The following is a 180295-nucleotide window of genomic DNA, read 5'->3' on the forward strand; positions in this document are numbered from 1 at the left end:
CGGCTGAAGTTCGTATCCGGTATTAGACACCGTTTCCAGTGCTTATCCCAGAGTCAAGGGCAGGTTACTCACGTGTTACTCACCCGTTCGCCACTGATCAGAAGGAGCAAGCTCCCTCGTCACCGTTCGACTTGCATGTGTTAAGCACGCCGCCAGCGTTCGTCCTGAGCCAGGATCAAACTCTCCGTAAATGTTTAATAGCCTCACCACCGAAGTGATGGGCACATCTAGTGCCGAAAGCCACCGGAATAGGCGAACAATCAGCAAGTTTGAAACTGACAGAACAAATCATTACTGACTTGCTTTGTTGTTTAAATGTTTTCCAAAGGAATCTCTTTCGCGGTATCCCCTAGAAAGGGACCCTACGACCGAGGTTTTTGGCATTTGACATTGTGCACGCTGTTGAGTTCTCAAGGATCGGACGCACCCGACTTCAGGCCATGTGATTGGCTGTCGCTCCGGGGCAACTTGACTACCTTAGCCTCCGTTCGAATCCGTGTCAAATCGACTGAGCGGCGTGTTTCCGGCAAACTAGTGCCTGAAAACGCTCCGTTCGTTCGATCCGAGGGATCTTGCGAAGAGCTGATTCCTGGCCAAAACGAAGAGCCACACCGAAACGATGTGGGTTGTTTTGACTGGGAGTTGGTCCCGCTTGAGGCCGGAAGCTCTGCGGCTTTTCCGAACCTGTGGGGTGACGAGAGATGACATTACGGGGATTCCGGAGGGGCCGCAAATTGGATCTGACACCCGGGCGTGTCGGGGTGGTTTGCCCCATATGGCGCGCCGACAGCGGGTGTCCGAGAGACGACTAGGGCGAGGGCTGAACGCCGCGTTGGGCATCCGCGATCGACACGATTCGATGCCTGATCAGCTGCCAACCCTGAGGCGGGGTGGTCACACGCGCGTGCCGTTCACAGAGGTCATAGGTGTGTGGCTCGTGGGTGCCGGCGAGCGGTCCCAGGACAGCCATCGAGTCGGCATAGGAGAACGTGAGAGTCGCCACGGCCTCATCGTTGCAGGAGATTCTTGAACACGCTCTGACTGACATGGTGATTCAGGGTACCGCCGATGCCCCGGAAGTAGACTGGGGGTATGCCTCGTTCACGCCGCACAACCGTGCAAGCACCGACCTCGCGCGGTCGGGGCCGGGACCGACACGGCCGTGGCATCCGCAGTTCTGCCACCGGACCTTTCCTTCCTCCCCTGCGTACGCGGGTGGACACTTTCGACATGACCATCGCGTCGACGGTCGACTACTTGCGCATGGTGTGGCCGGCCGAACTCGCCGATGTGTCCTTCGAGGTGGCCGCAGGGCCGCTCAACGTGATTCCCGGCGTCGGGGTGGCGCGGTACGCGGTGGATGCCCGTGAGCGTCGCATCACCTTCTTCCGGCTGCCGATCCAGCGGCTGAGCGGACTGCACCGCAATGACGAGTTCCATCAGCGCATGGTGATCGAGAGCTGCGTCTTCCGCGGGGTCGCCGAACTCCTCGGCAAGGACCCCTGGGATCTCGCGCCGGATCGATTCCGCCACTTCTAGGGGCGCATCCCGCACGCGAACGCCACGAGGACCAAACCTTTTCTGACGTGGGGACGAACCACCTGCATACCAAGCAGCACTCCCCCACAGCAAAGGACTTCATCATGCGCAGCTTCACCAAGACCGCACTCGGCCTCACCACCGCAGGCCTGCTCGTCGCCGGCCTCGCCGCCTGCTCCACCGANTAATGGCTGTCGCTCCGGGGCACTTCGATGTTTGTTCTTGTTGTCTGCTTGGATTTCGGTTAGGAAATTCGAAGCAAACTTCATCAAGCTGTACAAAGCGAAGAATCGCTTTCTTTTCTGCTTGGATTTGGTCCCGCTTGAGGCCGGTAGCTCTTCGGCTTTCCGAACCTGTGGGGTGACGAGAGATGACATTACGGGGATTCTGGGGGGGTCGCAAATCCCATCCGCATCCCGGGCGTGTCGCCCCGGCGAGGATAGGGTCGACAGACCAGCATCGGCGCTTGAGAAGGGCTCTTACATGGACTCCACACACGACATCGTGATCGTCGGAGGCGGCCATAACGGCCTCACCGCCGCGGCCTATCTGGCCAAAGCCGGGCGGAGTGTGCTGGTGCTCGAACGGGACGACCACGTGGGCGGAGCAGCGGTATCGGCCGCCGCCTTCGCGGGGGTGGATGCCCGTCTGTCCCGGTACTCGTACCTGGTGAGCCTGCTGCCTGCCCGCATCATCGACGAGCTCGGCCTGTCGATCGAGCTGGCACGGCGGCGGTACTCGTCGTACACCCCGGATCCGGCCAACCCGGCGACCGGCCTGCTGGTGGATGCGGGCGATGCCGAGGCGACGCGGGCCTCCTTCGAGAGGATTGGAGCCGGGGCGGACATCGCGGGGTGGCAGCAACTCGGTGGCGACCTGGGGCATCTGGCCCGTGCGCTGTTCCCCACGGTATGCGAGCCGTTGCCCACGCGGTCAGAGGCCCGCCGGCTGGTCGGTGACGACGCCCTGTGGGACGAGTTCATCGAGCATCCGCTCGGCGACCTGCTCAACCGGCGATTCGGCTCCGACCTCGTGCGCGGGGTGGTGGCCACCGACGGCCTGATCGGCACGTTCACCTCGGTGCATGACGCGTCACTGGATGCGAACCGCTGCTTTCTCTACCACTCGATCGGAAACGGCACCGGGGACTGGGACGTACCCGTCGGCGGCATGGGTGCGGTGACCGGGGAGCTGGAGCGGGTGGCCCGCCAGGCCGGTGTGCGCATCCTGACGAGCGCAAAGGTCACCGGCATCGATCCGGACGGCACCGTGCGCTACCGGCATGAACACCGGGACGAGAGCACCGTGGGAAGCCACGTGCTGGCGAGCGTGGCGCCGTGGGTGCTGGACGGCCTGCTGGGTGAACGCACACCGGACACCGTGAAGCCCGAGGGCGCCCAGGTGAAGGTGAACCTGCTGCTGAGTCGCCTCCCCCGCCTGCTGGATGCGTCGGTGTCGGCCGAGGCCGCGTTCGGCGGAACCTTTCACATCAATGAGACGCTCAGCCAGCTCGAGGACGCGTATCGGCAGGCCGGTGCGGGCCGGGTCCCCGATCTGGTCTCCTGTGAGATCTATTGCCACTCCCTCACCGATCCGAGCATCCTCTCGCCGGAACTGGTGGCGGCCGGCGCGCAGACCCTCACGGTGTTCGGCCTGCACACCCCCGACCGGCTCACCCGCCTGGACAACACCGCCGTCAGGGCCCAGTTGCAGGCCGCCGTCCTGGCCTCGCTCAACTCGGTGCTGGCCGAACCCGTCGAGGACCTGCTGCTCCGGGATGCCGACGGCAGGCCGTGCATCGAGACCAAGACCACCGCGGACCTCGAGTCGGCGCTCAACCTGCCCGGCGGGGACATTTTCCACGGGCTCCTGTCCTGGCCGTTCCTGGAAGACGACGCACCCAGGGACACCGCCGCCCAGCGCTGGGGCGTGGCTACCCGGCATCCGCGGATTCTGCTCTGCGGAGCCGGCGCTCGACGCGGCGGCGGGGTCAGCGGACTCGGCGGGCACAACGCTGCCATGGCCGTGCTCGAGAGCGACTGAGGACTCTGGCGGCGGCCTCGAACTAGGCATAGCCTCAGAGGGAAGGCTCGTGTTTCACTCAACGTGGAGGTCACCATGCCCACCCAGCCCCTGCCCGGTCCGCCGGACGTCGCCCACGCCACAGGGCGGTTCGCCCACCGGGAGGACGGGCTCTACCTGCTCTTCGACCGCATCTTCCCTGCGGCCCCGGAGTCGGTGTGGGAGGCCGTGACCAAACCCGAGGGCCTGCACGGCTGGATCGGCACCTACACAGGGTCCCCTCGCACCGGGGCCGTGCGGTTCCGGATGGAATCGAAGAACGACTCGCAGTGGGAGTACGTGAGCATTCTGGAATGTGTCGAGTTCAAGAAGCTGGCGCTGGACATCGGCGAGGGCGAGGATGCCTGGCGGGTGATGGCGCATCTGTCGGGCGGATCCGGCAAGACCGTGCTGACCTTCGGGCTGCGGCTGCACTCCCCCGCCGAGGCCGCCACGTTCGGGCCGGTCTGGGACTATTACCTCGATAGGCTCGTCGCCTCCCGCACCCACCACCCGCTGCCGTCGTTCAGCAAGTACTACCCCGCGCTGCAGAGTCACTATCAAGAGCTCCTGGTGCCCAAGCCCACCCCTGCGCCAGCGAGCGAGGACCGCGCCTAGCCACTACTCCCAGATGCTGGGGGCCGGCGCCCGGGTAGCCGGCATGGCCACGTCGGCGCTCCACTCGAGCAGCCAGTCGGGCACGCTCACGTCGGCGGGCACGGCACCGACGGCGTCGGTGAGTTCGTCGATGGTGACCACGCCTCCCGTGCGTTTGAGGAACCGGCCGCGGATGAAGCCGCGGGCGTAGACCTCGACGTCGCCCGGTCTCGCATCCGGGCCCTCAACGGGCCGCACGAAGCGTTGCTCGACGTAAACGGCCTTGTCGTCGAAGCCCAGGATGCGCGACTCGACGGTGAACCGCTGGCCGAGCGTCAGTGACTTGCGAAAACTGATGGTCTCGGCCACCACCACCGGATACCAGCCCTTGGCCTGGAAGATCGCCCAGATTCCGGTGCGGTGCAGCATGTCGAACCTGGCGATGTCCATGATCGACAGGTACACGCCGTTGTTCATGTGCCGCAGGATGTCCTGGTCGGTGGGCAGGGTGATGAACCGCGTGCGGGCGACGTCGTAGTGCCCGAGGCGTGGGCCGAAGCGCGACAGCAGGCTGTGGAGCAGGGTTCGAAAGAACATGTGCACCCGATGATGCTAGCGGGCGGCGGCCTCCGACAGCTCGCGCAGGGCCGACGTCTCGTCGATGGTCTGCAGCACCCTGTCGCGCAGCACAATCCGGCCGCGGGCCACGGCGTGTCGCACGTCGGTGGCGGTGGCCGTGTAGGCCAGCGCAGACCATGGGTCACGGCCGGGCCTGCTGTTCAGTGTGTCGATGCGCACGACCTGGAGGTCGGCCTGCATGCCGGGCTCGATCGTGCCCACGTCGGCCAGACCGAGGGCGCGGGCGCCGTCGACGGTGCCGAGCCGCACGGCGCGTTCGGCGCTGATCATGGTGGGGTCGTTGCTGGTGCCCTTGTGCAGCAGCGCGGCCATCCGCACGGCGGCGTACATGTCGAGGGAACCGGTGGAGGCGGCCCCATCGGTGCCCAAGCCCACGGCGGCGCCGTGCTGCAACAGCTCGGGCAGCCGGGCGATGCCGCAGCCGAGCTTGAGGTTCGACATCGGGCAGTGCGCCACGGCGGCGCCGCTGGCGGCGATGCGGGTGACCTCGTCGTCGGTGAGGTGCACGGCATGGGCCAGGACGGTGTGGTTGGTCAGCAGCCCGGCCGCATCGAGCACGGCGACCGGCCGGTCACCGTTGACCTGAACCGTCAGCGCCAGTTCGCCGAGGCTCTCAGAGGCGTGCGTGTGGATGCGGGCGCCGCGCGAGGCGGCCAGCTCCCGAATGCTCTCCAGCTGGTCGCTACTGAGGGTGTAGGCCGAGTGGGGCATCACCCAGAGGTCGTCGTCGGGCGACTCGGTGCGGTTGTCGGTGAGGATCGATCTGGCTTCCTCGAGCATGCCCGCGAAGTCGCGGCCCTCGGGGTCCGCGTTGCCGAGGAAGGTGGGGCCGTTCAGCAGCCGGAATCCGGCCTCCGCCGCGACAGCGCGGCTGGCCCGCGGGAACCAGTACATGTCCAGCGCCGTGGTGGTGCCGCCCAAGAGGCACTCGGCGATCCCGGCCCTGGTGCCGATGGCGACAGTCTCGGCGCTGAGGGTGGCCAGTTCGGCGCCGACCATCCGCTCGAGGAACACCTCGAGGGTGACGTCGTCGGCCGCGCCCCTGAACAGGTTCATGGCCAAGTGGCTGTGGGTGTTCACCCAGCCGGGGGCGATCACACAGCCCGGGCTCTCGAGCACCTCCGCCGCGTCGTACCGGGCGAGCAGGTCGGCAGCCGGCCCGACGCCGACGATGATCCCGGCACGGATGGCGACGGCGCCGGCCTCGATGATCGTGCCAGCGGCGTCGACGGTGAGCACGGCATCCGCGGTGAGGATCAGGTCGACGTGGTCGGTGGCCATCAGACGAGCTCCGGCAGGGCGACGAGGGCGTCGAGGGTGACGGAGATGCCGCGACTGACGCCATCCGCCACGACGGTGCGATGCGGGTCGTATCCGGTGGTGTCGACGAGGTCGTCGGCGGTGGCGCCGTCGATCACGAGGCCGCCGCCCGCGCGCACGCCGCGGGTGGAGGCGAGCACGAGCAGGGCCGAGAGTTCCATTTCGATGGCGAGCACGCCGAGCTTGACGTAACCGGCCTGGTTGAGATCGATGATTCCCGGGTAGAAGGCCGCCCGGGTCCAGACGATTCCGCGGTGGTGGGGGGCGTCGTGCCGCCGGGCTGCCTCGGCCAGTGCGATCACGACCTCGGGATTCGCGGCCGCCGGGTAGCTCTCCGGCACCAGCTGGTGGGTGACGCCGTCGTCGCGCACGCAGGACTCGGCGATGATCAGGTCGCCGTCGCCGATGCCACGCAGCAGGGCTCCGGCGGTGCCAAGCCTGATGATGGTGTCCACGCCGGCATCCATCAGCTCCTGGAACAGACAGATGGCGCCGGGGGCGCCCACACCGTGCGAGGAGACGACGACGGTGCTGCCGTTCCAGTCACCGACGAACGAGCGATACTCACGCTGGTGGGCGACCTCGCGCACGTTGTCGAGCAGGTGGGAGATCTGCTCGGCCCGGAACGGGTCACCGACGACGAGGGCGCGGGTGGGTAGCCCGGTCTTGGGGAGCCCGGTCACCGGGAACGTGTCGGCCTGGCTCATGTGTGCTCCTCGTGGCTGGCGCGGCCCGAATGGCCTGGCAAGTGTCGAACTTGTCTACCATGCCCGGGCAGACCCGCGCAGGCCGGGGAGCTAGGCCAGGGCGGGCTCGGCTTGAGCAGGCGTGGACCGAGCCTGGGCGGGCAGCGCCGCCACCTTGCGCACGAATGAACCCAGACGGCGGTAGACCTCCTGCGATTCGGGGTGCCGGGCGTCCTGCTGCCAGGTGTGCCGGGTGTTGGTGCGGTGCCGGCCGTAGATCACCGTGTCGGCCAGAATGGACCGTCGGCGCAGGGCCTCGATGAAGTTGAGGTTGGCCCGGTAGAAGTAGTCGCGCTCGGAGGTCGTGATGAAGACCGGCGGGAAGCCCTTGTCGAGCCACTCGATGGGCGAGAGGAATCGGGCGGCGTCGCGCAGCGACATTCCGGGGCTGCGTTCGGGGAGCAGCATCCGCAGGAAGTTGAGGCTGAGCACGAAGCCGCGCTCGAACATGACCGAGAAGTCGGCGATACTGCAGTGCTGCACGAGTCCGCGCAGGTGGCCGGCCTCGATCGGCAGGTCGAGGTTGTAGTGCGCGGCGAGGGTGTCGTCGTTGGCCGCGGCGGTGAGCAGGGCCGCGATGTGCCCGCCCGCCGAGTCGCCGCCGAGAACGATGCGGGTGGGGTCTCCGCCGTATTCGACGATGTTGCGCTGGACCCAGGTGAGCACAGCGTTGGCGTCGTCGAGCATGTGGCCGATCTTGAATCGAGTGGCCATGCGGTAGTTGGCGTTGACGACCACCATGCCCTCGACCGCCTGGCTGGCGGCGTACTTGGTGAGCGGCGCCTTGTCGCCGGAGGTCCAGCCGCCGCCGTGGAAGTAGATGTAGACGGGCAGCGGGCTCGGTGGCGTGGTCACGTCGTGGCTGTCGGGGTGACCGTCGTGGTGCTCGTGCGGCACGAGAACGTCGAGGCGGTGATCACGGATGCCGTCGCCCACGTAGTCAAGGTCGAAGTGGTAGTCGACGTCGTCGATCGGGTCGGCGTTGAACTTGTGCAGTTCGCCCGGCGCGATGCGCGTCATGATCGCTTTCCAGAGCCACACCGGCACCCTGGACAGGCCGGTTTCCCGGTGCGTGAGGTGCGAGTCCGCGGAGGGGCCGGCAGCGGGGTCGAAGCTGGTGCTGGAGTGGGGGGACGAGTGAAACATGGTGCCTTACTGCCGACGTGGCGCTACCGGAAGCGGCTTCGAAGTGCCGACTGGCGTTGGTAGCGCTTGCATCGTTTTTTGCCGCGTGTAGAAGATAGGCGCGCAACCATGAGATGACCTGAGAATCTCTCACGTGGCTCGAATCGACCGTCCCCTTGCATCAGCCGCGGCTACTCGTCTTGCCGGCGGTATTTGGGGTCGTGGGCGCGGTGTTGGGGTGGTTTTCGCCAGGTTCCGGTGGGTCGATCCAGTGTGGGGCTTTGACTTCGGGCATGCCCAGGACCATGCGGATGTGCCACCCCGAGGTGTCGATGTTGTGGTGGTGGCGCCAGCACAGCAAAACCCCGTTGCTCACGTTGGTGGGGCCGCCGTTTTGCCACGGCTGCACGTGGTGGACTTCGGTCCATTGCGGTGGGCAGGTGCAGCCGGGGATGATGCAGCCGCCGTCTCGGGCGGTGATCGCCCTGCGTTGCAGCGGGGTGAAACACCGGACCTTATCGCCCAGGGCGAGGACGGCGCCGGTGCCGCCGAAGAAGATCGGCCGGAAGCCGCCGTTGTCGACCACCTGATTGATCGTCTTCATCGAGACGGGGCCCTCGACGCCGTCGATCCAACCGACCCCGACCCCGTTGACGAGGTCGGTTGCGTTCACGTGCACCATCACCGTCGGCGGCATCCCGCCCATGGTCGGGGTGCGGGGGTCTTGGGCGACCTGGACCAGGATGCCACGGAGGATGTCGGCACGTTTCTGGCCACCGTCGCGTTCGTCGAGGATCTCGCCGGGCACGAGTTCGCCGGCCTCGATACGCTGCTGCTCCTCCGCGGACGGGAACGCGGGAGCGCTGCGGGCGGACTGAAAGGTGTTGAACAGGGTCTGCATGATGCCCTTGAGCTCCGGCGTCACCCCACCGCGCAGCGGGTGCAGGCCTTGGCTGAGTTTGCCGAACGAGAACGTGGATTTGGCCTCGAGGATCTCCGCGGTGGGCGCGGCCCCGTCCGGGTTCAACACCGCCTGCCACGTCGCCGCCATCTCCCGGATCCGGTCCGCCGGGAACGTGAACCCCGCCGACGCACCCAGACGCCGGACCGGGCCGGTGCAGACTTGTCCGGCGCCGGCGCCGGCGCCGGTGTCGGTGTCGGCGTCATCGGCATCGGTGGCGGTGGCGCTGTCGCCGGGTCCGGGGGTGCGGCCGAATACCGACCCGGTCGCGGACTCCACCAGCTCGGCTTCACCGCCGTCCACCAGCGACTGGTCGGCATCGAAGCGGCCGTGCACCTTGTAGTCAGCCAGGCCCTTCACGATGTTCTCGGCCGCATCAATACCGATCTCCCCGGCCGCCAAGGCTGCGGCAACGAACGGGAACTCGGGCTCGAGGACCGTGCCGCCCAGCATCCGCGGGGCGACCTTCTCACCCAGGGATACGCGTCGTTTCATCTCCGGCACCGACGTGCCGGTCAGCCCGATCAGCAGATCATTCTGGTGCGACGCCCCCAACCGCCAGGCCAACGACTCCGTGCCCAGCCCAGTGCTGTACCGGTAACCCACCACGGTCGCCGTGCTAACCCGGGCCGCGTCCACCGGCCGACCGGTGCGCTCGACCATCTGCGTCAACGCGACCACCTCAGGGTCACTCAACGCGTTCACGTCAATGGAGTCCATCACCGCCATCACCGTCCGCGCCGCATCATCCAGGGCCTGGAGCTTCTGACCGAACGCACCGGTGTGCGCGCGCTGCACCCCCAGCAACTCGGCCGGATCCCGCCACTCAGGCCGCGGCTTAGACGGACCCCGACCGGCCCGACCGGCCCGGCTCGAGCCCGTCGCGGGGCCGGCCGCAGGGCCGGCCGCGGCGGCGGTCTTCGTGTCGGAGGTGCCGCTCAGACTGGCGGCATCCACGGCCGAGAGGGGATCCGGACCGGCCAGACCGGTGTTCCAGTCGTGCGGGTTCGGACCGGTGGGAGTCATTCCCGTCGGTGCGGTGGAGCCACTATCCAGCTCGTCGTCCATACCCCCATTCTCTCACGAATCGCACTTATATGCGAGGAAATGTCAACAAGAACTTGAGCAAACATCGAACATAATTCTGAGCCAAAGCGGACAGGCAGCGAGGGTCCCGACAGGCTCGACCGACGGAATGGGCACGTTGTCGAGGATGGCAAACGGACGAGCGACCTGCCGCCCGAGGAGATAGAGGGTTGTCGGGATCGGCTAGGCGGCGCCTCCGGCGACTCCGGTGGCCTCGAGCACGGCGCGGGCCAGGGTGTGGAAGTGCACGTTGAAGCCGAGCACGGCCGGGGTGGCCTGCGGGTCGACGCCGAGGTCTGCGACGTCGAGGGCGTGCAGCACGAACTGGTAGCGGTGCGTGCCCGTTCCGCGCGGCGGCGCGGCGCCGATGAAGGTGGGCTGGCGGATCTCGTTGGGCATGACGACGGCACCGGCGGGCAGCAGCACCGAGTTCGCGACTCCGGCACCGGTGGGCAGGCTGTCGACGTCGGCGGGGATGTTGAAAACCGCCCAGTGCCAATACCCGGAACCGGTCGGGGCATCCGGGTCGAACACAGTGAGTGCGAAGCTCTGGGTCTCAGCCGGGAAGCCGCTCCAGTGCAGGTCGGGCGAGACATCCTGACCGCCGGCGCCGACGCCGTACTGGGCGGCGGCCAGCGGGCCACCGTCGGTCATCACCGAGCTGGTCAGGTTGAACTCGGGCACCTCGCCGAAACGGGCGAAGGGATCGATCGTGGTCATGCACACTCCAAGGATCTGGTGGCGGTCTGGTTGGCTCAGCCTACGTGGGCCGCCTCGCGCCCCTCGCCGCCGCCTAAAATGTGGGGGTGGCCATTCCGAAGATCCTGCTCTACTACGTCTTCACTCCGCTCAGCGACCCCGAAGCCATCCGCCTGTGGCAGCGCGACCTCTGCGAGTCGTTGGGCCTGCGCGGCCGCATCCTGATCTCGAAGGACGGCCTGAACGGCACCGTGGGCGGCGACCTGCCCGCCCTCAAGCGCTACGTACGCAAGACCCGTCAGTACGCACCGTTCGCGGAGATCGACTTCAAGTGGAGTGAGGGAACCGGCCTCGACGAGTCCGGGGCGAGCCTCGACTTCCCTCGGCTGGTGGTGAAGGTGCGCGACGAGATCGTGAGCTTCGGCTCGCCAGAGGCCCTCACCGTGGATGCCGGCGGCGTCGTGGGCGGCGGCACCCGCCTGGCCCCGGCCGAACTGCACGCCCTCGTGGCCGAACGCGGCGACGACGTGGTGTTCTTCGACGGCCGCAACGCCTTCGAGGCCGAGATCGGCAGGTTCCGGGGTGCCGTGGTGCCGGATGTGGCGAACACCCGCGAGTTCGCGGCCGAGCTCGACAGCGGCAAGTACGACCACCTCAAGGGCCAGCCTGTGGTGACGTATTGCACCGGCGGCATCCGCTGCGAGGTGCTGTCGTCACTGATGAAGGACCGTGGCTTCGGCGAGGTCTACCAACTCGAGGGCGGCATCGTGCGCTACGGCGAGGCCTACGGCGACGACGGGCTCTGGGACGGCTCGCTCTACGTGTTCGACCAGCGGATGTCGGTGGATTTCAGCGGCCACGCCACCGTTCTCGGCCACTGCCAGGTCTGCGGCGCGGGCACCAAGAACATGCTCAACTGCCGGGACCTGTCCTGCCGGGAGCAGCTGGTGGCCTGCCCGGACTGCGTGGCCGTGGCCGCCCCGGCCTGCGCGGCGCACGCGGCCTGAGCAGATCAGCCCGGCCACGCATCCGCTTGCTCGCAAAAAGTAGTTGCTTGCGCACTTACCTAGCGTGTGCAATTATTTATGACGCGCCTGCAACTACCAGCGCGTGGCCTCGACAGGCTCGACCAACGGCCCGCGCACCTCCGCACCCTTGAAGGAATTTCCGCATGCCCATTGGATTGATCGCACTCGCCCTCGGCGGCTTCGGGATCGGCCTGACCGAGTTCGTCATCGCCGGCCTGCTGCCCGAGGTTGCCGCCGACTTCGCCGTGACCGAGGCCGCCGCCGGCTGGCTCATCTCCGGCTACGCCCTCAGCGTCGCCGTCGGCGCCATCCTGCTCACCGCCGCGGTGACCCGGCTGCCCCGCAAACACGTTCTGGTGGGACTGATGGTGCTCTTCATCATCGGCAACCTGATCTCGGCACTCGCCCCGAGCTACTCGATCATGCTGCTCGGCCGCATCATCGCCGCTCTCTGCCACGGCGCCTTCTTCGGCATCGGCGCCGTCGTCGCCGCCAGCCTGGTGCCGCCGAGCAAGAAGTCCGGCGCCATCGCCATCATGTTCACCGGCCTCACCCTCGCCACCGTTCTCGGCGTGCCGTTCGGCACCTTCATCGGCCAGAGCTTCGGCTGGCGGGCCACCTTCTGGGCGATCACCGTGATCGGCGTGCTCGCCCTGGCTGGCATCGTGGCCCTCGTGCCCCGCGCCACCGACGACACCGCGCACGTCAGCAACCTGCGCGGCGAACTCCGCGCCTTTCGGTCTAGCCAGGTTTGGCTCTCCCTGGTGGTGACGGTGCTCGGCTTCGGCGGCATGTTCGGCGCCTTCACCTACATCGCCTACACGCTCACCGAGGTGAGCGGCTTCTCCAGCGCGGCCGTTCCGTGGCTGCTCGTGGTCTTCGGCGCCGGCCTGTTCGTGGGCAACATCCTCGGCGGCAAGGCCGCCGACCGGCGGCTCGATCCCACCCTGGTGGTGCTGTTGATCGGACTCACGGTGGTGATGGCGCTCTTCGCCCTCACCGCAGCGAACCCCGTCGCCACCGTGATTGCCCTCGTGCTGATGGGCGGCTTCGGCTTCGGAACGGTTCCCGGGCTGCAGACCCGCATCATGCTCTACGCCGACACCGCTCCGACCCTGGCCTCCAGCGCCAACATCGCCGCGTTCAACGTGGGCAACGCCATCGGCGCCTGGATCGGCGGCATCACCATCAGCGTGGGCCTGGGCTACACCTCACCGCTCTGGGCCGGCGCCGCGATCACCGCGGCCGCCGCGATCGTGATGATTGTCGCCGCCACCCGCCGCAACGTCCTGGTGCCGGCGGATGCCCCGGCGAGCGCACGTCCGCTCGTCACGGCCGACGTTCCCGTCGCCTGATCCGGCTCGCACCCCGGGCACTGGCATAGTGACGCGCTTGGGTGCTGGAGAGCGCCAGCAGAATCAGGATGTCGATGGTAACGCTAACCAGCGAGGTGCGCAGGGTGATCTGGGCACCGTTGAGCGCGTAGTCGGCGAAGGAGAGCAGGATGCTCACCGAGGCGAATGACATCGCCACCACCCGGGCCCGGTTGTGACCGGTGAACACCAGCACGGCCAGGCCCAGGTAGAGCAGGAGGTGGAGCCCGTAGGCCGCGAGCAGCCAGCCCAGCACAGCCCACCCGGTGCCCGCCGGGCAGCGTCCAGCCGTCCGGGCAGCGCCAGAAGCGCACCCCGGGCGAGACGCGCCGGCGTCCGGAGGGCACCGCCGGGGTCTCTGGCATGGCGCCATGGTAGTTCGGTGTCGGCGTCGGCGTCAGCGGCGGCGGCGGCGGTCACCGGATCAATGCTTGGATGGCAGGGTGACCTACGACGTCGAATCGATCCGCGCCCATTTCCCCGCCCTCTCGGCCGGAACCGTGCACTTCGACAGCCCTGGCGGCACGCAGACCCCGCTCGGCGTCGGACAGGCCATCCTCGACACCCTCACCGGCCCGCTGTCGATCCGCGGCCGCCGCAGCCTCTCGGAGCGGAACGCCGACGACGCCGTCACGGGATTCCGTTCGGCAATGGCCGACCTGCTCGGCGCCGACCCGCACGGCATCGTCTACGGACGCAGCGCCACCCAGCTCACCTACGACTTCTCCCGCCACCTCTCGCGCGACTGGGCGCCCGGCGACGAGATCGTGGTGTCCAGGCTCGACCACGACGCCAACATCCGCCCCTGGCTGCAGGCCGCCGACCGCGCCGGCGCCACCGTGGTCTGGGTGGACTTCGACCCGGAGACCGGTGAACTGCCCGCGTCCGCGGTGGCCGCGGTGCTCACCGCCCGCACCCGCCTCGTGGCGGTGACCGCCGCCTCCAACCTGATCGGCACGCGGCCGCCGATCGCCGAGATCGCCGCGGTGGTGCACGAGGCCGGGGCGCTGCTCTTCGTCGACGGCGTGCACTACGTGCCGCACACTTTCGTGGACCTCGCCGTGCTCGGCGCGGACTTCTTCGTCTGCTCGCCATACAAGTTCTTCGGCCCGCACTGCGGAGTGCTCGCGGCGGACCCGGCGCTGCTGGCCGGTATCCACCCCGACAAGCTGCTGCCATCGACGGATGTGGTGCCGGAGCGTTTCGAACTCGGCACCCTGCCGTACGAGACCCTGGCCGGGGTGAGCGCCGCCGTCGACTTCCTCGCGGGGCTCGGCGAGCTGGCCACCGGGGTGGCGGCGCGGCCGAGCATCAGCCGCCGGGCGCTGCTGCGCTCCTCGCTGAAACTGGCCGAGGCCCACGAGGATTCCCTCCGCGACCGGCTGGAGTCCGGGCTGGCCGCCCTGCCCGGCGTGACGGTGTATTCCCGGGCCGTCGAGCGCACCCCCACGGTGTTGGTGGGCTTCGCGGGCCGGAGTGCCGCCGACGCCACCGAGTTCCTGTTCGAGCGTGGGATCCTCGCGCCCTCCGGCTCGTTCTACGCGTTGGAGGCCTCCAGGCACTTGGGCCTGGGCGAGGCCGGCGCGCTGCGCATCGGCCTGGCCCCGTACAGCACCCCCGGCGAGATCGATGTGCTGCTGGCGGCGATCACGGATTTTGTGCTCCGCTGACCGCATTCGGCCAAAGTTGACTCACCCGCGCCCGGAAAACCCAGGCGGACCGGCTCGTTTTCCCCATAGGCTGGGCATCGAGCGATAGAGGGGACTCGGATGCCAATCGGCGCTGTCATCGAATTCACCAGCATCACCAAGAAGTTCGGCCAGGTCACGGCGGTCAATGACCTGTCCTTCACCGTCGAGCCCGGCCGGGTCACCGGTTTCCTCGGCCCGAATGGCGCCGGTAAGACCACCACGCTGCGGATGCTGCTGGGCCTCGTCGCCCCCACATCGGGCACCGCCACCTTCGGGGGCCTGCGCTACCGTGACCTGCCCCGACCGCTGCACACCGTCGGGGCGGCGCTGGAAGCCGCCAGCTTCCACCCGGGTCGTACCGCAGCCCATCACCTGGGCGTGTACACCATCGCCGCCGGGATCCCCCGCACCAGGGTCGCCGAGGTGCTGCACACGGTGGGCCTGGCCGAACACGCCGGTCAGCGGGTCGGCGGGTACTCGCTGGGTATGCGCCAGCGACTGGGCCTGGCTTACTCGCTGCTGGGAGACCCCGGCGTGCTGGTGCTCGACGAACCGATCAACGGCCTTGATCCAGAAGGCATCAAATGGATCCGCGGCTTCCTCAGCAGCATGGCCGCAGAGGGACGCACCGTGCTGGTCAGCTCCCACCTGCTCAGCGAGGTGCAGCAGAGTGTCGACGACGTGATCATCATCGCCAAGGGTGAACTGGTGCACTCGGGCCCGCTGTCCAGCCTCGACACCAACATCGCGCCGCAGGTCATCGTGGACTCCCCGGACCGGGACGCCCTCATCGCGGCCCTCACCGAGGCCGGCCTGCCCTTTACCTCCGGCCGCACCGGCCTGATCGTCGCGGTGCCGGACCCCGGCCGGGTGGGGCACATAGCTTTCGCCGCGGGCGTGGAACTGAACGCACTGCACCGGCAGAAGGCGGGCCTGGAAGAATCCTTCCTCGCCCTCGTCGAAGGAGGCGACTCACTGTGAACCTGATCCTGCGCCCCGTGGCCGCCGAATTCAGCAAGATCCTGACCACCCGGATGTGGTGGATCCTTGCGCTGGTGCTCTTCGGCTATATCACCCTGCTGGCCGGCGGCCTCGCCGCCCTGTTCGGCGGCCTGGACAGCGGCGCCATCACCCCCGACGCCATGAACGCCGGCGGCGGCGGTGCCGACCTGACCAGCCTGGGCAGCGTGCCCCTGTTGATTTACAGCTTCGCCTCCTCGGTGGGGTACGTCTTCCCGGTGCTGCTGGGCGCCCTGGCCACCACGGGCGAGTTCCGGCACCAGACCCTCACCCCCACCTTCCTCGCCACCCCGAAGCGCGGCCGGGTGCTTGGCGCCAAGACCATCGCCCTGTTCGTGGTGGGTGCGGCGCTGGGCGTGGTCGGCCTGGCCGCATCCGTCGGTGTCGGCGCGCTGGTTCTCGGTGGCTTCGGCGTGGACCCGCTGCTCGCCGACGGCGAAACCTGGGCCCTGATCGGCCGTACAGTGCTCGCCATGGCGCTCTGGGCCGTGATCGGTGTTGGCCTGGGCGTGCTCGTGCCGAGCCAGGTCGCGTCGATAGTGATCGTGCTCGCGTTCACCCAGTTCGTCGAGCCACTGCTGCGCTTCGCCGCGACGTTCACTGAGGTGACCGCCGACATCGGCAAGTTCCTGCCGGGCGCCGCCTCTGACGCCCTGGTGGGGGAGAGCTTCTACGCCCTGACCAGCCCGGGCATGGCCGTGCTCACCAGCTGGCAGGGCGGCCTGGTGCTGTTGGCCTACGGGCTGGCCGCCACCGTAGGCGGCTACTTCATCAGCTGGAAGCGCGACGTCACCTGAGGGCGCTCCGGGCAGAAAGGCCCGGTGCCGGACCGGATCCGGACCGGATCCGGCACATCCGGCGGGTCTAGGGTGAAGGCATGCCTGCTACCGAATTCCGCGCGATCGTCGTCACCCGCACCGAGGATGAGTCGGGCACCCGCACCCAGTCCTCGGCCCTGACCACGCTCGGTGACGCTGCGCTGATGGACGGCGATGTCACCGTGGCGGTGGAATTCTCCAGCATCAACTACAAGGACGGCCTGGCCCTGATGGGCAAGCCCGGCGTGGCCAGGGTCTGGCCGCTGATCGCGGGCATCGACCTGGTCGGCACCGTCGAGTCCAGTAACGACCCACGCTGGGCGGCCGGCGACCACGTCATCCTCAACGGCGCCGGGATCGGCGAAAGCCACCACGGCGGCCTCGCCGAACGCGCCCGCGTCTCCGGCGGCTCCCTGGTGCGCCTGCCGAAGGCCGTGAGTGCCCAGCGCGCCGCAGCCATCGGCACGGCCGGCTTCACGGCCATGCTCGCGGTGCTCGCCCTCGAACGCGGTGGCGTGACCCCCGACTCCGGAGATGTCCTCGTGACCGGCGCCGCCGGCGGCGTCGGGTCGATCGCCATCGCGCTGCTCGCGGCGCGCGGCTACCACGTGGTCGCCTCCACCGGCCGCGGGGACGAGCTCGGGGACCACCTGCGCGGTCTCGGCGCCGCCGAGATCCTCGACCGGCACACCCTCGACGAGGCCGGCAAGCCCCTGCAGACCCAGCGCTGGGCCGGCGCGATCGACTCCGTCGGCAGCTTCACCCTCGCCAACATCCTCGCCCAGACCAACCAGGGCGGGGTGGTGGCCGCCTGCGGGCTGGCCCAGGGTGCCGACCTGCCGACCACCGTGATGCCGTTCATCCTGCGCGCCGTCACCCTGGCCGGCATCAATTCGGTCGAGGCTCCCCTGCCCCTTCGCGAGGAGGCCTGGGCGCACCTCTCGACCGACCTCGACCTCGAGCTGCTTGACAGCCTGACCTCGGTCATCACCCTCGAGCAGTCGTTCGCGGCCGCCGAAGACATCCTGGCCGGCCGGGTGCACGGCCGCACCGTCGTCGACGTGTTGCGCTGACGCCTGCTGACACCTGCCGCGACGGTAAACGCCCGGCTAGGCTGACGGAATGGCCATCATCGCATCCGTTTTCATCGCTCTCGCAGCGGTGCTGCACGTCTACATCTTTCTGATGGAGAGTGCCTGGTGGACCCGGCCGAAGATCTGGCGGCGCTTCGGCCTGGCCAGCCAGACCGAGGCGGAGACCACCCGAGTCCTGGCCTACAACCAGGGTTTCTACAATCTCTTTCTGGCGGTGGGCGCCGTCCTCGGGCTGTTCCTGTACTTCGGCGGCCCCGAGCAGGCCGGCGCGGCCCTGATCCTGTTCAGCTCGGCGTCGATGTTCGTCGCCGCCATCGTTCTCACCACCTCGGGGCCGGGCAGGGTCAGGTCTGCCCTCACGCAGGGTACGCTGCCGCTGATCGGATTCATCCTCTTCCTGTCCGCCTAGGTTCCCGACCGGGCCGGACCGTGCCGAAAGGACCGTTGTGACCCACGTCATCCTCTTTCACCACGCGCAGGGCCTCACCGACGGGGTGGCAGATTTCGCCCAGCGCCTGCGGGACGCCGGCCACGACGTGGTCGTGCCCGACCTCTACGACGGGCTCACCTTCGACACCCTCGACGCCGGTGTCGCGCACGCCGAGAAGACCGGCGTGTACACCATCATCGCGCGTGGCGAACGGGCAGCGGATGCGATGCCCGCGGACACTGTCTACGCCGGCTTCTCGCTCGGCTCTCTGCCGGCCCAGAAGCTCGCCCAGACCCGCCCAGGTGCTCTCGGCGCGATCCTGTACCACGGCGGGGTTCCGGCCGCCATGTTCGGTTCGGACTGGCCCGCCACGGCAGCGCTGCAACTGCACGTGACCGCGGAGGACGACTGGGTCGAGTTGCTCGAAGTCGAGGAACTCGCCGAGGATGCCGGTGCGGCCGAGTTGTACATCTACCCAGGCTCCGCCCACCTGGTCGCCGACCCCAGCCTGAACGAATATGACGAGGAAATCGCCGAGCTCATCCTGGCGCGAACTATCGAGTTCCTCGACCGCCTCGCCTGAGTATGGCCGCGAGAGCGGGCACCCGGTTGCTTCCGCCGGCTGTGGCAGCCACAAGACCGCTTTCGCGAGTAGTGGCACGATGGGGCGATGACCTCTGACCCGCCATCCGTGGCCCAAACCGTGGGTGCCCGGCTGCGTGAGCTGCGCCTGCAGAGCGGCCGCACCCAGGCCCAGCTCTCCGCGACCACCGGAATCTCCGAGAGCACCCTCTCCCGCCTGGAGTCAGGGCAGCGCAAGCCCACCCTGGAACTGCTGCTCGCTCTCTCGAGCGCCCATGATGTGACCATCGACGACCTGGTGCACACTCCCGCCACCGACGACCCGCGGCTGGATCAACGCCCGTTCACCCGCCACGGCCGCACCTTCGTGCCGCTGAGCCGCACCGCCGGCGGCCTGCAGGCGTTCAAGGTGACCATCCCCGGGCGCACCGGCGACGAGCAACTCGAGCAGCGCCGCCACGAGGGATTCGACTGGTTCTACGTGCTGAGCGGTCGCCTGCGCCTGATGCTGGGCGACCACGACATGATCCTCGGCGTGGGCGAGGTCGCGGAGTTCGACACTCGGGTGCCGCACGCCTTCGGCAGCGCGGGGCCGGAGCCTACGGAGATCCTGAGCCTGTTCGGCCAGACGGGCGAACGGATCCACGTGCGGGCCAGCACCATTCGCTGACCCCTCTCGACCCGGGCGACCTAGGCGGTGGCCTCCGGCGACTCGACCGGCTCATCTACCGGCTCGGCGGCCGGCTCAGCGGTCACCTCAACGTCGCTCTCGGCGACAGGGGCCACCTTGGCGCGAGACGTGCGCTTGGGCTTGACCGCAACGGCGGGTTCGGCGGCCTCGACCACTTCGGCCGGTTCGACGACCGTGACGGGCTTGGCTGTCCCGACCCGTCGGGCGGGCTTGACCGGAGCGGCCGGCTCAATCGTCTCGGCGGTCTCGGCCGGTTCGACGGTTCCGACGGCCTTGCCGGGCCTGGCCCGCCGGGCCGGCTTCACCGGCGCAGCAGCGTCCACGGGATGACTCGTCTCGACGGGCTTGACGGCCTTGGGGGTTCGCACCCGTTTGACCGGCTTGACCGGCTTGGCCGGCTCGTCGAGCTCCGGCACGTCCCGCGCGTCGGTGGCCTCGAGCTTGAGCGAGGCGATGAGGTCGGGTGCGTGGTTGGTCGACAGGATCACCCGGGCGAAGTCGTCGCCGATCAGGTCGATCACGACGGCCTGGCGCCGGCGCTTGATGGCCAGGAAGTCCTTGCCGCCGTGGAACTTCCACACACCGACGGCCAGGACCAGCGGCACGAGGGCGCCAGGGGCGCGGATGCCGCGCACCCAAATCCACGGATCATCCGTGATCGTCACCGATCGGATGTTCTCACGCTGGATCACCACGTCTTCTCGGCGGAACGCCAGCGTCTTTTCCGCGGCCGTCAGGTGAATCTCCAGCCGATCGGGATGTACGCGCAAGGAAGCCATTCCCCCAGTCTGCCGGGTCCGGTTGGAAAACCTCCTGTCGCTACCTCACAAAGACGTAACGCCGCCGCGCTGGAGTGCCCCTAGACGAGCCGCATCTGTTGCCCGTGCGGACAATTGCGCCCGGTGCGCCGGGCGCAATTGTCCGATTCGGCAACAGTCAGCGGGTGGCTCCCGATTCAGGCTGCCGGACGCGCCTCGGCGGCCGCCTTGGCCGCGGCCGGCAGTGCCTCGAGAATCTTGCCGATCGAGTCGCCGTCGTGCGCGGCGGAGACGAACCAGGCCTCGAACACCGACGGCGGCAGGGAGATGCCGCTTTCGAGCATGGAGTGGAAGAACGGCCCGTACCGGTAGGTTTCCTGGCGCTGCACCTCGGCGTAGCTGCGCGGCGGCGTGATCGCGGCTTCCTGACCGAAGACGAAGCTGAACAGGTTACCCGCGTGCTGAACGCTGTGCGCGACTCCCTCGGCGAAGAGCGCACCGGAGACGGCCTCGGAGAGCAGCTGGGCGGTCTCGTTCAGTCGCTCGTACACGTGGCCGTCGGCCGCGGTGAGGGTGGCGATGCCGGCGGCCACGGCCACCGGGTTGCCCGAGAGCGTTCCGGCCTGGTAAACCGGCCCGGCCGGGGCGAGGAAGTCCATCACGTCGGCCCGGCCACCGAGCGCGGCGACCGGCAGGCCGCCGCCGATGACCTTGCCGTAGGTGAACAGGTCCGGCGTGTAGCTCTCGCCGTCCTCGGCCTGCAACGCCCAGTAGCCGCCCGGGTGCACCCTGAAGCCGGTGAGGACCTCGTCGACGATGAGCAGCGCGCCGTATTCGTGGGCGAGGTCGCAGAGGGCCGCGTTGAAGCCGGCATCCGGGGCGACGACGCCCATGTTCGCGGCGGCGGCCTCGGTGATCACCGCGGCGATCTGACCGGGGTACGCCTCGAACGCGGCGCGCACGGCGCCCAGGTCGTTGTACGGCAGCACCAGGGTCTGCGCCGCGGTGGCCGCGGTAACGCCGGCCGAGCCGGGCAGCGCGAGGGTGGCCAGGCCGGAGCCGGCCTCGGCCAGCAGACCGTCGGAGTGGCCGTGGTAGTGGCCGGCGAACTTGATCAGCAGGTCACGCTGGGTGAAGCCGCGGGCCAGGCGGATGGCCGTCATGGTGGCCTCGGTTCCGGTGGAGACCAGGCGCAGCTTCTCGATCGCGCCGACCCGGCTCTTGATCAGCTCGGCCAGCACGGTCTCGCCAGGGGTGGAGGCCCCGAAGGAGAGCCCGAGTGCGGCGGCCTCCTGCACGGCGCCGACGACGGCGGGATGCGCGTGGCCGAGGATCGCCGGACCCCAGGAGCTGACCAGGTCGACATACTCCCGGCCGTCGGAGTCGGTGACGTAGGCGCCGGCCGCCTTCACCAGGAACAGCGGGGTGCCGCCGACCGAGCGGAAGGCGCGCACCGGCGAGTTGACACCGCCCGGGATGGAGAGCTGGGCGCGGGCGAAGAGTTCGTCGTTGTGGGTGGTGTGCGTCATCGGGCATCCGTTTCGGTGAGCCAGGCGGCGAGTTCGACTGCCCAGTAGGTGAGAATGGCGTCGGCGCCGGCCCGGCGGATGCTGAGCACCGACTCCTCGATGGCACGGCGGCGGTCGATCCAACCCTGCGCGGCGGCGGCCTCGATCATGGCGTATTCGCCGGAGACCTGGTACGCCCAGACCGGGACCTCGCTCATCGCGGCGACCTCGGCGAGCACGTCGAGGTAGCTGCCTGCTGGCTTGACCATGACGACGTCGGCACCCTCATCGATGTCGATGCGGGCCTCGCGCACGCCCTCGCGGCGGTTGGCGGGGTCGAGCTGATAGGTCCGGCGGTCGCCGACGAGGGTGGACTGCACGGCCTCGCGGAACGGGCCGTAGTAGGCGGAGGCGTACTTGGCCGAGTAGGCCAGCACGGCGGTGTCGGCGTAGCCGGCGGCGTCGAGGGTGGCGCGCACGGAGGCAACCTGGCCGTCCATCATGCCGGACAGGCCCAGCAGCGCCGAGCCGGCCTCGGCCTGCGCCAGCGCCATGTCGTTGTAGCGCAGCAGCGTGGCGTCGTTGTCGACGGAACCGTCGGCGGCGAGCACACCGCAGTGGCCGTGGTCGGTGAATTCGTCCAGGCACAGGTCGGTCTGCACCACCAGGGCATCGCCCACCTCGGCGACCACGGCGCGGGTGGCGACGTTGAGGATGCCGTCTGGATCGGTGGCGCCGGTGCCGGTGGCATCGCGCACGGCGGGGACTCCGAAGAGCATCACTCCCCCGATGCCGGCCGCGGCGGCCTCGGCCACGGCGCGGCGGGCGCCGTCGACGCTGTGCTGCACGATGCCCGGCATCGACGAGATCGGGGTGGACTCGTTGCCCTCACGCACGAAGAGCGGCAGAACGAGCTCGGCGGGGTGGACACGGGTTTCGCTGGCCAGGCGGCGGAGTGCGGGGGTGCTGCGCAGTCGTCGCGGGCGGATGACGGGGTTTATCACCCGACCAGCCTAGGCCTCCAGCCTGAGTGCGCGGGCCTGGGGAGGGCGGGCCGGGGAGTGTGGCCAAGGGGCGTGGCCAGCAGGGTGCGGAAACGGCGCGGCCCGATCCGTGAGGGATCGAGCCGCGCCGTGGGCCGAGCGGGGTGCGTGCTTAGTCGCGCGGGGTGGTGACGAGCTCGGGCTCATCCGCCGGGTGCACCGGGTGCGTGCGCTCGAGCGATGCGCCTTCCACGTCGACGTTGGGCAGGATGCGGTCCAGCCACTTCGGCAGCCACCAGGCCGCGTCACCCAGCAGGTGCATCACGGCCGGGATGATGAGCAACCGCACCACGAAGGCGTCCAGGAGCACGCCGATGGCGAGCCCGAAGCCGATCGACTGGATCATCACCGAGTTCGAGAACACGAAACCGGAGAAGACCGAGGCCATGATCAGCGCCGCGGCGATGACCACCGTGCGGCCGGCGTGAAAACCGCGCTGCACGGCCATCCGGGCCGGTGCGCCGTGGGCGTACGCTTCGCGCATGCCGCTGACCAGGAACAGCTGGTAGTCCATCGCCAGGCCGAACAGCACGCCGACAACCAGGATGGGCAGGAAGCTCAGGATGGGCCCCGGGTCATGGATGCCGAACAGCGCACCGAGCCAGCCCCACTGGAAGACCGCCGTGATCGCGCCGAACGAGGCGAACAACGACAATACGAAGCCGAGGGTCGCGGTGATCGGCACCAGGATCGAGCGGAACACGAAGATCAGGATGATCAACGAGAGTCCGACGACCACGAGCAGGTACAGCGGCAGAGCGTCGGCGAGTTTCTCGCTGACGTCGATGTTGCCGGATGCGTTGCCGGCCACGCCGAGGGAACTGACCCCGTCGATGTCGAGGCCTCGCAGGTCGCGCACCAGCTGCTCGGTGGACTCGCTGTTCGGCCCATCCGCGGGGATGACCTGGAAGGCGAGCAGCAGGTCGTCGTCCGACGCACCGATCGGTGCGACCGCGACGACGTCGTTCTCCACCTTCAGCGCGGTTCCGATGCGCACCTGTTCGGCGATGAGCTCGTCGTCGGTGATGGCCGTCTCGAGGTCGGCGACCACGAGCAGCGGGCCGTTGACGCCGGCGCCGAACTTGTCGTCGACGAGCTTGTAGGCCCGGTACGCACTCGAGTCCAGCGGCTCGGACGAGCCGGCGGGGAGCCCCAGGCGCATGGACAGCGCGGGGATTGCCACGATCAGCAGCACGGCGATGCCCGCGATCACGGTCACGACGGCGCGCAGGGTGTTCATCGGCTTGATCGGCGCAGAGACCTTGGCGGAGGGGGTGCCGATGTGCGCGCGTGCCTTCTTGGTGAGGATCTTCTCGCCGACCAGGCCCAGCAGCGCCGGCGTCAGGGTGATCGCGACGAGGATCGCCACGAAGACACAGACGGCGCCGACGGTGCCCATCAGGCCCAGGAACGGGATGCCGGTGAGGTTGAGGGCGAGCAGGGCGATGAGCACGGTGGCGCCGGCGAACACCACGGCGTTGCCGGAGGTGCCGTTCGCCAGTCCGATCGACTCCTGCAGCTCTACCCCTCTGCGCAGCTGGGTGCGATGCCGGTTGAGGATGAAGAGCGAGTAGTCGATGCCGACCGCGAGCCCGAGCATGACGCCCAGGACCGGGGTGACGGAGAGCATCTCGACGCTGCCGGACAGGGCGAGCGACGCGAGCACGCCGACACCGACGCCGATGAGCGCGTTCACCAGCGGAAGACCCGCACCGATCAGTGTGCCGAGCATGACGAACAGCACGACGGCCGCGATGATCACGCCGCCGATCTCGCCCGGGCCGAGGATCTCGGGAATGCTGGCGGCGATCTCGTTGGACACCTCGGCGACGACGCCGTCGATCTGGGCGTTCTCCATCTCCTCGACAACCGCCTCCTTCGACTCGGCCGGAACCTGGTTGAGCGACGTGTCGAACTGCAGGCTCGCGACCGCGGTCGTCTCATCGTCCGATACCTGGCGGATGCCCGCGGCCAGGTCGAGCAGGTCGGAGCCCTGTTCCAGGGTGGTGCTCTGCGTCTCCAGGGCGGTGCGGCCCGCATCGAGAGTGGCCTGCTGCTCGGCGATGGCTGCAGCGCCCGCGTCAAGCTGGGCCTGCTGCTCATCCAGCGCCGGCTGGGCGGCGGCGAGTTGTCCGGCCGCCTCCGCCTGGCTGCGGGCAGCGTCGAGCTGTGCCTGACCGGCAGCGAGCTGGGCGGTGGCCGCGTCGATCTGCGCCTGCCCGGCATCTATCTGGGTCGTGCCGTCGACGATCTGCTGGCGGCCGTCGATGATCTGCTGGGCCTGGCCGTCGATCTGCGCTTGCGTGTCGAAGGGGTTGGTACTCGACGTCACGTTGTCGAGCTCGACGGTGTCGGCGAGCAGCTCACCGATCGCCGTTTTCTGCTCGGCCGTGAACGCCGTGTCGTCGGTGGTGGTGAAAACGACGGAGCCCCGACCACCGCTGGCGGCGGGGAACTTCTCGGCGAGCTCGTCGCTCACCTTCTGGGTGGCGGTGCCGGGGATGCTCACCGCCGAGGTGAGAGTGCCGCCGAAGAGGGCGAAGGCGCCGCCGGCGAGGCCGAGAATGACCACCCACGCGACGATGACCAGCCAGGCCCGATGGGCGGAGAACCGACCGAGTCGGTAGAGAAGGGATGCCATAATCCTCAGGTTCTTTCGTGTTTGCCTAGTGACGGGAGGGGAACTCGCATCGCGTCATCGGGAAGAGAGTGGGTACAGAAGCTCGAGGAGGGTGTGGGTCAGCTGGACGCCGAGTAGCCCATTCGGATGGTGGCGATGAGGCGGTTGAGCAGGTCGTCCCACACCGTCCGGGAGGACTCGTCGAGCGTGGCGCCCGTCGTGGCGATCCAGTGCACCGACACGACCGCGACGCCGTTCATCACCGTGCTGACCAGGATCGCCACCTCGAACGCGTCGATGGCGGTGCTGCGATCGGCGATCTCGGCGGAGAGCTGCTCGGTGGCGCGGGTGAAGACGTCGGTGAGAGCGTGCTGGGAGCGGCCGTTCTCGCCATCCGCGGCGAGGACGCCCCAGAGGTAGGCGACCACGGTGGGCAGGTCGACGGCACGAAGGGCCGTGGTGATCTCGTCGAAGAGAGCCACCCGACTGCCATCGCCCGCGGGCGTCGCCCGCGTTGCCGCCCGGAAGTCGTCGACGGTGACGCCGAGCAACCGGGTGCAGGTCGTCATGATCACGTCGTCGAGCGAGGTGAAGTGATTGAATACCGTGCGCCGGGAGACGTCGGCACGGTCGGCGAGTTCGTTGACACTGAATTGAGGCTTGCCCCGTTCGCGGATCAGCGCGTCGGCGGCATCCAGGATCGCCCGACGATGCCGTGCCTTGATGTCGGCACGCCGATCGGGGGCGATGAGGGGCGGAATCACATACTTACACTAAGTGCAACGACGCACAAAGTGCAATGCACTCCCAGCTGTTCTACAGGTCCCGGGGAGCGAGACCCACGAGAGCCTCGATGAGGGACTCGGCGCTGCGCTCGTCGGCGATCACGTCCACGCGCAGACCGATGGCCGCCGCATCCTTCGCCGTGCGCGGGCCGATACAAGCGACCAGGGTGGTCCGGGGAATCGGGCCGAGCTGATCCTGCACCTGCTGCGCGACGCTCCCGCTGGTGACCAGGACCGCGTGCACCCGTCCTGCCTTGATGTCGGCGACGACCCGGTCGGAGACCGGCACCCCGACGGTGCGGTAGGCCACGACGGACTCGACGTCGTGACCGATGCGGCGCAGGCCCTCGGTGAGCAGCGGTTTGGCGATCTCGGACCGCAGGGTGAGGATGCGAAGCGGGATGACGCCGTGGGTGGCGGCTTCCCAGTCGGCGAGCAGGCCCTTGGCCGAGTTGTCCTCGGACGGGACGATGTCGACGTGATAGCCCGCGGCCACGAGCGCGGCGGCGGTGGTCTCGCCGACCGCGGCGATGCGGGTGCCCGGCGCCACGACGGCCCGGTGGGAGGAGAGCACATCGACGGTGGTGGCGCTGGTGACGGTCATCCAGTCGAAGTCGCCGGCGGCGAGTTTGGCCAGGGCCGTGTCGAGGGACGCGGCGTCGTCGGTGGGCGCGAAGTTGATCATCGGAGCGACGATCGGCATGGCGCCGCGCGAGCGCAGGTTCGCGGCCACCTGGTCACCCCAGGGCCCGCCGCGGGGCACGAGGACCCGCCAGCCGGCCAACGGCTTGTCCGGATTGTGCCGCACGGCGCTCACAGGGTCACCGACAGCGGGGCGATCTCGGCGGCCCCGCCGGCCAGAAGCTCTCGGGCGGCGCGCTCGGCGACGTCGAGGGCGGCATCCTGCAGGTCGACAGCGGAGTGCGACTCGGGGGTCGCCGCGTGCGATGCGGTGATCCGGCGGGTGCCATCCGGGCTGTACACGGTGGCGGTGAGGAACAGCAGGCCGTCGTCGAGCACAGCGGTGGCCCCGATCGGGGCCGCGCAGCCGGCCTCGAGCCGGGCGAGCACGTGGCGCTCGGCCGTCACTGTGGCGTGGGTGGTGGCGTGGTTGAGCACGGCGAGGGCCTTGGTGAGCAGGCGGTCCGGCTTACCCTGGCGCACCTCGATGGCCAGGGCGCCCTGCCCCGGCGCGGTGGGCCAGTCGGAGAGTTCCAGGTAGTCGGTGGCCATGTTCTCCAGCAGGCCCAGGCGGCCCAAGCCCGCCGCGGCGAGCACTACGGCGTGCAGCTTCTCGTCGGCGACGAGCGCGAGCCGGGTGCCGACGTTGCCGCGGATGTCGACGACCTCCAGGTCGGGACGCTGGGCGCGCAGCTGCGCCGCGCGGCGGGGAGACCCGGTACCGACCGTGGCGCCCTCGGGCAGGGTGGCCAGGGTGTAGCCCTCCCTGGCGCAGAGTACATCCCTGGCATCGGCGCGCTTGGGCGTGGCGCCGATGACGAGGCCCGGGTACTCCTCGGTGGGCAGGTCCTTGAACGAATGCACAACAACGTCGCACTCGTCGTTCAGCAGGGCCTCGCGCAGGGCACTGGCGAAGACGCCGGTGCCGCCCAGGCTGGAGAGGGATTCACGGGACACGTCGCCGTGCGTGGTGATCGGGATGATCTCCACCTCGCCACCGGTCGCGGCCTGGATGCGGTTGGCGACGGCCGTGGTCTGGGCCATGGCCAGGGCGCTGCCCCGGGTGCCGACGCGGATGGTGCTCACGGCGCTACACCGGCGACGGCCGGCTTGAAACCGAGGCGCACGTTCTCGCAGCAGCCCGGCCGGCAGATGTCGTACCAGGGGCCGAGGTCGGTCAGGGCTGGACGGCCCTCAACGGGCACGTCGTTGAGACGTTCCTCGACGAGGTCGATCAAGCCGCTCACGTAGACCGGGTCAGCGCCGGGGGTGGGCACCCGCACCGAGAACAGACCGTGTTCCTTCGCCGTTTCGGTGGCCTCGTTGTCGAGGTCCCACATGACCTCCATGTGGTCGCTGACGAAGCCGAGTGGCACGATGACGACGGCGCGGATGCCGCGCGCCGGCAGCAGCGCGATGGCGTCGTTGATGTCGGGCTCGAGCCACGGCATGCTGGGGGGGCCGCTGCGGGACTGGTAGACCAGCTGCCACGGGGACTCGAGGCCCTGCATGACCACGTCGGCGACGGCCAGGTGCTGGGCGGCGTATGCACCACCCTCCCCGAAGCCGCGCTCGGCGGGCCCGCTCTTGGCGGCGTCCGTGGACGGGATCGAGTGGGTGCTGAACAGCACCTCGACCTCGGTGCTGAGGTTGATGCCGGGGTTCGCGGCTTCGACGTCAGCCAGGCCCTGGCGCACACCGGTGATGAACGGGGTGACGAAGCCGGGGTGGTCGAAGAACTGGCGGATCTTGTCGATCTGCACGGTGCCGGTCAGTCCGGTGGTGTCCAGCGCCTGGGCGAAGTCCTCCCGGTACTGGCGGCAGCCGGAGTAGGAGCTGTACGCGCTGGTGGCGATGGCGAGCAGGCGGTCCTGGCCGTTGGCGTGCGCCTCGGCGATGGTGTCCGGCAGGTAGGGCGCCCAGTTGCGGTTGCCCCAGATCACCGGCAGGTTGATGCCGCGACGGTCCAGTTCGGCCTGCAGGGCGGCGCGCAGCACGCGGTTCTGCTGGTTGATCGGGCTGATGCCGCCGAAGTGGCGGTAGTGCACCGCGACCTCTTCGAGGCGTTCCTCCGGAATGCCGCGGCCACGGGTGACGTTGCGCAGGAACGGGATCACGTCGTCCTGGCCCTCTGGTCCGCCGAAGCCGGCGAGCAGGATGGCGTCGTAGTTCGTCATTACTGCAGGACCTCCACAAGCTCGGCGGTCGAGATGCGCCGTCCGGTGTAGAACGGCACCTCCTCGCGCACATGACGACGGGCCTCCGTGGCGCGGAGCTCCCGCATCAGGTCGACAAGCTCGGTGAGCTCGTCGGACTCGATCGGCAGCAGCCACTCGTAGTCGCCCAGCGCGAACGACGACACTGTGTTGGCGATGGCGCCGCGGAACGCGGCACCCTTGCGGCCGTGGTCAGCGAGCATCTTGCTGCGCTCGGCCTCGGGCAGCAGATACCACTCGAAGCTGCGCACGAAGGGGTAGACGGTGAGCCAGGCCTTGGGCTCGACGCCGCGCAGGAAGCCGGGCACGTGGCTCTTGTTGAACTCGGCGTCGCGGTGCACACCCATGGCGTTCCAGGTGGGCAGCAGGCTCTTGAGCAGGCGGCTGCGGCGCAGCTCCCGGTTGGCCCACTGCAAGGTCTGAGCCTCATCAGCATGGGTCCAGAGCATCGCGTCGGCATCGGCGCGGAGGCCGGAGACGTCGTAGATCCCGCGCAGGGTCACGCCCTCGGCCTCGACCAGGGCGATGATGTCGTCGAGTTCGTCGACGAACCGCGGCACGTCGCGACCGTCGAGGTCGTCGGGGTTGGCCGGGTCCTTGCGCAGCACCGTGAAGAGGGTGAATCCGGAGGGCGAGGCCTCGGTGGGTTCAGCCTCTGATGAGGTGTGTGTAGCGGGGGTGGGCGTGGTCATGTCTACTGCCTCTCCGGCAGCCGGGTGAGTCATGTGTACTAGTCTCCACCGCTTTGCCCGGAGAGCCAAAAGTAGACCCGCCCACCCGCGCGCTCAGCGGCGGTCGAGGACCGTTTTCACGCCCCACCACACGATTGTTCCCGCTGCCGCGGCAGCACCCAGGGCGACGCCGGCCAGGGCGAGAGGGTTGTCATCGCCGAGCCTGTGCAACCCGAGGGTGAAGCGCCGGGTATTGATCTTGATCTGCTTGGGCACATTGAGCTTGTACTCGATGGCGTCCAGCGTGCCGGCGAGCGCGGAACGCGCCCGGTCGGCTTCGGAGCGCAACTCGGCGGTGCTTCGGTGTTCCGGCGTGGTCTCCGGGCTCTTGTCAGTGCTCATACTCGCCAACTCCCTTGAATGCGTCGACGTCCTTCTGGATGCTCGCGGTCACGCCATCCGGGTCGTGGCGGGTGCCCTTTTTGACCCGGTTGAGCCCGATCAGGGCCAGGATCACCGCGATCAGGAGCAGCGCGACGGCCACGATGAGGGCGGCCAGCCAAAGCGGCAGCACGAGGTCGAGAGCGATCACGGCCAGGGCGATGAACACGATGATCGCGAAGAAGCCGAACACCGCGGCACCGATGAACAGACCCAGGCCGATGCCGACGTTCTTGGCCTTGCCGGAGATGTCGGCCTTGAAGGCGTCGATCTCGGCCTTGACCAGATCCACGATCTGACCGGGAAGCTCGCTGAGGAGCGTGAACAGTGACTGCTTGCTCTTGGGGTTGTACCCGCTGTTGCTCACTGGCATCCTTCCTTGGACTGTCGTCTGTGAGATTACTGCGCGGCCGAGGTGTCGTCGGCGGCCTTCGCGGAATCAGCCGCGGAGGTGGCAGAATCCGCCGCCGCCTTGGCCGATTTCGTGGCGGATGCGGCGGCCTTCGTGGCCGCGGTGGCGGCGCCGGACGTGCCGGTGGCCGGGGCGCCCTTGGTCTTGTCGGTCTTGTTCGACACTGCAGAAGCGACCTTCTTGCCCGCTTCGTAGAGTGCGCCGGGAACGTCGCCGACACGCTCGAGGGCGAAGTCCTTGACCTCGTTCACGCGCCTCTGCACGGGCGGCCGGTTCCACAGGTCCGAGGCGGCCGACGCGATCTGGTCGTAGCGCTGACGTCCGGCGCGTGCACCCAGCACATAGCCCACGAGGCCACCCGTGATGAAAAGAAGCTTTCCCCGCATTGTGACTCCATTCCTATACGTTCATGAGTTGCCAGCGTAGCCCCCCAGCCCGGGGAGGCACATGTGTACGGCACCTAAAAGACTCCTGATCAGAGGTCTAGCACTGCCCGCCTGACCCGGATACCCGCCGCGAGGGCGTCGGGTATCACCGAGGCCAGGCCGGTGCCGGAGAGCCAGCCACCGGTCACGTCGAGGCCGGGCGTGGTCTCGACGACCTCCCGCACCCGGCGGATGCGTTCGGGCGCGCCGATCGTGGCCGGCGAGAGGCCGTCGGCCCACAGCGTGCGGGCGAAACCGGCCACCTGACTGTTGGCGAGGTCCACCCCGAGGATCGCGGCGGCGTCCTGCACGGCGAGCTGCTGCAGCTGGTCGTCGCTGAGGCCGAGGGTCGGCACCGGGGCGCCGGCGCGTCCGTAGGAGAGCCGCACGATGTGCCGGCCGGGCGGCGTGAGGGCATCCACCCAGGCCCACTTGGCGGTGACGTGGGTGATCGCCTTGGCGGTGACGCCAGGGGTCCCCTCCGCCACGAGCGCGCCGGTGCCGCGCGGATGCGCGTCCAGCACCGGGGCGTCGAGCACCAGTGTGGCGAGCTCCACGGCGGCCGGTTCCGGCCAGTCCAGGGCGGCGAGAGCAGCGAATTCGGCGCCAAGCGGGGCCAGCAGGGCCAGGGCGGCTGCCGCCGGCACGGCGAGGATGACCTGCCGGGCTTCGAGGGTGCCCGGCTCGGCGTCGGCCGCGGCCTCGGCATCCGCCGTCGGGGCAAGCCGGACGGCCCACGTGCGGGTGGTCGTCACGGTGCCGTCGGCGCCGGTTTCTTCGGTGTCAACGGGCGTGAGGCCGGTCGCGGCGGTGCTCGTGCGGATCTCGACGTCGTAGGTGTCGAGATCGGTGACGAGGGCGGCGACGAGGCGGTGCATGCCGCCGTTCAGCCCGCGGACGGCGGAACCGGCCGGTGCGGCGGTGCGGAGAGCCGTGACGGCGCCGGAGAGCGACCCGGCCGTGGTGAGGGCGCGGTTGAGGCCAGGGGCCACGACGTCGACCTCGAGGTCGGCGGCCGCGGTGGCGTAGACGCCGCCGGCGACCGGGTTGACCAGGCGTTCGAGCACCTTGGTGCCCATCCGTTTGCCGACGAGCTCACCGAGGCTCTGCTCACGGCCGATCTTGAGCACCGGCATCAGCCTGTCGGCGTAGGCGCGCAGGGCGCCGGACCAGCCGATCGCGCGGCGCACGTCCTCGGCCAGCGGTGAGCCCGGAATGCCGAGCACGCCGGCCTTGGGCAGCGGCACCGACATCGGGGCTCCGCCGGGCCGGTGCGGCGGCAGGTGCAGCCAGGCCCCGGCCGGGTTCGGTTCGATGATCTCGGCGGTGAGGCCGAGGTCGGCGATGAAGGCCGCCACGGTGTTGCCGCGCACGGCGAAGCTCTCCGCACCGGCATCGAGCCGGAGGCCGGCGACCTCGTGGCCGGCCACGGCTCCGCCCGGCGCGTCTGCGGTCTCCAGCACGACAACGCTGAGCCCGAGGTGGGCGCACTCGCGGGCGGCCACCAGACCGGCGACACCTCCGCCGATGACCAGAACGTCCTTCATGACCTTGCTTTCCGCCGGCGGCTACCGCCGGCACGTGCTCGAGTGAGCGGTGTTCTAGGACGCGCTGGAGGTACTCGACGTCGTGCTGTGCACGAACTCCACGAGCCGGGTGAGCACGTCGGGGTTCGTCTCCGGCGGCACACCGTGGCCCAGGTTGAGCACGTGGGACGGCGCCGTGCGGCCGCGCTCGAGCACGTCGAGAACGTGTGCTTCCAGCACCGGCCAGGGCGCGTTCAGCAGGGCGGGGTCGATGTTGCCCTGCACCGGCACGACACCGCCGAGGCGCCGGCTGGCCTCATCCAGCGGCACCCTGTAGTCCACCCCGACGACGTCGGCGCCGATGCCGTGCATGGCCTTGAGCAATTCGCCGGTGCCGACGCCGAAGTGCACGACGGGTACGTTGCGCCGGATCGACTCCGGATCGGCGGCCGCGTCGGCGGCGGGTTCCGTGTAGGTGAGGTCGCGCACGTGCGCGATCGCGGCGGTGGACGCCGGGGCGACGAAGCGGGTGTAGTCGTTGAGCGAGAGGGCGCCGGCCCAGGAGTCGAACAGCTGCGCAGCGCTGGCGCCGGCGAGCACCTGGGCGCGGAGGAACCGGCCGGTGACCTCGGCGGTCCAGGCCATCAGCCGGGCCCACGCGTCCGGATCCGAGTGCATGAGCGTGCGGGCGTGGATGTGGTCCTTGGACGGTCCACCCTCGACGATGTACGCGGCGAGGGTGAACGGCGCCCCGGCGAAACCGATCAGCGGGGTCGAGCCCAGCGCAGCGACGGTGAGCGCGACGGCCTCCCTGATCGGGGCCAATGCCGTGTCGAGCACGGCGGGGTCGAGCGCGGTGAGACTGTCGACATCCGCCGCGGTGCGCACGGCCTTGGCGAGCACCGGGCCCTTGCCGGCCACGATCTCCACGTCCACGCCCACGAGCTTGAGGGGCACCACGATGTCGCTGAACAGGATGCCCGCGTCGACACCGTGCCGGCGTATCGGCTGCAGGGTGATCTCGCTGGCCATGGCGGGGTCCAGGCAGGCGTCGAGCATCCGGGTGCCCACCCGCAGCTCGCGGTACTCGGGCAGCGAGCGGCCGGCCTGGCGCATGAACCAGACCGGAGTCACGTCCGGACGGGTGCCCTGGTATGCCCGCACGAGCCGGGAGTCTGCGGTGAGGCCGGAAGAAAGTGGGTGTGTCGTCGCGAGGTTCATCACTCTCGATTGTCCTCTACATCGGCCGGGGGAACGATTCGAGGTGTTGTTGCACACACCGTAGAATCAAGCGGTGTTGATTTGTTTGTCCGCGAACCACAAGAACTCCAGCTTTGACGTGCTCGAAAAGCTGTCTGTGGGCGCCGACTCGGCAGCGGGCGGGATGCTCACGGGGCACGATGCCCTCAGCGGGGCCGTGGTCGTGGCCACCTGCAACCGCTTCGAGGCCTACCTCGACCTCGACGAACCGTTCGGGGTCTCCCCGCTTCCCGCGGTCTACGCCGCGATCGACGCCGTGAGCGAGAGCACCGGCGTGAGCGCCGCGCTGCTGCGCGACACCCTTGACCTTGTGCACGGCAACGGCGTGGCCGAGCATCTCTTCGCCGTGACCAGCGGACTCGAGTCCGTGGTCGTCGGCGAGGGCGAGATCGCCGGCCAGGTGCGGCGCTCCCTCGAGGAGGCCCGCGCCGCCGGCACCACCAGCCCCGAGCTGGAGCGCCTGTTCCAGCGCGCCTCGCAGACCTCCCGCGGCGTGAAGAACCACACCGGCATCGGCGCCGCCGGCCGCTCCCTGGTGCGTCTGGCGCTTGAACTGGCCGAGAGCCGGGTCACCGACTGGGCACACACCCGGGTGCTGCTCGTGGGCACCGGCCGGTACGCCGGCGCCTCGCTGGCGGCCCTCCGTGAACTCGGCGTCACCGACGTGCGGGTCTACTCGTCGTCGGGCCGGGCCGAGAAGTTCGCCGTGGCCCACGACATCTCGGCCGTGTCGACGGATGCCGATTCCCTGGCCGCCGAGACCGCCCTGGCCGACCTGATCCTCACCTGCACCACCGTCGATCACCACGTCATCGATGCGGGCATCCTCACCGCCGGCCGGGCGCTCCTCGCCGCGACGCACGCCGGTGTCGGTGCGCCGGTTGCCGAGGCCGGTCCCGTGCGCTCCTGTCCCGTCGGTTCCGAGGCCGAGGCGGCCCGCCAGCTGGTCATCGACCTCGGCCTGCCGCGAAACGTCGACCCCGACGTCAGCGACGTGCCCGGGGTGGAGCTGCTCGACCTCGAGACCATCCGCATCCACGCCCCGCTCGAACAGCTCAACGCCACCAGCGAGGCGCGAGAGCTGGTGGGCCGCGCCGCCAGGAAGTTCTCGGCCGTGGCCGAGGAGCAGAGCCTGGCGCCCGCCGTCGTGGCACTGCGTTCGCACGTCTTCGACATCCTCGACGGGGAGATCGAGCGGGCCAGGCGGCGCGGTGACACCAGCGAGCAGACCGAATCCGCCCTGCGGCACCTCGCCGGGGTGCTGTTGCACACGCCCATGGTGCGTTCCCGCGAGCTGGCCCGCGCCGGCGATCAGGAAGCGTTCCTCGGCGGGCTCGACGCCCTGTTCGGCATCGAGGTGACCCTGCCGGAGACCGCGGCGGCGCCCGTCGGGCTGCCCGGCGCGGCCGGCGTCTCCGACGCCGCGTCCTGACCCGGCCGTCACGGTAGCCCGGAGGCGCAGCATCCGGAGTTATGCGGGTGCGGCGCCGCTCTGCGGGTGGCGTGCCACGCGCACAGCGGCGCCCGACCCGCGAAACGCTCAAGCGGGTCAGGCGCCGGATGGGGCGGGTTACGCTCCGCGCAGGCGCACGGCCAGGTAGGCGTCGAGCTCGGCCAGGGGCACCCGCTCCTGCGCCATGGTGTCGCGGTCACGCACGGTGACGGCCTGGTCCTCGAGCGAGTCGAAGTCCACCGTGATGCAGTACGGCGTGCCGATCTCGTCCTGGCGGCGGTAACGACGGCCGATGGCGCCGGCGTCGTCGAAGTCCACGTTCCACGATTCGCGCAGGCGCGCGGCCAGCGAGCGGGCCATCGGTGAGAGGGCCTCGTTGCGACTCAACGGCAGCACGGCGGCCTTGATCGGGGCCAGGCGCGGGTCGAGCTTGAGCACGGTGCGCTTGTCGACGCCGCCCTTCGCGTTGGGCACTTCTTCCTCGTGGTACGCATCCACCAGGAACGCCATCAGCGAGCGGGTCAGGCCGGCAGCGGGCTCGATCACATAGGGGACCCAGCGTTCGTTCTTGGTCTGGTCGAAGTAGGAGAGGTCCTTGCCCGACGCCTCCGAGTGCGTCTTGAGGTCGAAGTCGGTGCGGTTGGCGACACCCTCGAGTTCACCGAACTCGCTGCCGGAGAAGCCGAAGCGGTACTCGATGTCGACGGTGCGCTTGGAGTAGTGCGAGAGCTTCTCCGCGGGGTGCTCGAACAGGCGGAGGTTCTCGATGTTGATGCCCAGACCCGTGTACCAGCTCATCCGCTGGTCGATCCAGTACTGGTGCCATTCCTCGTCACTGCCGGGCTCGACGAAGAACTCCATCTCCATCTGCTCGAACTCGCGGGTGCGGAAGATGAAGTTTCCGGGGGTGATCTCGTTGCGGAAGCTCTTGCCGATCTGGCCGATGCCGAACGGGGGCTTCATGCGCGCCGCCTGGAGCACGTTGGCGAAGTTCACGAAGATGCCCTGCGCGGTCTCCGGGCGCAGATAGTGCATGCCGGCCTCGTCGTCGACCGGGCCGAGGAAGGTCTTGAGCAGGCCCGAGAATGCGCGCGGCTCGGTCCAGGTGTGCCGGTTGCCGCAGTTGGGGCAGGCGATGCCGTCGATGCCGCCCTCGGGGGCGCGGCCCTTCTTCTCCTCGAACTCCTCCACCAGGTGGTCCTCGCGGAAGCGCTTGTGGCAGCTGGTGCACTCCACCAGCGGGTCGGAGAAGACCTCGACGTGGCCGGAGGCCTCCCAGACCTTGCGCGGCAGGATGACCGAGGAGTCCAGGCCCACGACGTCGTCGCGGCTGGTGACCATGAACCGCCACCACTGCTTCTTGATGTTCTCCTTCAGCTCCACACCGAGGGGCCCGTAGTCCCAGGCCGACCGGCTGCCGCCGTAGATCTCACCGGCCTGGAAGACGAAGCCGCGGTGGCGGGCGAGGGCGATGACGGAATCAAGACGGGAAAGTGCGGCCACGGTGGCTCCAATGGTCCAAAAGGATGGTCAAAATACCGGGCAGAGGCTCGGGTACGGATTCGTCCATTTTAGCGATGCGGGCACGGCCCCCGATTACGGGCGTTGTCAGCGGCCGGCAGCGGCGATATCTTCGACTCGTTCGACTCACGCCCGGCTTGTTCTGGCTTTCCATCGGCTCCAACGACCGGCTCCGGGGGGAGGACCGCCGTGCGGCAGGACCCCGCCCTCACCCGGCGCACCGTGCTGGCCTCGCTTGGCCTTTCCCTCACCCTTGCCGGCTGCGCGACCCTCGCAGCCGCCCCGCGCCCGAGCGTCCCGGCAACGACGACGCCACCGACTCCCAGCCCGCTCCCCCGGCCGTTGCCCGGCGCGGTACCGCCGCCCGTGCCCGTCGCCCAGCCCGCGCCCGGTCTGGTGCGGGTTCCGGTGCCGCCCGGCACCCTGTCCGACCTGCCCGGCGAGGGCACCCTGCTGGCCTGGACCGTCGACGACGGCTCCAGCAGCGAGGTGCTGGCCCGGTACATCCGCTTCGCCGCCGAGACGGGCACCAGGCTCACCTTCTTCGTCACCGGCTGTTACGACGCCTGGACCGACAACGCCGACCGGCTCCGGCCGCTCGTGCAGACCGGCCAGATCCAGCTGGGCAACCACACCTGGTCACACCCCGACCTCAGCACCCTCAGTGACGCCGACGTCACCACCGAACTCCAGCGCAACCACGACTTCCTCAGCGACACCTACGGCGTCGACGCCCGGCCCTACTTCCGGCCGCCGTACGGCGTGCACGACGATCGGGTGGATGCCCTGGCCGCCGCGCTGGGTTACACGGTCCCGACCACCTGGTACGGGTCGCTGGCGGACTCGGGGCTCCTCACCGAACAACAGGTGGTGGATTTCGCGACCACCTGGTTCCTGCCTCAACACATCGTGATCGGGCACCTCAACTTCGAACCGGTCACCAACGTTTTCCCGCAGTTACGCGCGCTGCTGCACGACCGCGGGCTGACCACCGTCACCCTCAACGATGTGTTCACCAGCGCGGCTCATCCGTGACATTCGCACCTCACGACACGTCACCAGGGGGACCAATGGCACCGTTGCCGAGCGCGACGAGTGTTACCGTTACCGAGTTACCCGGCAAAATGCTGTGAGTTTCTCTGTGTTTTCATAGACCGTGTACCTCAAAGAGGAGTACCGATGGGCGCGACGTCCAGCATTCCGCAAGGCGCAACCGACGATCCAGACCTGACCCAGGACCCGGCCCTTCCGCCGGTGGCCCTGGATCCCAGAATCCACGAGGCCGAGGAGGCCCACTGGACCCCGGTGAAGATCGCGATCTGGCTGGCCATCGCGCTGCTCGGCGGGCTGAGCTGGGTGATGCTGGCCGTCGTCCGCGGCGAGACCGTGAACGCCATCTGGTTCGTCTTCGCCGCCATCTGCACGTACCTGATCGGGTACCGGTTCTACTCCAACTACATCCAGAAGCACCTGCTTCACCCGGATGACCGGCGGGCGACCCCCGCCGAGTACAAGGCCGACGGCAAGGACTACGCCGCCACCGACCGCCGGGTGCTCTTCGGCCACCACTTCGCCGCCATCGCAGGCGCCGGCCCCCTGGTGGGCCCGGTTCTCGCCGCGCAGATGGGTTACCTGCCCGGCACGATCTGGATCATCGTCGGGGTGGTGTTCGCCGGTGCGGTGCAGGACTACCTGGTGCTGTTCTTCTCGATGCGCCGTGGCGGCCGGTCGCTGGGCCAGATGGCCCGCGACGAGCTCGGCCGGGTCGGTGGCACCGCCGCCCTGCTCGCCACGCTCACGATCATGGTCATCATCGTGGCCATCCTCGCCCTCGTCGTGGTCAACGCCCTCGCCGAGAGCGCCTGGGGCGTCTTCTCGGTTGGCATGACCATCCCGATCGCCCTGTTCATGGGCTGCTACCTGCGCTTCCTGCGCCCGGGCAAGGTCACCGAGATCTCGATCATCGGCTTCGTGCTGCTCATCGCCGCGATCGTCGGCGGTGGCGCGATCAGCGAAACCACGTGGGGCGCGGCCCTCTTCACCATCGACAAGGTGCCGCTGGCGATCGGCATCATCGTCTACGGTTTCATCGCCGCCATCCTGCCGGTCTGGCTGCTGCTGGCCCCGCGCGACTACCTCTCCACCTTCATGAAGATCGGCACCATCGGCATGCTCGCCATCGCGATCATCATCGTGCGGCCCGAGATCCTGGTTCCCGCGGTCACCGAGTTCGCCTCCAGCGGCGCCGGCCCTGTCGTCAGCGGCACCCTCTTCCCGTTCCTCTTCGTCACCATCGCCTGCGGTGCGTTGAGCGGATTCCACGCGCTGATCGCCTCCGGCACCACGCCCAAGCTGATCGAGAAGGAACGCCAGAGCCGGTTCATCGGGTACGGCGGCATGCTGATGGAGTCCTTCGTGGCGATCATGGCCCTCGTGGCCGCGCTGTCGATCGACCAGGGCATCTACTACGCCATGAACGCGTCACCCGCCCTCACCGGCGGCACCGTGCAGGGCGCGGCCGCGTTCGTGAACGGCCTGGGCCTGACCGGCGTGAGCGTCACCCCTGAGCTCCTCACCCAGACCGCGATCAACGTCGGCGAGGAATCGATCGTGTCCCGCACCGGTGGCGCCCCGACCCTGTCGGTGGGGCTGGCCAACATCATGCAGCAGGTCGCCGGCGGCAGCGGCATGATGGCGTTCTGGTATCACTTCGCGATCATGTTCGAGGCGCTGTTCATCCTCACGGCAGTGGATGCCGGCACCCGCGTCGCGCGGTTCATGCTGCAGGACAGCCTGGGCAACATCTTCCCGAAGTTCAAGGACACCAGCTGGCGCACCGGCGCCTGGATCTGCACCGGCATCATGGTCGCAGCCTGGGGCGCGGTGCTCGTGATGGGCGTCACCGACCCGCTCGGCGGCATCAACACGCTGTTCCCGCTGTTCGGTATCGCCAACCAGCTGCTGGCTGCGATCGCCCTCGCCGTGTGTATGGCCATCGTGGCCAAGCGCGGACTGTTCAAGTACATCTGGATCGTGGCGCTGCCACTCGGCTTCGCGGCCGTCGTGACCATCACTGCCTCGATCCTGAAGATCTTCTCGACCGTGCCGTCGGTGGGCTACTTCGCCCAGAACGCCGCGTTCTCCAATGCCCTGGCCGCCGGGGAGACGAGCTTCGGCACGGCCACCTCGGTTGAGGCGATGGAGGCCGTGGTGCGCAACACCATGGTGCAGGGCATCCTCTCGATAGTCTTCGTCACCCTCGCCGTGGTCGTGATCTTCACCGCGCTGCAGGCCACCTGGAACGCGTGGAAGACCCACTCCAGTTCGACCAGCGAGGACCCGGCCGTGCCGTCGCGGATCTTCGCGCCGGCGGGCATCATGGCCACGCCGGCCGAGAAGGCCAACCAGGCCCTCTGGGACGCCCTCCCGAAGACCGGCAAGCGCAAGGCGCGCGAGCACTGATGTCAGGCCAGCACTGATGCGCGTCGCCACCGCGGTGCGCTCGGCCGCGGCCGGGCTCGCCTGGTACGTCAGAGGGGTCATGGGTGAGGATGCCTACGACAATTACCGCGCGCACCACGAGTCGGTGCACGGCACGGATGCCTCGGCACCGGTGCTGACCGAACGGGAGTTCTGGCGCGACCAGACCGACCGTCAGGACACCAACCCCCAGGGCCGGTGCTGCTGAGCAGCGTCCCTTCCTCGTCAGTACTGCGGCCCGCCCGGGTGAAAATCCGGGCGGGCCGTAGCATTGGAGGCGATGACTGACACAACGAAGCCCCCACTGACGACTCCGACCAAGCCCCCGCTCAACAAGGACACCCGGCTCTGCATCTCGCTGGCCGCGCGGCCGAGCAACTTCGGCACCCGGTTCCACAACTACCTCTACGAGCAGTTCGGGCTGGACTTCGTCTACAAGGCGTTCACCTCGACCGACCTGGCCGGCGCCATCACCGGGGTACGGGCGCTCGGCATCCGCGGCTGCTCGGTGTCGATGCCGTTCAAGGAGGATGTCATCGCTCTCGTGGACGAACTCGACGCCTCGGCCACGGCCATCCAGTCGGTGAACACCATCGTCAACGACGACGGCTACCTGCGGGCGTACAACACCGACTACATCGCTGCGGCCGACCTGCTCAGAGCCAACAACCTCGACCCGGCCACCCCGTTCCTGCTGCGCGGCTCCGGCGGCATGGCCAAGGCCGTCGGTGCGGCCCTCCGCGACACCGGCTTCGCCGCGGGCACCATCGTGGCCCGCAACGAGAGCCGCGGCCGGGCCCTGGCCGACGAGCTCGGCTACAGCTGGCTGGCCGAGCCCGGCACCGCGACAGCGCCGCTGCTGGTGAACGTCACCCCGATCGGCATGGCCGGCGGCGCGCAGGCCACCGAGTCCGCCTTCACTGCCGCGGCCGTCGCCGCAGCCGACACCGTCTTCGACGTCGTGGCGCTGCCCGCTGAGACGCCGCTGATCCTCGCGGCGCGGGCGGCCGGCAAGTCCGTCATCACCGGCGCGGAGGTCATCGCCCTGCAGGCCGCCGAACAGTTCGAGCGCTACACCGGCGTGCGGCCGACCCCCGAGCAGGTGCGGGACGCCTCGGCCTTCGCCCGCGCGTGAGCGACGCTCCGGCCGCGCCCGCCGGCGCGCACCCCGACATCCTGGTCGCCGCCGTCGCACTCATCCGTGACCGCCGGGTGCTCATGGTCACCGCCCGCGGGCGGGACGTCTGGTTCATGCCCGGCGGCAAGATCGACCCCGGCGAGGGCGAGGCGGATGCGGCCGCCAGGGAAGCCTGGGAAGAGGTCACCGTGCGCCTGGACCCCGCCGAACTCGACCTCCTGTTCACCGTGCTGATCCAGGCACACGGCGAACCCGACGGCCGGCTGGTGCGGATGAGCGTCTTCGGGGCTCAGACCACCGATGAACCCGCGGCCAGCGCCGAGGTCAGCGCCGTGCACTGGGCCACCTCGGCCGACCAACAGCGGTGCCCGCCGGCCGGTGTCGAGGTGCTGCGCCGCTTGCACGCCGCCGACCTGATCGACTGAGCGTCGCGCTGCGCGGGCAACGGGCACCCCGAATGCCCCTGCCGGGTGGAGCCGGTACGGTGGAAAGGCCGAACCCATCACGCAGCCGCCGAGCTGCCTTCGGCTCCCCCATGCACTAAGGAGATCTATGTCGGTGCTCGACAGGCAGTTGGTTCCAATTTTCGAGGAGGTCCTCGACCGGAACCCGGGCGAAGCCGAATTCCACCAGGCGGTGCGGGAGGTTCTGGAGAGTCTCGGACCGGTGGTGACCAAGCATCCGCAATACGCCGACTCGGCCGTGATCCGACGCCTGTGCGAACCCGAACGCCAGATCATCTTCCGGGTGCCGTGGGTGACGGATTCGGGCAAGATCGAGGTGAATCGCGGGTTCCGGGTGGAGTTCAACTCCGCCCTCGGGCCGTACAAGGGCGGCCTGCGCTTCCACCCGAGCGTCAACCTCGGCATCGTGAAATTCCTGGGCTTCGAGCAGATCTTCAAGAACTCCCTCACCGGGCTGCCCATCGGCGGCGGAAAAGGCGGGTCAGACTTTGATCCGAAGGGCCGCTCAGACGCCGAAGTGATGCGTTTCTGCCAGTCGTTCATGACCGAGCTGTATCGGCACCTGGGCGAGTACACGGATGTCCCGGCCGGTGACATCGGCGTCGGCGGGCGTGAGATCGGCTACATGTTCGGCCAGTACAAGCGCATCACCAACCGCTACGAGTCAGGCACGATGACCGGCAAGGGACTGAGCTGGGGCGGCTCCCAGGTGCGCACCGAAGCGACCGGCTACGGCACCGTGTTCTTCGTCGACGAGATGCTCACAGCCGCCGGCCAGGGCTTCGACGGCAAGCGCGTCGTCGTGTCCGGCTCGGGCAACGTCGCGATCTACGCGATCGAGAAGGTGCACCAGCTCGGCGGCACCGTGATCGCCTGCTCGGACTCCGGCGGTTACGTCGTCGACCCGTCCGGGATCGACCTCGCCCTGCTCAAGGAGGTCAAGGGTGAGCGCCGGGGACGGATCGCCGAGTACGCGACCCTGCGCCCGGGAAGCGTCACGCACGTCGCCGGCGGGTCGATTTGGGATGTTCCGTGCGACATCGCGCTGCCGTGCGCGACCCAGAACGAACTCGACGCCGACGGTGCCGCGGCGCTGATCCGCAACGGCTGCCAGATCGTCGCCGAGGGCGCGAACATGCCGACCACCCCGAACGCCGCCCGGTTGTTGGCGGAGGCCAACGTGTTGTTCGCTCCCGCGAAGGCCGTCAACGCGGGCGGGGTGGCCACCAGCGCGCTGGAGATGCAGCAGAACGCGTCGCGCGACTCGTGGACCTTCGAGCACACCGAGGACCGTCTCGCCGAGATCATGCGCGGCATCCACGATCGGTGCCTGGAAACCGCTGACGAGTACGGGACACCGGGAAGTTACGTGGCCGGGGCGAACATCGCCGGCTTCACCAGGGTCGCCGACGCGATGCTCGCGCTGGGCGTCATCTAGGCGACGAGCCGAAACCCACGGCGCTGCCGGCGCAGAATCGGTGCGCGGGCGGCGCCGCGGGCGTACCCTGCCTGCATGACCGACGAGCAGCCACTGCCCTGGGCCGCGATCCGGCTCTGGGAGATCGGCATGTTGCAGCAGTCCACCGGCAGCGGCCTCGAGCACTGGCTGGCCCGCATCCAGGAGTTGGACCCACCCGACGAACACGCCCTGCGCGAGTGGTTGGGGACCGAGGGGCTCAGCGGCTACCCGCGCGCGCTTCTCGTGCACGAGACGTTCGGCTACCCGGACTCCACGGTGCGGGCCGCCGACGAGTTGATCGACGCCCAGTATGCCGACCGCCCGTTGCTGCGGCCGATTCTGGACGCCGTGCTGCTGTACGCCGGCGACCTCGACGAGGTGGGCATCCAGACGCGCACCACGCACGTCGCGTTGTCCGGACCGCAGCGCACCTTCGCCGTGGTGCAGCCGACCACCCGGCACCGTGTGGACCTGGGTCTGCGCATACCGATGCCTGACGTGGCACCGAGCACCCGGCTGCGGCCGGCCACCGAGCTCGGCGCCGACTTCCCCGCCCGGATCCCGCTCACCTCGGCCAGCCAGGTCGACTCCGAGGTGGCCGCCTGGCTGAAGCACGCCTACGATGCGACGCTCTAGCCGCGTGCGCCCGGCTCGCGGGGTTCAGCGCACCGTTCGCGGGCTATGGTGGGGCCGTGAGTGACGACGCCGAACGGGTGCACCCGGACGACCGGGCCGCGTGGCGGGCCTGGCTGGCGAAGAACCACACGACGAAGACCGGCGTGTGGCTGGTCACCTGGCGGCAAGGCTCCGGGATGCCGGTGCTCGGCTACGAGGAGGCCGTGCTCGAGGCCCTCGCGGTGGGCTGGGTCGACAGCAAGGGCGGCAAGGTCGACGAGCGGCGCACCATGCTCTACTTCGCGCCGCGCCGCCGCGGCAGCGCGTGGTCCAGGCCCAATAAGCAGCGCATCGAACGGCTCCGCGCCGAGGGACTGATGCGGGACGCCGGGGAGGCTGCGGTGCGCTCCGCCGAAGCCGACGGCTCCTGGACCCGGCTCGACGAGGTCGAGGACCTGATCGTGCCGCCCGACCTGGCCGTGGCCCTCGCCGCTCTCGACGGTGCCCGGGCGAACTGGGATGCCTTTCCCCGCTCGCCCCGCCGCGGCATCCTGGAGTGGATCGTCCAGGCCAAGCGGCCGGCCACCCGCGCCGCCCGCATCCGGGAGACGGCCGAGGCGGCCGCGCGCAACGAGCGCGCCCACCAGTGGGTCCCCCCGGCCCAGCGCCGCGAACTGTGAAAAAGGCCCCACACCCGATGATTCCGGGGCTTAACTCACAGTTCGGTGGGGGGGGTCAGTGCACGTATTCGAGCAGGTCCAGGCCGACCGAGCGCATGCCGTCCAGCACCGAGAGGCGGGAGGACAGGTTGTGGTCATCGAAGAAAATCGACACGGCGTAGGCGACGCCGGCGCGCGGTCCGCGCAACACGCCCACCTCGCTGCGCACCCCGTTGTCGGAGCCTGTGGAGTTGACCAGCAGCACGCCGTGCGACGCCGACCGGTGAGCGTGCGGCTCGAAGCCGAACGCGCTGGCCACCATGGACAGGTCGGAGTTCAGCGACAGCCAGCCGAGAACCCGTTCGCTGCCCTCGTCGTCGAGGATCTCCCCGCGCGCCAGGGCCGTGAACAGCCAGGTGAGTTCGCGGGCGCTGCCCACCGACAGGTTGGGGGCGTCGTCGGGGCCACGGGCGTCGCGGACGAGGTCGAGCAGGCCGGTGCCGCTCAGGCCGAGTTCCTCGGTGCGACGGCGCACGGCCTCCAGGCCCACCGCGCGCAGCAGCACGTTGGTGGCCAGGTTGTCGTTGGTGGCTCCCACCAGTGCGGCGAGGTCGGCGACGGGCAGCGACGGCGCCTGCAGGTGCTGCCAGAGTCCGGAGCCGTCGACCGAGTCGCGCACCGTGCGGTCGAGGATCGTGTACGCGCCGAAATTGGCGTCGCGCAGCCGCGAGGCCACCTCGATGAGCAGCAACACCGTGCCGACGCCGGCGGTGGGCATGACGACGTGGTCATCGACGGAGAACAGCACCCGGCCGGTGGCCAGGTCGGTCGCCCGAGCCGACACCTGCGCACCGCCCATGGCGAGCTCGCCGAGCGAGTGGAAGCCACGCTCGAAGCTGGCCGGCACCGAGGATTCCCGGTGTCTGCCGCCGCGTTCGATCGCGTGCCTGGACCGGCGTTCGGATTCCTGTGCTGGCGCGACCACTACTGCGTTGTCCTCTGACTATCGGTACTGCGACATCCCCGCGAACACCCTAACCCACGGGTCGCGGGGCCGGAGGAGACCGCTACCAGATCGTGACGCGCTTCTCGGGAGCGAGCCACGCGGCATCCGTCTCGGTCACGCCGAACGCCGTGTAGTACTCGTCGATGTTGCGCACAATCTGGTTGCACCGGAACTCGTTCGGCGAGTGCGGGTCGATCGCGAGCAGCCGGATGGCCTCCTCGTCGCGCATCTTCATCTGCCACGCCTGCGCCCAGGAGAGGAAGAACCGCTGGGCCCCGGTGAGCCCGTCGATGACGGGCGGCTCGGCGCCCTCGAGCGACAGCAGGTACGCCTCCCAGGCGATGGAAAGGCCGCCGAGGTCGCCGATGTTCTCGCCGATGGTGAGGGCACCGTTCACGTGGTGATCGGGCACCTGGGCCGGGTGGAGCGCGTCGTACTGCTCGATCAGCGACGCCGTGCGCTGCTCGAACGCGGCCTTGTCGGCCTCGGTCCACCAGTCGGTGAGCCGGCCGTCGCCGTCGTACTTGGAGCCCTGGTCGTCGAAGCCGTGGCCGATCTCGTGGCCGATGACCGCGCCGATCGCACCGTAGTTCGCTGCGGCATCCCGGTTCACGTCGAAGAACGGCACCTGCAGGATGGCCGCGGGGAAGACGATCTCGTTGAAGCCCGGGTTGTAATAGGCGTTGATGGTCTGCGGGGTCATGAACCACTCGTCGCGGTCCAGCGGGTTGCCGATCTTGCCCAGCTCACGGTGGAACTCGAACTCGCCGGTGGCGCGCACGTTCTTGATCAGGTCGCCGGGCTCGATGGCCAGGCTGGAGTAGTCACGCCATTTCACCGGGTAACCGATCTTGGGGGTGAACTTGTCCAGCTTCTCCAGGGCGCGAACCCGGGTCTCCTCGGTCATCCAGTCCAGACCCGAGATGCTGGCCCGGTAGGCCTCGACGAGGTAGCCGACGAGCACGTCCATGCTCGTCTTGGCGTCGGGCGAGAAGTGCCGGTCAACGTAGATGCGGCCGACGGCCTCGCCGAGGGCGCCCTCCACGAGAGAGACGCCGCGCTTCCAGCGGGCACGGATCTGCGGGGTGCCGGTGAGGGTGCGGCCGTAGAAGTCGAAGTTCGCCTCGACGAAGTCGTTCGACAGGTACGACGCGCTCGAGCGGATGACCTGCCAGCGCAGCCAGTCCCGCCAGGCATCGAGCCGGTCTTCGGTGAGCATCTCGGCCAGGCCGACCACGAAGCTCGGCTGGCGCACGACGACCTCGGCGAAGGACACGGCCGGGGCGTCCAGACCCTCCAGCCACAGGTCGAGGTCGGCGCCCGCGGCGAGCGCGGACAGCTGGTCCCAGGTCTTGAGGTTGTAGGTCTTCTCGCTGTCGCGGGTGCGCACGTTGTCCCAGTGGTGGCTGGCGAGCTCGGTTTCCAGGGCGAAGATGCGACCGGCGCGCTCCGCGGCGGCGTCGACGCCGGCGAGGGTGAGCATCCGTTCGACGAAGGCAAGGTAGGCCTCGCGCACGCCGGCGAACTTCTCGTCACGGTAGTAGGACTCGTCGGGCAGGCCCAGGCCGGCCTGCTCGACGAAGACCAGGTAGCGCTCGGGGTTGCCCGGGTCGTTGTCGACGAAGAGCTGGAAGGTGCCCGCGACGCCGGACCGCTCGAGGCGGCCGAGGGTGGCGAGGAACACCGGCACGCTGCTGATGCCGTCCACGGTGGCCAGGTCGGCCGCGAGCGGGGTGGCGCCGAGCTGCTCGATGCGTTCCTCGTCCATGAAGCTGGCGTAGAGGTCACCGAACTTGCGCTCCTCGGTGCCCTCGGCGGCGGTCTGCGCCTCGAGGATGATGGCCCGCACGGCCTTCTCGGCCTCCTCGGCGAGCAGGTAGAACGAACCCCAGCGGGCCTTGTCGTTCGGGATCTCGGTGCGGGCGATCCACTTGCCGTTCACGTGGCGGAAGAGGTCGTCCTGCGGGCGCACGCCCGGGTCGAGTTCGTCGGTGTCGATTCCGGATGCCGTCGCCTGATCAGTCATCGCACCAGCCTAAACCTCACCGTGAAATGGTGGGGGATGTAGCGGGCGTGGGACCATGGGCCGTGGTGGGCGATGCGGCGGCATGGGAGCATAAGGACAACGGCGCTCCACACGGGTCGCCCTCGACCCAGGAGATCCCCATGCGCGTCATCACCCTGCCCGAGTTCGGCTCCGCCCTCGAACTGACCGAGATCGACACCCCTCAGCCGTCTGCGGGAGAGGTCCGCGTGCGCGTGCACGCGGCATCCGTCAACGGGTTCGACCTGGCCGTGGCCGCCGGCTACCTCAATGGCCTGATGGAGCACCGGTTCCCGGTGGTGCTGGGCAAGGACTTCGCGGGGATCGTGGATGCCGTCGGCGACGACGTCACCGCATACGCCGTGGGCGACCGGGTCTTCGGCGTCGTCACCAAGGCCCACCTGGGCGACGGTTCGTTCGGCGAGTTCGTGGTTGTCCCCGTCGCGACGGGCCTGGCGAAGCTGCCCGAGCAGGTCGACTTCGCCCGCGGCGCCGCCCTCGGGCTGGCCGGTACGGCGGCGCAGGCCGCCGTGGATGCCGCCGAGCTCAGCGCCGGCAGCACCGTGCTGGTCGTCGGCGCCACCGGCGGTGTCGGCAACCAGGCGCTGCAGCTCGCCGCCGCGGCCGGCGCCACCGTGATCGCCACCGCCCGCACCGCCCTCGGCATCGCCCAGGTGCGCCTGCTCGGCGCCAGCGAGGTTGTTGACCACACCCAGAACCTCAGCGAGGCCGTGCTCGCCGCCCACCCCGACGGTGTCGACGTAGTACTGCACTTCGCCGGTGACGCGGCCACCGTGCTGCCGGCGCTGCGAGCCGGCGGTCGCCTGGTCTCCACCCTGATCGGCTCGCCCGACCAGCTCGGCACCGACACCGTCACCGTGGTCCCGATCCTCGCCGACCCCACCCCCGAGGTGCTGACCCGCCTGGCCGAGAGCCTCGCCGCCGGCCGCACCTCCGTGACCGTTCAGGGCAGCTACGCCCTCGCCGATGTTGCCGAGGCATTCGACGACTTCGAGGCCGGCGCGCGCGGCAAGCTCGTCATCCTGCCGTAAGTCGTCTCGCCGGCGCCCGGACGACCGGGCCGCCGACGGGCCGACCCGATACGATCTGGTATATGCGGGCACGGACACGGACACTGGGACGATCGGTCGGCCTCGTCATCGCGGGTCTGGCCATGAGTGCGGCGGCGCTGCTGTGGCTCGCCGTCGCAGCGGGGAGTCCGACGCCCGATGCAGCCCCCTTCCGGTACCTGATCTTCGGCGTGCTCCCGGTCTTGTACGATCCGAGCCGGCCGGCGCTCTGGGCGATCCTGGGGGCCATCGCCCTCGCTGTGCTCTTCGCCGCCGGCATCGCCCTGCTCGAACGCCGGGCGACGAACAGATCCCGCCGGTCCTCGAATTCGAGCCGTAACCCGCTGGCGCCGAAAATCGTGATGGCCAAAAGTGGCGGCGTTTTCGCGAAACCCGTGACGGTGACCGTGCTGATCCCCGCGCACAACGAGGAGCTCTCGCTGCCGGTGACCCTGGCCTCGCTCTTCGCCCAGTCGCACAGGCCGGAGCGGGTGATCGTCGTCGCCGACAACTGCACGGACGACACCGTCGCCATCGCCCGCGCGCACGGCGTAGAGGTCTTCGAATCCGTGGACAACAGGAAGAAGAAGGCCGGCGCCCTGAACCAGGCCCTCAGCCGGGTGCTCCCCGGACTACTCGACAACGACGTGGTCATGGTCATGGACGCGGACACCGCGCTCGACGACGGGTTCCTCGCCGAGGCCGTCGCCCGTTTCACGAGCGATCGCGCCCTGATGGCGGTCGGGGGCCTCTTCTACGGTGAGCCCGGGTTCGGCCTGATCGGACTGCTCCAGCGAAATGAGTACGTGCGTTACTCCCGGGAACTCGCCCGACGGCGCGGCCGTGTCTTCGTGCTCACCGGCACGGCTTCGATGTTTCGACCCCTCGCGTTGCGTTCCGTCGCCCAGAACCGCGGCGTCACCCTGCCGGGCGTGCACGGCGATGTCTACGACACCCACGCGCTCACCGAGGACAACGAACTCACCATCGCACTGAAATCGCTCGGCGCACTGATCACCTCCCCGGCACAATGCACAGTGGTCACAGAGCTGATGCCGACCCTGCCCGCCCTCTGGCAGCAGCGCCTGCGCTGGCAACGCGGCGCCCTGGAGAACATCGGCGCGTACGGGCTAACCCCGGCCACGCTTCGCTACTGGGCGCAACAGCTCGGCATCGGCTACAGCGTCATCGCCCTGACCTCGTTCCTGACCCTGATTCTGGTCACCCTGCTCGCCGTCAGCACCTGGGTGTGGTTCCCGTTCTGGCTCGGCCTCGGCACGATTTTCGTTGCCGAACGCGTGGTCACCGTGTGGGAGGGCGGCTGGCGGGCCCGGTTGCTCGCGCTCACGGTGCTCCCCGAACTCTGCTTCGACTTGTTCCTGAACGTAGTCTACGTCAAGGGCATCATCGACATCACCCTCGGCCGGCAGGCCAACTGGGAACACGCGAACACCCCGACCCTCACGGTGAGGGCCGTCTGATGCCGGTGCCAGCGCTGCTCCCGTTGCTCTCGCCCACCGGCATCCTATTGCCCGATTCGGCCGTGACCACGCACTTCTTCGCGATCTTTTCAGCATTCGTCGGAATCAACACAGTCATCTATGTTGTGCTCGCTGTGGCGAAGATCCTGCCGAAGATCTACCTCACGGATTGGCTCGGGGGCCGGAACCGTCGGTCTGCGGACCGCAGCATCTACGGCGCGGATCCGGCGCCCGGGCAGTCGGCAGAGCGCGTGCGCGACACCGCTCCTCCGCACCCCCAGTAGCGCGCTGGCCAGCACCGCCTCACAGCGCGAGGTCGCGGCGACGGATGCCCACGGCCGCCACGGCCGCCAGCGGCACGGCCAGCGCCGGCATCCACCAGGCCCCGCTCCAGTCCACCTCCGCGGCCGCCACGATAGGCGTGTGGCTGAACGGTGAGAGGTCGCGCAGCCACTGGGGCAGGTCGAGCAGGTCGCCGAACTGACCCACGACCACCGCGGCGAGCAACAGGCCCCAGCTCAGGCCGATACTCAGGCGCGGCAGCAGCGCCACGAGCACCGCGGCGACGCTGAGCAGCAGCAGCGCCGCCGGTAGCTGGGCGGCACCGGCCGCCAGCACGCTGTCGATGCGGTCGCCGGCGTTCGCGGAGCGGAGGAGCCCGGCCGCCGCACCGGCCACGGCGGCCGCGAGCACCAGCACGATCCCGGCCAGGCCGACGATGAGGTAGTCGAACAGCCAGCGGATGCGGCCGAGGCTCGTGCTGAGCATGGCCTCGGCCACCCCGGCGGCCTCCTCCTGACGCGCCCGGAGCATCGCCTGGATCGCGGCGGCCGTGGCCAGCACCCCGACCAGGCTGAACAGGGTCGCGGTGAACAGGTCGATGATCGCGCCCCGGCCACCGGCCAGGCCCACCAGCACATTCTGGAAGACCGGGTTCCCCTCCATCAGCTCGACCACGGTCTCGCCGAGGCTGCCCGCCAGCAGCCCGAACAGCAGCCCGGTGATGGCCCAGCCGAGAATAGCCGGCCAGTGCAGCCGCCAGGCCAGTCCCAGCGAGCCGTGCAGCAGCCAGCCGGCCGCCGGTCGGCCGGCCCGCTCGGCGAAGACGCTCGAGCCGGTGTCGCGGCGGGACTGCAGCAGTACGGCAACGGCCACGAGCAGGCCGGCGAGGGCGACCGACAGCAGCAGCGGTGCCGGGTTGTTCTCGGTGAACGCACGGGTGCGCTGGCCCCAGCCGATCGGGGACAGCCAGCTCGGCCAGGCGCTCGTCAGGCTCAGGCCGTCGGCGGACGGGGTGCCGCCCGCGTCGCCGGCGGCGCGCAGCACATAGGCCAGACCGACCACCGCGGCCGCCAGTCCGTTCGCACCCCGGGAGGTGCGCATCAGCTGCGCGGCCACCACCCCCACACCGAGAAACGCGACGCCGGTACCGGCCAGAGCGGCGCCCGTGACGAGCGAGCCGAGCGGGTCGAGCCCGGCGATGACCAGGGCCAGCGCCACCGCGGCGCCCGCGGCCAGACTCGCGACGACGCCGAACAGGACCGTGGCCAACAGCGGCACCACCCGGCCGGCCACGGTGGCGCCGATCAGCTCGCTGCGGCCGGCCTCCTCCTCTGCGCGGCTGTGCCGCACCGCGAGGAACGTGCTCATGAACGCCACGGCGGCGGCGAGGTTGGCGAACATGCTGAAGAACAGCAACGCGTCGGTGGTGGGGCCCCTCGGTTCGCCGCGGAGCATCAGGATGCTCGGCGTGCCCACGGCGATCTGCACGAGAGCTTCCCGGTCGGCGAGGGTGCCGAAACTGGCGGGCACGGCGATACCGGCGAGCAACGCGATAGCCGCGAGCGAGAGAAGCCAGATCGGCAGTTGCACGCGGTCCCGTCGCAGCCGCAGCCGCAGCATCGGCCACAGGGTGGGCACCGCTGCTCGCACGTACGTCGGGGCGGCCTGGCGTGCCGGGGCTGCCGAGGCCGTCATCGCCGGTGCCGGTGCTGCGGAGAGTGGGCGCCGGCCGGGTCTGAATCGACGTTCTCCGGCCCGTTCGGGGCCGCCGACGCGTCATCGTAGTGGCGCAGGAACAGGCTCTCCAGGGTGGGCGGCGCCACGGTGAGCGCCTGCACCCGCAGCTCGGCGAGTACCGGTAACATCCCGGGCAGCGCCTGGGCGTCCACTGTGAAGCTCACCCTGTCGTCACCGACCGAGAGGTCACGCGCGCCCGGCAGCCGTGCGGCGAGGCCGGCAAGTTGGGCATCCGTGAGCGCGGCGGCGGCGAAGGCCACCTCGGTGCGGGTGAGGTGGCGCAGCTCGGCCAGGGTGCCGGTCTCGATGATCCGGCCGGAGCGGATGATGCTCACCCGGTCGCAGAGGCGCTCGACCTCGCTGAGGATGTGGCTGGAGAGCAACACCGTGGCGCCGTCGGCGGCCGCGGCGACGATCTCGGCCCTGAAAACGGCATCCATCAGCGGGTCAAGGCCCGAGGTGGGTTCGTCGAGGATGAGCAGGTCGGCGGGCACGGCGAGCGCCGCGACGAGGGCCACCTTCTGCCGGTTGCCCGTCGAGTAGGTGCGGCCCTTCTTGGTCGGGTCGAGCTGGAAGCGCTCCAGTAACTGCCGGCGCCGCGCCTGGTAAGTCGGATCGGCGGTGCGGGCCCCGCGCAGCCGGGCGAGCAGGTCGATGGCCTCGCCGCCGGAGAGGTTGGGCCACAGGCTCACGTCACCGGGGACGTAGGCGATGCGGCGATGCAGCGCGGAGGCATCCACCCAGGGATCACCGCCGAGCACGCTGGCCGAGCCGCCGCCGGCGCGCATCAGGCCGAGCAGGATGCGGATGGTGGTGGATTTGCCCGCGCCGTTCGGGCCGACGAAACCGTGCACCTCCCCCTCGGCCACCGACAGGTCGAGGCCGGCGAGGGCCTGCACCCGGCCGAACCGCTTGGTGAGGTCACGCGTCAGAACAACGGGGCTCATAGCCGTGAGACTACGCCCGAACCTTGGTCGGCGTCCTCCCCCGTCGGTGCGGATAACTAGAGTCGAAGCATCGAACTTCTACGCCCGCAACCCATCGACCGTGAGATCCGCCGGCTGGCCCTGCCTGCCCTCGGCGCCCTCATCGCCGAGCCCCTGTTCCTGCTGTCCGACTCGGCCATGGTCGGCCACCTCGGCGCGGTGCCACTGGCCGGTCTCGGCCTGGCCAGCGCGGTGCTGCAGACCATCATCGGGCTGATGGTGTTCCTCGCGTACAGCACCACCCCCGCCGTGGCCCGCTGGCTCGGTGTCGGCGACCGGCGCCGTGCGGTCTCGGTAGGGGTGGATGGCCTGTGGCTTGCGCTCGGCCTCGGCGCCGTGCTCGCCGTGGCCGGCTGGTTCGCGGCCCCCGCGCTGGTGGCCGCGTTCGGTGCCGACCCCGAGGTGACCCGCGCCGCCGCCGACTATCTGGCCCTGTCGATGCTGGGTGTGCCCGCGATGCTGCTGGTCTTCGCCGCGACCGGACTGCTGCGCGGCCTGCAGGACACCCGCACCCCGCTCTGGGTCGCCGGGCTCGGCTTCCTGACCAACATCCTGCTCAATCTGTGGTTCATCTACGGCCTGGGCCTGGGCCTGATCGGGTCGGCGCTGGGCACGGTGCTCGCCCAGTGGGGCATGGTGGCCGTGTATCTGGTCATCGTCGTGCGGCACGCCCGCCGCGAGCGTGCGCCGCTCCGACCGCACCGTGCGGGGCTGCTCCGCGGGGCCACCAGCGGCGGCTGGTTGTTCCTGCGCACCGCGAGCCTCCGCGCCGCCATGCTGTTGGCGGTGTTTGTGGCCACCAGCCTCGGCTCCCCCGAGCTCGCGGCGTTCCAGATCGCGATGACCGTGTTCGCCACGCTGGCCTTCGCCCTCGACGCCCTCGCCATCGCCGCGCAGGCCCTGGTGGGCCGGGGTCTCGGCGCCGGCGACCTGCAGCAGGTGCGCCAGGTGCTGCGGCGCTGCCTGGAGTGGGGCATCGGCGGCGGCGTGCTGCTCGGTCTGGTCGTGGTGGCCACCAGCGGGGTGCTCGGCGGGGTATTCACCAACGCCGCTGAGGTCACCGCGCTGCTGCCGCCGACCCTCGTGGTGCTCGGCCTGTCCGTGCCGCTGGGCGGCCTGGTCTTTGTACTCGACGGGGTGCTGATCGGTGCCGGCGACGCCCGCTATCTCGCGATCACGGGCCTGGTCAACCTGGCCGCCTTCGTCCCGCTGGCCGGCCTGGTGCTGCTCTTCGCTCCCGCCGGTGCCGCGGGGCTGGCTTGGCTGATGGCCGCGTTCGTCTTCGGTTTCCTCGGCGCCAGAGCGGTGACCCTGTCCGTTCGCGCCCGAGGCACCCGCTGGGTGCGCCTGGGCGCCTGACCGGTCCGCGAACTGTTGAGAAAAGCCCCGGGATCTCTCGATTTCCGGGGCTCAGCTCACAGTTCGCGGGGGCGGTAGCGTGGGTGGAATGACGAAGACTCGCGGACGGCGCGAACTCACCCGCTGGCGGAACGCCATCTTCATGCTGTTTTTTGTGAGCGGGCTCGGGCTGGCGTCGTGGGTGTCCCGGATCCCCACCGTGCGCGACGACCTGGCGCTCCGCACCGACCAGGTGGGCCTGCTGATCTTCGGGCTCTCCGCCGGATCCATTCTCGGACTCGTCGCGGCCGTCTGGCTGCTGTCGGCGTTCGGCGCCCGCCGGGCCCTGGTGATCAGCATCGCCACCTCCTCGGCAGGTCTGGTCCTGGTGGGTGCCGCGGCCACGGTGTGGGGGTCGTCGCCGATCGCGTTCACCGCCCTCGCCCTGGTGGGCTTCGGCATGGGTTCCACCGACGTCATGATGAACGTCGAGGGGGCAGCGGTCGAACGCGAACTCGGCATCACCCTGATGCCGTTGCTGCACGCCTGCTTCAGCCTGGGCACCGTGGCCGGGGCGCTGCTCGGCGCCGGGGCCGCCGCCCTCGCCGTGTCGGTGGTCTGGCACCTCAGCCTCGTCGCCGCCCTCGCGCTGGCCGCCGCCGCGATCGCGGTCCGGTTCGTGCCGCTCCGCCCGGCCCTCGGCGACCCCGCAGACCAGTCCGCCGCGCACACCGTCGTGCGGCCGAACTGGGTCGAACGGATGCGCACCAGCCTCGCGGTGTGGCGCGACCCGAGCATCCTGCTGATCGGGGTGATCGTGCTGGGCATGACCTTCGCCGAGGGATCGGCCAGCGACTGGCTGGCCCTGGCCGTGGTCGACGGGCACGGCCAGAGCGACGCCATCGGGGCGCTGGTCTTCGGGGTGTTCGTCTCGGCGATGACGGTGGGCCGGGTGCTCGGCGGCCCGGTGCTGGACAGGTTCGGCCGGGTTCCGGTGCTGCGGGCCTGCTCGGTTCTCGGCGTGGCCGGCCTGCTGCTGGTGATCCTGGCGCCGGCCATCTGGCTGCTCATCGTCGGCACCGTGCTGTGGGGCCTCGGCGCCTCGCTCGGCTTCCCGGTGGGCATGTCGGCCGCCGCGGATGACACCGCCAACGCGGCCGCCCGGGTGAGCGCCGTAGCCATGATCGGCTATTTCGCCTTTCTGGTCGGGCCACCGGTGTTGGGCCTGATCGGCGAGCAGTGGGGCATCCTGAACGCCCTGTTCGTGATCGTCGTGCTCATGGCCCTCGCCGGGCTGGCCGCCCCGGCGGCCCGCGAGCGCGCGCAGACCGCCGCCGCCGGTTAAGCTCGTTCAGTGCGCCTCGTAATAGCAAGATGTTCAGTTGACTACGCCGGACGGCTCAGCGCGCATTTGCCGCTGGCCACCCGCCTGCTCATGCTCAAGTCCGACGGCAGCCTGCTCGTGCACTCGGACGGCGGCTCGTACAAGCCGCTCAACTGGATGAGCCCGCCGTGCAGCCTGGCCGTCTCGGCGCCCGACGAGCTGCAGGCCGAGGCCGGGATCACCGAGCTGTGGACCGTGACGCACGCCAAGACCGCCGACCAGCTCATCGTGAGCCTCTACGAAGTGGAGCACGACTCCGCCCACGAGCTCGGCATCGACCCGGGCCTGATCAAGGACGGCGTCGAGGCGCACCTGCAGAAGCTCCTCGCCGAGCACATCCACCTGCTCGGCGACGGCCACACCCTCGTGCGCCGCGAGTACATGACGGCGATCGGCCCCGTCGACATCCTGGCCAGGGATGCCCAGGGCGCCTCGGTGGCCGTGGAACTCAAGCGCCGCGGCGACATCGACGGCGTCGAGCAGCTCACCCGCTACCTCGAGCTGATGAACCGCGACCCGCACCTGGCGCCCGTGGTGGGCGTGTTCGCCGCGCAGCAGATCAAGCCGCAGGCGCGCACGCTGGCCGAGGACCGCGGCATCCGCTGCCTGGTGCTCGACTACGACGCCATGCGCGGGCTCGACGACACCGCGTCCAAGCTCTTCTAGGCTCCCGTGCCTGACCGGTCCGCTGCCTTGTCCTCCGAGGCGGCCGGCGACACCGCCCCGCTCGACCTGCTCGCCCGGCGGGTGCTCGGCCTGCTGCCCATCGATGGCCGCATCGTTGTGGGCATCGCCGGCAGCCCCGGCGCGGGCAAGACCACCCTGGCCGAGCGGCTGGCGCGGCGCCTCACCGAGCTTGCCGGGGTGGATGCGGCTGCGGCGGCCGGCCCGGCGACCGGGGCGACTGCCGCCGTTCCCTTTGCCGTGCACCTGCCGATGGACGGCTTCCACCTGGCCAATGCCACCCTCGACAGGCTCGGCCGGCACGACCGCAAGGGCGCCATCGACACCTTCGACGGCTGGGGCTTCGTGGCGCTGCTGCGACGGCTCAGGGCCGAGACCGACCACCCGGTCTACGCCCCGAGCTTCGACCGTGCGGTCGACGAGGGGGTGGCGGGCGCCCTGGTTGTGGAACCGGGCACCCGCATCGTGATCGTCGAGGGCAACTACCTGCTCGTGGACCGGGAACCCTGGAACCTGGTGCCCGGTCTGGCCGCTGAGGTGTGGTTCTGCGAGACCCCGGGCGCCGAGCGTCTGCAGCGCCTGGTGGCGCGGCACCAGCGGCACGGACGCAGCCCCGGGGCCGCCCGGGACTGGGCCGAGAACGTCGACGGAGCCAACGCCGTGCTCATCGAGCGGTCAGCGCCGCGCGCCACGTTGCGGGTCTCCGGCCTCGACGCTTCGGTCATCCCCTCGGCCTGACCGGCCCCGCCGCCGCAACTGTTCCCCGCGCGGGCAGAGTTGGCCGGGTTCTCGGAGAGAGGCACGACCCGGCGGCATCCGTTCGCCGGCAGCAGCGATGCGGCCGACCGCGGGGTCGCGCGCCTACCTTGTATCCACCTCGCATGCAAGGGTTTGCCCCCTCCGGCCCTAGGATATTGCGAGTGAACCCCACTCTGACGCGCACCTGGAGCGCCATCCTCTTCGACCTCGACGGAACCATCACGGATTCCGCCCCGGCAATCACGAACTCGTTGGCGCGCACCTTCGCTCTGCTCGGCCGCCCGGTTCCCTCCGACACCGAGCTGATGAAGTACGTCGGCCCGCCGCTGCTGGCCGCGTTCGGCGAGTACGCCGGCATGACGCCCGACGAGGCCCAGGAAGCCCTGGCCGTGTACCGCGCCGACTACCAGGGCCCCGCGTCGCTGGACACCGCCGTGTACCCGGGCGTCGCCGGCCTGCTCGAGCGCATCCACGAGTCCGGCATCCCGCTCGGCTTGGCCACCAGCAAGCCCGAGCACACCGCGATCGCGATCCTTACGCACTTCGAGCTGGCCCAGTACTTCACCGTCATGGTGGGCGCCACCGAGAACGAGACCCGCAGCAACAAGGCCGACATCGTCGAAGAGGCCCTAGTGCGCTTCGCCGCCGTCGGTGTCGACACCTCCGCCGTCGTCATGGTCGGCGACCGCATCTATGACGCCGAGGGCGCCAACGCGAACGGCGTTCCCACCATCCTCGTCGAGTGGGGCTACGGCTCCCCCGCGGAGGCCGCCCTGGCCACCGCCGTGGTGCACTCCACCGACCAGCTCGGCAAGCTCCTCCTCGGCTGACCCGTCGCCGCCTTCCCGCGGCTCCGAGTTGCCGAATAGTGCCCCTTCACGCGTCGTGATGGGGCACTTTTCGGCAAGTCGTGACAGTGCGGGTTGCTGACTTGCCGCAAATGGTCCCTCTGCGGGCGGCGGAGCGGCGATTCGGTGCAAGTCGCGGCGGGGCCATCCGTGGCCGGGCGGAGATGACGAGCCCACCCGGATGGGTAGGGGCAGTCAGGCCGGACGGCCAGATCCGGGTAGGCTGACGCGGTGAAGTCGCTCGCCAACCCCCGCTCAATGGAACTGCTCGACGCCCTGCACGGCGTCGTGAAGAGCTCCCCGCCCGACGTCGCCGGCGGCTTCTCGGCCCTTCTCGAGCCGTTCATCGGGCACAGCGCGCTGCTGATTCTCACCGACGACTGCACAGACGACTGCACCGGCCGACCGCGGAAGACGGCCGGCGAGGCGTCGATCATCGACGAAGTCACCCTCGTCGAGCTCGACGCCGTGCGCCGCTCGCTCACCAGCGAACCGTCCGACCCGTGGGGCCGCCGTGCCGTGCTCGGTGGCACCGATCGCCCGATCACGGCCTGGACTGCTTCCACCGGCGCCCTGCTGGTGCTCGCCGACCCCGAACTCACGCCGGCCGGCGCGGCCGACCCCGAGGCGACCCTCGCGCTCGTCGGCCGGTTGTGGCAGCTCGTGGCCACGAGCATCCGCCAACAGGTGGCCGCGGCCAGTCCCGCCCACCTGCTCGACTCGCGGCCCGCGTCGGCCGAGCGTGCCAAGCTCATCGCCGATCTCACGGATGCCCATTCGACCACTCTCGAATCCCTGCTCGGGGTGCTGCGCTCGCCCACGGTCAGCGCCGAGGCCGCCCGTCAGACCGCCACCGATCTCGCCGCGAGCGCCATGGTGAACCTGCGCGCGGTGTCGGACCGGGACCGCTCACTCGCCCAGGAACCGGTGGCGGCGGCCTTTGCCAGGCTGCGGGACGATCTGAGGCCCTTGGTGCGGTTCGGTGACCTCGACGTGCAGTTCGTCGAGCCGCCGGCGAACGGCCCAGCCCTGCCCGGTGAGGTCGCGCACGCGGGCCGCGCCATCGTGCGCGGCGCCGTGCTGGCCCTGGTGGAGCAGGCGGGGGTAAGCCGGGTACGCGTGCAGTGGGACTGCGACGGCAGCAACCTGCTGATCCAGATCCGCGACGACGGCGCGGGCGTTCTCAGCACGGACTCCCCCGGCGTCGTCCCTCTCACGGCCAGGGTCGCCGCGCTCGGCGGCACCTTCGGCGTGCAGGCCACCGCCGGCTGGGGCTCCGAGCTCACGGTGTCGCTGCCGTTGGACCCACCGTCGGCCCCGCTGGCCCCCGCCACCGAGTGGGGGTTGAGCCCGCGGGAGCAGGGGGTGCTGGCGCTGGTCGCCTCCGGCGCGCGCAATAAGGCCATCGCCGGCGAGCTGCTGATCAGCGAGAACACCGTGAAGTTCCACGTGGCCAACCTGCTGCGCAAGGTGGGCGCCTCCACCCGCGCCGAGCTGGCTTCGCTGGCCCGCTAGTCCCTGGGCAACCGGATCGCGCTGGTCCAGCCGTAGTCGCCGGCATCCGCGCCGCCGGCCGTGGCGGCCCGGGTGACGTGGCTGCGGGCGTGTTCGATCGCGGCGTCAAGGTCGATGAAGAGGTGGTTGCGGTGCCGCAGCGACGTGATCACGCCCACCCGGGTGACGAGTTTGAGGTGCCGCGGCTGGATGCCCTTGACGAGCACCGTGATGCCGCGCCGCTCGAGCGCCTGGATCATCTCGGTGATCACCCGGGCGCCGGTGGCGTCGAGGATCTGCAGTTGCGACATCCGGATGATCACCACGGTGATGTGGCTGGTCTGGTTGACCCGTTCGAGCATCCGCTCGGCCGCACCGAAGAACAGGGCGCCATCGAGCCTGAACAGCGCGATGCGCTCGTCGCCGGGAACAGGGGTGCCGGGCAGTTCCTCCCGGTGCACGCCGCTGGAGGCCGACACCGCCCGCAGCGCGAAGAACGCGGCGACGGCGATGCCGATGCCCACGGCCACGATGAGGTCGACCGATACCGTCACCAGGGCGGTGATGACGAACACCGTGGCATCCGACCCCGTGGAGCCGATGATGCTTCGCACGGTGGCGATCGAGATCATCCGGGCCGCGGTCACCATGAGCACCCCGGAGAGCGCGGCGAGCGGGATCTGCGAGACCACCCCGGTGGCGAGGTAGACCACGCCGACGAGCACGATCGAGTGCACGATCGCCGCCAGCCGGGTGCGGCCGCCCGAGCGGATGTTGACCGCCGTGCGGGCGATCGCGCCGGTGGCCGGCATGCCGCCGAAGAAGCCGGAGGCGATCGAGGCCAGGCCCTGGCCCACGAGCTCGCGGTCGGCGTCGTACGGGCCGGTGTCGGACAGCGTGACGGCCACCCGCGCAGAGAGCAGGGACTCGATCGCGGCGAGCGCCGCGATGGTGAGGGCGGGGCCGACCAGGGAGCTCAGCAGGCCGGCATCAAGCTGCGGCAGCGCGGGCGCCGGCAGCGAGCTGGGCAGCTCGCCGATGCGGGCCAGCGGCAGGTTGGCGAGGTTGGCGACAACGGTCACCACGATGATGGCCACGATCGACCCCGGCAGCTTCTTGTGCACCAGGGGAGCCAGCAGCATGATCGCGGCCACCATGAGCACCATGGCCACAGGGACGATCACGGTGGACCAGTCGACGGTCTGGAAGGACTGTACGGCGGCCACGAAGGCATTGCTGCTCGGCCCGGCCTTGGAACCGATCGCGGCGGGCACCTGTTGCAGGAAGATGATGACGGCGATGCCCAGGGTGAACCCCTCGATCACCGGCCACGGGATGAAGGTCACCGCTCGGCCGAGCTTGAGGGCGCCGGCAATGATCACGATGAGGCCCGCCATGAGGCTGAGCACCGCGACAACGCCGACGCCGTGGGCGGCCACGACCGGACCGAGCACCACGACCATGGCGCCGGTGGGGCCGGAGACCTGGATGTTGGAGCCGCCGAACACCGCGGCGATGACACCGGCCACGATGGCGGTGATCAGGCCGCTCTCGGCGCCGGCGCCGGAGCTGACCCCGAAGGCCAGGGCCAGCGGCAGCGCAATGATGCCCACGGTGAGGCCGGCCACGATGTCGCCGCGCCAGGTGCGCTTCACATCGCGGTAATCCTGCCAGCTGGGCAACAGCGCGCGCAGGTAACGGCCGGTCCTGCCGGCGGCGACGGTGATCACACTCACCGGGACACCGCGTCACTGGACACGGCGGCGTTGGACGCCGCATCCGTCGACCCGAGCCGGGGCCGGCCGACCGTGCTGATCAGGCGCTGCTGGGTGGTCTCGAGAATCTCGACGAGCAGCTGCCGGGCCACCGCGAGCAGATCGGCGACCTGCGGGTAGGCCAGGCCGTAGAAGACCAGGCTGCCGCGGCGCTCAGCCACCACCAGGTTGTGCCGGCGCAGCACCGACAGGTGCTGGGAGAGGTGCGAGGCCTCCAGGCCGGTGTCGGCGAGCAGGTCGGAGACCGACAGGTCGGTGTCGGCGTGGGCGAGCACCTCGAGCACCCGCACCCGAACCGGATGCGCCAACCCCTTGAACAGGTTGGCCTTCACCTCATACAGCGGACGGTTCGCATCCGTGAAGGTGCCGGTCGGGTCGTCATTCAGCGGTTCCATGAATTCATCATATCGCGCTACCAGCGGATAACCCCGGACCAAGGTCCCGTCGCCGGTGCCGGCAAACGGCCGGGCTTCGGGCTACTCCGCGTTGGGGTCGGCTACCGTGGCGGCCGGGGCGGCGGCGGGCACGTTGCGGTGGGTGCGCCAGAAGTACTCGCGCTTGAGGCTCTCCCAGCGGTCCATGCTGACGGCGTTTACTGAGGTCGACTTTTGGTCGGACACGAATTGCTCTTTCTCTTGACGTGCTGTCACCACATCGAGCGGCGTTCGATGGGTGGGGCAGGGCGTCAATCAGGAGGTTGCCGTGATGAGCGTGGCGCCACTGTCGGTGGGTTTCGGTCACCATCGACCTGCTCGGCCTGACGAATTCCCGGGGCCGAATAATCAGTTTAGATCTCCGCACTTCCCCCCGTCAGGGGACGAAGGTCCCGAATCGGCGGGTCTGTGAGCCGGCTGGGAGCACACCGATTCAGCACATACATAGGTGCGGGGACCAGACTGGTCGAGGCCCGAATCTGACTGGAGACACCTGCGTGCGTACACTTCCCACTTTCCTCACCCTGACGGCGGTCGCCGCCGTCGCCCTGACCGGCTGCGCGGCGTCACCCGCGTCGTCGCCGACACCGTCGGCCACGACGGCCCCGGTCGCATGCACCGATCCGGGTGCGACGTCGGATGCCGTCACCGTCGCCGGTGATGCCGCAGCCGAACCGACCGTGACCTTCGAGGCCCCTCTGGCCACGAAAGCGACCGAACGCACCGTCATCACGGAGGGCACCGGAGACGCCATCGAGGAGGGTGATTCCGTGGCGATCTCCTACGCCGCGTACAACGCCACCACCGGCGCCAAGCTCACCGCCGGCGGCTTCGGCGACGCCGCCGGCCTCACCGTGAACGTCGTCAACGGCCAGGGCGTCATCCCGGGCATCCTCAAGGGTGTGGCCTGCTCCAACGTGGGCGACAGGGTGGCCGTGGTCTTCCCGCCGGCCGACGGCTTCGGCGAGACCGGCAACACCGACCTGGGTGTGGCCGCCACCGACCAGCTGCTCTTCGTGATCGACATCAAGGAAAAGCTGCCCACCCGCGCCACCGGGGAAGACCAGGAGCCCACGGACGGCTTCCCCACCGTGAAGCTCGCCGATGACGGCGCGCCCGCCGTGACCATGCCCAAGAGCGACCCGCCCACCGACCTCGCGGTCGAGGTGCTCAAGAAGGGTGACGGCGCGGCCGTCACGGAGACCTCCACGGTGACCGTGCAGTACACCGGCGCCATCTGGGACACCGGCAAGGTGTTCGACCAGAGCTGGGGTGTCGGCCCCACGTCGTTCCCGGTCTCCGGGTTGATCACCGGCTTCACCCAGGGCCTGGTCGGACAGACCGTCGGCTCCCAGGTGGTCATTGTCATCCCGCCGGGCGAGCTGGGTTATGAGGGCGGTAACGAGACGGCCGGCATCAGCGAAACAGACACTCTCGTCTTCGTCGTGGACATCATCGCCGCAGCCTAAGTGTCCCCGGCGGCCTGCCCAGTGTCTGCACAGGCCGCCGGGCTAGTCTTCTGGGAGACCGCTCACCGCGGTTCCGGACGACGGATCAGTACCCGGCACGCGACAAGACTGGCCATAGGAGTTCTCATGTCGTGGACCATTTTGATCGTGTCCGGTGTTCTCGAAGCCGTCTGGGCGACGGCCCTCGGCAAGTCCGTCGGCTTCACCAAGCTCTGGCCCACCGTGATCTTCGGTGCCGGCCTGGTTTTGAGCATGGCCGGCCTCGCGTTCGCGATGCGCACCATCCCGATCGGCACCGCTTACGCCGTCTGGGTGGGGATCGGCGCGGCGCTGACCGTGCTCTACGCGATGATCTTCGGCGGCGAACCGGCGTCGCTCATCAAAATCCTGCTCATCCTGGGCCTCGTCGGCTGCGTCATCGGCCTGAAGCTCGTCGACGGCGGCCACTAGCCCTCCCGCCTCCGGCTCGCGACGTCTCTCACGATCGGCGGATGCTGCCGTCACCGTGATCGTCGCTGCCATATCAGTGCCTGTCGGCCCGGTCCGGGTGTAGGCCTTCCGGAGCGATGGGGCTCTTACGGTTCAGCCTGATGAGCGACTGCCCGGGATCAACAATGGCCGGGGGCCGCAGCCAATAGACGCCCCGGTTCTCGAAGATTTGCCAGCCCTGGGCGTGGAGCAGCCGGTGGTGTGGGGGGCAGAGCAGGATGCCGACGCGGATGTCTGTGGCGCCGTGATCGCGGACCCATTCCTCGAGATGATGCGCCTCGGTTCGCGAGGGTGGCCTGTCGCAGTCGCCCCATCGGCAGCCGCCATCGCGGGCAGCCAGGGCGATGCGTTGCGCTGCGGTGAAGATGCGTTCTTCGCGGCCGAGGTTGAGGGGTTGGCCGTCGTCGTCGAAGGTGATCTCGACGGTGCCACTGGTGCAGATGATCCTGTCGACGCTCTGCTGGCACACGGGTGCGGGATTACCCTCGATGAAGCCGTGGCCGCTGCCGTCGGGAATCGCAACGAGAACCTCGGCGGGGTCGACTGCCGGCGCGAGTTCGCCTGCTGGTGCGGGTGAGGGAGTCGCTGCTTCGGCCTCCCCGTCCCCGGCTGGCACCGGGGTGGGCGCCGGGGTGGGCGCGGGAGTGAGGATCCGAACCGCCGGGCTGCGACCGCCGAGCATTCGGTGCGGGTTGACGGTGCTACCGGCCCTGAGGAGCTCGACGAAGGTGTCGGCGGTTAACTGGTCGGTGCTGCGCGGGTCATCCTGTATCGCCTTGGCCCAGGCGGCCCGGTCCGGGTCGACGAATCTCACGCCGCCGCGGCGGGGACCGGCGGCACTGTCGCAGACGGAGAGAATGAACGCGCCCTGCTCAGGCGGGAATTGGCCGTTGAGGTGGACCTGGCCGGAGTCACCGGTCCAGATCCGCAGGTACCGGTCGTCCCATGCCTTCTGTTCGCGTTTCGCGATGCCGGCCTCATCGAGGGTGTCCCGCATCCTGCGGGAGCGTTTGAGGAGGTCGTCTACGGTGGTTGTCTTCGCTTCTGTGAGGAGCTTCTGCACCGCATCACCGAGGACTTCGGCGGTGATGACGACGTCGATCGTGCCCAGGCCCGCGCGGATCGCGTGCGCCGCGGCGACCGAGAGGGTTCCGGCAGCCACGGCATCGGAAATGGCGCTGTACCAGGGCAGCGGGACAGGCTCAGCGCCGGGAACGGCGGCCACATCACCGCCGTCGACGTCGTCGCGGCCGTCCTGTTGCCCCCGGTCGTTGGCCTCGGCGTCCCGCACCGCCTGGGCCGTCTCTGTCTCGCTGAGCATCGTGCCCACGTCAACGAGTTTGCGGGCGTCGGCCCGGGTAGAGCCGGTGAGGGTCTGGATCAGGTCCGCCGGCGACAGAAACCCCTGCCGTGCTGCCAGGCCCTGCTGGCCCAGCTCCCGGCGGGAACGGTGCGCGAGGGTCTTCGCCAGCCATACCGATCGGGTCTCCACCAAGCCACGCAACTTGGCCAGGTCTCTCTGGCCGGCGATCAGCTCCGCGTCGGAGAGCGCGTCGTAGTCGGCGCTGCACGCCCCGAGGTGCTCCACCGCTTCTAGCGCGGCGATCAACGACCCCGGCAGCGGAGCCGTCGGCGCCGTGCCATCCGGCGCGGAACCGGGTTCGGAGACAGCTACGATGGTGACCATGCGATGAGAATAGCTCAATATCGAACGTTTGTGTGGTGGAACCCACGGCTGTGGAGAACTTTTTCACACGTTCTCAGCCATCCGATCCGGGTGCCATGATTCTCCTCGGCGCCCGACAGGCAGCGAAGCTCAGAGAGCGTGGGGCGGGCGCTCCAGGTCGTCATCGCCGTCGGCAGCGGCCGGGTCGGTGCCGACCGAGATGATCGCGTTCTGCGCATCCACGTGCACGACGGTGGGCTGGTAGACCCTGGCCTTCTTCGTGCCCATCTGGGCGTAGGAGATGATGATGACCAGGTCGCCCTCGTGCGCCATCCGTGCTGCCGCGCCATTGACGCCGATCACACCGCTGCCGCGCTCCCCGGCGATCAGGTAGGTCTCGAAGCGGGCGCCGTTGTTGACGTTCACGATGCTCACCAGCTCGCCGGGCAGCAGGTCGGCCGCGTCGAGCAGGTCGAGGTCGACGGTCAGCGACCCCACGTAGTGCAGGGCGGAGTGCGTCACGGTGGCACGGTGGATCTTGGACTTGAACATGGTGCGGCGCATCGGAAAGAGCCTTTCGGGGATCAACTTCTCCACGATACGCGTGCCGAGCAGGGTCGAGTGTCAGGGGGCCGAACTAGAGTCGATCGAATGCCTCACTCTCCCTTGACTTCTTCGGCACCCATTTCTCCGCCCCTTCCGGCGGACCTCGCCGCCCACCCAGGCGCTGACGGCTTCGTGCGTGTGCGTGGTGCCAGAGAGAACAACCTGCAAGACGTCAACGTCGACATCCCCCGCGACGCCATCGTCGCCTTCACCGGAGTCTCCGGCTCGGGCAAGTCGTCCCTGGTGTTCGGCACCATCTTTGCCGAGGCCCAGCGCCGGTTCTTCGAGTCCGTCGCGCCGTACGCACGCCGCCTGATCCAGCAGGGTCACACCCCGCACGTTGACCTCATCACCGGGCTGCCGCCGGCCGTGGCCCTCCAGCAGCGCCGCGGCTCGCCCAGCTCCCGCTCCAGCGTGGGCACCGTCACCACCCTGTCCAACTCGATGCGGATGCTCTACTCCCGCGCCGGCACCTACCCTGCCGGGTCGGACCTGCGCTTGGACTCCGACGCCTTCTCGCCCAACACGGCCACCGGCGCCTGCCCGGAGTGCCACGGCCTGGGCATCTCGCACACCGTCACCGAACCCCTCCTGGTGCCCGACGCGAGCCTGAGCATCCGCGACGGTGCCATCGCAGCCTGGCCCGGCGCGTGGCAGGGCAAGAACCTGCGCGACATCACCGGGGTGCTGGGCCACGACATCGACGTGCCGTGGTCACAGCTCAGCCGCGAGTCGCGCGATTGGCTCCTCTATACCGAGGAGCAGCCCGTCGTGGAGGTCACCCCGCAGCGAGACAGGGTGGCCAAGCCGTACAAGGGCCGGTTCTGGAGCGCGAAGAGCTACGTGATGCACACGCTGGCCGATTCGAAGAGCGCCCAGATGCGCCAGCGGGTGCTCGCGTTCGTGGAGACCGGCCCGTGCCGACTCTGCGGCGGCAGCGGCCTGCGCGCCGAGGCCCTCGAGGTTCATTTTGCCGGCCGGCCGATCAACGAACTCAACGCCCTCACCCTCAGCGACCTCGCCGAGGTGCTGCGGCCCACCGCCGAGCTCACCGGGGCCACCGGGTCGCACCGCTCCGCGCAGTCCGGCGAGGTCACCGAGGTGGCCGTCACCGTGGCCGGCGACCTGGTGCGCCGCCTCGAGGTGCTCATCGACCTGGGCCTGGGCTACCTCAGCCTGAACCGGGCCACCCCCACCCTCTCCCCCGGCGAGATGCAGCGGCTGCGCATCGCCACCCAGCTCCGCAGCGGCCTGTTCGGTGTGATCTACGTGCTCGACGAACCCTCCGCGGGGCTGCACCCGGCCGACGCGGAACCGCTGCTGGTGGTGCTCGAACAGCTCAAGGCATCCGGCAACTCGGTCTTCGTGGTCGAACACAATATGGACGTCGTGCGCCGCGCCGACTGGCTCGTCGACGTGGGCCCGCGCGCGGGCGACGGTGGCGGCGAGGTGCTCTACAGCGGCCCGGTGCCGGGGCTGGCCGAGGTCGAGACCTCCGTCACCCGCCGCTACCTGTTCCCCTCCATGGGCGACTCGGCGGCGCCGGCGCACCGTGAGCCGGCCGCCTGGCTGGGCCTGACCGGCGTCACCCGGCACAACCTCGTCGACCTCGACGTGAAGGTGCCGCTCGGCGTGCTGACCGCCGTCACCGGTGTCTCGGGGTCGGGCAAGTCCACCCTGGTCAGCCGGGTGCTGGCGGATGCCGTAGGCCGGGAACTGCGCCAAGGCCCGGTCGACGCCGGGCCCGCCGCCAGCGTTGCCGGAGACGGCGCGGCCGACCAGCAGGCCGCCCAGGACGCCGATGACGACGAGACCGGTGCGGACCGTGCCAGCACCGTCGTCGACACGGTGACCGGTGCCGGGGCCATCGACCGTCTGGTGCGCGTGGACCAGAAGCCCATCGGCCGCACCCCGCGCTCCAACCTGGCCACCTACACGGGCCTGTTCGACGCCGTGCGATCCACCTTCGCGGCGACGGATGCGGCGAAGGCCGCCGGCTTCGGCGCCGGTCGGTTCTCCTTCAACGTGGCCGGCGGCCGCTGCGACACCTGCCAGGGCGAGGGCTTCGTGGCCGTGGAGCTGCTCTTCCTGCCCGGCAGCTACGCACCCTGCCCGACCTGCGGCGGCTCCCGCTACAACGCCGAGACCCTTGCGGTGCTCTACAACGGCAAGTCCGTCGCCGACGTGCTGGGACTCACCGTCGACGCGGCCGCCGACTTCCTGGCCGAGGTGCCCAGCGCCGCCCGCAGCCTGGCGACCCTCCGCGAGGTGGGCCTGGGCTACCTGCGGCTCGGCCAGCCGGCCACCGAGCTCTCCGGCGGTGAGGCGCAGCGCATCAAGCTGGCCACCGAGCTGCAGCGCGCCCGTCGCGGCCACACCCTGTATCTGCTCGACGAGCCCACCACCGGGTTGCACCCGGCCGATGTGGAGCTGCTGATGACGCAGCTGGGCCGGCTCGTCGACGCGGGCAACACCGTTGTCGTGGTGGAGCACGACATGGGCGTCGTGGCCGCGGCCGACTGGGTCATCGACCTGGGCCCGGCCGGCGGCAGCGCGGGCGGCCGCATCGTGGCGGAGGGCACTCCGGCGACTGTCGCGGCGCATCCGCACAGCCGCACGGCGCCCTACCTCGCCCAACGCTTGGAGCTGGCTGTGTAAACGGTGCTACACCCGGTCAAACGGGACTTTGGTCCCCATTCCCGGAACAGCCGCGAATCTAAGCTGAGCCTGGAGTTGAGACCTTATGAAGCGCAGCACGCTGTTCCGCAGGCCCGCCGCCGAGCGACTCGACACGGGTCAATCGGGCGATTTCGGCTACCTGCAAGCCGGTGAGGTCTACCTCGACGCCGCCTGCCAGAGCCTCCGCCCGCAGCCCGTGATCGACGCCCTCACCGACTACTACACGACCTATAACGCCTGCGGCGGACGGGTGAAATACGCCTGGGGCCTGAAGGTCGATGCCGCGGTGGCCGACACCCGCAAGGCCGTGCTCGGCCTGCTCGGGCTCTCGAATAAGAGCCACGCCGTGTCGTTCACCCTCAACACCACCTACGGCCTCAACCTGCTCCTGCAGCAGCTGCCGCTGGGCCGCTTCACCAGGGTCGTGACCAGCCACGTCGAACACAACTCGGTGTTCCTGCCCACCATCACCGCCGCCCGCCGGCTGGGCGTCGACCGCCTGGTGCTGGGTCGCGCCGCCGACGGCGCCCTGCTCTACGAGCCCGCGCAGCTGGAGAAGGCCGTCGTCGTCGTCAACACCACGTCCAACATCGACGGCCGCCAGCTCAGCAACCTCGCCGACCTCGTGCGGGACACCCACGCCCGCGGCGGCATCGTCATCGTCGACGCCGCCCAGGCCATGGGCCACAGCCGGGCGCTGCTGCAGAAGACCGAGGCGGATGCGGTCTGCTTCTCCGGCCACAAGATGTACGCCGCAAGTCTCGGCGTCGTCGTGGCGCGGCACGAGCTGCTCACCTCCCTCGAGCTCGGCTTCGTGGGCGGCGGCATGGTCTCCGACGTGCGCGAGAACGACTTCGACCTCGTTCAGGGTGACCCGGCGGCGCTGCTCGAACCGGGCCTGCAGGCCTGGGGCGAGATCATCGCGCTCGGCCGGGCGATCGAGTGGCTCGGCGACGTCCGCCCCGGCGGGCTCACCCCCGCCGAGCACATCACCGGCCTGTCCAGGCGGCTCCACGACGGCCTCGCCGAGATCCCCGGACTCACACTGCTGAACACCGAGCCCAGCCCGGTGATCAGCCTCTACGCGCCCGCGCAGGACTCGCACCGGCTCGCGGTGTTCCTCTCGCACTCGCGGATTTCCGTGCGCAGCGGCTACTTCTGCGCCCACCACTACCTGAAGGAACAGCTCGGGCTACCCCCGCTGCTGCGCCTCTCCCTCGGCCTGCACTCGACCGAGTCGGACATCGACTCGGCCACGCAGGCCCTCACCCGGCTGATGAAAGGCCTCTCCTAAGTGTTCTGCATCGCCGCATTCATCGTCCTGGTCGTCATGGCCGCCTTCTCGGCCAAGTACCGCCGCTACGTCGGCAAGGCCTGGAACTGCACCTGGCGCCGGGTCACCTTCCGGCCCTGCGACACCACCTTCAAGCAGGACATCAAGGACCACCTGCTCGCGCCAATCGCCGTGCGCCGGCCGGGGCTCGTGCGTCCAGCCAGCATCGGCCTCGAGATCCTTGCCGTGCTCGTTCTGGTCACCACCCTCTGGTCGGGTTACACCGTGGTCAAAAGCGCCGTCAACCTCTACGTCTACGGCACCTGCAACAAGCAGGATTCGGCATCCTGCACCCTGGGCGCCGAGGCCTGCTCGATCCCGGATGAGACGCCGGGCTTCATGGAGTCGCTGGGTGAGTTCGACGTGCTCGGCGCATTCGGCAACGAATTCGGCAGCCTCGGCGAGACCTTCGCGGCCATCCCGGCCCGCCTGCAGACCTGGACCGCCGAGGACTACCTGCCCGCCAACGCCAGTTACCTCACCGAGGACACCGCCAACCCCGTCGCCGTCGAGGTCATCGACCCCGGCTGCACCTTCTGCAAGGCACTGTTCCAGAACATCGAGGAGGCAGGCTTCGAATCGGCCTACAACCTCACCTACATCGCCTACCCGATCGCGGGCACCGAGGGCTACAAGTTCCCCAATTCGCTGCTGGTGACCCAGTACCTCGAGGCCCTGCGGCTGCACCCGCTGGACGGCGCCGAGACCCCCGTCGACTGGCAGGTGCTCGAGCGCATCTTCACCGAAAAGGCCGAAACCGGCCTGCCGTGGCAGGAAACCATCAACTCGATGGATTCCGACGAGGCCACCGCGACCCTGGTCGACTGGCTCGGCGAGTTCGGCCTCTCCGCCGACCAGATCGACGCGGTCGTGACCGAGGCCGCTTCGGACACGGTTACCGACATCATCGCCGCCAACAAGACCCTCGTGGAGGAGAAGATCGCCACCGTGAAGATCCCCACGATCATCTTCGACGGCCGCCGCCACGACGGCCTGGTCTCGGTCGACGGCCTGCAGTAGCCGGGCCCGCCCATCCGCGAACCGTGAGGAAAGCCCCAAGAATCGCAAACTTGTGGGGATTGAGTCACGGGTCGCGGTAGGGAGGGTGGCATAGTGACCTCACACACCGAGGGAGCCCGATGACCGAGTGGCGTATCCGCGACTTTCATACCGACGATCTCGACGGCATCCTGCGCCTGTGGGAGGAGATCACCGCCTCCAGCACCGACCCTGTCTACGCCCTGTCTGAGGTGCTCGCCTCCTGCCAGAAGGACGATGCCGTCGTGGCCGTGCACGGCGACGAGGTGGTCGGCGCCGCGGTCGGCCGGGCCGCCCACGCGCAGGGCTGGATCGTGTTCCTCGCCACCACCAAACCGTGGCAGAGCCACGGCATCGGTTCGGCCCTGCTCGCCGCCCTCGAACGACGGATGGCGCCGCACGGCCTGACCAAGCTCTCCGCGCTGATGCCGGAGACCGCCACCAGGGTCGACGCGTTCCTCAACCGCGGGTTCGAAATCAAGAACCACCTCAGCTACTTCGAGCGCCGCATCCCGGTGCAGGGCCAGTCGATCAGGGCCCTGGCCGACCTCGGCGGGCGCATCCTGCCGAGGGACCTGTGGGCGAGCGTGGGTGGCATGGTGCGCGAGAAGGAACTGCTCGAGCGGCGCCTGGTGATGCCCCTGGCCCGGCCGGAGATGGCCGAACAATACGGCGTTGTGCCGCCCAAGGCCGTGGTGCTCTTCGGCCCGCCCGGCACCGGCAAGACCACCTTCGCCAAGGCCATCGCGTCCAGGCTGGACTGGCCGTTCGTGGAGGTGTTCCCCTCCCGGCTGGCCAGCGACCCGCACGGACTGGCCGGGGCACTGCGGGAGACGTTCCACAAGATCGACGACCTCGACCACGTTGTGGTCTTCATCGACGAGGTCGAGGAGATCGCCGCCCAGCGTGGTGGCGAACCGCCCTCGCCGCTGCAGGGCGTGACCAACGAGCTGCTCAAGCTCATCCCGGCGTTTCGCGAGCGGCCCGGGCGGCTGCTCGTCTGCGCCACCAACTTCATCCGCACCCTCGACTCGGCGTTCCTACGGCACGGCCGATTCGACTACGTGGTGCCGATCGGGTTGCCGGATGCCGCCGCCCGGCAGGCCATCTGGGAGCGCTACATTCCCCCGGCGGTGGCCGGCACCGTCGACCTCGCGGCCCTCGTCGCGGCCAGCGACGGCTTCTCCCCAGCCGACATCGAATACGCCGCCCGGCGGGCTTCCCAGCAGGCCCTGGAGGATGCCCTCTCCGCGGGCGCCGACGAGTCCGTGCCCGGCGGGCCGGGCACCCAGGACTATCTGGCCGGCATCCGCGGCACCCGCACCACGGTCTCGGCGCAGGTCGCCGCCGAGTTTCTCGAGGACATCGACCGGCTCGCCCGGCTCTGAGCCGGCCGGCTTCTAACCGGCGGTGCTGTTGACGTCGGCCGACTCCTGCACGAACTCGGTGAGGGTGGCCTCGAGGGTGGCATAGGCGGAGGCGTATGCGGCATCCTCGTCGCCCGCCGCAATGGCCGCGGCCAGGTCGTTGTGCCGATGGGCGGATGCCGGGGTGTACTCGGTGATCGTGAAGCGCTTCTCCTGCTCCCGGGTGCGCAAGAGGGCCGCCACGGTGCTCGCGAAGTGACCCATCACCGCGTTACCCGAGCCCTGCAGGATCAGGGTGTGGAACTCGACGTCGGCCTCGAGGAAACGCCGGCCGTCTTGCGCCTGGTCGGCCTGCACCATGACGGCCGCGGCCCGGGCGACGGCCTCCCGTTCCTCGGGCGCCATCAGTCGGGCGCTCAGCCGTGCGGCCACGGGTTCGATGCCCAGGCGTACCTCGAGCATCTCGCGCATCTGGGCGAAGTAGTCGCCCTGGCCGCGCCACTGGATGATCTGCGGGCTGAACAGGTCCCACGACCGACGGGCGAGCACCTGGGTGCCCACCCGCTGGCGGGGCTCCACCATGCCCACCGACTGCAAGACCCGCAGGGCCTCCCGCAGCACGGAGCGCGACACGGCGAAGCGTTCGCTCAGCGTGTCAAGATTGAGGATGTCGCCCGTCTGGTAGGTGCCGTCGACGATCTCCTGACCGAGCGCGTTCACCACCCGGGCGTGCAATCCCCGGTCCCGCCACGTTTCTTCGGCTATTGCAGTCACTGTCACACCCTCACTCCCCCGACGCGACCTCGTCGCACCGATCTGTTCCAGCCTGCGTCATCGAACTCTGCCCGTACGGTGTTGTTGACCAGATCACCGTCGTTGTGTAACACTTCATAAATCCGATTAATCAGATTAATCAGATTACGTACTTCCTCCTTCACTATGCCGCATCCGGCGACATGAGGGAGACGTGCGTGTTCACCACATGACGAAGGGGTCGCAGGGACGCGGCCTCGGAACGGATTCTCGAGATGAATGTGACCCGCGCGATTCAGGCGGTGGAACCAGTGGTTCCCGCCGGCAGCACCCTTCAACTCATTCTCGCGGCGATCATCGGCGTCGCCGTGATCATCGTCTTGATCACCTGGCTCAAGGTGCACCCGTTCCTGGCCCTCTCCATCGGCGCCGTCGGCGTGGGCGTAGGCGCCGGCATGGCCCCCAACGCCGCGGTCACCAGCTTCGGTGCGGGCTTCGGCTCCACCATGGCCGGCGTGGGCGTGCTCGTGGGCTTCGGCGCCATGTTCGGCAAGCTGCTGGCCGACTCCGGCGGAGCGGACCGCATCGTCGACGCGCTGGTCAGCCGCTCGAGCGTGCGCACCCTGCCGTGGACCATGGCCCTGATCGGTGGCCTCATCGGCCTGCCGATGTTCTTCGAGGTCGGCCTCGTGCTGCTGATCCCCGTGATCATCCTGGTCGCCCGGCGCAGTGGCCAGTCGCTCATCCGCATCGCCATCCCGGCGCTGGCCGGCCTGTCGGTCATGCACGGCCTGGTGCCGCCGCACCCCGGACCGCTCGTGGCCGTCACCACCCTGAACGCCAATCTCGGCCTCACCCTGGCCATCGGCGTGCTCATCGCCATTCCCACGGTGATCATCTCCGGCCCGCTATTCAGCAAGTTCGCTGCCCGCTGGGTCAAGGTACCCGTTCCCGAGATGTTCATCACCGCCGCCGACCAGGGCCTCGAGGAGAACGTCAAGCGCCCGAGCTTCATCGCCACCGTCTCGGGCATCCTGCTGCCGGTAGTGCTGATGCTCGCCCGCTCGATCGCCGACGCCATCAACCCCAACTCCACTGACCCGCTCAACGCCGCCCTGGACTTCCTCGGCACCCCGATGATCGCGCTCGGCATCGCCGTGATCTACGCCATGATCGTGTTCGGTCGCGGCGGCGGCATGGACCGCGCTGCGGTCTCGAAGTCGCTCGCTGACTCGCTTCCCCCGATCGCCGGCATCCTGCTCATCGTCGGCGCCGGCGGTGGGTTCAAGCAGGTACTCATCGACACCGGCATCGGAACCGTCATCGCCGACGCGGTGAACGGGTCGAGCGTTTCGGTGCTGCTGCTGGCCTGGGTCGTCGCCGCGCTGGTGCGCGTTGCCACCGGCTCGGCCACCGTCGCCACGGTCACGGCCGCCGGCATCCTCGCCCCGGTCGCCGCGAGCCTGAGTTCCACCGATGTGTCGCTCATGGTGCTCGCCATCGGCGCCGGTTCGCTGTTCCTCTCGCACGTCAACGACGCGGGCTTCTGGCTGGTCAAGGAGTACCTCGGCACCAGCGTTCCGCAGACCCTGAAGACCTGGACGGTCATGGAGTGCCTTATCTCCGTCACCGGCCTGGCCGGCGTCCTCCTCCTGAACGTCGTGATCTAGCCATGTTCGAGAATCAGCAACCCGTGCTCGTGATCATGGGAATCTCCGGATCCGGCAAGTCCACCGTGGCGGGAATCCTCGCCGGCCAGCTCGGCTGGGACCTCGAAGAGGGCGACGACCTGCACCCGCAGGAGAACATCGACAAGATGTCCTCTGGCGAGCCTCTCAACGATGAAGACCGCGCGCCGTGGCTCGACACGATCTCCTCGTGGATCATCGAGCACTCCATGGCGGGCGTGCCCGGCATCATCACCTGTTCGGCGCTCAAGCGCCGCTACCGCGACGTGCTGCGCGAGCACAACGTGATCTTTGTGCACCTGAGCGGGTCGAAAGACCTGATCGGGCGCCGCCTGGCCACCCGGCACGACCACTACATGCCCACCTCGCTGCTCGACTCGCAGGTGGACGCGCTCGAGCCGCCGGAGCCCGACGAGAACGCGATCACCATCGATGCCGGCCGGAAGCCCGCCGAGGAGGCCGCCGAGATCGTGCGCCGCCTGGGCCTCACGCCGAGCCCCGGTTCGTCGGCCCTGGGCGCCCCCGACCCCGGCCAGTCCTCGGTCGCCCGCTAGTCCAGCGCCACATCAGTGCCCGATTCGGACATCTGCGCCCGGCACACCGGCCGCAAATGTCCGCACCGGGAACAGTTGTCTGCTGGTGCTGGTGCGGTCAGGGTGGATGCGCAGCGCGTCAGGTCAGGTCGGGATGCCTCGCGGGCAGCGCGTGCCGCTGGCCGGCGGCGTGCAGCTTGCGGTTCTTGCTCTCCCAGTCGCCCAGCGCCTGGCGAATCGATCCCAGCGCCCGGGTCTCGGGGCAGGCGGCGGCCGACCTGCCGCATCCGCAGTGCCGTGGGTCGGCGGGCGTCACCCGATGCAGGCTGTCGATCTCCCAGAGCACGGCCATGGCCGCATCCGTTCGGCGCTGGCCGAGCTCGGCCTTGCGCTCGGCGCGCTTGAGCACCTCGGTCTCGAGCAGGCCGCGCAGGCCCGCGTCGGGCCCGCGGTCGAAGCGGCCGGCCACGATGCCGGTGAGGTCGGCGACCTGGGCGGCCAACGCCGCAATCTCGGCGTCCCGCTCGGCGATCGTCGCGGTGGTCGTCGCGTCAAGCTCCTGAAGGGTCTCTTGCTGCGCGGCGAACTGCCCCAGCCACAGTTTGATGTGGTCGGCGTCGCGCTGCTCGGCCTTTTCGGGCCCGAGGTGGCGCAGGCAATGGCCGCACACGACCTGGTCGGTCGCCGAGGTGAAGTGGAACGGCTGCAGCGACTGGCAGCAGAAGCACTGCGCCAGCACGTTCACATACAGCGGATACGAGTGGGCCACGGGCTCTCCAGTGTCGAGGTGCTGACACCGAGCCTAGCCGGGCGATCCCTCTCGCGAGAGCGGTCGAACGGTCACCTCCGCGGCCACACGCAGCCACGCGGCCGCTCTCGCGGCAGGCAAGGCAGGCAGGCACGGCAGGCCCGGCTCAGAGCAGGCCCGCCCGCTGCGCCAACCCGCGCACGTACGCGGCCTGGCCGGCGTGCTGCAGATCGTCGGCGATCACGCTGACCAGCCGCACCGCCAGGGTCACCGGCGGGGTCCAGCGGGTGTCGACGATACGACTGAAATCGTCCTCGTGCAGGGTGGCCAGGTAGCCGAGGGTGCGTTCGTGCACCGCGTCGAAGTAACCCTGCAGCAGGTCAGCACCGGCCCGCACCGCGGCCACCTCGGTCGAACCCTGGCCGTAGCCGGTCGCCGTCGGCGCGAAGGGGAGGTCGAACCGTTTCTGCCAGCCCGCCGACGTCCACAGTTGGGGCTCGCCCATGAGATCGGCCACGTGGTTGTCTTGCACCCGGGTGAGGTGCCAGACCAGCCACGCGATGGTGTTCGCCTCGTGGTCGGCCCGGTACCCCAGCAGCTCGGGGCCGGCTCCGACGAGGGCGGCGTGCACAGCCCCCTGCACACGGCCGAACGCATCCGTGATCAGGTCGGTCGACAGCATCCGGTACCTCCTGTGGGTCGACGACCGGCCCACCCGAGGACCCGTTCACGCGCCACCCTAGCCCGCTGTGGTGATCCGGCAAGTGTCTCGTATCCGAGACACCAAGTCGGCTGAACCCCGTGCGCCGAGGACCGGGCAGGAGTCAGATGGACAACATGCACACCGTCGACACCGTCCTGCCCGCCACCAACATCACCCCGGCCCCCGTCACAGTGGGCACCGGCCCGGTCTCCGTGGCGGATGTCGTGGCCGTCGCCCGCCACGACGCCCCGGTGCTGCTCGGCGATGACGCCCGCGCCGCCGTGGCCGCCAGCCGGGCCACTATCGAGGTGCTCGCCACCGACACGGCGCCGCACTACGGCATCTCCACGGGCTTCGGCGCCCTGGCCACCACCTTCATCGACGCCGCCGATCGCACCCGGCTGCAGCAGAGCCTGGTGCGCTCACACGCGGCCGGCTCCGGCCCCGAGGTGGAACGGGAGACCGTGCGCGCCCTGATGTTGTTGCGCCTGTCCACCCTGCTCACCGGGCGCACCGGCATCCGTCTGTCGACCGCGGAGGCGTATGCCGGCCTGCTCAACGCCGGCATCACCCCGATCGTGCGCGAATACGGCTCGCTCGGCTGCTCGGGCGACCTGGCCCCGCTGGCGCACTGCGCCCTGACGCTGATGGGCGAGGGCACCGTGCGCGACCGCGCCGGTACTGAGCTGCCCGCCGCCGACGCCCTGGCCGCCGCCGGCCTCGAGCCGGTGCTCCTGGCCGAGAAGGAGGGCCTGGCCCTGATCAACGGCACGGATGGCATGCTCGGCCAGCTCAGCCTGGCCCTGCACGACCTGCAGACCCTGTTCTCCACCGCCGACGTGGCCGCCGCGATGAGCATCGAGGCCCTGCTCGGCTCCGACGCCGTCTTCGCCGCCGACCTCGCCGGCCTCCGCCCACAGCTGGGCCAGCAGGCCTCCGCCGAGAACCTCCGCCACCTGCTCGCCGGCTCGCCGATCGTGGCCAGCCACCAGACTCCGGAGTGCACCCGGGTGCAGGACGCGTACTCGCTGCGCTGCGCCCCGCAGGTGCACGGCGCCGCCCGGGACACCGTTGAGCACGCGGGCCGCATCGCCGACCGCGAACTGGCCTCAGCGATCGACAACCCCGTCGTCACTCTCGACGGCCGTGTCGAGTCCAACGGCAACTTCCACGGCGCCCCGGTCGCCTACGTGCTCGACTTCCTCGCCATCGCCGTCGCGGACGTGGCGAGCATGTCCGAGCGCCGCACCGACCGGATGCTCGATCCGGCCCGCAACAACGGTCTCCCGGCCTTCCTCGCCCACGACGTGGGGGTCGACTCCGGCCTGATGATCGCCCAGTACACCGCCGCCGGCATCGTCTCCGAGCTCAAGCGCCTCGCCGTGCCGGCCTCGGTCGACTCGATCCCCTCCTCGGCCATGCAGGAGGACCACGTATCCATGGGCTGGCACGCCGCCCGCAAGCTCCGCACCGGCATCGACGGCCTCGCCCGGGTGCTCGGCATCGAGATCATGACCGCGAGCCGCGCCCTCGACCTGCGCGCGCCGCTGAAGCCCGGGCCCGCGACCGGTGCCGTGCTGGCCGAGGTGCGCCGGGGCGTTGCCGGCCCCGGCCCCGACCGGTTCCTCTCCCCCGAAATCGAGTCGGTCGCCGCATCCGCACGCAGCGGCGCCCTACTCGACGCCGCCCAGACCATGACCGGCTCGCTGTACTAACCGCATCCGCACGCTCAGCTCTCGAGAAAGCAGACCCGCTCATGACCGACCTGACCGACAGCACGGCGCCAGCAGCCGCGGATGCGCCGCCCACCGACCCGCACGCCCCGCGCGTCGTGCGCGCCGCCCCCGGCAACACCCTCACCGCCAAGAGCTGGCAGACCGAGGGCCCGCTGCGGATGCTGATGAACAACCTCGACCCCGAGGTCGCCGAGCACCCGGAGAAGCTGGTGGTCTACGGCGGCACCGGCAAGGCTGCCCGCAACTGGGCGGCGTATGACGCCATCGTGCGCACCCTCACCACGCTGGAGAAGGATGAGACCCTGCTCGTGCAGTCGGGCAAGCCGGTGGGCGTGTTCCGTACCCACGAGTGGGCGCCCCGGGTGCTGATCGCCAACTCCAACCTCGTCGGCGATTGGGCCACCTGGCCGGAGTTCCGCAGGCTCGAGGCCCTGGGCCTCACCATGTACGGCCAGATGACCGCCGGATCCTGGATCTACATCGGCACCCAGGGCATCCTGCAGGGCACTTACGAGACCTTCGCCGCCGTGGCCGCCAAGAGGTTCAACGGCACCCTGGCCGGCACCCTCACCCTCACCGGCGGCGCCGGCGGCATGGGCGGCGCCCAGCCGATGGCGGTCACCCTCAACGAGGGCGTCGTGCTCATCGTCGACGTCGACCCGTCCCGGCTCGAGCGCCGGGTCGAGCGCGGCTACCTCGACGAGATGACCGACGACATCGACGACGCCATCGCCCGGGTGCTGGCGGCGAAGGCCGATCGCCGGCCACTGTCGGTGGGCCTGGTCGGCAACGCCGCCACGGTGTTCGCCGAGCTCCGCGCCCGCGAGGTAGCCATCGATATCGTCACCGACCAGACCAGCGCACACGACCCGCTCGCGTACCTGCCCGAAGGCGTCAGCGTCGCCGACTGGCACGCCTACGCCGCCGACAAACCCGAAGAGTTCACCGACCGGGCCCGCGCCGCGATGGCCAAGCAGGTGCAGGCGATGGTCGATTTTCAGGATGCCGGAGCCGAGGTCTTCGACTATGGCAACTCCATCCGCGCCGAGGCGCTGCTCGGTGGCTGCGAGCGGGCGTTCGAGTTCCCCGGCTTCGTGCCCGCCTACATCCGGCCGCTCTTCGCCGAGGGCAAGGGCCCGTTCCGCTGGGCGGCGCTCTCCGGCGACCCGGCCGACATCGCGGCCACCGACAAGGCGATCGTGGACCTGTTTCCGCACGACGAGCACCTGCGTCGCTGGATCACCGCCGCCGGCGAGAAGGTGCGCTTCGAGGGCCTGCCCGCCCGCATCTGTTGGCTCGGCTACCAGGAACGCCACCTGGCCGGCCTCAAGTTCAATCAGATGGTCGCCTCCGGCGAACTCTCCGCCCCGATCGTGATCGGCCGTGATCACCTCGATTCCGGCTCGGTCGCCTCGCCCTACCGGGAGACCGAGGCCATGAAAGACGGCTCAGACGCCATCGCCGACTGGCCGCTGCTGAACGCCCTGCTGAACACCGCGTCCGGCGCCACCTGGGTCTCGATCCACCACGGCGGCGGGGTCGGCATCGGCCGCAGCATCCACGCCGGCCAGGTGATCGTGGCCGACGGCACCCCGCTGGCCGCCGAGAAGATCGAACGGGTACTCACCAACGACCCGGGCACCGGCGTCATGCGCCACGTCGACGCCGGCTACGAACGCGCCGAAGAGGTGGCCCGCGAACGCGGCCTGCGGGTGCCGATGTGGGAGACGGATGCACCCGCCGGCTCGGTCGCGGATGCGCCGCATGCCTGACCTCATCGCGCACGGCCTGCTGGCCGGCCTCGACGAGATCGCCGACACCGGCAGGGACCGGCGTGCCGCCGGCTACTCCCGGCACCTCTGGGAGCCGGCCGAACACGAGCTGCGGGCCTGGTTCACCGAACGTGCCGAGCGGCTCGGGCTGGCTGTGGAGACAGACCGCAACGGCAACACCTGGGCGTGGTGGGGCGAACCTGGCGCGGATGCCGTGGTGGTCGGCAGCCACCTCGACTCGGTGCCCGGCGGCGGCGGCTACGACGGCCCGCTCGGCGTGGTCTCCGCCCTCGACGCCGTCGCCCGACTGCAGGCCGCCGGTTTCGTGCCGAGCCGGCCCTGCGCCGTGCTGGTGTTCGCCGAGGAGGAGGGCTCGAGATTCGGGGTGGCCTGCCTCGGTTCCCGGCTGCTCTCCGGCGCGATCGACGCCGATACGGCCCGTGCCCTGACCGATCGGGCGGGAATCACCCTCGCCGAGGCGGCGAAAACGGCCGGGCTCAATCCTGCACACCTGGGCCGAGACCAGGCCGCCCTCGACCGCATCGGTATATTCCTGGAACTGCATGTGGAGCAGGGCCGGCGCCTGATCGACCTCGGTGAACCCGTCGCGGTGGCCTCCTCCATCCTCGCCCACGGGCGCTGGCGGCTGAGTTTCACCGGCCAGGGCAACCATGCCGGCGCCACCCCGATGACCGGCCGCCGCGACCCCATGGTGGCCGCGGCACACGCCATCGTCGCGGTGCAGCAGGCCGCCCTGGCCAACCCGGGGGCCCGAGCCACCGTCGGCCGCATCGAGGCGATACCCGGCGGCACCAACGTGATCCCCTCCGTCGTCACCGCCTGGCTGGACGCCCGCGCGGACACCGACGACCAGGCCCGCGCCGTGGTCGCCGACATCACCGCCCGGCTGCAGGCCCCGCACTCCGGCTGCGCCGCGACCGTGGTCGAGGAGTCCTGGACCGGCACCGTCACCTTCGACCCGGAGCTGGCCGCCCGCCTGGCCCTCGCGCTCGGCGGCGTGCCCGCGCTGGCCACGGGAGCCGGCCACGACGCCGGAGTGCTCGCCGCCCGGCTGCCCACCGCGATGCTGTTCGTGCGCAACCCCACCGGCATCTCGCACTCCCCCGAGGAATTCGCCACCCTGGCGGATTGCCTCGCCGGCGTCGAAGCCCTAGACACCCTGCTGCGGGAGCTGCTGTGACCCCGCCCCCGGCGAGCAGCCCGCTGCCGAGAGTCGCCACCTACTGGTGCGAGGCGCTGCTGGTCGACGGCGTCGCGGTCGCCGGCGTGCGCCTGTCCGCCGGCATCGACGGGCGCCTGACCGACCGCGCCGATGGTGTTCCGGTCGAGCCCGGCGACATCCGCCTCGGCACTGTTCTGCCCGGCCTGGCCAACGCGCACTCGCACGCCTTCCACCGGGCACTCCGCGGCCGCACCCACGACCAGGGCGGCGATTTCTGGCACTGGCGTGAGTCCATGTACGCCATGGCGCAGGCACTCACCCCCGAGCGCTATCTGCGACTGGCGCGGGCCGTTTTCGCCGAGATGCTGGTCAGCGGCTACACCGCCGTCGGCGAATTCCACTACCTGCACCACCAGTCGGGCGGCGCGCCGTACCCGCAGGCCCACGCCATGGAGCTCGCGCTGGCGACCGCGGCCCGCGAGGTGGGCATCCGCTTGGTGCTGCTGGACACCAGCTACCTGGCCGGCGGTATCCATACCCCGTTGCGGCCCGAGCAACGCGCCTTCGGCGACGGTTCGGCCGCCGGCTGGCTGGCCCGCTGGGCGCGTCTGCGCGAGACTCTCGACGCGGATGCCGCCGCCCGGCTGGCCGAACCGGCCCTGGTCAGCCTCGGTGCCGCGCTGCACTCCGTGCGGGCGGTCCCGACGGAGGCCATGCGCGAGATCCTCGCCGGGTTGCCGGCCGACGTTCCGCTGCACATCCACCTCTCCGAGCAGGTGCAAGAGAACGCTGACTGCCTGGCCGCCTACGGGGTCACGCCGACCGGACTGCTCGACGGCCTCGGCGCGCTCACACCACGGTTGAGCGTGGTGCACGCCACCCACCTCAGCGACGACGACGTGCGCCTACTCGGCACCAACGGTGTCACCGTATCGATGTGCCCGAGCACCGAGGCCGACCTCGGCGACGGCATCGGTCCGGCCCGGGCCCTGGCCGACGCGGGCTCACCGGTCGCCCTGGGCTCCGATCAGAACGCCGTAATCGACCCGTTCCTGGAGCTGCGCGGCCTGGAGATGGGCGAACGCCTGGCCTCCGGCTGTCGCGGCCGGTTCACCCCGGCGGAGCTGCTGCAGGCCGCCGGCACCGCCGGTTACGCCGCCCTCGGCCTCGGTCGCGCGCGCCTGGTCCCGGGTGACCCGGCCGACCTGGTCGAGGTCGATGCGCGCAGCATCCGCACCGTCGGTGCCCGGCTCGACCAGCTCGTGCTCGCCGCCACGGCGAGTGACGTGCGGCGGGTGATCGTGGCCGGCCGCATCGTCGCCGACAGTGGCCGCTTGGTGGGCACCGCCGCGGCCGCCCTCGCCCTCGACGGGTCGCCCGCGGCGCTCCTCGGCGAGGTGCTCGATGCCCTCGATCCCTTCGACGCCCTCAGCTCCCCCGACACAGGCAGCTTCCCCGCCGCCCCGAGCCCCGCATGACCACCCGCGCCCGGCTCTGTGCCCCATGCGGACAATTGTTACCGGCGCACCGGCCACAATTGTCCGGAACAGGAACAGTTGCATCGGGCCGGATGCCCGGGCCGCGGTCCGCCGAGAAACCCCGCCTCGCTCAGCCCGACCCGACTCCCACCGTTCTACACCCGACCGGAAGGCCCGACGATGACCGCCGAACTGATCACCGGGATCGCAGAGCTCACCACCCAAGCCGCCGAGTCCAGCCAAGACAGTCATGACGACAACAGGCTGGCGGATGCCGCGCTCGTGATCGAGAACGGCCGCATCGCCTGGATCGGGCCGGCCGCCGACGCGCCCGCCGCCGACAGCGAGGTGAATGTGCACGGCCGGGCGGTGCTCCCCGGTTGGGTCGACACCCACACCCACCTGGTTTTCGCCGGTGACCGGGCTGCCGAGTTCGAGGCCCGCATGGCCGGGCAGAGATATGCAGCCGGCGGCATTGCCACCACGGTGGCCGCCACCCGGGCGGCGAGCGAGGCCGATCTGGTCGCCAATGCCCGCCGCCTCCGCCGGGAGGCCGCTGCCTCGGGCACCACCTTCCTGGAGACCAAGACCGGCTACGGCCTCGACCTGGCCAGCGAACTCCGCGGGGCCAGGGCGGCGGCCGAGGTCGCCGACGTCGTCACCTTCCTCGGCGCCCACCTGGTGCCGCCGGGCATCGACCGGCGCGACTACCTCGACCTGGTGACCGGTCCGATGCTTCAGGCGGTGGCCCCGCACGTCGACTTCATCGACGCGTTCTGCGAGACCGGGGCGTTCGACGTCGACGAGTGCCGCGAGGTGCTGCTCGCCGGCCGGGCCGCCGGGTTGGGCCTCCGCCTGCACGGCAACCAGCTCGGCGCCGGCGGTGGCGTGCGGCTCGCCGTGGAGCTCGGCTGCGCCAGCGTGGACCACTGCAACCACCTCGACGACGCCGACATCGACGCCCTGGCCGGCTCCGACACCGTGGCCACCCTGCTTCCGGCCTGCGACCTGTCCACCCGGCAGCCGTTCCCGCCCGCCCGACGGCTGCTCGATGCGGGCGCGCACATCGCACTGGCCAGCAACTGCAACCCGGGCACCTCGTACACCACGTCGATGCCGTTCTGCGTGGCCACGGCGGTGCTGCAGATGGGCCTGACCGTGCGCGAGGCGGTGTGGGCGGCCACCCGCGGCGCGGCGCGGGCGGTCGGCCGTGAGCACGGGCCGGATGCCGTGGGCTCGCTCCGCATCGGCGGCCGCGCCGATCTGCAGGTGCTGGATGCCCCGTCGGTGGCACATCTGGCCTACCGGCCGGGGGTACCGCTCTGCGTCGCCACCTGGATCGAGGGTGTGCGCGCCCACCCCCGCGTAAGCCGCGACTTGAGCACCTGAAACCGGGAGTCTTGGTGATTAAGTCACAGTTCGCGAGTTAGGAGACCGGCCAGCCGTGCCGGGCGAGGGCCTCCCGGGCCAACGCGCGCGCCGAGTACGGTGTGCGCACTCCTCGAATATCGCGGTAGTCCTGGTGGCCGGGTCCGGCCCAGAGGATGGCATCGCCGTCCCTGGCCAGGTCGACCGCGTAGTCGATCGCGGCCTCCGGCGGTGAGACCTCCACGATCTGCTTGGTGGGGAAGGCTTCCCTGGCGGCGTCCACGAGCATCCGTCGGATGCTGGCAGGGTCTTCGAAGCGGGGGTGATGGTCGGTGATGACCACGATGTCGGAGCCGGCCGCCGCGACGCGCGCCATTTCGGGGCGCTTGACCGGGTCCCGGTCGCCGTCGGCGCCGAAGAGCATGATGACCCGGCCCGTGGTGACGGCCTTGACCGCACGCAGGGTCTTCTCGAACGCGTCGGAGCTGTGGCCGAAGTCCACGTAGACGCGCGGGCCGGTCGGACCGGACACGCTCTCGGTGCGGCCGGGGATGTACACCTCGATGCCGTCCTGCAGCGCCGCCTGTACCCGGGCGGCGTCGTAGCCGGCCTCGACGATCATCGCCACGGCCAGCCCGGCGTCCGCGACGAGGTGGTCGCCCAGCAGCGCGACCGTCGTTTCGACGAACTCGCCGGCCCGGTTCTGCACCCGGAACCGGGTGGCCTCCGGCAGGGCCTCGAGGATCTCCAGGCGCCAATCCGGGTCGGTCTTGGCATCCGCCGAGATCGAGGTCACCGGGATCTTCGGCTCGGACAGCAGCTTGAGGCCCCAGGGGGTCTCCATGCTCACGACGCCTCTGCGGGCGCGGTCCGGCCGGAACAGAAGCTCCTTGGCGTCGAAGTAGTTCTCCATGGTGCCGTAGTCGTCGAGGTGGTCGATCGAGAGGTTGGTGAAGCCGGCGACGTCGAAGACGATGCCGTCGACCCTGCCGTGGGTCAGGCCCTGGGCGCTGACTTCGAGCACCACGGCCTCCACCTGCTTTTCCTTCATGCGGGCGAGGAGAGCGTGCACGTCGGTGGCCTCTGGGGTGGTGAGCCTGGAGACGAAGACCTCGCCCGCGATGTGGCGTTCGGCCGTGGTGGACAGGCCGGTGACCAGGCCCATCTGGCGCAGCACGGCCTCGAGCACGTAGGCGGTGGTGGTCTTGCCGTTGGTTCCGGTGATGCCGAAGATCGTGGGGGCGCTGTCGGCGGTGCCGTAGATGAAGGCGCTGAGGTCGCCCAGGCGGCCGCGCAGGTTGTCGCTCACGAGAACGGGCACGCCGGCGGCACGCGCCTCGGCCTCGCCGTCTGCATCGGTGAGCACGGCGACCGCGCCGGCCTGCACCGCGCCGTCGGTGTACGCGGCGCCGTGGCCGTTCTTGCCGGGCAGGGCCACAAAAAGGTCGCCCGGCTGCACCGACTGGGTGGAGAGGGCGATGCCCGTCACGATTGTGCCCGCGTCGGCCGGGGCGCACGAGGTGTCGGCCCGAACGGCAACATCCGCCAAGCGAACCCGCGGCGGGCTGCTCGGTCTAACGACGGGTGGGGTACTTTCGATTGCCAAAACAGGTGCCTCCGGATTCACCCCCCGAATGAGGGCAGAATATTACCGTAGGCTCCCGTTCTGCAAGGGACCTGCGATAGCGGCCCGTTCTGGCACACTCATGTCAATTGCATAGAAAGCGGCGCAGCGCGGGCCCGTCTCGGGTTGCCCCGCGACCTCAGCTCAGGATGTCCTTGGTGGCGAATCGGCCGTAGGCGAGCGCCCCGAAGACCAGCAGATAGCCGCCCTGCAGCAACGCGTTGGCGCCGAACGAGGTGAAATCGATCGGTTGCCGCAGCAGGTCGGCGAAGTCGAGCCAGTAGTGGCTGAACAGCCACGGATGCAGCCAGTCCAGTTGCGGCAGAGAGTCGAGCACTTGCGCCACGACCGAGAGCACGATGGTGGCGGCCATCGCCCCGACGGGCACCACGGTGAGGGTGGAGAGGAACAGCCCGATGGCCGAGAGGCCGAGCAGTGAGACCGTGACGTAGCCGGCGATGAGCAGGGCCCGCAGGAATGACTCGGCCAGGCTGATGGTATCTCCGGAGAGCAGGGTCAGCGGGCCGACCGGGAACAGTGCCAGCCCGGCGAGCACCCCGGCGGTGACGACGGTGAGCGTTGCCGCGAGGCAGAACACCGCGGCGCCGATGTACTTCACCACGAGCAACCAGACCCGTCCGGCCGGGGCCGCGAGCAGGTAGCGCAGGGTGCCCAGGCCGGCCTCGCCCGCGATGGTGTCGCCCGCGACGACGCCCACGGTGAGCGGCAGGAACAGCGGGATCGACACGATGAGTCCGGTCACGGCGACGAACAGGCCGTTCTGGGTGACCTGGTCGAGGAACGGCGGACCGCGGCCGGGGGTCGGCTCCTGCGAGGAGAGCCGCACGGCGACGGCGATGAGCACCGGCACCGCGGCCAACGCGAGCAGCAGCGCCCAGGTGCGGCGGCGGCGGAAGAGCACCGTCAGTTCGGAGACCAGCAGCGCCCAGGCGCCGCCGGGTCGAGCCGTCGCCGAGGATGCCGCTGGCCCACTCTCTGGCGACGTTCTGTCGGACACCGACCTATCGGACACCGTCTTATGGGACACCGTCTTATCGGACAACGTCGAACCCCTCTCCGGTGAGAGCCACGAAGCGGTCCTCGAGGCTGGTGTCCTGCAGGTGGAAGCCACGCACCCGCACCCCGCCGGCGACGAGCGCCGCGACGAGGTCTTCCTCTGCGAGGTGTCCGCCTGCGGGCACCTCGAGGGGGGCGCTCACCCAGTGGTCGGCGGGCCGGTTCGAGGAACCGCCGACGGAGGAGAAACTCTCGGCGCCGCGCTCGTCCGGCGGGGACTCCAGCTCGGCCACCAGTCCGGCGGCGGCCAGCACCCGGATCGCCGCCGCGGCATCCGGGGTTCGCACCCGCACCCTGGCTGCACCGGCGCGCAGCTCGTCGAGGGTGCCCTGGGACACCAGGCGTCCGGCGCTCATGATGGCCGCGTGCGTGCACATATGCTCCACCTCGGCGAGCAGATGGCTGGACACGAAGACCGTGGTCCCCTCGCCGGCCAGGGATCGCACCAGGGCGCGCACCTCGCGGGTGCCCTGCGGGTCGAGTCCGTTGGTCGGTTCGTCCAGCACGAGCAGTCGGCGCGGCATCAGCAGGGCGTTCGCGATGCCCAGGCGCTGCTTCATACCCAGCGAGTACGCCGTCACCTTCTTGCCCGCCGCGTTCGACAAGCCCACCCGGTCCAGCGCGCGGTCCACCCGGGCCCGGCGGCTGCGGCCGGGCGCGGCGCGGTCGGCGGAGTCGAGCCGGCGCAGGTTGGCGGCGCCGGAGAGGAACGGGTAGAACGCGGGGCCCTCCACCAGGGCGCCCACCTGCGGCAGCACCCTGGCCAGGCGGCCTGGCATCGACTCACCGAGCAGGCTGACCTCGCCGCTGGTGGCCCCGGCGAGGCCGAGCATCACCCGGATACTGGTGGTCTTGCCCGACCCGTTCGGGCCGAGGAAGCCGAACACCGAGCCCATCGGCACAGCAAGGTCGATGGCGTCCACGGCGATCTGGCGGCCGAACCGCTTGGTAAGAGCCCGGGTCTCGATGGCCAGGTCGCCGGCCCGGGCGGCGATGGTCACTCCTGGGCTGCGGCGGCCTGCAGCCGCTCCACAGGGACGGAACCGGCGAAGACCCGGCCGTCGTCCGTGATCAGCACGCTCATGAGGGTGGTGCTCAGGGCCCGGCCGCCGTCAACGGCGTCGGTGAGCTGGCTGTACAGGGGTGAGGCGGCGAGTTCGGCCATGGCCGCGGCATCCGCGCCGGCCGGCACAGACACGACGGCGTCCCAGCCGGAGCCCGTGACGGTCACGCCGCTGGTCTCACCCTCGGGGTGGCCGGCCGCGTCCTTGGCGGGCAGGGTCTCCTCGGTGACCGTGGCTCCGGCCGGCGCGGTGAAGACGAACAGGTCGGCGGGCGGGGCGTCGAAGCTGAGCGAGGTGAAGGCCACGCTGATCACGGGCTCCGCTGCCTCCTGCGCCTCGACCTGCACGCGCAGCGGCAGCCCGGTCTCGGAGTCGACAGCGATCGAGACGGATCCCACCAGGGTGTCGTCGGTGTTCGGGGTGAGCACCAGCTCGTACGCGGTGCGACCGGCCACCTCGGTGTTCTCACCCAGGGTCACCTCGGTGCTTGGCGCCACCTCGGCGAGGAACGTGTCGGCCATCTCGCTCGGCGTGTAACCCGGCGCCGACCGGTCACCCGTGTCGGCCGGCAGGGTCGTGTGCGCGGCGGTGTTGTCGGCGGAGTCGTAGAGCCAGAGGTCGGCGCCGTTCTGAATCAGGTTGCGCTCGGACATGGTGTCCTGCACCTGTACCCGGCTCTGGTCGGGGCCGTTCTGGTAGACCCGCACGGTGTGACTGCCGGTGAGCAGGTCGAGGGCGTCGGCGAACTCGGCGGTGGCGGCGTCCCCGGTGCTGGGGATCTCGGGCAGTCCGAGATCCGAGGTCTGCTCGATGGTGCCGGAGAAGGTGTCGACGGTGCTGCCGGCCGCCAGTTCGAGCACGTCCTGCGGGGTCTTGTCCGGCAGGTCAACGGCCGCGCCGGCCTGCAACGGAACCGCGAGGACCCCCGCGACGATCACGGTGGGAACCGCGACGGCGGGCATCCACTTCAACCAGGTTCGGGACATGACAGAAGACCTCCAGTGTCACCACATAGAACTGCGCAATGCGTATCCCCGACACTACGCTCCGATGCTGAAAGTTCCACTCGACTTATACCCGTCGTTCAGGCTTTCCAACAGGAGTTCCGCCACGGCGCGGGCGCTTCGGGCATGCCAGGTGGGAATGGCGTCGCCCCGCGCCCAGGCCAGGGACAGACCGCACCAGGCGATGGTCCACTCCGCTAGCGTCACCGGGTCGATGCTCGCCTGGCGGCTGATGGTGGTCAGCCGCGCCGCGAGATTGTCGAGCGCGGCCGTCTCTGTCGGGTTGCAGAGGATGTTGGCGAAGTCGAAGGCGCGATGCCCGATCAGGCCCTTCGGATCGATCACCGCCCAGCGGTCGCCGAAGTCGAGCACGTTGCCGTGGTGGATGTCGCCGTGCAGCACCGCAACATCCGCCGGCGAGGTCGTGGCCAGCAGCCGTTCGGCCCGTTCGGCCGCCCGCTGCAGCACCGGGTCGTCGGACCGGGTGGTGAGCAGGACCTGGAACCAGTCGCGGAGGGCGACGAGAGGCACCTCGCTGAAGGAGGGCGGTGTGTGCTCGTGCAAGGTCAGCGCGGTCTGCACGAGGACGGCTGTCGCTGCCGCATCCTGACCCGCCGCCGCCATGACCGTCAGATCGCGAGAACCGGTCGCTCGCACCATCAGCGTCGCCCGGTCGGTCCGCGCCAACACCCGCGCGGCTCCATGCCCGCCCCACCACTCGAGGAGGGTGGCACCCCGAGCTTCCTCCTCCACCAGCGCGATCTTGAGCATCACGGCTTCACCCCCGCGGGTACCGGGCATGAGCTCGCTCGACGGTGTCGAGAACCCCGTCCCCACGGGCGTCACACCCCACGCGGTCAGCCGCGCGCGCATCTCGGCCGAGGGCTCGTTCATCCGCTCAGGCTACCCGCGCAACCCGGGGCGAGCAGCACTCAGATCAGGCCGTGGCGGCGGAACGCGTTCCAGACGCCGTCGTCGAGGACCGAGGTGGTGACCTCGTCGGCGTGCGCCTTGACCGTGTCGGTGGCGTTGCCCATGGCGATGCCGACGCCGCAGACCTGCAGCATCTCGATGTCGTTGGTGCTGTCGCCGATGCCGATGGCGGATGCCGCGTCGATGCCGAGCCTGTCGAGCAGCTGCAGGAGGGTGGTGCCCTTGTTCACCCCGTCAAGGGTGACCTCGCCGCTGCCCCTACCCATGTGCGGGATGGTGCCGGTGATCACGTGGAAGTCGCCGCTGAGCGCTTCCGACACCCTGTCGAAGGCCGTGAGGTCGGCGGCGAGGAACACGGACTTCGCGATGCCGGTGTAACGAAGCGGTCGTACGTCGGCGAATGCCTTCAGCGCGGGGTGCTCGTCGGCGTCGGTCACGGAGGCCAGGTCAGTACGGGTTTCACCCTTCCGCTCGCTGTCGTCGTCGAGGTACGCCGCGAACCGCCCCCGGACCCCGGGGCTCGGGAAGAGCTCGTCGTAGGACTGCAGGTAGAAGTCGTACCCCGACTCCTCATAGAAGCCGACCATCCGGGCGACCGCATCCTCGGGCATCGTGCGGGAGATCACGAGTTCGTCGCCGATCTCGGCGAAACCGCCACCGGCGGTGATGGCACCGTCGAAGCCGATGTCGCGGATCGCCGCGTAGATCTCCACCGACGCCCGCCCGGTGCTCAGGTAGACCAGGTGCCCGTTGGCCCTGGCGGTCCGCACCGCCTCGATGGTGGACGGGGCGATCACTTCGCCCGAGTCGATGAGGGTGCCGTCCACGTCGAGAAAGGCGATGCGCGGGGAAATCATGTGGAGCTCCAAACGAGGCGGTCTCCCGGGCCGAACCGGGTCCGGAAGACCACCCAAGGGTTAATACCTATACATCGACGCTAGCGGGTGAGGCTGGCACCGTTCGACTCGATGACCTCGGCGTACCAGTCGAACGACTTCTTCTTGTACCTATCGAGGGTGCCGCTGCCGTCGTCGTAGCGGTCGACGTAGATGAACCCGTAGCGCTTGCTCATCTGTGCCGTGCTGGCGCTGACGAGGTCGATGCAGCCCCAGGGTGTGAAGCCCATCACCTCCACGCCATCGGTGAGCGCCTCGCCGACCTGCACGAGGTGGTCGTTCAGGTAGGCGATGCGGTAGTCGTCGATGACGGTCTTGCGGCCGTCGATCTCCACAAGCTCGTCCTTCGCGCCGAGGCCGTTCTCCACGATGAAGAGCGGCTTCTGCCAGCGATCCCAGAACTGGTTCAGCACGATGCGCAGGCCCACCGGGTCGATCTGCCAGCCCCACTCTGATTCCTTCAGCGTCGGGTTGCGCACACCGCCCATGATGTTGCCCTTGCCGACGACCCGCTGCGACTCGTCAGCCGTCTCGGCCACGCTCACGTAGTAGCTGAGCGAGACGAAGTCGACGGTGTTCTCTTTGAGGACCGCGCGGTCGTCGTCGGTGATGACAAGGTCGACGCCCTGGTCCCGCAGGCTCCGCAGGTAGTAGCCCGGGTATTCACCGCGCACGTGGATGTCTCCGAAGGCGAGGTTGGTGCGCTCGGTGGTGAGCGACGCCATCATGTCATCGGGGGACGGCGACAGCGGGTACACGGGCATTGCGAGGATCATGCAGCCGACCTGGGCGTTTGGGGCGAGCTCGCGGGCGGCCCTGGTGGCCAGCGCGCTGGCAACCAGCTCATTGTGAACGGCCTGGTACAGGTCGGTTTTGGTGAGCTGGTCCTTGGGAGTGTTGATACCGCCAGAGAGAAGCGGGGCGTGCAGCACGGAATTGATCTCGTTGAACGTGAGCCAGTACTTCACCCGGGCGCCGTAGCGGGCGAAGAGCACGCGGGCGTAGTGCTCGTAAAAGCCGATCAGCTCGCGGTTGACCCAGCCGTCGTAGGTGTCGGTGAGGTGGAGCGGCGTCTCGTAGTGCGAGATGGTCACCAGCGGCTCGATGCCGTGCTTCTCGCACTCGTCGAGAACCCGCTCGTAGAACGCGAGGCCCTCTTCGTTGGGCTCGGCCTCGTCGCCGAGCGGGAAGATCCGGCTCCAGGCGATGGAGAAGCGGAAGGTCTTGAAGCCCATCTCGGCGAACAGGGCGATGTCTTCGGCATAGCGGTGGTAGAAGTCGATGGCCACCTGCTTGAGGTTGTCGTCGGTGGGGCCGTCAGTACGCGGCGTAGTGATGCCCTGGGGCATGACGTCCTGGATCGACAGGCCCTTGCCGCCCTCGTTGTATGCGCCTTCGATCTGGTTCGCGGCAGTGGCGCCGCCCCAGAGGAAATCAGCGGGAAACGTTGTTGAATCAGTCATTCGTGTGCTCCTTCTATTACGCAGTGCAGATGTGGTGCAGTGCACGGGGCGGAGGAGCGGTCGGGCCGCTCCTCTGCCGAGACGTGCTGGGTGTGCTTGTTAGGCGATGGCTAGTTCTGCTTCGGCGATGGCGAGGAAGAGGGCGTCGCCGTGGGCCACCGGTCCCGATGCGGGCGAGCCGATGGTCGGGTACTTCCTGGGGTTGGTGATGATGACCGGGGTGGTGATGTCGTAGCCGGCCGCGGTGATCGCCGCGATGTCGAACTCCACCAGGAGGTCGCCGGCCGAGACCCGCTGGCCCTTCTCCACCTTGAGGGTGAAGTGCCGGCCGCCGAGCTTGACGGTGTCGATACCGATGTGGATCAGCAGCTCCGCACCATCGGCGTGCTGCAAGCCGATGGCGTGGCCGGTCGGGAACGCCGCAGCCACGACGGCGTCGAACGGTGCGTACAGGGCGCCGACACGGGGGATGATCGCGACACCCGAGCCCAGCGCGCCACCGGCGAAGACCGCGTCCGGCACCTCGGTGAGGGCGACGGCGGTGCCGTCCAGCGGGCTGAGCACCTGCAGGTCGGTGCTCTCCGCCGGGGCCGCGGCCTCTTCGACCGGATCCTTGAACCCTACGATGACGGTGAGGAGAAACGGCACGATGACGGCGACGGCCAGGCCGAGGAACAACATCACGATGCTGCCCTCACTGAATAGCGCGGGAAGGCCCAGTGCCGAGGGGAGCACGAAGGCGTTTGACGCGACGCCACCGGCGGAGATCAGGGCACCGCCGAGCACACCACCGATGATGCCGTAGACGAACGGCTTCTTCAGGGGCAGGTTCACTCCGTAGATCGCAGGCTCGGTGACACCGGCCAGGAAGCCCGAAAGGGTGGCTGGAGCCGCCAGCGACTTCAGGTCCTTGTTCTTCGTTCGCACCCAGACGCCCGCCACGGCCGCTGCTTGTGCGAGCACGGCGGCGAACAGTGGGGCGAGGATGAAGATCAGTCCGGTGCTCTGGAGTTCGGCCGTCATCAGCGGCACGATGCCCCAGTGCAGTCCGAAGATGACGAAGACTTGCCAGAGCCCACCCATAATCGCGCCGCCGAGCCAGGGCACCACGTTGAAGACCCAGCCGATACCGCCGGCAAGTCCGGTGCTGATCAGGTTGGAGAGCGGACCGATGATCAGGAAGACCATCGGAACGAGGACGAGGACCATGATCATCGGGGTCACGAAGCGACGGATCGCAGACGGCAGTTTGGCATAAAGGAATGCTTCACCGTGACTCTGCAGCCAAACCACCACGATGATCGGGATGACGCTGGACACGTAACTGACCATCGTGACCGGGATGCCGAAGAAGGTGATGTCCGGAACGCCGTTGAGCGCGACGATGGATGGGTACACCAGGGCGCCGGCGATAGCGAGGGAGGTGAACTGGCTCGCGTTGAAGTACTTGGCTGCGGTGATCGCGATGGCGAGCGGCAGGAAGTTGATGAAGGAGTCCGACAGGGCATTGAGGATCGTGTACGTCGTCGTGGCCGTGTCGATCCAGCCGAAGGTCGCCGCCGCCGCCAGGAATGCCTTCAGCAGGCCGGTTCCCGCCAACGCCCACAACAGCGGCGTGAAGATCGCCGAGATCATCGCGATGAAGCGGTTGAGCAGGTTGCCCTTCGAGGCATCCGTCGTGGCACCGGTCGTGTTCGTCGACCCGCCCGTCAGGTTGGAGATCTTGCCGATCTCGGCGAAGACCTCTGGGACCTCGTTGCCGATGACGACCTGGTACTGGCCGCCGGCCTCGGCCGTGGCGATGACGCCCGGGGCCGACTTCACGCCGGCCTTGTCGATCTTCGAGTCGTCCTTGATCACGAACCGCAGCCGGGTGGCGCAATGCACCAGCGACGAGACATTGTCTTCGCCGCCCACGCCCTTGAGAACCGCAGCAGCGGTTTTGGAGTAATCCATCGTTCTGGTTCACCTTCCGCCGCGGCATCGCGGCTTCTTCGTGCCAAGGAAGCGGGACTTCGGATTTTGGGCAAAAAAAAGACCTGAACTCAGACATCGCGATATGCGATGAGAGTCCAGGTTTTGCCTGCTTGCGCAGTAACAATCCGAAGAGCTTCCACAGGTCGTCTTCGCCCTGCGACGCTTACGCTAGCACACCGTCAGGGCGCTGCGCCATCCACAACCTGGTTGGCCAGGCGCTCCACGTGCACGATCACGTAGAGGAGTTCTTCATCGGTGAGCTCGGAGCCGGTGGCTTCACTGACGTACAGCTTGACGTCGGCGGCGATCGCGTACGAGCGCGGATAACTGTGTTTGGCGAACTCGAAGAACGACGTGTCGGAGCCTCGCAGCATCGTCTTGGCCACGAGTCGCTGCAGGAGAAATTGGATGTGCAGGATGAACCGCGCGTAGTCCGGGCTCGCCACGTCCAGCTGCACGCCGAGGCCGCCCTCGACCGTGGTGACCACGTGCTGTACGCGACGGAAGAGCAGCGCCGCGGTGCCGTTGGGCTCGTCTCGGGTCGCGTTGAGAATATGCATCGTGAGGAATACGGCCTCCTCCGCCGGGAGGTCGGTCTGGAGACTGGCACTGACGGATCGTGCCATCGCCAGCGCCGCGTCGAACTCCTGCGGGTGCAGCACGCGCAGTTCGGGCATCGCCGTGCTCGGGATCCGAATGCCTTTCTGCATACGCTCGAGCACGTATTGCACGTGGTCGATGATGGCCATCGGCAGCCGCCGACCAAGGCTGCGCCCCAGGATCCGCTCGGCCTCATCGACGGCGGCCGTGACGGCCTCGATGACCGGGTACGGTACCGAGGCGAGCAGCTGCCGGGCGTGATCGGCTCCGCTGCCCTGCTCGAGGATGAAGGTCTTCTCGACCTTCGCCGGGTCGATGGTGTCGGTGGGCTGCAGCTGGAATCCCAGCCCCCGCCCCATCAGTACCCGTTCCTGGCCGGCGCTGTCGACCGAGATGACGACGTTGTTGTTGAGCACCTTGTGCGCCACAACGGCCGGGCTGCGCGCCACGCTGCGGTCCGTCGTCATGGCCGAAGTTTACAGCGTCGGCCGTTCAAGTGACTGGATCGCTGACGTCCGGTCAGCGGGACACGTCGTGCAGGTGGTGCGTCGGGTCGTGGAGGAAGTACTGGGCCAGCGTGGTCACGGTGAAGCGGGCGCCGTCGCTGCGGCGGCCGGTGCGCTGCCGGTCGGCGGGCGGCACGGCAGCAAAGGCGTCGGCAACGGATGCCGCGGCCGCGGCCAGTTCCGCCGCCACGACCCGCGGATCCTGCTCGTTGTAGCGTTCGGCCACCGCGGTGGCGTCCTGGTCCCAGTTCGCGAAGAGCGGGTCGTCCTCGGCGCGGATCAGGCCCAGCCGAAGGTCGAAGATGCGGAACACGTCACGCACGTGGGCCGCGTATTCCAGCTCCGACCAGGTGGTGTCGTCGGGCCGCGCCGTAACATCCGGTCGGTCGAGCACGGGTGCCCAGGCGGCCGCGTTCTGGCGCACAAGATCGGGTACGTCGTCGTAGCGGAGCTCGGCGGCGGAGAATCCGCACTCGGGGCAAGGGCGCTCGAGCACCCAGGTCCAGTCTTTGGTGTCGGGGGTGATCGGCATCTTCACAGCCTAGGGAAACCGGCCGGCCGGCTGCGGGAACTGACTGCCACAAATGGTGCAGACACTGCCAATCGCATCCGTGTCGCAACGGTGAGCTAGGTGCCCGGCGCCTCCGACTCGTAGCGGCGCGGTTTGCCCTCGCCGAGGTCGAGCAGGGTCGGCACCGCGGTCACGGTCACCGGCTGTGCCAGCAGCCGTCGGAGCGCCGTACCGATCTGCCCGGTAGCACCGCCCACCACGGTGGCGGTCACGCTGCCGTCGACGCCCTGCCGCACAGCCCAGCCGCGCGCCCCGCCGGCCTGCAACTGCTGGGTGAGGTCGACGCAGGGCACCAGGGAACCGTCCAGCGCCAGAAACCGGGTGGCCTCCCGGCCCTCCAGGTCGGCCAGTGCGGGCCGGCCGGCCACGTCGACCAGCCGGCCGAAGTCCCCGGTACGGTACCGCACCAGCGGCAACAGCGGGTTCTCCCCCGCGGTCACCACGATCTCGCCGCGCTCCCCGGGTGCCACCGGATGGCCGGAACCGTCGAGCACCTCCACGTGCACCCGCCGATCGAGGATCACGAAGGGTCCCCCATCAGTGCTGGCGGCGATCGGCCGGGTCTCGTGCAACCCGTAGACGTCGATCACCGGGCAGCCGAATGCCGCCTCCAGGTCGCGGCGGAGGGCGAGACTGAGCGCCATCGCGCCGCTGAACAGCGCGAGCGGCCGCAGGTCCGCCACGAGGTCGGGGTGCAGCAGCTCCGCCAGGCTGGTGGGGTTGCCGGTGATCACCTGCGGCTGCTGGTCCAGCAGGAACCCGGCGCGCTGCCCGGGCGCCGGCCACTGCGAAGGGTGCAGGTTGAGCCTGGCCATGGTGGACTGACCGAAACTGCTGATCGAGGACGTGTACGTGAACGCCTGGCGCTGGTGCACCAGGTATGCCAGGGCCATCCGTGCCGGGTCGGGCCGCCAGTCGATGCCCTGCTCGGCCACCAGGGTCACCAGCAGGTGGAAGCTGCGAGCGACCTCCTCGATGTCGTCGGGGATCTGCAGCGCCCGCCCGGTGGTGCCGGAACTGGAGCCCTCGATCATCCGATCGAGGTCGGCATCCAGCGGCACGAACGCCGACACGTTCTCGAGCAGGTCGTCGCGGGTCACGGTGGGCCAGGTGCCCAGCTCGCCGAGGGTATCGGCGACCCTGCGGTAGGCCGGCAGCCGGCGGGCGATGGCAAGGTGCTCGGCCAGCCAACCGGTGACGGGCAGCGCCCTCTGGGCCCTGGCGACTCCGTCGGCGGTGAGCCTGTCACCGGTCCGGTGTACCCAGGCCGGGGCGAGCGGATGCCGCTGCACGGCATCCAGCCGCGCCGCGCCGGCCACATCGAGGGTGGGCCACCGTTCGGCGTCGGTGAGCGCGACGGTGCCGCCCGGGGCGTATTCGGCCAGCGCCAGCGGGTCGTCCGGGTCGGGCACTGCCATGGCCGGCCCCGGCGGGTTACTCATTCGAGTACCGGGCGGCGGCCTCGCGGGCCCTGGCCTCCTGCAGCCGTTTGGTCACCTGGAGCCGGTGTTCGTGTTCGGCCATGGTCTGGGCCAGCGCCGCGTTCTGCTGCAGGGAGTCGCGCATGGCGAGGATCGACCTGGCAGTGGCCTCGTCCTCGCCGGCCGGCAGGTGGCCGGACCAGAGCAGGAAGGTGCGGGCTGCTTCGTCGCGACGGTCGGCCGTGCGCACCCACTCGGCCGGGTCGACCACCGCCGCCAACCGAAACGAGAGCGCGGCCATGGCGCGGCCGTACCAAACCGGGCTCAAGGGCACCGACAACGGACCGTTCAGGTCCTCGCTGGCCCAGAGCCACAGCACCAGGGCCGCGCCCCGGCGGGCGGCGGCCGACCCGGTGGCACGCACCTGGTCCACAATCCGGAGGACCTCCTGCCCCCTCCGGTCCGGCGGCGTTGATCCGACGCCGCCGTATTCCATTTCAAGAATATTCTCGGCGAGCGGGAGGATATCCACGTCGTCGGCGAGGAAGGACGCCGGAACCAGTGACAGGCGGGTGGCGATCTCGGCGGTATTCGCCCCGGGCAGGCAGGTGCGCCAGACGAGCATGTCGTCCTGCTCACGCGCGAACCACACCGCGAGAAGCGCCTCCGAGTCAACTGCATCCGGCGTGGCGCCGGCTGGCTCCGCGTCGGCCGCCGGGCGCGGCACCCGCGCGGTTGGAGGAGAGAACGGCGTGGCGTTCGTCGCCAGCTCCCCCCGGTCGGGCTCCCTGAGCCCGGCGGAGTTGGTCAGCCGTCGCCAGAACGGCGCGGGTCTCTCAGCCACGGAATCCTCCTGGTGTTCGGGTGGCACGGCGCGGATCGCTCTCCGTCAGTCGCCGGGCGAGCCGGGCGCAGGCGGCCGGGGCATCGTCCATCCGCTGGATGTACTCGACGTCATAGCCGGCCAGAGCGGCAGGCTCGGCGACGGAGCGGCGGGGATCCTGCAGGATCAGGGTGGCCGTGTCGAGCCCGCGGCGCACCCGGGCGGCGACGTCGGCGTGCTCTGGCTGCCCCGCGCCGAACATCGAGAGCAGTCCCTCGTCGGAAAGCACCACCACGTGCCGGCGCACACTCGCGCTGGTGCGGCCCAGGCCGCGATACCGGCTCCCGTACAGGTCGAGCGGGAAGACCGTGCCCCAGCCGAAGTAGGTGGTGAGGTCACGCAGCGCCTCGAGGCGGTCACGGGTGAATCTCTCGCCACCGGCGACCTGTCCGGCCGCCGAGAATGAGGTCACCCGCACCCGGCCGCCGCCGCGCAGCACCGAGAGGATGAGGATGCTGCCGGCCAGGACGGCCGGCGACTCGTTGGCGGGACTCACCATCGACCCCGAGGAGTCGATGTACAGGTCCAGATCGAGGCTCGCGGTGGCCACGGGCGGCGCGTCGGGCAGGTATTCCCGCTGCCGGGTGGTCACCCCGGGCACGACCGTGGGGCTTCTCGCCATGGACGCGGCCCAGTCGATGTCGGCGAGGTCGTCGCCGAGCTCCCACGCTGCCAGGGGACCCGGGATCTCGGCGTCCGCCGGGGGCGCATCCGGAGTGCGCTGCAGCAGCGGCTTCACGTAGCTGCGCGCCCGGGTCTGATACCAGGCGGCGATGACAGCGTTGGCGCCGCTGTCGCGGTAGAGCTCCAGCGTCCGGGCCAGGCCGTAGCCCTGGCCGGTGGGCGCGGTGGGCGGGCCGTCACCCGGGGAGTCCGGGGCGCCCGGCACCGTGCCGGCGCCGGGGCCGGCCGTCGTGAGGCCGCGGGCCTTGGCCACCGCCGGATGCTCCGGGTCTTCCCGTAGGCGCGCATCCCCCAGCACCGCGACCAGCTCACCCGCGGTCGCCGGGGTTGCTCCGGACTCGCCGTCGCAGCCTCCCCCGTGCACCACCAACCCGGGGCGGTGCCTGGTGGGCCCCTGGGCCACCAGGTACGGTGCCAGCAGCATCCCGAAGCGCAGCGCCCCGCTCACCGGATCGTCACCGAAGGTGCGCACGGTCTCGGCCAGCAGCACCGCGTCGAGCCGCGGGTCGGTGAGCGCCAGGGCGTCGAACTCGCGCTGCACTTCGGCGGCCAGCTCCTGGGTCCGCTCCGACAGCTGCAACTCGGCGAGCTTTTTCGGGTCTTTGGTGGCCAAGACCTCATTGAGCCGGTTCTTCTTCTGCCACGCGTCGGTGATCTTCGATATCCGCTGCCGCACCACCTCGTCAGGGTCTATCGGGACGGCCGGTGGCTCGGCCGGGCAGAGTGCCCCGGCCGCGAGCACCCACAGAATCTCGTAGGCCCGCAGGAGCACCCACCAGAGCCGATCGGCGCTGTCGTTCCCGCCCAGCACCGCCCACATCCGCACCATCTCCGGCGGCGTCGCCTCGCCGTCCCGCCGCCGTTGCAGCTCGGCCACCCGCACGTTGATGAGCATGTCCGACCACAGGTTCGAGAGTTTGTGAACCTGGTCGGCGACATCCGGGATGCGCGCGGCATCGGTGGCCGCGAGCGCCCGCGCGATCTGGTGCCGGATTTTCAGGCTCGTCAGCCGGGTCGAGGGAGAAAGGGCGTGGTGGCCGATCTCGTGCGCGAAGATGCTCTCCAGAAACGCCCCGACGCCCAGCCGCTCGGCCTGCGGAAGGTCGAAGTTCACCTGGGGCGGGAAGCTGAACCAGGCGAAGGACGCCTCCTTCGCGTCCGGCGCGAGCTCTGGGTCGTGGAGTTCGACGCCCCAGAGCGCCTGGGCGCTCTGCCAGGCGCTGCGCTGCTCGGGGGTGAGCGGCGCAGCCGTCACGGGCTCTCCTCCGGGGTCCACAGCTGTGCGGTGTAGGCGCGCACGGTCAGCACGGCGCCGGCCGCTCCAGTCTCGGCGAGCCCCTGCGCGGTATCGCCCGCTGCAGACCACCGTGCGTCGGCCGCAGCGTCGACATTCCCCTGCTCGTCGGTCGCGAGCCGCACGAGGGTGTGCCCGAAGACATCCACGGTGAGCAGCCAGTCCTCGGCCGTGGCAGCACCGCCCGTGCGGATCAGGAAGCTGCCCGGCCGGTCGCCGGGCAGCGCCGCCACCGGGGGCGCCAGCCACGGTCCGTAGAGGCCGCGGAAACCGCCGATCACGGCGAGGAGTTCTCCGGGAGCGTGCAGGCCGGGCCAACCGAACCGGGAATTCAGTTGCAACGCCGCGAACGGGGCCACCCCGCCCTCACCCAGGCCCAGCGCCGCGGCGAGGGCGGGCAGGCCGGTGCGGCCGGCGGCCAGGGCCAGGTCGAGGCGACGCAGCGCATCCGTTCGGAACGCCGGCGCACCCGAGCGCCAGGCGGCGAGGGCGGCGAGGGTGAGCAGGTCGTCCCGGTCGGCGTCGGGCGCTGCCGCCACGGCCCGGCCGATGAAGTGGCGGTAGCGGGCGCCGGCCGCCTCGCCGTGCCGCTCCTGAATGCGGGTCGCCGAGAGCTCGAGGTCGACCGTGGTCTCCGGCAGGGCCTCGTCGGTGAGCTCCAGCGAATCGTTCACGAGGTGCCGGGGGCGCTGGGTCACCCGCTGAACCCCAACCAGCTGACGTAGTTCGTGTAGCGCTGGTGCAGGTATTTGAGGGCGAGCAGGTCGTCGAAGTGCCGACCGTAGAGCTTGCCCTGCTTGGCGATGCCGCTGATCAGGGATTCAATGCCGGTGAGGCGCTGCGCGGCCTCGGCGGAGCTGACTGCATCCAGGCCCTGGTTGAACAGGTCGAGGGCGTCGCTGATCGGGTCGTTGCCGCCGAGGCCGAGGGCGGTGAACTGCCGGCGGGACTCGGTGAAGAGGTCGGCGAGCCAGCTGATCGAGTCGGTGGCCAGCTCCCGGTCGGCACCCACGTCGAAGCGGGGGTGCAGTTCGTTGGGCAGTAGTTTGCCGCGCAGGGCGAAGGGCAGCACGGCGGCCAGGTCGTCCAGGCCCACCACGGGCCGGCCGCGAAAGTAAGCCATCGCCTTGGCGTAGCGGATGAGGGTCTGCAGCGACCGCACCGAGAGGCTGTTGCTGGTCTGCGAGCCGAGGTCGACCTGCAGGTCGGCACCGGAGTTGGCCTCGATCACCTCGGCCACCTCGCCGCCGCCGGTGCGCACGGTGTCCTTGGTGCGGTATTCGAAGCGGCGCCCGCCCTGCTGCACGAATTCGAAGTGGCTGGCGAAGAACTCTAGCTGGCGACGCACCGCACCGGGCAGTGGCACGGCCCGGATGGCCGCCTCGAGCAGGCGCTGTTCGTCGGCGTCGAAGATGAGCTCGGGCGGCAGGTGGTCCTCCGGCCGTTCGCCGGCCTCGACGCGGGCGACGAGTTCGTCGAAGAACCGGTTGTTGAAACCCTGCGCGGCGACGGTCACGTCCATCCGGTCGCGGAGCGCCTGGATCACCGGGAAGGTGCCGCCGCCGGCGTCGTCGTTGGCGGTGAAGAACCAGCTCTCCACCCCGGATTCCGGCGCGGTGGAGTGCATCTGGTCGTGGCTTTCCACGTAGCCCTCGGCCACCATCGTGAGCAGCGCCGACTGGGTCTTGGTGGGGATGCGGTTGTACTCGTCGATGATCTTCACCGGCTGGCTGAGCCAGCCGCGCCAGGCGATCTCGATCTCGGCCAGGCTCCCGGCGGTGACGAGGTCGCGCGGCAGCGGCATCCCGACCAGGTCGCTCACCGTGACCTGAGGCTGGCCCTGTTGCACGTTGCGGCGCACCTCGCGGGCGCTCGACCCGGCGAGCACACCCATCAGGATGGCCAGGGTGGTCTTGCCACGCCCGGGACCGCCCACGAGCAGGCACTTGCCGCCCACCGCGAAGGTGAGCAGCGGCAGCAGGACGTTCGAGGAGTAGGACTGGTCGGTGGGCAGGTGCAGTTCGGCGCCGGCGTCGCCGAGTTCGAAGGTGACCGGGGAGCCGGTGGAGAATTCGACGTCGTAGAACGGCGAGATCACGGCCCGGTTCACCAACCAGAAGTAGGCCTGGCGCAGCTTCTCGTCCAGCGCCGTGTCCACCACCGCCGGCGCCTCGGTGAAGAGGTCCTCCGCGGTCAGCTCCTCGGCCAGTGTGGCGGCGTTAGCGCGCGTCGGTGATTCGGATACCTTGTTCCAACGATTCCCCAGCGCCATGGTTTTCAGCCTATCGGGCGGGCCCGGCGGCGACGGCGGCCTCGAGCGCGGCCTGCTGTTCCAGGGGCAGCGCGAAGTCGAAGACTCCGGCGAGCATCCGGTCGATGGCCACGGCCGCCTGCGCCAGGCGCTCCGGCACCGACCCGGTCACCTCCAGCCACGGCACGTCCTGCCCGGCCAGCGTCTGGCGAAACCGGTGCTGCATGGCGTGCCGGATGTGCTCGCCGTCGCGCAGGCCGTCCTGCACGAACGGGATCTCGTCCCCGGTGAGCAGGTACAGCGCGGGCGGATGCGCGGCGGCGCGCGCCACGAGCCCCGCCGGGGTCGGTCCCACGTAGCGCTCGTGCCAGAGGGTGGTGGCCAGCACGTCGGTGTCGCAGATGAGCAGCGGCCGCGGCACCCGGCGCAGGGCCTGGTTCTCCCAGCCGATCTGACGGTCCACGATGACGTCGAACTCGTCACTACGCCACGGGGTGTCCAGGCCGCCCACCCGGGTTTCGCTGTGCTCGCGGCCGTACTCCGGCACCCACGCGGTGTCGTAGTGGTCGGCGAGGGCTTCGGCGAGGGTGGTGGAGCCGGTGGATTCGGCACCGAGCACCACCACGCGCGGGGTCAGCCAGGCGCGCACGGCGGGGGCCAGCGCCCACCAGTGACCCGGCACATCCGCTCGGATCGCGGTGCCGGAGACCGGGGTGTGCCGCCGGCCGGGGTCGACCTGCACCCACGCGGCGCCCAGGCGGGCGGCGAGTTCGGCGCCGTAGGGGTCACTGGAGAACACGGCGTCGACCGGGGAGTCCAGCAGCGCCCGGATCAACACCATGTGCTCGTCCCAGGCGTCGGCGGAGTCGAAGTCCACCGGAGCGTCGTCGATGGCGCTCACGACGTGCGCGGTGGGGTGCTCTTCGCGCAGCCATTCCTCGCGCACGCTCAGCGGGATGGATTCCACGCTGGCCCCGAACAGTTGCACGGTGACCCTGTCACAGCGGCTGAGGGCCGCGCGGATCAGGGCCGAGTGCCCGGCGTGCAGAGGATAGAACTTGCCGAGCACCAGGCCGTGCCCGAATCGGGTCGCCGCCACCGGCACCGGGTCAGCCGCCGGCAGCGGGTCAGACACCGGCTCAGGCACCCGTCGTGCCGGCTGGCACCGGTTGGTGGGGCGAGGCGCCGGCCGCCCCGGAGTCGCTCGCCGTCTGATCTGTGCGGGCCCGCATCCAGCCGCGAAGGCCCCAGACGCACAGGCCGATGAAGAGCAGGTAGAGCGCGGCGGTGATGTTCAGCCCCTTATAGAGGAACAGGCCCACATAGGCCACGTCGACGGCGATCCAGACGAACCAGTTCTCCAGCCAGCGCCGGTTGAGCATGTACTGCGCGACCAGGCTCACCGAGGTGGTGGCGGCATCCGCGATCTCGGTGGTGGAGTCGGTGTAGGAGTGCAGGGCGTAGGCGATGATCGCGGTGCCGGCCAGCGCGGCGGCGACCAGCGGCAGGATGGCTTGCCTGGGCATCCGGCCGATCAGCGCGCGGTCGTCGGCGGCCCGGTGCCGGGACCAGCCGAGCCAGCCCATCACCCCGAGCACCAGGTAGACGATCTGCAGGCCGAGGTCGGCGTAGAGCGCGGCGCCGAAGAACAGCACGATGAAGACCAGGTTGTTCGCGATGCCGAGCGGGAAGGTCCAGATGTTGCGGCGCGCGGCCAACCACACGCACGCGGCCCCCGTTCCGAATCCCAAAACTTCGGTCCAGTTGTCGATCAGCCATTCCCCCATGCTCCCCAGTCTAAAAGACCGGCAACTGTTGCCCGTGCGGACAAATGGTGCCGGTGCGCCGGACGCAATTGTCCGATTCGGGAACATAACCGGCGCATTCTGGTTGAACCATGGGTACCTCATACCGGGGTCGCACCTGAGCCCGTTCCGTTAGGACCCCGATGACCGACTCCGCCGTCACCACTGCCCCCGCGCCCGCCGCGCCGACCGGCAATGCCCCGGATGCCGCCGGCACCAAGCTCGTCATCTCGCTGCTGCTGGTGTCCGCGTTCGTCGTCATCCTCAACGAGACCATCATGGGTGTGGCGCTGCCGCACCTGATGAAGGACCTGAACATCACGGCCGGCGCCGCCCAGTGGCTGACGACCGCGTTCATGCTCACCATGGCCGTGGTGATCCCGATCACCGGTTTCCTGCTGCAGCGGTTCAACACTCGCCCGGTCTTCCTCGCCGCGATGACCCTGTTCAGCACGGGCACCCTCATCGCTGCCATCGCACCGGGCTTCGAGGTGCTCATCGTAGGCCGGGTGGTGCAGGCCATGGGCACCGCCATCATGATGCCGCTGCTGATGACCACCGTGATGACCCTGGTGGCACCGGCCGCCCGCGGCAAGACCATGGGCAACATCTCCATCGTGATCTCGGTCGCCCCGGCGATCGGCCCCACCATCTCCGGCCTCATCCTGAGCGTGCTCGACTGGCGCTGGATGTTCATCCTCGTGCTGCCGATCGCCCTCGGCTCCCTGGCCCTCGGCGCCGCACGCATCAAGAACGTGACCACTCCCACCGCGGTGCCTCTCGACGTCGTCTCGGTGATCCTCTCGGCTTTCGGCTTCGGCGGCCTGGTTTACGGGCTGAGCAACCTCGGCGAATCTGCCACAGGCAACGCCGCCGCCGGCCTGGTGCCGCTGGCCATCGGCGTGCTGGCGATCGCCCTGTTCGTCTGGCGCCAGCTCACGCTGCAGCGCACCGACCGGGCCCTGCTCGACCTGCGCACCTTCGTCTCGCGCACGTTCAGCTTCGCCATCGTGATGCTCGCCGTGAGCATGATGGCCCTGTTCGGCACCCTGATCCTGCTGCCGATCTACATGCAGACCGTGCTGGGCCTGGATGCGCTGACCACCGGCCTGCTACTGCTGCCCGGCGGTCTCACGATGGGCCTGCTCGCCCCGTTCGTCGGCCGGTTCTACGACAGGTTCGGCCCCACCGTGCTGCTCGTGCCCGGGTCGATCATCGTCAGCGGCGCGTTCTGGTTCCTGACCATGCTCACCGCGACGACACCGTTCTGGTACGTGCTGGTGGCCCACGTGGCGCTGAGCTTCGGCCTGGCGTTCCTGTTCACCCCGCTGTTCACGTCGGCGCTCGCCTCCCTCAAGCCGTCGCTGTACTCGCACGGCAGCGCCGTCGTCGGCACCGCCCAGCAGCTGGCCGGCGCCGCGGGCACCGCCCTGTTCGTCACGGTGATGTCCTCCACCGCGGCAACCCAGCTCGCCAACGGCGCCGGCGAGGTCGCCGCAACCGCGGCGGGCATTCAGAGCGCCTTCCTCTACGGGGCGATCATCTCGCTCTTCGCAATCCCGCTGGCGTTCTTCATCCGCAGGCCGGCCCCGTCGGTCACCGACACGCTCGACGCGCCGATGACGGCGCACTGACCGAAAGCGCGCCGAGCCCGGGTCACCGGTTGGCAGCCCGGGGCGCTCCGATCCCCCGCTCGATCTGGAACGGCCCGGCCGCCGACGGCCGCACGTCGAATTCGAAGATGGCCGTGGGGATATACACCGTCGAACACGAGTTGGGGATGTCCACCACACCCGACAGGCGGCCTTCGATGGGTGCGGCCCCGAGCAGCAGGTAGGCCTGCTCCGGGCTGTAGCCGAACTTCGTCAGGTAGTCGATGGCGTGCAGGCAGGCCCGCTGGTACGACAGGTGCGAGTCCAGGTACTTCTGCTCCCCGTCCAGGGTCACCGAGGTGCCGGAGAAGGCCAGCCACTGGCTGAACCGCGGGTCGACGGTGCCCGGCAGGAAGATCGCGTTCTCCCCCACGCCGTAGGTCTCCATGCCGCCGCGGATGATATCGACGCGCAGGTCGATGAAGCCGCCCATCTCGATCGCACCGCAGAAGGTGATCTCGCCGTCCCCCTGGGAGAAGTGCAGGTCGCCCAGGGACAGGTTCGCGCCGTCGACGAACACCGGGTAGAAGATCCGGCTCCCCTTCGACAGGTTCTTGATGTCCTGGTTCCCGCCGTTCTCCCTCGGCGGCGCCGTGCGGGCCGCTTCACCGGCCACCCGCGCGAACTCGGCCGCGGGCAGGCTGCCCAGCACCGCATGTTCCGCCTCCGGCGGCAACGCCAGCGGCGGCACCCGGTGCGGGTCCGTGGCGATGAGGGCACCCTCGCGCTTGTTCCAGGTGGCGAGCAGCTTCGCTGAGGGGGCCGTGCCCATCAGACCGGGATGGATCAGTCCGCTGAACGAGACTCCCGGGATGTGCCGCGACGAGGCCACCTGCCCGGTGAAGTCCCAGATGGCCTTGTAGGCATCCGGGAACTGCTCGGTGAGGAAGCCACCGCCGTTGTTCCGGGAAAAGATGCCGGTGTATCCCCAGCCCTGACCGGCGAGGGGGCCGGAGTCCTCCTGCGGGATGGGGCCAACGTCCAGGATGTCCACGATCAGGAGGTCGCCCGGCTTCGCCCCCTCCACCGCGAACGGTCCGCTGAGCTTGTGCACGGTGAGCAGCGGAGCGTTGAGGATGTCTTCGGCCGAGTCGTCATTGACGATCGCGCCGTCAAACCACTCCCGGCAGTCGACCCTGAAGGAGCTGCCGGGCTTGACGGTTGCGACCGGCGGGACCTCCGGATGCCACCGGTTGTGCCCCACCTTCTCCTGGTCTTCGAATTTCCTGCTCGAATCCAACGGGAACAGTTGCTCTGGCATGTGGAACCCCTCTTTTTCGGTGCCGCGCGTAGGCGAACTACGGGCGCGGCAATTTCCTGTGGAGCGGATTGGCGGTGAATTGCGCACCGGCGCCCGACCGTCGTCCCGGGAGCGCGGACTCGACCACCTCCGGTTCGAAGGCACTGCGCGCAGACGAAACGATCAGGCCGAACGCGGCGGACCCCGCCGCAGACAGGTGGGGGGCACTCATCAGCCGGCGCGCGGGCGCGCGGCAGGTGGGACAGTCGACGGTCTCCGGGGCCGAACCCATCGGGTGCATCTGCTCGAAACGGGCGCAGACGTCGCACCTGAACTCATATATCGGCACGGGTTGTCCCCTGCATCGTCGTCTTCTCCCGGTGTCGCAGCATCGCTGGTGCGCTTCCCTGACCTGGTTCTGGACCGTCGTGTGAACATATTCGGGGTGACACCCGAAGTCAACAACGGCACGGGACCGGCTGATTCGGTCGGCGAGGGGAGATTTGCAACAGAACGTTAACACATCGGCACCACGTTGGACAGGTCCGAGACCTAGGATCGACATGCACGCGCTCCGTCTCCCTGACCCGCGACGACACCCCCCAAGAATTTCGTGATCCACAGTGCAAGTGACAAGCTCGACTACCCGGTTTAGCCATTTCTTCACGCATCTACCAAGCAGGGCTCCATATTGACTTCCCCCCACTCCCCCCTTACGCCAGCTGAGACCCGAGACCGGGTACTTGGCGCGCGCGGCGTGCTCTTCGACCTTGACGGTGTGCTCACCCCCACCGCCGAGGTGCACATGAGCGCTTGGTCGCGACTGTTCACCCCGTTCCTCGAGTCGAAGGGCGTCAAGCCGTACACCGACGCCGACTATTTCGGCTTCATCGACGGCAAGCCCCGGTACGACGGCGTGCGGTCGCTGCTGGCCTCCCGCGGCCTGTCCCTGCCCGACGGCGAGCCCACGGATGCGCCGGAGCTCGAGACCGTCTGCGGTCTCGGCAACCGCAAGAACAAGGCATTCAACGAGACCCTCGCCGAGGACGGCGTGAGCCCGTACCCCGGTTCGCTCCGGTTCCTCGACGCGGTCGTCGCGGCCGGCATCCAGGTCGCCGTGGTCACCAGCTCCCTCAACGGTGAGATGGTGCTCACCGCCGCGGGCCTGCGTAACAGGTTCGAGATCGTCGTCGACGGTGTGCGCGCCCGCGCCGAGAAGCTCGCCGGCAAGCCCGCCCCCGATACCTATGCGTTCGCCGCCGAGCTGCTCGGCCTCACCGCCGCCCAGTGTGTCGTCGTCGAAGACGCCGAGTCCGGCATCCAGTCCGGCCGCGCCGGCGACTTCGGCCTGGTGCTCGGTGTCGACCGCGGCGTCGGCGCCCACGTGCTCTTCGAGGCAGGGGCCGACACCGTCGTCACCGACCTCGACGAACTCCTGCCGCTGATCGGCAGCACCGTCCTGACCCCGAGTGGAGTGCGCGCATGACTCTTGACGCGACCATCCAGAACCTCTCCGACCCACTGGACCGCAGCCGGTTCCCGCTCGATGAGTGGGCGCTGGTGGAGACCGACTTCTCCGGCGAGGACATGGGCCGCACCGAGACCCTGTTCGCCGTCGGCAACGGTTACCTGGGGCTCCGCGGCAACGTCGACGAGGGCCGCGACGGCCACGTGCACGGCACCTTCATCAACGGGTTCCACGAGACCTGGCCCATCCGGCACGCCGAAGAGGCCTTCGGTTTCGCCAGGGTCGGCCAGACCATCGTCAACGCACCGGATGCGAAGATCATCCGCATCTACGTCGATGACGAGCCCCTGGTTCTCACCCTCGCCGAGCTGCTCAGCTACGAGCGCCGGCTCGACTTTGCCGACGGCATCCTGTCGCGGTCGCTGGTCTGGCGCACCCCGTCGGGCAAGCAGGTGCTGATCCGCTCGCGCCGCCTGGTGTCGTTCACCGAACGCCACCTCGCTGTGATCGAGTACGAGGTCACCATGCTCGATGCCGACGCGTCGGTCGTCATCTCCAGCCAGACCCTCAACCGGCAGGACGGCATCGGCGAGTACGACCGGCCCAAGTCCGGTTCGGCGAACGACTGGGATCCCCGCCGCGCCGAGACGTTCACCGACCGGGTGCTGCAGCCGCGGTTGAAGCGGGCCAACAACGGCCGCTACATCCTGGGCTTCCGGTGCACCAACTCCGGCATGACCATCGCCACGGCGTCCGACCACTCGATCGACACGATCAACGACTTCGACGAGTCGTCGCAGCTGGGCGACGACCTGGCCAAGCACGTGTACAAGGTGAAGGCCAAGATGGGCAACCCCATCCGCATCACCAAGCTGCTCAGCTACCACACCTCGGCCGGGGTGCCCACGCACGAGCTCGCCGACCGGTGCGACCGCACCCTCGACCGTGCCAAGGAAGCCGGCGTCGCCGCGATCATCCAGGAGCAGCGCGACTGGCTCGACGCATTCTGGGCCCGCACGGATGTCGAGCTGCCCGGCCAGCCGGCCCTGCAGCAGGCCACCCGGTGGAACTTTTTCCAGCTCGCCCAGGCGTCCATGCGCGCCGACGGCCAGGGCGTCTCGGCCAAGGGGGTGTCCGGGTCCGGTTACGGCGGGCACTACTTCTGGGACACCGAGGTCTACGTGCTGCCGTTCCTCACCTACACGTCGCCGAACGCGGCCAGGAACGCCCTGCGCTTCAGGCACGGCATGCTCGACCACGCCCGCGCCCGCGCCACCGAGCTGAACCAGCTCGGCGCCCTGTTCCCGTGGCGCACCATCAACGGGCTCGAATCCAGCGCGTATTACGCGGCCGGCACGGCGCAGTACCACATCGACGCCGACATCTCCTATGCGCTCAGCCAGTACGTCGCGGCCACCGGCGACGAGGACTTCCTCGCCCGCGAAGCCATCGACATCCTGGTGGAGACCGCCAGGATGTGGGCCGATCTGGGCTTCTGGCGCGGCAACGGCAACGACGTCTTCCACATCCACGGCGTCACCGGCCCGGACGAGTACACCACCGTCGTCAACGACAACCTGTACACGAACATCATGGCCCGCTCCAACCTGCGTGCCGCGGTGAAGAGCGTGCGCCGGCTGTACTCGGTCGACCGGGCCTCGTTCGACTCCATGTCCGCACGGTTGAAGCTCGATGAGGCCGAGGTGATGGAGTGGTCCTTCGCCGCCGAGGCGATGCACATCCCCTTCGACCGCAACCTCGGCATCCACCCGCAGGATGCCCAGTTCCTCGAGAAGGAACGCTGGGACCTCACCGCGACGCCGCCGGAGAACCGGCCGCTGCTGCTGCATTACCACCCGTTGGTGATCTACCGTTTCCAGGTGCTCAAGCAGGCCGACGTGGTGCTGGCGCTCTTGTTGCAGGGCGACCAGTTCACGCCGGAAGAGAAACGGGCCGACTTCGACTACTACGACCCGCTGACCACGGGCGACTCTACGCTGTCGGATGTCGTGCAGTCGATCATCGCCGCCGAGGTGGGCTACCACGAGCTCGCGCTGAACTACTTCACCTCCGGGCTGTTCGTGGACCTCGCCGACCTGCACCACAACGCGCAGGACGGCGTGCACGTCGCCTCCGCCGGTGGCGTGTGGAGCGCGCTGGTCTACGGGTTCGGTGGCCTGCGCGACCACAGCGGGCGCATCACGCTCGACCCGCGCCTGCCGGAGGACTGGGATGAGCTGATCTTCAGGGTCACGCTGAAGGGCTCTCGCCTGCGCGTGGCCGTCACGCAGACCAGCGTGCACCTCAGCATCGAGGAGGGCACCGAGGCGCGGCTCACCGTGCGCGGCCTGCAGGTCATCGTGACTGCCGGCCAGCCGGAGACCGTTCCGTTGTCGCACCAGGGCGCCCGCGACCCCGGCGCTCCCACGGCGGCGCTCATCGAGGACACCCGTCGCGCCGACGGCACCGTGATCACCTCGTCGATCCCCACGATCGCGCACATCACCGAGCAGATGCCCACGCTCGACTAGCGTTCGCACCATTGCAGGGCCGCGCATCCACCCGGATGCGCGGCCCTGCTACGTTAACGTCACTGATCCGGCTCGCAGCGAGGACCTCCATGACGATCCAGGCGTATTTCGACACCATCAAGGCCAAAACCGGCCTCGACCCGGACGACTTCCGTGCCGCCGCGGCCGCCAAGGGCCTGCTCGGGCCCGACGTGAAGACCGCCCGCATCGTGGCCTGGCTGAAGGACGACTATGGCCTCGGCACCGGCCATGCGATGGCCCTCGTCTCGGCCCTGGGGCAGGTTTCCGGGCAGCGCCTGCCGGTCGACGAGAAGATCAACGCCCAGTTCGGCGGCGGCAAGGCGCACTGGCGGGGTACCTACGACGACCTGGTCAGCCACGCCCGTGAGAGCGGCGAGGTGAACCTCGCTCCCACGAACAGCTACATCAGTCTGCTCAAGGGGACGAAGAAGTTCGCCATCGTGCAGGTCACCGCCGGCCGGCTCGACCTGGGCCTCAAGCTGCCCGGCGTCGATGGCGCCGACGCGTTGGAGGCATCCGGCAGCTGGAACAGCATGGTCACCCACCGGCTGCGCCTGGCCGAGCCCGACGATCTCACCGCCGAGGTGCTCGATTCGCTGCGGCGCGCCTACGAGGCTGCCTGACCCGCCCCGGTTACGGCTTCCAGACCATCAGCACGGTCACGCCGACCAGCAACAGGGTGACGATGCCGGATCCGGCGGCGATACGCGGGTAACCGGCCACCCTGGCGGTACCGGCGGGGTTGGCCATCACCTCCTCGGCGGATGCGCGCAACGCCGGCACGACCAGCAGCACCGTGATCGGTCCGGTCTCCCCCGCCCGCGATGGACGAGCTCTAGAGCCGGCGGAGGGTTTCCAGCACCACCACGGCCGAACGTTCGGCCGCATCGTCAACGTGGGTGAGGTGATCGCCCACGGGTCCGCACAGATCCGAGATGCCGCGGATGGCCACAAAGGGCACTCCGTAGGCGAAGCAGGTCTGCGCGATTCCCACGGTTTCCATGTCGGTGCAGAGCACCCCCGGGAACAGCTCGCGCAGTGTCTCGGCGAGCTCGGCGCCCACGAACTTGTCGTTGGAGACCATCAGCCCGCGCTGCACGACCAGGGCCGACCCGTCGGGCATCCGGGTGGGCGTTTCGGCGGCGTCGAGGGCAGCGGCCGCGCCGGCATACCGGGCGGGCATGCCGGGCACCTGGCCGAGGGCGTAGCCGAAGGGGCGCGCATCCGCGTCGCTGTTCAGGCAGTCGCTGCCGATCACGACCTCACCGACCCGCACCTCTACGCCCACGCCGCCGGCCGAGCCGGCGCTGATCACCAGCGGCGCGGCCACAGGGTCACCCGCCCGGGCGGCGAGAATCGCGGATGTCGTTGCACCGGCCGCATTGACCAGCCCGATACCGCCCTGCACGAGCAGCACATCGCGCCCGGCCAGCGTCAGCCGGTACTGCAGGGCCTTGCCCACGGTGACCGGTTCGGCGGCGACGGTGGCCGCCGCCAGGAACGGCGCGGCCTCCTCCGCCATGGCGACCAGGACGATCGCGTCGGGGCTGTCAGGGATGAGGGTGCTCGCGCCGAGGGTGTCTACGCTGCTCATGCGGTGACGTTGGCCCAGCCGTCGCGGCCGGCCAAGAACTCCGTCACGGCCTCCTGGGCGGCGCTCAGCGAGTGGTTCGCGCCCCAGCCGCACTGCACCTCGTTGGCCGCCGGCACCTCGGAGGCGCCGAGGATGTCGGTCATGGTGGCCTCGATCAGCTCGAGCACCTCGGTGAACTCCGGTCGTCCCTGCAGGATCAGGTAAAAACCGGTCTGGCAGCCCATCGGCGAGAAGTCGATGACCCGGTCCGAGTGGTTGCGGGAGTGCTCGGCGAAGAGGTGCTCGATCGAGTGCACCGCCGGCATCTCCAGGTGGGCGACGTTGGGCTGAGTGAAGCGCACGTCATATTTCACGATGACATCGCCCAGCGGCAGCACCTTGGTGTCGGCCAGGCGCACGTACGGCGCGACGACGGTGCGGTGGTCGAGGTTGAACGACTCGACGTTCATGCGCGGCTGATTCACGGGATCTCCCTGACGACTGTGGTGTCAGCTCGGTTCGAGGTGACCAACCGACAGTAACAGGCAGGCCTTGAGTCGGCCGTGAGTGTTCAGCCGGGCGCCTGGCTCCGCGTGGCACACCGTCCAGGTCGGTGCGGGATACTGGCTCGATGACAGCACGGGGGTTCTTACGGATGACGGCCGGCGCGGGGGTCGGGGCGCTGGCGCTGGCGCTTACGCTGACGGGGTGCGCGGCCTGGGCAGGGCCCGCCGACGGGCCACCGACAGAGGTCACTACGGTGGTCGACGAGGCCCTGACCGAGATCCGGACCACCCCCGGGGTGGCCAGTGTGACCGCGGACATCCGGGTCAGCGACGGCTTCGCCCAGTCCGACAAGTCGCCCACCGCACCGGACCTGTGGGACGCCCACTTCACGGTGCAGGCCGACGACTCGAACGTGGACGTGCCGGCTCTGGCGGTGTCGGTCGACTCGGCTGCCCAGAACGGCACGGTCTCGATGAGTTCCGTCGTGCGGATCCCTGGCGAGAAGGGCGGCGCCGACGTGTCGCTGAGCTTCTCGCCGCCCGGCATCGGCGTCATCACCAGCCTCGATCCTGAGCAGATGGCCGACGCGGCCGTCGCCCTGCGCGACCTGCCTGGAACCCTGTCGGTGTCGGTGTTCCAGCACGGTGAGCCTGTCGGCATCGAGGTCGAGTCCGCCTCGGTCTGGGCCGACCTGACAACAACAGTCCGGGCACTGCCCGGTTTCGGCAGCGGAGCCCTGCCGGCGATCACTCTCACCTCGCCGGCGGACGGCTCGAGCGAGGGCTCCTCCCTGACAATCGACCCCACTTCGCCCGGAACCGGCCTGGTACGGTTTCTCGCCGAGCTCAGCACCGACTTGGCGGTCACTTCCGTGTACTTCGACGGTGTCGACAACCGCAAGGACTCCGCAGCGTGGCGTCCGAACCTGAGGGTGCGGGTCGCGGCTCTCGGAGACGTCGAGGACGTGGCCGGCCTGCTGACCGAGCTCGACGACTCCCAGACCCAGGTCGACGGCCTGCCTCTGGCATCTTTCGACGTATCCCTGGCACCAGCCACCGCCACCGACTCACCAGAGACCTTGACGGGCTACCTGGGGCTCCCGCTCGGCTCGGCCGAGCCCGACGACAGGTTGGCCGGGCTGCCCGGCGCCACTCCCCCGGCCGTCGTCGATCCGGCGGATGCCACCACCCGGATTGCCGGCGACCTCGCCCTGGTGACGGCGCTGCTGGCTGCCGCCGGCGACGAAGCGGGCATCCGCGGGCCGGCCTCTGTCACCACCACGACGTGCACCGGCGGCTCCGACGAGCAGGTGACGGGCTCTGTCGTGATCCCGATCTTCGAGATCGCCGACAGCGCCGACGAGGCCTTCGACGCGATCACAACGGCCTGGGAGATCAGCGGCTTCAGCCGATCCGACCGTGCCATGGGAACAGACTTCTACTCCGTGCCGGACGGCAGCCTGGAGACCCTGTCGATCCGCGGCACCGCCGCGGGCATCTCGATCAACGCCACCGCGCCCTGCGTTCGTTCTCGATAGTCACCCGAGCGGGGCGGATGCGCCATACTTGCAGTCTTGGCGAGCGCGCCAGGGGGGATTCGGGGGAAACCATGTTCAGAGCCACGTCCACGCTGCCGATCGCGGCTCTGGTGCTGCTGGTGGCTCTCACCGGCTGCACACCGGGGACCAGCTTGATCCCGGAAAGCGCCGCCGATATCGCGGCTCGGGAGCTCGACGAGGTGGCCACGCCGGACTGGTCCGTCGACGCGTCCCTGGTCGGCGATCCCGCCGCGGCAGACGGCGTGGTTCTCGCCTACGCGAAGGCGTCCTCAGGTTCCCTGCAGGTCGTGGCCTGGGACGCCACGACCGGTGAACAGCTCTGGGCCGACAGCGCAGTGACCGGGGCGGCAACGGTCGGCGTGCAGGCGTCGGCCACCATCATCAGCGACGGCGACCAGCACTACGCCGCCTACCTTCGCCCGGGCGACGACAAAGACTGGCAGGACCTGGTGCTGGCGGACCTCGGCACGGGAACGCCTGTCCCGCTGACCGACAACCGGGTCTGGGCGACCAGCCGACCGTCATCCTGCGCCGACGGCACCGATATCTGTTTCACGGGCTGGAAGCAGACCGACTACGACGCCGGCAGCCTGAGTTACCGCTTCACCACCGCCGGAGGCGAGATCACCCCGGATACCGACGTCGTGCTGCCGGACTCGGCCCGCCTGATCGGCAACCGCGTCTATTCCACCAATAGCCGACCCCCGGAAGGCACCGAGATGCTCGGCAGCAGCGCCGACGGCGAGTTTCTCTGGGAGCGCCCCTATCAGGATGTCTTCGGTGAGGGCACCTCGTCCGACGGCGGTTGGTTCTGGACCAAAGAGAAAACCACCGGCCTGTTGATCGGCGCCGGGGGCCTGTTCGACGCGTCCCGTGCGGACGCCACCGAATACACCGACGACGCAACGCAGCAGCGCGTCGTGGCGCTGGATCCAGAGTCCGGTGAGAGCGTCTGGAGCCTCGACGGAGCCGAGTTCTGTGACTATTACGTGCGTGAAGAGGCGCGGGCCGACGGCAAGCGCACCTTCTGCGTCATCAACTCCGGTACAACATCGGTCGTCAAGAAAGCAGACGGGTCGGGCTTCGACGTCACCCGCACCGACTTCGACGTCGATCTCGTCGGGGTCGACGTGGCAACAGGGGAGATCGACTGGACCCTCCCGCTGGGCGGCGACGACTACAACGGCACCGGCGACGAGAAGGAATCGACCTTCGCCTCATTCTCTGCCGATAGCGTCAGGCTCATCGACGGCGAATCGACGATCGTGAACCTCATCACCGGGGAGCACTCCGACGCCTCGGAGGAGGCCGTCTACGCCTGCTCCATCCAGCGCGAGCCGCTGATCGCGATGTACCCCGGAACCGGCGAGAGCACGTCGTTCGGTGGCGGCGACGACCACCAAGCCTGCGAAGCGACCGGAGAGCTCAGTGACACGTTCTCGATCGGGTCGGTGCGGATGGTCGGGGTCGACGCCGGAGCCGGGCGACTGATCGTCGCCTCCCCCGGCGCCCTCCTCGGCTTCACCGTCGAGGACTAGCCAGGGTTACGGCACCCGGTAGCCCGCGGCGCGGAACAGCTCGTACCACTCTGAGCGGGTGAGCGGGATCTCCGAGCCGAGCGCGGCCGCGGCCACCCGCTCAGGGCTGGTGGTGCCGAGCACCACCTGCATCTGTGCGGGGTGGCGGGTGATCCAGGCCGTGGCGATGGCGATCGCGGGAACGTCGTAGGCAGCGGCGAGACGGTCGATGACCGCGTTCAGCTCGGGGTACTCCGCTGAGCCGAGGAAGACCCCGGTGAAGAAGCCGGCCTGGAACGGCGACCAGGCCTGAACCGTGATGTCGTTCAGCCGGCAGTAGTCCAGGATTCCGCCGCCGTCGAGGGTGAGCGACTGCTGCTCTCCGGCCATGTTCGCCGCCACGCCCTGCGCGACGATCGGAGCGTGGGTGATCGAGAGCTGCAGCTGATTGGCAACGAGCGGCTGTCGTACGTACTTCTTGAGCAGGTCGATCTGGCGCGGGGTGTGGTTGGAGACACCGAAGGCGCGCACCTTGCCGGCGGCGTCCAGCTCGTCGAAGGCCCTGGCGACCTCTTCGGGTTCGACAAGCGCGTCGGGGCGGTGCAGCAGCAGGATGTCGATGTGGTCCGTTTTGAGCGCGGCCAGGGAACCGTCCACCGAATCCATGATGTGTTCATAAGAGAAGTCGAAGTACGGCCCATCCCCCACGATCCCGGTCTTGGTCTGGATGGTCAGCTCGTCACGCTGCGACGGGGTGAGCTGCATCGCCTCGGCGAACCGGCGCTCGCACCCGTGCAGGTCGGTGCCGTACACATCGGCGTGGTCGAGGAAGTCGATGCCGGCGTCACGGGCGGTGCGCACCAGTTCGCGCACCTCGTCGTCGGTCTTCTCCGCGATCCGCATCAGGCCCAGCACAACGTTCGGGGCGACGATCTCGGTTCCGGGCATGGTGAAACGCTTCACGGTGGTCCTCTCGGTGATGCACCGGCGGCGGGTGCTGCACGTTCGAGCCTCTCGCGCCGCTGCGGTGTAATTCCACCGTAGGGACGCGCGGTGCAGAAGTACAACAACACTCACCGATGCCATTGAGAACCAGAACTGGTGAATCCGGTGAGAGCGTGACAGCGAGTGCAGTTCCGTATGCACCACCGAGAATGACGAAAGGCCCCCGGTTTCCCGGGGGCCTTTCCTGTTCGCGCAGATTATTCATCCATCGTGCACTTTTTCACTGTGCGCGAGGGGGGACTTGAACCCCCACGTCCTTTCGAACACTGGCACCTGAAGCCAGCGCGTCTGCCAATTCCGCCACTCGCGCGAACTTTGAAATCCTAGCATTCCGCAGGGCCTGAACGCCATTCGAGGGCTTCCGCCCCCATTCAGCCTGCCCCAGACCCGCGGAATGCCCCCCGTTAGTGGTCTGACCGCACTACCCCCGTAGGATGACTTCCCGTGCCCTGACCCGCCCATTGGGCGAGTTAACACGTGAGGCAAGTAACATGCTCATAGCCAAACGGACCGGATCGGGAGACCTGTGGGCATACTGGATAACTTTGAGAAAGGTCTTGAGCGCGCCGTAAACGGCGCTTTCGCCAAGACCTTCAAGTCGGGCGTGCAGCCGGTGGAGATCACCTCAGCGCTGCGTCGTGAGCTCGACACCAAAGCCGCGGTCGTGTCGCGGGATCGTATCCTGGCGCCCAATCGCTTCACCGTGCGCCTGGCCCAGGCCGACTTCGGCCGCATGAGAGATCTGGGCCCCGCCCTCATCGACGAACTCGTCCAGCTCGTGCAGCAGCACGCGTCCTCGCAGGGTTATCAGTTCACCGGCGTCGTCTCGATCACGTTCGCCAACGACCCCGGCCTCAGCGAGGGCATGGTGCAGATCGATTCCACCTCCGTCAACGGCAGCGTGGCCTGGACCCCGGTCGTTGACATCAACGGGCACCGTCATCAGCTCGTCAAGTCCCGCACGGTGATCGGCCGCGGCTCGGACGCCGACATCACCATCGACGACACCGGCACCTCCCGCCGCCACGTCGAGATCATCTGGGACGGCGCCCGCGCCCAGGTACGCGACCTCGGCTCCACCAACGGCTCCCAGCTGAACGGCTCCCCCGTCAAACAGGCCATCCTCGAGCCCGACTCGGTCATCACCATCGGGCGCACCAGCATCGTCTTCAGGGTCGTCGCCCAGGCCGGCACCGACAGAACCGAGGCCCGCCGGGTCGACGAGTCCACCCAACGGCACGATATGGGCGGTTTCTGGGGGCCGAACGCATGAATCCCAGTGAACTGACCCTTCTTGTTCTGCGCCTGGCGTTCCTGCTGGTGCTCTGGCTGTTCATCTTCGGCATCGTCTACGCCCTCCGCAGTGACCTGTTCGGCCAGCGAGTGCGCAAGATGTCCACGGATGCGCCCGCAGCGGCACCCGTACCCTTCGCCACCCCGCCACCCGCGCCGGTACCCGCCGGAGCGTTCGCGCAGCCCCCGGCGGCCTCGGCCTCCGCTCCCACCGAGCAGTTCTCCCGCCAGCAGGCCGCTCCGCTTCCGCAAGCCGGGCCAGAGAAGGCCACCGCGCAGACCGCCACCCGCCTGGTCATCACCTCCGGACCCAAGGCCGGCACCGAGTTCCCGCTCGGCACCGAGCCGGTCACCATCGGCCGGTCCAGCGATTCGAGTCTGGTCATCCGGGACGACTACACCTCCACCCACCACGCACGGCTGATGCTGTGGCATGACGACTGGATGGTGCAGGACCTGGATTCCACCAACGGCACCTTCCTCGACGGCAAACGTGTTGCCGTGCCAACGTCGGTGCCGCTGAACGCCACCGTGAAAATCGGCGCGACGAGCTTCGAGCTTCGGCGGTAGTGCATGGCATCGGTTAGTCACAGCGCAGCCGCGTCCAACGTTGGCAAGATTCGGTCCAACAACCAGGACTCCGGGTACGCGGGACACACCCTGTTCGTCGTGGCCGACGGCATGGGCGGACACGCCGGTGGTGACGTGGCGTCGGCCATCGCCACCAAGCGCATCATGGAGGCCGACACGGCCTACCTGTCGGCTCAGGACGCCGAGTTCGCGCTCCAGGCTGCGCTGATCGCCGCGAACTCGCAGTTGGCCGAGACTGTTTTCGAGCACGCCGAACTCACCGGCATGGGCACCACCGTCAGCGCCCTCGTGGTGCTCGATGACCAGGTCGCCATCGCGCACATCGGTGATTCCCGGATCTATCTGTTCCGGGACGGTGAGCTGTCGCAGATCACCACCGACCACACCTTCGTGCAGCGCCTCGTCGACAGCGGTCGCATCACCGAGGCCGAAGCCATGGTGCATCCGCGCCGGTCGGTGCTGATGCGGGTACTCGGCGACGTCGAGTCCTCTCCGGAGATCGACACCTCGATCCTGGCCACCCGGGCGGGCGACCGCTGGCTGATCTGTTCCGACGGGCTGAGCGGCGTGGTGTCGAACACGGGCATCGGCAACGCCCTCCGATCCTCGCTCGATGCGCAGGCCGTTGCCGACCGCCTGGTCAAGGAGAGCCTGGACGGCGGCGCGCCAGACAACGTCACCATCGTCGTCGTCGACATCGGTTCCGGCGGAGAACGACTGGGTGAGCCGATCGTGGTCGGCTCCGCCGCGGCGCCGCTGGCGTTCGGTGAGGAGCCGGTGCGCACCCGCGCACCCCGCATCCCTTCGCTGCGACTGCACCCCGTGCGGGAAACCCACTTCGAACCCGACTCCCAGGACTACCTGTCCGAACTCATCGAGGAAGACGCGCGACGCGCCACACGCCGCAAGGTCACCTGGCTGGCCGCCATCGTGCTGCTGATCGTGACCATCGTCGGTGCCGCGTTGCTGGGTTACCAGTGGACGCAGAGCCGGTACTTCGTCGGCGTCGAAGGCAGCACCGTCGCGATCTACCAGGGCATCCAGCAGGATCTGGGCCCGCTTAAACTCTCCAGCGTCTACGAAGACACCAACCTGGAGCTGAACCAGCTGCGCGTCTACGACCGCCAGCTGGTGGAGCGCACCATCAACGCGTCATCCCTGGAAGACGCCAAACTCATCGTGGAACGGTTGAGCAATGCCCCGGCAGAGTAAAACGACCTCGGATGCCCGCGAGGCGGCCCCGCAGACCGGCAAAATCCGCCGGTTGCACCTGCCTCAGAAGCTGCGCAATCTCGAGCTGTTTCTGCTGATCCTCGCCTGCGGCATCAACCTGGGCGCCGTCGTGCTCGTGCAGCTGGGCGCACTCGGCCAGATCGACACCACCCTGGTGCTCCTGGGCGCGAGCTTGTCCGGCCTGGTGTTCGCGATGCACATCGTGCTGCGTTTTGTCGCACGGGAAGCCGACCCGTTCATCCTGCCCATCGCCACCCTGCTCAACGGCATCGGCATCGCGATGATCTACCGCATCGATATCGCCAACGAGGAGGCCGGCTGGGCCAGCGCCGCCGTGCGGCAGACCGTGTGGAGCGGGTTGGCCATCGCCCTCGCCATCGCCGTGCTCCTCATCATCCGCAACCACCGCGTGCTGTTCAGGTACACCTACGTCGCCGGCTTTGTCGGCGTTCTGTTGTTGCTGCTGCCGCTGGTTCCCGGTCTCGGCCGCGAGGTCAGCGGTGCCAGGGTCTGGATCGGCTTCGGCTCGTTCGCCACCTTCCAGCCCGGCGAGATCGCCAAGATCGCCCTGGCCGTGTTCTTCGCCGGCTACCTCGTGCGCAACCGCGACAGCCTCTCCATGGTCGGCAAAAAGTTCCTGGGAATGCGTTTCCCGCGTCTGCGCGACCTCGGCCCGATCCTGGTCGTCTGGGCCCTGTCCATGTCGGTCATCATCTTCCAGCGCGACCTGGGCACAGCCCTGTTGTACTTCGGACTGTTCCTGGTGATGCTTTACCTCGCCACCGGCCGGCTCAGCTGGGTGCTGCTGGGCATGGGCCTGTTCCTCGGTGGGGCCCTCATCGCCAGCCAGACCCTCGAGTACGTCAACGGCCGGTTCACCAACTGGCTGGATGCGCTCAACCCGGCCGTCTACGACGCAGCCGGCGGCAGTTACCAGCTCGTTCAGGGTCTCTTCGGCCTCGCCAAGGGCGGGTTGATCGGCACCGGCCTCGGCCAGGGCCGTCCGGAACTCACCCCGGTCCCCCAGAGCGACTACATCATCGCCAGCCTCGGCGAAGAACTCGGCCTGGCCGGCGTCTTCGCGATCCTGGCCCTGTACCTGCTCCTGGTCGCCCGCGGCTTCCGTATCGGCTTCGCCGGTCAAGACGACTTCGGCAAGCTTCTTGGCGTCGGACTCTCCTTCGTCATCGCCCTGCAGTGCTTCATCGTCATCGGCGGTGTCACCCGTGTCATCCCGCTCACCGGCCTCACCACCCCGTTCCTGGCCGCCGGTGGCTCCTCCCTCGTCGCCAACTGGATCATCGTGGCCCTGCTGCTGCGATTGTCCGACACTGTGCGCAACCAACCTCGGCTGGTGGTCTAGATGAATCGTGAACTCAAGCGCGTGAGCATCGTCGTGATGCTCATGTTCGCCGCCCTGCTCGGATCAACCTCCGTCGTGCAGGTCTTCCAGGCCGATAACCTCGCGGCGGATGACCGGAACACCCGCACCCTTCTCGACAGCTACTCCGTCGAGCGCGGCGCGATCCTCGCCGGCGGCGAGCCGATCGCCCAGTCGATGCCGGTCGATGACAACTACAAGTTCCAGCGCACCTACAGCAACGGCTTGCTCTACGCCCCGATCACCGGCTTCATCCCGGTCAACGGTGCGCCCACCGGGCTGGAGCAGGCCCTCAACGGCGAGCTCAGCGGCACCTCGAATGCGCAGTTCTTCGACCAGGTCTCCAGCCTGGTCACCGGCCAGGACCCCACGGGCGCCTCGGTCGAGACCAGCATCGACCCGGTCGCGCAGCAGGCCGCCTGGGATGCGCTGGGCGACAACACCGGCTCCGTCGTCGTCACCGAGCCCAAAACCGGCCGGGTGCTCGCGATGGTGTCCAAGCCGAGCTACGACCCCAACACCCTCGCCGTGCACGACAGTGCCGCGGTCAACGACACCTACGACGCCCTCGTCAACGCTCCGGGCAACCCGCTGATCAACCGGGCCATCAATTCGCTCAACCCGCCCGGTTCGGTGTTCAAGCTCGTGGTGGTGGCCGCGGCCCTGGAATCGGGTCAGTACACCCCGGAGAGCACGTTCCCGAACCCGGCGACCTGGACGCTGCCCAATTCCAGCTCCGTCGTGATCAACTCCGGCGGCGGCACCTGCGGTTCGGGCGACACCGTCACCATCGCCACGGCGCTCAAACTGTCCTGCAACATCCCCATGGCCGAGCTCGGCCTGGCGCTCGGCGATGACGCCATCCGCGCCATGGCAGAGAAGTTCGGTTTCAACTCCGAATTCACCATCCCCCTGTCGGTCACCGCCAGTGAGTATCCCGAAGACCCCGACGACGCGCAGACTGCCCTGTCGGCTTTCGGCCAGACCAGCGTGCGCGCCACACCACTGCAGATGGCGCTGGTCTCAGCGACGATCGCCAATGGAGGTATCGAAATGCAGCCCAACCTGGTCGATGAAATCCTGGCACCGGACCTCAGCCCGTTGCAGACCTTCGAACCCGTCGCCGCCGACCGGGTGCTCAGCGCCGAAACCGCGGCGACCATGACCCAGATGATGGTCAACGGGGTCCAGGACGGGGCCGCGAGCAATGCAAGAATAGACGGAGTCGACGTGGCGGGAAAAACGGGGACTGCGGAGAACGGCGCCGATGACCCATACACACTGTGGTTCACCGGATTCGCCCCCGCGGCAGACCCGCAATACGCGATCACCGTTCTCATCGAAGATGGCGGGGGACTCGGTCAGACGGGGTACGGCAACTTGCTTGCCGCACCGATAGCGAAACAGGTACTAGAGGCGGTGCTGAATAAATGAGACCCACAGCAGGGCTCACCTTCGGGGGACGATACGAGCTGCAATCCCGCATCGCCATCGGCGGTATGGGCGAGGTTTGGCAGTCCGTCGACCTGGTGATCGGGCGCACAGTCGCCATCAAGATCCTCAAGGACGAGTACCTTGGCGACCCTGGATTCCTCGAGCGCTTCCGCGCTGAGGCCCGGCACGCCGCCCTGGTGAACCACGAGGGCATCGCCAACGTCTTCGACTACGGCGAAGAAGACGGCAGCGCCTTCCTCGTCATGGAGCTGGTGCCCGGTGAGGCGCTCTCCACGATCCTCGAACGCGAGCACACGCTGCCCGCCGACAAGGTCCTCGACATCGTCGCGCAGACCGCCGCCGCCCTGCATGCCGCGCACGCGGCCGGGCTCGTGCACCGCGATATCAAGCCGGGCAACCTGCTGATCACCCCAGAGGGCCGCGTCAAGATCACCGACTTCGGCATCGCACGTATCGCCGACCAGGTTCCCCTCACCGCGACCGGCCAGGTCATGGGCACGGTGCAGTACCTCTCGCCCGAACAGGCGAGCGGACGCTCGGCCTCGCCGACCACCGATATCTACTCCCTGGGCATCGTCGCCTACGAAAGCCTCGCCGGCCGGCGCCCGTTCACGGGCGAGTCCCAGGTGGCGATCGCGATGGCTCAGATCAACGAGCAACCACCGCCCCTGCCCGAAACGGTCTCGGAGCCGGTCCGTAACCTGGTGATCTCCTGCCTGGCCAAGAACCCAGCCGAGCGCCCCGCCTCGGCGGCGCACCTGGCTCGTGCCGCCATCGCGCTCCGCCGCGGTGACGTCGCGGCCGCTGCCGCATCCGTACCGGCCGTCATGACGGGCCTCACGCCCACAGCGGCCACCATGCTGATGCCCGGTGCCGGCAACGACCAGACCACCCAGTTGATGCCGTCAGCGTCCGGTGTGACACAGCCGGGCACCCGCGCTGAGGCGGCCGCCGCGGCAGCCGCAGCGGATCCCAAGAAAAAGAAGAAGCGCAGTCCCTGGACCTGGCCGCTGGTGGCGCTCATCTCCATCCTCGGTCTGGTTCTCGTCGGTACCCTGGTCACGCTGTTCATGCAGCCCGCCGCCACGCCGGAACCGGAACCCACGGTAACCTCCCAGACGCCGACTCCGCCGAAGACCACGCCCACGCCGACACCAACGCCGTCCACCAACATGGTGGAACTCGACCAGAACGAGTTCCTCGGTATGACCAGCTCTGAGGCACGGGACCGGCTCAGCGAGCTCGGTCTCAGCGCCAACGTGGTGGCGGACAAGGCTGCCCCCGACGCCGACCAGGTCGACAGGGTCTACGGGATCAACCCCACGGGTCGGGTCGCCGAGGGCACGCCGATCGAGGTGCGGGTCTATTCCGATTTCATTCCCGCGCTCCCCGACGCGCCCTCAGGCACGCCGTCGGCCACGCCGTCCACCGTCGCTCCCGCCGGTACCGTCACGGTCACTTGGCCGGGGCAGTCCTGCCCGGCCGGCCAGGAGCTCTCCGGTTACGAGCTGCTCGCCGAGGGCAACGGGGTCTCCTCCCCCGCTCGCACCGGGCCGGACACGACCACGACCACCGTCACGGCGGGCACCGGAAACTTCACCGTGAAGTTCCGGTACTTCTGCGGCGAGACGGCCTCCGACTACTCGGGCGCCAGCACGGTCACCGTGACGGCGCCGGTTGTGCCCGTCCCGACCCCCACCACGCCTGCAGGGTAGGTGCACCCGGTGGGCGCCCGCCGGTGCCCACCGGATCTTGACTAAAATGATCAACATTGTCCGCGAGCAGGGAGTTTTGCATTGAGTGATGAGGGCCGTCTGCTTGCTGGTCGATACCGCGTGGGGGCGTCGATCGGCCGCGGAGGCATGTCCGACGTGCACATCGGCACCGACTCCAGGCTCGGCCGCACGGTGGCCATCAAGCTCCTCAAGTCCTCCCTCGCCGCGGACCCCGCCTTCCGCACCCGGTTCCGCCAAGAAGCCCAGGCCGCCGCGCGAATGGCGCACCCGACGATCGTTCGGGTCTTCGACGCCGGCGAAGAAACCATCACCGAGGACAACGGCAACGAATCGCAGATCCCGTTCATCATCATGGAGTTCGTCGACGGGCGTCTGCTCAAGGACATCATCCGTGAGGGTCCGATCGACTCCGTCGAGGCCGTGCGCATCATCGACGGGGTCCTGACCGCCCTGGAGTACTCGCACCGTGCCGGTGTGGTGCACCGGGACATCAAGCCCGGCAACATCATGATAACCAAGGCCGGCCAGGTCAAGGTGATGGACTTCGGTATCGCCCGGGCCATCTCCGACTCCGCCACGACGGTCGCCCAGACCACCGCCATCCTCGGCACCGCCTCGTACTTCTCCCCCGAGCAGGCCAAGGGCGAGTCGGTGGATGCCCGCACCGACCTGTACTCCAGCGGTGTGGTGCTCTTCGAAATGCTTACGGGCCGCCCACCGTTCCGGGGCGACACCCCCGTCGCCGTGGCGTACCAGCATGTCAGCGAAGCCCCGGTCAAGCCCAGCTCCATCAACCCCAAGGTTTCCCCCGCGCTGGATACCGTAGTGGTACACGCCCTGGCCAAGGACCGCTTCGGCCGTTACCAGAGCGCCGTCGAGTTCCGCAACGACGTCGAAACGGCCGGCGCCGGCCACATTCCCGTGAAACGCCCGGCGGACGATGTCGCCGGCGGCCTGTTCGGCGCGCCTCCAGAGGTGGAATCGAGTTCGGAGCTCGCCCTCAAACAGCTTGCCGAAGACCAGACCATGGACCGTACCCAGCGTCGCCCCCCGGTGATCTGGATCTGGGCCGGCATCGTCAGTGTCATCGTCATCGTCATCGCCGTGATGTTCTGGGCGCTGAGTCTCACCCCCAGCAACAACCTGCCCGACACGTCACGCCGGGTTCCGGTCCTCACCGGCTTCAGCTACGACGACGCTCAGGATGCGTTGCTGGAATTGGATCTCGCCGCCACGAAGGCCGAAGAGAGCAGTCCCACCGTGGCCAAGGACGAGGTCATCCGCACCGATCCGCCGTCCGGCACCATCGCACCGCCGGCCACCGTCGTCAAGGTCTACGTGTCGTCTGGCGCTGAGCTTGTCGATATGCCGGATACCACCACGCAGCCGTTCGCTGCGGCCGAACCGTTCCTCACCGAACGCGGCTTCGTGTCTGGCTCGGTGACCACCGAGAACTCTCCGGACGTTCCGGAGGGCATCGTGCTGAAGACCATCCCGGCTCCGGAAGAGAAGACGCCGGTCGGCTCCACGGTGGACTTCACGGTGTCCAGCGGCCTGGTGACCATGCCCAACGTCGTCGGCCAGGCCCTCACCGCGGCCACCGCGCTCCTGCAATCCGACAACACACAACTGGAGTTGGAGCTCGAGCCCGACTACACCTGTGACAGCGCCGACGGCTCACCGGTCACCAAGCAGTCGCTGCCACCCGGCGATGTGCCGCAGAAGTCTGAGGTCGTCCTGATCTACTGCGCCGGCTAACCAGCCGCCAATGCCGCGCAGGCCGTCTCACCGGGTCTCGACAGGCTCGACCTGCACTGGGCACGCCCTCGATCCTGTCCGGACCACCTGAGGCCGCGGAGCCGTCAGTTGAGCTTGAGCATCGGGGTGAGGTGCTTGGCCGTCTCGCGCGCATCGGGCAGGCCGGCCAGCGCCAGCCAGTTGGCCACCATCAGGTAGCCCCCCTCCGTCAGCACCGACTCCGGATGGAACTGCACCCCGAGGATCGGCGCCGAGACGTGCCTCAGTCCCATGATCACTCCGCCCTGGGTGCGCGAGGTCACTACCAGATCGCTGGGGACGGTTCCGTCCACCACGGCCAGGGAGTGGTACCGGGTGGCCGTGAAGGGCTGGGGCACCCCGTCGTAGAACTCGCTGCCGTCGTGAGTGATCTGCGAGGTCTTGCCGTGCATGAGCTCTTCGGCGTTGGTGACTGTCGCACCGAAGGCCTCGGCGATGGCCTGGTGGCCCAGGCACACCCCGAACAACGGCTGATTGGTCGCGAGGGCCGCTTCCACCGCCGCGATCGATACCCCGGCGTCGGACGGCTTGCCGGGGCCGGGGGAGACGAGCACCCCGTCGAACTCGGCGAGGCGGGCGGCCACATCCGCTGCCGGGAAGGCGTCGTTACGCACGACCTCGGTCTCGGCGCCCAGCTCCCGCAGGTATCCGTTGAGGGTGTAGACGAAGCTGTCGTAGTTGTCGATTACAAGGATGCGGGTCATGGGACGCCCACCGTCACTTCCTGGTTGTTGACCATCGTGTCGACCCAGGGAAATACCCAGGTGGCGAGGGAATAGAGCACCGCGGCCAGGAGCACCAGAACGAGCAGGATGCGCACCCAGACCGGTCCGGGCATCAGGCGCCAGATTGCTGCGTACATCGGATGTTCCTTCGGTCTTCTGTGTCGCGGGTGGAGGGAGGGGCCGCTAATCGGCCGGGAGCAGAGTCGCCAGCTCGGCCGGCGGCCCTGCCGAGGTTGGCTGCCAGGACTCGAACACACCGTAGGCGATGATCCGTTCAGCGGTGGACAACAGCGGGTTGCAGGTGGTGAGGGCGATCAGCCGATCCACCGGTGTGCCGTCAGGGTTGTGCGGGACCGGTGCGATGGCCTCGACGGCGCTCGGCGGCACGTACTCCATGTCGCGGAACCTGTAGGTGTAGTAGCCGTCGGCGGTCTGCACGTAGATCGCATCGCCCAGCTGCAGCTCGTTGATCAGGTGCATCCCGCCGCCATTGGCGCTGCGGTGGGAGGCGATCGCGAAGTTACCCACCTCCCCGGGCATTTGGGTGCCCGGGTAGTGGCCGATGCCGAGGTCGGGGCTGTTCAGTACATTGGTGCCGATGCCCTCGGCGATGGTGCGCTTGTAGGTGTCGCCGAAGCGCGGCACGTACAGCACGGCGAAGGCCGTCTGATCACCGGGGGCCGTCGCAACCACGGGATTGCCGAATCCCGTCTCGGCAGCCGGAGCCGGTGCCGGGTCTGGCTTGACGTCTTCGACCCAGCCCTGGCTGATCGACTCCGCCGCACGCGACTGGGAGGCAGCCATCACGGCGTCGTTCCACCAGAGCTGCCAACCCAGGAAGAGCAGCACGAGCACGCCGCCCGTGATCAGCAGTTCACCGAGGACGCCGAACACGCTCACCCGGGGGCGCACCCGCGCCTTCGGCCCGCGAAGGGCTCTCCGCCCGCGCAGGGCCGCAACTTCGGTCTTGGCCGACTCGGTCATGCAGTCGATTCTAATCGGGGCGCACATGGTGATCTGCCGACAGTTCCGGCAGGCCCGCGCAGGCAGTGACGCTAGAATCGCAGGCATGGCACGCACAAATCCCCGAACCAAGCCCGCCCGCCCCGAGGCCCGCGCGGGCGAGGAAGCCCCGAACGCCGTCTGGTTCAAGCCCGTGATGTTCGGTTTCATGCTCATCGGGCTGGCCTGGATCATCGTCTTCTACGTGAGCCAGGGCGCCCTACCCGTCGCAGCGTTCGGATCGTGGAACATCCTCGTCGGTTTCGGGATCGCCTTCATCGGCTTCCTGATGACCACCCGCTGGCGCTGAGCCCGGTTGTTCACCACCCGTTCCGCGTGAATTAACCACCCGTTCGGGTAGTCAATTACAGCAGTGTAATTATCCCCAATGTGGAAACTCCTGTGGATAACTTTCTCCCGGGGTGTGGATAACCCTGGGGAAACTCAGTCGCCGGGCCGCCTAGACGAACAGCTTGGTCAGGCTCAAGGCGACCAACAGGGCAGCGAAACCGCCGATCAGGGCCAACTGCAGGGTCCGCCTACTGCGCTGGCGGGTCTGCACGTAGATCAGGCCGATGACGGCACCGCCGATGAGACCACCCACGTGGGCCTGCCAGGCGACGTTGAGCCCGGGCAGGAAGCCGATCACCAGGTTGATCCCCACCAGGATCAACAGTTGGGTGGCGTTGCCGCCGAGCTTTCGCTGGATGACCAGGAACGCGCCCATCAGGCCGAAGATCGCCCCGGAGGCGCCCACCACGGCCACGCGCGGGTCGGCCAGGAACAGCACGCCCAGTGAACCGGCCAGGCCGCTGAGCAGGTAGAGCGTGAGGAATCGGCCGCGTCCGAGCATCCGCTCGAGGATCTGGCCGAAGATCCACAGGGTGTACATGTTCAGGAGCACGTGGAAGAAGAACCCCGTGGAGTGCACAACAATGCTGGTCAGCATTCGCCACGGTTCGAAGGCGACCGGGTAGGAGTACAGGCCGGCGTAGAGCAGCCGGTTGGTGACATCGAGCCCGGGAACGAGCTGCAGCAGGAAAACCACGACAGTCAGGGCGATGATCGAATAGGTGACCACCGGCTCGCCGGCAGCGGTCATGCGGCCGAGCCGGGTGCGGGCGGCCGACTTGGTGCGGGGCGCGCTCTGGCGTTGCTCGCGCATGCACTCGGGGCAGATGACACCGACGGCGGCCTGGGTCTGGCACTCGGGGCAGATGGTGCGTCCACAGCGCTGACAGAGGATAAAACTCTGCCTGCCCGGATGCCGGTAACAGAAGTTGGCGGCGGTTCCGGGCAGGCTCATGAGCGGGGGTGGTCCTAGACCTGCTCGACGGTGATGCTCTCGATGACGACGTCGGTGAGCGGACGGTCGCGGCCATCGGTCGGCACGGCAGCAAGCTGCTCGACGATCGCACGGGACGCCTCGTCCTCGACGGCGCCGAAGATGCTGTGCTTGCCCTGCAACCAGGTGGTGGGCACGACGGTGATGAAGAACTGCGAACCGTTGGTGCCGCGGCCGCCCTGGATGCCGGCGTTGGCCATGGCGAGGACGTACGGCTGGGTGAAGTCGAGTTCGGGGTTGATCTCGTCGTCGAACTGGAAGCCGGGTCCGCCGGTGCCCTGGCCCAGCGGGTCGCCGGCCTGGATCATGAAGTCCTTGATGATGCGGTGGAAGACGGTGCCGTTGTACAGCGGGTCGTTGGAGGTCTTTCCCGTGGCCGGGTGCTTCCACTCGATTTCGCCGGTGGCGAGGCCGACGAAGTTCTTGACGGTCTTCGGAGCGTGGTTCCCGAAGAGGTTGACCTTGATGGGTCCGAGGGTGGTATTGAGCGTGGCGACGGCAGTGTGCTTAGACATAGGGACAATTCTTGCACAGCAGCTTTATCCGAATCCGTATGCCGGTCAGGCATTCAGAGCGCTCACAGGGTATTCAGTGGCAAGATGGGCAGTGTTCACCACAAGAAACGATGGAGGGTCCAGATGAGCCTGTCACGCAAGCGCCGAAAGGAACTCACTCGTCTGCGCAAGAGCGCGGACGAACTGTGGAGTAATCAGCAGGAAGTTCTCGACCGCGCCAACGAGATTGCACGTGAAGCCGGCCGTCAGGCTGGTGTGCTCACTCGTGAAGAAGTTGTACCCCGCGTTCGCCAGGGATACGAGCACTACCTGCTCCCCGGCGTGCACGCTACCCAAGATTTTGCCGGTGGAGTTCGCCACCAGGTCACTGACAAGGTTCTGCCGGGGATCGGAACCGCACTGGGCACTGTCATGTCGGTGGGGGATATCGCCAAGGACGCGCGCATCGCCGCTCTCAACCGGGTTCGCTTCCAGAAGCCCGTCGTGATTGAGAAGCAGGGTCTGGGCGCGGGCACGTACATCGCCATCGGAGTCGGCATCGCTGCCGCCGCCGGGGTCGCCTACGCCATTTGGCAGACCTTCCGTGCCGACGATGAGTTGTGGGTCTCCGAAGACGAGTCGCTGCTTGACTCGCCGATCGAGAAGTCCTCGGACATCTAGCTCCGGCACTTTACCGAAGAGGGCCCCCGTCATACGACGGGGGCCCTCTTTTGTGCTCCTTCGCCCGACCATACCTTCAACGGCGCTGGGTGCTGGTGTGAGTGGACGCGCATGCCGGCATGGATGCGGGTGGCCCGAGCGCATCCTGCGGTGCACAGAGGCCCACTGAAGCCCACTGGCGGGGCTCGAAGAGGGGACAATCAAAAAACCCCCGGCCGGCAGTGCCGACTGGGGGTTTTCTTCTGTGGAGCCACGGGGAATCGAACCCCGGACCTCCTGCTTGCAAAGCAGGCGCTCTACCAATTGAGCTATGGCCCCGAACCGGATCTTCACGGGTGAGAATCTGGTGGAGATGTAAGGCTATGAAGTACACGGTGTTTACGGACACGGTGTTGAGGTACTGCGTGGGGATACCGGGATTTGAACCTGGGACCTCTTCGTTATCAGCGAAGCGCTCTAACCAACTGAGCTATATCCCCCCATTGGGCAGGTTTCAGACTAACGGAAACTGGCGAAAAGTCCCAATCGAGGCCGCAAGCGACCATCGATTGGGCACACATCCGTCAGTTGTTGGTGAATCCGACGAGCAGGCCTCCGGTGACCTTGACGCTCAGGTTGTATAGTACGGCGAAGATTGCGCCCAGCGCGGTGACGACGACGGTGTTGATGACGGCGACGACCACGGCGAAGCCCATCACGTTGCCGATCGACAGGATCGTCGTGAGCTCGGACGCGCTCCCGGCGATATCCGTGTACAGGGCGTCGATCTGGGTGAAGATGCCGGTTCCATTGAGGACCGTGAAGGTGAGGAACGTGGCGACGATGGTCACCACGGCCAGGCACACGGCGATCAGGAAGGACAGCTTGACGGCCGACCAGAAGTCGATGTACACGAGCTTCAGACGTACCTGCTTGGACGACATTGCACCCCGACTCGACTTTTTGGCCAGTTTCTCGGCAACACTACTCATCTGCTGATTCTACTTTCCCCGAATCAATCTCGGTGGCCGCCTCGATTTCGAGGGCGACCAGATTGCGTTCGGTGTTCTTCGCGATGGCGATGATTCGATCTTCGGTCGCGAACTTTGCAAAAACGACGCCCATGGTATCCCGGCCTTTGGCCGGCACTTCGGCGACGTCAGAGCGTACCACCTTGCCACTGGCAAGGACCACAAGAACCTCGTCCTCCTCGTCGACGATGAGAGAACCGACCAGATCGCCGCGGTCATCGTTCAACTTGGCCACCTTGATGCCCAGTCCGCCGCGGTTTTGCAGGCGGTACTGGTCGGCGGCGGTGCGCTTGGCGTAGCCGCCCTCCGTGACGACGAACACAAACCCGTCGTCGGAGACCACGGACGCGTCCAACAGGGTGTCCTGGCCACGGAAGTGCATACCGATCACGCCGGAGGTGCTGCGGCCCATCGGGCGCAGCGCCTCGTCGGAGGCGGTGAACCGGATGGACATGCCCTTTTTAGACACCAGCAGCAGATCGGAATCCTCGTCGACGAGCAGCGCGGAGACGAGTTCGTCGCCCTCGCGCAGCTTGATCGCGATGATGCCGCCGGTGCGGTTGGTGTCGTACTCGCTGAGCGCGGTCTTCTTGATCAGGCCGTCACGGGTGGCCAGGGTGAGGTACTGGGCCACGCCGTAGTCCCGGATGTCCAGGATCTGGGCGATCTCCTCGCCCGGCTGCAGCGCGAGCAGGTTGGCCACGTGCTGGCCCTTGGCGTCCCGACCGGATTCCTGAGCTTCATAGGCCTTGGCCCGGTAGACCCGGCCGGTGTTCGTGAAGAACAACAGCCAGTGGTGGGTCGTGGTGACGAAGAAGTGCTCGACCACGTCGTCGGCGCGCAGCTGGGCGCCCTTGACGCCCTTGCCGCCGCGGTGCTGGTTGCGGTAGTTGTCGCTGCGGGTGCGCTTGATGTAGCCGCCGCGGGTGACGGTGACCACCATCTCCTCTTCGGGGATGAGGTCCTCGACCGACATGTCGCCGTCGAAGCCGAACATGATCTCGGTGCGGCGGTCGTCACCGAACTTATCGGTGATCTCACCGAGCTCGGTGCTCACGATGGTGCGCTGACGCTCGGGGCTGGCCAGGATCGACTTGAATTCGACGATCTGCAATTCGAGTTCGGCGGCCTGGTCGATGATCTTCTGTCGCTCGAGAGCGGCAAGGCGGCGCAGCTGCATCGTCAGGATGGCGTCGGCCTGGAGCCTGTCGACCGTCAACAGGTCCATCAGACCCTCACGGGCGTCGTCCACGGTGGGGGAGCGGCGGATCAGGGCGATGACCTCGTCGAGCGCGTCGAGCGCCTTGAGGTAGCCGCGCAGGATGTGGGCATCCGCCTCAGCCTTGTTCAACCGGAACTGGGTACGGCGCACGATGACGTCGATCTGGTGCGACACCCAGGCGGTGATGAAGCCGTCCAGGGCCAGGGTGCGCGGGATGCCGTCGACGATCGCGAGCATGTTCGCGCCGAAGTTCTCCTGCAGCGGGGTGTGCTTGTAGAGGTTGTTCAGCACGACCTTGGCCACAGCGTCGCGCTTGAGCACGATAACGAGGCGCTGACCGGTACGGCCGCTGGTCTCGTCGCGGATGTCGGCGATGCCGGTGATCTTGGCGTCCTTGACCAGGTCGGCAATCTTGATCGCCAGGTTGTCCGGGTTCACCTGGTACGGCAGTTCGGTGATCACCAGGCAGGTGCGACCCTGCAGTTCCTCGATGCTCACCACGGCGCGCATCGTGATCGAGCCACGTCCGGTGCGGTAGGCGTCCTGGATGCCCTTGATGCCCAGGATCTGCGCGCCGGTGGGGAAGTCAGGGCCCTTGATGCGCTGGATCAGCGCTTCGAGCAGCTCTTCGCGGCTGGCGTCGGGATTCTCGAGATACCACAGGGCGCCGGCGGCGACCTCGCGCAGGTTGTGCGGCGGGATGTTGGTGGCCATACCGACGGCGATGCCGACGGAGCCGTTCACCAGCAGGTTGGGGAAGCGGGCGGGCAGCACCGTGGGCTCGAGGGTCCGGCCGTCGTAGTTGTCCTGGAAGTCGACGGTGTCTTCGTCGATGTCGCGGACCATTTCGAGGGCCAGCGGAGCCATCTTGGTTTCGGTGTATCGCGGGGCGGCGGCGCCGTCGTTGCCGGGGGAGCCGAAGTTGCCCTGGCCGAGGGCCAGCGGGTACCGCAGGCTCCACGGCTGCACCAGGCGCACGAGTGCGTCGTAGATCGAGGAGTCACCGTGCGGGTGGAACTGGCCCATCACGTCGCCGACCACGCGGGCGCACTTGGAGAACGCCTTGTCGGGGCGGTAGCCGCCGTCGTACATGGCGTAGATCACGCGGCGGTGCACGGGCTTCATGCCGTCACGCACGTCCGGCAACGCGCGCCCGACGATGACGCTCATGGCGTAGTCGAGGTAGGAACGCTGCATTTCCAGCTGCAGGTCGACCTGGTCGATCTTGCCGTGCTGGGTGAGGTGCGCGGCAGCTGCCGCGACGCTGGCCGCGTCGGGGGCTTCCGGCGTGGTGCCTGTGGTGTCGTCAGATGTCAAGGAAACGCACGTCCTTCGCGTTCTTCTGGATGAAGTTGCGTCGGGATTCGACGTCTTCGCCCATCAGGGTGGAGAAAATCTCGTCGGCGGCTGCCGCGTCGTCCAGGGTCACCTGGAGCAGGGTGCGGGACTCGGGAGCCATCGTGGTTTCCCACAGCTCCTTGTAGTCCATCTCACCCAGGCCCTTGTAGCGCTGGATGCCGTTGTCCTTGGGGATCCGCTTGCCGGCGGCCGCGCCGTCGGCGAGCAGGGCGTCCCGCTCCGCATCCGAGTACACGTACTCGTGGGCGGAGTTGGACCACTTGAGTCGGTACAGCGGCGGCTGCGCGAGGTACACGTAGCCGAGGTCGATCAGCGGACGCATGTACCTGAAGAGCAGGGTGAGCAGCAGGGTGGTGATGTGCTGGCCGTCGACATCGGCATCGGCCATCAGCACGATCTTGTGGTAGCGCACCTTGTCCTGGTTGAAGTCTTCACCGATGCCGGCGCCGAACGCCGTGATCATCGCCTGCACTTCGGCGTTGCCGAGGGCACGGTCCAGGCGCGCCTTCTCCACGTTGAGGATCTTGCCGCGCAGGGGCAGGATCGCCTGGGTCTCCGGGTTGCGGCCCTGCACGGCGGAGCCGCCGGCCGAGTCGCCCTCCACGATGAAGATCTCTGAGGCGGCGGGGTCCTTGCTCTGGCAGTCCTTGAGCTTGCCCGGCATGCCGCCACCCTCGAGCAGGCCCTTGCGTCGGGCGGTCTCGCGGGCCTTGCGAGCGGCCATCCGGGCGGTCGCGGCCTGCAGCGACTTGCGGATGATCTCGCGGGCCTGAACCGGGTTGCGGTTGAACCAGTCGGAAAGCTGGTCGCCGACGACCCGCTGCACGAATGCCTTGGCCTCGGTGTTGCCCAGCTTGGTCTTGGTCTGGCCCTCGAACTGCGGTTCGGCGAGCTTGATCGAGACGACGGCGGTGAGGCCTTCGCGCACGTCGTCGCCGGAGAGGTTGTCGTCCTTTTCCTTCAGGATGCCTTTTTCCCGCGCGTACTTGTTCACCAGGGTGGTCAGCGCCGCACGGAAGCCCTCTTCGTGGGTACCGCCCTCGTGGGTGTTGATGGTGTTCGCGTAGGTGTGCACGCTCTCGGTGTACGCGGTGGTCCACTGCATAGCCACTTCGAGGGCGATCTTCTTCTCGGTGTCCTCGAACTCGAAGGAGATGATCTCCTCGTTGACCAGTTCGGCCTTCTTGGCCCGGTTGAGGTAGGCCACGTAGTCCATCAGGCCCTGCTCGTACATGAAGCTGTTGCTGAGCGGCTTGTCCTCGGCGTCCAGGCTGTCCGCACGCTCGTCGGTGAGCGTGAGGCGTAGACCCTTGTTGAGGAACGCCATCTGCTGGAAGCGCGCGCGCAGGGTTTCGTAGTCGAAGACCGTCGTCTCGAAGGTCTCCGAGCTCGGCCAGAAGGTGATCGTGGTCCCGGTCTCGTCGGAGACCTCGTCCTGGTGCAGTGACTCGTTGGGCACACCGTTGTGGAAGCTCTGGCGCCACACATGGCCCTGCCGGCGCACCTCGACCTCGAGGCGGCTGGAGAGCGCGTTGACCACCGAGCTGCCGACGCCGTGGAGTCCTCCGGAGACCGCGTAGCCGCCGCCCCCGAACTTTCCACCGGCGTGCAGCACGGTCAGGACGACCTCGACGGTGGACTTGCCTTCCGCCTTGTGGATATCGACAGGGATACCTCGACCGTTGTCCTGCACGCGCACGGCGCCATCGGGAAGAATACGGATGTCGATGGTGTCGCAATAGCCGGCCAGGGCCTCGTCGACGGAGTTGTCGACGATCTCGTAGACCAGGTGGTGCAGACCGCGTGGACCGGTTGAACCGATGTACATTCCGGGTCGTTTGCGAACAGCTTCGAGGCCTTCGAGAACCTGGATGTCTTCTGCGCCGTAAGCGTGCTGCTCCGGCTCAGTTTTCGGTTCAATTGTCATGTGAAATTGGGCTCCTGACCGTCGCACAGGCGACCCCTCAGCCTACCAAACACCCCAAGCCCCAACGGCCAAAACCGCCGTTTGACGCGTTTTATTCGTAAGGGTGACCTGTTTTGGCTACCTAGCCATAGGTATCGCGTGGACCACGCCCTGGGATTGATCTGGGACCCTTTTTCCAGGAGGGGGCGTTGGGTCCTTGAAAACGAATTGCGGCGATGCCGGCATCCGGGAACTTCTGCATGATCTGAGTCATGATTTCCACCCGCATCATGCGCAGCTGGGTTGCCCACGCCGTCGACTCGCAGTGCACGGTCAGGATGCCCTCGTCGATACCGGCCGGGGTGGAGTGTTTCGCGGTTTCCTCACCGGCGAGTTCGATCCAGGACCCGAGCAGGTCCGACTGGGCCATCGGTGAATTCCAGCCCAGCTGCGCGGTGAGCGAATTGATGGTTTCGCCCAGTCCCCGCGGGTCCCGGCCGGCGCCGAACGGCACGCTGGACCCGATTTGAGGGCTGGCCTTGCGCCTGGCGCGGGTTCGCTTGGCGTTCGGGTCGCCGAAGACATCCTTGAACCGGAGGTAGACCTTGGCGGCTTCACTGTGTTCAGCCACGGACCGTCCCGCTCTCGGCCTCGGGCGCAGCGACCACGGCGCCGGCGTGGATGTGGATGGCGTGGGCAGCGAGCACCGCAGGGACGTCTTCGAAGACGGCGGCCGTGATCAGAACCTGTTCGTAGCCGGTGACGGCTTCGGCGAGGCGCCGGCGGCGAGATTGGTCGAGCTCGGCGAACACATCGTCGAGGATCAGCACCGGGTCACCACTGGACGAATCTCGCCGGAGCAGCTCCGCCGACGCGAGTTTGAGCGCAAGCGCGAAGGACCAGGATTCGCCGTGGCTGGCATAGCCCTTGGCCGGCAGATTGTTGAGTTCGAAGACCAGATCGTCACGGTGCGGTCCGGCCAGGGTCATTCCGCGGTCCAGTTCCTTGCGCCGCAGACCGGCCAGCGCGGTGCGGAAGGTGTCGGCCGTCGCGGAACCTGAGCTCGCACTCGGCGAAGCTGCGGCCGGGGAGGCGGTCTCGTCGGCTTCCTCATCGGCACCGAGAATACTCAGCGACGCGACCAGGTTCGGCCCGTGATCCGCGCCGGCAACCGATTTGTAGGCCTTTTGCAGCGGCGGCATCAGCTCAGCCACCAGATCCGCGCGGGCATCGATGATCTCGGAGCCCAGTGCCACCAGCCGTTCGTCCCAGATATCGAGGGTGCCCAGCTGGGTGGTCTTCAAACCGGAGGCCCTGGCGGACTTGAGCAGGGTATTGCGTTGTTTCAGCACCCGGTCATAGTCGGCAAGCACCCCGGAGAGTCTGGGGCTCCGCAACACCAGCAACTGGTCGAGGAATCGTCGACGACCGGACGGGTCGCCGCGCACCAGGGCAAGGTCTTCCGGTGCGAACAGCACGCTGGAGAAATAGCGGGGAAGTTCCCGGGTCTTGATGACCGACCGGTTGATCTGGGCCCGGTTGAGTCCGGACCGGTTGATCTGCACCTCAGCGAGGATGTCCCGGCCGTTGTACTCAAGGCGTGCGCGGATGATCGCGGACTCTGCGCCGGAGCGCACCATCGCCCCGGTCTGGGACACCCGGTGCGAGCTCAGGGTGCTGAGGAATCCGAGCGCCTCGACCAGATTTGTCTTGCCCTGGCCGTTTCGGCCGACGATCAGGTTGGGTCCGGGGCCGAACGGGACTTCGGCTTGCGCATAGTTGCGGAAGTCAGTGAGGGAGAGGTGTGTGACCCGCACTCGGGATCAGTCTGCCTTCTTTATGGCATGCCCACCGAACTGGTTGCGCAGCGCGGCCACCGCCTTCATGGCCGGGGAATCATCCTGGCGGGAGGCGAACCGGGCGAAGATCGACGCGCTGATCGCGGGCACCGGAACGGCATTGTTGATGGCTTCTTCGATGGTCCAGCGTCCCTCGCCGGAGTCTTCGACGTAGCCTTCGATGTCGCCCAGCTGCGGGTCGTCCTTGAGGGCACGCACCAGGAGTTCGAGCAGCCAGGACCGCACGACGGTGCCGCGCTGCCAGGCCGTGAAAATGCCGGGCACATCCTGGATGAGGTCGTCGCGCTTCTCCAGCAGTTCGTAGCCCTCGGCATAGGCCTGCATCAGCGCGTATTCGATGCCGTTGTGCACCATTTTGGCGTAGTGACCGGCGCCGACCTTGCCGGCGTGCACGAAGCCTTCCTCGCGCGGGCCCTCCGGACGCAGCGCGTCGAAGACCGGCATGGCCGTTTCCACATCGGCGGCGGAACCGCCGACCATGAGGCCGAATCCGTTGGTGAGACCCCAGACCCCACCGGAAACACCGGCGTCGACGTAGTGGATCCCGTTTTCGGCGAGCAGCGCTTCATGGGTGAAGTCGTCGGTGAACCTGGAGTTGCCGCCGTCGATGACCAGGTCGCCGGGGGAGAGCTTCGTGGCCAGGTCCGCGATCACCGCGGTGGTGATGGCTCCGGCCGGAACCATGACCCAGACCAGCCGGGGAGACGGGATCGCCTCGACCAGCTCGGCGGTGCCGGCGACGTCGGAAACCTCGGGATTGCGGTCGTAGCCGGTGACGGTCAGACCGGCGGCGCGCAGGCGGTCGCGCATGTTGGCGCCCATTTTGCCCAGGCCGACGATTCCGATGTGCATGGCAGTCCTTCGTGGTTCGTGTCGTGCTGGTGAGGCCGGCGGGTTAGCGCAGGAGCAGGTTCGGCTGCAGCAGGTACCGGTAGCTGTCGGCGCCCGGCTGCTCGCGCGACGTCTGGCTCGTGATGAGCACGGGTCCCGGCTTGTTGGGGTTCTCGGTCTTGGTGAAAGAGATGCGCACGAACTCGGAGTGCACGGCGCCGAGGCCGTCCAGCAGGAACTGCGGTTTGAGAGAGACGACGGTGTCGCCGCCGGCGAGGATCGCGTCGATGGTCTCAGAGGCCTGGGCCTGCTCCGAGCCGATGGCCTCGAGGGTGAGACCGTCGGACGTGAAGCTGAACCGCAGGGCCGCCTCCCGCTCCAGCACCAGCTGCACGCGGCGGGTGGCCTCGATCAGTTCGGCGGTGTTCATCACGGCGTAGTTGTCGACGTTGTCCGGGAACAGGCGACGCACCGGCGGGTAGTTGCCCTTGATCAGCAGCGACGTGACGGTTTTCTTGTCCGCGGTGAAGGCGATCAGTTCGCGGTCGTCGGTGTTGGTGATGGCCACCGAGATCGTGCCGCTGTGGCCGAAGGTCTTACCGACCTCCTGCAGGGTCCGTGCCGGCACCAGGGCCGTGATCGGTTCCTGGGCCTGGTTGGCTCCCGGGTCCCAGTCGATCTCGCGAACGGCGACACGGTACCGGTCGGTGGCGACGAGGCTGATGCTGTTCTCGGTGATCTGCAGCTGTACGCCGGTGATCACCGGGGTGACGTCATCGCGGGATGCGGCGACAGCGACCTGCGAGACTGCCGCGGCGAATTCCTCGGCGGGTACCAGGCCGGATTGGGCGCTGACCTGGGGAATACTTGGATATTCCTCTACCGGCATAGACAGGAGGGTGAAGTTCGCGGTACCGCAGCTCACGGTGATCCGGGACTCGTTGGTGGAAAACCGCACCGGAGCGTTCGGCATCCGGCTGGCGATCTCGGCCAGAAGGCGTCCGGAGACGAGCACCTTGCCGGTCTCTTCGACATCGGCGGCGATCTCGGTCTGGGCCGACACTTCGTAGTCGAACGAGGACAGGATCAGGCCGGTCTCTGTCGCTTCGATTAAGACGCCGCTCAAAATGGGCAGGGTGGTGCGTTGGGGAAGGAGCTTGACAGCGAAAGATACGGCTTCGCTGAAGACATCCCGATTGGCCTGAAATCTCACGAAGTCACTCCTGTCGGTGGAGACCTGGATACGGCCTCAATGCTAGTCGGGTTTATCCGCTGCCCATTTCTTGTGAGCCTCGGCGAGTAAAGGTTGTTGGACCTGGAGCTAATGAAGTTAATCGTTAATCTTCTTAACCGCTGTGGAAACTGTGGATAACTCGGTGGATAGCGCTCAGCGACTGGGAACTACAAACTTGTAACTTGTGGACGCCCTGTGAGCGGTAAGCCCAATGAATGACACGAACTTGTTTCTGTAATTCCGAGTTTTCACAAGCGAGCCGTGCGTTTCTACAGATTGTGCCAAGTTGTCCGGGCAGTTTCCACAGGGTTATCCACAGGTACGAAACACAAAAAAATTTTCTCTTACTTGTAGCGGTGATCCTGCTTGATGCGGTTTGTCAGTTCCGTCACCTGGTTGTAGATGGATCGGCGTTCCTTCATGAGCTCGCTGATCTTCTTGTTCGCGTACATCACCGTCGTGTGGTCGCGGTTGCCGAACAGCTGGCCGATCTTGGGGAGCGAGAGATTCGTCAGTTCCCGGCACAGGTACATTGCGATCTGTCGTGCGGTGGCCACAGCCTGCGAACGTGACGAACCGTACAGGTCGTCGACGGTGAGCTTGAAGTAGTCCGCGGTGTTCGTGATGATGTCCACCGGAGCGATCACGTTGTCCTCGTCGAGGGTGATCACGTCCTTCAACACCGTCTGCACGAGGTTCATGTCCACCGGGGTGCGGTTCAGGCTCGCGAACGCGGTGACCCGGATCAGGGTGCCCTCGAGTTCACGGATGTTCGACGACACCTTCGACGCCATGAACTCGAGAATGTCGTGCGGAACCTGCAGCTTCTCGCTCTGCGCCTTCTTGCGGAGGATCGCGATGCGGGTCTCCAGGTCAGGAGCCTGGACATCCGTGATCAGGCCCCACTCGAAGCGCGACCGCATGCGGTCTTCAAACCCGGTGAGGGCCTTCGGCGGCAGGTCGCTGGTGATGACGACCTGTTTGTTGTGATCGTGCAGGGTGTTGAAGGTGTGGAAGAACGCTTCCTGGGTCTCCGCCTTGCCCTGCAGGAACTGGATGTCGTCGATCATCAGGATGTCGATGTTGCGGTACCGGTTCTGGAAGGCGGAGCCGCGGTTGTTGGCAATCGAGTTGATGAAGTCGTTGGTGAATTCCTCGCTACTGACGTAGCGCACACGGATGCCCGGATACAGACTCATCGCGTAGTGGCCGATGGCGTGCAGCAGGTGGGTCTTGCCCAGGCCGGAGGAACCGTAGATGAAGAGCGGGTTGTACGCCTTGGCCGGAGCCTCGGCCACGGCGACGGCCGCGGCATGTGCGAACCGGTTGGACTGTCCGATGACGAAGTTGTCGAAACTGTACTTGGAGTTCAGCCGGGTGTCGTGGGGGCGCTCAGGGGGAGTGCTTTCGAAAACCGACTGCGGCGTGGCCGGCGTCTCGATGTCAGGCTGGCGTTCGATGGGTTCCTGAACCGGACGCAGGGACTCCTGCTCGAGCTCGGGATTGACCACGACGTAGAACGTGGTGACAGCGACCGATTCGCTGAGCTGGCCCATGGCCGTGAGAAGGGGAACCCGCATGCGCACGTTGAGCATGCTCGCGGTGAACTCGTTCGGGACTTCCAGGTAGAAGGTGCCGGCCGCGATGCCTTTGGGCTCGACCAGGTTCAGGAAGCCGTACAGCATCGGAGTGACCGTGTCGTCCGACTCCAGAATGGTCAGAACTGACCGCCATGTCTCGCTGATGGGCTGTTCCCCGTCTGGCATGGTTTCCCACAATCTTCATCTGTACGTTTGCCGCCCTGAGAGAGCCTTCGCGGGTGGACACAGAATGCCCATCGGACGATTCATCCACAACGTTATCCACCGCCTGTGGGCAAATAACAACTGGATTCTCAGGGTTTACCCACAACCTGTGGATAACTTGTCCTCACGGTAGTCAATGACCGGCGGTCAGGCCAAATTAGCTTGAAGATTGCCAGCGTGTCTGTACCGGAAATGGGAATTCAATGGGCAGAATCGAACGTTTGGGCGTCGTCAGTTTGACCACGGGCGAGCGAAGCCGTAGTTTTAATCAGTTGACCCCAGCCCGTGGGCTACCTCACTCTTTCCCGGCCGCTCGTTTTGGCCTGCGGAGATCCAATACGTGGAGATTGAACAATGAGCAAGAGAACGTTCCAGCCGAACAACCGTCGTCGCGCGAAGGTGCACGGTTTCCGTCTTCGTATGCGCACCCGCGCCGGACGCGCCATCCTCGGTGCTCGTCGTCGCAAGGGTCGCACCGAACTCTCCGCGTAAGACCTCCCGTGCTCGCTCACGCCAATCGCATCACGAGCGGGAGCGACTATAAGGCTGTCGTTCGACGAGGTGTGCGGGTCGTCGGCCCGCACACTGTGGCGTACCTCCGCCGCAACCCAGAACCCACCCCGGTGCGGTTCGGGTTCATCGTCGCCAAGAACGTGGGCGGCGCGGTGGTTCGAAACCGCGTGCGTCGTCGTTTGAAAGCGGCAAGCTTCGATCTCCTTCCTGGCGTTCCCGCCGGGACGGAGATCGTTTTTCGCGCACTGCCGACATCTGTGCACGCCAGCTGGCCCGATCTTGTGGCCGAGCTGTCGACTGCACTGGTCAAGGGGCAGCGCGCGAGATGAACAGGGTGATCCTCACGTTGGTATTGCTGCCCCGAAATCTCGGGGTAGCGCTCCTGCGGGTCTATCGCGCAGTAATCTCACCGTTGTACGGCGATGTTTGCCGGTACTACCCCTCGTGTTCGGCGTACGCCCTCGGCGCCGTCCAAGAATATGGCCTGATCGTCGGCTCTTTTTTCGCCGCACGTCGGGTCTTGCGTTGTCATCCTTGGGCTGAGGGCGGAATCGATGATGTTCCCCTGAAACGACACCGTCGCTACACCGTGACGTCGTTTGGATTTGTAGTTCCTTTAGCCACGGAAAGGGCTGACCCGCACGTATGGACCTCATAGGTACTATCCTCTGGCCGCTGAAGTGGGCCGTTGAGCTTCTGCTCGTCGCCTTCCACTGGTTGTTCTCCAACCTCGGCATGGGCTACAACGACGGCATCACCTGGGTGCTGTCCATCGTTGGCCTGGTCCTCGTGGTGCGAGCTGCGCTGATCCCCATCTTCGTGAAGCAGATCAAGAGCCAGCGCAAGATGCTCGAGGTCGCGCCGCAGCTGAAAAAGATCCAGGACAAGTACAAGGGCAAGAAGGACCAGTTCTCCCGAGAGGCCATGTCCCGCGAGACCATGGAGCTGTACAAGCGCACCGGGACCAACCCGCTCGCCTCGTGCCTGCCCCTGCTCCTGCAGATGCCGATCTTCTTTGCCCTGTTCTCGGTGCTCAACGACGCTCAGCGCTCCAACGCCGGCGTCGGCCCCCTCAACCAGGCCCTGGCGACCAGCTTCGGCAATGCCAACCTGTTCGGCGTTGCCCCGCTGCACGACACGTTCGCCCAGCAGTGGACGCTGTGGACCTCCGGAGCGGACTTCAACCTCTCCGTCATGATCATCGCGGCCACCATGGTCGTCCTGATGACCGCGTCGCAGTTCATCACCCAGCTGCAGATCGTCTCCAAGAACATGTCGCCGGAGACCAAGGCCAGCCCGATGTTCAAGCAGCAGAAGATCATGCTGTACCTGCTGCCCCTGGTCTTCGCCTTCTCCGGTGTGGCCTTCCCGCTCGGCGTGATGTTCTACTGGCTCACCTCGAACATCTGGACCATGGCCCAGCAGTTCCTCGTCATTCGCAACATGCCCACACCGGGCAGTGAGGCCGCCAAGGCCCGCGAAGAGCGGCTCGCCCGCAAGGGCAAACTCATCGCAACCGACGGAGACGTCATCATTGTCGACGAGCCCAAGAAGCCGGCCCAGCGCCAGCAGCCCGTTGGCAAGAACCGTGCCAAGAAGCAGACCGGCCCCAAGAAGTAAGAGGGATGGACATCGTGACTGAGAACACCGACGTGATCAACGCGGATGCCGCGTCCGACGCCGCGCCCACCATCGGCCAGCTGGAGCAGGAAGGCGACATCGCAGCGGACTACATTGAAGAGTTCCTGGATATCTGCGACCTCGACGGTGACATCGACATCGATGCCCGGAACGGACGGGCCTACCTGTCGGTGAATTCGGTTGACCCGCAGAACCTGCGCCTGCTGTCCAAGCCCGACACCGTGAACGCCCTGCAGGAGCTCACCCGACTGGCCGTGCAGAACAAGACCGGGTCGTTCTCCAGGCTGATCCTCGACATCGGCGGATCCCGCGAGGCCCGCGAGGCCGAGCTGACCGACCTCGTCGGCCACGCCATCGAGCGCATCGAAGGCGGCGCAACGGAGGCTTCCCTCCCCCCGATGTCGTCCTACGAGCGCAAGCTCGTGCACGACATCGTTTCGGAGCGCGGATACGTCTCCGAGTCCCTGGGCGAAGGTCGCGACCGTCACACCGTCATCACGGCAGCGTAGCCACACCGAGTATGACTGAGACCCTCGAGGCCGAGCCCGCCGTTGCAGCTGGACTCTTCGGTGACCGCATCGAGGTCGCCCGAGAGTTCACCAGGCACCTCGCCGAGCAGGGGGAGGAGCTCGGCCTGATCGGTCCGCTCGAACTTCCCCGGTTGTGGAGCCGGCACATCCTGAATTGCGTCGTGGTAGCACCACTCCTGAAGCCCGGCCTGGTCGGCGACGTGGGATCGGGCGCCGGGCTGCCGGGTCTGGTGCTGGCGATCGCGCGGCCCGATGTCTCGTTCGTGCTCATCGAGCCGATGGAACGCCGAGTGGCGTGGTTGACCGGCCAGATCGCCGCACTCGGCCTCACCAACGCACGGGTGCAGCGGGCCCGCGCCGAAGACATCCGTCTGGATACGCCCCTGGATCAGGTCACCGCCCGCGCTGTGAGCGCGTTCAAGACCCTGATTCCCCTCACGGCCCCACTGTTGCGTTCCGGCGGTGAACTCGTGCTGATGAAGGGCGCGGGTGCCGCGGGGGAGATCGCCAACGCCGCCAAGCCGATCAAGAAGTTCCGCCTGCGCGATGTGGAGGTCCTCACCCTCGGCGAGGGTGTGCTGGAGGACGTCACGCGGGTCATTAAGGCTACAGTGGACTAGTCCCCGGCAACATCCGCGCAACATGGGCGGAGAACTCCGGGGCACCCTTTCGGGTGGCTCATCAACCGTCGAACGCAAAGGTTTCACGTGAAACATCCCGGCGAAGACCAGCAGACCGGCACTCCCGGTTCCGGCGTCGACAACAGCACCCCCCTGGCGCGGGAGATCTCGGATCTGACCCGCCGCCGTCAGGTGATCGCCGCCGAGAGGCTACCCAAGCCCGAGAGCACCCGGGTGATCACCATCTCCAATCAGAAGGGTGGGGTGGGCAAGACCACCACCGCCGTCAACCTGGCCGCCGCGTTGGCCCGCCAGGGTGCGCGTGTTCTCGTGATCGACCTGGACCCGCAGGGCAACGCCTCCACCGCGCTCGGTGTGGAGCACCGCGCCGAGACCTCGAGTGTTTACGACGTCATCATCAATGACTTGCCGATGGTGGACGTTGTGCAGAAGAGCCCGGAGTTCGGGGCGCTGTACTGTGTACCGGCGACCATCCACCTGGCCGGCGCAGAGATCGAACTCGTTTCGCTCGTTGCCCGGGAACAGCGACTGCGTCGCGCCCTGGACCTGCACATCAAGGAGATGGCGGACCCCTACGACTACGTCTTCATCGACTGCCCGCCGTCCCTCGGGCTCCTCACGATCAATGCGTTCGTCGCCGCTCGGGAGGTTCTCATCCCGATTCAGTGCGAGTACTACGCGCTGGAGGGACTGAGTCAGCTGTTGAAGAACATCGAGCTGATCGAGAAGCACCTGAACCCGCAACTCATCGTCTCGACGATCCTGCTCACCATGTACGACAGCCGCACGAACCTCGCGAACCAGGTGGCGCAAGATGTGCGCGATCACTTCCCGAAACAGGTGCTGGACACACTGATTCCGCGCTCGGTGCGGGTTTCTGAGGCGCCCAGCTACGGTCAGAGCGTCATCAGCTACGACCTCAACTCGGCAGGATCGCTCTCCTACCTCGAAGCAGCCGCAGAAATCGCCCGTCGGGGCGTTCCACGAACAGGAGATGCGCAGTAATGGCGAAACGTACAGGGCTCGGCCGCGGTATCGGTTCGCTCATTCCCGTGCAGGACAACCCGTCACAGGCCCGGCCCGTCGACGTCTTCTTCCCGTACAACGAGGTCCCGCACGCCGAGGGCACCGCCGGCGCCTCCCCGGTGCCCGGCTCTGCGTCGACGTCTTCCGCAGGTTCGGCTTCGACGGCGACGATCGAGGCGGCCGACGAGACCACTGTTGAGCTTCTTCCGGTTCCCGGGGCGCGCCTTGCGCATTTGAATCCGGCCGACATCGTGCCCAATGCCGTGCAGCCGCGCAGCGTTTTCGACGAGGACGACCTGGCCGAACTCGTGCACAGCATTCGCGAAGTCGGAGTGCTGCAGCCCATCGTCGTGCGTCCGCTCCTGGAACAGCCGGGCAAGTACGAACTCGTCATGGGGGAGCGGCGCCTGCGCGCCACCAAGGAAGTCGGCCTCGACAGCATCCCGGCGATCGTGCGGGATACCGCTGACATCGACATGCTCCGCGACGCGCTGCTGGAGAACCTGCACCGCGCGCAGCTGAACCCGCTCGAAGAAGCGTCCGCGTACCAGCAGCTGCTGTCGGACTTCGACATCACCCAGGAAGAGCTGGCCAGCCGCATCGGTAGGTCGCGCCCGCAGATCACCAACACCCTGCGCCTGTTGAAGCTGCCGGAGGCCGTGCAGCTTCGTGTGGCGGCCGGCGTACTGTCGGCTGGTCATGCGCGAGCAGTGCTGTCAGTGGGGGACACCGAGGGCATGTTGCGCCTCGCAGACAAGATCGTCAACGAGGACCTGTCGGTGCGGGCGGCTGAGGCCGCAGCCGCTGCCGGACCCAAACCCGTTGTCGTGAAACCCGCACCCGGAAAGCGACAGGGACATCTCAACGAGATCGCCGAACACCTCGGAGACCGCCTCGATACCCGCGTGAAAATCAATCTGGGCGCACGAAAAGGCCAGATCACAGTTGATTTCGCTACGATCGGCGACCTGAACCGCATCCTCGGCGTACTCGGGGAACCCGGCTTCGGAGCCAACTAGCCGGGCACTGTTTCACGTGAAACATTCGGTGTGGGACGAGGTAGGCCTGCCAAACGGCGGGTCTCGCTGATCGAGGTGAGCGAGGTTCCCTACTGATTCCGGGCGCACTCGCCCGCGGTGGTCCTCGCTGATTGAGCATGTGGACATCAGATTTCCGGGTCCTGACAGCTTGGCTCCTGGCCCCCCCTTCCAGGCCTCGATGACTGACTTGGTTGATGTTCGAATCCGAGGGTCTCGCACGCTCACCCACAGCCGGGCCTCGCTGATTGCGCTTGTCGAAATCAGGCCTGGGCCTGTCGACGAGTCCGATCCAACGGGGGTCCCCGGGATTGAGCCTGTCGAAGTCGGATCCTCGATGCTCCTGAGCCCGAACCGCGCGGCCGGCAGTCATCGGTTTACGCGATTTTGAGCTCATCTGGGGCGTTGAGAGGGCGACTGTGGCGCGACGAGCCGGCATTTGCGCAGCTGACAAGCGGAGTAGCGGCCTTACGATGGCTCTCAGGGCCGTCAATTCGCGCCAATCTGGCGGGAAAATCGCCTACTGGAGCCCCTTCGTGGCGAGATACCGGGTGGCCGGTGGTTGACGAACCCTGGCTCACGACGGGAATGCCGTCGAGTTTCTTGTTTCACGTGAAACATCTGCAGCGCGTGGTGTCGACGGGCTTGACCAACGACGAGGGTGCGACGCGCATGCCATGGCTGCTCCTTCGAGTCGGGTTGACTGGGCGTCCCGAATTCACGGTGCCCCGTGCGAGGAAGCGACTCTTCAGGTCTCACCCACCCGCTTGAGAGTTCTGACATCAGTTTCACTGGGCCGACTAGCATGACGCGCACTGCTCAGCGCTCACCGTGACCGACTCCTGGCCCAATTCCGGACGCTCGTAAGACGATCGTGGCGTCGCCGGGCTGTCTTTGGCCGTCCGAAAGCGGGGGAGTGGCCGTTCGATGGCTCACGTGTCGGGTTTACGTCAAACGGCCCGGAATTGCGCCAGCAGGACCTGCTCCGAGCGTTGTTTCACGTGAAACACTGGCCGTGTCGGGACTCGATAGGCACGACCCCCGAATTGGCATGCAACATGTGTGTTCTGGCCGGAGCACGTCGGGTGGATCTGGCGGTGCCCGCGGCTCGGGACTTCTGGCTGTCTCCTGTCTCGTCAAGCCCGGCCCACGTGCGTCCGGAGTGCATCCCCTGGCGTTGGGATCGTCCCCACCGCTCAGTGAGGGTGTCGGGGATTGACGCGGGAGACGTAACGGGCCCTGACTCGCTTGCTTCAGCCCGTCGGGGTTCGACTCCCGCGTCTGGATAGGCCCAGCCGGCTCCATGCTTGGTTGATTGAACATGTCGACGTCAAGTTTCTGGCACTAATGAGTACGAACGATCCCGCCAGGGGAGCGGCCGCAAGAGGAGACTTCAGAGAGCTGTTTCAGCGAAAATAGAGGCGAATTCGGTGGCCAGGGCGGATGCGCCGTCGGAAGCTACCGCCTCTCCGGCCCGGTGTTTCACGTGAAACATGTCTCGCCTAGGGTCTCAGTAGGCTCGACCGGCGAGGTGGTTGCGGCCTGCGCGTCAGGGTCTGGAATGCGCACCCACGGTTGATTCTGGTTGTCGAAAGCGGGATTCCGGTGTCAATGGGCTGCACGCGAGCGCATACAACGGCCTCTACAGCGCAATTTGGGCCGGTTTTGGGCCAGTCGAGGGCGATTTGTGGCGCTCTCAACCTACTTCGCCGGCATTGACGCGTGGGGGAGTGGACGCGCGGTGGCGCTCGGAGCCGCCAAATCAAATGACCTGGGGACGAAGTTCAGATCTGTCGCCAGGAGCGGGTGGCAGCCACGGTGCCTCCAGCAGGGTCTCGACCAGCTCGACCACCGAAGGGCGCGTCTCGCTTTCTGGCCGGACCGGCGAAATGGTGACGAGCGGCCACTGGGAGTCGTCGATGACAATGTTTTACGTGAAACACCCAGCCTCGGAGGGGGGGTGTTTCACGTGAAACATGACGGCAACGCGTGGCTACTGCAGGCTGGTGGAGGCCGCTCGAGCGAGGGCCGCATAGACAGTTCCGAGTGACTCTCCGGAGGCTTCAATGGACTGCGGGGCGAGTGAGGTTTCGGTGAGTCCGGGCAGGACGTTCGCCTCGAGGAACCATGCGACCCCCTCGGCGTCGACCATCAGGTCGATGCGGGAAAGCTGGGCCAACCCGAGCAGGCTATGAATCGCCACGGCGGTCTCGGCCACCCGCTGGGCCACATCCGGCGCGATGCGGGCCGGCGTGAAGAAGAGCGTTTCGCCGGCGTTGTACCGAGCTTCGAAGCTGAAGACGCCACTCACGGGCACGATTTCAACGGCGGGGAGTGCGACGGGCCCGGCACCGGTGTTGATGACCGTGACGGCAAGCTCGGTGCCTTCGATCTTCGTCTCAACGAGGGCGGTCTCGTCGTAGGTGTAGGCATCGACCATGGCGCGGGGGAGACCCGCTGCTGTGTCGACAATGGTCACACCCTGGGCAGAGCCACCCTGGGCGGGTTTGACGACCAGGGGTGTGCCTAGGGCGGTCACGAGGTGCTCAAGCACACTGGCTGCACCGAGGTCGCGGAAGGTCTCACGTGAGAGGGCGATCCAGGTCGGGGTGGCGTATCCGGCGCGACGTACAAGTTCCTTGGCGGTGGGCTTGGACCAGGCCAGTCCCGCCGCGGTGCCACGCGGGCCGACGTGCGGGATCCCGGTGGTCTCGAGCAGTGAGAGCAGGGCACCGTCTTCTCCGGTCGCGCCGTGCAGAACGGGCCAGATCACGTCAGGCTTGCGGGTGGCTAGCTCGGTGAGGAGTCCCGCCTGCGGGTCGAGCACGGCCACGGTGTGACCGAGCCCGGTCAGCTCGTCTGCCACCCGGCGGCCACTGCGCATGGAGACGTCGCGCTCGTGCGAGATTCCACCCGCGAGCACCACAATGTCAAGAAACTCTGATTCGCTCATGATCTGGGGTTTTCCTTAGCTCGAGCCGGAGAAACGCGGGGTTAGTTGATGTCGGGCGGCGGGGCGCCGAAGCGGCGACCGTCGTGGGCGGGAAACAGCGAGCCTGTTCCGGCGAAGGTGTCGAGCAGCTCTAGTTCGTCACGGATGACGGTGGCGAGGCGACGGATACCCAGGCGGATGTGGTCCGGCGTGGGATAGCAGAAGGAAAGCCGGATGTTCTGGCGACCCTGACCATCCGCGAAGAACGCCGTGCCGGGGGTGTACGCCACGAGCTCCTTGACCGCGCGAGGCAGCATTGCCTTGGAGTCCAGGGTATCCGGCAGGTTGAGCCACACGTAGAACCCGCCGTTGGGGTTGGTCCAGGTGAGCTCGGGAAGGTATTCCGTCAACGCGGAAAGCATGGCGTTCTTGCGTTCGCGGTAGACGCCGCGGAAGGTGTTGATCTGACCCTTCCAATCCGCGGTGGACAGGTACTCGGAGATCACCAGTTGGCTGAACGAGCTGGGGGAGAGTACCGCCGCCTCGTTGGCCAGCACGAGCTTCTCGCGGATGGCGTGCGGGGCCAGGGCCCAACCCACCCGGAAGCCGGGGGCGAGGGTCTTGGAGAAGGTCCCCAGGTACACCACACCGTCCCGTTCGATGGAACGCATGGCATCCGGTGCCTTCTGGTCGAAATACAACAGCCCATACGGGTTGTCCTCGAGGACCAGAATCTGGTTGGCCTTCGCGATCTCCAGGATCTCCAGACGGCGGGCCCAGCTGAGGGTCACCCCGGCCGGGTTGTGGAAACTGGGAATCGTGTAAAGGAACTTGATCTTGCGACCGGCGGCCTTCAGGCGTGCGATGTGTTCGCGGAGGGCCTCGGGGATCATGCCGTGCTCGTCCATGGGTACGTGGTCGACATCGGCCTGGTACGACTTGAAGATGACCATGGCCGTGACATAGCTCGGCCCCTCGGCGATGACAACGTCGCCGGGGTCCAGGAAGAGCTTGCTGACCAGTTCGAGAGCGTGTTGCGACCCCGTGGTGACGACGACGTCATCGGCGTGGGCGCGGATGCCTTCCAGCGCCATGACCTCGAGGATCTGCTCACGGAACAAGGGAACTCCCTGGCCAGAGCCATATTGCAGCGCAACGGGGCCCTGTTTGCGCATGACACTGTCCATCGCGTTGATCACGAGGTCCTGGGGCAGGGCGGCGACGTAGGGCATGCCACCGGCAAGGGAGACGACCTCGGGGCGTGAGGCGACGGCGAACAGGGCGCGAACCTCGGAGGCGCGCAGGGCGGCGGCTCGCTCGGCGTAGTGGTGGTACCACGGGTCGAGGTTGTTGCCGGCCTGGGAGGTGCCTATCGCTGTCACGTCATATCCGTTCTGGTGTGGCCTTAATCGTATGGGGTGCGTCGCTCAGCGGCCGCATCCGCCTGAATTTACAAAAACACCCGCCCGGCGGCTGCCGGGCGGGTGTCGGGTTCGCGGAAGAACCTGCCGGCGGCTACTTGAGGTAGGCGGCCAGGTCGGCTTCGAGGGCGGGCTTCGGCTTGGCGCCGATGACGGTCTTGACGACCTCACCCTTCTGGAAGACCTTCATCGCGGGGATGGAGGTGATCATGTACTTTGCGGCGAGGGCCGGGTGGTCGTCCACGTTCAGCTTGACGATGTCGATCTTGTCGGAGTGCTCCGCGGCGATCTGGTCGAGGATCGGGCTGACGGCGCGACACGGGCCACACCACTCGGCCCAGAAGTCCACCAGGACGGTCTTCTCGTTGTTGATGACTTCCTGGTCGAAGGTGGCGTCGGTGACGGCGCGTGCTGACATGTAGTGCTCCTTAGTTGGTGACGCTTGCAAATTCGGGGTCGCCGGCCGCAGCCAGCAAGTCCTCGGGGAGGGTGGCCAGGTAGTGTTCGGCGTCCAGGGCCGCCACAGTGCCGCTGGCGGCCGCGGTGACGGCCTGGCGGTAGGTGGGGTCAATGACGTCTCCGGCGGCGAAGACGCCCGCCTGGCTGGTCTTGGAGGAGCGTCCGGCGACGGCGATGGTGCCCTCACTGGTGAGGTCGAGCAGATCGTGCACGAGGTGGGTGCGCGGGTCGTTGCCGATGGCGACGAACAAACCGCCCACCTCGAGGGTGCTCTCGGTGCCTGTGACGGTGTCACGAAGACGCAGACCCTCAACGGCCTCTTCACCATCGATGCCGACGACCTCGGAGTTCCAGACGAACTCGATCTTCGGGTGCGACAGAGCGCGCTCCTGCATGATCTTGGACGCCCGGAGGGTGTCCTTGCGGTGAATGATGTAGACCTTTTTCGCGAAGCGGGTGAGGAAGGTGGCCTCCTCCATGGCGGAGTCGCCGCCGCCGACAACGGCGATGACCTTCTCCTTGAAGAAGAAACCATCGCAGGTGGCACACCAGGACACGCCCCGGCCGCTCAGACGCTCTTCGTCGTGGATGCCGAGCTTGCGGTAGGCGGACCCGGTGGCGAAAATCACCGACAGGGCCTCGTGCTTCTCGCCGTTGCCGAGGGTGACCGACTTGACGGTGTCGCCGAATTCGAGCTTGGTCACGTCGTCGTAGACGACCTCGGTGCCGAACTTCTCGGCCTGCTCCTGCATCTTCGCCATCAGCTCCGGGCCCTGGATGCCGTCGGCGAAGCCCGGGAAGTTCTCAACGTCGGTGGTGTTCATCAGTTCACCGCCGGCCTCGACCGAACTGGCGATCAGCAGCGGCTTCATGTTCGCACGCGCAGCGTAGATGGCGGCGGTGAATCCGGCAGGACCCGAACCGATGATGATGATCTGACGCACGCGTAGACTCCTTGAAATCAGTGGAAGAGACGCCTTTCGGCGCCTCACATTCGGGTACAACACATCCTAATCGGAAGCTATTCCGCTCCGTCCGGCTCGAGCCCCCGCTGCACAGCTGCTGTTCAGCAACCGGTCACCTGGCCATTACCCGCAGCACGGGCGGACTAACGCCCGAGGCGGGCCTTCAACGGGGCCAGGAAGCCGTGTAGTTCGGGGCTGCGCATGAGAAGCAACAGGCCGAAGTACAGCACGGCCATGACCGAACCGATCAGGATCATGGAGAGAATCGCCGGTCCGATTCCCGACACGGCGAAACCGCCCGCCGTGGTGCCGCCCAGCACGACCAGGATGCCGATTCCCGCGGCGACCGGGACGATGACGGCGGCGACGTACTTCACCAGGCTGCGCAGGATCCGCCGCCCGTCGATACCGCCGAGACGCTTGCGCAGCAGCCACGCGGCCAGGATCGCCTGGAGGATCCCGGATACCGTCACCACGAGGGCGATGCCGAACGCGATCCATTGCGGCGGAAGCAGGGCGCAGCCGAGCACACCCGTGATGACCAGGACCACCTGGAACAGGGTGAAGAAGAACGGGGTCCGCGTGTCGCCGAGGGCGTAGAAGGTGCGCTGCACGACGAAGAGCACGCAGAAGGCCACCAGGCCCAGGAGGAAGGCGATGATGACGTTGCCGATGGCTTGCACCTGTTCGAACCCGGCTTCGCCGAAGACCGTGGCGAACGGGTAGGCGCAGACCATGATGACCGCACTGGCGAGCACGATCAGCAGGGTGGTCCCGCGGATGGCCGAGGAGGCATCCGTGCGCAGCTTCTCGGTGTCATGGCGGGCGGCGTGCTCGCTCATCCGGGTGAAATACGCGGTGGCCACGGAAACCGTGATGATCGAGTGCGGCAGCATGAAGATCAGCCACGCCGTGCTCATGACGGTGGAGGAAGCGCCTTCTCCCGATGCTAGGGTCACGACCTGCGTTTCGACGATGCCGGCGATCGTGGTCAGCAGCAGCATGCCGAAGGTCCAGCTGGCCATCTTGCCGGCCGCGCCGAGGCCGACACCCCTGAAGGCGAAGTCGGGGCGGTAGCGCAAGCCGATGCGGCGCCAGAAGTAGTAGAGCACCACGGCCTGCAACACGACACCGAGCGTCGCGCTGCCGGCCAGCAGGGCGGTCATCCCCGGGGTGAAGTCGGCCGGCGGCCGTTGGCTATCCGTGTCGATACCGAACAGGAGACCGAACAGCAGCAGACCGCCGATGGAGATCACGTTGTTGATCACGGGCACCCAGGTGAACGGGCCGAAGGACTTGCGGGCGTTGAGGACCTCGCCCAGGACCGTGTACAAGCCGTAGAAGAAGATCTGCGGCAGGCACCAGTACGCGAATCCGATCGCCAACGACAGTTGCTCGGGGGAGAAGCCCAGGCCGATGAACCGGGTGATCAGGGGTGCGAGCAGCGTGGCGGCCAGGGTCGTGATGGCCAGGATGCTCAAGGCCAGGGTGACGAGCTTGTTGATGTATGCGGTCCCGCCATCGTCGTGCAGGCTCGCGCGCACGATTTGGGGAACCAGCACCGCGGTGAGGACGCCGCCGGCCACGATCGTGTACACGGTGTTCGGCAGCTGGTTGGCGACCGTGAAGGCGTCGGGGACGTTGCCGATCTGCCCGATGATGTGGGCGAAGACGATGACCTTGAGAAAACCGAGCAGACGCGAGACGAGAGTTCCCGAGGCCAAGATCGCACTGGCGCGGCCGACGCCGCCCTGGCTAACCACGGGGAGCCGGGGGGACATCGTCGGCAACAGCTGGGGGAGTGACGGCGGGGTCGCTGTCGAGCGGGTCGGCGTCAGCTTCGGCGCCCTGTGAACGGTCGCGTCGCCGGTGCACGATGTTGCGCCACACGCCGAAGCCGAAGAACAGCACGACCAGAGCGGCAAAGATGCGGGATCCGATGCCTTCCCAGTCCGCGCGCACATTGACCGAGATCAACGAGGGCTGACCCAGTTGCGCCCCGGACGGGGTGAAGAGCGTCACTCGCAGGCTGACCGCGCCGTTTCCGACCGCTGCGGTCACGGGGATAGACACTGTCTTGGCCGAACTCGCGTCGATCACGGCCTCGACATCGTTGCCCACCACCAGGCGGCCGTTGGAGGGGACGACCTGTACCCGCACCGTGACGGCCTGGCCGAGGGCGTTGTTCAGCGTGACGGGGATGTCGACCTTGCTTCCGACGACATTGATCGGTCCCTTGGTGCTCACCGTGACCGACCGCAACACCTCGCTGGACGTCGCCAGATTGTCGTCAACGGCGGTGCGCCAGTCGTCCGGGTCGGCCCGCCAGGACGTCGCCAGCAGGGCCAGCACGGCGAGCCGGTTCGGTGCCGTGACGGCGGCCGGATCGGCGAGGGCTGTGGAGAAGGAGACGATCTCGGCTTCCCGGGCGATCAGTCGGCTCGCGAGGTCGACGCTGCTGCTGGGCTCGGCCTGCGGCCGGAAGGTGACGTCGGTGGAGACCGGAGCTGCTGCTGCCGCCGTCAGCGTTGTTGCGGAGTACCAGGGCAGGGCCGACAGTGCGTCGATGGTCTGCGCCAGCCGCGCCGCGGTCGGCGGCCAGCCGCGATCGAGGGTAGCGAGGAGCGTGTGCGCCTGGTCGGGATTCGCGGCGGCCACGACGGCGATTTGGGAGGACAACTCGGCCATGTACCCGCGCCAGTCGTCATCGGTCGTGGCCATGACGGCCGAGCGCATCGCCTCCGAGATCCCGGCGTCGGCAACCAGGCCGAGTTCGTTGGAGCCCAGGTCGACAGTTGTGCTGGTGGTGACTTCAGGGTCGTCCAGGGTCACGTTGCCCGATGAGAGGAGCGTCGTGGTGAGTTCCGCGGTCGCGAAGGCGGACAGGTCTGCCTGAGCGACGGCGTCGTCGGCGGGCCAGGCGATGGACGTGGAGGTGTAGTCCCAGGCGAGCAGCTGGTCGAGGGTCGGCACAGGGTTTTCGCCGGTGGGCTGGTCCGGGACCGCGGGCGCGTCGGACGAGGTCGGTGCGCCGGGATCGACGGCGCTGCCCTCGGGCTCTGGCGCGGCGGTGGGTTCGGTGGGAACGAACAGGGCCGGGTCGGTGGCGAAGGTCAGCGAGGTCGGTGAGAGCGGGCTGCTTGACCCGGCCTGAACGGCCAGGGAAGGATCCGAGTCTGCATACCCGAGCGGGAATATATCGTTTTCCGCCAGATCGAGGCGGTTCAGCCAGGTGATCGCGGACTCAGGCGCGCTCGTTCCGAGCACCCGGATCGAGGCGATGATCATCGGGTCGACGGCGATCGCGACGGGGCGGTTGAGAAGCCCGTCGAGCTGGCGGGTGAGGATACCGGAGCTGGAGGTGTACGCGGCGAGATCCTCGGCACTGATGAGGCCGGAGCTGTTCGCGGGGGTGGTGATCGGCATCGCTACGGCGAGGCTGACCGGGGTGACGACGGGGGGCTGCTGCACGGAGGCATCCGGGTACCAGACGAAGGTGGACCGACCGGACGCCCGCACCGATTCATCAGTGTTGAGGGAGGCCGCGATGCCCCGCGGTCCCCAGGGACTCCACTCGAACAGGCCGAGCGCGGCGTTGGGCACCGAGACCGCGACCGTGACCGTGCTGTTGGGCTGCACGGGGACGGTGAGCGGGACGCTGGTCATCAGGTCGCTGCCGGTGTCGTCGTCCTCGTCCGAGGCGAGCCAGTCGTCCAGGTCCGTTGAACTGGTCAGCGCCCGCTCCGCCAGGAAGACATCGATGTTTCCGGTGGGGATGGCGGTGGCGGAATCGTTGGTGATGGTGACGGAGAGCTTGAGGTCCTCGTTGAGGCGCAGGATCGAGGAGGTGGCCGGTGTGACGTGCAGGGCGACGGTGTCGTCGTTGGTCGCCGTGTCCACCGACCCCACGAACGTGCCCGTCGCGGCGGTTGCCGGAGTCGCGGTGGCCAGCGCCGGGCAGAGCAGCAGGGGGGCGCACAGCAGCGCGGCCACGATGCGACGCCGGATTCCGGGGAGCGCAGGCCGACGCGCGTGATTCGGATCGGCCAGCATGTACGGGATTCTACGGCGTAGCCGGGTGAGAACCCTCCGCGCTGGCTGGATGGCGCGCGGGTGGGACGGGCGAGCAACTACCATTGGGGCATGCAGAGCGTCACGGCAGCCCTCGCAAGACTGGGCGACCTGGCTGCGTCCCCCACGGTGTCCCGTTTGGCGAACGCATTCGCCGCGGCCGGTTTTGAACTGGCCCTGGTCGGCGGTCCCGTCCGCGACGCGTTCCTGAACCGAGTCACCAATGACCTCGACTTCACCACCAACGCCACTCCCGACCAGATTTTGACGATCGTCAAGCCGATCGCCGAGGCGCACTGGGACATCGGTCGTGCGTTCGGCACCATCGGCGCCCAGATCGCGGGCGAGAAGGTCGAGATCACCACCTATCGGGCCGACAGCTACGACGGTCAGACCCGCCGCCCCGACGTGGTCTTCGGCAGCAGCCTCGATGATGACCTGCTGCGGCGGGACTTCACCGTGAACGCGCTCGCTCTGCGGCTGCCGCAGCTCACTCTCGTCGACCCGTCTAATGGGATCGACGACCTGCTCAACGGGGTACTGCGGACGCCCACCGCACCCGAGATCTCGTTTGGCGACGACCCGCTGCGGATGATGCGGGCCGCCCGCTTCACCGCTCAGCTGGGCTTCACCCTCGAGATCGACACCGCGATCGCCATGTCCGCCATGGCCGGGAGCATCAACATCATCTCCGCCGAACGGGTCGGCGATGAGCTCGGCAAGCTGCTGCGCTCGGCGAACCCGCGTGCCGGCATCGAGCTGCTCGTGGAATCCGGCCTGGCCGCGATCGTGCTGCCGGAGATCCCGGACCTGCGCCTGGAGGTCGACGAGCACCACCATCACAAAGACGTCTACCAGCACACTCTGACGGTGCTCGACCAGGCCATCGGCTACGAGCGAACCCGTAAGAACCTTCCCGAACCCGACCTCGTGGTGCGGTTGGCGGCGCTCATGCACGACATCGGCAAGCCGGCCACCCGACGGCTCGAGTCCGGCGGTGTGGTGAGTTTTTACCACCACGACGTGGTCGGTGCGAAGCTGGCCAAGAAGCGGTTGCGTGCGCTGCGCTTCGACAACGACACCATCGCTGCGGTGGGCAAACTCGTGGAACTGCACCTGCGGTTCTTCGGTTACACCGAAGGGGCCTGGACCGACTCCGCCGTGCGCCGGTACGTGCGCGACGCCGGCGACCAGCTCGAGCGGCTGCACATCCTCACCCGAGCCGACGTCACCACCCGCAACCGGCGCAAGGCCGACCGGCTGGGCTTCGCCTACGACGACCTCGAACAGCGAATCCGTGAGCTCGCGGCCCAGGAGGAGATGGACTCGGTTCGGCCCGACCTCGACGGTGAAGAGATCATGGCGATCCTGGGCCTGACGCCGGGCCGTGAGGTGGGCGAGGCCTACCGCTATCTCTTGGAGCAGCGCCTGGACGACGGGCCTCTCGGCACCGAGGAAGCCACCCGCCGTCTGCAGTCCTGGTGGGCGGCCCGCAGCGCCTGACCCGCCCGCCCCCCTCGGCGAGTTGCCCACGTGCGGACGAGTTGCCCCGGCACACCGGGGCAACTCGTCCGCAGTAGGGCAACTCGCGCGGGAGCGCCCGTCCTCCACAGGCCGAGCTCGGCCGAGTTCTGCACCGCTCGCGTACCGGTCACCGCCCGGCGAGGCCACCGGGAGACGCTTCTCGGCATGGACCCCAACGCTTCCGCGCTGTCTCAGCTGCGGCTCACCCGCGATCAGCCCGGCCACGACGCGCGCGCCCATCGCCGCGAGCACGAATACGGCGGCACCGAGCGCTTGCGGCGTGGCATCTACGTGTCGCGGACCATCTGGACCAGCGCCGACGCGGATGCCCGCTATCTGATGCGCATCCAGGCCGCGGTGCTGTCCAGGCAGTCGCGCCCGGTGGTGAGTCACCTGTCGGCGGCCCGGGTCTGGGGGTTGCCGGTGCTCGGGCAATGGCCTACCGAGGTTCACCTGCAGGGCGGAAGCGGACAGACGCGGACGTCGAAGAACTGGATCGCCTGGCATCACGACCCGCTGCCGGACGAGGACGTCACCGAGATCGACGGTCTACTGGTGACGACGAGACTCCGAACCCTGGTCGACCTGGCCCGGAGCCAACCCTTCCGCTCCGCGGTGATCAGCCTGGATGCCGGACTGCAGGAACAGTTCCTCCTCCCCGGCGGTGCGGTGATCCCGGCCATCACGCGCGACGAGGTGATGGCCCGGGTGCTGCGGCTCGGAAGTGCGCGGGGCACCCGACGTGCCCGCCGGTCCGTCGGCTTCGCAGACGCGAAGTCGGGCTCGCCAGGGGAGTCCCTGAGCCGCACGGGCATCTTCCTCGCCGGCATGCCGATGCCGGAGCTGCAGGTGGTCTACCCGCACCCCTTCGGTGAAGACCGGGTCGACTTCCGCTGGAAGCGCCGGTTTCAACTGAAACGGATGCCTCTGCTCGGCGAATTCGACGGGGAGGTCAAGTACACCAGGGGAGAGTTCATGGGCGGGCGCACAATCGAGGATGTCGTCTGGGCCGAAAAGCGCCGGGAGGACCGGTTGCGTGCTCCTGGCCGGGCGATGGTCCGCTGGCTCTGGGCGGATGCCCTCCGACCTGAGCGCCTCCGCGCACTGCTCCTCAACGCCGGTCTGCGCCCCACCCAATGAGCGCCACCGCAGGTGTGCGCGCCGCGAGTTGCTCTGCCGCGGACCAGTTGCCCCGGAGCGCGGGGGCAGCTCGTCCGCAGGTGGGCAACTCGCGGAAGATTTCCGATGCGGAGGGCATCGGAGGAGATGGTGGCGCAATCGCCGCGGTTCCAGTAGTCTTGGCAGGTTGTCTGTGTGCCGGATTCCCGGCCTCCACGTTCAACACATGCACAACCCTCCTGTTGCAGAAATACTGCAGCCGTTTAGTCCGAAGGAGGTGGGTTAGTCATGCATCAGTACGAATTGATGGTAATCCTCGATCCCGAGATCGATGAGCGCACCGTAGCTCCCAGCCTTGACAAGTTCCTCAACGTTGTTCGCAACGATGGTGGAACCATTGACAAGGTTGACGTTTGGGGTCGCCGCCGTCTCGCATACGAGATCAACAAGAAGGCCGAGGGCATCTATGCCGTCGTCGACTTCACCGCAAACGCCTCAGCAACTGCCGAGCTCGACCGTCAGCTGAAGCTGTCGGAAGCCGTCATGCGCACCAAGGTGCTTCGCGCAGAAGAGGGCATCGCCCAGGTTGCCGTCGCAAGCAAGCTTGCCGCCGAGAAGGCCGCCCGCAAGGCAGCTAACCCGAAGGCTGCTGCTGCTCCGGTCAAGGCCGACGCTCCTGCCGCAGCTCCCGCTGCCAAGGTCGCCGCATCCGCAAAGCCTGCAGCTGCCCCGGCAGCTCCGGTCGCCGTGGACGCTCCTGCCGAGGCAGACGCCGACAAGGCAAGCGACAAGTAGCCCATGGCCGGCGAGACCGTAATCACCGTGGTGGGCAACCTCACCAGCGATCCGGAACTGCGTTACACGCAGAACGGGCTGGCGGTAGCCAACTTCACCATCGCTTCCACTCCGCGCAATTTCGATCGCGCAACGAGTGAGTGGAAAGATGGCGAGGCACTGTTCCTGCGCGCGAGCGTTTGGCGTGAATTCGCCGAGCACGTGGCCGGTTCATTGACCAAGGGTTCCCGTGTCATCGCTTCCGGGCGTCTCAAGCAGCGTTCGTATGAGACCAAGGAAGGTGAAAAGCGCACGAGCATGGAGCTCGAGATCGACGAAATTGGTCCTTCGCTGCGCTACGCCACCGCCTCCCTCACGCGCGCGCAGTCATCCTCTGCTCCCCGCGGCGGCGCGCCCGTCGCGCAGCAGCAGGGTAACGACGAGCCCTGGGCACCCAGCGCCCCCGCAGCCAACACTGGCGGCGGCGACGTCTGGAACACCCCGGGCAACTTCAGCGACGAGACCCCCTTCTAAGCCGAACCTCACGGTTGACGGCTGCACTCACACGTTTTAGAAAGTTAGGAAATCATGGCTGGAAAGTCGAGCGGCGACCGCCGCAAGCCGCTCCGCGGTGCTAAGGGTGGCAAGAACGCCGCTCCCGCGAAGTCGATCCGGGTTGGTGTCATCGATTACAAAGATGTCCCCACTCTTCGGAAGTTCATCTCAGAGCGTGGAAAGATCCGCGCCCGCCGCATCACCGGCGTCTCCGTCCAGGAGCAGCGCCTGATCGCGCGTGCCGTCAAGAACGCCCGCGAAATGGCCTTGCTGCCCTACGCCGGCTCAGGCCGGTAAGGAGCCCTCACATGTCGAAATTGATTCTGACGCACGAGGTCTCCGGCCTCGGTACCCCCGGTGACATCGTTGATGTCAAGAACGGGTTCGCTCGCAACTACCTTCTCCCCCAGGGCTTCGCTGTTGCGTGGACACGCGGTGGCGAAAAGCAGATCGAGCAGATCAAGGCCGCCCGCGTAGCCCGCGAGCACGCCACCCTCGAAGAGGCCCAGGCTCTCAAGGCAACCCTTGAGAACACCAAGGTCAAGCTGGTCGTCAAGGCCGGCGCCGGCGGACGCCTGTTCGGCTCCGTCAAGACCACCGACGTAGCCGACGCGGTTGCCGCGGCCGGCCTCGGTGCCATCGACAAGCGCAAGATCGAGCTCAGCCCGATCAAGCTGACCGGTGAGCACACCGCGACAGTTCGTCTGCGCGACGAGGTCAGCGCGACCATCACCCTTCAGGTGGTAGCCGCAAAGTAGTCTCGTTTCATCAGGAGTAGCGGCGGTTTCGAAAGAAGTCGCCGCTACTCCTATTTAACGCCCAAGCGCGTAGCCCCCGTTCTTGGCACATTTGTCCCGTGTTTTACACCGCTTTGTGCACAGGTGTCCACCTATTTCATCAACATTCAATCGAGCATTGAAACTAGTTTTTCCACACACATGTGAATAGTTTTAATACCTGATCAAACGCAACTTCTAGTTAAATATCCGTGAGTTGTCCACAGCCGAGTGCACAGGTTGTGCACAAGTCGTGCGGCGTTTCGCGCAGATTACTCACAGAGTTATCCACAGGGTGGTTTGGCTGGGCAGACGAGTCTCTCTATGGTGGGCAAGCAGGTATTCGCTCTTGTGCGCCTGCCTACCGGATGATCGCTGTCAGCGGCTCCTGATACACCAGAACCACACCAACACGAGGAGGCTCGGCGTGTCGATAGCTCACCTGGGTTACGCCGATCAACGCGGCTCAGATCAACGCGGCTCCGAGTACCGTGGCAGCTCCGAACCGCGCCACGCCGAACGCACGCCGCCACACGACCTGCTGGCCGAGCAGAGCGCCCTGGGCGGCATGATGTTGAGCAAGGATGCCGTCGCCGATGTCGTCGAGACCGTCCGCGCGGCCGATTTCTACGTTCCCAAGCACGAGATCATCTTCGACGCGATCCTCTCGCTCTACGCGCAGGGTGAACCCACCGACGTCATCACCGTCACCGACGAGCTGACCAAGCTCGGCGAGATCTCCCGCGCCGGCGGCGCCGACTACCTGCACACCCTCACCAGCCTGGTGCCCACAGCCGCCAACGCCGGCTTCTATGCCACCATCGTGGCCGAACGGTCCATGCTCCGTAAGCTCGTCGACGCCGGAACCCGGATCGCGCAGATGGGTTACGCGGGGGAGGGCGAGGTCCTCGACCTGGTGAACACCGCGCAGGCCGAGATCTACTCGATCACCGGCAGCACCGAGGTCGAAGACTACGTCCCCCTCACCGACGCCGTCACGGCCGCCATCGAGGACATCGAGGCCGCCAAGCTCAAGGACGGCCAGTTCACCGGTGTCCCCACCGGCTTCGCCGACCTCGACGAGCTCACCAACGGCTTCCACGGCGGCCAGCTCATCATCGTCGCCGCCCGACCGGCCCTGGGTAAGTCCACCCTCGCGCTGGACTTCGCGCGGGCCGCCTCGATCCACCACGACATGCCGAGCATCTTCTTCTCGCTCGAAATGGGCCGCAGTGAGATCGCCATGCGTCTGCTCGCCGCCGAGGCCTCCGTGCCCCTGCAGAGCATGCGTAAGGGCAACGTCGAAGCGCGCGACTGGACCACCATCGCCGCCACCCGCGGCCGCATCAATGATGCGCCGCTCTACATCGACGACAGCCCCAACATGACCCTGGTCGAGATCCGGGCCAAGTGCCGACGACTGAAGCAGCGTGTGGGCCTCAAGCTCGTCGTGATCGACTACCTGCAGCTGATGACGTCGGGCAAGAAGGTCGAATCCCGCCAGCAAGAGGTCAGCGAGTTCTCCCGGGCGCTCAAGCTTCTGGCTAAGGAGTTGCAGGTCCCGGTCATCGCCCTGTCCCAGCTGAACCGTGGCCCGGAGCAGCGAGCCGACAAGATGCCCGCGATCTCCGACCTCCGTGAGTCCGGTTCGCTCGAGCAGGATGCCGACATGGTGATCCTGCTGCACCGCGAGAGCGCGTACGAGAAGGACAACCCGCGCGCGGGCGAGGCCGACCTGATCGTGGCCAAGCACCGTAACGGCCCCACCCGCACCGTCACCGTGGCCTTCCACGGCCACTACTCCCGCTTCGCAGACATGGTGCCCGGCGCATAGCGCTCAGCCGACCGCAGGGTGTGTCGCGGCCCTAGCCCAAGGCAGCGCGGCGCGTGGTGTGCCGGGTGGGTACGGCGGACCAGGGGTCCTCCGGCCAAGGGTGCTTCGGGTAGCGTCCGCGCATCTCCGCTCGCACCTGCGAGTACGGGCCTGCCCAGAAGGATGCGAGGTCGTCGGTCACGGCAAGGGGATGCCCGGCGGGGGAAAGCAAGTGGAACAACACCGGCACTCGTCCTCCGACGATTCGTGGGGTCTCTGCCCATCCGAAGCACTCCTGGAGTTTCACAGCCACAACGGGACGAGCCGACGAATCATCGGCGGGTGGGTAGCTGAGACGGACATGCGAACCGCTGGGAACCCGGAAGCGCTCCGGAACCAGAGCGTCAAGGTCGACCGCCGCGGGCCAGGGCAGGGTACGGCGGAGTGCAGGGGCAAGGTCGATGCGCGCGGCCGGAGTGCCGGCGGCCAGGTCTGACAGCTCGGGGCCGAGCCAGGCATCGAGCGTAGCGAGCAGAACGGTGTCTGAGACATCCGGCCAGGGCGATCCGAGCTCGCGATACAGCAGCGCGAGGCGCCGCCGCAGAGCGTCCGCGGCGTCTGACCAGATGAACACTCCGAGGCCGTGCGCTGTGACGGCACGGCGGACGGCATCCCGTCCGCCATCGTCCGCCGGTACGCGCACCGGCACGGACGAGCGAATGATCGCACCGATCCGACGTTCGCGGCGGGCCACGACGCGCCCGTCCACGAACCGTGCTTCGACCCGGTCTGTGCAGAGATGGGGCGCCACCTGCTCCGCCTGGTTCTCGGAGATGACGGCGGCAGAGCGGATGAGTGCTCCGGTTCCTGCGGCCGCTCGTCCCTCTGCCCGAGTGACGTCCGCCACCGCCAACCAGTCGGCACTCGCGAGCTGACCGGTGATCCCGGCACGGGTGCCGGAGGCGAGAAGAAAGGTTGCACCGTTGGGCGATTGATCGACGCGGCGGGCGATCCACTCGGGAAAGGCGAGCGCGATGATCAGTCCGGTCTGATCAGCGCCTCCTCGCGCCGTGTCAATCGCCCCGGCGAAGCGCTCGAGACGGCGGACATCCTGCTCCCATCGGCGGGCATCCGGGCTTCGTCCAGTGCGCAGCGCGTTGAGAGTGGCCTGGGCGTCTCCGTCGTGAACGCGGAGGTCACCTGTGAGCAGCGCGATGACCTCGGCCGCTGTGCGCCCGCCGACCAGGTCACTCCCGGCGCGCAGTGCGCGGGCGAGGCGCGGAGCTGTCGGGACGCGGGCGAGCGCTCGGCCCTCGTCGGTGGCGCGGCCATCGGCATCGATCGCGCCGAGCCCACGCAGCGCGGCGAGGGCCTCGTCCAGGCTGCCAGACGGGAGCGGATCGACCAGCCGCAGGCCCACGCCACTTGGGGCGCCCCAGCAGGCGAGGAGCAGGGCTGCATCGGTGAGATCTGCCGCCTGGATCTCAGGGGCGGCGTGCGACGGCGCCGTGGCGAAGGTGCGCTCGTCGACGCAGCGGACCACGACGCCAGGCCCCTGCCGGGTGGCGCGCCCCGAGCGCTGGATGGCGGAGGCCTTGGGCGTCGGGCCGGTGACGAGACCGCTCATGCCGCGTGCAGCATCCCGCTGCGGAGCACGAGACAGGCAGGTGTCGACGACCAGGCGTACGCCGGGCACGGTCAGAGAGGATTCGGCCAGTGACGTCGTGACGATGATCCGTGCCGCAGCATCGGGGCTCCGCCCACTGACCACCGTATCCTGCTCTGCGGCGGGGATCTGGCCGTGCAGTTCGCGCACGTCGAACTCCGCGGCGAGACCACGGATGCGTCCGGCGATCTCGGAGACCTCACGCGCACCCGGCGCGAAGACGAGAGCATCGGCGGCCGGATCGGTGCGCACGAGGGTGCGGTGTGCGGCAACCGCGGTGCTCGCGACGTGGTCGAGGAAAGCCCAGGTGACCCCCCGCTCATCCAGTCGAGGTGTGGGAGAGGGCGCCCAGCGCACCTCGAGTGGATGGGCCGGTGCGCTCTGGGTCACGATCGGGGCCGGGCCCGCATCCGTACCGAGAATTGACGCGAACCTCTCGGCGTCGAGGGTCGCGGACATCGCGATGAGGACGAGGTCGTCGCGCAGCTCGCGGACCTCGCCGAGTAGCCCGATCAGCAGGTCCGTCTCCAAAGCCCGTTCGTGCACTTCGTCGATGATGACCGCATCGATCCCGTCGAGACCAGGGTCATCGAGCAGTCGGCGCAGGAGCACGCCGGCGGTAACGAACTCGATCAGGGTGGATGGACTCACCTGGCGTTCGCCACGGACGGTGTATCCGACGCGAGAGCCGAGAGAGGATCCGTCCAACTGCGCGAGTCGTCGGGCGGCAGCGCGGGCAGCGACCCGGCGTGGCTGAGTGACGATCACACGACCCGGAACCCGATCGGCGAGGATGGGCGGCACGAGTGTGGTCTTTCCCGTGCCCGGCGGCGCGCTGACGACCACGGTGCGGCTCCGATCAAGCGCAGCACTCAGATCATCGATCGCCGAGGCGAATGCGAGCCCGCGACCGAGCCTGGACGGATCGAACGAAAGACGGGTCACGTCCTCAGTCTGTCGCGTTTGGGGGGTGTGTGCTCACGTGTCGTAGGTACCGAGCCTCGGCTCTGGGCCCACGTGACTTGCCTCAGCGAGCCACTGGCCCGCTTCGGCAAGCGCCGATAAAGGCCTGACAGCGGGGATGGCCTCGCCTGTCAGGCCCTTTCGGTGTGCGGCGCGTCAGGCCCGGCCGGCCCGGTTCGCCAGACCGCTCACGACGTGCGTGGGTCCTCCGGGTCGGCGTCCGGCGCGAGAGCGGTATCCGGCGTCATGGCGTCGGGTTCGGCGTGGTCTGCCGCCGACGGGTGCGCCGACGACGTGTCCGCAGTGGGCTGCGGGTCCTGAGGCATCAGATCGCCCAGGTCCTGCATCTCTCCGATCTCCTCCGGGGTGAGTTCGCCCAGGTCGGGGCGGTCGACCAGGGGGGTCTGGCCGCGCGGTCGGCGTGGCCAGAAGGCACGTCGTTCTCGCGTCTGGATGGAGACGTTGCCGGCGGCATCCGTGATCGCGGCACTGATGCGGCCGTCCATCTGGTCGCCGAAGTGGTCGTCGAAGTTGTTCTCCAGATGGTTGGTGACGCTCTGGCTGATCCGGCGCGCCATCTCCTCCCGGCGGACCCGGCGTTCGACCTGCACGAGCACCTGGTGTTCGGCCCTGAAGGCCCGATAGGTGGCGATACACATGCCGATCATCACCACACTCACCGGGATGGCGGTGAGGATGGCGCCGGTCTGCAGCGCGGACAGGCCACCGGCGAGCAGGAGAGCGATCGCGACGACGCCGACCAGGCTGGCCCACAGGATACGGCTCCACTTGGGCGGATCGGTCTCGCCACCGGAGGCGAGCATATCGATCACGAGGGAGCCGGAATCGGCCGAGGTGATGAAGAAGATCGCGACGATCGCGACAGCCAACACCGCCAGCACGGGCCCGAACGGAAGCGCGGCGAGGAAGTCGAAGAGCACGTTCTCCGGCACGATCCCCACCTCGGGGTCGACCAGGGCCGCGGGGTCCTCCCACACCTGCTTGATAACGCTGCCACCCATCACGGCGAACCAGAGGAACGTGACAAGGGTCGGCACCAGGAGAACGCCGGCGACGAACTCGCGCACGGTGCGGCCACGGGAGATCCGGGCGATGAAGACACCGACGAACGGCGCCCAGGAAATCCACCAGCCCCAGTAGAAGACCGTCCAGCTGCCCTGCCAGTCCAGACCCGCCTGGCCGGTGAAGGCGCTGGCGTCGAAGGTGAGTCCGACGATGTTCTGCAAGTAGCCGCCGAGGGACTCCACGAAGACCCGCAGCAGGTACATCGTGGGGCCGAGCAGCAGGACGGCGACCAGGAAGAGCGCGGCCGCGCCGAGGTTGATGTTCGACAGCCACTTGATGCCCTTGCCGACGCCGCTGACGACGCTGGCGATGGCGATGAGGGTGATGATCACGATCAGGACCACCAGCAGGGTGTTGCTCACGGAATCGACGACGCCCAGGTGGCGCAGCCCCGCGGCGATCTGTTTGACACCGAGCCCGAGCGACGTGGCCACACCGAACAGGGTGCCCACGATCGCGGTGACGTCGATGGCATCGCCGAGGCGACCCTTCACCTTGTCGCCGAGCAGCGGTTCCAGGGCCCAACGGATCGAGACCGGCCGCCCCTTGCGGTGAATGGCATAGGCGAGGGACAGGCCGACCACGGCGTAGACCGCCCAGGCGTGGAAGCCCCAGTGCAGGAAAGTCTGGGACATGGCTGCGGCCGCAAGTTCCGGGCGGCTGCCGTGCACGCCCGGCTTGGGCTCCAGGAAGTAGGTGAGCGGCTCGGCGGCGCCCCAGAACACCAGGCCGATGCCCATGCCCGCGGCGAAGAGCATCGAGAACCAGGACATCAGCCCGAATTCCGGCTTGTCGTCGTCCTGGCCGAGCTTGATGTCACCGAACCGGCTCAGCCCCATCCACAGTGCGAAGATCACGAAGAAGGCCACCAGCACGAGGTAGTACGGCCCGAGGCCGGCCACCACCAGGGTCTGCAATTGCGCGAGGACGGCGCCGGTGCGCACCGGGAAGAAGATGCTGACCAGGACGACGGCCACGATGATGCCCAACGCCGGATAGAAGATCCGCGGGGCCGGCACGTGCACCCCGAAACGTCGGGGCCGGCTGGTCGAGGCGGCTGCTGTTTGCGGGGCTGACGGGGACGGGGCGGTGCTGGGAGCGCCCGCCACGTCGGCGGGTTCAGTGGAGCTGATAACGGACAACCAATCGGGTTGGGGCATCCGTTTAGCCGGGCGCTGCTCGGGTGTGGATGCCGGCGGCAGTGCGGGAAGATCAGGCAATTCGTACGGGGTGGGCGCCACTACGGCGGCCCGGGCAATCCTTCAGCCTACGAGGTCGAGGGTGCTCTTGGCCACCCGGGCAGGGTCTTTCGGCCCTGAAAAACGCCCCGGGCCGGCAAAACCCGACGGTACGCTACGGAGTGAGATCGCCCTGGGACGCGCGAACGACCCCGTTTCGCTCGTCAGGTGGCAGATGCGTCAAAGGAGTGGTTACTCGTGAAGGTTGGCATAGGGCGTGAACGCCGAGAGGGCGAAAAACGCGTCGCAGCAACACCGGAAACGGTGACCCAACTCACCGCGCTGGGTGTCGACGTCACCGTCGAAGCCGGCGCCGGACTGGCATCGGGCTACTCCGACGCCGCCTATGAGAAGGCCGGCGCGCAGCTGGTCGCGGACTTCGACGCCACCGCGTTCGATGTGCTCTGCCACGTGCGTCCGCTGAGTCCCCAGCTGGCCGCCACGCTACCGGCCGGAATCATCACGGTGGGTCTGGCGTCGCCGGCGTCCGAACTGCCCACGGTGGCAGCCCTGGCCGCCGCACAGGTCACATCGTTCGCGCTCGAACTGGTGCCACGTATCTCCCGGGCCCAGTCGATGGACGCGCTCACCTCGCAGGCCCTGGTCGCCGGCTACCGGGCCGTGCTCGAAGCCACCATCCGGTTCCCCCGGTTCTTCCCGCTCTACATGACCGCGGCCGGCACCATTCCGCCGGCCCGGGCGCTCGTGCTCGGCGCCGGCGTCGCCGGACTGCAGGCCATCGGCACCGCCAAGCGCCTCGGCGCCAGGGTCTCCGCCTATGACGTGCGGCCGGCGTCGGCCGACGAGGTCACCTCGATGGGCGGCACCTTCATCACCCTCGACCTGGCCGCCGTCGAAGGCACCGGCGGTTACGCCAGCGAACTGGCCGAGGACCGCGCCGTGCGCCAGCGCGAACTGCTGGCCCCACACGTGGCCAAGGCGGATGTGCTCATCACCACCGCCGCGATCCCCGGCCGGCCGGCCCCGCTGTTGGTGACCCGGGAGATGGTCGCGGCCATGCCCGCCGGTTCCGTGGTCATCGACCTCGCCGCCGAAACCGGCGGCAACGTCGAGGGCGCACTCCCCGGCGTCGACCAGCTGGTGCCCACCGCGGCCGGTGACGGCTTCGTCACCCTCGTCGGCATGCAGGACGCCGCCTCCGCGATGGCCTCCGACGCATCGCGGCTGTACGCCAAGAACGTCGCCAACCTGCTCGCGCTGATGATTCATGACGGCCAGGTCGTACCCGACTTCACCGACGAGGTCATCGCCGGAGCCTGTCTCACCACCGGCGGCGAGGTGCGGCACGCACCGACCGCTGCCGCGCTGGAAGGAAAGAACTGATGGATCCGATCACTCTGCTCACGGTCATCGTGTTGACCGTCTTCGTCGGCTTCGAGGTGGTCTCCAAGGTGTCCAGCACCCTGCACACCCCCCTGATGAGCGGCGCCAACGCCATCCACGGCATCATCCTGATCGGCGCGATCATCGTCGCCGGCCAGCTGGACGACCCGTGGCTGATATTCGTGGCCCTACTCGCCGTCGCCCTCGCCACCGCCAACCTCGTCGGCGGTTTCGTCGTCACCGACCGGATGCTGGGCATGTTCCGCGGCCGGAAGCCCGCCGTCACCCCGAAGGACACCACCAAATGAGCCTCCTGTCCGCCGAGTGGACCGCACTGCTCTACCTGGCCGCGGCCGTCTGCTTCATCCTCGCCCTCAAGGGCCTGAGCTCGCCCCGCACCGCCCGCCGCGGCAATCTGATCGGCGCCGCCGGCGCCACCCTCGCCGTGATCACGGTGTTCCTGTCGGCCAAGCTCGACAACATCCCGCTGATCCTGCTGGCGATCGCGGTGGGATCCGCGATCGCGGCGCCCATCTCCCGTCGGGTGCAGATGACTCAGATGCCCCAACTGGTGGCACTGTTCAACGGCGTCGGCGGCGGCGCCGCTGCGCTGGTCGCGATGCTCGAACTCGGTCACAGTGAAGGCCCCTGGGTGCTCGTGGCGGTGGTCTTCACCATGCTCGTCGGCGCGGTCTCGTTCGCCGGTTCCGCGATCACCGTGGCCAAGCTGCAGGAACTGATCACCACCCGCCCGGTGGTGTTCCCCGGCATGAAGTGGGTCATGACCCTCGCGGTCGTGGCAGCCCTCGTCATCGGCGGGCTCGTCGTGGCAACGGGGTCCACCGGCTGGGCGCTGCTGCTCCTGGTACTCGGCCTGGTCGTCGGCCTGCTGCTCGTGTTGCCCGTCGGCGGCGCCGATGTGCCCATCGTCATCTCGCTGCTCAACGCCTTCACCGGACTCGCGGTCGCGGCATCCGGTGTGGTGTTGGACAACGTGCTGCTCGTGGTCGCCGGCACCCTGGTCGGTGCCAGCGGTACCATCCTCACCCGAGCCATGGCCTCCGCCATGGGGCGTGGCGTCAGCGGCATCATGTTCGGCGCTTTCCGCGGCGGCTCGACCGCCGGCTCCACAACGCAGAGCGACCGCCCGGTGCGCTCCTCGAACCCCGAGGACGTCGCCGTGATGCTCGCTTACGCGCAGCGTGTGGTGATCGTGCCCGGCTACGGCCTGGCCGTGGCCCAGGGTCAGCACACCATCGCCGAGCTCGCCACGACCCTCGAGGCGCGCGGCGTCGACGTGGCCTTCGCGATCCATCCCGTCGCCGGGCGGATGCCCGGACACATGAACGTGCTGCTCGCCGAGGCCAACGTGCCCTACGAGTCGCTCAAGGAGATGGCCGAGGTCAACCCCGAGTTCAAGAACACCGATGTGGTGCTCGTGGTCGGCGCGAACGACGTCGTCAACCCGGCCGCGAAGACCTCGCCGGGCGCGCCGATCTACGGGATGCCGATCCTCGAGGTCGAAGAGGGCCGCCAGATCGTCTTCCTCAAGCGGTCGATGCGCCCGGGCTTCGCCGGCATCGAGAACGAGCTGCTCTTCGACCCGAAGACCACGCTGCTGTTCGGTGACGCCAAGGACTCGCTCACCAAGGTGCTCGGCGCCGTCAACGCCCTCTGACCCGGGCTGCGCCCCTTCGACACTGCAAGGCGGGGCGACTCAGCGCCTCGGAGGACAGAGCGCGGCTCAGCCGACGGTTCCCCAAAGGTTGCGATCGGCGAGCACCGACCGCAGCCGCGCCTTGGCGTGGTTCGACCGCACGATCCAGCGGGCATCCGGGTCGTCGCTGGCGGTCAGCGCGCGGAAAACGGTGAGGCCCGCCGCCGGGCTCGCGGCGATCGCCACGCTCCAGCCGTAGCCCAGGGCCTGGCGCAGCACCCGGTGCGCCTCGCGGGCGCGCACAGGGTCGTTCGGGTTCGGTTCGCCGCGAAGCAGCAGGGCCGTGGCCCGGTCGCAGACCCGCACTGCCAGCGCCTGGGCGTCGTCATCGGCCAACAGCCGTGGCTCACAGATCGCGGCCACGGCGGCGCGCGCCAGCCAGGCGTCCATGGACTCCGACCAGTCCTCCACGACGGCGTGAATCAGGGCCGGGTCGGCGTCCCCGATCAGCTGCAGCGCCCGCGCGGCGCCCTCCCGTACCCGCCAACGCTCGTCGGCGGCGGCGCGACGAAGTGCCGTGAGGGCAGCGGGCCGCTCGTCGGGGGAGAGCGCGAGCCGTCCGAGCCCCTCGGTGCCGCAGAATGCCAGATACTCGTCGGCCGAATCGACCAGGCTCCAGATCAGTTCGGCCGGCGCCGTACCGGCGAACGCATCGGCGAGCGGAAGGTTGGCCCGCGGGCCCGGCAGGCCGGAGCGACCGGTGAGGAAACCGGGCACCTCGGCCGGCGCCCGGGCCAGCAGGCCCGCCAACGCGGCCGCGTCTTCCCCGGGGCTGACCCGCACGCTGCCGGCCGGTACGTTCGAAGTGACCACCGTTGGACCCCCTGTCCCGCCCGACGGTAGTCGCGGATGCCGGCGCCCGCTACGCCCGGGCACCGAACCCGGCCGAATGCGCCGCGTAGACTGGCAGGACTCCCTGCGACGAAAGAGGTGCCCGCGTGGCGCATGCCCCGGCAGCAGCCGTCATCGGTACCCGGTACTGGACCGTGCCCATAACGCGCGCCATCGTGGCCTTCGTGCCGGCGGCCGTGATCACGTTCAACGCCGACCACTCCGCCGGTTTCGGGCTCGTCGTGTTCGGCGCCTTCGCGCTGGTCAGCGGCCTGATCACCGGGCTGCTCAGCTGGAAGACCGTCACCGACCCCCGCGACCGCAGCATTTTCGCTGTTCAGGGCGCGGTCGGTGCGCTCGCCGGCGTGCTCGCGCTGGCGATGTCCGCCGGCGGGCTGGGCTTCTTCCTCTACATCGTCTCGGTGTGGGCTGCGGTCACCGGCGCTCTCGAGCTGTACACGGGCATCCGCGTCCGCGGACGTGGCCAGGTCCCCCGCGACTGGCTGGTCGTCGGTTCTCTCACCGCGGTGCTCGCGCTGGTGTTCCTGTTGCTGCCGCCGCACGCCGTCGTCGCGGTCGGGCTGCTCGGCGCCTACCTGGTGATCATCGGCGTCTACCTGGTCATCGCCGGCGTCTCCCTTTCTTCTGCGCACGCGGATGCGCCGCGCGACCTGGCCTCCTCCTCCACAGATTCGGACACCCCGTGACCCAGAACAGCCCACACAAGCCCAGCCGGTCCGAGATCCTCAAGCCCGTCGAGCTGGTCGCCATCTCCGCCGGAATGGGGCTCTTCGTCGGGCTCACCATCCTGCTGGCCACCCGCAACTGGGCGCTGTCGTCGATCGCTTTGGGCATCACCTTCATCGTGGCCCTGGTCGTCATCGCGATGCTCGCGCTGGGCATGAAGCCCGACGCGGCCGAGAAAAGCGACCTCGACGAGCAGAACAAGACCGGCGAGACCCCGGGTCACTAGCCTCCTCCGCCGCCCGCAGGGTGCTTTAATAGGCCCATTGTGGTCCGCTTCCCGGCGTTTCCTCCCCTGACGGGGCAGCCATGACCACAGACGGCTTGGCCGGCCCCGCCCCGGCGAGTCCAGACCGGCCCTATGCCCGCACCGTCGAGGCCGTGTGCGCCGACCTGCACACCAGCCGGCACGGTCTCGACGAGGCCGAGGCCGCCGCACGGCTGGTCCGGTTCGGCCCCAACGCCCTGCCCGTCGTCGCGAAGAAGAACCCGGTGCTTCGCTTCCTCGGCCACTTCAACGACGTGCTCATCTACGTGCTGCTCGGCTCCGCAGTGCTCACGATGGTGTTCGGCGACTGGGTGGACGCGTCGGTGATCCTGGCGGTGGCCGTGATCAACGCGGTGATCGGGTTCCTGCAGGAGGGCCGGGCGGAGAAGGCGCTCGACGGGATCCGCCGGATGCTGTCGCTGAACGCGAAGGCCCGCCGCGGCGGACACTGGGTGAACACCGACGCCGCGACCCTCGTGCCCGGCGACATCGTGCGGGTGAAGTCCGGCGACAAGGTGCCCGCCGACCTGCGTCTGATCGAGGGCACCAATCTCAGGGTCGAGGAGTCCGCGCTGACCGGCGAATCCGTGCCGGCCGGCAAGGACGTCGCCGCCGTCGCGGCGGATGCCGGTGTCGGGGACCGGCACTGCATGCTCTTCTCCGGCACCATCGTGGCGGCGGGCAGCGGCCGGGGCGTGGTGACCGGCACCGGATCGGACACCGAGATCGGCCGCATCCAGACCCTGGTCACCGACACCGAGGCCCTGGCCACCCCGTTGACCCGGCAACTGGATGTCTTCAGCACCCGTATCTCGCTGGGCATCCTCGCCGTGTCCGGGCTGATGCTCGTGATCGGCCGGCTGGTGCACGACCGTGGTTTTGCCGACCTCTTCGCCGCCACCATCGGCTTCGCGGTGGCGGCGGTGCCGGAGGGGCTGCCGGCACTCGTCACCATCACGCTGGCCCTCGGCGTGCGGCAGATGGCCACCCACAACGCCATCGTGCGGAAGCTCACCGCCGTCGAGACCCTCGGGTCGGTGACCACGGTGTGCACCGACAAGACCGGCACCCTCACCCGTAACGAGATGACGGTACGCACCGTGATCACCGGTGCGGCCCGGTACGAGGTGCTGGGGATCGGCTACGAGCCCGACGGCGCGGTCCTCAGGGACGGCCGGCCCGTGACCGTGGCCGACCAGGACGACCTGGCCCGGCTGGTGGAGGTCATGGCCGTCTGCAACGACGCCAGGGTCAGCGCCGACGACGGCGTCTGGCGGGTGGTCGGCGAACCGACCGAGGGGGCGCTCTGCACCCTCGGGCACAAGGCCGGTTTCGACCCGGCGGGCTTCGATCGGCTGGCCGTGATCCCGTTCGAGTCGGCCAACAAGTTCATGGCCACCCTCAACCGGTGGGACGACGAGCCCGCACGCATCCTGGTCAAGGGCGCACCGGCCCGGCTGCTCGAGCGGTGCAGCAGGCAGCTGGATGCCGCGGGGCTGCCGGAACCCCTCGACGAGGCCTTCTGGGAGCAGCAGGTCGACGAGCTCAGCTCCACCGGGCTGCGAGTCCTCGGCGCGGCCGTCGGCGACGCCCCGGCCGACCTGAGCGCCCTGCACCTGGGCGATGTCGCGGACGGCCTGCTGTTCCTCGGCGTGGTCGGCATCGTGGATCCGCCCCGGCCGGAGGCCATCGCGGCGATCGGGATCATGCACGCCGCCGGCATCCGGGTGAAGATGATCACCGGCGACCACCACGGCACGGCCGTCGCGATCGCCAGGGAAATGGGCATCGTGACCGGTGAACCCCGGGTGCTCACCGGTGGCGAGCTGCAGAGACTCTCCCAGGACCGGCTGGCACGGGTGGTGCGCGACGTCGACGTGTTCGCCCGCACCAGCCCTGAGCACAAGTTGCGCATCGTGAAGGCGCTGCAATCCCACGGTGAGGTCGTCGCGATGACCGGTGACGGCGTCAACGACGCCCCGGCACTGCGCCGGGCGGATGTGGGCGTGGCGATGGGCATCAAGGGCACGGAAGCCACCAAGGAGGCCGCCGACATCGTGCTGGCCGACGACAACTTCGCCACCATCCAGAAGGCCGTCGAAGAGGGCCGGCGGATCAGGGACAACCTGCAGAAATCGATCATCTTCATCCTGCCCACCACCGCGGCCCAGTCGCTGGTGGTGCTGCTGGCGGTGCTGTTCGGTTTTGCGCTGCCACTGCAGCCCACCCAGATCCTCTGGGTGAACCTGATCACCGCCGTCACCCTGTCGCTCGCCCTGGCCACCGAACCCGCCGAACCCGGCATCATGCTGCGCCGGCCCCGGCCGGCCGGCGGCGCGGTGCTCGACTCCGAATACCTGGGCAGGCTGCTCTGGGTCTCGGTGCTGATCACGGCCGCGACCATCGGGGTGTTCTTCTACGAGCTGTCGATCGGGTCGCCGCGCGCGGTAGCGCAGACCACCGCCGTGACGATGCTGGTGCTCAGCCAGCTCGTGTTCCTGTTCAACTGCCGGTTCCTGCGCGCGTCGAGCCTCACCCCGGCCGTGCTGCGCGGGAATCGGTCGGTGTGGATCTCGGTAGGCACGATGCTCGTGCTGCAGCTGGTCTTCATCTACACGCCGGTGATGAACGTATGGTTCAGCTCCACACCGATCGGCCTACGCGAGTGGGTGTACACGCTGGGCCTTGCCCTGGTGATCTTCCTGCTCGTCGAAGTCAACAAGCTGATCGGCCGGCGCGGGGCGCGCCGCCGCGCGGACAGTGCGGCGGGATCCCGGGGCGCAGCACCCCGGGATGCCCGGCCGTCGGACGGTCAGCCCAGGTAATCCACCAGCGGGTCGGCCAGGCCCACGTAGCCGGCCGGCGTCAGCTCGAGCAGGCGGGCCTTGGCGGCGTCGCCGATCTCGAGTTCCTGCACGAACGCGACCAGGTCGGCGCGGTTGATCCGCTTGCCGCGGGTGAGTTCCTTGAGCAGCGCATACGGGTCGGCGATGGTGGAGCGCCCGGAGCTGACCTCGGCGCGGATGACCGTCTGGATGGCCTCGCCGAGGATCTCCCAGTTGGTGTCCAGGTCGTGGGCGAGCAGCTCGCGGTCCAGGTCGATCTCGCCCAAGCCCCGCACCAGGTTGTCCAGTGCGAGCAACGAGTGCCCGAAACCGACGCCGATGTTGCGCTGGGTGGTGGAATCGGTCAGGTCGCGCTGCAGCCTGGAGGTGACCAGGGTGGCGGCCAGCGAATCCAGCAGGGCGCTGGAGAGTTCGAGGTTGGCCTCGGCGTTCTCGAACCGGATCGGGTTGATCTTGTGCGGCATGGTCGACGATCCGGTGGCGCCGGCCTGCGGCACCTGACGGAAGTAGCCGATCGAGATGTAGGTCCAGACATCCGTGGCGAGGTTGTGCAGCACCCGGTTGGCGTGCGACACCTTGCCGTACAGCTCGGCCTGCCAGTCGTGCGACTCGATCTGGGTGGTCAGCGGGTTCCAGCCCAGGCCCAGGCCCTCGACGAACTCGCGGGACACCGACGGCCAGTCCACGGCGGGATCCGCGGCGACGTGCGCGGCGAAGGTGCCGGTGGCGCCGCTGAACTTGCCGAGGTACTCGTTGGCCTCGATCTGCTTCTGGATCCGCTCGAGCCTGTACACGAAGACCGCCAGCTCCTTGCCCATGGTGGTGGGCGTGGCGGGCTGGCCGTGGGTGCGGGCCAGCATGGCGTCGGCACGGTAGTCGCCGGCCAGGGCGCGGAGGGCGCCGATCAGGGCGCGGAACTTGGGCAGCCAGACCTCACGCACGGCGTCGGAGACCGTGAGGGCGTAGGCGAGGTTGTTGATGTCCTCACTGGTGGCGGCGAAGTGGGTCAGTTCGCTGATCGATTCGAGGCCCAGCGGCACCAGGCGGCGGCGAACGAGGTACTCCACGGCCTTGACGTCGTGCCGGGTGACGGCCTCGAGGGCGGCCAGTTCGTCGATCTCGGCCTGACCGAAGTCGGTGACGAGGGCGCGGAGGCCTGACTTCTGGTCGACGGTGAGCGGCGTGGATCCGAACAGGCTGCGGTCGGTGAGGGTGATCAACCACTCCACCTCGACCTTGACCCTGGCCCGGTTCAGTCCGGCCTCAGACAGGTACTCGCCCAGTTCGGTGACGGCGGCTTGATACCGGCCGTCGAGTGGACTGAGGACCTGCGGGGGTAGAGGACTCATCGGACTCCCTGTCTGATTGCGGGTGCGAGCTGCGCGAAGAGCGCAAAATTGGCTCTCTCAATCATGCCTAATACGGAGTCAAACAGCGCATCGTCGGAATAGTAGGGGTCGGGCACGTCCCGCAGAGTGGCCTGATCCCGGTCGAAGCTGAGCAGCAGGCGCACCTTGTTGCGGTCCCGTTCGGTCGGCGCCCAATTGCGCAGGATGCGTTCCTGCGACCTGTCGAGCACCACGACGAGGTCGAGGTCGTCGAACCAGCCCGCGTCGAATTGGCGGGCCCGGTGGTGACTGCCGTCGTAGCCGCGCTTGGCCAACGCCGAGATCGTGCGGGTGTCGGCCTGCTCGCCGACGTGCCAGTCGCCGGTGCCCGCGGAGCTCGTCGTGATGAGCCGACCCAGTCCGGAGCGCGTGACGAGGTCGCGCAGCATCACCTCGGCCATGGGCGACCGGCAGATATTGCCGGTGCAGACGAAAATGATCCGGAATGGCGTCGACTCATCTGGACTGAGCGCCGCGAAATTCATGTGTCCATTGTGTTCCACATTCCCCTCCTCCACATCCGCGGTCCTGGGCAAATTTTCCCCGGATTGAGCGCGGACCACGCGGCCACGACCGGGCCGGCCCAGGGTGGGCCGCACAGTCTGGACCGAGGAGGCGCGGTGGAATCACTGGGTGGCAGCATCCTGCCGGATGCAGGCACTGGGCCGGATGCCGAGACCCTCGCGCGGCTGCGCGAGCAACGGCGGCTGTTGAGAGGGGTGCGGGACGGTGTGGAGGAATCGGGGCGTCGGCTGGCGGGCCAGGCGTCCGGCGGGGCCTGGCGGTCGCCGGCCCAACGGGCGTACGGCACCCGCCTGGGTGAGCTGGGCCTTGACCTGGCCGGGGTCTGGCGAGCCCTGGACGATGCGCTGTGGGCCGTGGATGAGGCCATCGACCGGATGAAGGCAGCGCTGTGACCGGCTCGGGCGCTGCGCCCGGGGGACACGACGGGACCCTGACGGTGTCCGGCGGCGGCAGCATCCAGGTCGCCACCGACACCGTGTTCGCCGAGATGGCGGCGCTGCGCCTGGTGCAGCAGGAGGCGGAGCAGTGGCAGTGGCAAATCGGCCGGGTGCGGGCGTTGGGTGTCGGTTCGGCGCCGAGCTGGCAACCGGACGACCTCGGCGCCTGCGTGTTCGGCGCGTCCGTGGCGATAGACGCGATTGCCGCACGGAGCCACGAGCTGGCCGAGGCCCTTGAGCAGGCCGCCGAGGAGTACGGTCGCCTGGAGTCCGGCCTTGACCTGGTGCTGCAGGGTACGGGCGCCTGGATGGCGCACACCCTGGGGGTGCTGGCGCCGGTGCTGGTGCTGTCCTTGGCGTCGCCGCTGGCCTACCTGGCCGCCGGCTCGCTGCTGTCCACTGCGGCGCTGGGACGCACACCGTCGGTGCTGCCGCCGTCGCTCACCGACTGGCTGCGGGAGAATCCGCGGCGGCTCACCGACCCGGGGACGGTCGCAGTGGTCCGGGCGCTCGTGGGCTCGGCCGATGATGCGGTGCTGGGCCGGCTGGGCGTGCCGTACCCGGTGGCCGCGGCACTTGGTGATGCGGGTGCCGGCCTGCTCGGGGCACCGTTTTCGGCAATCGGGCTACTCGTCGCGGCGCGGGCGGCGGGGATGTTGCGCGAGTCGCCCGTGCGGGTGGCACAGGTGGGATCCTCGGCCACCCCGGCGGGCGGGGCCGGGGCCGAACGACCAGGCCCGGCCGGCGGTGTCGGGGCCGGCCCGCTGGCCCTGCCCCTGCGGGGCCCCGCCGCCG

The 180295-nt window shown here is 68.3% G+C and carries 161 protein-coding genes, 3 tRNA genes, 1 rRNA gene, 2 pseudogenes and 1 riboswitch; of the genes and pseudogenes, 81 read left to right on the forward strand and 86 right to left on the reverse strand.

Features of this window, described 5'->3' with window-relative positions; all coding sequences use genetic code 11:
• Nucleotides 1–191: ribosomal RNA gene (locus E3O60_RS11230) — 16S ribosomal RNA — on the reverse strand; the annotation flags it as partial.
• Nucleotides 192–808: 617 nt separating this feature from the next.
• Nucleotides 809–1048 (reverse strand): DUF3499 family protein, encoded by a 240-nt coding sequence (locus E3O60_RS11235; RefSeq protein ID WP_088455309.1) that lies wholly within the window; start codon nucleotides 1046–1048, stop codon nucleotides 809–811.
• A gap of 182 nt (nucleotides 1049–1230) precedes the next feature.
• Here E3O60_RS11235 and E3O60_RS11240 point away from each other — a divergent pair, with 182 nt between their 5' ends.
• The 3 genes from E3O60_RS11240 (at nucleotide 1231) to E3O60_RS11250 (ending at nucleotide 4218) form a co-directional block, all read left to right on the forward strand.
• The gene (locus E3O60_RS11240) at nucleotides 1231–1539 is read left to right on the forward strand and encodes a hypothetical protein (RefSeq protein ID WP_341476105.1); all 309 of its coding nucleotides are present in this window, start codon (nucleotides 1231–1233) and stop codon (nucleotides 1537–1539) included.
• Between the two features lie 483 nt (nucleotides 1540–2022).
• A complete protein-coding gene (locus E3O60_RS11245) occupies nucleotides 2023–3582 on the forward strand; it encodes an NAD(P)/FAD-dependent oxidoreductase (RefSeq protein ID WP_134498100.1) in 1560 nt (519 codons plus the stop codon).
• Nucleotides 3583–3657: 75 nt separating this feature from the next.
• Nucleotides 3658–4218 carry an SRPBCC domain-containing protein gene (locus E3O60_RS11250; protein WP_088454885.1) on the forward strand — a complete coding sequence of 187 codons (561 nt, stop codon included), beginning with the start codon at nucleotides 3658–3660 and terminating at the stop codon, nucleotides 4216–4218.
• A gap of 3 nt (nucleotides 4219–4221) precedes the next feature.
• Here the strand turns inward: E3O60_RS11250 and E3O60_RS11255 are convergent, their stop codons facing one another.
• The 6 genes from E3O60_RS11255 to E3O60_RS11280 all read right to left on the reverse strand — a co-directional run bounded on the left by E3O60_RS11255 (nucleotide 4222) and on the right by E3O60_RS11280 (nucleotide 10794).
• Nucleotides 4222–4800: a thioesterase family protein gene (locus tag E3O60_RS11255; RefSeq protein ID WP_240632328.1), complete on the reverse strand. Its 579-nt coding sequence runs from the start codon at nucleotides 4798–4800 to the stop codon at nucleotides 4222–4224.
• 9 nt (nucleotides 4801–4809) lie between these two features.
• Complete coding sequence (locus E3O60_RS11260; RefSeq protein WP_134498102.1) at nucleotides 4810–6117, reverse strand: amidohydrolase family protein; 1308 nt, start codon at nucleotides 6115–6117, stop codon at nucleotides 4810–4812.
• A complete protein-coding gene (locus E3O60_RS11265; RefSeq protein ID WP_134479591.1) occupies nucleotides 6117–6863 on the reverse strand; it encodes a nucleoside phosphorylase in 747 nt (248 codons plus the stop codon). Before E3O60_RS11265 ends, E3O60_RS11260 begins: the two co-directional genes overlap by 1 nt.
• Nucleotides 6864–6953: 90 nt before the next feature.
• On the reverse strand, nucleotides 6954–8048 hold the full coding sequence (locus tag E3O60_RS11270) for an alpha/beta hydrolase (RefSeq protein WP_241980006.1): 1095 nt from the start codon (nucleotides 8046–8048) through the stop codon (nucleotides 6954–6956).
• Between the two features lie 160 nt (nucleotides 8049–8208).
• A complete protein-coding gene (locus tag E3O60_RS11275; RefSeq protein WP_134498104.1) occupies nucleotides 8209–10056 on the reverse strand; it encodes an HNH endonuclease signature motif containing protein in 1848 nt (615 codons plus the stop codon).
• A 201-nt stretch (nucleotides 10057–10257) separates the two neighbouring features.
• A complete protein-coding gene (locus tag E3O60_RS11280; protein ID WP_134498106.1) occupies nucleotides 10258–10794 on the reverse strand; it encodes a YbhB/YbcL family Raf kinase inhibitor-like protein in 537 nt (178 codons plus the stop codon).
• A gap of 86 nt (nucleotides 10795–10880) precedes the next feature.
• Here E3O60_RS11280 and E3O60_RS11285 point away from each other — a divergent pair, with 86 nt between their 5' ends.
• A complete protein-coding gene (locus E3O60_RS11285) occupies nucleotides 10881–11780 on the forward strand; it encodes a rhodanese-related sulfurtransferase (RefSeq protein WP_134408191.1) in 900 nt (299 codons plus the stop codon).
• Between the two features lie 164 nt (nucleotides 11781–11944).
• The gene (locus E3O60_RS11290; RefSeq protein WP_134498108.1) at nucleotides 11945–13156 is read left to right on the forward strand and encodes an MFS transporter; all 1212 of its coding nucleotides are present in this window, start codon (nucleotides 11945–11947) and stop codon (nucleotides 13154–13156) included.
• On the opposite strand, the gene E3O60_RS11295 is transcribed toward E3O60_RS11290, so the two are convergent.
• A complete protein-coding gene (locus tag E3O60_RS11295; RefSeq protein WP_134498110.1) occupies nucleotides 13131–13430 on the reverse strand; it encodes a hypothetical protein in 300 nt (99 codons plus the stop codon). The two genes, E3O60_RS11290 and E3O60_RS11295, sit on opposite strands and share 26 nt — an antisense overlap.
• A 187-nt stretch (nucleotides 13431–13617) precedes the next feature.
• Between E3O60_RS11295 and E3O60_RS11300 the strand changes: the two genes are divergently transcribed.
• From E3O60_RS11300 to E3O60_RS11330, 7 genes are all read left to right on the forward strand, one after another.
• Entirely contained in the window at nucleotides 13618–14844 is a 1227-nt protein-coding gene (locus tag E3O60_RS11300; protein WP_088454875.1) for a cysteine desulfurase-like protein, read from the forward strand.
• Between the two features lie 99 nt (nucleotides 14845–14943).
• Complete coding sequence (locus tag E3O60_RS11305; protein WP_088454874.1) at nucleotides 14944–15846, forward strand: ATP-binding cassette domain-containing protein; 903 nt, start codon at nucleotides 14944–14946, stop codon at nucleotides 15844–15846.
• A complete protein-coding gene (locus tag E3O60_RS11310) occupies nucleotides 15843–16682 on the forward strand; it encodes an ABC transporter permease (RefSeq protein ID WP_240632326.1) in 840 nt (279 codons plus the stop codon). The genes E3O60_RS11305 and E3O60_RS11310 overlap by 4 nt, the downstream gene beginning before the upstream one ends.
• Nucleotides 16683–16762: 80 nt before the next feature.
• Nucleotides 16763–17776, forward strand: a complete 1014-nt coding sequence (locus E3O60_RS11315; RefSeq protein ID WP_103479251.1) for an MDR family oxidoreductase — start codon at nucleotides 16763–16765, stop codon at nucleotides 17774–17776.
• 49 nt (nucleotides 17777–17825) lie between these two features.
• Nucleotides 17826–18206 carry a DUF1304 domain-containing protein gene (locus E3O60_RS11320; RefSeq protein ID WP_088454872.1) on the forward strand — a complete coding sequence of 127 codons (381 nt, stop codon included), beginning with the start codon at nucleotides 17826–17828 and terminating at the stop codon, nucleotides 18204–18206.
• A gap of 37 nt (nucleotides 18207–18243) precedes the next feature.
• Nucleotides 18244–18810, forward strand: a complete 567-nt coding sequence (locus E3O60_RS11325) for a dienelactone hydrolase family protein (protein WP_134498112.1) — start codon at nucleotides 18244–18246, stop codon at nucleotides 18808–18810.
• 87 nt (nucleotides 18811–18897) lie between these two features.
• Complete coding sequence (locus E3O60_RS11330) at nucleotides 18898–19479, forward strand: helix-turn-helix domain-containing protein (protein ID WP_088454870.1); 582 nt, start codon at nucleotides 18898–18900, stop codon at nucleotides 19477–19479.
• 20 nt (nucleotides 19480–19499) lie between these two features.
• On the opposite strand, the gene E3O60_RS18665 is transcribed toward E3O60_RS11330, so the two are convergent.
• The 14 genes from E3O60_RS18665 to hemE form a co-directional block, all read right to left on the reverse strand.
• On the reverse strand, nucleotides 19500–20279 hold the full coding sequence (locus E3O60_RS18665) for a hypothetical protein (RefSeq protein ID WP_174776207.1): 780 nt from the start codon (nucleotides 20277–20279) through the stop codon (nucleotides 19500–19502).
• Nucleotides 20280–20455: 176 nt separating this feature from the next.
• The gene (gene hemL / locus E3O60_RS11340; RefSeq protein ID WP_088454869.1) at nucleotides 20456–21787 is read right to left on the reverse strand and encodes a glutamate-1-semialdehyde 2,1-aminomutase; all 1332 of its coding nucleotides are present in this window, start codon (nucleotides 21785–21787) and stop codon (nucleotides 20456–20458) included.
• A complete protein-coding gene (hemB, locus tag E3O60_RS11345) occupies nucleotides 21784–22767 on the reverse strand; it encodes a porphobilinogen synthase (RefSeq protein ID WP_370290062.1) in 984 nt (327 codons plus the stop codon). Before hemB ends, hemL begins: the two co-directional genes overlap by 4 nt.
• A 154-nt stretch (nucleotides 22768–22921) precedes the next feature.
• The gene (locus E3O60_RS11350; protein ID WP_134498114.1) at nucleotides 22922–25450 is read right to left on the reverse strand and encodes an MMPL family transporter; all 2529 of its coding nucleotides are present in this window, start codon (nucleotides 25448–25450) and stop codon (nucleotides 22922–22924) included.
• 98 nt (nucleotides 25451–25548) lie between these two features.
• Complete coding sequence (locus E3O60_RS11355) at nucleotides 25549–26193, reverse strand: TetR/AcrR family transcriptional regulator (protein ID WP_088454866.1); 645 nt, start codon at nucleotides 26191–26193, stop codon at nucleotides 25549–25551.
• Nucleotides 26194–26245: 52 nt separating this feature from the next.
• Nucleotides 26246–27022 (reverse strand): uroporphyrinogen-III synthase, encoded by a 777-nt coding sequence (locus tag E3O60_RS11360; RefSeq protein ID WP_241980153.1) that lies wholly within the window; start codon nucleotides 27020–27022, stop codon nucleotides 26246–26248.
• 5 nt (nucleotides 27023–27027) lie between these two features.
• Nucleotides 27028–27981, reverse strand: a complete 954-nt coding sequence (hemC, locus tag E3O60_RS11365) for a hydroxymethylbilane synthase (protein WP_134498116.1) — start codon at nucleotides 27979–27981, stop codon at nucleotides 27028–27030.
• Nucleotides 27978–29072, reverse strand: coding sequence for a ferrochelatase (locus tag E3O60_RS11370; RefSeq protein WP_088454863.1), 1095 nt, complete (start codon nucleotides 29070–29072; stop codon nucleotides 27978–27980). The genes hemC and E3O60_RS11370 overlap by 4 nt, the downstream gene beginning before the upstream one ends.
• A complete protein-coding gene (gene hemQ / locus E3O60_RS11375) occupies nucleotides 29072–29803 on the reverse strand; it encodes a hydrogen peroxide-dependent heme synthase (RefSeq protein WP_088454862.1) in 732 nt (243 codons plus the stop codon). Before hemQ ends, E3O60_RS11370 begins: the two co-directional genes overlap by 1 nt.
• A 93-nt stretch (nucleotides 29804–29896) precedes the next feature.
• On the reverse strand, nucleotides 29897–30184 hold the full coding sequence (locus E3O60_RS11380) for a DUF3618 domain-containing protein (RefSeq protein ID WP_134498118.1): 288 nt from the start codon (nucleotides 30182–30184) through the stop codon (nucleotides 29897–29899).
• Nucleotides 30174–30590, reverse strand: a complete 417-nt coding sequence (locus E3O60_RS11385; RefSeq protein ID WP_165787928.1) for a phage holin family protein — start codon at nucleotides 30588–30590, stop codon at nucleotides 30174–30176. The genes E3O60_RS11380 and E3O60_RS11385 overlap by 11 nt, the downstream gene beginning before the upstream one ends.
• 32 nt (nucleotides 30591–30622) lie before the next feature.
• Nucleotides 30623–31021 (reverse strand): hypothetical protein, encoded by a 399-nt coding sequence (locus E3O60_RS11390; protein WP_088454859.1) that lies wholly within the window; start codon nucleotides 31019–31021, stop codon nucleotides 30623–30625.
• Between the two features lie 89 nt (nucleotides 31022–31110).
• Nucleotides 31111–32607, reverse strand: a complete 1497-nt coding sequence (gene hemG / locus E3O60_RS11395; RefSeq protein WP_088454858.1) for a protoporphyrinogen oxidase — start codon at nucleotides 32605–32607, stop codon at nucleotides 31111–31113.
• Nucleotides 32608–32661: 54 nt separating this feature from the next.
• The gene (gene hemE / locus E3O60_RS11400; RefSeq protein ID WP_103479242.1) at nucleotides 32662–33807 is read right to left on the reverse strand and encodes a uroporphyrinogen decarboxylase; all 1146 of its coding nucleotides are present in this window, start codon (nucleotides 33805–33807) and stop codon (nucleotides 32662–32664) included.
• A 73-nt stretch (nucleotides 33808–33880) separates the two neighbouring features.
• On the opposite strand from hemE, the gene E3O60_RS11405 reads away from it, so the two are divergent.
• Entirely contained in the window at nucleotides 33881–35278 is a 1398-nt protein-coding gene (locus tag E3O60_RS11405; RefSeq protein WP_088454856.1) for a glutamyl-tRNA reductase, read from the forward strand.
• 138 nt (nucleotides 35279–35416) lie between these two features.
• Here E3O60_RS11405 and E3O60_RS11410 read toward each other — a convergent pair whose 3' ends face one another.
• The gene (locus tag E3O60_RS11410; protein ID WP_088454855.1) at nucleotides 35417–36802 is read right to left on the reverse strand and encodes a glycine--tRNA ligase; all 1386 of its coding nucleotides are present in this window, start codon (nucleotides 36800–36802) and stop codon (nucleotides 35417–35419) included.
• Between the two features lie 207 nt (nucleotides 36803–37009).
• Between E3O60_RS11410 and E3O60_RS11415 the strand changes: the two genes are divergently transcribed.
• From E3O60_RS11415 to E3O60_RS11450, 8 genes are all read left to right on the forward strand, one after another.
• Nucleotides 37010–37855, forward strand: a complete 846-nt coding sequence (locus E3O60_RS11415; RefSeq protein ID WP_088454854.1) for a polysaccharide deacetylase family protein — start codon at nucleotides 37010–37012, stop codon at nucleotides 37853–37855.
• Between the two features lie 144 nt (nucleotides 37856–37999).
• Nucleotides 38000–40282 (forward strand): carbon starvation CstA family protein, encoded by a 2283-nt coding sequence (locus E3O60_RS11420; RefSeq protein ID WP_134479598.1) that lies wholly within the window; start codon nucleotides 38000–38002, stop codon nucleotides 40280–40282.
• A 16-nt stretch (nucleotides 40283–40298) separates the two neighbouring features.
• Nucleotides 40299–40508 carry a YbdD/YjiX family protein gene (locus E3O60_RS11425; protein WP_134498120.1) on the forward strand — a complete coding sequence of 70 codons (210 nt, stop codon included), beginning with the start codon at nucleotides 40299–40301 and terminating at the stop codon, nucleotides 40506–40508.
• 72 nt (nucleotides 40509–40580) lie between these two features.
• Nucleotides 40581–41435, forward strand: coding sequence for a shikimate 5-dehydrogenase (locus E3O60_RS11430; protein ID WP_134498122.1), 855 nt, complete (start codon nucleotides 40581–40583; stop codon nucleotides 41433–41435).
• The gene (locus tag E3O60_RS11435; RefSeq protein WP_241983694.1) at nucleotides 41432–41863 is read left to right on the forward strand and encodes an NUDIX domain-containing protein; all 432 of its coding nucleotides are present in this window, start codon (nucleotides 41432–41434) and stop codon (nucleotides 41861–41863) included. The genes E3O60_RS11430 and E3O60_RS11435 overlap by 4 nt, the downstream gene beginning before the upstream one ends.
• A 127-nt stretch (nucleotides 41864–41990) precedes the next feature.
• Nucleotides 41991–43340, forward strand: coding sequence for an NADP-specific glutamate dehydrogenase (gene gdhA, locus E3O60_RS11440; RefSeq protein ID WP_088454850.1), 1350 nt, complete (start codon nucleotides 41991–41993; stop codon nucleotides 43338–43340).
• A 75-nt stretch (nucleotides 43341–43415) separates the two neighbouring features.
• Nucleotides 43416–43997 carry a DUF5655 domain-containing protein gene (locus E3O60_RS11445; protein WP_088454849.1) on the forward strand — a complete coding sequence of 194 codons (582 nt, stop codon included), beginning with the start codon at nucleotides 43416–43418 and terminating at the stop codon, nucleotides 43995–43997.
• A gap of 56 nt (nucleotides 43998–44053) precedes the next feature.
• On the forward strand, nucleotides 44054–44656 hold the full coding sequence (locus tag E3O60_RS11450) for a YdeI family protein (protein ID WP_103479238.1): 603 nt from the start codon (nucleotides 44054–44056) through the stop codon (nucleotides 44654–44656).
• Nucleotides 44657–44711: 55 nt separating this feature from the next.
• On the opposite strand, the gene E3O60_RS11455 is transcribed toward E3O60_RS11450, so the two are convergent.
• Nucleotides 44712–45620 (reverse strand): serine hydrolase, encoded by a 909-nt coding sequence (locus E3O60_RS11455; RefSeq protein ID WP_134498124.1) that lies wholly within the window; start codon nucleotides 45618–45620, stop codon nucleotides 44712–44714.
• A gap of 82 nt (nucleotides 45621–45702) precedes the next feature.
• On the reverse strand, nucleotides 45703–47667 hold the full coding sequence (locus tag E3O60_RS11460; protein WP_134498126.1) for a M13 family metallopeptidase: 1965 nt from the start codon (nucleotides 47665–47667) through the stop codon (nucleotides 45703–45705).
• A 140-nt stretch (nucleotides 47668–47807) separates the two neighbouring features.
• On the opposite strand from E3O60_RS11460, the gene E3O60_RS11465 reads away from it, so the two are divergent.
• From E3O60_RS11465 to E3O60_RS11475, 3 genes are all read left to right on the forward strand, one after another.
• Nucleotides 47808–48737: an NADP-dependent oxidoreductase gene (locus E3O60_RS11465; RefSeq protein WP_088454845.1), complete on the forward strand. Its 930-nt coding sequence runs from the start codon at nucleotides 47808–47810 to the stop codon at nucleotides 48735–48737.
• 62 nt (nucleotides 48738–48799) lie between these two features.
• Nucleotides 48800–50236, forward strand: a complete 1437-nt coding sequence (locus tag E3O60_RS11470; protein ID WP_134498128.1) for a glycosyltransferase — start codon at nucleotides 48800–48802, stop codon at nucleotides 50234–50236.
• The gene (locus E3O60_RS11475; protein ID WP_088454843.1) at nucleotides 50236–50520 is read left to right on the forward strand and encodes a hypothetical protein; all 285 of its coding nucleotides are present in this window, start codon (nucleotides 50236–50238) and stop codon (nucleotides 50518–50520) included. Before E3O60_RS11470 ends, E3O60_RS11475 begins: the two co-directional genes overlap by 1 nt.
• 19 nt (nucleotides 50521–50539) lie before the next feature.
• Here E3O60_RS11475 and E3O60_RS11480 read toward each other — a convergent pair whose 3' ends face one another.
• Together E3O60_RS11480 and E3O60_RS11485 are read right to left on the reverse strand one after the other, a co-directional pair.
• Nucleotides 50540–52213 carry an ABC transporter permease gene (locus E3O60_RS11480; protein ID WP_134498130.1) on the reverse strand — a complete coding sequence of 558 codons (1674 nt, stop codon included), beginning with the start codon at nucleotides 52211–52213 and terminating at the stop codon, nucleotides 50540–50542.
• On the reverse strand, nucleotides 52210–53202 hold the full coding sequence (locus E3O60_RS11485) for an ABC transporter ATP-binding protein (protein WP_134479600.1): 993 nt from the start codon (nucleotides 53200–53202) through the stop codon (nucleotides 52210–52212). The genes E3O60_RS11480 and E3O60_RS11485 overlap by 4 nt, the downstream gene beginning before the upstream one ends.
• Before the next feature lie 69 nt (nucleotides 53203–53271).
• On the opposite strand from E3O60_RS11485, the gene E3O60_RS11490 reads away from it, so the two are divergent.
• From E3O60_RS11490 to E3O60_RS11515, 6 genes are all read left to right on the forward strand, one after another.
• Nucleotides 53272–54600 (forward strand): MATE family efflux transporter, encoded by a 1329-nt coding sequence (locus E3O60_RS11490; protein ID WP_255455317.1) that lies wholly within the window; start codon nucleotides 53272–53274, stop codon nucleotides 54598–54600.
• Nucleotides 54601–54688: 88 nt separating this feature from the next.
• Nucleotides 54689–55924 carry an MFS transporter gene (locus E3O60_RS11495; RefSeq protein ID WP_088454839.1) on the forward strand — a complete coding sequence of 412 codons (1236 nt, stop codon included), beginning with the start codon at nucleotides 54689–54691 and terminating at the stop codon, nucleotides 55922–55924.
• Nucleotides 55925–55933: 9 nt separating this feature from the next.
• A complete protein-coding gene (gene nucS, locus E3O60_RS11500) occupies nucleotides 55934–56629 on the forward strand; it encodes an endonuclease NucS (protein ID WP_103429862.1) in 696 nt (231 codons plus the stop codon).
• Nucleotides 56630–56635: 6 nt separating this feature from the next.
• Complete coding sequence (locus tag E3O60_RS11505) at nucleotides 56636–57385, forward strand: nucleoside/nucleotide kinase family protein (protein ID WP_241993250.1); 750 nt, start codon at nucleotides 56636–56638, stop codon at nucleotides 57383–57385.
• 182 nt (nucleotides 57386–57567) lie between these two features.
• A complete protein-coding gene (locus E3O60_RS11510) occupies nucleotides 57568–58236 on the forward strand; it encodes an HAD hydrolase-like protein (RefSeq protein ID WP_240632321.1) in 669 nt (222 codons plus the stop codon).
• A 249-nt stretch (nucleotides 58237–58485) separates the two neighbouring features.
• On the forward strand, nucleotides 58486–59769 hold the full coding sequence (locus E3O60_RS11515) for a LuxR C-terminal-related transcriptional regulator (RefSeq protein WP_240632320.1): 1284 nt from the start codon (nucleotides 58486–58488) through the stop codon (nucleotides 59767–59769).
• Here the strand turns inward: E3O60_RS11515 and E3O60_RS11520 are convergent.
• From E3O60_RS11520 to E3O60_RS18505, 3 genes are all read right to left on the reverse strand, one after another.
• On the reverse strand, nucleotides 59766–61484 hold the full coding sequence (locus tag E3O60_RS11520; RefSeq protein WP_241980163.1) for a SulP family inorganic anion transporter: 1719 nt from the start codon (nucleotides 61482–61484) through the stop codon (nucleotides 59766–59768). The genes E3O60_RS11515 and E3O60_RS11520 overlap by 4 nt on opposite strands.
• A complete protein-coding gene (locus E3O60_RS11525) occupies nucleotides 61481–61918 on the reverse strand; it encodes a metalloregulator ArsR/SmtB family transcription factor (protein ID WP_088454834.1) in 438 nt (145 codons plus the stop codon). The genes E3O60_RS11520 and E3O60_RS11525 overlap by 4 nt, the downstream gene beginning before the upstream one ends.
• 81 nt (nucleotides 61919–61999) lie before the next feature.
• Entirely contained in the window at nucleotides 62000–62143 is a 144-nt protein-coding gene (locus E3O60_RS18505) for a hypothetical protein (protein WP_158253860.1), read from the reverse strand.
• A 311-nt stretch (nucleotides 62144–62454) separates the two neighbouring features.
• Here E3O60_RS18505 and E3O60_RS11530 point away from each other — a divergent pair, with 311 nt between their 5' ends.
• Both E3O60_RS11530 and E3O60_RS11535 read left to right on the forward strand, forming a co-directional pair.
• Nucleotides 62455–63426: an FKBP-type peptidyl-prolyl cis-trans isomerase gene (locus E3O60_RS11530; protein WP_134498134.1), complete on the forward strand. Its 972-nt coding sequence runs from the start codon at nucleotides 62455–62457 to the stop codon at nucleotides 63424–63426.
• Nucleotides 63427–63478: 52 nt separating this feature from the next.
• A riboswitch (guanidine-III (ykkC-III) riboswitch) is annotated at nucleotides 63479–63543 on the forward strand.
• Nucleotides 63544–63552: 9 nt separating this feature from the next.
• Nucleotides 63553–63876 carry a multidrug efflux SMR transporter gene (locus E3O60_RS11535; RefSeq protein WP_134498136.1) on the forward strand — a complete coding sequence of 108 codons (324 nt, stop codon included), beginning with the start codon at nucleotides 63553–63555 and terminating at the stop codon, nucleotides 63874–63876.
• A gap of 73 nt (nucleotides 63877–63949) precedes the next feature.
• On the opposite strand, the gene E3O60_RS11540 is transcribed toward E3O60_RS11535, so the two are convergent.
• The gene (locus tag E3O60_RS11540; protein WP_134479603.1) at nucleotides 63950–65602 is read right to left on the reverse strand and encodes an HNH endonuclease signature motif containing protein; all 1653 of its coding nucleotides are present in this window, start codon (nucleotides 65600–65602) and stop codon (nucleotides 63950–63952) included.
• Between the two features lie 129 nt (nucleotides 65603–65731).
• The gene (panD, locus tag E3O60_RS11545; protein WP_088454831.1) at nucleotides 65732–66145 is read right to left on the reverse strand and encodes an aspartate 1-decarboxylase; all 414 of its coding nucleotides are present in this window, start codon (nucleotides 66143–66145) and stop codon (nucleotides 65732–65734) included.
• A gap of 87 nt (nucleotides 66146–66232) precedes the next feature.
• On the opposite strand from panD, the gene E3O60_RS11550 reads away from it, so the two are divergent.
• The 4 genes from E3O60_RS11550 to E3O60_RS11565 all read left to right on the forward strand — a co-directional run bounded on the left by E3O60_RS11550 (nucleotide 66233) and on the right by E3O60_RS11565 (nucleotide 72625).
• Nucleotides 66233–68845, forward strand: a complete 2613-nt coding sequence (locus tag E3O60_RS11550) for an excinuclease ABC subunit UvrA (protein ID WP_134498138.1) — start codon at nucleotides 66233–66235, stop codon at nucleotides 68843–68845.
• 85 nt (nucleotides 68846–68930) lie between these two features.
• A complete protein-coding gene (locus E3O60_RS11555) occupies nucleotides 68931–70160 on the forward strand; it encodes an aminotransferase class V-fold PLP-dependent enzyme (protein WP_134479605.1) in 1230 nt (409 codons plus the stop codon).
• The gene (locus E3O60_RS11560; protein WP_088454829.1) at nucleotides 70161–71219 is read left to right on the forward strand and encodes a hypothetical protein; all 1059 of its coding nucleotides are present in this window, start codon (nucleotides 70161–70163) and stop codon (nucleotides 71217–71219) included.
• 119 nt (nucleotides 71220–71338) lie between these two features.
• Nucleotides 71339–72625, forward strand: coding sequence for an ATP-binding protein (locus tag E3O60_RS11565; protein ID WP_088454828.1), 1287 nt, complete (start codon nucleotides 71339–71341; stop codon nucleotides 72623–72625).
• Nucleotides 72626–72637: 12 nt separating this feature from the next.
• On the opposite strand, the gene E3O60_RS11570 is transcribed toward E3O60_RS11565, so the two are convergent.
• The gene (locus tag E3O60_RS11570) at nucleotides 72638–73378 is read right to left on the reverse strand and encodes a FadR/GntR family transcriptional regulator (protein ID WP_134498140.1); all 741 of its coding nucleotides are present in this window, start codon (nucleotides 73376–73378) and stop codon (nucleotides 72638–72640) included.
• Between the two features lie 254 nt (nucleotides 73379–73632).
• On the opposite strand from E3O60_RS11570, the gene E3O60_RS11575 reads away from it, so the two are divergent.
• Together E3O60_RS11575 and E3O60_RS11580 are read left to right on the forward strand one after the other, a co-directional pair.
• Nucleotides 73633–75027 carry a GntP family permease gene (locus E3O60_RS11575; RefSeq protein WP_088454826.1) on the forward strand — a complete coding sequence of 465 codons (1395 nt, stop codon included), beginning with the start codon at nucleotides 73633–73635 and terminating at the stop codon, nucleotides 75025–75027.
• Between the two features lie 2 nt (nucleotides 75028–75029).
• Nucleotides 75030–75599, forward strand: a complete 570-nt coding sequence (locus E3O60_RS11580; RefSeq protein ID WP_088454825.1) for a gluconokinase — start codon at nucleotides 75030–75032, stop codon at nucleotides 75597–75599.
• A 118-nt stretch (nucleotides 75600–75717) separates the two neighbouring features.
• Here the strand turns inward: E3O60_RS11580 and E3O60_RS11585 are convergent, their stop codons facing one another.
• Both E3O60_RS11585 and E3O60_RS11590 read right to left on the reverse strand, forming a co-directional pair.
• Nucleotides 75718–76347, reverse strand: coding sequence for a hypothetical protein (locus tag E3O60_RS11585; protein ID WP_134498142.1), 630 nt, complete (start codon nucleotides 76345–76347; stop codon nucleotides 75718–75720).
• A gap of 145 nt (nucleotides 76348–76492) precedes the next feature.
• A complete protein-coding gene (locus tag E3O60_RS11590) occupies nucleotides 76493–77008 on the reverse strand; it encodes a DUF664 domain-containing protein (RefSeq protein WP_134498144.1) in 516 nt (171 codons plus the stop codon).
• Between the two features lie 146 nt (nucleotides 77009–77154).
• Between E3O60_RS11590 and hutH the strand changes: the two genes are divergently transcribed.
• The 5 genes from hutH (at nucleotide 77155) to hutI (ending at nucleotide 84587) form a co-directional block, all read left to right on the forward strand.
• Nucleotides 77155–78744 (forward strand): histidine ammonia-lyase, encoded by a 1590-nt coding sequence (hutH, locus tag E3O60_RS11595; RefSeq protein WP_241993251.1) that lies wholly within the window; start codon nucleotides 77155–77157, stop codon nucleotides 78742–78744.
• A 41-nt stretch (nucleotides 78745–78785) separates the two neighbouring features.
• A complete protein-coding gene (gene hutU, locus E3O60_RS11600; RefSeq protein WP_134498146.1) occupies nucleotides 78786–80537 on the forward strand; it encodes a urocanate hydratase in 1752 nt (583 codons plus the stop codon).
• Nucleotides 80530–81738 (forward strand): allantoate amidohydrolase, encoded by a 1209-nt coding sequence (locus E3O60_RS11605; RefSeq protein ID WP_134498148.1) that lies wholly within the window; start codon nucleotides 80530–80532, stop codon nucleotides 81736–81738. Before hutU ends, E3O60_RS11605 begins: the two co-directional genes overlap by 8 nt.
• Nucleotides 81735–83198, forward strand: a complete 1464-nt coding sequence (locus tag E3O60_RS11610; protein ID WP_241993252.1) for a formimidoylglutamate deiminase — start codon at nucleotides 81735–81737, stop codon at nucleotides 83196–83198. Before E3O60_RS11605 ends, E3O60_RS11610 begins: the two co-directional genes overlap by 4 nt.
• 180 nt (nucleotides 83199–83378) lie before the next feature.
• Complete coding sequence (gene hutI, locus E3O60_RS11615; RefSeq protein ID WP_134498150.1) at nucleotides 83379–84587, forward strand: imidazolonepropionase; 1209 nt, start codon at nucleotides 83379–83381, stop codon at nucleotides 84585–84587.
• 37 nt (nucleotides 84588–84624) lie between these two features.
• Here hutI and E3O60_RS11620 read toward each other — a convergent pair whose 3' ends face one another.
• The 17 genes from E3O60_RS11620 to pnuC form a co-directional block, all read right to left on the reverse strand.
• Nucleotides 84625–86115: a Mur ligase family protein gene (locus E3O60_RS11620; RefSeq protein WP_241993253.1), complete on the reverse strand. Its 1491-nt coding sequence runs from the start codon at nucleotides 86113–86115 to the stop codon at nucleotides 84625–84627.
• A gap of 214 nt (nucleotides 86116–86329) precedes the next feature.
• On the reverse strand, nucleotides 86330–87133 hold the full coding sequence (locus E3O60_RS11625) for an ABC transporter permease (protein WP_240632526.1): 804 nt from the start codon (nucleotides 87131–87133) through the stop codon (nucleotides 86330–86332).
• 109 nt (nucleotides 87134–87242) lie between these two features.
• On the reverse strand, nucleotides 87243–88268 hold the full coding sequence (locus E3O60_RS11630) for an ABC transporter ATP-binding protein (RefSeq protein WP_134498152.1): 1026 nt from the start codon (nucleotides 88266–88268) through the stop codon (nucleotides 87243–87245).
• Entirely contained in the window at nucleotides 88265–89317 is a 1053-nt protein-coding gene (locus tag E3O60_RS11635; RefSeq protein WP_174845061.1) for a sigma-E factor regulatory protein RseB domain-containing protein, read from the reverse strand. The genes E3O60_RS11630 and E3O60_RS11635 overlap by 4 nt, the downstream gene beginning before the upstream one ends.
• A 54-nt stretch (nucleotides 89318–89371) precedes the next feature.
• Nucleotides 89372–90229 (reverse strand): aminoglycoside phosphotransferase family protein, encoded by an 858-nt coding sequence (locus E3O60_RS11640; protein WP_134498154.1) that lies wholly within the window; start codon nucleotides 90227–90229, stop codon nucleotides 89372–89374.
• A 38-nt stretch (nucleotides 90230–90267) separates the two neighbouring features.
• The gene (locus E3O60_RS11645) at nucleotides 90268–91125 is read right to left on the reverse strand and encodes a Cof-type HAD-IIB family hydrolase (protein WP_134498156.1); all 858 of its coding nucleotides are present in this window, start codon (nucleotides 91123–91125) and stop codon (nucleotides 90268–90270) included.
• A gap of 80 nt (nucleotides 91126–91205) precedes the next feature.
• The gene (locus E3O60_RS11650) at nucleotides 91206–92627 is read right to left on the reverse strand and encodes a glycoside hydrolase family 1 protein (protein ID WP_134498158.1); all 1422 of its coding nucleotides are present in this window, start codon (nucleotides 92625–92627) and stop codon (nucleotides 91206–91208) included.
• Between the two features lie 99 nt (nucleotides 92628–92726).
• The gene (locus E3O60_RS11655; protein ID WP_134498160.1) at nucleotides 92727–94583 is read right to left on the reverse strand and encodes a beta-glucoside-specific PTS transporter subunit IIABC; all 1857 of its coding nucleotides are present in this window, start codon (nucleotides 94581–94583) and stop codon (nucleotides 92727–92729) included.
• Nucleotides 94584–94783: 200 nt separating this feature from the next.
• Nucleotides 94784–95671, reverse strand: a complete 888-nt coding sequence (locus tag E3O60_RS11660) for a PRD domain-containing protein (RefSeq protein ID WP_088454813.1) — start codon at nucleotides 95669–95671, stop codon at nucleotides 94784–94786.
• A 52-nt stretch (nucleotides 95672–95723) separates the two neighbouring features.
• Nucleotides 95724–96242, reverse strand: a complete 519-nt coding sequence (locus tag E3O60_RS11665) for a DinB family protein (protein ID WP_088457787.1) — start codon at nucleotides 96240–96242, stop codon at nucleotides 95724–95726.
• A gap of 95 nt (nucleotides 96243–96337) precedes the next feature.
• On the reverse strand, nucleotides 96338–97723 hold the full coding sequence (locus E3O60_RS11670) for an AMP-binding protein (protein ID WP_241993254.1): 1386 nt from the start codon (nucleotides 97721–97723) through the stop codon (nucleotides 96338–96340).
• Nucleotides 97716–98546: a phosphohydrolase gene (locus tag E3O60_RS11675; protein ID WP_134408796.1), complete on the reverse strand. Its 831-nt coding sequence runs from the start codon at nucleotides 98544–98546 to the stop codon at nucleotides 97716–97718. Before E3O60_RS11675 ends, E3O60_RS11670 begins: the two co-directional genes overlap by 8 nt.
• Nucleotides 98539–100524 carry a VWA domain-containing protein gene (locus E3O60_RS11680; RefSeq protein ID WP_174845062.1) on the reverse strand — a complete coding sequence of 662 codons (1986 nt, stop codon included), beginning with the start codon at nucleotides 100522–100524 and terminating at the stop codon, nucleotides 98539–98541. The genes E3O60_RS11675 and E3O60_RS11680 overlap by 8 nt, the downstream gene beginning before the upstream one ends.
• Entirely contained in the window at nucleotides 100521–101261 is a 741-nt protein-coding gene (locus E3O60_RS11685; protein ID WP_088454811.1) for a hypothetical protein, read from the reverse strand. The genes E3O60_RS11680 and E3O60_RS11685 overlap by 4 nt, the downstream gene beginning before the upstream one ends.
• Entirely contained in the window at nucleotides 101258–102835 is a 1578-nt protein-coding gene (locus tag E3O60_RS11690) for a MoxR family ATPase (RefSeq protein WP_241983698.1), read from the reverse strand. Before E3O60_RS11690 ends, E3O60_RS11685 begins: the two co-directional genes overlap by 4 nt.
• Nucleotides 102836–102845: 10 nt before the next feature.
• Complete coding sequence (locus E3O60_RS11695; RefSeq protein ID WP_241980174.1) at nucleotides 102846–103949, reverse strand: AAA family ATPase; 1104 nt, start codon at nucleotides 103947–103949, stop codon at nucleotides 102846–102848.
• A gap of 4 nt (nucleotides 103950–103953) precedes the next feature.
• On the reverse strand, nucleotides 103954–104601 hold the full coding sequence (pnuC, locus tag E3O60_RS11700; RefSeq protein WP_088454810.1) for a nicotinamide riboside transporter PnuC: 648 nt from the start codon (nucleotides 104599–104601) through the stop codon (nucleotides 103954–103956).
• A gap of 161 nt (nucleotides 104602–104762) precedes the next feature.
• Between pnuC and E3O60_RS11705 the strand changes: the two genes are divergently transcribed.
• Nucleotides 104763–106253 (forward strand): MDR family MFS transporter, encoded by a 1491-nt coding sequence (locus E3O60_RS11705; RefSeq protein WP_088454809.1) that lies wholly within the window; start codon nucleotides 104763–104765, stop codon nucleotides 106251–106253.
• Between the two features lie 22 nt (nucleotides 106254–106275).
• On the opposite strand, the gene fmdA is transcribed toward E3O60_RS11705, so the two are convergent.
• Both fmdA and E3O60_RS18990 read right to left on the reverse strand, forming a co-directional pair.
• Complete coding sequence (gene fmdA, locus E3O60_RS11710) at nucleotides 106276–107532, reverse strand: formamidase (protein WP_134498162.1); 1257 nt, start codon at nucleotides 107530–107532, stop codon at nucleotides 106276–106278.
• A gap of 37 nt (nucleotides 107533–107569) precedes the next feature.
• Nucleotides 107570–108076: a zinc ribbon domain-containing protein gene (locus E3O60_RS18990; protein WP_255455316.1), complete on the reverse strand. Its 507-nt coding sequence runs from the start codon at nucleotides 108074–108076 to the stop codon at nucleotides 107570–107572.
• Between the two features lie 192 nt (nucleotides 108077–108268).
• Between E3O60_RS18990 and E3O60_RS11720 the strand changes: the two genes are divergently transcribed.
• The 3 genes from E3O60_RS11720 to E3O60_RS11730 all read left to right on the forward strand — a co-directional run bounded on the left by E3O60_RS11720 (nucleotide 108269) and on the right by E3O60_RS11730 (nucleotide 112154).
• Nucleotides 108269–108997, forward strand: a complete 729-nt coding sequence (locus E3O60_RS11720; protein ID WP_088454806.1) for an HAD family phosphatase — start codon at nucleotides 108269–108271, stop codon at nucleotides 108995–108997.
• Nucleotides 108994–111510: a glycoside hydrolase family 65 protein gene (locus tag E3O60_RS11725; protein WP_088454805.1), complete on the forward strand. Its 2517-nt coding sequence runs from the start codon at nucleotides 108994–108996 to the stop codon at nucleotides 111508–111510. The genes E3O60_RS11720 and E3O60_RS11725 overlap by 4 nt, the downstream gene beginning before the upstream one ends.
• Before the next feature lie 89 nt (nucleotides 111511–111599).
• A complete protein-coding gene (locus E3O60_RS11730) occupies nucleotides 111600–112154 on the forward strand; it encodes a DUF4287 domain-containing protein (protein ID WP_134498166.1) in 555 nt (184 codons plus the stop codon).
• 10 nt (nucleotides 112155–112164) lie between these two features.
• Here the strand turns inward: E3O60_RS11730 and E3O60_RS18510 are convergent, their stop codons facing one another.
• Genes E3O60_RS18510 through E3O60_RS11740 form a run of 3 tightly spaced genes read right to left on the reverse strand, consistent with a single transcriptional unit; the run spans nucleotide 112165 to nucleotide 113574 of the window.
• Entirely contained in the window at nucleotides 112165–112326 is a 162-nt protein-coding gene (locus E3O60_RS18510; RefSeq protein ID WP_166788854.1) for a hypothetical protein, read from the reverse strand.
• A 40-nt stretch (nucleotides 112327–112366) separates the two neighbouring features.
• Entirely contained in the window at nucleotides 112367–113125 is a 759-nt protein-coding gene (gene mtnN / locus E3O60_RS11735; protein ID WP_134408803.1) for a 5'-methylthioadenosine/S-adenosylhomocysteine nucleosidase, read from the reverse strand.
• Nucleotides 113122–113574, reverse strand: a complete 453-nt coding sequence (locus tag E3O60_RS11740; protein WP_134498197.1) for an S-ribosylhomocysteine lyase — start codon at nucleotides 113572–113574, stop codon at nucleotides 113122–113124. Before E3O60_RS11740 ends, mtnN begins: the two co-directional genes overlap by 4 nt.
• 161 nt (nucleotides 113575–113735) lie before the next feature.
• On the opposite strand from E3O60_RS11740, the gene E3O60_RS11745 reads away from it, so the two are divergent.
• Together E3O60_RS11745 and E3O60_RS11750 are read left to right on the forward strand one after the other, a co-directional pair.
• Complete coding sequence (locus tag E3O60_RS11745) at nucleotides 113736–115148, forward strand: hypothetical protein (RefSeq protein WP_134498168.1); 1413 nt, start codon at nucleotides 113736–113738, stop codon at nucleotides 115146–115148.
• A 71-nt stretch (nucleotides 115149–115219) separates the two neighbouring features.
• Nucleotides 115220–116707, forward strand: coding sequence for a PQQ-binding-like beta-propeller repeat protein (locus E3O60_RS11750; RefSeq protein WP_134498170.1), 1488 nt, complete (start codon nucleotides 115220–115222; stop codon nucleotides 116705–116707).
• 6 nt (nucleotides 116708–116713) lie between these two features.
• Here E3O60_RS11750 and E3O60_RS11755 read toward each other — a convergent pair whose 3' ends face one another.
• The gene (locus E3O60_RS11755) at nucleotides 116714–117649 is read right to left on the reverse strand and encodes an aldo/keto reductase family oxidoreductase (RefSeq protein WP_088454800.1); all 936 of its coding nucleotides are present in this window, start codon (nucleotides 117647–117649) and stop codon (nucleotides 116714–116716) included.
• Nucleotides 117650–117917: 268 nt separating this feature from the next.
• Nucleotides 117918–118001, reverse strand: a tRNA-Leu gene (locus E3O60_RS11760).
• Nucleotides 118002–118217: 216 nt separating this feature from the next.
• On the opposite strand from E3O60_RS11760, the gene E3O60_RS11765 reads away from it, so the two are divergent.
• The 7 genes from E3O60_RS11765 to pknB all read left to right on the forward strand — a co-directional run bounded on the left by E3O60_RS11765 (nucleotide 118218) and on the right by pknB (nucleotide 127138).
• A complete protein-coding gene (locus tag E3O60_RS11765; protein ID WP_088454799.1) occupies nucleotides 118218–118964 on the forward strand; it encodes a DUF3662 and FHA domain-containing protein in 747 nt (248 codons plus the stop codon).
• On the forward strand, nucleotides 118961–119554 hold the full coding sequence (locus E3O60_RS11770) for an FHA domain-containing protein (protein ID WP_088454798.1): 594 nt from the start codon (nucleotides 118961–118963) through the stop codon (nucleotides 119552–119554). Before E3O60_RS11765 ends, E3O60_RS11770 begins: the two co-directional genes overlap by 4 nt.
• A 3-nt stretch (nucleotides 119555–119557) precedes the next feature.
• A complete protein-coding gene (locus E3O60_RS11775) occupies nucleotides 119558–120787 on the forward strand; it encodes a PP2C family serine/threonine-protein phosphatase (RefSeq protein ID WP_088454797.1) in 1230 nt (409 codons plus the stop codon).
• A complete protein-coding gene (locus tag E3O60_RS11780) occupies nucleotides 120771–122171 on the forward strand; it encodes an FtsW/RodA/SpoVE family cell cycle protein (RefSeq protein ID WP_088454796.1) in 1401 nt (466 codons plus the stop codon). Before E3O60_RS11775 ends, E3O60_RS11780 begins: the two co-directional genes overlap by 17 nt.
• Nucleotides 122172–123623, forward strand: a complete 1452-nt coding sequence (locus E3O60_RS11785) for a penicillin-binding protein 2 (protein ID WP_134479620.1) — start codon at nucleotides 122172–122174, stop codon at nucleotides 123621–123623. It begins immediately after the preceding gene.
• Entirely contained in the window at nucleotides 123620–125359 is a 1740-nt protein-coding gene (locus E3O60_RS11790; protein WP_088454794.1) for a protein kinase, read from the forward strand. Before E3O60_RS11785 ends, E3O60_RS11790 begins: the two co-directional genes overlap by 4 nt.
• An 81-nt stretch (nucleotides 125360–125440) precedes the next feature.
• Nucleotides 125441–127138: a Stk1 family PASTA domain-containing Ser/Thr kinase gene (pknB, locus tag E3O60_RS11795; protein ID WP_121678457.1), complete on the forward strand. Its 1698-nt coding sequence runs from the start codon at nucleotides 125441–125443 to the stop codon at nucleotides 127136–127138.
• Between the two features lie 104 nt (nucleotides 127139–127242).
• Here pknB and E3O60_RS11800 read toward each other — a convergent pair whose 3' ends face one another.
• From E3O60_RS11800 to E3O60_RS11805, 3 genes are read right to left on the reverse strand one after another with little or no spacing between them, the layout of a single operon-like run.
• Nucleotides 127243–127881 (reverse strand): aminodeoxychorismate/anthranilate synthase component II, encoded by a 639-nt coding sequence (locus tag E3O60_RS11800; RefSeq protein ID WP_088454792.1) that lies wholly within the window; start codon nucleotides 127879–127881, stop codon nucleotides 127243–127245.
• Complete coding sequence (locus E3O60_RS18515) at nucleotides 127878–128039, reverse strand: hypothetical protein (protein WP_165787924.1); 162 nt, start codon at nucleotides 128037–128039, stop codon at nucleotides 127878–127880. Before E3O60_RS18515 ends, E3O60_RS11800 begins: the two co-directional genes overlap by 4 nt.
• A 46-nt stretch (nucleotides 128040–128085) precedes the next feature.
• Nucleotides 128086–128886 carry a class E sortase gene (locus E3O60_RS11805; protein WP_241993255.1) on the reverse strand — a complete coding sequence of 267 codons (801 nt, stop codon included), beginning with the start codon at nucleotides 128884–128886 and terminating at the stop codon, nucleotides 128086–128088.
• Nucleotides 128887–128971: 85 nt separating this feature from the next.
• On the opposite strand from E3O60_RS11805, the gene E3O60_RS11810 reads away from it, so the two are divergent.
• Nucleotides 128972–129214 (forward strand): cell division protein CrgA, encoded by a 243-nt coding sequence (locus E3O60_RS11810; protein WP_088454791.1) that lies wholly within the window; start codon nucleotides 128972–128974, stop codon nucleotides 129212–129214.
• Nucleotides 129215–129364: 150 nt separating this feature from the next.
• On the opposite strand, the gene E3O60_RS11815 is transcribed toward E3O60_RS11810, so the two are convergent.
• Both E3O60_RS11815 and E3O60_RS11820 read right to left on the reverse strand, forming a co-directional pair.
• On the reverse strand, nucleotides 129365–130210 hold the full coding sequence (locus E3O60_RS11815; RefSeq protein WP_134408807.1) for a rhomboid family intramembrane serine protease: 846 nt from the start codon (nucleotides 130208–130210) through the stop codon (nucleotides 129365–129367).
• Between the two features lie 14 nt (nucleotides 130211–130224).
• Nucleotides 130225–130764 (reverse strand): peptidylprolyl isomerase, encoded by a 540-nt coding sequence (locus E3O60_RS11820; RefSeq protein WP_088454789.1) that lies wholly within the window; start codon nucleotides 130762–130764, stop codon nucleotides 130225–130227.
• A gap of 123 nt (nucleotides 130765–130887) precedes the next feature.
• Between E3O60_RS11820 and E3O60_RS11825 the strand changes: the two genes are divergently transcribed.
• Entirely contained in the window at nucleotides 130888–131424 is a 537-nt protein-coding gene (locus E3O60_RS11825) for a hypothetical protein (RefSeq protein WP_088454788.1), read from the forward strand.
• 245 nt (nucleotides 131425–131669) lie between these two features.
• Here E3O60_RS11825 and E3O60_RS11830 read toward each other — a convergent pair.
• The 10 genes from E3O60_RS11830 to dnaA form a co-directional block, all read right to left on the reverse strand.
• A tRNA-Ala gene (locus E3O60_RS11830) sits at nucleotides 131670–131742 on the reverse strand.
• 87 nt (nucleotides 131743–131829) lie between these two features.
• Nucleotides 131830–131903: transfer RNA gene (locus tag E3O60_RS11835), tRNA-Ile, on the reverse strand.
• A gap of 84 nt (nucleotides 131904–131987) precedes the next feature.
• Entirely contained in the window at nucleotides 131988–132395 is a 408-nt protein-coding gene (locus E3O60_RS11840; protein WP_088454787.1) for a DUF3566 domain-containing protein, read from the reverse strand.
• The gene (gene gyrA / locus E3O60_RS11845) at nucleotides 132388–134880 is read right to left on the reverse strand and encodes a DNA gyrase subunit A (protein ID WP_241983703.1); all 2493 of its coding nucleotides are present in this window, start codon (nucleotides 134878–134880) and stop codon (nucleotides 132388–132390) included. The genes E3O60_RS11840 and gyrA overlap by 8 nt, the downstream gene beginning before the upstream one ends.
• Nucleotides 134881–134962: 82 nt before the next feature.
• Nucleotides 134963–136942 carry a DNA topoisomerase (ATP-hydrolyzing) subunit B gene (gyrB, locus tag E3O60_RS11850; RefSeq protein ID WP_088454786.1) on the reverse strand — a complete coding sequence of 660 codons (1980 nt, stop codon included), beginning with the start codon at nucleotides 136940–136942 and terminating at the stop codon, nucleotides 134963–134965.
• Between the two features lie 121 nt (nucleotides 136943–137063).
• Nucleotides 137064–137552, reverse strand: coding sequence for a DUF721 domain-containing protein (locus E3O60_RS11855; RefSeq protein WP_088454785.1), 489 nt, complete (start codon nucleotides 137550–137552; stop codon nucleotides 137064–137066).
• Complete coding sequence (recF, locus tag E3O60_RS11860) at nucleotides 137545–138738, reverse strand: DNA replication/repair protein RecF (protein WP_103479213.1); 1194 nt, start codon at nucleotides 138736–138738, stop codon at nucleotides 137545–137547. The genes E3O60_RS11855 and recF overlap by 8 nt, the downstream gene beginning before the upstream one ends.
• Before the next feature lie 6 nt (nucleotides 138739–138744).
• Nucleotides 138745–139632, reverse strand: a complete 888-nt coding sequence (gene gnd, locus E3O60_RS11865; RefSeq protein WP_088454783.1) for a phosphogluconate dehydrogenase (NAD(+)-dependent, decarboxylating) — start codon at nucleotides 139630–139632, stop codon at nucleotides 138745–138747.
• 43 nt (nucleotides 139633–139675) lie between these two features.
• Nucleotides 139676–140824, reverse strand: a complete 1149-nt coding sequence (dnaN, locus tag E3O60_RS11870) for a DNA polymerase III subunit beta (RefSeq protein WP_088454782.1) — start codon at nucleotides 140822–140824, stop codon at nucleotides 139676–139678.
• Nucleotides 140825–141189: 365 nt separating this feature from the next.
• On the reverse strand, nucleotides 141190–142611 hold the full coding sequence (gene dnaA, locus E3O60_RS11875; protein ID WP_088454781.1) for a chromosomal replication initiator protein DnaA: 1422 nt from the start codon (nucleotides 142609–142611) through the stop codon (nucleotides 141190–141192).
• Between the two features lie 393 nt (nucleotides 142612–143004).
• On the opposite strand from dnaA, the gene rpmH reads away from it, so the two are divergent.
• From rpmH to E3O60_RS11915, 8 genes are all read left to right on the forward strand, one after another.
• Nucleotides 143005–143142: a 50S ribosomal protein L34 gene (gene rpmH, locus E3O60_RS11880; RefSeq protein ID WP_010204566.1), complete on the forward strand. Its 138-nt coding sequence runs from the start codon at nucleotides 143005–143007 to the stop codon at nucleotides 143140–143142.
• An 8-nt stretch (nucleotides 143143–143150) separates the two neighbouring features.
• Nucleotides 143151–143492: a ribonuclease P protein component gene (gene rnpA / locus E3O60_RS11885; RefSeq protein ID WP_088457780.1), complete on the forward strand. Its 342-nt coding sequence runs from the start codon at nucleotides 143151–143153 to the stop codon at nucleotides 143490–143492.
• The gene (gene yidD, locus E3O60_RS11890) at nucleotides 143489–143821 is read left to right on the forward strand and encodes a membrane protein insertion efficiency factor YidD (RefSeq protein ID WP_088457779.1); all 333 of its coding nucleotides are present in this window, start codon (nucleotides 143489–143491) and stop codon (nucleotides 143819–143821) included. The genes rnpA and yidD overlap by 4 nt, the downstream gene beginning before the upstream one ends.
• Entirely contained in the window at nucleotides 143809–144783 is a 975-nt protein-coding gene (gene yidC, locus E3O60_RS11895; protein ID WP_088457778.1) for a membrane protein insertase YidC, read from the forward strand. Before yidD ends, yidC begins: the two co-directional genes overlap by 13 nt.
• Nucleotides 144784–144788: 5 nt before the next feature.
• Nucleotides 144789–145313 carry a R3H domain-containing nucleic acid-binding protein gene (locus tag E3O60_RS11900; protein ID WP_088457777.1) on the forward strand — a complete coding sequence of 175 codons (525 nt, stop codon included), beginning with the start codon at nucleotides 144789–144791 and terminating at the stop codon, nucleotides 145311–145313.
• Between the two features lie 11 nt (nucleotides 145314–145324).
• A complete protein-coding gene (rsmG, locus tag E3O60_RS11905) occupies nucleotides 145325–145954 on the forward strand; it encodes a 16S rRNA (guanine(527)-N(7))-methyltransferase RsmG (protein ID WP_088457776.1) in 630 nt (209 codons plus the stop codon).
• A gap of 87 nt (nucleotides 145955–146041) precedes the next feature.
• Complete coding sequence (locus E3O60_RS11910) at nucleotides 146042–146980, forward strand: ParA family protein (protein WP_088457775.1); 939 nt, start codon at nucleotides 146042–146044, stop codon at nucleotides 146978–146980.
• Complete coding sequence (locus tag E3O60_RS11915; RefSeq protein WP_134498172.1) at nucleotides 146980–148020, forward strand: ParB/RepB/Spo0J family partition protein; 1041 nt, start codon at nucleotides 146980–146982, stop codon at nucleotides 148018–148020. The genes E3O60_RS11910 and E3O60_RS11915 overlap by 1 nt, the downstream gene beginning before the upstream one ends.
• A 2011-nt stretch (nucleotides 148021–150031) precedes the next feature.
• Here the strand turns inward: E3O60_RS11915 and E3O60_RS11920 are convergent.
• From E3O60_RS11920 to E3O60_RS11945, 6 genes are all read right to left on the reverse strand, one after another.
• Nucleotides 150032–150991: a D-alanine--D-alanine ligase gene (locus tag E3O60_RS11920; protein WP_134498174.1), complete on the reverse strand. Its 960-nt coding sequence runs from the start codon at nucleotides 150989–150991 to the stop codon at nucleotides 150032–150034.
• A 41-nt stretch (nucleotides 150992–151032) separates the two neighbouring features.
• Nucleotides 151033–152352, reverse strand: a complete 1320-nt coding sequence (locus tag E3O60_RS11925) for a PLP-dependent aminotransferase family protein (RefSeq protein WP_088457772.1) — start codon at nucleotides 152350–152352, stop codon at nucleotides 151033–151035.
• 133 nt (nucleotides 152353–152485) lie between these two features.
• Nucleotides 152486–152809 carry a thioredoxin gene (gene trxA, locus E3O60_RS11930; RefSeq protein WP_088457771.1) on the reverse strand — a complete coding sequence of 108 codons (324 nt, stop codon included), beginning with the start codon at nucleotides 152807–152809 and terminating at the stop codon, nucleotides 152486–152488.
• 10 nt (nucleotides 152810–152819) lie between these two features.
• Entirely contained in the window at nucleotides 152820–153794 is a 975-nt protein-coding gene (gene trxB, locus E3O60_RS11935; RefSeq protein ID WP_103429920.1) for a thioredoxin-disulfide reductase, read from the reverse strand.
• A 164-nt stretch (nucleotides 153795–153958) separates the two neighbouring features.
• Complete coding sequence (gene murJ / locus E3O60_RS11940; protein WP_134498175.1) at nucleotides 153959–155596, reverse strand: murein biosynthesis integral membrane protein MurJ; 1638 nt, start codon at nucleotides 155594–155596, stop codon at nucleotides 153959–153961.
• Entirely contained in the window at nucleotides 155571–157868 is a 2298-nt protein-coding gene (locus tag E3O60_RS11945) for a DUF6049 family protein (RefSeq protein ID WP_134498177.1), read from the reverse strand. Before E3O60_RS11945 ends, murJ begins: the two co-directional genes overlap by 26 nt.
• A 90-nt stretch (nucleotides 157869–157958) precedes the next feature.
• Between E3O60_RS11945 and E3O60_RS11950 the strand changes: the two genes are divergently transcribed.
• From E3O60_RS11950 to dnaB, 7 genes and pseudogenes are all read left to right on the forward strand, one after another.
• Nucleotides 157959–159389, forward strand: a complete 1431-nt coding sequence (locus tag E3O60_RS11950; protein ID WP_088457767.1) for a CCA tRNA nucleotidyltransferase — start codon at nucleotides 157959–157961, stop codon at nucleotides 159387–159389.
• A gap of 186 nt (nucleotides 159390–159575) precedes the next feature.
• Complete coding sequence (locus E3O60_RS11955) at nucleotides 159576–160550, forward strand: hypothetical protein (RefSeq protein WP_134498179.1); 975 nt, start codon at nucleotides 159576–159578, stop codon at nucleotides 160548–160550.
• A 267-nt stretch (nucleotides 160551–160817) separates the two neighbouring features.
• A pseudogene (gene rpsF, locus E3O60_RS11960) lies at nucleotides 160818–161186 on the forward strand (30S ribosomal protein S6); the annotation flags it as partial.
• A gap of 141 nt (nucleotides 161187–161327) precedes the next feature.
• Nucleotides 161328–161837 carry a single-stranded DNA-binding protein gene (locus E3O60_RS11965; RefSeq protein ID WP_088457765.1) on the forward strand — a complete coding sequence of 170 codons (510 nt, stop codon included), beginning with the start codon at nucleotides 161328–161330 and terminating at the stop codon, nucleotides 161835–161837.
• Nucleotides 161838–161891: 54 nt separating this feature from the next.
• Nucleotides 161892–162155 carry a 30S ribosomal protein S18 gene (gene rpsR, locus E3O60_RS11970; protein WP_035835236.1) on the forward strand — a complete coding sequence of 88 codons (264 nt, stop codon included), beginning with the start codon at nucleotides 161892–161894 and terminating at the stop codon, nucleotides 162153–162155.
• 11 nt (nucleotides 162156–162166) lie between these two features.
• Entirely contained in the window at nucleotides 162167–162616 is a 450-nt protein-coding gene (gene rplI, locus E3O60_RS11975; protein ID WP_088457764.1) for a 50S ribosomal protein L9, read from the forward strand.
• Nucleotides 162617–163061: 445 nt separating this feature from the next.
• A complete protein-coding gene (gene dnaB, locus E3O60_RS11980) occupies nucleotides 163062–164468 on the forward strand; it encodes a replicative DNA helicase (protein ID WP_088457763.1) in 1407 nt (468 codons plus the stop codon).
• A gap of 31 nt (nucleotides 164469–164499) precedes the next feature.
• Here dnaB and hrpB read toward each other — a convergent pair whose 3' ends face one another.
• Nucleotides 164500–167058 carry an ATP-dependent helicase HrpB gene (hrpB, locus tag E3O60_RS11985; protein ID WP_134498181.1) on the reverse strand — a complete coding sequence of 853 codons (2559 nt, stop codon included), beginning with the start codon at nucleotides 167056–167058 and terminating at the stop codon, nucleotides 164500–164502.
• A 206-nt stretch (nucleotides 167059–167264) separates the two neighbouring features.
• Nucleotides 167265–169322 carry a BCCT family transporter gene (locus E3O60_RS11990; RefSeq protein ID WP_134498183.1) on the reverse strand — a complete coding sequence of 686 codons (2058 nt, stop codon included), beginning with the start codon at nucleotides 169320–169322 and terminating at the stop codon, nucleotides 167265–167267.
• 276 nt (nucleotides 169323–169598) lie between these two features.
• Here E3O60_RS11990 and E3O60_RS11995 point away from each other — a divergent pair, with 276 nt between their 5' ends.
• The 3 genes from E3O60_RS11995 to E3O60_RS12005 are packed head-to-tail and all read left to right on the forward strand — an operon-like array spanning nucleotide 169599 to nucleotide 172422.
• Entirely contained in the window at nucleotides 169599–170744 is a 1146-nt protein-coding gene (locus E3O60_RS11995) for an NAD(P) transhydrogenase subunit alpha (protein WP_134498185.1), read from the forward strand.
• A complete protein-coding gene (locus E3O60_RS12000; protein ID WP_088457759.1) occupies nucleotides 170744–171052 on the forward strand; it encodes an NAD(P) transhydrogenase subunit alpha in 309 nt (102 codons plus the stop codon). The genes E3O60_RS11995 and E3O60_RS12000 overlap by 1 nt, the downstream gene beginning before the upstream one ends.
• A complete protein-coding gene (locus tag E3O60_RS12005) occupies nucleotides 171049–172422 on the forward strand; it encodes an NAD(P)(+) transhydrogenase (Re/Si-specific) subunit beta (RefSeq protein WP_088457758.1) in 1374 nt (457 codons plus the stop codon). The genes E3O60_RS12000 and E3O60_RS12005 overlap by 4 nt, the downstream gene beginning before the upstream one ends.
• Before the next feature lie 66 nt (nucleotides 172423–172488).
• Here the strand turns inward: E3O60_RS12005 and E3O60_RS12010 are convergent, their stop codons facing one another.
• Entirely contained in the window at nucleotides 172489–173274 is a 786-nt protein-coding gene (locus E3O60_RS12010) for a HEAT repeat domain-containing protein (RefSeq protein WP_198415717.1), read from the reverse strand.
• A 125-nt stretch (nucleotides 173275–173399) separates the two neighbouring features.
• On the opposite strand from E3O60_RS12010, the gene E3O60_RS12015 reads away from it, so the two are divergent.
• The 3 genes from E3O60_RS12015 to E3O60_RS12025 all read left to right on the forward strand — a co-directional run bounded on the left by E3O60_RS12015 (nucleotide 173400) and on the right by E3O60_RS12025 (nucleotide 177129).
• Complete coding sequence (locus E3O60_RS12015) at nucleotides 173400–173999, forward strand: DUF308 domain-containing protein (protein WP_088457757.1); 600 nt, start codon at nucleotides 173400–173402, stop codon at nucleotides 173997–173999.
• Nucleotides 173996–174265 (forward strand): hypothetical protein, encoded by a 270-nt coding sequence (locus E3O60_RS12020; RefSeq protein ID WP_088457756.1) that lies wholly within the window; start codon nucleotides 173996–173998, stop codon nucleotides 174263–174265. Before E3O60_RS12015 ends, E3O60_RS12020 begins: the two co-directional genes overlap by 4 nt.
• An 80-nt stretch (nucleotides 174266–174345) precedes the next feature.
• Nucleotides 174346–177129, forward strand: coding sequence for an HAD-IC family P-type ATPase (locus E3O60_RS12025; protein ID WP_088457755.1), 2784 nt, complete (start codon nucleotides 174346–174348; stop codon nucleotides 177127–177129).
• Here E3O60_RS12025 and purB read toward each other — a convergent pair.
• Nucleotides 177117–178499 (reverse strand): adenylosuccinate lyase, encoded by a 1383-nt coding sequence (gene purB / locus E3O60_RS12030; protein ID WP_088457754.1) that lies wholly within the window; start codon nucleotides 178497–178499, stop codon nucleotides 177117–177119. The genes E3O60_RS12025 and purB overlap by 13 nt on opposite strands.
• Nucleotides 178496–179023: a low molecular weight protein-tyrosine-phosphatase gene (locus E3O60_RS12035; protein WP_088457753.1), complete on the reverse strand. Its 528-nt coding sequence runs from the start codon at nucleotides 179021–179023 to the stop codon at nucleotides 178496–178498. Before E3O60_RS12035 ends, purB begins: the two co-directional genes overlap by 4 nt.
• A gap of 135 nt (nucleotides 179024–179158) precedes the next feature.
• Here E3O60_RS12035 and E3O60_RS12040 point away from each other — a divergent pair, with 135 nt between their 5' ends.
• Both E3O60_RS12040 and E3O60_RS12045 read left to right on the forward strand, forming a co-directional pair.
• Nucleotides 179159–179455 (forward strand): hypothetical protein, encoded by a 297-nt coding sequence (locus E3O60_RS12040; RefSeq protein ID WP_134498187.1) that lies wholly within the window; start codon nucleotides 179159–179161, stop codon nucleotides 179453–179455.
• Nucleotides 179452–180295: pseudogene (locus E3O60_RS12045) on the forward strand (hypothetical protein); the annotation flags it as partial. The gene E3O60_RS12040 and the pseudogene E3O60_RS12045, both read left to right, overlap by 4 nt.

The organism is Cryobacterium sp. TMB1-7 (assembly GCF_004402435.1).
GTDB classification, from domain to species: domain Bacteria; phylum Actinomycetota; class Actinomycetes; order Actinomycetales; family Microbacteriaceae; genus Cryobacterium; species Cryobacterium zongtaii.

Coding starts and splice junctions, on each gene's coding strand:
- E3O60_RS11235 (WP_088455309.1), bottom strand. CDS start 1,048: ATGTCAGTCAGAGCGTGTTCAAGAATCTCCTGCAACGATGAGGCCGTG.
- E3O60_RS11240 (WP_341476105.1), top strand. CDS start 1,231: ATGACCATCGCGTCGACGGTCGACTACTTGCGCATGGTGTGGCCGGCC.
- E3O60_RS11245 (WP_134498100.1), top strand. CDS start 2,023: ATGGACTCCACACACGACATCGTGATCGTCGGAGGCGGCCATAACGGC.
- E3O60_RS11250 (WP_088454885.1), top strand. CDS start 3,658: ATGCCCACCCAGCCCCTGCCCGGTCCGCCGGACGTCGCCCACGCCACA.
- E3O60_RS11260 (WP_134498102.1), bottom strand. CDS start 6,117: ATGGCCACCGACCACGTCGACCTGATCCTCACCGCGGATGCCGTGCTC.
- E3O60_RS11265 (WP_134479591.1), bottom strand. CDS start 6,863: ATGAGCCAGGCCGACACGTTCCCGGTGACCGGGCTCCCCAAGACCGGG.
- E3O60_RS11270 (WP_241980006.1), bottom strand. CDS start 8,048: ATGTTTCACTCGTCCCCCCACTCCAGCACCAGCTTCGACCCCGCTGCC.
- E3O60_RS11275 (WP_134498104.1), bottom strand. CDS start 10,056: ATGGACGACGAGCTGGATAGTGGCTCCACCGCACCGACGGGAATGACT.
- E3O60_RS11280 (WP_134498106.1), bottom strand. CDS start 10,794: ATGACCACGATCGATCCCTTCGCCCGTTTCGGCGAGGTGCCCGAGTTC.
- E3O60_RS11290 (WP_134498108.1), top strand. CDS start 11,945: ATGCCCATTGGATTGATCGCACTCGCCCTCGGCGGCTTCGGGATCGGC.
- E3O60_RS11305 (WP_088454874.1), top strand. CDS start 14,944: ATGCCAATCGGCGCTGTCATCGAATTCACCAGCATCACCAAGAAGTTC.
- E3O60_RS11315 (WP_103479251.1), top strand. CDS start 16,763: ATGCCTGCTACCGAATTCCGCGCGATCGTCGTCACCCGCACCGAGGAT.
- E3O60_RS11320 (WP_088454872.1), top strand. CDS start 17,826: ATGGCCATCATCGCATCCGTTTTCATCGCTCTCGCAGCGGTGCTGCAC.
- E3O60_RS11330 (WP_088454870.1), top strand. CDS start 18,898: ATGACCTCTGACCCGCCATCCGTGGCCCAAACCGTGGGTGCCCGGCTG.
- E3O60_RS18665 (WP_174776207.1), bottom strand. CDS start 20,279: ATGGCTTCCTTGCGCGTACATCCCGATCGGCTGGAGATTCACCTGACG.
- hemL (WP_088454869.1), bottom strand. CDS start 21,787: ATGACGCACACCACCCACAACGACGAACTCTTCGCCCGCGCCCAGCTC.
- E3O60_RS11350 (WP_134498114.1), bottom strand. CDS start 25,450: ATGGCATCCCTTCTCTACCGACTCGGTCGGTTCTCCGCCCATCGGGCC.
- E3O60_RS11370 (WP_088454863.1), bottom strand. CDS start 29,072: ATGACGAACTACGACGCCATCCTGCTCGCCGGCTTCGGCGGACCAGAG.
- hemQ (WP_088454862.1), bottom strand. CDS start 29,803: ATGACCACGCCCACCCCCGCTACACACACCTCATCAGAGGCTGAACCC.
- E3O60_RS11380 (WP_134498118.1), bottom strand. CDS start 30,184: ATGAGCACTGACAAGAGCCCGGAGACCACGCCGGAACACCGAAGCACC.
- E3O60_RS11390 (WP_088454859.1), bottom strand. CDS start 31,021: ATGCGGGGAAAGCTTCTTTTCATCACGGGTGGCCTCGTGGGCTATGTG.
- hemG (WP_088454858.1), bottom strand. CDS start 32,607: ATGAAGGACGTTCTGGTCATCGGCGGAGGTGTCGCCGGTCTGGTGGCC.
- hemE (WP_103479242.1), bottom strand. CDS start 33,807: ATGAACCTCGCGACGACACACCCACTTTCTTCCGGCCTCACCGCAGAC.
- E3O60_RS11420 (WP_134479598.1), top strand. CDS start 38,000: ATGGGCGCGACGTCCAGCATTCCGCAAGGCGCAACCGACGATCCAGAC.
- E3O60_RS11425 (WP_134498120.1), top strand. CDS start 40,299: ATGCGCGTCGCCACCGCGGTGCGCTCGGCCGCGGCCGGGCTCGCCTGG.
- E3O60_RS11430 (WP_134498122.1), top strand. CDS start 40,581: ATGACTGACACAACGAAGCCCCCACTGACGACTCCGACCAAGCCCCCG.
- gdhA (WP_088454850.1), top strand. CDS start 41,991: ATGTCGGTGCTCGACAGGCAGTTGGTTCCAATTTTCGAGGAGGTCCTC.
- E3O60_RS11445 (WP_088454849.1), top strand. CDS start 43,416: ATGACCGACGAGCAGCCACTGCCCTGGGCCGCGATCCGGCTCTGGGAG.
- E3O60_RS11460 (WP_134498126.1), bottom strand. CDS start 47,667: ATGACTGATCAGGCGACGGCATCCGGAATCGACACCGACGAACTCGAC.
- E3O60_RS11465 (WP_088454845.1), top strand. CDS start 47,808: ATGCGCGTCATCACCCTGCCCGAGTTCGGCTCCGCCCTCGAACTGACC.
- E3O60_RS11470 (WP_134498128.1), top strand. CDS start 48,800: ATGCGGGCACGGACACGGACACTGGGACGATCGGTCGGCCTCGTCATC.
- E3O60_RS11475 (WP_088454843.1), top strand. CDS start 50,236: ATGCCGGTGCCAGCGCTGCTCCCGTTGCTCTCGCCCACCGGCATCCTA.
- E3O60_RS11480 (WP_134498130.1), bottom strand. CDS start 52,213: ATGACGGCCTCGGCAGCCCCGGCACGCCAGGCCGCCCCGACGTACGTG.
- E3O60_RS11485 (WP_134479600.1), bottom strand. CDS start 53,202: ATGAGCCCCGTTGTTCTGACGCGTGACCTCACCAAGCGGTTCGGCCGG.
- E3O60_RS11495 (WP_088454839.1), top strand. CDS start 54,689: ATGACGAAGACTCGCGGACGGCGCGAACTCACCCGCTGGCGGAACGCC.
- E3O60_RS11525 (WP_088454834.1), bottom strand. CDS start 61,918: ATGGAACCGCTGAATGACGACCCGACCGGCACCTTCACGGATGCGAAC.
- E3O60_RS11535 (WP_134498136.1), top strand. CDS start 63,553: ATGTCGTGGACCATTTTGATCGTGTCCGGTGTTCTCGAAGCCGTCTGG.
- E3O60_RS11540 (WP_134479603.1), bottom strand. CDS start 65,602: ATGGTCACCATCGTAGCTGTCTCCGAACCCGGTTCCGCGCCGGATGGC.
- panD (WP_088454831.1), bottom strand. CDS start 66,145: ATGCGCCGCACCATGTTCAAGTCCAAGATCCACCGTGCCACCGTGACG.
- E3O60_RS11550 (WP_134498138.1), top strand. CDS start 66,233: ATGCCTCACTCTCCCTTGACTTCTTCGGCACCCATTTCTCCGCCCCTT.
- E3O60_RS11555 (WP_134479605.1), top strand. CDS start 68,931: ATGAAGCGCAGCACGCTGTTCCGCAGGCCCGCCGCCGAGCGACTCGAC.
- E3O60_RS11565 (WP_088454828.1), top strand. CDS start 71,339: ATGACCGAGTGGCGTATCCGCGACTTTCATACCGACGATCTCGACGGC.
- E3O60_RS11575 (WP_088454826.1), top strand. CDS start 73,633: ATGAATGTGACCCGCGCGATTCAGGCGGTGGAACCAGTGGTTCCCGCC.
- E3O60_RS11580 (WP_088454825.1), top strand. CDS start 75,030: ATGTTCGAGAATCAGCAACCCGTGCTCGTGATCATGGGAATCTCCGGA.
- E3O60_RS11590 (WP_134498144.1), bottom strand. CDS start 77,008: ATGCTGTCGACCGACCTGATCACGGATGCGTTCGGCCGTGTGCAGGGG.
- hutH (WP_241993251.1), top strand. CDS start 77,155: ATGGACAACATGCACACCGTCGACACCGTCCTGCCCGCCACCAACATC.
- hutU (WP_134498146.1), top strand. CDS start 78,786: ATGACCGACCTGACCGACAGCACGGCGCCAGCAGCCGCGGATGCGCCG.
- E3O60_RS11605 (WP_134498148.1), top strand. CDS start 80,530: ATGCCTGACCTCATCGCGCACGGCCTGCTGGCCGGCCTCGACGAGATC.
- hutI (WP_134498150.1), top strand. CDS start 83,379: ATGACCGCCGAACTGATCACCGGGATCGCAGAGCTCACCACCCAAGCC.
- E3O60_RS11635 (WP_174845061.1), bottom strand. CDS start 89,317: ATGTCCCGAACCTGGTTGAAGTGGATGCCCGCCGTCGCGGTTCCCACC.
- E3O60_RS11640 (WP_134498154.1), bottom strand. CDS start 90,229: ATGAACGAGCCCTCGGCCGAGATGCGCGCGCGGCTGACCGCGTGGGGT.
- E3O60_RS11645 (WP_134498156.1), bottom strand. CDS start 91,125: ATGATTTCCCCGCGCATCGCCTTTCTCGACGTGGACGGCACCCTCATC.
- E3O60_RS11650 (WP_134498158.1), bottom strand. CDS start 92,627: ATGACTGATTCAACAACGTTTCCCGCTGATTTCCTCTGGGGCGGCGCC.
- E3O60_RS11655 (WP_134498160.1), bottom strand. CDS start 94,583: ATGGATTACTCCAAAACCGCTGCTGCGGTTCTCAAGGGCGTGGGCGGC.
- E3O60_RS11660 (WP_088454813.1), bottom strand. CDS start 95,671: ATGACGACGGACCGCAGCGTGGCGCGCAGCCCGGCCGTTGTGGCGCAC.
- E3O60_RS11665 (WP_088457787.1), bottom strand. CDS start 96,242: ATGCCGATCACCCCCGACACCAAAGACTGGACCTGGGTGCTCGAGCGC.
- E3O60_RS11670 (WP_241993254.1), bottom strand. CDS start 97,723: ATGAGTAACCCGCCGGGGCCGGCCATGGCAGTGCCCGACCCGGACGAC.
- E3O60_RS11690 (WP_241983698.1), bottom strand. CDS start 102,835: ATGGCGCTGGGGAATCGTTGGAACAAGGTATCCGAATCACCGACGCGC.
- pnuC (WP_088454810.1), bottom strand. CDS start 104,601: ATGGGGGAATGGCTGATCGACAACTGGACCGAAGTTTTGGGATTCGGA.
- E3O60_RS11705 (WP_088454809.1), top strand. CDS start 104,763: ATGACCGACTCCGCCGTCACCACTGCCCCCGCGCCCGCCGCGCCGACC.
- fmdA (WP_134498162.1), bottom strand. CDS start 107,532: ATGCCAGAGCAACTGTTCCCGTTGGATTCGAGCAGGAAATTCGAAGAC.
- E3O60_RS18990 (WP_255455316.1), bottom strand. CDS start 108,076: ATGTCGATCCTAGGTCTCGGACCTGTCCAACGTGGTGCCGATGTGTTA.
- E3O60_RS11725 (WP_088454805.1), top strand. CDS start 108,994: ATGACTCTTGACGCGACCATCCAGAACCTCTCCGACCCACTGGACCGC.
- E3O60_RS11730 (WP_134498166.1), top strand. CDS start 111,600: ATGACGATCCAGGCGTATTTCGACACCATCAAGGCCAAAACCGGCCTC.
- mtnN (WP_134408803.1), bottom strand. CDS start 113,125: ATGAGCAGCGTAGACACCCTCGGCGCGAGCACCCTCATCCCTGACAGC.
- E3O60_RS11740 (WP_134498197.1), bottom strand. CDS start 113,574: ATGAACGTCGAGTCGTTCAACCTCGACCACCGCACCGTCGTCGCGCCG.
- E3O60_RS11745 (WP_134498168.1), top strand. CDS start 113,736: ATGACAGCACGGGGGTTCTTACGGATGACGGCCGGCGCGGGGGTCGGG.
- E3O60_RS11750 (WP_134498170.1), top strand. CDS start 115,220: ATGTTCAGAGCCACGTCCACGCTGCCGATCGCGGCTCTGGTGCTGCTG.
- E3O60_RS11770 (WP_088454798.1), top strand. CDS start 118,961: ATGAATCCCAGTGAACTGACCCTTCTTGTTCTGCGCCTGGCGTTCCTG.
- E3O60_RS11775 (WP_088454797.1), top strand. CDS start 119,558: ATGGCATCGGTTAGTCACAGCGCAGCCGCGTCCAACGTTGGCAAGATT.
- E3O60_RS11780 (WP_088454796.1), top strand. CDS start 120,771: ATGCCCCGGCAGAGTAAAACGACCTCGGATGCCCGCGAGGCGGCCCCG.
- E3O60_RS11785 (WP_134479620.1), top strand. CDS start 122,172: ATGAATCGTGAACTCAAGCGCGTGAGCATCGTCGTGATGCTCATGTTC.
- E3O60_RS11790 (WP_088454794.1), top strand. CDS start 123,620: ATGAGACCCACAGCAGGGCTCACCTTCGGGGGACGATACGAGCTGCAA.
- E3O60_RS11800 (WP_088454792.1), bottom strand. CDS start 127,881: ATGACCCGCATCCTTGTAATCGACAACTACGACAGCTTCGTCTACACC.
- E3O60_RS18515 (WP_165787924.1), bottom strand. CDS start 128,039: ATGTACGCAGCAATCTGGCGCCTGATGCCCGGACCGGTCTGGGTGCGC.
- E3O60_RS11805 (WP_241993255.1), bottom strand. CDS start 128,886: ATGACCGAGTCGGCCAAGACCGAAGTTGCGGCCCTGCGCGGGCGGAGA.
- E3O60_RS11810 (WP_088454791.1), top strand. CDS start 128,972: ATGGCACGCACAAATCCCCGAACCAAGCCCGCCCGCCCCGAGGCCCGC.
- E3O60_RS11815 (WP_134408807.1), bottom strand. CDS start 130,210: ATGAGCCTGCCCGGAACCGCCGCCAACTTCTGTTACCGGCATCCGGGC.
- E3O60_RS11820 (WP_088454789.1), bottom strand. CDS start 130,764: ATGTCTAAGCACACTGCCGTCGCCACGCTCAATACCACCCTCGGACCC.
- E3O60_RS11825 (WP_088454788.1), top strand. CDS start 130,888: ATGAGCCTGTCACGCAAGCGCCGAAAGGAACTCACTCGTCTGCGCAAG.
- E3O60_RS11840 (WP_088454787.1), bottom strand. CDS start 132,395: ATGAGTAGTGTTGCCGAGAAACTGGCCAAAAAGTCGAGTCGGGGTGCA.
- gyrB (WP_088454786.1), bottom strand. CDS start 136,942: ATGACAATTGAACCGAAAACTGAGCCGGAGCAGCACGCTTACGGCGCA.
- gnd (WP_088454783.1), bottom strand. CDS start 139,632: ATGCACATCGGAATCGTCGGCCTGGGCAAAATGGGCGCCAACATGCGC.
- dnaA (WP_088454781.1), bottom strand. CDS start 142,611: ATGCCAGACGGGGAACAGCCCATCAGCGAGACATGGCGGTCAGTTCTG.
- rpmH (WP_010204566.1), top strand. CDS start 143,005: ATGAGCAAGAGAACGTTCCAGCCGAACAACCGTCGTCGCGCGAAGGTG.
- yidD (WP_088457779.1), top strand. CDS start 143,489: ATGAACAGGGTGATCCTCACGTTGGTATTGCTGCCCCGAAATCTCGGG.
- yidC (WP_088457778.1), top strand. CDS start 143,809: ATGGACCTCATAGGTACTATCCTCTGGCCGCTGAAGTGGGCCGTTGAG.
- E3O60_RS11900 (WP_088457777.1), top strand. CDS start 144,789: ATGGACATCGTGACTGAGAACACCGACGTGATCAACGCGGATGCCGCG.
- rsmG (WP_088457776.1), top strand. CDS start 145,325: ATGACTGAGACCCTCGAGGCCGAGCCCGCCGTTGCAGCTGGACTCTTC.
- E3O60_RS11915 (WP_134498172.1), top strand. CDS start 146,980: ATGGCGAAACGTACAGGGCTCGGCCGCGGTATCGGTTCGCTCATTCCC.
- E3O60_RS11920 (WP_134498174.1), bottom strand. CDS start 150,991: ATGAGCGAATCAGAGTTTCTTGACATTGTGGTGCTCGCGGGTGGAATC.
- trxA (WP_088457771.1), bottom strand. CDS start 152,809: ATGTCAGCACGCGCCGTCACCGACGCCACCTTCGACCAGGAAGTCATC.
- murJ (WP_134498175.1), bottom strand. CDS start 155,596: ATGTCCCCCCGGCTCCCCGTGGTTAGCCAGGGCGGCGTCGGCCGCGCC.
- E3O60_RS11945 (WP_134498177.1), bottom strand. CDS start 157,868: ATGCTGGCCGATCCGAATCACGCGCGTCGGCCTGCGCTCCCCGGAATC.
- E3O60_RS11950 (WP_088457767.1), top strand. CDS start 157,959: ATGCAGAGCGTCACGGCAGCCCTCGCAAGACTGGGCGACCTGGCTGCG.
- E3O60_RS11955 (WP_134498179.1), top strand. CDS start 159,576: ATGGACCCCAACGCTTCCGCGCTGTCTCAGCTGCGGCTCACCCGCGAT.
- E3O60_RS11965 (WP_088457765.1), top strand. CDS start 161,328: ATGGCCGGCGAGACCGTAATCACCGTGGTGGGCAACCTCACCAGCGAT.
- rpsR (WP_035835236.1), top strand. CDS start 161,892: ATGGCTGGAAAGTCGAGCGGCGACCGCCGCAAGCCGCTCCGCGGTGCT.
- rplI (WP_088457764.1), top strand. CDS start 162,167: ATGTCGAAATTGATTCTGACGCACGAGGTCTCCGGCCTCGGTACCCCC.
- E3O60_RS11990 (WP_134498183.1), bottom strand. CDS start 169,322: ATGCCCCAACCCGATTGGTTGTCCGTTATCAGCTCCACTGAACCCGCC.
- E3O60_RS12000 (WP_088457759.1), top strand. CDS start 170,744: ATGGATCCGATCACTCTGCTCACGGTCATCGTGTTGACCGTCTTCGTC.
- E3O60_RS12005 (WP_088457758.1), top strand. CDS start 171,049: ATGAGCCTCCTGTCCGCCGAGTGGACCGCACTGCTCTACCTGGCCGCG.
- E3O60_RS12025 (WP_088457755.1), top strand. CDS start 174,346: ATGACCACAGACGGCTTGGCCGGCCCCGCCCCGGCGAGTCCAGACCGG.
- purB (WP_088457754.1), bottom strand. CDS start 178,499: ATGAGTCCTCTACCCCCGCAGGTCCTCAGTCCACTCGACGGCCGGTAT.
- E3O60_RS12035 (WP_088457753.1), bottom strand. CDS start 179,023: ATGAATTTCGCGGCGCTCAGTCCAGATGAGTCGACGCCATTCCGGATC.